216 protein-coding genes, 6 tRNA genes and 1 other RNA gene (2 of these 223 only partly in view) are annotated in these 224,574 nt (G+C 64.2%); 114 read left to right on the top strand and 109 right to left on the bottom strand.

Annotated elements, in window-relative coordinates; translation table 11 throughout:
• Together KVF90_RS11840 and KVF90_RS11835 are read right to left on the bottom strand one after the other, a co-directional pair.
• On the bottom strand, positions 1 to 101 hold the start of the coding sequence (locus KVF90_RS11840; protein WP_264391780.1) for an acyl-CoA thioesterase. It extends 307 nt beyond the left edge of the window; the window shows 101 of its 408 coding nt (coding positions 1-101); the start codon lies at positions 99 to 101; its stop codon lies beyond the left edge, outside the window.
• Between the two features lie 260 nt (positions 102 to 361).
• Positions 362 to 1,771 (bottom strand): 2-oxo acid dehydrogenase subunit E2, encoded by a 1,410-nt coding sequence (locus tag KVF90_RS11835; RefSeq protein WP_264391779.1) that lies wholly within the window; start codon positions 1,769 to 1,771, stop codon positions 362 to 364.
• Between the two features lie 148 nt (positions 1,772 to 1,919).
• Here KVF90_RS11835 and KVF90_RS11830 point away from each other — a divergent pair, with 148 nt between their 5' ends.
• Positions 1,920 to 2,372 carry a universal stress protein gene (locus tag KVF90_RS11830; RefSeq protein WP_264391778.1) on the top strand — a complete coding sequence of 151 codons (453 nt, stop codon included), beginning with the start codon at positions 1,920 to 1,922 and terminating at the stop codon, positions 2,370 to 2,372.
• A 3-nt stretch (positions 2,373 to 2,375) separates the two neighbouring features.
• Here KVF90_RS11830 and rnr read toward each other — a convergent pair whose 3' ends face one another.
• The 9 genes from rnr to radA form a co-directional block, all read right to left on the bottom strand.
• Positions 2,376 to 4,685 carry a ribonuclease R gene (gene rnr / locus KVF90_RS11825; protein WP_264391777.1) on the bottom strand — a complete coding sequence of 770 codons (2,310 nt, stop codon included), beginning with the start codon at positions 4,683 to 4,685 and terminating at the stop codon, positions 2,376 to 2,378.
• A gap of 144 nt (positions 4,686 to 4,829) precedes the next feature.
• Positions 4,830 to 6,200 (bottom strand): M28 family peptidase, encoded by a 1,371-nt coding sequence (locus tag KVF90_RS11820; RefSeq protein WP_264391776.1) that lies wholly within the window; start codon positions 6,198 to 6,200, stop codon positions 4,830 to 4,832.
• Between the two features lie 36 nt (positions 6,201 to 6,236).
• On the bottom strand, positions 6,237 to 7,781 hold the full coding sequence (locus tag KVF90_RS11815; RefSeq protein ID WP_264391775.1) for a proline--tRNA ligase: 1,545 nt from the start codon (positions 7,779 to 7,781) through the stop codon (positions 6,237 to 6,239).
• A 58-nt stretch (positions 7,782 to 7,839) separates the two neighbouring features.
• Complete coding sequence (gene phaR / locus KVF90_RS11810) at positions 7,840 to 8,427, bottom strand: polyhydroxyalkanoate synthesis repressor PhaR (RefSeq protein WP_264391774.1); 588 nt, start codon at positions 8,425 to 8,427, stop codon at positions 7,840 to 7,842.
• Between the two features lie 84 nt (positions 8,428 to 8,511).
• Positions 8,512 to 9,567: an alanine racemase gene (gene alr / locus KVF90_RS11805; protein WP_264391773.1), complete on the bottom strand. Its 1,056-nt coding sequence runs from the start codon at positions 9,565 to 9,567 to the stop codon at positions 8,512 to 8,514.
• The gene (locus tag KVF90_RS11800) at positions 9,560 to 11,191 is read right to left on the bottom strand and encodes an MFS transporter (protein ID WP_264391772.1); all 1,632 of its coding nucleotides are present in this window, start codon (positions 11,189 to 11,191) and stop codon (positions 9,560 to 9,562) included. The genes alr and KVF90_RS11800 overlap by 8 nt, the downstream gene beginning before the upstream one ends.
• A 51-nt stretch (positions 11,192 to 11,242) precedes the next feature.
• Positions 11,243 to 11,683, bottom strand: a complete 441-nt coding sequence (locus tag KVF90_RS11795; protein WP_264391771.1) for an iron-sulfur cluster assembly scaffold protein — start codon at positions 11,681 to 11,683, stop codon at positions 11,243 to 11,245.
• A 5-nt stretch (positions 11,684 to 11,688) separates the two neighbouring features.
• Positions 11,689 to 12,234 (bottom strand): CvpA family protein, encoded by a 546-nt coding sequence (locus KVF90_RS11790; protein ID WP_264391770.1) that lies wholly within the window; start codon positions 12,232 to 12,234, stop codon positions 11,689 to 11,691.
• Positions 12,235 to 12,246: 12 nt separating this feature from the next.
• Positions 12,247 to 13,614, bottom strand: a complete 1,368-nt coding sequence (gene radA / locus KVF90_RS11785; protein ID WP_264391769.1) for a DNA repair protein RadA — start codon at positions 13,612 to 13,614, stop codon at positions 12,247 to 12,249.
• Positions 13,615 to 13,687: 73 nt separating this feature from the next.
• Here radA and KVF90_RS11780 point away from each other — a divergent pair, with 73 nt between their 5' ends.
• Positions 13,688 to 15,997 carry a patatin-like protein gene (locus KVF90_RS11780; RefSeq protein WP_264391768.1) on the top strand — a complete coding sequence of 770 codons (2,310 nt, stop codon included), beginning with the start codon at positions 13,688 to 13,690 and terminating at the stop codon, positions 15,995 to 15,997.
• 4 nt (positions 15,998 to 16,001) lie between these two features.
• On the opposite strand, the gene KVF90_RS11775 is transcribed toward KVF90_RS11780, so the two are convergent.
• The 3 genes from KVF90_RS11775 to dnaK form a co-directional block, all read right to left on the bottom strand.
• Positions 16,002 to 16,622 carry a DUF6445 family protein gene (locus KVF90_RS11775; RefSeq protein WP_264391767.1) on the bottom strand — a complete coding sequence of 207 codons (621 nt, stop codon included), beginning with the start codon at positions 16,620 to 16,622 and terminating at the stop codon, positions 16,002 to 16,004.
• Positions 16,623 to 16,627: 5 nt separating this feature from the next.
• Positions 16,628 to 17,776: a molecular chaperone DnaJ gene (gene dnaJ / locus KVF90_RS11770; RefSeq protein WP_264391766.1), complete on the bottom strand. Its 1,149-nt coding sequence runs from the start codon at positions 17,774 to 17,776 to the stop codon at positions 16,628 to 16,630.
• Between the two features lie 91 nt (positions 17,777 to 17,867).
• Complete coding sequence (gene dnaK / locus KVF90_RS11765; protein ID WP_264391765.1) at positions 17,868 to 19,790, bottom strand: molecular chaperone DnaK; 1,923 nt, start codon at positions 19,788 to 19,790, stop codon at positions 17,868 to 17,870.
• A gap of 168 nt (positions 19,791 to 19,958) precedes the next feature.
• Here dnaK and KVF90_RS11760 point away from each other — a divergent pair, with 168 nt between their 5' ends.
• Together KVF90_RS11760 and KVF90_RS11755 are read left to right on the top strand one after the other, a co-directional pair.
• Positions 19,959 to 20,453, top strand: a complete 495-nt coding sequence (locus KVF90_RS11760; RefSeq protein ID WP_264391764.1) for a copper chaperone PCu(A)C — start codon at positions 19,959 to 19,961, stop codon at positions 20,451 to 20,453.
• A gap of 8 nt (positions 20,454 to 20,461) precedes the next feature.
• Positions 20,462 to 20,983, top strand: a complete 522-nt coding sequence (locus tag KVF90_RS11755; RefSeq protein ID WP_413677031.1) for a vgr related protein — start codon at positions 20,462 to 20,464, stop codon at positions 20,981 to 20,983.
• Positions 20,984 to 21,050: 67 nt separating this feature from the next.
• Here the strand turns inward: KVF90_RS11755 and KVF90_RS11750 are convergent, their stop codons facing one another.
• The 3 genes from KVF90_RS11750 to hrcA all read right to left on the bottom strand — a co-directional run bounded on the left by KVF90_RS11750 (position 21,051) and on the right by hrcA (position 23,624).
• The gene (locus KVF90_RS11750) at positions 21,051 to 21,848 is read right to left on the bottom strand and encodes a cobaltochelatase CobT-related protein (RefSeq protein ID WP_264391763.1); all 798 of its coding nucleotides are present in this window, start codon (positions 21,846 to 21,848) and stop codon (positions 21,051 to 21,053) included.
• A 145-nt stretch (positions 21,849 to 21,993) separates the two neighbouring features.
• Positions 21,994 to 22,563 carry a nucleotide exchange factor GrpE gene (locus tag KVF90_RS11745; RefSeq protein ID WP_264391762.1) on the bottom strand — a complete coding sequence of 190 codons (570 nt, stop codon included), beginning with the start codon at positions 22,561 to 22,563 and terminating at the stop codon, positions 21,994 to 21,996.
• A 17-nt stretch (positions 22,564 to 22,580) separates the two neighbouring features.
• A complete protein-coding gene (hrcA, locus tag KVF90_RS11740; protein ID WP_264391761.1) occupies positions 22,581 to 23,624 on the bottom strand; it encodes a heat-inducible transcriptional repressor HrcA in 1,044 nt (347 codons plus the stop codon).
• A gap of 110 nt (positions 23,625 to 23,734) precedes the next feature.
• Here hrcA and rph point away from each other — a divergent pair, with 110 nt between their 5' ends.
• Positions 23,735 to 24,448 carry a ribonuclease PH gene (gene rph / locus KVF90_RS11735; RefSeq protein ID WP_264391760.1) on the top strand — a complete coding sequence of 238 codons (714 nt, stop codon included), beginning with the start codon at positions 23,735 to 23,737 and terminating at the stop codon, positions 24,446 to 24,448.
• Positions 24,445 to 25,071: an RdgB/HAM1 family non-canonical purine NTP pyrophosphatase gene (gene rdgB / locus KVF90_RS11730; RefSeq protein WP_264391759.1), complete on the top strand. Its 627-nt coding sequence runs from the start codon at positions 24,445 to 24,447 to the stop codon at positions 25,069 to 25,071. Before rph ends, rdgB begins: the two co-directional genes overlap by 4 nt.
• Before the next feature lie 3 nt (positions 25,072 to 25,074).
• On the opposite strand, the gene KVF90_RS11725 is transcribed toward rdgB, so the two are convergent.
• The gene (locus tag KVF90_RS11725) at positions 25,075 to 25,617 is read right to left on the bottom strand and encodes a CAP domain-containing protein (RefSeq protein ID WP_264391758.1); all 543 of its coding nucleotides are present in this window, start codon (positions 25,615 to 25,617) and stop codon (positions 25,075 to 25,077) included.
• Between the two features lie 66 nt (positions 25,618 to 25,683).
• Between KVF90_RS11725 and hemW the strand changes: the two genes are divergently transcribed.
• Positions 25,684 to 26,835, top strand: coding sequence for a radical SAM family heme chaperone HemW (gene hemW / locus KVF90_RS11720; RefSeq protein WP_264391757.1), 1,152 nt, complete (start codon positions 25,684 to 25,686; stop codon positions 26,833 to 26,835).
• A complete protein-coding gene (locus tag KVF90_RS11715; protein ID WP_264391756.1) occupies positions 26,832 to 27,725 on the top strand; it encodes a tyrosine recombinase XerC in 894 nt (297 codons plus the stop codon). Before hemW ends, KVF90_RS11715 begins: the two co-directional genes overlap by 4 nt.
• On the opposite strand, the gene KVF90_RS11710 is transcribed toward KVF90_RS11715, so the two are convergent.
• The 4 genes from KVF90_RS11710 to rsmI are packed head-to-tail and all read right to left on the bottom strand — an operon-like array spanning position 27,726 to position 30,591.
• A complete protein-coding gene (locus KVF90_RS11710) occupies positions 27,726 to 28,349 on the bottom strand; it encodes a DedA family protein (protein ID WP_264391755.1) in 624 nt (207 codons plus the stop codon).
• A gap of 29 nt (positions 28,350 to 28,378) precedes the next feature.
• Positions 28,379 to 29,347 (bottom strand): glutathione synthase, encoded by a 969-nt coding sequence (gshB, locus tag KVF90_RS11705; protein WP_264391754.1) that lies wholly within the window; start codon positions 29,345 to 29,347, stop codon positions 28,379 to 28,381.
• Positions 29,348 to 29,365: 18 nt separating this feature from the next.
• Positions 29,366 to 29,743 carry a YraN family protein gene (locus KVF90_RS11700; RefSeq protein WP_264391753.1) on the bottom strand — a complete coding sequence of 126 codons (378 nt, stop codon included), beginning with the start codon at positions 29,741 to 29,743 and terminating at the stop codon, positions 29,366 to 29,368.
• Positions 29,740 to 30,591 carry a 16S rRNA (cytidine(1402)-2'-O)-methyltransferase gene (rsmI, locus tag KVF90_RS11695; RefSeq protein ID WP_264391752.1) on the bottom strand — a complete coding sequence of 284 codons (852 nt, stop codon included), beginning with the start codon at positions 30,589 to 30,591 and terminating at the stop codon, positions 29,740 to 29,742. The genes KVF90_RS11700 and rsmI overlap by 4 nt, the downstream gene beginning before the upstream one ends.
• A 47-nt stretch (positions 30,592 to 30,638) precedes the next feature.
• On the opposite strand from rsmI, the gene KVF90_RS11690 reads away from it, so the two are divergent.
• The gene (locus tag KVF90_RS11690) at positions 30,639 to 31,829 is read left to right on the top strand and encodes a penicillin-binding protein activator (RefSeq protein WP_264391751.1); all 1,191 of its coding nucleotides are present in this window, start codon (positions 30,639 to 30,641) and stop codon (positions 31,827 to 31,829) included.
• Between the two features lie 57 nt (positions 31,830 to 31,886).
• Complete coding sequence (gene parE / locus KVF90_RS11685; protein WP_264391750.1) at positions 31,887 to 33,887, top strand: DNA topoisomerase IV subunit B; 2,001 nt, start codon at positions 31,887 to 31,889, stop codon at positions 33,885 to 33,887.
• A gap of 1 nt (position 33,888) precedes the next feature.
• Here parE and KVF90_RS11680 read toward each other — a convergent pair whose 3' ends face one another.
• Positions 33,889 to 35,076: a glycosyltransferase family 87 protein gene (locus tag KVF90_RS11680; RefSeq protein ID WP_264391749.1), complete on the bottom strand. Its 1,188-nt coding sequence runs from the start codon at positions 35,074 to 35,076 to the stop codon at positions 33,889 to 33,891.
• 120 nt (positions 35,077 to 35,196) lie between these two features.
• Here KVF90_RS11680 and KVF90_RS11675 point away from each other — a divergent pair, with 120 nt between their 5' ends.
• From KVF90_RS11675 to KVF90_RS11665, 3 genes are all read left to right on the top strand, one after another.
• Positions 35,197 to 36,495, top strand: a complete 1,299-nt coding sequence (locus tag KVF90_RS11675; protein ID WP_264391748.1) for a serine hydrolase — start codon at positions 35,197 to 35,199, stop codon at positions 36,493 to 36,495.
• Positions 36,496 to 36,576: 81 nt separating this feature from the next.
• Positions 36,577 to 37,434: an AAA family ATPase gene (locus KVF90_RS11670; RefSeq protein WP_264391747.1), complete on the top strand. Its 858-nt coding sequence runs from the start codon at positions 36,577 to 36,579 to the stop codon at positions 37,432 to 37,434.
• A 12-nt stretch (positions 37,435 to 37,446) separates the two neighbouring features.
• Positions 37,447 to 37,920 carry a GFA family protein gene (locus KVF90_RS11665; RefSeq protein WP_264391746.1) on the top strand — a complete coding sequence of 158 codons (474 nt, stop codon included), beginning with the start codon at positions 37,447 to 37,449 and terminating at the stop codon, positions 37,918 to 37,920.
• Positions 37,921 to 38,023: 103 nt separating this feature from the next.
• Here the strand turns inward: KVF90_RS11665 and KVF90_RS11660 are convergent, their stop codons facing one another.
• The gene (locus KVF90_RS11660) at positions 38,024 to 39,424 is read right to left on the bottom strand and encodes a methyl-accepting chemotaxis protein (RefSeq protein WP_264391745.1); all 1,401 of its coding nucleotides are present in this window, start codon (positions 39,422 to 39,424) and stop codon (positions 38,024 to 38,026) included.
• A gap of 131 nt (positions 39,425 to 39,555) precedes the next feature.
• Here KVF90_RS11660 and KVF90_RS11655 point away from each other — a divergent pair, with 131 nt between their 5' ends.
• Genes KVF90_RS11655 through KVF90_RS11645 form a run of 3 tightly spaced genes read left to right on the top strand, consistent with a single transcriptional unit; the run spans position 39,556 to position 41,875 of the window.
• Positions 39,556 to 40,740 carry a vWA domain-containing protein gene (locus tag KVF90_RS11655; RefSeq protein ID WP_264391744.1) on the top strand — a complete coding sequence of 395 codons (1,185 nt, stop codon included), beginning with the start codon at positions 39,556 to 39,558 and terminating at the stop codon, positions 40,738 to 40,740.
• Positions 40,741 to 40,796: 56 nt separating this feature from the next.
• Positions 40,797 to 41,153 (top strand): hypothetical protein, encoded by a 357-nt coding sequence (locus KVF90_RS11650; protein WP_264391743.1) that lies wholly within the window; start codon positions 40,797 to 40,799, stop codon positions 41,151 to 41,153.
• Positions 41,153 to 41,875 carry a hypothetical protein gene (locus tag KVF90_RS11645; RefSeq protein WP_264391742.1) on the top strand — a complete coding sequence of 241 codons (723 nt, stop codon included), beginning with the start codon at positions 41,153 to 41,155 and terminating at the stop codon, positions 41,873 to 41,875. The genes KVF90_RS11650 and KVF90_RS11645 overlap by 1 nt, the downstream gene beginning before the upstream one ends.
• 52 nt (positions 41,876 to 41,927) lie before the next feature.
• On the opposite strand, the gene KVF90_RS11640 is transcribed toward KVF90_RS11645, so the two are convergent.
• Both KVF90_RS11640 and KVF90_RS11635 read right to left on the bottom strand, forming a co-directional pair.
• Positions 41,928 to 43,220: a spinster family MFS transporter gene (locus tag KVF90_RS11640; RefSeq protein ID WP_264391741.1), complete on the bottom strand. Its 1,293-nt coding sequence runs from the start codon at positions 43,218 to 43,220 to the stop codon at positions 41,928 to 41,930.
• An 83-nt stretch (positions 43,221 to 43,303) separates the two neighbouring features.
• Positions 43,304 to 44,503 carry a DUF1343 domain-containing protein gene (locus KVF90_RS11635; RefSeq protein ID WP_264391740.1) on the bottom strand — a complete coding sequence of 400 codons (1,200 nt, stop codon included), beginning with the start codon at positions 44,501 to 44,503 and terminating at the stop codon, positions 43,304 to 43,306.
• Between the two features lie 89 nt (positions 44,504 to 44,592).
• Between KVF90_RS11635 and KVF90_RS11630 the strand changes: the two genes are divergently transcribed.
• A complete protein-coding gene (locus KVF90_RS11630) occupies positions 44,593 to 45,096 on the top strand; it encodes a TspO/MBR family protein (protein ID WP_264391739.1) in 504 nt (167 codons plus the stop codon).
• On the opposite strand, the gene KVF90_RS11625 is transcribed toward KVF90_RS11630, so the two are convergent.
• Entirely contained in the window at positions 45,093 to 45,608 is a 516-nt protein-coding gene (locus KVF90_RS11625) for a hypothetical protein (RefSeq protein WP_264391738.1), read from the bottom strand. The two genes, KVF90_RS11630 and KVF90_RS11625, sit on opposite strands and share 4 nt — an antisense overlap.
• 77 nt (positions 45,609 to 45,685) lie before the next feature.
• On the opposite strand from KVF90_RS11625, the gene tyrS reads away from it, so the two are divergent.
• From tyrS to KVF90_RS11590, 7 genes are all read left to right on the top strand, one after another.
• On the top strand, positions 45,686 to 46,915 hold the full coding sequence (gene tyrS, locus KVF90_RS11620) for a tyrosine--tRNA ligase (RefSeq protein ID WP_264391737.1): 1,230 nt from the start codon (positions 45,686 to 45,688) through the stop codon (positions 46,913 to 46,915).
• A 79-nt stretch (positions 46,916 to 46,994) separates the two neighbouring features.
• Entirely contained in the window at positions 46,995 to 47,333 is a 339-nt protein-coding gene (locus KVF90_RS11615; RefSeq protein ID WP_264391736.1) for a PilZ domain-containing protein, read from the top strand.
• Positions 47,334 to 47,409: 76 nt separating this feature from the next.
• Positions 47,410 to 48,675, top strand: a complete 1,266-nt coding sequence (locus KVF90_RS11610; protein WP_264391735.1) for an MFS transporter — start codon at positions 47,410 to 47,412, stop codon at positions 48,673 to 48,675.
• Positions 48,672 to 49,592, top strand: a complete 921-nt coding sequence (gene cysK / locus KVF90_RS11605) for a cysteine synthase A (RefSeq protein ID WP_264391734.1) — start codon at positions 48,672 to 48,674, stop codon at positions 49,590 to 49,592. The genes KVF90_RS11610 and cysK overlap by 4 nt, the downstream gene beginning before the upstream one ends.
• Positions 49,593 to 49,594: 2 nt before the next feature.
• A complete protein-coding gene (locus KVF90_RS11600; RefSeq protein ID WP_319641022.1) occupies positions 49,595 to 50,296 on the top strand; it encodes a dienelactone hydrolase family protein in 702 nt (233 codons plus the stop codon).
• Positions 50,297 to 50,405: 109 nt separating this feature from the next.
• A complete protein-coding gene (locus KVF90_RS11595; RefSeq protein WP_264391732.1) occupies positions 50,406 to 50,978 on the top strand; it encodes a hypothetical protein in 573 nt (190 codons plus the stop codon).
• An 85-nt stretch (positions 50,979 to 51,063) separates the two neighbouring features.
• Positions 51,064 to 52,569, top strand: a complete 1,506-nt coding sequence (locus KVF90_RS11590) for a M20/M25/M40 family metallo-hydrolase (RefSeq protein ID WP_264391731.1) — start codon at positions 51,064 to 51,066, stop codon at positions 52,567 to 52,569.
• Between the two features lie 70 nt (positions 52,570 to 52,639).
• On the opposite strand, the gene KVF90_RS11585 is transcribed toward KVF90_RS11590, so the two are convergent.
• The 4 genes from KVF90_RS11585 to KVF90_RS11570 all read right to left on the bottom strand — a co-directional run bounded on the left by KVF90_RS11585 (position 52,640) and on the right by KVF90_RS11570 (position 56,478).
• A complete protein-coding gene (locus KVF90_RS11585) occupies positions 52,640 to 54,445 on the bottom strand; it encodes an acyl-CoA dehydrogenase C-terminal domain-containing protein (RefSeq protein WP_264391730.1) in 1,806 nt (601 codons plus the stop codon).
• A gap of 54 nt (positions 54,446 to 54,499) precedes the next feature.
• On the bottom strand, positions 54,500 to 54,973 hold the full coding sequence (locus tag KVF90_RS11580) for a MerR family transcriptional regulator (RefSeq protein ID WP_264391729.1): 474 nt from the start codon (positions 54,971 to 54,973) through the stop codon (positions 54,500 to 54,502).
• Between the two features lie 31 nt (positions 54,974 to 55,004).
• A complete protein-coding gene (gene hisI, locus KVF90_RS11575; protein WP_264391728.1) occupies positions 55,005 to 55,400 on the bottom strand; it encodes a phosphoribosyl-AMP cyclohydrolase in 396 nt (131 codons plus the stop codon).
• 382 nt (positions 55,401 to 55,782) lie between these two features.
• Positions 55,783 to 56,478: a ComF family protein gene (locus tag KVF90_RS11570; protein WP_264391727.1), complete on the bottom strand. Its 696-nt coding sequence runs from the start codon at positions 56,476 to 56,478 to the stop codon at positions 55,783 to 55,785.
• Between the two features lie 55 nt (positions 56,479 to 56,533).
• Between KVF90_RS11570 and KVF90_RS11565 the strand changes: the two genes are divergently transcribed.
• Positions 56,534 to 57,301 (top strand): class I SAM-dependent methyltransferase, encoded by a 768-nt coding sequence (locus KVF90_RS11565; RefSeq protein WP_264391726.1) that lies wholly within the window; start codon positions 56,534 to 56,536, stop codon positions 57,299 to 57,301.
• On the opposite strand, the gene ppdK is transcribed toward KVF90_RS11565, so the two are convergent.
• From ppdK to KVF90_RS11550, 3 genes are read right to left on the bottom strand one after another with little or no spacing between them, the layout of a single operon-like run.
• Positions 57,298 to 59,970 (bottom strand): pyruvate, phosphate dikinase, encoded by a 2,673-nt coding sequence (gene ppdK, locus KVF90_RS11560; protein WP_264391725.1) that lies wholly within the window; start codon positions 59,968 to 59,970, stop codon positions 57,298 to 57,300. The genes KVF90_RS11565 and ppdK overlap by 4 nt on opposite strands.
• A 37-nt stretch (positions 59,971 to 60,007) precedes the next feature.
• Entirely contained in the window at positions 60,008 to 62,230 is a 2,223-nt protein-coding gene (glyS, locus tag KVF90_RS11555) for a glycine--tRNA ligase subunit beta (protein WP_264391724.1), read from the bottom strand.
• The gene (locus KVF90_RS11550) at positions 62,230 to 63,159 is read right to left on the bottom strand and encodes a glycine--tRNA ligase subunit alpha (protein WP_264391723.1); all 930 of its coding nucleotides are present in this window, start codon (positions 63,157 to 63,159) and stop codon (positions 62,230 to 62,232) included. Before KVF90_RS11550 ends, glyS begins: the two co-directional genes overlap by 1 nt.
• 205 nt (positions 63,160 to 63,364) lie before the next feature.
• Between KVF90_RS11550 and KVF90_RS11545 the strand changes: the two genes are divergently transcribed.
• The 13 genes from KVF90_RS11545 (at position 63,365) to ychF (ending at position 72,642) form a co-directional block, all read left to right on the top strand.
• Complete coding sequence (locus tag KVF90_RS11545; protein WP_264391722.1) at positions 63,365 to 63,721, top strand: UrcA family protein; 357 nt, start codon at positions 63,365 to 63,367, stop codon at positions 63,719 to 63,721.
• Positions 63,722 to 63,795: 74 nt separating this feature from the next.
• Positions 63,796 to 64,287, top strand: coding sequence for a hypothetical protein (locus KVF90_RS11540; RefSeq protein ID WP_264391721.1), 492 nt, complete (start codon positions 63,796 to 63,798; stop codon positions 64,285 to 64,287).
• 114 nt (positions 64,288 to 64,401) lie between these two features.
• Positions 64,402 to 64,776 carry a hypothetical protein gene (locus KVF90_RS11535; protein WP_264391720.1) on the top strand — a complete coding sequence of 125 codons (375 nt, stop codon included), beginning with the start codon at positions 64,402 to 64,404 and terminating at the stop codon, positions 64,774 to 64,776.
• Between the two features lie 4 nt (positions 64,777 to 64,780).
• On the top strand, positions 64,781 to 64,975 hold the full coding sequence (locus KVF90_RS11530) for a helix-turn-helix transcriptional regulator (RefSeq protein WP_086607507.1): 195 nt from the start codon (positions 64,781 to 64,783) through the stop codon (positions 64,973 to 64,975).
• Positions 64,962 to 65,657, top strand: coding sequence for a hypothetical protein (locus tag KVF90_RS11525; RefSeq protein ID WP_264391719.1), 696 nt, complete (start codon positions 64,962 to 64,964; stop codon positions 65,655 to 65,657). Before KVF90_RS11530 ends, KVF90_RS11525 begins: the two co-directional genes overlap by 14 nt.
• An 80-nt stretch (positions 65,658 to 65,737) precedes the next feature.
• Positions 65,738 to 66,646 carry a TraB/GumN family protein gene (locus KVF90_RS11520; protein WP_264391718.1) on the top strand — a complete coding sequence of 303 codons (909 nt, stop codon included), beginning with the start codon at positions 65,738 to 65,740 and terminating at the stop codon, positions 66,644 to 66,646.
• A 5-nt stretch (positions 66,647 to 66,651) separates the two neighbouring features.
• On the top strand, positions 66,652 to 67,578 hold the full coding sequence (locus KVF90_RS11515) for a TraB/GumN family protein (RefSeq protein WP_264391717.1): 927 nt from the start codon (positions 66,652 to 66,654) through the stop codon (positions 67,576 to 67,578).
• 131 nt (positions 67,579 to 67,709) lie between these two features.
• Positions 67,710 to 68,315, top strand: a complete 606-nt coding sequence (locus tag KVF90_RS11510) for a 50S ribosomal protein L25/general stress protein Ctc (protein ID WP_264391716.1) — start codon at positions 67,710 to 67,712, stop codon at positions 68,313 to 68,315.
• A gap of 91 nt (positions 68,316 to 68,406) precedes the next feature.
• Complete coding sequence (pth, locus tag KVF90_RS11505; protein WP_264391715.1) at positions 68,407 to 68,976, top strand: aminoacyl-tRNA hydrolase; 570 nt, start codon at positions 68,407 to 68,409, stop codon at positions 68,974 to 68,976.
• A 2-nt stretch (positions 68,977 to 68,978) separates the two neighbouring features.
• On the top strand, positions 68,979 to 69,503 hold the full coding sequence (locus KVF90_RS11500) for a hypothetical protein (protein WP_264391714.1): 525 nt from the start codon (positions 68,979 to 68,981) through the stop codon (positions 69,501 to 69,503).
• Positions 69,500 to 70,012 carry an AAA family ATPase gene (locus KVF90_RS11495; RefSeq protein ID WP_264391713.1) on the top strand — a complete coding sequence of 171 codons (513 nt, stop codon included), beginning with the start codon at positions 69,500 to 69,502 and terminating at the stop codon, positions 70,010 to 70,012. The genes KVF90_RS11500 and KVF90_RS11495 overlap by 4 nt, the downstream gene beginning before the upstream one ends.
• Before the next feature lie 122 nt (positions 70,013 to 70,134).
• Positions 70,135 to 71,448 carry a metallophosphoesterase gene (locus tag KVF90_RS11490; protein WP_264391712.1) on the top strand — a complete coding sequence of 438 codons (1,314 nt, stop codon included), beginning with the start codon at positions 70,135 to 70,137 and terminating at the stop codon, positions 71,446 to 71,448.
• A 93-nt stretch (positions 71,449 to 71,541) separates the two neighbouring features.
• Complete coding sequence (ychF, locus tag KVF90_RS11485) at positions 71,542 to 72,642, top strand: redox-regulated ATPase YchF (protein ID WP_264391711.1); 1,101 nt, start codon at positions 71,542 to 71,544, stop codon at positions 72,640 to 72,642.
• 41 nt (positions 72,643 to 72,683) lie between these two features.
• Here the strand turns inward: ychF and KVF90_RS11480 are convergent, their stop codons facing one another.
• A complete protein-coding gene (locus KVF90_RS11480) occupies positions 72,684 to 73,064 on the bottom strand; it encodes a RidA family protein (protein WP_264391710.1) in 381 nt (126 codons plus the stop codon).
• Positions 73,065 to 73,182: 118 nt separating this feature from the next.
• Entirely contained in the window at positions 73,183 to 75,039 is a 1,857-nt protein-coding gene (gene mutL, locus KVF90_RS11475; protein WP_264391709.1) for a DNA mismatch repair endonuclease MutL, read from the bottom strand.
• 202 nt (positions 75,040 to 75,241) lie between these two features.
• On the opposite strand from mutL, the gene KVF90_RS11470 reads away from it, so the two are divergent.
• From KVF90_RS11470 to KVF90_RS11445, 6 genes are all read left to right on the top strand, one after another.
• Positions 75,242 to 76,285, top strand: coding sequence for a rod shape-determining protein (locus KVF90_RS11470; protein ID WP_264391708.1), 1,044 nt, complete (start codon positions 75,242 to 75,244; stop codon positions 76,283 to 76,285).
• Between the two features lie 48 nt (positions 76,286 to 76,333).
• Complete coding sequence (mreC, locus tag KVF90_RS11465; protein WP_264391707.1) at positions 76,334 to 77,287, top strand: rod shape-determining protein MreC; 954 nt, start codon at positions 76,334 to 76,336, stop codon at positions 77,285 to 77,287.
• Positions 77,287 to 77,841: a rod shape-determining protein MreD gene (gene mreD, locus KVF90_RS11460; RefSeq protein ID WP_264391706.1), complete on the top strand. Its 555-nt coding sequence runs from the start codon at positions 77,287 to 77,289 to the stop codon at positions 77,839 to 77,841. Before mreC ends, mreD begins: the two co-directional genes overlap by 1 nt.
• Positions 77,841 to 79,979 carry a penicillin-binding protein 2 gene (mrdA, locus tag KVF90_RS11455; RefSeq protein WP_264391705.1) on the top strand — a complete coding sequence of 713 codons (2,139 nt, stop codon included), beginning with the start codon at positions 77,841 to 77,843 and terminating at the stop codon, positions 79,977 to 79,979. The genes mreD and mrdA overlap by 1 nt, the downstream gene beginning before the upstream one ends.
• Positions 79,976 to 81,109 carry a rod shape-determining protein RodA gene (gene rodA / locus KVF90_RS11450; RefSeq protein WP_264391704.1) on the top strand — a complete coding sequence of 378 codons (1,134 nt, stop codon included), beginning with the start codon at positions 79,976 to 79,978 and terminating at the stop codon, positions 81,107 to 81,109. Before mrdA ends, rodA begins: the two co-directional genes overlap by 4 nt.
• Before the next feature lie 126 nt (positions 81,110 to 81,235).
• A tRNA-Lys gene (locus KVF90_RS11445) sits at positions 81,236 to 81,311 on the top strand.
• Between the two features lie 64 nt (positions 81,312 to 81,375).
• On the opposite strand, the gene KVF90_RS11440 is transcribed toward KVF90_RS11445, so the two are convergent.
• Positions 81,376 to 82,227: a class I SAM-dependent methyltransferase gene (locus KVF90_RS11440; protein ID WP_264391703.1), complete on the bottom strand. Its 852-nt coding sequence runs from the start codon at positions 82,225 to 82,227 to the stop codon at positions 81,376 to 81,378.
• A 260-nt stretch (positions 82,228 to 82,487) separates the two neighbouring features.
• On the opposite strand from KVF90_RS11440, the gene ribB reads away from it, so the two are divergent.
• From ribB to KVF90_RS11420, 4 genes are all read left to right on the top strand, one after another.
• Positions 82,488 to 83,735 carry a 3,4-dihydroxy-2-butanone-4-phosphate synthase gene (gene ribB / locus KVF90_RS11435; protein ID WP_264391702.1) on the top strand — a complete coding sequence of 416 codons (1,248 nt, stop codon included), beginning with the start codon at positions 82,488 to 82,490 and terminating at the stop codon, positions 83,733 to 83,735.
• Positions 83,736 to 83,741: 6 nt separating this feature from the next.
• Entirely contained in the window at positions 83,742 to 84,164 is a 423-nt protein-coding gene (gene ribH, locus KVF90_RS11430; RefSeq protein WP_264391701.1) for a 6,7-dimethyl-8-ribityllumazine synthase, read from the top strand.
• 183 nt (positions 84,165 to 84,347) lie between these two features.
• Positions 84,348 to 84,491, top strand: coding sequence for a hypothetical protein (locus KVF90_RS11425; protein WP_264391700.1), 144 nt, complete (start codon positions 84,348 to 84,350; stop codon positions 84,489 to 84,491).
• A 236-nt stretch (positions 84,492 to 84,727) separates the two neighbouring features.
• Positions 84,728 to 85,153, top strand: coding sequence for a MarR family winged helix-turn-helix transcriptional regulator (locus KVF90_RS11420; protein ID WP_264391699.1), 426 nt, complete (start codon positions 84,728 to 84,730; stop codon positions 85,151 to 85,153).
• Here the strand turns inward: KVF90_RS11420 and eno are convergent.
• Complete coding sequence (eno, locus tag KVF90_RS11415; RefSeq protein ID WP_264391698.1) at positions 85,150 to 86,436, bottom strand: phosphopyruvate hydratase; 1,287 nt, start codon at positions 86,434 to 86,436, stop codon at positions 85,150 to 85,152. The two genes, KVF90_RS11420 and eno, sit on opposite strands and share 4 nt — an antisense overlap.
• 183 nt (positions 86,437 to 86,619) lie before the next feature.
• Here eno and KVF90_RS11410 point away from each other — a divergent pair, with 183 nt between their 5' ends.
• The 6 genes from KVF90_RS11410 (at position 86,620) to KVF90_RS11385 (ending at position 89,434) form a co-directional block, all read left to right on the top strand.
• On the top strand, positions 86,620 to 87,237 hold the full coding sequence (locus KVF90_RS11410) for a hypothetical protein (RefSeq protein WP_264391697.1): 618 nt from the start codon (positions 86,620 to 86,622) through the stop codon (positions 87,235 to 87,237).
• A 21-nt stretch (positions 87,238 to 87,258) separates the two neighbouring features.
• Positions 87,259 to 87,696: a phage holin family protein gene (locus KVF90_RS11405; RefSeq protein WP_264391696.1), complete on the top strand. Its 438-nt coding sequence runs from the start codon at positions 87,259 to 87,261 to the stop codon at positions 87,694 to 87,696.
• Positions 87,693 to 88,061, top strand: a complete 369-nt coding sequence (locus KVF90_RS11400; protein ID WP_264391695.1) for a hypothetical protein — start codon at positions 87,693 to 87,695, stop codon at positions 88,059 to 88,061. The genes KVF90_RS11405 and KVF90_RS11400 overlap by 4 nt, the downstream gene beginning before the upstream one ends.
• Positions 88,058 to 88,630 (top strand): hypothetical protein, encoded by a 573-nt coding sequence (locus tag KVF90_RS11395; RefSeq protein WP_264391694.1) that lies wholly within the window; start codon positions 88,058 to 88,060, stop codon positions 88,628 to 88,630. Before KVF90_RS11400 ends, KVF90_RS11395 begins: the two co-directional genes overlap by 4 nt.
• An 84-nt stretch (positions 88,631 to 88,714) precedes the next feature.
• Positions 88,715 to 88,945: a DUF4170 domain-containing protein gene (locus KVF90_RS11390; protein WP_264391693.1), complete on the top strand. Its 231-nt coding sequence runs from the start codon at positions 88,715 to 88,717 to the stop codon at positions 88,943 to 88,945.
• A 6-nt stretch (positions 88,946 to 88,951) separates the two neighbouring features.
• Complete coding sequence (locus KVF90_RS11385) at positions 88,952 to 89,434, top strand: GNAT family N-acetyltransferase (protein WP_264391692.1); 483 nt, start codon at positions 88,952 to 88,954, stop codon at positions 89,432 to 89,434.
• Between the two features lie 97 nt (positions 89,435 to 89,531).
• Here KVF90_RS11385 and KVF90_RS11380 read toward each other — a convergent pair whose 3' ends face one another.
• The 4 genes from KVF90_RS11380 to carA form a co-directional block, all read right to left on the bottom strand.
• On the bottom strand, positions 89,532 to 89,819 hold the full coding sequence (locus KVF90_RS11380; RefSeq protein ID WP_264391691.1) for a hypothetical protein: 288 nt from the start codon (positions 89,817 to 89,819) through the stop codon (positions 89,532 to 89,534).
• 11 nt (positions 89,820 to 89,830) lie between these two features.
• Positions 89,831 to 90,307: a transcription elongation factor GreA gene (gene greA / locus KVF90_RS11375; RefSeq protein ID WP_264391690.1), complete on the bottom strand. Its 477-nt coding sequence runs from the start codon at positions 90,305 to 90,307 to the stop codon at positions 89,831 to 89,833.
• 116 nt (positions 90,308 to 90,423) lie between these two features.
• Positions 90,424 to 93,750, bottom strand: a complete 3,327-nt coding sequence (gene carB, locus KVF90_RS11370; protein WP_264391689.1) for a carbamoyl-phosphate synthase large subunit — start codon at positions 93,748 to 93,750, stop codon at positions 90,424 to 90,426.
• 333 nt (positions 93,751 to 94,083) lie between these two features.
• Positions 94,084 to 95,265 (bottom strand): glutamine-hydrolyzing carbamoyl-phosphate synthase small subunit, encoded by a 1,182-nt coding sequence (gene carA / locus KVF90_RS11365; protein ID WP_264391688.1) that lies wholly within the window; start codon positions 95,263 to 95,265, stop codon positions 94,084 to 94,086.
• A gap of 139 nt (positions 95,266 to 95,404) precedes the next feature.
• Between carA and KVF90_RS11360 the strand changes: the two genes are divergently transcribed.
• The 14 genes from KVF90_RS11360 to rpsD all read left to right on the top strand — a co-directional run bounded on the left by KVF90_RS11360 (position 95,405) and on the right by rpsD (position 106,359).
• The gene (locus KVF90_RS11360; protein ID WP_264391687.1) at positions 95,405 to 95,857 is read left to right on the top strand and encodes a GatB/YqeY domain-containing protein; all 453 of its coding nucleotides are present in this window, start codon (positions 95,405 to 95,407) and stop codon (positions 95,855 to 95,857) included.
• A gap of 100 nt (positions 95,858 to 95,957) precedes the next feature.
• Complete coding sequence (locus tag KVF90_RS11355; RefSeq protein WP_264391686.1) at positions 95,958 to 96,308, top strand: GIY-YIG nuclease family protein; 351 nt, start codon at positions 95,958 to 95,960, stop codon at positions 96,306 to 96,308.
• 6 nt (positions 96,309 to 96,314) lie between these two features.
• Positions 96,315 to 98,198 (top strand): DNA primase, encoded by a 1,884-nt coding sequence (gene dnaG / locus KVF90_RS11350; RefSeq protein ID WP_264391685.1) that lies wholly within the window; start codon positions 96,315 to 96,317, stop codon positions 98,196 to 98,198.
• Positions 98,199 to 98,280: 82 nt separating this feature from the next.
• Complete coding sequence (gene rpoD / locus KVF90_RS11345) at positions 98,281 to 100,314, top strand: RNA polymerase sigma factor RpoD (RefSeq protein ID WP_264391684.1); 2,034 nt, start codon at positions 98,281 to 98,283, stop codon at positions 100,312 to 100,314.
• A gap of 12 nt (positions 100,315 to 100,326) precedes the next feature.
• The gene (locus KVF90_RS11340; RefSeq protein ID WP_264391683.1) at positions 100,327 to 100,836 is read left to right on the top strand and encodes a hypothetical protein; all 510 of its coding nucleotides are present in this window, start codon (positions 100,327 to 100,329) and stop codon (positions 100,834 to 100,836) included.
• A 121-nt stretch (positions 100,837 to 100,957) separates the two neighbouring features.
• Positions 100,958 to 101,083: an RpiB/LacA/LacB family sugar-phosphate isomerase gene (locus KVF90_RS11335; protein WP_264391682.1), complete on the top strand. Its 126-nt coding sequence runs from the start codon at positions 100,958 to 100,960 to the stop codon at positions 101,081 to 101,083.
• Positions 101,084 to 101,212: 129 nt separating this feature from the next.
• On the top strand, positions 101,213 to 101,863 hold the full coding sequence (locus tag KVF90_RS11330) for a DUF2059 domain-containing protein (protein WP_264391681.1): 651 nt from the start codon (positions 101,213 to 101,215) through the stop codon (positions 101,861 to 101,863).
• A gap of 73 nt (positions 101,864 to 101,936) precedes the next feature.
• Positions 101,937 to 102,416: a ribose 5-phosphate isomerase B gene (gene rpiB, locus KVF90_RS11325; protein WP_264391680.1), complete on the top strand. Its 480-nt coding sequence runs from the start codon at positions 101,937 to 101,939 to the stop codon at positions 102,414 to 102,416.
• On the top strand, positions 102,413 to 103,738 hold the full coding sequence (glyA, locus tag KVF90_RS11320; protein WP_319641021.1) for a serine hydroxymethyltransferase: 1,326 nt from the start codon (positions 102,413 to 102,415) through the stop codon (positions 103,736 to 103,738). Before rpiB ends, glyA begins: the two co-directional genes overlap by 4 nt.
• A gap of 13 nt (positions 103,739 to 103,751) precedes the next feature.
• A complete protein-coding gene (locus tag KVF90_RS11315) occupies positions 103,752 to 103,973 on the top strand; it encodes a hypothetical protein (protein WP_264391679.1) in 222 nt (73 codons plus the stop codon).
• 8 nt (positions 103,974 to 103,981) lie between these two features.
• Entirely contained in the window at positions 103,982 to 104,443 is a 462-nt protein-coding gene (nrdR, locus tag KVF90_RS11310) for a transcriptional regulator NrdR (protein WP_264391678.1), read from the top strand.
• Between the two features lie 7 nt (positions 104,444 to 104,450).
• On the top strand, positions 104,451 to 105,197 hold the full coding sequence (locus KVF90_RS11305; RefSeq protein WP_264391677.1) for an RNA methyltransferase: 747 nt from the start codon (positions 104,451 to 104,453) through the stop codon (positions 105,195 to 105,197).
• A gap of 84 nt (positions 105,198 to 105,281) precedes the next feature.
• Complete coding sequence (locus KVF90_RS11300) at positions 105,282 to 105,554, top strand: hypothetical protein (protein ID WP_264391676.1); 273 nt, start codon at positions 105,282 to 105,284, stop codon at positions 105,552 to 105,554.
• Between the two features lie 190 nt (positions 105,555 to 105,744).
• Positions 105,745 to 106,359, top strand: a complete 615-nt coding sequence (gene rpsD / locus KVF90_RS11295; RefSeq protein WP_264391675.1) for a 30S ribosomal protein S4 — start codon at positions 105,745 to 105,747, stop codon at positions 106,357 to 106,359.
• Positions 106,360 to 106,436: 77 nt separating this feature from the next.
• On the opposite strand, the gene KVF90_RS11290 is transcribed toward rpsD, so the two are convergent.
• The 14 genes from KVF90_RS11290 to KVF90_RS11225 form a co-directional block, all read right to left on the bottom strand.
• On the bottom strand, positions 106,437 to 106,748 hold the full coding sequence (locus tag KVF90_RS11290) for a chorismate mutase (RefSeq protein WP_264391674.1): 312 nt from the start codon (positions 106,746 to 106,748) through the stop codon (positions 106,437 to 106,439).
• Between the two features lie 53 nt (positions 106,749 to 106,801).
• A complete protein-coding gene (locus KVF90_RS11285; RefSeq protein ID WP_264391673.1) occupies positions 106,802 to 108,826 on the bottom strand; it encodes an alpha/beta hydrolase family protein in 2,025 nt (674 codons plus the stop codon).
• A 54-nt stretch (positions 108,827 to 108,880) separates the two neighbouring features.
• Positions 108,881 to 110,017 (bottom strand): tRNA guanosine(34) transglycosylase Tgt, encoded by a 1,137-nt coding sequence (gene tgt, locus KVF90_RS11280; RefSeq protein ID WP_264391672.1) that lies wholly within the window; start codon positions 110,015 to 110,017, stop codon positions 108,881 to 108,883.
• A gap of 109 nt (positions 110,018 to 110,126) precedes the next feature.
• Positions 110,127 to 110,702 (bottom strand): hypothetical protein, encoded by a 576-nt coding sequence (locus KVF90_RS11275; protein ID WP_264391671.1) that lies wholly within the window; start codon positions 110,700 to 110,702, stop codon positions 110,127 to 110,129.
• Between the two features lie 162 nt (positions 110,703 to 110,864).
• On the bottom strand, positions 110,865 to 111,632 hold the full coding sequence (locus tag KVF90_RS11270) for an ABC transporter permease (protein ID WP_264391670.1): 768 nt from the start codon (positions 111,630 to 111,632) through the stop codon (positions 110,865 to 110,867).
• A complete protein-coding gene (locus KVF90_RS11265; protein ID WP_264391669.1) occupies positions 111,632 to 112,573 on the bottom strand; it encodes an ABC transporter ATP-binding protein in 942 nt (313 codons plus the stop codon). Before KVF90_RS11265 ends, KVF90_RS11270 begins: the two co-directional genes overlap by 1 nt.
• A gap of 56 nt (positions 112,574 to 112,629) precedes the next feature.
• On the bottom strand, positions 112,630 to 112,953 hold the full coding sequence (locus tag KVF90_RS11260; protein ID WP_264391668.1) for a hypothetical protein: 324 nt from the start codon (positions 112,951 to 112,953) through the stop codon (positions 112,630 to 112,632).
• A 48-nt stretch (positions 112,954 to 113,001) separates the two neighbouring features.
• Positions 113,002 to 113,328, bottom strand: coding sequence for a hypothetical protein (locus KVF90_RS11255; protein ID WP_264391667.1), 327 nt, complete (start codon positions 113,326 to 113,328; stop codon positions 113,002 to 113,004).
• Positions 113,329 to 113,708: 380 nt separating this feature from the next.
• Entirely contained in the window at positions 113,709 to 114,746 is a 1,038-nt protein-coding gene (gene queA, locus KVF90_RS11250) for a tRNA preQ1(34) S-adenosylmethionine ribosyltransferase-isomerase QueA (RefSeq protein WP_264391666.1), read from the bottom strand.
• 42 nt (positions 114,747 to 114,788) lie between these two features.
• Positions 114,789 to 115,520 carry a peptidylprolyl isomerase gene (locus KVF90_RS11245; protein WP_264391665.1) on the bottom strand — a complete coding sequence of 244 codons (732 nt, stop codon included), beginning with the start codon at positions 115,518 to 115,520 and terminating at the stop codon, positions 114,789 to 114,791.
• Between the two features lie 85 nt (positions 115,521 to 115,605).
• On the bottom strand, positions 115,606 to 116,118 hold the full coding sequence (gene coaD / locus KVF90_RS11240) for a pantetheine-phosphate adenylyltransferase (protein ID WP_264391664.1): 513 nt from the start codon (positions 116,116 to 116,118) through the stop codon (positions 115,606 to 115,608).
• Positions 116,119 to 116,154: 36 nt separating this feature from the next.
• Complete coding sequence (locus KVF90_RS11235) at positions 116,155 to 116,919, bottom strand: AIM24 family protein (RefSeq protein WP_264391663.1); 765 nt, start codon at positions 116,917 to 116,919, stop codon at positions 116,155 to 116,157.
• Positions 116,920 to 116,961: 42 nt separating this feature from the next.
• Positions 116,962 to 117,873: a polyprenyl synthetase family protein gene (locus KVF90_RS11230; protein WP_264391662.1), complete on the bottom strand. Its 912-nt coding sequence runs from the start codon at positions 117,871 to 117,873 to the stop codon at positions 116,962 to 116,964.
• Between the two features lie 5 nt (positions 117,874 to 117,878).
• The gene (locus tag KVF90_RS11225) at positions 117,879 to 118,163 is read right to left on the bottom strand and encodes an exodeoxyribonuclease VII small subunit (RefSeq protein WP_413676985.1); all 285 of its coding nucleotides are present in this window, start codon (positions 118,161 to 118,163) and stop codon (positions 117,879 to 117,881) included.
• Positions 118,164 to 118,237: 74 nt separating this feature from the next.
• On the opposite strand from KVF90_RS11225, the gene KVF90_RS11220 reads away from it, so the two are divergent.
• Genes KVF90_RS11220 through purL form a run of 3 tightly spaced genes read left to right on the top strand, consistent with a single transcriptional unit; the run spans position 118,238 to position 121,612 of the window.
• The gene (locus KVF90_RS11220) at positions 118,238 to 118,651 is read left to right on the top strand and encodes a DUF2177 family protein (protein WP_264391661.1); all 414 of its coding nucleotides are present in this window, start codon (positions 118,238 to 118,240) and stop codon (positions 118,649 to 118,651) included.
• A 16-nt stretch (positions 118,652 to 118,667) separates the two neighbouring features.
• Positions 118,668 to 119,342 carry a hypothetical protein gene (locus KVF90_RS11215; protein WP_264391660.1) on the top strand — a complete coding sequence of 225 codons (675 nt, stop codon included), beginning with the start codon at positions 118,668 to 118,670 and terminating at the stop codon, positions 119,340 to 119,342.
• A 29-nt stretch (positions 119,343 to 119,371) separates the two neighbouring features.
• Positions 119,372 to 121,612 (top strand): phosphoribosylformylglycinamidine synthase subunit PurL, encoded by a 2,241-nt coding sequence (gene purL, locus KVF90_RS11210; RefSeq protein ID WP_264391659.1) that lies wholly within the window; start codon positions 119,372 to 119,374, stop codon positions 121,610 to 121,612.
• Here the strand turns inward: purL and KVF90_RS11205 are convergent.
• Positions 121,590 to 122,213: a hypothetical protein gene (locus KVF90_RS11205; protein WP_264391658.1), complete on the bottom strand. Its 624-nt coding sequence runs from the start codon at positions 122,211 to 122,213 to the stop codon at positions 121,590 to 121,592. The genes purL and KVF90_RS11205 overlap by 23 nt on opposite strands.
• Positions 122,214 to 122,266: 53 nt before the next feature.
• Between KVF90_RS11205 and KVF90_RS11200 the strand changes: the two genes are divergently transcribed.
• Both KVF90_RS11200 and KVF90_RS11195 read left to right on the top strand, forming a co-directional pair.
• Positions 122,267 to 122,806, top strand: coding sequence for a TetR/AcrR family transcriptional regulator (locus tag KVF90_RS11200; RefSeq protein WP_264391657.1), 540 nt, complete (start codon positions 122,267 to 122,269; stop codon positions 122,804 to 122,806).
• Positions 122,803 to 123,210 (top strand): DUF3052 domain-containing protein, encoded by a 408-nt coding sequence (locus KVF90_RS11195; RefSeq protein WP_264391656.1) that lies wholly within the window; start codon positions 122,803 to 122,805, stop codon positions 123,208 to 123,210. Before KVF90_RS11200 ends, KVF90_RS11195 begins: the two co-directional genes overlap by 4 nt.
• Before the next feature lie 4 nt (positions 123,211 to 123,214).
• Here KVF90_RS11195 and KVF90_RS11190 read toward each other — a convergent pair whose 3' ends face one another.
• A complete protein-coding gene (locus KVF90_RS11190; RefSeq protein WP_264391655.1) occupies positions 123,215 to 124,012 on the bottom strand; it encodes a ubiquinone biosynthesis protein COQ4 in 798 nt (265 codons plus the stop codon).
• Positions 124,013 to 124,115: 103 nt separating this feature from the next.
• Here KVF90_RS11190 and KVF90_RS11185 point away from each other — a divergent pair, with 103 nt between their 5' ends.
• Positions 124,116 to 124,802: a nitroreductase family protein gene (locus KVF90_RS11185; RefSeq protein ID WP_264391654.1), complete on the top strand. Its 687-nt coding sequence runs from the start codon at positions 124,116 to 124,118 to the stop codon at positions 124,800 to 124,802.
• 28 nt (positions 124,803 to 124,830) lie between these two features.
• Here KVF90_RS11185 and KVF90_RS11180 read toward each other — a convergent pair whose 3' ends face one another.
• Together KVF90_RS11180 and serB are read right to left on the bottom strand one after the other, a co-directional pair.
• Positions 124,831 to 125,673 carry a Coq4 family protein gene (locus KVF90_RS11180; protein ID WP_264391653.1) on the bottom strand — a complete coding sequence of 281 codons (843 nt, stop codon included), beginning with the start codon at positions 125,671 to 125,673 and terminating at the stop codon, positions 124,831 to 124,833.
• 119 nt (positions 125,674 to 125,792) lie between these two features.
• Complete coding sequence (serB, locus tag KVF90_RS11175; RefSeq protein ID WP_264391652.1) at positions 125,793 to 126,665, bottom strand: phosphoserine phosphatase SerB; 873 nt, start codon at positions 126,663 to 126,665, stop codon at positions 125,793 to 125,795.
• On the opposite strand from serB, the gene miaA reads away from it, so the two are divergent.
• From miaA to KVF90_RS11115, 12 genes are all read left to right on the top strand, one after another.
• Positions 126,658 to 127,614 (top strand): tRNA (adenosine(37)-N6)-dimethylallyltransferase MiaA, encoded by a 957-nt coding sequence (miaA, locus tag KVF90_RS11170; protein WP_264391651.1) that lies wholly within the window; start codon positions 126,658 to 126,660, stop codon positions 127,612 to 127,614. The two genes, serB and miaA, sit on opposite strands and share 8 nt — an antisense overlap.
• Before the next feature lie 190 nt (positions 127,615 to 127,804).
• Complete coding sequence (gene ilvB, locus KVF90_RS11165) at positions 127,805 to 129,550, top strand: biosynthetic-type acetolactate synthase large subunit (RefSeq protein WP_264391650.1); 1,746 nt, start codon at positions 127,805 to 127,807, stop codon at positions 129,548 to 129,550.
• 15 nt (positions 129,551 to 129,565) lie between these two features.
• Positions 129,566 to 130,081, top strand: a complete 516-nt coding sequence (ilvN, locus tag KVF90_RS11160) for an acetolactate synthase small subunit (protein WP_264391649.1) — start codon at positions 129,566 to 129,568, stop codon at positions 130,079 to 130,081.
• A 126-nt stretch (positions 130,082 to 130,207) separates the two neighbouring features.
• Positions 130,208 to 131,227 carry a ketol-acid reductoisomerase gene (ilvC, locus tag KVF90_RS11155; protein WP_264391648.1) on the top strand — a complete coding sequence of 340 codons (1,020 nt, stop codon included), beginning with the start codon at positions 130,208 to 130,210 and terminating at the stop codon, positions 131,225 to 131,227.
• Positions 131,228 to 131,245: 18 nt separating this feature from the next.
• Positions 131,246 to 131,845, top strand: coding sequence for a DUF4329 domain-containing protein (locus KVF90_RS11150; protein WP_264391647.1), 600 nt, complete (start codon positions 131,246 to 131,248; stop codon positions 131,843 to 131,845).
• A gap of 130 nt (positions 131,846 to 131,975) precedes the next feature.
• Positions 131,976 to 132,575 (top strand): YceI family protein, encoded by a 600-nt coding sequence (locus tag KVF90_RS11145; protein WP_413677030.1) that lies wholly within the window; start codon positions 131,976 to 131,978, stop codon positions 132,573 to 132,575.
• A gap of 46 nt (positions 132,576 to 132,621) precedes the next feature.
• Entirely contained in the window at positions 132,622 to 133,773 is a 1,152-nt protein-coding gene (locus tag KVF90_RS11140; protein WP_264394490.1) for an alpha-hydroxy acid oxidase, read from the top strand.
• 144 nt (positions 133,774 to 133,917) lie between these two features.
• Positions 133,918 to 134,382, top strand: coding sequence for a hypothetical protein (locus tag KVF90_RS11135; RefSeq protein WP_264391645.1), 465 nt, complete (start codon positions 133,918 to 133,920; stop codon positions 134,380 to 134,382).
• Positions 134,383 to 134,588: 206 nt separating this feature from the next.
• The gene (gene leuA, locus KVF90_RS11130; protein WP_264391644.1) at positions 134,589 to 136,277 is read left to right on the top strand and encodes a 2-isopropylmalate synthase; all 1,689 of its coding nucleotides are present in this window, start codon (positions 134,589 to 134,591) and stop codon (positions 136,275 to 136,277) included.
• Between the two features lie 68 nt (positions 136,278 to 136,345).
• Positions 136,346 to 137,131 carry a DUF2189 domain-containing protein gene (locus KVF90_RS11125; protein ID WP_264391643.1) on the top strand — a complete coding sequence of 262 codons (786 nt, stop codon included), beginning with the start codon at positions 136,346 to 136,348 and terminating at the stop codon, positions 137,129 to 137,131.
• A gap of 15 nt (positions 137,132 to 137,146) precedes the next feature.
• Complete coding sequence (locus KVF90_RS11120) at positions 137,147 to 138,190, top strand: amidohydrolase family protein (protein ID WP_264391642.1); 1,044 nt, start codon at positions 137,147 to 137,149, stop codon at positions 138,188 to 138,190.
• 90 nt (positions 138,191 to 138,280) lie between these two features.
• Entirely contained in the window at positions 138,281 to 139,285 is a 1,005-nt protein-coding gene (locus KVF90_RS11115; protein WP_264391641.1) for an NAD(P)H-dependent flavin oxidoreductase, read from the top strand.
• 3 nt (positions 139,286 to 139,288) lie between these two features.
• Here the strand turns inward: KVF90_RS11115 and KVF90_RS11110 are convergent, their stop codons facing one another.
• From KVF90_RS11110 to KVF90_RS11100, 3 genes are all read right to left on the bottom strand, one after another.
• Entirely contained in the window at positions 139,289 to 139,807 is a 519-nt protein-coding gene (locus KVF90_RS11110; protein ID WP_264391640.1) for an AHH domain-containing protein, read from the bottom strand.
• Positions 139,808 to 140,479, bottom strand: coding sequence for a hypothetical protein (locus KVF90_RS11105; RefSeq protein ID WP_264391639.1), 672 nt, complete (start codon positions 140,477 to 140,479; stop codon positions 139,808 to 139,810). It lies immediately after the preceding gene.
• A 228-nt stretch (positions 140,480 to 140,707) separates the two neighbouring features.
• Positions 140,708 to 141,205 carry a flavodoxin family protein gene (locus KVF90_RS11100; RefSeq protein ID WP_264391638.1) on the bottom strand — a complete coding sequence of 166 codons (498 nt, stop codon included), beginning with the start codon at positions 141,203 to 141,205 and terminating at the stop codon, positions 140,708 to 140,710.
• A gap of 83 nt (positions 141,206 to 141,288) precedes the next feature.
• On the opposite strand from KVF90_RS11100, the gene recJ reads away from it, so the two are divergent.
• From recJ to phoB, 8 genes are all read left to right on the top strand, one after another.
• The gene (gene recJ, locus KVF90_RS11095) at positions 141,289 to 143,097 is read left to right on the top strand and encodes a single-stranded-DNA-specific exonuclease RecJ (protein ID WP_264391637.1); all 1,809 of its coding nucleotides are present in this window, start codon (positions 141,289 to 141,291) and stop codon (positions 143,095 to 143,097) included.
• An 82-nt stretch (positions 143,098 to 143,179) separates the two neighbouring features.
• Positions 143,180 to 143,254: transfer RNA gene (locus KVF90_RS11090), tRNA-Glu, on the top strand.
• A 115-nt stretch (positions 143,255 to 143,369) separates the two neighbouring features.
• Positions 143,370 to 144,623 carry a sensor histidine kinase gene (locus KVF90_RS11085; RefSeq protein ID WP_264391636.1) on the top strand — a complete coding sequence of 418 codons (1,254 nt, stop codon included), beginning with the start codon at positions 143,370 to 143,372 and terminating at the stop codon, positions 144,621 to 144,623.
• 125 nt (positions 144,624 to 144,748) lie between these two features.
• Positions 144,749 to 146,134 (top strand): phosphate ABC transporter permease subunit PstC, encoded by a 1,386-nt coding sequence (pstC, locus tag KVF90_RS11080; RefSeq protein ID WP_264391635.1) that lies wholly within the window; start codon positions 144,749 to 144,751, stop codon positions 146,132 to 146,134.
• Positions 146,131 to 147,417 carry a phosphate ABC transporter permease PstA gene (gene pstA, locus KVF90_RS11075; RefSeq protein ID WP_264391634.1) on the top strand — a complete coding sequence of 429 codons (1,287 nt, stop codon included), beginning with the start codon at positions 146,131 to 146,133 and terminating at the stop codon, positions 147,415 to 147,417. Before pstC ends, pstA begins: the two co-directional genes overlap by 4 nt.
• Before the next feature lie 17 nt (positions 147,418 to 147,434).
• Complete coding sequence (pstB, locus tag KVF90_RS11070) at positions 147,435 to 148,202, top strand: phosphate ABC transporter ATP-binding protein PstB (RefSeq protein ID WP_264394488.1); 768 nt, start codon at positions 147,435 to 147,437, stop codon at positions 148,200 to 148,202.
• Entirely contained in the window at positions 148,202 to 148,870 is a 669-nt protein-coding gene (gene phoU, locus KVF90_RS11065) for a phosphate signaling complex protein PhoU (protein ID WP_264391633.1), read from the top strand. Before pstB ends, phoU begins: the two co-directional genes overlap by 1 nt.
• Before the next feature lie 238 nt (positions 148,871 to 149,108).
• Positions 149,109 to 149,798, top strand: a complete 690-nt coding sequence (phoB, locus tag KVF90_RS11060) for a phosphate regulon transcriptional regulator PhoB (protein WP_264391632.1) — start codon at positions 149,109 to 149,111, stop codon at positions 149,796 to 149,798.
• A 3-nt stretch (positions 149,799 to 149,801) separates the two neighbouring features.
• On the opposite strand, the gene KVF90_RS11055 is transcribed toward phoB, so the two are convergent.
• From KVF90_RS11055 to KVF90_RS11020, 8 genes are all read right to left on the bottom strand, one after another.
• Entirely contained in the window at positions 149,802 to 150,521 is a 720-nt protein-coding gene (locus KVF90_RS11055; RefSeq protein WP_264391631.1) for an extensin family protein, read from the bottom strand.
• 9 nt (positions 150,522 to 150,530) lie between these two features.
• Positions 150,531 to 154,019 (bottom strand): error-prone DNA polymerase, encoded by a 3,489-nt coding sequence (locus KVF90_RS11050; protein ID WP_264391630.1) that lies wholly within the window; start codon positions 154,017 to 154,019, stop codon positions 150,531 to 150,533.
• A 1-nt stretch (position 154,020) separates the two neighbouring features.
• On the bottom strand, positions 154,021 to 155,469 hold the full coding sequence (locus KVF90_RS11045; protein ID WP_264391629.1) for a UdgX family uracil-DNA binding protein: 1,449 nt from the start codon (positions 155,467 to 155,469) through the stop codon (positions 154,021 to 154,023).
• Entirely contained in the window at positions 155,469 to 156,707 is a 1,239-nt protein-coding gene (locus tag KVF90_RS11040; RefSeq protein WP_264391628.1) for a putative DNA modification/repair radical SAM protein, read from the bottom strand. Before KVF90_RS11040 ends, KVF90_RS11045 begins: the two co-directional genes overlap by 1 nt.
• An 82-nt stretch (positions 156,708 to 156,789) precedes the next feature.
• Positions 156,790 to 157,122, bottom strand: coding sequence for a PilZ domain-containing protein (locus KVF90_RS11035; RefSeq protein ID WP_264391627.1), 333 nt, complete (start codon positions 157,120 to 157,122; stop codon positions 156,790 to 156,792).
• Positions 157,123 to 157,178: 56 nt separating this feature from the next.
• Positions 157,179 to 158,642, bottom strand: coding sequence for a DNA polymerase Y family protein (locus KVF90_RS11030; protein ID WP_264394487.1), 1,464 nt, complete (start codon positions 158,640 to 158,642; stop codon positions 157,179 to 157,181).
• A 49-nt stretch (positions 158,643 to 158,691) separates the two neighbouring features.
• Complete coding sequence (locus KVF90_RS11025) at positions 158,692 to 159,462, bottom strand: recA-like protein (RefSeq protein WP_264391626.1); 771 nt, start codon at positions 159,460 to 159,462, stop codon at positions 158,692 to 158,694.
• Between the two features lie 101 nt (positions 159,463 to 159,563).
• Positions 159,564 to 161,141, bottom strand: coding sequence for an amino acid permease (locus KVF90_RS11020; protein WP_264391625.1), 1,578 nt, complete (start codon positions 161,139 to 161,141; stop codon positions 159,564 to 159,566).
• Positions 161,142 to 161,334: 193 nt separating this feature from the next.
• Here KVF90_RS11020 and panB point away from each other — a divergent pair, with 193 nt between their 5' ends.
• Positions 161,335 to 162,207 (top strand): 3-methyl-2-oxobutanoate hydroxymethyltransferase, encoded by an 873-nt coding sequence (gene panB, locus KVF90_RS11015; RefSeq protein WP_264391624.1) that lies wholly within the window; start codon positions 161,335 to 161,337, stop codon positions 162,205 to 162,207.
• On the opposite strand, the gene KVF90_RS11010 is transcribed toward panB, so the two are convergent.
• The 6 genes from KVF90_RS11010 to KVF90_RS10985 all read right to left on the bottom strand — a co-directional run bounded on the left by KVF90_RS11010 (position 162,204) and on the right by KVF90_RS10985 (position 171,047).
• A complete protein-coding gene (locus KVF90_RS11010) occupies positions 162,204 to 163,187 on the bottom strand; it encodes a bile acid:sodium symporter (RefSeq protein ID WP_264391623.1) in 984 nt (327 codons plus the stop codon). The genes panB and KVF90_RS11010 overlap by 4 nt on opposite strands.
• Before the next feature lie 50 nt (positions 163,188 to 163,237).
• Positions 163,238 to 164,722, bottom strand: coding sequence for a tetratricopeptide repeat protein (locus KVF90_RS11005; RefSeq protein WP_264391622.1), 1,485 nt, complete (start codon positions 164,720 to 164,722; stop codon positions 163,238 to 163,240).
• Positions 164,706 to 166,070 carry a PEP-CTERM-box response regulator transcription factor gene (prsR, locus tag KVF90_RS11000; protein WP_264391621.1) on the bottom strand — a complete coding sequence of 455 codons (1,365 nt, stop codon included), beginning with the start codon at positions 166,068 to 166,070 and terminating at the stop codon, positions 164,706 to 164,708. The genes KVF90_RS11005 and prsR overlap by 17 nt, the downstream gene beginning before the upstream one ends.
• Positions 166,070 to 168,208: an XrtA/PEP-CTERM system histidine kinase PrsK gene (gene prsK, locus KVF90_RS10995; RefSeq protein ID WP_264391620.1), complete on the bottom strand. Its 2,139-nt coding sequence runs from the start codon at positions 168,206 to 168,208 to the stop codon at positions 166,070 to 166,072. The genes prsR and prsK overlap by 1 nt, the downstream gene beginning before the upstream one ends.
• Positions 168,187 to 169,572, bottom strand: coding sequence for a TIGR03013 family XrtA/PEP-CTERM system glycosyltransferase (locus KVF90_RS10990; protein ID WP_264391619.1), 1,386 nt, complete (start codon positions 169,570 to 169,572; stop codon positions 168,187 to 168,189). Before KVF90_RS10990 ends, prsK begins: the two co-directional genes overlap by 22 nt.
• Positions 169,573 to 169,694: 122 nt before the next feature.
• Entirely contained in the window at positions 169,695 to 171,047 is a 1,353-nt protein-coding gene (locus tag KVF90_RS10985) for a helix-turn-helix domain-containing protein (protein WP_264391618.1), read from the bottom strand.
• 181 nt (positions 171,048 to 171,228) lie between these two features.
• Between KVF90_RS10985 and KVF90_RS10980 the strand changes: the two genes are divergently transcribed.
• Complete coding sequence (locus KVF90_RS10980) at positions 171,229 to 172,827, top strand: isocitrate lyase (RefSeq protein ID WP_264391617.1); 1,599 nt, start codon at positions 171,229 to 171,231, stop codon at positions 172,825 to 172,827.
• Positions 172,828 to 172,937: 110 nt separating this feature from the next.
• Positions 172,938 to 173,123: a hypothetical protein gene (locus tag KVF90_RS10975; RefSeq protein WP_264391616.1), complete on the top strand. Its 186-nt coding sequence runs from the start codon at positions 172,938 to 172,940 to the stop codon at positions 173,121 to 173,123.
• 90 nt (positions 173,124 to 173,213) lie between these two features.
• Here KVF90_RS10975 and KVF90_RS10970 read toward each other — a convergent pair whose 3' ends face one another.
• From KVF90_RS10970 to efp, 5 genes are all read right to left on the bottom strand, one after another.
• Entirely contained in the window at positions 173,214 to 174,539 is a 1,326-nt protein-coding gene (locus KVF90_RS10970) for an amidohydrolase (protein WP_264391615.1), read from the bottom strand.
• 23 nt (positions 174,540 to 174,562) lie between these two features.
• Positions 174,563 to 176,344, bottom strand: a complete 1,782-nt coding sequence (locus tag KVF90_RS10965; protein WP_319641020.1) for an SLC13 family permease — start codon at positions 176,342 to 176,344, stop codon at positions 174,563 to 174,565.
• A 101-nt stretch (positions 176,345 to 176,445) separates the two neighbouring features.
• Positions 176,446 to 176,530, bottom strand: a tRNA-Leu gene (locus KVF90_RS10960).
• Between the two features lie 155 nt (positions 176,531 to 176,685).
• Positions 176,686 to 177,504 (bottom strand): inositol monophosphatase family protein, encoded by an 819-nt coding sequence (locus tag KVF90_RS10955; RefSeq protein WP_264391613.1) that lies wholly within the window; start codon positions 177,502 to 177,504, stop codon positions 176,686 to 176,688.
• A 9-nt stretch (positions 177,505 to 177,513) separates the two neighbouring features.
• Entirely contained in the window at positions 177,514 to 178,077 is a 564-nt protein-coding gene (gene efp, locus KVF90_RS10950; protein ID WP_264391612.1) for an elongation factor P, read from the bottom strand.
• 175 nt (positions 178,078 to 178,252) lie between these two features.
• On the opposite strand from efp, the gene KVF90_RS10945 reads away from it, so the two are divergent.
• Both KVF90_RS10945 and KVF90_RS10940 read left to right on the top strand, forming a co-directional pair.
• Positions 178,253 to 178,675, top strand: a complete 423-nt coding sequence (locus tag KVF90_RS10945) for an elongation factor P (protein ID WP_264391611.1) — start codon at positions 178,253 to 178,255, stop codon at positions 178,673 to 178,675.
• A 26-nt stretch (positions 178,676 to 178,701) separates the two neighbouring features.
• A complete protein-coding gene (locus tag KVF90_RS10940; protein WP_264391610.1) occupies positions 178,702 to 179,439 on the top strand; it encodes a haloacid dehalogenase type II in 738 nt (245 codons plus the stop codon).
• Between the two features lie 7 nt (positions 179,440 to 179,446).
• Here KVF90_RS10940 and KVF90_RS10935 read toward each other — a convergent pair whose 3' ends face one another.
• Together KVF90_RS10935 and thiE are read right to left on the bottom strand one after the other, a co-directional pair.
• A complete protein-coding gene (locus tag KVF90_RS10935; protein ID WP_264391609.1) occupies positions 179,447 to 179,905 on the bottom strand; it encodes a YdcF family protein in 459 nt (152 codons plus the stop codon).
• Between the two features lie 113 nt (positions 179,906 to 180,018).
• Positions 180,019 to 180,648, bottom strand: coding sequence for a thiamine phosphate synthase (gene thiE, locus KVF90_RS10930; RefSeq protein ID WP_264391608.1), 630 nt, complete (start codon positions 180,646 to 180,648; stop codon positions 180,019 to 180,021).
• 78 nt (positions 180,649 to 180,726) lie between these two features.
• Between thiE and KVF90_RS10925 the strand changes: the two genes are divergently transcribed.
• Positions 180,727 to 181,137: a hypothetical protein gene (locus KVF90_RS10925; RefSeq protein WP_264391607.1), complete on the top strand. Its 411-nt coding sequence runs from the start codon at positions 180,727 to 180,729 to the stop codon at positions 181,135 to 181,137.
• Between the two features lie 4 nt (positions 181,138 to 181,141).
• Here KVF90_RS10925 and KVF90_RS10920 read toward each other — a convergent pair whose 3' ends face one another.
• From KVF90_RS10920 to tkt, 6 genes are all read right to left on the bottom strand, one after another.
• The gene (locus KVF90_RS10920) at positions 181,142 to 182,026 is read right to left on the bottom strand and encodes a fructose bisphosphate aldolase (RefSeq protein WP_264391606.1); all 885 of its coding nucleotides are present in this window, start codon (positions 182,024 to 182,026) and stop codon (positions 181,142 to 181,144) included.
• A 127-nt stretch (positions 182,027 to 182,153) separates the two neighbouring features.
• The gene (locus tag KVF90_RS10915; RefSeq protein WP_264391605.1) at positions 182,154 to 182,606 is read right to left on the bottom strand and encodes a PaaI family thioesterase; all 453 of its coding nucleotides are present in this window, start codon (positions 182,604 to 182,606) and stop codon (positions 182,154 to 182,156) included.
• 2 nt (positions 182,607 to 182,608) lie between these two features.
• Positions 182,609 to 183,034: a nuclear transport factor 2 family protein gene (locus KVF90_RS10910; RefSeq protein ID WP_264391604.1), complete on the bottom strand. Its 426-nt coding sequence runs from the start codon at positions 183,032 to 183,034 to the stop codon at positions 182,609 to 182,611.
• A gap of 2 nt (positions 183,035 to 183,036) precedes the next feature.
• Positions 183,037 to 184,242 (bottom strand): phosphoglycerate kinase, encoded by a 1,206-nt coding sequence (locus KVF90_RS10905; protein WP_264391603.1) that lies wholly within the window; start codon positions 184,240 to 184,242, stop codon positions 183,037 to 183,039.
• A gap of 134 nt (positions 184,243 to 184,376) precedes the next feature.
• Positions 184,377 to 185,384, bottom strand: coding sequence for a type I glyceraldehyde-3-phosphate dehydrogenase (gene gap / locus KVF90_RS10900; RefSeq protein ID WP_264391602.1), 1,008 nt, complete (start codon positions 185,382 to 185,384; stop codon positions 184,377 to 184,379).
• A 15-nt stretch (positions 185,385 to 185,399) separates the two neighbouring features.
• Positions 185,400 to 187,376 carry a transketolase gene (tkt, locus tag KVF90_RS10895; RefSeq protein ID WP_264394485.1) on the bottom strand — a complete coding sequence of 659 codons (1,977 nt, stop codon included), beginning with the start codon at positions 187,374 to 187,376 and terminating at the stop codon, positions 185,400 to 185,402.
• 211 nt (positions 187,377 to 187,587) lie between these two features.
• On the opposite strand from tkt, the gene KVF90_RS10890 reads away from it, so the two are divergent.
• The 5 genes from KVF90_RS10890 (at position 187,588) to KVF90_RS10870 (ending at position 189,446) form a co-directional block, all read left to right on the top strand.
• Positions 187,588 to 187,803: a hypothetical protein gene (locus KVF90_RS10890; RefSeq protein ID WP_264391601.1), complete on the top strand. Its 216-nt coding sequence runs from the start codon at positions 187,588 to 187,590 to the stop codon at positions 187,801 to 187,803.
• 6 nt (positions 187,804 to 187,809) lie between these two features.
• Positions 187,810 to 188,286 carry a cell division protein ZapA gene (locus tag KVF90_RS10885; protein WP_264391600.1) on the top strand — a complete coding sequence of 159 codons (477 nt, stop codon included), beginning with the start codon at positions 187,810 to 187,812 and terminating at the stop codon, positions 188,284 to 188,286.
• A gap of 11 nt (positions 188,287 to 188,297) precedes the next feature.
• Positions 188,298 to 188,471: non-coding RNA, 6S RNA (ssrS, locus tag KVF90_RS10880), on the top strand.
• Between the two features lie 142 nt (positions 188,472 to 188,613).
• Positions 188,614 to 189,192, top strand: a complete 579-nt coding sequence (locus KVF90_RS10875) for a 5-formyltetrahydrofolate cyclo-ligase (protein WP_264391599.1) — start codon at positions 188,614 to 188,616, stop codon at positions 189,190 to 189,192.
• Positions 189,192 to 189,446, top strand: coding sequence for a DUF2842 domain-containing protein (locus KVF90_RS10870; protein WP_264391598.1), 255 nt, complete (start codon positions 189,192 to 189,194; stop codon positions 189,444 to 189,446). Before KVF90_RS10875 ends, KVF90_RS10870 begins: the two co-directional genes overlap by 1 nt.
• A gap of 45 nt (positions 189,447 to 189,491) precedes the next feature.
• Here the strand turns inward: KVF90_RS10870 and KVF90_RS10865 are convergent.
• The 5 genes from KVF90_RS10865 to KVF90_RS10845 all read right to left on the bottom strand — a co-directional run bounded on the left by KVF90_RS10865 (position 189,492) and on the right by KVF90_RS10845 (position 194,446).
• Positions 189,492 to 189,568 (bottom strand) — tRNA-Asp (locus tag KVF90_RS10865).
• Between the two features lie 117 nt (positions 189,569 to 189,685).
• Positions 189,686 to 190,987 carry a dihydrolipoamide acetyltransferase family protein gene (locus tag KVF90_RS10860; RefSeq protein ID WP_264391597.1) on the bottom strand — a complete coding sequence of 434 codons (1,302 nt, stop codon included), beginning with the start codon at positions 190,985 to 190,987 and terminating at the stop codon, positions 189,686 to 189,688.
• 5 nt (positions 190,988 to 190,992) lie between these two features.
• On the bottom strand, positions 190,993 to 192,060 hold the full coding sequence (locus KVF90_RS10855; RefSeq protein ID WP_264391596.1) for an alpha-ketoacid dehydrogenase subunit beta: 1,068 nt from the start codon (positions 192,058 to 192,060) through the stop codon (positions 190,993 to 190,995).
• Positions 192,057 to 193,352, bottom strand: coding sequence for a 3-methyl-2-oxobutanoate dehydrogenase (2-methylpropanoyl-transferring) subunit alpha (locus KVF90_RS10850; protein ID WP_264391595.1), 1,296 nt, complete (start codon positions 193,350 to 193,352; stop codon positions 192,057 to 192,059). The genes KVF90_RS10855 and KVF90_RS10850 overlap by 4 nt, the downstream gene beginning before the upstream one ends.
• A 125-nt stretch (positions 193,353 to 193,477) precedes the next feature.
• Positions 193,478 to 194,446 carry a thymidylate synthase gene (locus tag KVF90_RS10845; RefSeq protein WP_264391594.1) on the bottom strand — a complete coding sequence of 323 codons (969 nt, stop codon included), beginning with the start codon at positions 194,444 to 194,446 and terminating at the stop codon, positions 193,478 to 193,480.
• Positions 194,447 to 194,557: 111 nt separating this feature from the next.
• Between KVF90_RS10845 and KVF90_RS10840 the strand changes: the two genes are divergently transcribed.
• Positions 194,558 to 194,634, top strand: a tRNA-Pro gene (locus tag KVF90_RS10840).
• Between the two features lie 69 nt (positions 194,635 to 194,703).
• On the opposite strand, the gene KVF90_RS10835 is transcribed toward KVF90_RS10840, so the two are convergent.
• The 10 genes from KVF90_RS10835 to KVF90_RS10790 form a co-directional block, all read right to left on the bottom strand.
• Positions 194,704 to 196,512, bottom strand: a complete 1,809-nt coding sequence (locus KVF90_RS10835) for a carboxypeptidase regulatory-like domain-containing protein (protein ID WP_264391593.1) — start codon at positions 196,510 to 196,512, stop codon at positions 194,704 to 194,706.
• Positions 196,512 to 198,629, bottom strand: coding sequence for a DUF4175 domain-containing protein (locus tag KVF90_RS10830; protein ID WP_264391592.1), 2,118 nt, complete (start codon positions 198,627 to 198,629; stop codon positions 196,512 to 196,514). Before KVF90_RS10830 ends, KVF90_RS10835 begins: the two co-directional genes overlap by 1 nt.
• A complete protein-coding gene (locus KVF90_RS10825) occupies positions 198,626 to 199,768 on the bottom strand; it encodes a BatA domain-containing protein (RefSeq protein WP_264391591.1) in 1,143 nt (380 codons plus the stop codon). The genes KVF90_RS10830 and KVF90_RS10825 overlap by 4 nt, the downstream gene beginning before the upstream one ends.
• The gene (locus tag KVF90_RS10820) at positions 199,765 to 200,562 is read right to left on the bottom strand and encodes a DUF58 domain-containing protein (protein ID WP_264391590.1); all 798 of its coding nucleotides are present in this window, start codon (positions 200,560 to 200,562) and stop codon (positions 199,765 to 199,767) included. Before KVF90_RS10820 ends, KVF90_RS10825 begins: the two co-directional genes overlap by 4 nt.
• Positions 200,563 to 200,664: 102 nt before the next feature.
• Positions 200,665 to 201,702 carry an AAA family ATPase gene (locus tag KVF90_RS10815; protein ID WP_413676984.1) on the bottom strand — a complete coding sequence of 346 codons (1,038 nt, stop codon included), beginning with the start codon at positions 201,700 to 201,702 and terminating at the stop codon, positions 200,665 to 200,667.
• On the bottom strand, positions 201,686 to 202,420 hold the full coding sequence (locus KVF90_RS10810; protein ID WP_264391588.1) for a DUF4159 domain-containing protein: 735 nt from the start codon (positions 202,418 to 202,420) through the stop codon (positions 201,686 to 201,688). Before KVF90_RS10810 ends, KVF90_RS10815 begins: the two co-directional genes overlap by 17 nt.
• A 27-nt stretch (positions 202,421 to 202,447) precedes the next feature.
• A complete protein-coding gene (locus KVF90_RS10805; RefSeq protein ID WP_264391587.1) occupies positions 202,448 to 203,770 on the bottom strand; it encodes a TldD/PmbA family protein in 1,323 nt (440 codons plus the stop codon).
• A gap of 22 nt (positions 203,771 to 203,792) precedes the next feature.
• On the bottom strand, positions 203,793 to 205,427 hold the full coding sequence (locus KVF90_RS10800; RefSeq protein WP_264391586.1) for a TldD/PmbA family protein: 1,635 nt from the start codon (positions 205,425 to 205,427) through the stop codon (positions 203,793 to 203,795).
• Positions 205,428 to 206,042: 615 nt separating this feature from the next.
• Positions 206,043 to 208,298, bottom strand: coding sequence for an EAL domain-containing protein (locus KVF90_RS10795; protein ID WP_264391585.1), 2,256 nt, complete (start codon positions 208,296 to 208,298; stop codon positions 206,043 to 206,045).
• Between the two features lie 211 nt (positions 208,299 to 208,509).
• Positions 208,510 to 208,980 (bottom strand): DUF3429 domain-containing protein, encoded by a 471-nt coding sequence (locus KVF90_RS10790; protein ID WP_264391584.1) that lies wholly within the window; start codon positions 208,978 to 208,980, stop codon positions 208,510 to 208,512.
• Between the two features lie 79 nt (positions 208,981 to 209,059).
• Between KVF90_RS10790 and KVF90_RS10785 the strand changes: the two genes are divergently transcribed.
• The 3 genes from KVF90_RS10785 to KVF90_RS10775 all read left to right on the top strand — a co-directional run bounded on the left by KVF90_RS10785 (position 209,060) and on the right by KVF90_RS10775 (position 211,970).
• The gene (locus tag KVF90_RS10785; RefSeq protein WP_264391583.1) at positions 209,060 to 209,833 is read left to right on the top strand and encodes an SDR family NAD(P)-dependent oxidoreductase; all 774 of its coding nucleotides are present in this window, start codon (positions 209,060 to 209,062) and stop codon (positions 209,831 to 209,833) included.
• A gap of 96 nt (positions 209,834 to 209,929) precedes the next feature.
• Positions 209,930 to 211,315 carry an ABC1 kinase family protein gene (locus KVF90_RS10780; RefSeq protein ID WP_264391582.1) on the top strand — a complete coding sequence of 462 codons (1,386 nt, stop codon included), beginning with the start codon at positions 209,930 to 209,932 and terminating at the stop codon, positions 211,313 to 211,315.
• Positions 211,316 to 211,469: 154 nt separating this feature from the next.
• Positions 211,470 to 211,970: a low molecular weight protein-tyrosine-phosphatase gene (locus tag KVF90_RS10775; RefSeq protein WP_264391581.1), complete on the top strand. Its 501-nt coding sequence runs from the start codon at positions 211,470 to 211,472 to the stop codon at positions 211,968 to 211,970.
• Here the strand turns inward: KVF90_RS10775 and recG are convergent.
• Entirely contained in the window at positions 211,967 to 214,042 is a 2,076-nt protein-coding gene (gene recG, locus KVF90_RS10770; protein WP_264391580.1) for an ATP-dependent DNA helicase RecG, read from the bottom strand. The two genes, KVF90_RS10775 and recG, sit on opposite strands and share 4 nt — an antisense overlap.
• 71 nt (positions 214,043 to 214,113) lie before the next feature.
• On the opposite strand from recG, the gene KVF90_RS10765 reads away from it, so the two are divergent.
• The 3 genes from KVF90_RS10765 (at position 214,114) to KVF90_RS10755 (ending at position 219,498) form a co-directional block, all read left to right on the top strand.
• Complete coding sequence (locus tag KVF90_RS10765; RefSeq protein ID WP_264391579.1) at positions 214,114 to 214,392, top strand: succinate dehydrogenase assembly factor 2; 279 nt, start codon at positions 214,114 to 214,116, stop codon at positions 214,390 to 214,392.
• A gap of 50 nt (positions 214,393 to 214,442) precedes the next feature.
• The gene (mfd, locus tag KVF90_RS10760; protein ID WP_264391578.1) at positions 214,443 to 217,961 is read left to right on the top strand and encodes a transcription-repair coupling factor; all 3,519 of its coding nucleotides are present in this window, start codon (positions 214,443 to 214,445) and stop codon (positions 217,959 to 217,961) included.
• Positions 217,962 to 218,202: 241 nt separating this feature from the next.
• The gene (locus KVF90_RS10755; protein WP_264391577.1) at positions 218,203 to 219,498 is read left to right on the top strand and encodes a S41 family peptidase; all 1,296 of its coding nucleotides are present in this window, start codon (positions 218,203 to 218,205) and stop codon (positions 219,496 to 219,498) included.
• A gap of 39 nt (positions 219,499 to 219,537) precedes the next feature.
• Here KVF90_RS10755 and KVF90_RS10750 read toward each other — a convergent pair whose 3' ends face one another.
• Entirely contained in the window at positions 219,538 to 220,371 is an 834-nt protein-coding gene (locus KVF90_RS10750; RefSeq protein WP_264391576.1) for an EAL domain-containing protein, read from the bottom strand.
• 153 nt (positions 220,372 to 220,524) lie between these two features.
• On the opposite strand from KVF90_RS10750, the gene KVF90_RS10745 reads away from it, so the two are divergent.
• Entirely contained in the window at positions 220,525 to 221,319 is a 795-nt protein-coding gene (locus tag KVF90_RS10745; RefSeq protein ID WP_264391575.1) for an NAD kinase, read from the top strand.
• A gap of 144 nt (positions 221,320 to 221,463) precedes the next feature.
• Positions 221,464 to 221,538, top strand: a tRNA-Asn gene (locus tag KVF90_RS10740).
• Positions 221,539 to 221,896: 358 nt separating this feature from the next.
• On the opposite strand, the gene KVF90_RS10735 is transcribed toward KVF90_RS10740, so the two are convergent.
• Together KVF90_RS10735 and KVF90_RS10730 are read right to left on the bottom strand one after the other, a co-directional pair.
• Positions 221,897 to 223,456, bottom strand: coding sequence for an alkaline phosphatase D family protein (locus KVF90_RS10735; protein ID WP_264391574.1), 1,560 nt, complete (start codon positions 223,454 to 223,456; stop codon positions 221,897 to 221,899).
• 103 nt (positions 223,457 to 223,559) lie between these two features.
• Positions 223,560 to 224,574: the final stretch of a TonB-dependent receptor plug domain-containing protein gene (locus tag KVF90_RS10730; protein WP_264391573.1), read on the bottom strand. The gene runs 1,625 nt beyond the window's last position; 1,015 of the gene's 2,640 nt are visible here — the last part of the coding sequence; its start codon lies beyond the right edge, outside the window; its stop codon occupies positions 223,560 to 223,562.

Here is a 224,574-nt window from a genome sequence, read left to right as displayed (position 1 = left end):
AGTGCCATCTGCGCCATCAACCACCCGCCGAACACCCCGCCATAGGGATTGGTGTCTGCCGGCATGGCAGTGACGCGGATTTGAGGGGTGCGGTCAGTCAAACTAGCAACCGTGAGTTGAGGTCGACCTGCTGCGGATCGACGCCAGTTTCGTACGCCAACGCGCTGCAAAACCTAAGGAAGGCATCGGGTTGATCTGGTGCCTTAGGGATAATTCGGCATAGGCTTGACCAGACGTCTCCCACAGTAACCCATCTTGATGCGTCTTCGATAGGCACATCGACACCAAAACGCGCAAAGGCGTTCTCGATTGCGACCACCTCGTCGCCATCACCGCCAAGGCCGACCGACTCCAGCATCAATCACACCACCAGCCCCATCGGGTTCTCGACCAGCTGCTTGATCGCCTCCATCAGCTGCGCCCCGTCCGCCCCGTCGATGGCGCGGTGGTCGAAGCTGCCCGAGGCATGGAGCACCGTCGCGACCTTGATCTCCCCATCGACCACATAGGGCGCCTGTTGGCCCGCCCCGACCGCGAGGATCATGCCCTGCGGCGGGTTGATCACCGCGTCGAACTGCTTGATCCCGAACATGCCGAGGTTGGAGAGGCTCGCAGTGCCGCCCTGATATTCGTGCGGCATCAGCTTGCCATCGCGCGCCTTGCCCGCGAGCGTCTTCATCTCGGTCGAGATCGCGGCGAGGCCCTTGGTATCGGCATTGGTGATCACCGGCGTGATCAGGCCCGAAGGCGCGGCCACTGCCACAGAGATATCGGCGCGGCTGTACCGGCGCAGCGTGTCGCCATGATAGCTGACATTGCACTGCGGCACGCGGATCAGCGCGCGGGCGAGCGCCTTGATCAGCAGGTCGTTGACCGAGAGCTTCACACCATCGGGCTCCAGCGACTTGTTGAGCTGCGCGCGCAGTTCGAGCAGCGGATCGAGCCGGATGTCGATGGTGAGATAGAAGTGCGGGACCGTCTGCTTGCTCTCGGTCAGGCGGCGGGCGATAACCTTGCGCACGCCGGAGAGCTTTTCCTCGGCAAAGGGCGCGCCGCCTTCGATGGCGGGGGCCGGCGCAGCCGTCGATGCCGCAGCGGGAGCAGCGCTCGCCGCCGGTGCTGCAGCCACAGCAGCCGCAGGCGTGAAGCCTTCCACGTCTTCCTTGACGATCCGCCCATTCGGACCGGTGCCCTTCACAAGTGCCAGATCGATGCCCTTGTCCGCCGCAATCCGCTTGGCGAGGGGCGAGGCGATGACGCGCTCTCCTGTCGCCGCCGGAGCGGGCGCAGCCGCTGCCGAAGCCACAGGGGCTTGCACCGGCGCAGGCGCTGGCGAGCCGCCGCCAGCGACAATCGCGGCCTCGACATCTTCTTTGGTGATCTTGCCCTTGGGGCCGGTGCCGGTGAGGCTCGAAAGATCAATGCCGTTCTGTTCGGCAAGCTTCTTCGCTGTCGGGGTCGCTGCCGGGCCATCAGCCGCCGGGGCCTCGGCCGCAGCGGCAGGTGCGGGCGCAGGTGCGGCGTCCTCGCCCTCGACCGTCAGCTTGGCGATGACTGCGCCGACCTTCACGCCTTCGCTGCCTTCGGACACGAGGATTTCGGCGATCACGCCTTCATCGACCGCTTCGAACTCCATGGTCGCCTTGTCGGTTTCGATCTCGGCCATCACGTCGCCCGATCGCACCGTATCGCCAACCTTTACCAGCCAGCGCGCGAGCGTGCCTTCTTCCATGGTGGGCGACAAAGCCGGCATCCTGATGTCCAAGGCCATGATCCGTTGCAACTCCCGTAAACGATCCTTGGCCGTTCTCTGGCCAATTCCCTAGCGTCGGGCAAGGGCCAGAATCGGAGCAAATCGCGGGGGACTTGCCAATCCATACGAATGCATTGATACCCTGACGCCTTACGGGGCTGACAACATGCGCACATTTCTGGTCATCATCGACGAGAGCGAGGAGGCGACTTCCGCCTTGCGTTATGCCGCGCGCCGCGCGGTGGCGGTCGGTGGTGCGGTGCATCTGCTGGCGCTGGTGCCGCAGCAGAATTTCAGCGCGTTCGGCGCGGTGCAGGCCACGATCGAGGCCGAAGCCCGCGACCGGGCCGAGATGCTGGCGCATGGCGTTGCCGGCAATCTCCTCGCCGAAAGCGGGATCATGCCGACCATTTCGGTCAAGATCGGCCAAGGGCAGAAGATCGTCAGCGAATTCCTGGCCGAGCACAAGGAGGTCGCTGCACTCGTGCTGGGTGCGGCCAAGGGCGCTGCTCCCGGACCGCTGGTGACGCATTTCTCGGCCGCGGCGGGCAGCTTGCCCTGCCCCCTGTACATCATCCCCGCCGATTACGACGAGACCACAAGCGATCATCAGGCCTAGGCGCTACTTCTTGCGCCCCTGATGGCGGATATTGCCCGGACGACCGCGCTGGCCGACCATGAACTTGCCCGCCTTTCTTGGCCCGCCAGGGCCACGCTTGCGATTGTCGGTTTGGGCATCGGGACGCGCGCCGCGTGCGTCGATCCGTCCCGCATCCGCATCCGGCAGCACGAACTTCAGTGCGCCGGTCAGCGGATTGGCTTCGGCGAGTTTCAGCTTCAGCCGGTCACCGCTGGCAAAGGTCGTGCCGCTGTCGCTGCCGACCAGCGCCTGCGCGGCTTCGTCATGGCGGAAATACTCGCCCCCCAGTGTCGAGATCGGCACCAGCCCGTCCCCGCCCAGCCCGACGATGGTGGCGAAGAAGCCGAAGGCCTGCACGCCGGTGATGCGGGTATCGAACACCTCGCCCACCCGCGCCGAGAGCCAGGCCGCGACATAACGGTCGATGGTATCACGCTCGGCCTCCATCGCGCGGCGTTCGGTCTGGCTGATGGCGTCGCTGACCTGTTGCAGGCTGGCGCGGTCACGGTCAGACAGGCCCGATGTGGCGGGGAGCGAGCCCGGCGGGGCGGGCTGTTCCAGCTTGTAGGCGTCGACCAGCGCACGGTGCACCAGCAGATCGGAATAGCGGCGGATCGGCGAGGTGAAGTGCGCGTATGATCCGAGGCTCAGGCCGAAGTGTCCGGCATTGGCGGGGCCATAATAGGCCTGCGTCTGGCTGCGCAGCACCGCCTCCATCACCAGCGCCTTTTCCGCCTCGTCGGTGACGTCCTTGAGCATGCGGTTGAACAGGCCCGGCGTCACCACCTGACCCAGCGCCAGCTTCTTGCCCATCGTGGCGAGGTAATCGCGCAGCGCGATCAGCTTCTCGCGGCTCGGTGGCTCGTGGATGCGGTAGACGACAGGGGCGGTCTTGGCTTCGAGTGCCTTGGCGGCGGCGACGTTTGCGGCGATCATGAAATCCTCGACCACGCGGTGCGCGTCGAGGCGTTCACGAATGGCGATTTCGGCGATCTGGCCTTTGGCATCGAGCACCACGCGACGCTCGGGCAGTTCCAACGCCAAGGGATCACGCGCGTCGCGGGCGGCAGAAAGCGCCTTCCATGCGTCCCACAGGTTGGCGAGATATTCCGGCGGGGTGCCGCTATCGACCGCCTTTTGCGCATCCTCGTAAGCGATGTTGTGCGCGATCCGCACCAGCGCGCGGGTGAAGCGGAAGCTCGATACCTTGCCGTCTGCATTGATGTGCAGGTGACAGGCCATCGCCGCACGGTCCTCGCCTTCCTTCAGGGAGCAGACATCGGCGGACAGGATTTCGGGCAGCATCGGCACCACGCGGTCGGGGAAATAGACCGAGTTGCCGCGCATTCTTGCCTCGCGGTCGAGCGCGGAGCCGGGACGGACGTAGAAGCTGACATCGGCAATGGCGACGAGCGCGTTGAACCCGCCCTGCCCGTCCGGTTCGGCCCAGATCGCGTCATCATGGTCCCGCGCGTCGGCGGGGTCGATGGCGACGATCGGCAGGTGCCGAAGGTCTTCGCGGGTCTTTTCGGACAGCTTCAGCTTGGCGGCGCGCGGGGCTTCTTCCAGCACCTCTTCAGGGAAAACGTTTGGGATGCCGTGCTTGGCAATTGCGATCAGGCTGAAGCTGCGCGGGGCGAGCGGGTCACCCACCACCTCGACCACCTTCACGCCTGCACGGTCTGACCGGCCGACACGTTCGGCGATGACCAGCTGGCCCGCCTCGGCCTCGCCGCGATCGGCAATCGGTGTGGATTGGCGCACGCGCTTGTCGATCGGTGCGAGCCACGCCTTACCGGTCTTGTCGATCTCGACCACGCCCATCAGCCCCTCGGTGCGCGAGGGGAGCTTCTTCATCACATGCGCGCGCAAGCCTGTTTCGGTCTCCTCGGTGCGGGCCAGCACCCGGTCACCGCGCTTCAGGGCAGGCGGCCGCTTCATGCCTGGCTTCGGACGCGGTTCGCGGATCGTGAGGCGCGGCGGCTTGCCGGGGGCTTCGGGGTCCCAATTGTCGGGCTCGGCGATCAGATCGCCGTCTTCGATGGCGACGATCTTGAGTGTCGTGACCTTCGGCACCCCGCCCATGCGGTGGAAGGCGCTTTTCTTGCCGTCGATCAACCCGTCCTCGGCCATGTCCTTGAGCAGGGCTTTGAGCTTGATCTTCTCTTGCCCCTTCAGCCCGAAGGCCTTGGCAATCTCGCGCTTACCGGCGGGGATATCGGAGGACTGGATGAAGTCGAGCACCTGTTGCGCGCTCGGCATTCCCTGGGGGAGTTTGGTGGGCTTGGGCATGGCAACGGCCCTAACCCATAAGCCTCGTCATTGCGACCCCGGCCTTGAGCCGGGGGAAGCAATCCATGGACTGCTGTTTCGTCAAGGCGCGCCGCCGGTCCATGGATTGCCACGGAGCCTGCGGCTCCTCGCAATGACGAAGGTTTATTCCTTCCCCACCGGCTCGAAGGCACCGCCGGGGACGGCGCTGGAAACCGGCGAGCACCATTCGCCCGCGCAAGCCGCAACGCCGAACATCCAGTCATCACCGCGCACCTTGGCGACATGATCGAGAGTTTCGCCGTTCTGCTGCACTTCGGGTTTGCCGATGGCTGGCGTGTCGATACTCGCGAAACCATCGGACCCCGTGTGCCAACCCGGTTCATCCGTTCGGCGTTTGCGGATCTGGTAGACCCAAGCGCCGGGCACCCTGTTCCATTTGATTTCGGTATCCACCCTCACCGCCGCATTCACCGTCACCTTGGGCGGCATCGGCGCCCGCGCCAATGCATCCAGCGCCCGCACGTTCAGCTTCGTCACCCCGGCGAGATAGGCGAAATCCATCTCGTCGATGGTGTCGCCGTAGACCACGCCGTTCTCGGTGCGCAGGTCCTGATGCTGGTGGTCGTAATCCTCGACCCCCACCGAAAAGCGGATCGCCGGGTAGCCCTTCTGAAGGAACGGCACCTGATCCCCGCCGCGGCCCATGCGGTCGGTGCGCCAGATCTGGCGGACTTGCAGGCCGTCAGGGTGCTTCTCTGCCAACCCCGCCACCCAGCGCGAAAGGTTGCGCGAGGGCGTATCGTTCTCGCCGCCGAAGCGCGTCTGCGCGGCGCGCAGCCGGTCGGTCAGGTCAGCGCGCGGGCCTTCGGAGAAGACGCGCACGACCTTGGGCTCGCAATATCCGTCCGAACCGCAGGAATTGCCGATGATGTCGTTGTTGAGCACGGCCTTCACCGTGAAGCCCTGCGCCTCGGCCCAATTGGCGAGGATCTGGCCGCCGTGGAGTCCCTGCTCCTCGCCCGAGAGCAGCGCGTAGATGATGGTGGTGGGGTACTTCGTCCCGCTCAGTACCCGCGCGGCTTCGATCACCAGAGCGGTGCCGCTGCCGTCGTCATTGGCGCCGGGCGCGTCGGAGGTCGCGTCCATTACGTCGGTAACGCGGCTGTCGATATGCCCCTGCACGATCACGACCTCGTTCGGCCGCTCGCTGCCGCGCTGGATGGCGACGGCGTTGCGCACCAGCGTGGGTGTTGGGACACGCGGGCCGGTGACGGTTTCGCCAACGGGGAGCACCTCAAGACAGCCGCCGCATGTCGCGCCGATACGCTTGAACTCCGCCAGCCCCCAATCGACAGCTGCGCCGATGCCGCGTTCGGGATCGGTCTGCGATGACAACGTGTGCCGCGTGCCGAAGCTGACGAGCTTTTCGACATCGCTTTTCAGGCGATCTTCGGAGACGGCTTCAGCAGGATGTGTCTGGGCAGCGAGCGGGGCGGCGAGGACGGCGGTGAGCAGCAGAGCATGTTTGATCATGCGCCCTGTCTGCCCGCCTGCCTGCCTAGGCGCAAGCTAGTAGGCGCGCGCCACCAGGATGCGCTCGGTCGCCGGTGCGCCGGTGAAGATGCAGGCGCCGCTGGCCGGTTCGCCGCCGCGGGGCACGTTGCGGATGGTGAGCTTCAGCGCCTTCAGCTTCTCGACCACGGCGTCCAGCGCCGCTCCGGTGGGCTTGGCCCACTCGACCTCGACCCAACCGGGATACTTGCCGCCCTTTTCGAAGTGGTCTGCCACCGCCTGCCACTCGGTCACCCCTCGGGTGATGTTGGCATCGCGACGGGCCTTGGCTTCCTCGTAAAGCGATGACTGGATCGCTTCGAGCACCCCGCCAGCCTCACCCACGAAATCGGCGTGGGCGGGATAGGTGAAGGCGGGCTTGCCGTTCGCGGCGTTCCACAGCTGGTCGCGGCGCAGCACGGCGATCTTGCCCTCGGCCATATCGCGCGGGCCGACTTCGATGATGACAGGTGCGCCCTTGCGCACCCAATCCCAGCGCTTGGCCGCTGCCTTGCCCGGCTTCACATCGAGCAGCACGCGAACGCGTTCGCCCAGCGCGGTTTGCGCGGCGAGAGCGGCACGCACGGTCTCGCAATAGGCGATCAGCTCGGCGTCTTCCGGAGCCTCACGCAGCATCGGGATGATGACAATCTGCTGCGGCGCAATCGCGGGCGGCACACGCAGGCCATCATCGTCGCCGTGGGTCATGATGACGCCGCCGATCAGCCGCGTGGAGACACCCCAGCTGGTGGTGTGGCAATATTGCTGGCTGCCCTCGCGGTCCTGATACTGGATGCCCGCCGCATGGGCGAAATTGGTGCCGAGGTAGTGGCTGGTGCCCGCTTGGAGCGCCTTGCCGTCCTGCATCATGGCTTCGATCGACCAGGTCTCGACCGCGCCGGGGAAACGCTCGTTCTCGGGCTTTTCGCCAGCGATCACGGGCAGCGCAAGATCATCCTCGGCGCAGGCGCGGTACATTTCCAAAGCGCGGTGCGTTTCCGCCAGCGCATCTTCGCGGTTCTCGTGCGCGGTATGGCCTTCCTGCCAAAGGAATTCGCTGGTCCGCAGGAACATCCGCGTGCGCATCTCCCAGCGGACGACGTTGGCCCACTGGTTGGTGAGCAGCGGCAGATCGCGCCAGCTCTGCACCCAGCGCGCCATCGCATCGCCGATGATGGTTTCTGACGTGGGACGAACCACAAGCGGCTCTTCCAGCTTGGCTTCGGGATCGGGGATAAGCCCGCCCTTGCCGTCCGCAATCAGGCGGTGATGGGTGACGACCGCCATTTCCTTGGCAAAGCCTTCGACATGCTCGGCCTCGCGGGTGAAGTTGGAAAGCGGGATGAACAGGGGGAAGTAGCAGTTCTGCACACCCGCAGCCTTGATCCGGTCATCCATCAATCGCTGGATGCGTTCCCAGATGCCATAGCCCCACGGCTTGATCACCATGCAGCCGCGCACGCCCGATTCCTCGGCGAGGTCGGCGGCGCTGATCACCTCCTGATACCATTTGGCAAAGTCGTCTTCGCGCTTGACGGTGAGCGCGTGGCGGATCTGGGACACGGATTGACTTCCTGCTTGAACGGGCGGCGCTGTTGCCGCTGGCGCGCGGCGCTTCGCGCTATTTGCTCAGATCGTCCAGCTTCTTTTGCATCGCGGCCATTTGTTCGCGCAGCGCGGCGATCTCGTCGCGGGGTTCCGAAACCGGAGCCGCTGGCTTGGCGGCGGGCTTGTCCTTGGCCTTGCCGAGGCCCGGCAAGAACACATCGGCCGCAGCGCGCATCATCGCCATATTGGTTTCATGGATCGCGGCGAAGGGCGTTGCGCTCAGACCCTTTTCGAAGGCCTCGCGGATTTTGGTCTGATTGTCGCGGAAGTTCGCCATGCTGGCTTCGAGGTATGACGGCATCATCGCCTGCATCGAATTGCCGTACATGCCGATCAGCTGGCGCAGGAAGCTGACCGGGAGCATCTGCTCGCCATTCGCTTCTTCATCCATGATGATCTGGGTCAGGATCGCGTGAGTGATGTCGTCACCGCTTTTGGCGTCAAGCACCTGGAAATCGACATTCTCGCGCACCATCCGGGCAAGATCCTCTAACGTGATGTAGCTGGACGAGGCCGTGTTGTAGAGACGCCGGTTGGCGTATTTCTTGATGATGATCGCATCACCCGCTTCGCCCGTTGCCGCTTTTGACCTGCCGACCATTGTTTTTTGACCCCGATGGATGATGCTTTGTGCATCATCTTAGCACCTGCACAAGCTGCGGTGCAACAACGTCGGTCGGTGCAATCAACCGCGGCGCAACCGTCTGCCGATTACTGTAAGCATTTCATATGGCGAAAGAGCATTTTGCTGCGCAGCATCGGCGATGTTCCAGGGCACTTGCAGCCAGTCGCCAGCGCGCAAATCGGGCGCCTGCGACAGATCGACCACGACCATGTCCATCGAGACCTTGCCAAGGATCTGCAACGGTCGGCCCTGATGGGTGAGCGCATTGCCCGGACCGCGTTGGCGCAGGAAACCGTCGGCATAGCCAATCGACACAGTGGCGACCTGCATATGTGTGGGTGCGATGAAGGTCGCATTGTAGCCCACGCCCTCGCCCGGAGCGAGTTTGCGGCATTGCAACAGACGCGCCTCGACCTGCACGACAGGGCGGATTTGGTCTGCGAGTTCCGCACGCGGGACGCCGCCGTAAAGCGCAAGGCCCGGGCGGGTGAGGTCGAAAGCGAAGTTCGGCCCAAGTGCGATACCGGCGCTATTGGCAAGGCTTAGTCGCCGGTGTTCAACAATCCCGGCGGCCTCGCGCAACAGTTCTGCCTGCATCCGGTTCATCGACGTTGTCTCGTCCGCGCAAGCAAGGTGGCTCATCAGAATGTCGACATGGAGCGCGGCGATCGCCGCATCGCTGACTTCATCGAGCGAAATGCCGAGGCGGTTGATGCCGGTATCCACCATCAGGTGGCAGCGCCCTCCCCCGCTGGCAGTCCATAGCGCGGCCTGTTCAAGCGAGTTGATGACAGGCACGGCTCCGGTCGCGCGGGCATAGGCGCAGTCGGCCTCGTTGAGGACACCGTGCAACACTGCCACCTGCCCGCCGGGTACATGGGCGGTCACGCCAGCGACCTCGCTCCAATGCGCGACGAAAAAGGTTTCGCACCCAGCATCGCGCAAGGCCGGAACACAGGTGTCGACGCCCAGCCCGTAGCAGTCTGCCTTTACCGCAGCGCCGGCCTGGGCGGTCCCGGACAGGCTGTCCAAGGCACGCCAATTGGCCGCCAAGGCATCCGTATCGACCGTCAAACGCAGGCTGGCAGGGGGCTGGAGCGACCCAGTATCAATCATCGGCAAAGTCCCGCGGCGGTCCCGAAGGCAGGCCCCACCATGCGACCGCAAGGCCAAAGGCGACCACCGCCCAAGTATACCACAGGCCTGAATAGATATCGCCGGTGCGCGCCACGATCACGCCCGCGATCAGCGGCAGGAACCCGCCGAGATAGCCAGCCCCGATGTGGTAGGGGATCGACATGGAGGAATAGCGGATACGCGGCGGGAACATCTCGGACAGCAGCGCCGCGACCGAGCCGTATGTCAGCGCCGAGAGCATCCCCAGTGCCAGCAGCACGCCGACAATCCCGATGACATTGGCCATCGGCGGCTGCTGCTTGGCAAAGTCGAAGCCGTACTGCCCCAGCCCCGCTTGCAGCCCCGCGCGCCGCGCTGCGCCATCTGTGAACCATGCAGGATCCATCGCGACCGGATTGCCGCCCACTGTCAGGCTCAGCGTCTCGCCGGGAGTCAGGGTGTAGAGAACGCCTGAAGCGGTCAGCGTCTCGAGCACCTTGCCGCAATCGGTCTGATCGCGCTGGAACAGCTCGGCAAAGGGATCCGTCTCGCAGGCAGGCCCGCTCACCACCACCGGCGTGCGCTCGGCCGCTTCGGCGAGCTGCGGGTTGGCAAAGCTTCCCATCAGCCAGAACAGCGGGAACAACAGCACCAGCGTAAGAGCCGCGCCGATGATGATCGGCTTCTTGCGGCCTACCCGGTCGGACCACTTGCCGATGATGACGTAGAAACTCATCACGATCAGGCCCGAGACCAGAAGCACCAGTTCGACCGTCAGATCGTTGACATGCATCGGTCCGCGCAGGAAGCTCATTGCCGAGAAGAAACCGGTGTACCAGACGGTCGTCAGGATGCCGGTGATCCCGAACAGGGCGACGAACAGCCGCTTGGGATTGCCGGGATAGGTCATGCTTTCGATGAAGGGGTTGCCCGAGGTTTCCCCGGCCGCCTTCATCGCCTGGAACACCGGGCTTTCGGACAGCTTCAACCGCATCCACAGCGAGATCGCGAGCAGCGCTATCGACAGGAGGAACGGCACGCGCCAGCCCCATGCGGCGAAAGCCTCTGCCGGGATCAGCGCGCGGCAGGCCAGCACGACGATGATCGAAAGGACAAAGCCGCCCGCCACGCTCGCCTGGATGAAGCTGGTGTAGAAGCCGCGCTTTTCCGGCGGGGCGTGTTCGGCGACATAGATCGCCGCGCCGCCATATTCCCCGCCCAGTGCAAGGCCTTGCAACACGCGCAGCAGGATGACGATGATCGGCGCTGCCATGCCGATACTGTCTACTGTGGGGATCAGGCCGACGCCCGCCGTCGCAATGCCCATCAGCGTGACGGTGACGAGGAAGGTGTATTTACGCCCCAGCTTGTCGCCCAGAAAGCCGAACAGCACCGCGCCCAGCGGGCGGAAGGCAAAGCCCACCGCGAAGGTCGACCACACCAGCAGCAGACCCAGCGTCTCGTTATCGGTGGCGTAGAAGGCGTCTTTCAGGATGTAGGCGAGCGTGCCGTAGATGAAGAAATCGTACCATTCGAAAATGGTCCCCGCCGATGATGCGCCGATCACCAGCCGGATTTCTTTTTCGCTCGGCTCGCGGTCCGTGAGCGCCTGCGCTTCTGACATGTCCCTTACATCCCCTTTATCGCGCGGCCGCGACCTTATTGCCTCAAGTCCCTAGCCGCGCGCCGCCTCGCTTGAAAGCGCCTCGCTTGCAGCCTTCCACGGCAATAGAAGCGCGCCGTGGCGGCCGGGATGGTCACGCGCGGGAACAAGCGCTGCGATCCCCGGCCATGCAGGCAATTCACCCTCGCCCGCCAGCCACGCTGCAAGGCCTTGCGCAGTCAGGATCACGCTGCCGGGATTGTTGCCCCTGATCGATAGCGCCAGCAGGGCGGCGGAGGCCTGTCCGATGGCGCAGGCGCTGACTTTCATGCCCACCCCTGAAACCAAGCCCCTGTCGTCCAGCGCAAGCCCGATTGCGATCACACTCCCACAGCTGCGCGAACGCGCCTCGGATGTCAGGGGCAGATCTCCGGTCAGAGGAAAGTTCGCAAGGCCGGTCGCCAGACCGAGCAGTTCGGGCGAATACAGCTTTGACGATACCCGTGCCGTCACACTGCTTAACCCGTGATTTCGGACAAGGCGTCCTCCCGCGCGTCAGCCTCGCCGCGAAGCCGATCACGCCGCACGGCAATTTCCGGAACCAGCTGGCGCGAGAAAGCGTCGATGGCGGCATAGGTGCGCGCGCCGGTGATCCATTGCGGGCGGCCTTTGTAGCCCCAGCTCTCATCAAATCCGGTGGCGAGCAGCGCAAAAGCGAAGACCGCGATCAACGCGCCCTTGATCGCGCCAAAGCCGAAGCCGAGCACACGGTCGATCGGCCCGAGCACTGCCCCGTCCGAAGCGCCGCTGGCGTTGCCGATAATGACCTTCATCGCGGCATAGGGGATCAACAGCAGCAGCACGAAAGCCAGCAGCGAGACCGCCGGTTCCGCGCGGTAAAAACTGCGCAGCCCGTCGGTCAACGCCGGGTGGAGGATATGGAGCGCAAAGGCTGCCATGATCCACGAGGCGAGCGAGAGAACCTCTTGCACCAGCCCCCGCATGAAGCCGCCGATGGCAGCTACGCCGACGATGATAGCGATGATGATGTCGAGACCGTCCATGGGATGCGACGATTATGCGCTGCCCATCACCTGGTCAACGACGTTCGCAAGCGCAGCAAGCCCGTGATAGTCCGCACCAGCGCTTCCCGCTGCCGCACTCGCAGGCCCATAGCAGCGCGCAAAGCCCAATTTGGCTGCCTCACGCTGCCGCAGCGGGGCGTGGGCGACCGGGCGAATCTCGCCTGCAAGACTGACTTCGCCGAACCATGCTGTCTTGTCCGGCAGTGGCCGATCGGCCAGCGCCGAGACCAGCGCAGCAGCAACGGCGAGGTCTGCCGCCGGGTCGGTGAGGCGATATCCGCCCGCGATGTTGAGATAGACCTCGGCCGAGGAAAAATTCAGCCCGCAGCGCGATTCCAGCACGGCAAGCAGCATCGCCAGCCGCCCGCTGTCCCAACCCACGACGGCACGGCGCGGGGTCGCGCCTGATTGCAGGCGGACGATCAGCGCCTGAATTTCCACGAGAACCGGCCGCGTGCCCTCCAGCGCCGGGAACACCGCGCTGCCCGCCAGCGGCGTCTCGCGGCCGGAAAGGAACAGCAGAGAGGGGTTGGCGACTTCCTCCAGCCCTTCGGACGCCATCGCGAAGACCCCGATCTCGTCCACCGCGCCGAAGCGGTTCTTGAGCGCGCGCAGGATGCGGTACTGGTGGCTGCGCTCCCCCTCGAAGCTCATCACGACATCGACCATGTGTTCCAGCACGCGCGGGCCGGCAATGGTGCCGTCCTTGGTGACATGGCCGACCAGCACCACCACGCAGCCGCTTTCCTTGGCATAGCGGATCAGTTCCAGCGCGCAGCCGCGCACCTGCGAGACAGTGCCGGGGGCGCCTTCGATGGTGTCGGAATGCATCGTCTGGATCGAATCGATCACCAGCAGCGCGGGCGGCTCGCCCTGCCCCAGCGTCGTCAGAATATCCCGCACCGATGTTTCCGAAGCGAGTCGGATTGGCGCATCGGCCACGCCCATGCGCGAAGCGCGCAGACGGACCTGCCCGGCCGCCTCCTCTCCGCTGACATAGACAACATCATTGCCGCCGCGCGCGATGGTGGCGGCGCATTGCAGCAGCAGCGTCGACTTCCCGATGCCCGGGTCCCCGCCCAGCAGCACTGCGCTGCCCGGCACCAGCCCGCCGCCCAGCGCCCGGTCGAACTCGGCAAGGCCGGTCGACTTCCTGACCGGCAGCTTGGTGGGAGCATTCAGGGGTTCGAAGGCAACATTGCGCCCGCCGCTCGACAGGTCGTGCTTCTGCGAGAACACCGTTGCGGGCACATCCTCGATCAGCGTGTTCCACTGCCCGCAGTCGGCGCATTGCCCCTGCCAGCGGTGCGAGACCGAGCCGCATTCCTGACACACATATCGGCGTTTCGATTTTGCCATAGATGCGCGGCATAACGAGAACAGATGACGAACGCAATTGCATTGCTAACGACTTGCCCGCTAGACAGTGTGCATGCGCCAGAAAGAACTGCGCCTTGCTCTAGTGTGTTACGGCGGCGTCAGCCTCGCGGTCTATATGCATGGCATCACCAAGGAGGTGTGGCACCTCGCCCGGGCGAGCCGCGCCTTTCACCATCCTGCTGCGACACAACTCGACGGCGTGGCGGAGGCCTACCGCGAGTTTCTGCGCGTGGTTGAGCGCGACTACGGGCTGCAGGTGCGGGTGCTGCCGGACATTCTGACCGGCGCGAGCGCGGGGGGGATCAATGCGGTATTCCTCGCCCATGCGATTCACGGCGGACACAGCCTCGAACCGCTGACGGACCTGTGGTTGACCAACGCCGATGTCAGCGAACTCACCGATCCCGATGCCGAGCCCATGTGGCGATATGCCAAGCTGTGGGCGCAGCCGATTGCGGAATGGTTCCTGTCGCGCCCCGGCAATGCTGTCAGCGCGACCGTCTCTCCCGAGACCCGCGCTGAAGTGCGGGCCAAGGTTTCCCGTCTGGTACGCGGGCGCTGGTTCAGCCCGCCGTTTTCGGGCGCGCGCTTTTCGGCAATGCTGTTCGAGGCCTTCCAGCGGATGACCGAAGAAGGCGACGGTATCCCGCTGCTGCCGGCAGGTTATCCTGTCGATCTGGCGGTGACCGTCACCGATTTTCGCGGGCATCCCGAAACGCTGCGCCTGAACTCGCCTCCGCAAGTCGAGGAGACCGAGCATCGCCTGCCGATCAATTTCCGCGCGCGGGTGGGTGATGGCGCGGTGCTCGCCGATCCGCTCGAACTGGTGCTGGCCGCCCGGGCCACCGCGAGCTTTCCCGGAGCCTTTCCGCCACTTACCCTCGCCGAGATCGACAGGCTCGCCGAGCAAGAGGGGCACCATTGGGCCACGCGGGGGGCCTTTCTTGCGCGCACCATGCCCACCCATGTCGCGCGTGGGAGTATTGGCCAGGTGGCGCTGATCGACGGCGCGGTGCTGGTCAACGCGCCCTTTGGCGCTGCGCTCAGTGCGCTCCACGGCCGCCCTGCCCAGCGCGAGGTTGATCGCCGCTTCGTCTATCTCGATCCGCGCCCTGACGGCTCTGGCCCGGCACCCGGCACCCGGATCCGCGAGGTGGGGTTCTTCGGCGCCATCTTCGGCTCGCTCTCCACGATCCCGCGCGAACAACCGATCCGGGACGATCTGGAACGGATCGAGCAGCAATCGCGCGACGCGGCGCGGTTCAAGCGCATCGTCATGGACCTCCAAAGCGATATCGACCGCGCCGTTGAGAAGCTGTTCGGCTTTACCTTCCTGCTCGACCGGCCGACGCCCAAGCGGCTCGCAGGGTGGCGGGCCAAGGCCCAGCAGGCCGCAGCCGAGCGGGCAGGCTATGCCTTTGGCGCCTATGCCCTGACCAAGTTCGACGGTATCCTCGATCAGCTTGCGCGGCTTACCCTGAAGGCCGCAGGACAAGGCCGGGCCGACCCCGCACCGTTGATCCACGCTTTGCGCTGTGAGCTGGAAGCGCGGGGGATCGACGGGCTGACCGACGCACATGGCGGCGCGACCGCGGCGGCCATTGCCTTCTTCCGCGCGCATGACACCGGCTTCCGCATCCGCCGGTTGCAGCTTCTTGCCCGCAAGCTTGCGCGCGACTGGCAGCAGGATCCCGACATTGCCGAGGACGTTCTCGACCGCGCGCGGGACCGGCTCTACGAGATTCTCGCGCTTTATTATCACGCGGACGAGGATGTTCTGCGCTCAGCAGCATTCCGCGAACTGGCGGCGAACAGTCTCCAACAGCCCGGTGCGGTGCTCGATTTCCTTGCGACGCAGCGTCTGCTCCCCGCGACCGATCTGGCCGCCGAAGAGCTGCTGATCGACGCGCTCGAAGACATGCCGAAAAACCTCAAGCGGCGGATGCTGCTGACCTATCTCGGCTTTCCCTTCTACGACGTCGTTATCTTCCCGCTATCCCGCCGTGAAGGGCTGGACGAGTTCAATCCGGTCAAGATCGACCGCATCTCTCCCGATGACGCGCGTTCGATCCGCGAGGGCGGGACGGCGGCGACGCTCAGGGGTATCGAGTTCTACAATTTCGGCGCGTTCTTCAGCCGCGATTACCGGGAGAATGATTACCTCTGGGGCCGCCTGCACGGGGCCGAGCGGATGATCGACCTTGTCGCCTCAACCGTCACCGGCGGCGTTTCTGCCGAGGTGGTGCGGGCGGCGAAACGATCGGTGTTTCTGGCGGTGCTGGAGGAAGAAGAGATCGCCGGGCGGTGCCAGCGCTGGTTGCTCGACGAAATCCGGCTCGAGGTGCGCGAGCGGATGGGGTAGCGCCTCAGGCAGCCGCCCCGAAGAACAGCAGCATCACCAGCCGCGCATCCTCCGCCGCCGTGCCGAAGCCGGGCGCGGCGTTGTGAAATTGCCAGGGCGAGAACAGCAGCAGCCGGTTGAAGCGCGCAGGCACGCGCATGGTGCGCTCCCACTTGGCGGGGTTCGTGGTGTCGCGGTTGACCACATCCTCGACCAGCGCGTTGATATCATCATATCCCGAGGCGGCGATCTTCACCGGGTCCTGCGGGACGGCTTCCATTCCGGTCCGCTTGTGGCGGAAGAAATCGGTGCCGCCCGCGTCAGGCTTTGCACAATCCTCCGGACGTGAGAGGTAAAGGATGCCCGAGTAGGCGGCGGGATCGATATGCACCCCGCTTTTGCCCTTCGCGCCCTTGCGGGTGAGACGGCAATGCCCGTGCTGGGTGCCGGGTGCCGGGCCAAGTTTCACGCCGAGCAGCCGCGAGACTGCCGCATCGATCGGCGCGGAATCGAGCGGCGCGGAGGAATTGAGGCCCGGGAAATTCCCGTGCTGCTTTGCCGGATCATATTCGAGAGACAGCGCCGCGCGCCGCGCCGCATAGGGATCACTCAGGAAATCGTCGATGATGAGGAGCGAGGGTAACACGCGCCTCAGCTGCCGAACGCGTCCTTGAGCTTGTTGAAGAAGCCGCGGCTTTCAGGGCATTCATCGCCCGTCTCGGTCGCTTTGAACTCTTCGAGCAGCTCCTTCTGGCGGCGGGAAAGCTTGGTCGGCGTTTCGACCACGATCTCGGCCACCAGATCACCGCGCCCGCGCCCTTGCAGCACCGGCATGCCGGCCCCGCGAATGCGCAGCTGCTTGCCCGACTGGATCCCGACAGGAATTTCGAGCCGATTGGTCGAGCCATCCAGATCGGGGATCTCGACCACACCGCCCAGCGCCGCGGTGGTGAAGCTCACCGGAACGCGGGTGGCCAGCGTCGTGCCTTCGCGCTCGAACAGCGGGTGGGGTTTGACGTGGAGGAAGATGTACAGATCGCCCGCTGGCGAGCCGCGCTGGCCTGCCTCGCCCTTGCCGGACAGGCGGATGCGGGTGCCGGTATCGACACCTGCTGGAATATCGACCTTGAGGGTCTGGGCCTTGTCGACCCGTCCTTCGCCGCGGCACACGCGGCACGGGTTCTCGATCACCTTGCCGCGTCCATTACAGGTCGGGCACGGGCGCTCGATCACGAACAGGCCCTGCTTGGCACGCACTGAACCCATGCCGTGGCACAGGTTGCACTGGCGTTCGCTGGTGCCCGGCGTGGCGCCGGTGCCATCGCAGGTGTCGCAGGATTGCGAGACTTCGATCTCGATCTCGGTCGATTTGCCGTGGAAAGCCTCTTCGAGCGTGACCTGCATGTCGTACCGCAAGTCCGCGCCGCGCCGGTTCTGCTGGCGCTGTGCGCCGCCACCGCCGCCAAAGGCGCTGCCGAAGATCGTTTCGAAAATGTCGCCGATATCGGCAAAGCCGTCACCGCCGCGCCCGCCAAACGGACCGCCGCCTCCCCCGCCGTTCATTCCCTGCGTGAAGGCCTCGTGGCCATAGCGGTCATAGGCCGCGCGCTTTTGCGGGTCCTTGAGGCAATCATAGGCCTCGCTGATCGCCTTGAACTTGGCTTCGGCACCGGCGTCGCCCGGATTGCGGTCCGGGTGAAACTTCATGGCGAGTTTGCGATAGGCGCTCTTGAGCGTCGCCCCGTCGCAATCGCGGGAGACTTCGAGCGTTGCGTAGTAATCGGATTGGGCGCTGGACATGGCTCTGACCTATTCCCCGTGACCTTCGCCCGCCGCCGCGCCGGATGCGTGATCCGGACGAAGCGACGGGGCGTCGGGTTGCATCGGGGCGTTAGCCCTTCTTGTCTTCATCGACCTCAGAGAATTCGGCGTCGACGACTTCCTCGTCGGCAGCCGTCTCAGCCGCAGCGTCCGCTTCAGCATCGGGCCCTGCGGCCTGCTGCTGTTCGTAGATCTGCTGGCCCATCTTCATTGCCGACTGGGTCAGCGCCTGCGCCTTGGCGTTGATGTCATCGGCATCGCCGCCTTCGAGCGCGGTCTTCACCGCCGCGATGGCTTCCTCGACCTCGGTCTTGAGCGCAGCGTCGATCTTGGCACCGTGCTCTTCAAGCTGCTTTTCGGTCGCATGGACAAGGCTGTCGGCCTGATTGCGCGCTTCTGCGGCAGCCCGGCGCTTCTTGTCTTCTTCGGCGAACTTCTCGGCATCCTTGACCATCTGGTCGATATCGGAATCGGTGAGACCGCCCGACGCCTGAATCTTGATGGTCTGTTCCTTGCCGGTGCCCTTGTCCTTCGCCGCCACCGAGACGATGCCGTTGGCGTCGATATCGAAGGTCACTTCGATCTGCGGCACACCGCGCGGAGCGGGCGGAATGCCGATCAGGTCGAAATTGCCGAGCAGCTTGTTGTCGGCCGCCATCTCGCGCTCGCCCTGATAGACCTTGATCGTCACCGCGTTCTGGTTGTCTTCGGCGGTCGAGTAGGTCTGGGTCTTCTTCGTCGGGATGGTGGTATTGCGATCGATCATGCGGGTGAACACGCCGCCCAGCGTTTCGATGCCGAGCGACAGCGGGGTCACGTCGAGCAGCAGCACGTCCTTGACGTCGCCCTGAAGCACGCCTGCCTGAATGGCAGCGCCCATGGCGACGACTTCATCGGGGTTCACGCCGGTGTGCGGCTTGGCACCGAAGAACTGCTCCACGACCTCGCGGACGCGGGGCATGCGGGTCATGCCGCCGACAAGGATCACTTCGTCGATCTGGTCCTTCGAAACACCGGCATCCGCCAGCGCCTTCTTGCAGGGATCGAGCGTGCGCTGGATCAGGCCATCGACCATCTTTTCAAGATCGGCCCGGGTGATCGTTTCCACGAGGTGCAGCGGGGTGGTGGTGCCGCCTTCCATGCGCGCGGTGATGAAGGGCAGGTTGATCTCGGTCGAAGCGGCGCTCGACAATTCGATCTTCGCCTTTTCGGCCGCTTCCTTCAGACGCTGAAGCGCGAGCTTGTCGGTCTTGAGGTCCATGCCCTCCTTCTTCTTGAAGGCATCGGCCAGGAACTCGACAATCGCGTTGTCGAAGTCTTCACCGCCGAGGAAGGTGTCGCCGTTGGTCGACTTCACTTCGAACACGCCGTCGCCGATTTCGAGGATCGACACGTCGAAGGTGCCGCCGCCAAGGTCATAGACGGCGATGGTCTTGCCGTCTTCCTTGTCCATCCCGTAGGCGAGCGCGGCCGCAGTCGGCTCGTTGATGATGCGCAGCACTTCAAGGCCGGCGATCTGGCCGGCGTCCTTGGTGGCCTGACGCTGGGCGTCGTTGAAGTAGGCGGGCACGGTGATAACGGCCTGCGTCACGGTCTCGCCAAGATAGCTCTCGGCGGTTTCCTTCATCTTCTGGAGGATGAAGGCCGACACCTGCGACGGGCTGTATTCTTCGTCACCGGCCTTGACCCAGGCATCGCCGTTCTTGCCCTTGGTGATGGTATAGGGGACGAGGCCCATATCCTTCTTGGTCAGGGGATCTTCGAAGCGGCGGCCGATCAGGCGCTTGATCGCGAAGAGCGTGTTGTCGGGGTTGGTGACCGCCTGACGCTTGGCAGGCTGGCCGATCAGGCGCTGGCCATCCTTGGTGAAGGCGACGATCGACGGCGTGGTGCGCGCGCCTTCCGAATTTTCGATAACCTTGGGCTTGCCGCCGTCCATGACAGCAACGCAGGAGTTGGTCGTGCCGAGGTCGATACCGATTACTTTACCCATTGTTTCCCCATCCATAAGGACAATTGTTGGACACCGCTGCCTTCGGCTTCCCGGTTATCGGCAAAGCAACTTGGCGGCTCGTTTGTGAGGGCGATATAGGTGTGCTTTCGCTTGGCACAAGAGAGCGCCCCCTCTAGATTTGTTGCCATTCCACAAGGAGACGAGACCGTGAATTCGATCCGCAACGCCGCGCTGGCGGTATTCGCTGTCGCTTTGCTGCCCGGCATTGCTGCCTGTTCGCAGCAGGGTGACGCGCCCGGCGAGGAGACTGCAAGCCCTGCGGCGACGGCCGGACTGACCGTTAGCAATGCTCGCCTGGTGCTTCCGCCTGTCGCGGGGAACCCGGCGGCGGTCTATTTCGATCTGTCCTACAGCGGAGCGCCGGGCGTAACCCTCGATGACGTTGAAGTCGAAGGTGCGGGCATGACCATGATTCACGACTATGCCGAAAGCGCGGGCAAGATGCAGATGACGATGGCGGGTCCGATCCAGCTGGTAGAGGGCACGCCGGTGAGTTTTGCGCCGGGCGGGCTGCACGTGATGGCGATGGAGCCGACTGACGCGCTGAAGGCGGGTGGCACGGCCAAGGTGACGCTGACCCTATCCAACGGAACCACCGCCACCGTTGACGCGCCGGTACGGGCAGCCGGGGACGAACGCTGAAAAAGGTGCTGACCGGTTCAGGCGGAGCGGAGGTCGTTCCGGCCCCCGCCCCTGCCTGCCCGGTCGGCGGCGCACGTTCGCTCACCACCGGAGAGGTCGCCCTCGCCCGCTCGATGTTCGGTGCGGCAATCGATTATGCGAAGGTGACGATCCAGCGCCGCAAGTTTTTCCCCCTGCAACCGCGCACCGTAACCATGGCCCCGATGGGCCACCTGCATTTCCACCCGCACGCCGAGCATTACTGCGACGACTTCGCCGGAGCCGACCTCGACGCGCAGGCGCATTTCATCCACGAGATGGTGCATGTGTGGCAGGCACAGCGGCTTGGTCGCTGGCACCTCGTGTTCCGCCGCCACCCGTGGTGCCGTTATGATTATGCGCTGAAACCGGGCTGGTCGCTGGAGCGATACGGGATTGAGCAGCAGGCCGAGATTGTGCGGCACGCGTTCCTGCTGCGCGAAGGGGTGGAGGTTGCCGGAGCGCCAAGCTTTGCAACCTACACCGCCATTCTGCCGTTCCAGCCTGCCTAGTTGGGGCAGCGCACGCGGTATTCGTCACCGTCGTCATCGTACCCATGCGCAGGGGCATTTGGTGGACTCAGTCGGAAGGCGGGGCATGTTCGCCAAGCAACTCCGTGGCAATCTCTCCAATGGCCGTGGCAAGTCCGCCTTCGCAGGTCACCAGCCGTGCAGCCGGATAGACGCTTGCCACATCATGATCGATTCCCACTCCGCCAAGAGAGATCGCCTTGCCCCGACGTAGGGCGCTGACGTTATCGACAAGGTGTCGCCAAAGGAAATTCGGCCCGTTTACGGCAAGCGTGCTGTCGTCGACTGGCGCGCCGTCACTGACCACGATCAGGCAGCGCCGCTCGGAAAGGTGAGCCAGCAATTGCTGTTCGGCCCATTGAATAGCCTCGCCATCGACATTCTCGAAAAAGATTGCAGGCTCGAGCAGCGGGGCAAAGAGCGCAGGAGTGCTGGCCTCCCCGAAGTCCGAATAGATCACGTGGAGCAGATCGCACAGCCGCCCGGGATAGGGCGGGCTTCCCTCGCCTTCCCAGGCCGCACGCGATTGCCCGCCTTTCCATCCGACCGTGGTAAAGCCCGCCAGCATTACATCCGCGCCAGCCTCCTCAAGGCATTCCAGTACAGCCAGCAATTCTCCTGCAACGCGCGCCATTGTCGGTGCCATCGAGCCAGACTGGTCGAGCAGGATGCATATGGCAGCGCCGTGGCAATCGGGCAGGCCGACCCCCTCGGCTTTCGCGCGCGCATGGGCTTCATTGAACTGGCGCTGCCGCTCCTCGGGGTCGGGCGAGCCGACCGCTCGCCCTGCGCCGAGAACGCGGCCTTCCGCAGCCAGTAGGCCCCGCAGCTCCCCGCCGCGGCACACGCGGTCAAACGCTGTAGTGTAAGGGTGGTAGAAAGGCTCCGGTGGATCGGGTGCCGACTTTTGGTCCGGCTTTCGGGACCGGATGAAAGCGGCACCCAGCAACCAGATCAGCGCGCCAAGAAGGAGCCCCTCACCTATCAATCGGTCAATCCGGCGCCTTTGCCACCGCCACCATCGCGGCGCGCAGCAGGCGGTCCTTGATCATCCAACCGGCCTGCATTTCCGAGACGACCGTGCCCGGCTCATGGTCCGTGGTCGGCACTTCGAGCATCGCCTGATGCTGGTTCGGATCGAGCGGCAGGCCGACGGCGGCGATCCGGGTGATGCCGTGGCTGGCGAAGACTTTTTCCAGCTCGCGCTGGGTGGCTTCCAGACCGATCACCAGACCCTTCATCGTATCATCGGCGCGCAGGCTTTCCGGAATCGCCTGCACCGCGCGTGACAGGTTGTCGGCGACACTCAGGATATCGCGGGCAAAGCCGGTCGCGGCATAGGCGCGCGCTTCGTCCTTCTCGCGCTCGAGGCGGCGACGCACGTTCTGGGTCTCGGCCTGCGCATAAAGCACTTCCTGCTTGGCGTTCTCAAGATCGCGGCGCAGCGATTCGAGCGCTTCGGCCATCTGGTCGGCTTCGTCCCCGCCTTCGCGAAGATGCTCGGGCACACCCTTCAATTCGTCTTCAACCGCCTGATCCAGCGGCTTTCCATTCTCGGTCATGTCTCTGTTTTTTCCATTCAAGCGATGAGCTTGCCCAGCGAACGGGCGGTTAAATCTACCATGGGGACAACGCGCGCGTAATTCAACCGCGTGGGGCCGATCACGCCCAGCACGCCGACCACCCGCCCCTCGCGATCGCGGTAGGGCGAGGCGATGACGCTGGAACCCGAAAGCGCGAACAGGCGGTTCTCGGAGCCGATGAAAATACGGGTCGCCTCGGCCTCGCGCGCCGAATCGAGCAGTTCGGCAACCGACTGCTTGTTCTCGAGATCTTCGAGCAGGCTGCGCACCCGCTCGATATCGCCAACGGCGCTTTCATCGAGGAGGTTGGCCGCGCCGCGCACGATCAGCACGGGGCGGGCGGCGGCATCTTCGCTCCACACGGCAAGCCCGCGCTCGACCAGATCGCGCGAGGCATCGTCGAGCTGCGATTTGCCGGCGGTTATCTCGGTCCGCATGGCTTGCGCCGCTTCGGCCAGCGTCCGGCCCGCGAGGCGTGCGGTTATGTAATTGCTCGCCCGGTCGAGCGATCCGGGGCTGATCGCGCCGCCGATATTGAGCACGCGGTTCTCGACCCCGCCGTCCTCCCCCACCAGCACGGCCAGCGCGCGACCCTGCCCCAGATCGACCATGCTGAACTGTGCAAGCCGCTGTTCGCGCGGGGCAACCAGCACCATCCCCGCCGCGCCCGACAGGTCGGACAGGATCGCCGATGCCTGCTTGAGCGCAGCTTCCACCGGCCCCGCCTCGGCCAGTCGCGCCTCGATCGTCGCCTGCTCCTGGGCAGTGGGCTCGGAGACGCGCATCATACCGTCGACGAATATCCTGAGTCCCGCGTCAGTCGGCATCCGCCCCGCGCTGGTATGCGGCGCGGCGAGCAGGCCTGCGGTCTCCAGATCGGCAAGCACAGAACGGATCGAGGCAGGAGAGAGGTTCAGCGTGCCATCCGCCGCCAGCGTCTTGGAACCCACCGGCTGCCCGCTGTCGATATATCCCTCGACCACGCGCTGAAAAATGTCGCGCGCGCGCTGGGTCAGTTCGGTAACGGGAAGCGAGGTCATGGGGGAATGCTAAGCCCTATCGCCAACTTTCTCAATTTCCCTTCGCCTCAAGCTTGTCGAACGCCTGCACTTTCTTCTAGCGCGTTGCCCGACCACAAAAGGAACACCTTATGCGCCCTTCAGGACGCGCGCCCGATGAAATGCGCGCCATCACGATTCAGACCGGCTTTACCCGTCACGCGGAGGGATCGGTGCTGATCGGCTTCGGCGACACCAAGGTGCTGTGCACCGCCAGCGTCGAAAAGGGCGTCCCGCCATGGCTGCGCGGCAAGGGCGAAGGCTGGGTGACGGGCGAATATTCGATGCTCCCGCGCGCCACGCACACCCGGGGGCAGCGTGAAGCGGCCAAGGGCAAGCAATCTGGCCGTACGCAGGAAATCCAGCGGCTTATCGGGCGTTCTTTGCGCGCGGTGGTAGATTTGCAGAAGTTGGGCGAGCGTCAGATCACGCTCGACTGTGATGTGATCCAGGCCGATGGCGGCACGCGCACGGCGGCGATTTCCGGTGCGTGGATCGCACTGCGGCTCGCCATCAATGGACTGATGGCCTCGGGCGATATCAAGCACGATCCGATCACTGCGCAGGTCGCGGGCATTTCCTGCGGCATCTTCAAGGGCAACCCGGTGCTCGACCTCGATTACGACGAGGATTCGAACGCCGAGGCCGATGGCAATTTCGTGCTGCTGTCAGGCGGCAAGATCGCCGAAGTGCAGGCGACCGCCGAAGGTGCGACCTATGACGAGGAAGCGCTGCTGCGCCTCCTGCGCCTTGCCCGCATCGGCTGCGACCGGATCTTCGCCGCGCAATTGGACGCGGTGAAATGACACGCCGGCTCGGCTCCGGTTCTCTGGTGATTGCCACGCATAATGCGGGCAAGCTGAAGGAGATTTCGGCGCTGCTCGATCCCTATGGGGTCAAGTGCCTCTCTGCCGGATCGCTGGGCCTGCCTGAACCGGACGAGACCGGCACGACTTTCGCCCAGAACGCGCTGCTTAAAGCGCGGGCTGCGGCGGAGGCTTCGGGGCTGGCGGCGCTGGCGGATGACAGCGGCCTCACCGTCGCCGCGCTCGGCGGGCGACCGGGTGTCTACACCGCCGACTGGGCGGTGCGGCAATGGTTCGAGGGCGCACCGGGGCGTGACTGGTACATGGCGATGGGCAAGGTTGAAGGGCTGCTCGCCGAGCAAGGCCCCGAGACTGACCGTTCCGCCGCGTTCCATTGCGTGCTGGCGCTGGCGTGGCCGGATGGCGAATATGCGATCTATGAGGGCCGCTGCGAAGGGGCGCTCACCTGGCCGCCGCGCGGTACACTGGGCTTCGGTTATGATCCGGTGTTCGTGCCCACGGGCCGCAGCCAGACCTTTGCCGAAATCACGCCCGAAGAAAAGCACGCCATCAGCCACCGCGCCGATGCCTTTGCGAAGCTAGTTGCCGAACAGTTCGGCTGACCGTCAGCGGCGGGCGATGTGTTCGCCGGGGTCGATGCGCTGGCCCCAGATATTTCCCGCAGGCCAGTACCGGCACACCAGCACTTCATCATCGCGCGTGCGGGAGATGGCGCAGCCGACCTCGCGGGTCTGCGGCCAGATCACCTGGGTGTAGTGTCCCACATCGGCCCATCGCCCGGTGCGCGACACGTCGGGGAAGTTGCCGGGGCGAAAATGGCGCTTCTCCTCGACGAAGAAGCCCACGGTTTCCCACGGCGACCACTGATCGCGCGGACCGCGCCACAGATTTTCACCCTGCCCCTTGCGCTGGTCTAGTGAGGCATGGTCATAGAGATTGCGCGCGGCAAGATGATCGGCCCATCCCTGCGCGTCGCGCGCCAGCCGGTCGCTCCACACCAGCGGCGCGACGCCCACATCATCGCGGGCAAGGTTATGCGCGGCCAGCCAGTCGCGCTGCTCGGGTGAAGGATAGCGAGACGCTTGCGGCAGCGCGGGCGCGGCTGTCATAAGCAGCGCCAGCGCGGCGAGCCGGATGATGGTGGACACGAACGAGATACTCCGCATGAGAACGAATTATCCCGTAACGATTAAGCGAGGCTGAAAATTCCCACCGTGGCGCGTGCGCTTTACATCCACTGGCCCTTCTGCGCGAAGAAATGCCCCTATTGCGACTTCAACTCGCACGTCCGTGACAGTGTGGATGTCGCCGGGTGGCAGGCGGCGCTGATTGCCGACATGCGCGCCGAGGCCGAGGTGGCTGGCGGGGAAGCGCTGACTTCGATCTTCTTCGGGGGCGGCACGCCATCGCTGATGCCGCCTGCGCTGGTCGCCGCGCTGCTGGCCGAAGCGGAGCGATTGTGGGGGTTCGATCCGAACATAGAGATCACGCTGGAGGCCAACCCTTCCTCTGTCGAAGCCGCGAATTTCGCCGCGCTGGCGGCCGCAGGGATCAACCGTGTGTCGCTGGGCGTGCAGTCGTTGGATGATGCGGAACTGCGCTTTCTCGGGCGGCTGCACGGAGCGGATGAGGCGCTGGCCGCGCTCGACACCGCGCAGGCGCATTTCCGGCGGGTCAGCTTTGACCTCATTTACGCCCTGCCCGGCCATACGCCCGAATTGTGGCACGATCGCCTGACCCGCGCACTCGGGTTCGGGACCGGGCATCTTTCACTCTACCAGCTGACCATCGAACCGGGCACGCGCTTTGCCAGCGATGTGCGGCGCGGACGGCTCGTCCCGCTCGATGATGACGAGGCTGCCCAACTTTTCGACATCACTCAGGAATTATCCCTAGCTGCCGGTCTGCCTGCCTACGAAACGAGCAATCATGCCCGCGCGGGCGAGGAAAGCCGCCACAACCTCGTCTATTGGCGATATCAGGATTATGCCGGGATCGGCCCCGGCGCGCATGGACGCAGAGGCGGTATCGCCACGGTGCGGCACAAGAAGCCGGAGAACTTCCTCTCGGCAGTCGATCGGCAAGGCAACGGTATCGCCGAAGCGCGCACGCTGACGGTGTCCGATCAGGCGGCCGAGGCGCTGTTGATGGGGCTGCGCCTTACCGAAGGGCTGGATCTGGCCGCGCTATCGGCCCGTTTCGCGCTTCCCCGTGCGGGGCTGATCGAGGAAGCCGCTCTCGCCCGCCTCGTGAGCCTTGGCCTGATGTGGCAGGACGGCACGCGCATCGGGGTGGCACCGGCGGGGCGCGGTGTGCTTGACGCGCTGCTCGGCGAGGTGGTGGCCGATACGCTGGTTGCGGCATGAGCGCTGCCGATCTTTTGAGCACATGGCAGAGGCATCTTGCCGATAACCGCAGGCGTTCGCCCCATACAGTGCGCGCCTATGTTGCTGTGGCCGCGCGATTGGTGGGCGCAAACGCGCTTGAGGATTGGCCCGCCGTCGCCAGGATCGAAGCGCATCATCTGCGCAATTTCCTCGCCGCGCGCCGTGCCGAAGGTTTGGGCAACGCCAGTACCGCGCGCGAACTCTCGGCGTGCAAGGCGTTCATCACCTTCGCCCGCCAGCAGAGCGGCGATCCCGATCCTGCCGCCCCCCGTCTGCGCGGCCCCCGTATCAAGAAGGGCCTGCCCCGCCCCGTCACACCTGACGAGGCGATAAACCTCGCCGACCATGTCGATGACCTGGCGGCAGAAGACTGGATCGGCGCGCGCGACCGGGCGGTGCTGTTGCTCCTGTATGGATCAGGCCTGCGGATCGCCGAGGCTTTGTCACTGACCGGACGCGACGCGGCGGCGGCGGGTGAGGTGCTGCAAGTCACCGGCAAGGGCGGCAAGCAGCGCGTCGTGCCGGTGCTGCCGATCACGCGTGCGGCAATTGCGGAATATGTGCGGGGCTGTCCGTGGCCCCTCACCCCCGCTGAACCGCTGTTTCGCGGCGCGAAGGGTGGGCCGCTATCGCCCGGCATGGTGCAGCGGGCGATGGCACAGGCGCGCCGCGCGCTCGGCCTGCCCGATACGGCTACGCCCCACGCTCTGCGGCATTCCTTCGCGACGCATCTGCTGAGCGCGGGAGCGGATCTCAGGAGCTTGCAGGAATTGCTCGGGCACGCATCACTGGGATCGACCCAGATCTACACCCGCGTCGATGCGGCGAGCCTGCTGGAGAATTATCGGAAAGCCCATCCCAGAGGATAGTCAGGCCTGATCCTCTGCCTCGTGCGCCTTGACCGGCTTCCACGTCACCACGCGGTAGATATAGAACGCCACTCCGGCGAGGACGAAGGCGACCACGCCGTAGCCCGCCAGCTTCTCGAACCGGTCCACGAGCGGCTCAAGCGCCTGGCCTCCGAAGATCAGGATGCCGTTCCAGATCGCCGAACCGAGCGCCGTGAACAGCACAAAGCGCCACAGCTTCATCCCCGCCAGCCCCGCAGGCAGTGAGACGATGGTGCGCAGGATCGGCGAAAAGCGCAGCAGGAAGACGATCCAGTCACCATACTTGCGGAAGATGTTGCGCGCCTTGGTGAATTCGTCCCATTCGAAGGTCAGCCAGCGGCCCCAGCGGTCGATGATCGCCTTGAGTTGTTCCTCGCTCCAACGCACCCCGATCCAGTACCAGAACAGATTGCCGGCGACCGTTCCGGCAGTGGCGACGACCCACACCGCGCCGAAGGTCATCTGCCCCTTGGCGACCAGCAGGCCCGCGCCGCCCATGATCACCTCGGAGGGGATCGGCGGGAACACGTTTTCGGCCATCATCAGGAAGAAGATGCCGATGTAGCCGCCTTTGTCGAGCAGTTCGAGGAGGAAGTCTGTCATGGGTCTCGGTCAATTCGCTTGAGAGGATATCAGGCCGCGTTCCGGCGCTCGGTCAGGCGCCGTTCGATCGCATCCCAGATCATCCCCGCCGTATCAGTGTTGTTGAACCGGTCAATCGCCACGATGCCGGTCGGCGAGGTGACGTTGATCTCGGTCAGCCACTTACCCCCGATCACATCGATGCCAACGAAGGTGAGGCCGAGCCGTTTCAGATCCGGGCCGAGCGCCGCGCAGATTTCCTGTTCCCGCTCGGTCAGCTGCGTCGCCTGTGCGCTGCCGCCCATCGCGAGGTTGGAGCGGAACTCTCCCTCCCCCGGAATGCGGTTGATCGCCCCCGCGACCTCGCCGTCGATCAGCACGATGCGCTTGTCACCCTGCGCCACCTCGGGGAGGAAGGGTTGCACCATGTGCGGCTCGGGCCAGGTCTGGTTGAACACTTCGAACAGGGCGGTGAGGTTCTCCGCATTCTCACCGATGCGGAAGATCGCCTTGCCGCCGTTGCCGTGGATCGGTTTGACCACAATCGCGCCATGCTTCGCCATGAAGCGCCGCACTTCGTCGACTGAGCGCGTCACCAGCGTCGGCGGCATGAAGCGGCGGTAGTTCAGCACCATCACCTTTTCAGGCGAATTTCGGACATTGGCGGGATCATTCACCACCAGCGTCTCGGCTGCGATCCGCTCCAGCAAGTGGGTGGCGGTGATGTAGCCCATGTGGAACGGCGGGTCCTGCCGCATCAGTACAACGTCGACATCCTTGCCGAGGTCGAGCCGCACCTGCTCTCCGCGCGTGAAATGATCGCCTTCGACGCGCTGGACGGTCACCGGGAAGGCGTGGGCGAACAGGCGGTCGTCCTCGTCCAGCGTCAGGCTTTCGACGTTGTATTCGAAGACCGCGTACCCGCGCGCCTGCGCAGCCAGCATCAGCGCGAACGAGCTGTCGCCCGCAATGTTGATCCGGTCGATGGGGTCCATCTGGACGGCGACGCGCAATGTCATTCATTCAACTCCGAAGGATCAGCCGAAGGGCATCCATGCGTTTTCGATGTGGGTCGGCTTTCGGCCCGGCGCAAGCAGGATGACGTCGATGCGGATATCCTCGCCCTCGGTCGCATAGAGATGCATCACCGATTCCGCTGCCGCCGCCACCCGTGTCAGACGCCGCTCGTCGATCGCATCGGCAAGACTGGCGGCCCGCGCGCGCCATTTGACCTCGACGAAGGCGACCAGCCCGGTCCGCTTGGCAACGAGGTCGATCTCGCCTGCCTTGGTCTTCACCCGCTCGGCCACGATCCGCCAGCCGATCTGGGTTAGGAACATCGCCGCCTCGGCCTCGCCCTCGCGGCCCCGGCTGTCGGCTTCGCGCCGCGCATCAGGGGTGCGCGGCGAGGTCACTCTCCCTTCAGTTCCAGCGCGCGGGCATAGAGCACCGCGCGGTCGATGCCGGTCGCCTTGGCCACCACGCCCGCAGCTTTGCCCGGCCCCGCATCGGCCAGCGCCGCACGCAGCAGCGCATCGGTATCAAGAACCGGCGCTTCCTCTTGGGCCGGAGGGCCGATCAACAGCACGATCTCGCCCTTGGGCGGGTGCGCGGCGTAATGCGCGGCGAGGCTGGCCGCGGTGCCGCTGCGGCATTCTTCGTGCAGCTTGGTGATTTCGCGTGCCACTGCCACCTCGCGCGTCGGCCACAGATCGGCAATTGCCAGCAGCGAACGTTCAAGCCGGGGTGCGGTTTCGTAGAAAACCAGCGTGGCAGAAACCTCCGCTACCCCTTCCAGCACCTCGCGCCGGGCCTTGTCCTTGACCGGCAGGAAGCCTGCGAACAGGAACCGGTCGCTCGGCAGGCCCGCGATGGCGAGCGCCGAGACCGCTGCGCAGGCGCCCGGGATGCTTGTCACGGTCACGCCAGCCGCCTTCGCCTCGCGCACCAGACGATAGCCCGGATCGGAAATCAGCGGCGTTCCCGCATCGCTGACCAGCGCAACCGCTGTATGCCTCGCTTCGTCGATGATCCGCGCACGCACCTCGGGCGGGGCATGATCGTCCAACCTTTGCAGCCGGGCTTTTATACCAAAATATTTCAGGAGCTTGCCGGTGACGCGCGTGTCCTCGCACGCAATCAGGGCTGCTCCGCCCAGCACCGAAAGCGCCCGCAGCGTGATGTCGCCGAGATTGCCAATCGGGGTCGCAACGATATACAGCCCGGGGACGGGTTCCCACGCGGGAATGGATGGTTGCTCCATGGGTCTCACGGATCGGTCCATGGCGCACGGTTGAGGGGTCGGCAAGAATGAAGCTTTCGCAAAAGGCGAATTGGGCCGAACGGTTTGGCCGCGCGGGGCGCAATCTTGCGCTCGGCAGCGCTGCTTTGCTTGCGGCGGGGTGCTCGGTCACCCCCAAGGCCGATGTCGCTACCGCACCGGACCCTGCCCCCGCGCCTGAACCTTCGGCGACGGCCTTGCCGACCGACACCGGCCGGCATCGCATTGCGCTGCTCGTGCCGATGAGCGGGGATACCGCGCCCGTCGGTCAGGCTATCGCCAACGCCACCACCATGGCGCTGCTGGATACCGGCGCGGATAATCTGCGCATCACCAGCTATGATACCTCCGATGGCATCGCGACTGCGGCGCGCAAGGCGATTGCCGATGGCAACAAGCTGATCCTCGGCCCGCTGACCGCCGATGCCGTACCAGCCGTGCAGGCCGCCGCGCGCCCGGCCGGGGTGCCGGTGATTGCCTTCGCCAATGATGCAAGCGCTGCTAGCGTCGATGTGTTCGTGATCGGGCACATGCCCGAACAATCGATCCGCCGCTCTGTTCAATATGCCCGCGGCAAGGGCGCGGCGCGTTTCGCGGTGCTCGCGCCTGAAGGCGATTACGGCACCCGCGCGCTTTCGTCGCTGGAGAACGCCTTGCGTGACTTTGGCGGATCGCTGGTGCGACAGGAAAGCTATGCGCGCGGGAACACCTCGATCGTCAGCGCGGCTGCGCGTCTGCGTGCGGCCGGCGGCTATGACACCGTGCTGATCGCCGATAGCGCACGGCTCGGCATCGACGCGGCGGGCGAGCTCAACAAGTCTTCCCGCAATCGCGCCCGCATCCTCGGCACCGAGCTGTGGAGCGGCGAGGCATCGCTTACCCGCGCGCCGGGGCTTGAAGGAGCGCTGTTCGCCGCCGTTTCCGACCAGCGTTATGCCCGCTTTGCCGACAGCTACTCCGCCCGCTTCGGCGCGCAGCCTCACCGTGTCGCCACGCTCGGTTATGATGCCGTGTTGCTGACCTTGCGCGTGGCGCGGGACTGGAAGGTCGGCACACCCTTCCCCAAAAACGAGCTTTATGATCGCGGCGGCTTCCTCGGGGTGGACGGGGCCTTCCGCTTCGGCCGGAACGGCGTGGTTGAGCGCGCCCTGGAAGTTCGCGAAATCAGAGGTGGCGAGGTGACACCCGTCGATCCCGCGCCGACCGGCTTCGGCAAGTGAGCAAAACACCCCGTGGTGGCTTGTGAGGGATGAACGCGCGGGCTTATAAGCCCGCCCATGGCAGACCCCACTCCCGACGATCTCTTCGCCAACACGCCAACATCCAGCGGCGATTACAACGCCTCGGCCATCGAGGTGCTGGAGGGGCTGGAGCCCGTCCGCCGCCGTCCCGGCATGTATATCGGCGGCACCGATGACCGCGCCTTCCACCACCTCGCCGCCGAAGTGCTCGACAACGCGATGGACGAGGCAGTCGCGGGCCATGCGACACGGATCGAGATGCGACTGGACGAGGGCAATCGCCTGTCGGTCGCCGATAACGGCCGCGGCATCCCGGTGGACGAGCATCCCAAATTTCCCGGCAAGTCGACGCTGGAGGTGATCCTTTCGACGCTGCACTCCGGCGGCAAGTTCTCGGGCAAGGCCTATGCGACCAGCGGCGGTCTGCACGGCGTGGGCGTGAGCGTGGTCAATGCGCTGTCGGTCCATACGCGGGTCGAAGTGGCGCGCGACAAGCAGCTTTACGCGCAGGAGTTCTCGCGCGGGGTGACGCAGGGGGCGATCCAGAACCTCGGCCCGACGCCCAACCGGCGTGGCACGACGGTGACTTTCGTCCCCGATCCCGAGATCTTCGGTGATCGCAGCTTCAACCCCAAGCGCCTTTTCAAGCTGGCGCGGTCCAAGGCGTATCTGTTCGCCGGTGTCGAGATCCGCTGGAAATGCGCGCCGTCGCTCGCTTCCGAGGATGTGCCGGCAGAAGCCGTGTTCAAGTTCCCCGGCGGTCTTGCCGATCATCTGGCCGAACAGGTCGGCGCGCGCGAATGCGTTACCGCCCAGCCTTTCACCGGCTCGCAGGATTTCCCCGTCATCGACGGCATCGGACAAGGCCGCGCCGAATGGGCGATCGCCTGGCCGCTCTACTCGGACGGTTCGACAAGCTGGTATTGCAACACCGTGCCCACCCCCGATGGCGGCACGCACGAGCAAGGCCTGCGCACCGCGCTGACCCGCGGACTTCGCGCCTTTGGCGAGCTGGTCGGCGCCAAAAAGGCCAAGGACATCACCGCCGATGACGTGATGACCGGCGCCGAGGTGATGCTCAGCGTTTTCATCCGCGATCCGCAGTTCCAGTCCCAGACCAAGGACCGCCTCACCTCGCCCGAGGCTGCGCGTCTGGTCGAGAACGCGATCCGCGATCATTTCGACCACTTCCTCACCGACAACATGGAGCGCGGCAAGGCGCTGCTCGGCGAGGTGATGGAGCGCATGGACGAGCGCCTCAAGCGCAAGCAGGAGCGCGAGATCAAGCGCAAAAGCGCCACAAACGCAAAGAAGCTGCGCCTGCCCGGCAAGCTCACCGATTGCAGCGGTGAAGGCGACCGCGAGACCGAGCTGTTCATCGTCGAAGGCGATTCCGCAGGTGGCAGCGCCAAACAGGCGCGCGACCGCAAGTCGCAGGCGATCCTCCCGATCCGCGGCAAAATCCTCAACGTCGCCAGCGCCACCGCCGACAAGATCCGCGCGAACAGCGAAATCGCCGACCTTGCGCTCGCTTTGGGCTGTGGCACCCGCAAGGACTGCAACGCCGACAATCTGCGTTACGACCGCATCATCATCATGACCGACGCGGATGTCGACGGCGCGCATATCGCCACGCTGCTGATGACCTTCTTCTTCCAGGAAATGCCCGACATCGTGAAGCGCGGGCACCTGTTCCTCGCCCAGCCCCCGCTCTACCGCCTCACCGCCGGCAAGGAGAGCCGCTACGCCCGCGACGACGCGCACCGCGCCGAACTGGAAGCGAGCGTGTTCAAGGGCAAGAAGGTCGAAGTGTCACGCTTCAAGGGCCTCGGCGAAATGAACCCGCAGCAATTGCGCGAAACCACCATGGCGCCCGAAACGCGCGGGTTGATCCGCATCACCCTGCCGCAGGAATTTGAAGATCGCGCAGGCGTGGCGCGACTTGTCGATGAATTGATGGGCCGCAACCCCGAACACCGTTTCAACTTCATCCAGAACCGTGCGGGCGAGATCGACCGCGATCTGATCGACGCGTGAATTAAGCAGCCTCAGCCCGCACCCGCCGCCAGACAGCCACAAACAGCGCAATCAGCAACAGCGGCATAATCGGCACGCTGGTGCTGATCGCAAGCGGGCGTGCGAAGACTCCCGCTGCGAAGACCGCGGCGATAGTGATGCGTTCCCAATCGGCAAAGCCCCGCTCCCGCGTCTGCGCGAACAGGTAGGCAAGCGGGAACGCGGTCAGCAGCATGTCGTAATCGAGCACGAAAGGCGTCGCCAGCGGCGCGCCGGCCAGCACCAGCGCGGCGTGCCCCGGAGTGAAGCTCCGCCGCCAGCAGGCCATCGCAACCACTGCCGCCACCGCCAGCGTGAGGCCAAGCTGCGCGGCCATCGCCAGCCCGCTCGGCACCCCGACCAGACGCAGGCCCGCAAACAGGCTCACCATCTTGGCAAAGCCGATCGAGCCGCTGTCGGTCGCGTCTCCAGCGGTCTGGGTGATGGCGAGCCAATCGCCCCACACCTGCGGCCCGAAGGCGAGTGCGGCGAGCGCAGCAAGGGCGAGCGCCGATGCACCGGCGCCCGCAATCGTCCGCCACTGTCCGCTTGCCAGCAAAGCCACCGGCACCAGCAGGCCGAACTGCGGCTTGATCGTCGCCAGCCCGATCAGCACGCCCGCTAGCCAGGGCCGGTTCGGCACCAACAGCAAGCCGCCGCCAAGCAATGCCGCCACCAGAAATGACGTCTGCCCATGCGTCAGGGTGATCATCAGCGGCGGAAAGGCGCAGAGCAGCACCAGCGCCGGCCCCTTCAGCCCGAGCGCGGCGAACCACGCCCGCATTGCCGCCAGCCAAGCCGCCCCTGTGACCAGCAGCCACATCGCCAGCGCCGGGAAATAGCCCATGAAGCCCAGTGGCCAGACGAAGGGCAGGAAGCTCGGCGGGTAAAAGAACGCGGTGTATTCGCCCGGCAGCGTGTAAAGTTCGCGCTGGGAGGCAATATGGGCGGAGACGTCATAGACGTTCGCTCCAGCCATCAGCATCCGGCCCGATGTCCAGAAGCTTATGAAATCCGTGCCGATCAGAAATCCGTTGCGGTCGATCCCGTTCCTGGCCGTCGCCAGCAGGAAAACCAGCATGCCAGCCTGCGCCAGTGCGAGCAGCACCAGGTAACCACGCGCGCGGCTTTCCCCAAGCCATTCTGCCTTGCGAAGAACATCCCAACCCATGTCCTGTCCCTGCCGATTGGCCGCGCGCATGTCCATCATTGCGGCGCGCTGGCATGTGGGGAAACTTCGTGGCACCTTGCGCTTGGCATTGATAATCAAACAGTGTTCCGGGAGAGAATGATGAAGCGCCAGATCCTTGCCTCGCTCGCTCTTGGGGTGCTGGCCCTGCCCGCCGCCGGGCTGGCTGCGCAGACCGCGCCGACCGCCGCCGTTGAACAGACCCAGCTGGAAATCCGCGCCGATCAGGTCGTGGCGCTGCTCAATGGCAAGGCCGAACCCGCCGATCTGTTCACGCAAGGCTTCCGCGCCGCTGTCGCCGACGCGCAGATCAAGGCGTTGAGCGCGAACTTCACCGCACAGTTCGGCGCGGCGGTCGAGGTGTCCCTGCTTGCCCCGCGCGACGGGACGCGAGCGGCGCTTGAAATCCGTTTCGAGCGCGGGTTGGCCAAGGGCGGCATCGCGATTGATCCCGCAAATGATAACCGCATCAACGAATTGCGCTTCACCTCTATCGATGCGCTTGCCGTGGCGGGCGATACGCCGCAGGCGATCTCGGCTGATCTTGCCGCGCTACCCGGCATGGTCAATGCATGGTTCGGCCCGCTGGGCGGAACGCCGGTGATTGCTCTCAACGCCGACCAGCCCCTTGCGCTGGGATCGGCCTTCAAGCTGTATGTGCTGGCGGCGCTGGCCGAGGATGTGAAGGCGGGCCGGCGCAAGTGGTCTGACGTCGTGCTGCTAACCGAAAAGAGCTATCCCAGCGGGCAGTTGCAGGACTGGCCCGAGGGTTCGCCGGTTTCGCTCCACACCCTCGCCAGCCTGATGATCTCGATCAGCGACAACACCGCGACTGACCAGCTGATCGTGGTGCTGGGCAAGGCCCGTATCATGAACCTGATGCGCGAAAGCGGGCACAGCAACCCTGCCGCCAACACCCCTTTCCTCACCACCCGCGAATTCTTCACCCTGAAGGCCAGCGACGCCGGGGTTCTTGATCGCTGGCGCAGTGGACCGCTTGCCGCGCAGGATGCGCTTGACGTCTTGAACGCCGATGCGCCGCCTTCGCTTGATGAGGTCAACGCCGCCTTCACCCAAGGCCCCAAGGCGATCGATGTCGAATGGTTTGCCTCGCCCGCCGATCTTGCCGGCCTGTTCGCCCATATGCGCCGCACCGCCGACCCAAAGGCCTTCGCAATCATGGCGATCAGTCCCTCGGCAACGCCGGCGATCAAGGCCAACTGGCGCTATATCGGCTACAAAGGCGGCAGCGAGCCGGGCGTGATCAACCTTACATGGCTGCTCACGGATCAGGCCGGGCGCGACTGGGTGTTGACGGCCGGGTGGAACAATGCGGCCGCCGTGGTGGATGACGGCAAGTTCCTCTCCATCGCCCAGCGTATCCTGCTCCTCCCTCGCTAAACCGAGAGGCCCCACCCTCTTGCACCCGCGCCGCCTGCGCCTTATCGCTGCGCGTCGAAATTCAGTCTCACAGGAAAACCCATGACCGATCAGCAGCGTTTTGAAGGCACCAAGTCCTATATCGCGACCGAAGACCTGAAGGTCGCCGTCAATGCTGCCGTGACGCTGCGCCGCCCGCTGCTGGTCAAAGGCGAGCCCGGCACCGGCAAGACCGTGCTGGCGCATGAAATCTCCAAGGCGCTGAACGCCCCGCTGATCGAGTGGAACATCAAGTCCACCACCAAGGCGCATCAGGGCCTGTATGAATATGACGCCGTGGCGCGTCTGCGCGATGGCCAGCTGGGCGAAGAGCGCGTCCACGACATCCGCAACTACATCAAGAAGGGCAAGCTGTGGGAGGCCTTCACCGCCCCGCAACTGCCCGTGCTGCTGATCGACGAGATCGACAAGGCCGATATCGAGTTCCCGAACGACTTGCTTCAGGAACTCGACCGCATGAGCTTCGACGTTTACGAAACGCAGGAGCGGATCGAGGCCAAGGAGCGCCCGATCGTCGTCATCACCTCGAACAATGAAAAGGAGCTGCCCGACGCCTTCCTGCGCCGCTGCTTCTTCCACTACATCAAGTTCCCCGACCGCGAGACGATGCAGGAGATCATCGACGTCCACTTCCCCGGCATCCAGAAGGTGCTGGTGAAGAAGGCAATGGATATCTTCTACGACCTGCGCGAAGTGCCGGGCCTCAAGAAGAAGCCTTCGACCAGCGAGTTGCTCGACTGGCTGAAGCTGCTGCTCAACGAGGACATGCCGCTGGAAGTGTTGCAGAGCAGCAATCCGGCCAGCGCGATCCCGCCGCTGCACGGCGCGTTGCTGAAGAACGAGCAGGACATCATGCTGTTCGAGCGGCTCGCGTTCATGGCGCGGCGCAACCCGAGCTGAAACCGGCGCGCGGTGATCCGGCAAGGCGCCCATACCGGCGGCTGTCTGTGCGGCGCAGTGCGCTTCACGATAGCCGCTGAGCCGCAGGGCGCTCGCTTTTGCTGGTGCCGCGATTGCCAGCGGATCGCCAGCGGCATGGCGACGGTCAACGTCCTGTTCGACGAGGAAGCCGTCACTTATCAAGGCGAGATGACGCTCCTGCGCCTTGTCGCCGACAGCGGCAACACCGTGGAGCGGGGGTTCTGCAAGGTCTGCGGCGCGCAGATGTTCAGTCGCACCGTCGTCGGCCCAAAGCAGCCGATGCGGGTGCGCGCAGGCACGCTCGACGATCCCGAAATCTGCCCACCAACGACGATCATCTGGGGTGCAAGCGCGCCTAGCTGGGCGCCTTTTCCCGCTGGCATGACCGTGCTTGAGGGCGGGCCGGGTTCTGCGGAAATGCCGCCGAGGCACCCCCACGCTCGCGCCGCTCCACCGCAGGTTTGAATGCGGTTAGAGCCGGCTTAGACCCCCTCTAGACCCCTCTTAGACCCCCCTTAAGGGCGGAGGCTGCGCAATGTTTCGCGTGAAACATTGCGCAAGCGGCGGTTCAGTCGAAGCTGTAAGCCAGTTCAAAATCGCCCCAGCGGCGGCCGCCGAAGATCAGCGGGACATAGACGTTCCTGACCACCACGTAGGAATCCCCATCGCCCTCCTGGCGATAGACCGCCATCATGTAGGGCGCGCTGGAAATCTTGGCCTTGCGGTCGATCGCCTCCAGCATGATCCGGCCATTGCGGCAGAATTGGGTGTCGTGGTTGAGATCGCCCGTGGGGTTGCGCGAACGCTCGGTCAGGTGGGTCGGCAGGAACCCGTTCATGTCGGTGCAGGCGGCCGCCAAGACACGGGAATCGCTGGCTTTTGCTCGGTCGAGGAAGGGACGCCACTCGGCATGGGCCCAGTCGGTCAGGCGGGTGCGATAGAGCTGCGGATTGGTGCCGGGGACGGGAAGGTAGTCGGTATCGAACAGCGCCGATGTGCTGATCTTGCCACTCGCCAGTGCAGCCTCGGTATGCGCGGCAAGCTCCTTCATCATCGCCTGCGCCTGAGAGACCATCGCGCTGTCCTCGGGGCTGAGCCCGGCGTGGACGATGCGGTCGAACATCTCGGAAGCCGTGATTTCAAGCTCTTCCATCTTGCGATGGGCACCGTGTAGGCGATCTTCGTTCTTGCGCGACGCGGCGTCGTATCCGGTCAGGACGCGTTGGACTTTATCGACGTGGCCGGAAATGGTGCCGGTCGAACGGGCGATGACGTCATTCTGCTTGTCGACCTCCTCCACCAGAGCGCCGACATTGGTGATGGTGCTCTCGATCCGGGCCACCGAAGCGCGGGCATCGCCGCTGGATTTCGACCCGGCTTCGATCCGCCCAATCATCTCCTCAGCTTCTCCGCCGAGAGCGTCGATAGTGGCGGCGATTTCCTCGGTCGCCTTGCGGGTGTCGCTGGCCAGGCTTTTCACCTCGGCGGCGACCACCGCGAAAGTGCGGCCAGCGTCCCCTGCCCGCATCGCCTCGATCGTGGCGTTGAGTGCAAGGATGTTGGTCGTTTCGGCAATATTATCAATATCCTGTGCAGAACGGCGCACCTGCTCCATCGCGGCCGAGAAGCTGGTGACGTGCTGGCCGAGGGTGTCGACCAGCTCGATCAGCGAGGCGATCTGGCCCAGCGAGGACTGGATCAGCGCAGTGCCTTCCGACAGGCGCTCGATCGCGCGTTCGGACAGCAGGCGCGCTTCGTCGCTCGCTTCGGCGACCTTGTTCTGGTCAGCTTCCAGGGCGCGGACCGTCTCGGCCAGCGCCTCGTGCTCGGAACGCAGGGACTTGGACGAAGCGATCACCGCCTCGACCACCCCGGCCACATCGGTGCACCCCACCGTCACCGCGCCGCAGCTTTCGGGGATCATCGCCAAGGCTTGGGCGTTGGCGGTGTCGATGGCGATCTGTTGCATTGCGGCGGCGGCCCTTGTTTTGTGTGAGGAACATCTAGCCGCAGGATGGTAAGTGAAGGGTTAAGCGGACGGGCCTCACCTGCCAAGAATGAGGCTGGTCAGGCCCCCACCAGCGGGTTAAGCAACCGCCCATGTTCTTCAATTTCATCGACGAGCTTCGCGCGGCCGGGATCGGCGCCAGTTTCAAGGAGCACCTCACGCTGCTTGAGGCGCTGGACCGGGACGTGATCGACCAGACGCCCGAGGCGTTCTACTACCTCTCCCGCGCCACCTTCGTGAAGGATGAAGGCCTGCTCGACCGGTTCGACCAGGTATTCCACAAGGTCTTCAAAGGGATCATGACCGATTACGGCCAGAACCCCGTCGACATTCCCGAAGACTGGCTGAAGGCCGTCGCCGAGAAGTTCCTGACGCCCGAGGAGATGGAGAAGATCAAGTCGCTGGGTGACTGGGACGAGATCATGGAGACGCTCAAAAAACGGCTCGAAGAGCAGGAAAAGCGCCACCAGGGCGGCAACAAGTGGGTCGGCACCGGCGGCACCTCGCCCTTCGGCAATTCGGGCTATAACCCCGAAGGCGTGCGCATCGGCGGCGAGGCGCGGCACGGCAAGGCGATCAAGGTCTGGGAAAAGCGCGAGTTCAAGAACCTCGACAACACCAAGGAACTCGGCACCCGCAACATCAAGATGGCGCTGCGCCGTCTGCGCCGCTTCGCCCGCGAAGGCGCGCAGGATCAGCTCGACATTGACGCCACGATCAAGGGGACGGCCAAGCAAGGCTGGCTGGACATCCACATGCGCGCCGAGCGCCGCAATGCCGTCAAGCTGCTGCTGTTCCTCGACGTCGGCGGATCGATGGACCCCTTTATCAAGCTGGTCGAGGAGCTGTTCAGCGCGGCCACCAGCGAATTCAAGAACATGGAGTTCTTCTACTTCCACAACTGCCTTTACGAAGGCGTGTGGAAAGACAACAAGCGCCGCTGGCAGGAGCGCACCAAAACCTGGGATGTGCTCCACAAATACGGCCACGATTATAAGATCGTGTTCGTCGGCGATGCCGCGATGAGCCCTTACGAGGTCACCCATCCCGGCGGCTCGGTCGAGCACATGAACGAGGAAGCGGGCGCGGTGTGGTTGAAGCGCGTGGCTGACACCTACCCCGCGACAGTGTGGCTTAATCCTGTGCCGGAAAAGCAGTGGGGCTATTCCCAGTCGACCAAGATGATCAAGCAGATCGTCAACGACCGGATGTACCCGCTGACGCTCGACGGGCTGGATGACGCCATGCGGGAGTTGAGCCGGAAGCACGGGGCTTGATCAGGGTCTTCTGAACCGCTTGGAATCGTGGTATTCCTCGGCCCGAGGAGAACGCCATGCAACCGATCACCTTGCCGCTCGCCGCACTCGCGCTTGTCACCGCTGCCGAGGCTCCGCCGCCTTCGGATCCCGACTCTCAGGCGCAAGCAGCCACGCCCGCAGCACAGTCCGTCACGCCATCCGACAGGCAATGTCGTGACGTCATCACGCAGGCGCGGGAGAAGGCGGGCATGCCGCCGCTGCTGGACCGCGAACCGGCCTCGCCTGACAAACCCTACCACATCTATGCCGTCGACCGCAGAGAGGCCGGATGCTCGGTCATGGTCACCGCCGGCAATCCCGCCGACATCCGTCCGCTCCCGGCACCGTCCGATGGGCCAATGCTGGTTATGCCGCTGAGCGAGCGGCGATAATGCTTGGCAGGCTGGTCGCTGCGCTAGTGGCAGTGGTGCTGGCGGCACCCGCCCTCGCAAATCCGCCCTCAGCCAATGCCGAGCCTGTGATTGTCTATATCGAGACTGACCCCTGGACGATGGTGATCGGCTCGGACTCTACGCGCTTCGTGCTCTACCAAGACGGGACGGTGATCTATCGGACCGATGCAGGCTATCAGTCCGTGACCCTGGCACCCGCCGACAGCGCCGCGCTGGCCGCCAAGGTCCGTCTGGCGGGGATCAAGGAACACACAGACTATACCAACGTCACGGATCAGCCTTCGTCGATCATCATTGATTTCCGTACCAAGCAGGCGGTGATGGCCTATGGCGCGACGTCACGCCATCGCAAACGCGGCGATCGCGGCGACAAGCTTCTTACCATGATCACCCTGCTGAGCGAGTACCAGAGCCCTGATGCCAAGGTGTGGGAACCGGAGGCAATCGAAGTGATGATCTGGCCTTACGAATACGCGCCCGAGGCTTCGATCATCTGGCCGGAGACATGGCCGGGCCTCGATCACCCGGCCACGGTGCAACGCGGTGACAGCTACAGCCTGTTCGTCCCGATCAGCGACAAGGAGGCGCTGATGGCGTTTCTCGAAACCCGCAAGCCGCGCGGAGCGGTCGAGATTGGCGGCAGGAAGTGGGCTGTGAGCCTGCGGACGCCGCTGCCCGGTGAGGCGCGCTGGATGCCGTAGCCAAGCGACGATCCGGCTGAGAGCAAGTAGACCTCGCCGCCAGCGTCCAGCCTCACCCCTTGCGGTCCAGTTCCGCATCCAAATGCAGGCTGCACCGCCAGAAGAAGAACGCCGGCACCAGCCCCAGCACCGCCGCGCCGTAGAGCACGTAGCGGACCGAATCCGCGCCGTAGACCGGCTGCAGCCAGTCGGACAGCATCCCGAAGAACAGCGGCCCCAGACCCAGCCCGATCAGGTTCTGGAAGAACAAGAGCGTCGCCGCAGCAATCGCCCTCGCCCGCACCGGCACCAGGCCCTGTGCCGCGGAATAGGTCGGGCCGTAGTAGAACGAATTGAACACGGTCGGGACGAAGAGCAGCGCGAGTGCCATAGGCCAGCTTGGCGCATGATACGCAAGGATCGCCAGCGGCACTGCCAGCGCCATGCCGATCGCAGGCGCGCTCAGCACGTGGCGGCGGTTCTTGGCACCGAAACGGTCAGCCAGATAGCCGCCGAGCCATGTGCCCAGCATTCCCCCCACCCCTGCCAGCAGACCGAACCACAGCCCCACCTGCCCGGGCGTCAGATCGTGAGTGCGCTGGAAGAAGATCGTCGTCCAAGTGGTCTTGCCGTAAGCGAGGAATGACGCCGCGGAGCCAGCGAACAGCAGCAGCACAAAGGCGCGCGATCGCATGACTTCAGCCACTGCTTGACGCAGCGGCAGCGCGGCGGGTTGGCTGGCATTGCGCAAGATCGTCGCGGCGTCACTGCGGCGCGGGTCCTTGAGGACGAACCACACCACCAATGCCAGCGCGACCCCTGGAAGACCGACCACCACGAACGCCTCGCGCCAGCCCAGCCGGTCAGCCAGCGTTCCGCCAATCACCATGCCGAGCAAGGTGCCCACCGGTATGCCGAGCGAGTAGAACGCGAGCGCCGAACTGCGCTTTTCAGGGGGCACCATGTCGCTGATCAGCGAGTGTGCCGGGGGTGTGCAGCCTGCCTCGCCCACGCCCACGCCGATCCGCGCAAGCAGCAGTTGCGCGAAGTTCTGCGCCACGCCGCACAGGGCGGTCATGGCCGACCACAGCCCCAGCGCCACGGCGATGAGCCGCGGGCGGCTTGTTGTCCCGCGATCCGCAAAGCGCGCGATGGGGATGCCCAGCACGGTGTAGAACAGCGCAAACGCCAACCCGGTCATCAACCCGATCTGGGTGTCGTTGAGGTCGAGATCGCGGGCAATCGGCTCGGCGAGGATGTTGACGATCTGCCGGTCGATGAAATTGAAGATGTAAACCGTAAGCAGCACCCACAGGGTCAGCCTCACGGATTGCGTACCCGTACCGCTCGCTGCCGCGGTTGCCATGTTCTGTTCTCTCCCATCGGTGACGGTTGCTCCGTCATCCTGGTGATCCGCGGCCGGGAGATCCCGTGCCGGAGTGGCGTCATTCAGTAAAGCAGATGCGGTCGAACTTCGGCAACCCAGGCGGCTTCATCATGTGACGTCATGGCGTCAAGATCGTCGGGCCGGGCGGATGGGTCGTCGACCCACTCGCGCAGGGCTGGGCCGCCGTTGATGACGTCAATTGCGAGCCGGGTCAGTTCGTATTCGTAAGGGAAGTCCCGCCACAGCGGGTAATCGGGAGAGAGCAACCGGATTGCCTTGAACGCCAGTGCCTGAAGGCGCCACGGCTTGAATGCATGGTGATCGTAGAACGCACCTTCCGCGTGCATCATCAATGCATTGCACAACTTTCCTGAGTGTTTGTGGAAAGTCGGTTCGAACCAGCATTCGCGGATCGCGCAGCCCGCCAGCCACTCGGGCGCGAGCTTGTTCATCACCTTGAGCACCCCGCCCGCGTCCACATCCGGCGCGCCGAACAGAACCTCGAGCGGGCGGGTAGTGCCGCGCCCTTCGGACAGCGTTGTGCCTTCCAGCATCACGGTGCCAGCGTAGCAGCGCGCCATGTTGACGTTGGCGGCATTGGGCGAGGGGTTGATCCACAGGCGTGACGTCGGCCACCCAAAGCCGTCAGTATCGTCGGGACGCCAGCCCTCCATCGACACCACCTTGTAAACGACGTCGAGGCTGAAGTGTTCGATGAACCAGTGGCCCATTTCTCCCATGGTGAGGCCGTGGCGCATCGGCATCGGGGCGGCACCGACAAAGCTCTCCTGGCCGGGGATCAGCAGCGTGCCCTCAACCGGGCGGCCGGCCGGATTGGGCCGATCGAGCACCCAGACTTCCTTCCCCGCCTTGGCCGCTTCCTCCAGCAAATACAGCAAGGTGGTGACGAAGGTGTAGATCCGGCAGCCCAGATCCTGGAGATCAAACAGGAACACATCCGCGCTGGACATCATCTGTCCTGTCGGTCGACGCACCTCGCCATAGAGCGAGAAGATCGGGATGCCGTAGCGCGGATCCATCTCGTCCGCGGTCTCGACCATGTTGTCCTGCTTGTCGCCCTTCAGCCCATGCTGCGGACCAAAGGCGCTGTTGATCTGCACCCCCGCCGCAATCAGTGCATCAAGGCTGTGCGTAAGATCTGCCGTCACGCTCGCGGGATGCGCTACCAAAGCGACGCGGCGGCCCTTGAGCTGTCGGAGGAGTTCGGGGTCGGCAAGCAGCCGGTCGATACCTGTCTTCATAGGACCAAGCGTTGGATCAGTGCGGCAGCAAAGGCAATCGCTTTGCGGGTGTTTGGGAACATTGCGCCCTGTCGTGTTGTTAAGGGGCCATGGAAATTGATTGGACACCAGTAGCCATCGCCGCAGGGTGGGCGATCATCCTCGGCGGTGCGGGTGGCGTGCTTACCGACATCGGCCAATGGTATAGTGATCTGCGCAAGCCGCCGTGGCAGCCGCCTGATTGGTTGTTCGGCCCAGCCTGGACAATCATCCTCGGGCTGGCGGGGTGGAGCTTCTACATCGGCTTGACTCAGGCCCCTTCACCCGAAGCGCGTGCCGCCGTGTGGCTGCTTTTCATTGCCAATTTCGTGTTCCACTTCCTGTGGTCGCCGCTGTTCTTCAAACTGAAGCGGCCAGACTGGGCGCTGGCAGAGAATGTGTTCCTGTGGCTTTCGGTGGTCGCCCTGATGGTCGTTCTGCCACGCATCATTGGTGACAGCTTCGCAGGCTGGCTCAATGTACCCTACTTCATCTGGGTCAGCTTTGCCTTCGTGCTGAACCTCAAAATTGTGCAGTTGAACCGTCCGTTTGGTCGCGAGGCTGCTGCAAGCTAGCGCTCCAGGATCAGTTGGCGGTTGGCTTCGGAATGGAATTCCGGCTTCCCCGGCGGGAAGGCGAGCGCCCAATATTGCTTGGCTCCGTTGGCATGCTCGACGATCGCGTTGAGTGCCACTTGCGCGGGAGTGGGCAGATCGGCGGCGATGCTGGCCTTGAGAACAAGCCCGGCGTCGTCATGCGAACAGGCGATGGCGATGGCGCTGACTGGAGCGTCGCGCATGCCTTCGCGGAACGAATCGAAATCATAGGCGGCCCAGCGCCCTGAAGGCGAAAGATTGAACTCGCGATAGGCTGTTCCGCCGAGCGGCTGCCAGAAAATCTCGAAGCAGGTGGTCTGCCACAGGTTGTCCATCCGCTCAGCCTTGGCGGGGGGCGGCACGATAGTCGCCGGAACCATCCCTTCGAGCCGGAATTCGGCCTCGCAGCCATTAGGCGTGGCGGTGACAGACGCGGTCACGGCGCGGATCGGGCCGAGGTCGCAGGCGACATGGAGCATCAACGGGTGCATCGCATCTGTCTGCCCCCTCGCCCTGCCTCGGGCAAGCCACTTCCCGTAAAGCCAAGGCGCTGGTAGGGGCGCTGCCCATGAGCACCTACGAATCCGCCCTTCTCCGCCTGCTCGACGAGCGTGGCTACATCCACCAGCTGACCGATGCAGCCGGGCTTGATGCCTTGGCCGCCAAGCAGGTTGTGCCGGGCTATATCGGATTCGATGCAACTGCGCCTTCGCTGCATATCGGCAGCCTGGTGCAGATCATGATGCTGCGGCGCCTGCAACAAACGGGGCACAAGCCGATCGTCGTGATGGGCGGCGGCACGACACGGATCGGCGATCCGACGGGACGTGACGAGAGCCGCAAGATGCTCACCGACGAAACCATCGAATCGAACATCCGGTCGATCTTCACTGTCTTCGACAAGCTGTTGAAATTCGGCGACGGCCCTACCGATGCCGTGATGGTCAACAACCACGATTGGCTGGGCCAGTTGGGCTACATCGAGATGCTCCAGCAGGTGGGCACGCATTTCACAGTCAACCGGATGCTGACCTTTGATTCGGTGAAGCTGCGGCTTGAGCGCGAACAGCCGATGACCTTCCTCGAATTCAACTACATGATCTTGCAGGGTTACGATTTCAGGCACTTGTCGCGTGAACTTGACGTGCGGCTGCAGATGGGCGGCTCCGATCAGTGGGGCAATATCATCAACGGGATCGAACTTGGCCGGCGCATGGACGGGACCGACCTGTTCGGCCTCACCACCCCGCTGCTGACGACGGCCGATGGCGCCAAGATGGGCAAGACCGCTGCGGGCGCGGTTTGGCTCAATGAGGACCAGCTTCCCGCCTACGATTTCTGGCAATACTGGCGGAACGTCGATGACCGCGATGTCGGCAAGTTCCTGCGCCTGTTCACCGACCTGCCACTTGATGAGATTCGCCGCTTGGAAGCGCTTGAAGGTGCAGAGGTAAATGCCGCCAAGGTGGTCCTCGCCAACGCAGTCACAGCGCTTGTCCGCGGAGAAGACGCAGCGACCCGCGCCGAAGCCACCGCCCGCGAAACCTTTGCCGGGTCCGGCGCAGGCGAAGATTTGCCCACGCTCTCGGTTGGCGCGGAAGGTATGCGCATGGCCGCGCTGCTGACGGAGATCGGGCTGACCACCTCGAATGGCGAGGCCAAACGGAAGCTGGCGGAGGGTGCCGTGAAGCTCGAAGGCGAGACCGTTACCGACCCTGCTCACCTCGTGCTTCCCGTCGAAGGGCAGGCCCTGCGCCTCAGCCTCGGCAAGAAGCGGCACGCACTGGTTCAACGCTAAGGGCGCGGCCTTTACCAATTGTCAGCCTTTCTGCGGCATCTCGTCCACTTGGCCCAAGCGGACGGAAGGATCGCAGCGCGTGTCGGGTGGAGCTAACCTCAGTGTGACCGATCTGCGCCGAGCGGCGCGGCATCCGGTCGATTTTCCCGCAATCGTCGAGCACTTCGTGCACGGCGACCTGCACCTGCACATCTGCAACCTGTCCGCCCATGGCTTCATGGTCGACAATGCGGGCCAACTGCAACGCGGTGACCGCATCATCATCCGCTTGCCCGTGGTGGGCCGCATCGAAGCCTATGTCATATGGACGCGCGATACCCGCGCCGGCTTCCAGTTCGAACGGATCATCCGGCTCGACGATTTCGTTGCAATTATCGACCAGCTTCAGCCCAACCCGCGCCTGCGCCGTTCCCGCTAAGGAATAGCCTGGCTGACAGGGCGGCAAGTTTCGCCAGCTTGGCAGCATCGCAAACGCCTGCCATGGCGCTGGCACGATGGAACCCACCTCCCCGCTCCAGATCGGTGATTACCGGCGTTACTGGCTAGCCCGCTTCATGGGCGTGTTCGCCACGATGTCGATGGTGGTGCTGCTCGGCTACCAGCTCTACGCGATCGCGCGCGACGATTACGGGATGAGCGTGGCCGAAGCTTCGTTCCAGCTTGGCTTGCTGGGCCTTGCGCAATTCGTCCCGCTATTCCTGCTTACGCCGGTTGCCGGCCTTGCCGCCGACCGGTTCGACCGGCGCCATGTCGCGGCCTTTGCCAATGGTATCGACGGGTGCGTGGCAGTGGTTCTGGCGATCACGACATGGACTGATGCGCTAACCTTGCCGATCCTGTTCGCGCTCGCCGCAGCGCATGGCGCGGCGCGGGTGTTTGTTGGGCCGTCGATGAGCGCGATTGCTCCCAACATTGTGCCCCCTGCACTGCTGCCGCGCGCCATCGCGCTCTCCTCGATCGCCTGGCAAACCGCGAGCGTGGCGGGTCCCGCAGTGGGCGGACTGATCTTCGCGCAGGCCGAATGGCTGCCCCACGCGCTTTCGGCGGTTCTGCTCGGGGCGGCGATGCTTCTCATCCTGACCGTTCGCCCGATCCGTGCCAAGCATGAGGGGCCGCCATTGAAGCCGGTTAAGCAGATTGGCGAGGGGTTGGCTTATGTCTGGCGCGAGCGGTTCCTGCTGGGGTGCATCACGCTCGATCTGTTTGCCGTGCTTCTGGCCGGAGCGACTGCGCTGCTACCGGTATTTGCGCGCGACATCCTGTTTGTGGGGCCGGAGGGTCTGGGCCTGATGCGTGCAGCTCCGGCGCTGGGCGCGGCAAGCGTCGCGCTGTGGCTGTCGTTCCGCCCGCTCCAACGCGAGGTCGGGGTCAAGATGCTCTGGGCCGTCGCGGGCTTTGGAGCGCTGACGATTGCCTTTGCCTTTTCGCGCAGCTTCATCGTGTCGCTGGCAATCCTCGCGGCGATGGGCGCTGTCGATATGGTTTCGGTCTTCATTCGCAGTTCGCTGGTCCAGTTGTTCACGCCAGACGACAAGCGCGGCCGAGTGTCGTCGATCTCCGGGCTTGCCATTTCTGCCTCCAACGAATTGGGCGAGATGCAGTCGGGTCTTGCCGCAGCGCTCCTCGGAGCGGTCGGAGCGGTTGTATTCGGCGGTGCGGGTGCGATATTCGTGACATTGATCTGGGCGTGGTACTTCCCCGAACTGCGCCGCGCCCGCAGCTTCGAGCCGCAAGAGCTCAAGAAAGAGGTATCGACATGAAGGCTGACAACATCCTCGCCACCATCGGCGGCACCCCGCATATCCGCCTCGCCCGGCTGTTTCCCGATCACGATGTCTGGGTGAAGTCCGAACGCGCCAATCCCGGCGGGTCGATCAAGGACCGCATCGCGCTCGCCATGGTCGAGGACGCAGAAGCGAGCGGTGCACTCAAGCCCGGCGGCACCATTGTCGAGCCGACCAGCGGCAACACCGGGATCGGGCTGGCGATGGTCGCTGCGGTCAAGGGCTACAAGCTGGTGCTGGTGATGCCCGAATCGATGTCGATCGAGCGCCGCCGGTTGATGCTGGCCTATGGTGCGAGCTTCGACCTCACGCCCCGGGAACGCGGCATGAAGGGCGCGATCGAGCGCGCTATGGAACTGGTCGCTCAAACCGCCGGAGCGTGGATGCCGAGCCAATTCGATAACGCTGCCAACCCCGCGATCCACGCGCGCACCACTGCGCATGAAATCCTTGCCGACTTTGCCGATTCGCCGATTGATGTGATGATAACCGGCGTGGGTACTGGCGGTCACCTGACCGGATGCGCCGAGGAACTGAAGAAGCATTGGCCGGCATTGAAGGCCTATGGCGTAGAGCCCGCGCTCTCGCCCGTGATCAATGGCGGTCAGCCCGGTCCACACCCGATTCAGGGTATCGGCGCAGGCTTCATCCCCGGGAACCTCCACACCAACGTCATCGACGGCGCGATCAAGGTTGATGCTGAGGAAGCCAAGGAAATGGCCCGCCGCGCGGCCCGCGAAGAAGGGATGCTGGTTGGTATTTCCTCGGGCGCTACGCTTGCCGCCATCGCCTCAAAGCTTCCTGAGCTGCCCGCTGGCTCGCGCGTGCTCGGCTTCAACTACGACACCGGTGAGCGCTATCTCTCGGTGCCTGACTTCCTGCCGGTGGAGTGAGCGTGATCGAGCGTATTGAATATGCCGACGGGGCGACGCCGCTGACCGGTTGGCTAGCGCGGCCATCAGGCGAAGCGCGGGCCGCGGTGGCGGTGTTCCCGACTTACATGAACACCACGCCCGCAGTCGAAGCGAAGTCGCTTGCGCTCGCAGAGGCGGGCTGCGTGGCCTTCGTCGGCGACTTCTATGGGCCGGACTCCCCTCATGATGCCGATACTGCGCTTGCTGCGATGCTCAGTCTGCGCGCCGATCCCGTGGCAATGCGCAAGCGATTGCGGGCAACACTGACAAAGCTGGCCGATATAGCCCCCGGCTTGCCGATGATTGCGATCGGGTTCTGTCTCGGCGGGATGTCGGTGCTGGAACTTGCGCGCGACGGCGCGGACCTAGCGCTGGTCGCCAGCTTCCATGGCTTGCTCGCAACGCCCTTGCCGGCGACCGCACCCATCGCTCCCCGTATCCTTGTGTGCCATGGCGATGTGGACTGGCTCGTGCCGCGCACTGAGGTTCTGGCCTTCTGGGAGGAGATGGACCGGGTCGGGGCAGACTGGCAATTCATGTCATTTGCGGGCGTGGATCATGGCTTCACCAACCTCCTTAACCCCGACGGCAGCGCCAATCCCGCCTACCACGCCACTGCCGACCGCCAGTCTTGGGCGGCATTACTGGGCCTGATCGACGAAGTCGCGCCTCCGCCGCTCTGAGCGAAACTGCTTTTCCGCTAATGGCGTAAACCGATTCCTTAACCCGCTCCGTGTTATTCCCGAGTTTCGATATTCACGCAATTGCGTAGCTGATCGGGAAACGGCGCCCATGAAGTTCATCAAGCTCGAATCGCGCGGCGGAAATTATCTCGTCGTGGCCGAGAACGTCGCCTGGCTCCGCACGGGCGAGAACGGCCAGACCAATGTTGGCATCGTTGGCGGGCAGCCACTGCTGGTTGTCGGGACGATCGAGGAAGTGGCGGCGAAGATCCTCGCCGGCGCGGCAGAGGGAGATGAACCCGCCGCGCCCGCGCCCGCTCCAGTTCCGCCTCCCGCTCCTGTTGCACAGGCACCGGCACAAGCTGCTGCCGAAGTCGCGCCTGCCAAGCCGGTCGCACCTGCTCCCCAACCTGTTCCCGAGCCCGAGCCTGAGCCGGAACCCGAAGTGGCGGCGCCTGAACCCGAACCAGCAGCGCCCGAACCCGAACCGGAACTGGAGCCCGATCCTGAACCGGTTATGGAGACACCCGCCCCTACCCCCGCACCCGCCTCCGCAACGGTGCCAACGCGCCCGCGTCCGGCCGCTGCCCGGTCGGCAAGCCTCTGGGAGCGACCCGCTGCGCCGCCGAAAAGCATCAAGGTCAAGGCCAGCTCGCAGCGGATGATGGGCCGCTTCGAATAGAGCTCAAGCTCCCGTCCCTGCCAAAGCCGTTGCGAAAGCACTGGCAGGTGTTACCTCTACCCTGACATTCCGGGGGAGAGAGCGGATGATGCGACAGTTGAGCGGATTTGGTATGGTGGCGGCGCTTGCGCTGGTGGCGGGGCATGCAGCGGCGGAGACACCCGCGCGCGATCGGCTCGTCACTGTGGTTGACGCCCAGCACGATGAAACCGTGAAAGCCCTTCAGGATTGGGTCGCCCTCCCCACCATTGCGGCCGAGAAGCGCGGCACGCCCGAGGGCGCTGAATATATGCGAAAGCTCGCGTTGGATGCGGGCTTCCAGCAGGCCAAGATCATCCCCACCGATGGCGTCCCTGCGGTGTTCGCGACGCTCGATGCGGGAGCCAAGATCACGGTCGGCATCTACTTCATGTATGACGTGAAGCAGTTCGATCCCGCAGAATGGAATTCACCCCCACTCGATGCCAAGCTGGTCGAACGCCCCGGTGAAGGCTTGAGCATCGTCGGTCGCGGCGTGGTCAACCAGAAGGGGCCGCAGATGGCCTTCCTCGCGGCGATCAAGGCAATCCAGGCCAGTGGCCACCCACTCCCCGTCAATCTGGTGCTGGTAGCAGAGGGCGAGGAAGAGGTTGCCTCGACCCACTTCGATCAGGTCGTAGCCGTACCCGAGGTGCAGGCCGCGCTCGCCAAGGCGGTCGGCGTGTTCATCCCATCCGCCAACCAGAACCGCGACGGCAGTGCCGGCATCACGCTGGGAGCCAAGGGCGCGGTCGAATTCCAGCTCGTGGTGGGCGGAGAGACCTCGGACAAATATCCCAAGACCGATATCCACTCCTCCAACTATGCGCGGATCGAGAGCCCGGCATGGCGGCTCGTCAAGGCGCTCGATACGCTGGTTGCCGATGACGGGCACACCCCCGCAATCGACGGCTGGTTCGAGAACGTCCAGCCACTGACCGCGCGGCAGAGAGAGCTGATCGCACAGAGCGCGAAGCCGGAACTGGAAGCGCAGGAGAAAGCACTTCTCGGCGTCGGTCGCTGGATTGATGACGAGGACTATACCACCAGCCTAGAGCGGTTCTTCTCGCAGCCTACCGTCAACATTCAGGGCCTTGTTTCGGGCTATACGGGAGAAGGCGGCAAGACGGTCCTGCCCGGCCGCGCCGAGGCAAAACTGGAATTCCGGCTTGTCCCCAATATGACCAAGTCCGAGGCGGTCAGCAAATTGCAGGCACACCTCGCCAAGCGCGGCTTTGATGACGTGCGGGTGACGGTCTCGGGCGGCTATGGGCCCAACGAAACCGCCGAGGACAGCGTGCTGATCCGCGCGCAGAAGCGGCTCTTCGACGAAAAGGGCATCCCCTACACCATCCGTCCCCGCAACGCCGGGAGCTGGCCAGGGGTGATCTTCAACGGGCCGCCGCTCAGCCTCCCAGCTTCGCAATTCGGCTTGGGCCGCGGGGGTGGCGCACATGCTCCCAACGAATGGTTCCTGATCGAAAGCAGCGATCCGAAGGTATCCGGCCTTGATGAAGTCACGATGGGCTATATCGACTACCTCTACGTGATTGCCGAAGAGGCCTCAAAGTAAGGCGCCAAAAGCGAAAGGGCCGCCCCGCAGATCGCAGGACGGCCCTTTTCTTTAGCTATTCAGCCCAAACTCAAGCGGCGGTGGCGAATGCCTCGGCCGGGAGCTTCATCATGTATTCGCTGCCCGCTTCCAGCTTGCGGCGCAGTGCACCTGCATCGGGCAGGAAGCGTTCGGCGTAGTAATTGGCCGAGACGAGCTTCGCCTCGTAAAAGGCCTTGTCCTCCGGCTCGCCTGCCAGCTTGGCCAGAGCGACCTTGGCCATCTTCAGCCAGAAGAAGCCGAGCGTCACGATGCCCATGATGTGCATGTAATGATGCGCGCCCGCGCCGAGGTGGTTTGGGTTGGCCATCGCGTTCTGCATGAACCACATGGTTGCCGCCTTCTGCTCGCCCAGCGCCTTTTCGAGCCGCTCTGCAACCGAAGCCAGTTCAGGTACCTGCTTGGCGGCGGCGATTTCCTCGTCGATCATCGCGAAGAATGCCTGGATCGCCTTTCCACCGCCGGCGGCGAGCTTGCGCCCGCACAGGTCCATCGCCTGCACGCCGTTGGCACCTTCGTAGATCATGGCGATGCGGCTATCGCGCACGAACTGCTCCATGCCCCACTCGCGCACATAGCCGTGGCCACCAAAGACCTGCTGCATGTTGTTGGCGATGTCGTAGCCCTTGTCGGTGCCGTAGCCCTTGATGACCGGGGTCATCAGCCCGATCAGCAGATCGGCCTGCTCGCGCTCCTCGGGGGTTTGCGCCTTGTGGGTCAGATCGACCTGCAACGCACCCCACAGGCACAGCGCCCGCATCGATTCAGTGAAGACCTTGGCGTCCATCAGCATCCGTCGCACATCAGGGTGGACGAAGATCGGGTCGGCCTTCGCCGCCGGATCGGCGGGGCCGGTCAGCGCACGGCCCTGACGGCGATCAAGCGCGTAGTTCACCGCGTTCTGGTAGGCGACTTCCGCCTGGGCATAGCCCTGAATGCCGACGCCGAGGCGCGCAGCGTTCATCATGATGAACATCGCGGCGAGGCCCTTGTTCTCCTCGCCCACCATGTAGCCGGTCGCGCCGTCATAGTTGAGCAGGCAGGTAGCGTTGCCGTGAATGCCCATCTTCTTTTCGATCGATCCGCAGGTCACGCCATTGCGCGCTGCCGGTTCGCCATTCTCGTCGAGAATGAACTTCGGCACTATGAACAGCGAGATGCCTTTGACGCTATCCGGCGCGCCCGGGGTCTTGGCCAGCACGAGGTGGATGATGTTGCTGGTAAGGTCATGTTCGCCGGCCGAGATGAAAATCTTGGTACCGGTGATGGCATAGGAACCGTCGCCGTTCGGTACAGCCTTTGTGCGGATCATACCCAGATCGGTGCCGCAATGCGGCTCGGTCAGGTTCATCGTGCCCGACCATTCGCCCGAGATCATCTTGGGGACGTAGGCCGCCTTCTGCTCGTCAGAACCCTTGGCAAGGATCGCCGAGATCGCGCCCGCGGTGAGGCCGGGATACATGGCGAATGCCTGGTTTGCCGTACCTGAATATTCCTCAAGCACGAAGCCGAGAACATGGGGCAGGCCCTGTCCGCCGAACTCTTCAGGCTGCGCGAGTGTACCCCAACCGCTTTCAACATAGGCATTATAGGCATCCTTGAAACCCGGGGGCGTTGTGACCGAGCCGTCTTCGTGGCGAGTGCAGCCGTGTTCGTCGCCTGCCTGATTGACCGGCGCGAGCACCTCGGCGCAGAACTTGCCTGCCTCGTTGATGACCGTGTCAATCATATCGGGCGTAGCATTTTCGAAGCCAGGCAGATTGCCATAGCTCGCCAAGTCGAGAACCTCGTTGACGATGAAACGCGTGTCGCGGGTTGGCGCGGTATATGTCGGCATCACATGATCCCTTTAGTGAGCAGTCAGGTTAGCGAATGGTGTGGCCTCATCGGCTCAACGCAAATCGAGCTTCTCGATTTCAGCCACGAATTCGGTGAGTTCCTTGATCGACGAATCGATATCATCGCGCTGCGCCTTGAGCTTGGCGACATGCGCGCGGCACTTCTCGATCGTGACGCGGCGCTGTTCGACGCGTCCGTCGTCAAGATCATAGAGATCGATCATCTCGCGAATTTCGGTGAGGCTGAAGCCGACGTTCTTCGCGCGCATGATCCACGCAAGACGCGCACGGTCGCGCTTGGAATAGACGCGAGTGAGGCCGACGCGGGCCGGATTGATCAGCCCTTCATCCTCATAAAACCGCAGTGCGCGGGCGGTGCAGCCGAATTCCGACGTGAGATCGGAGATCGCGAAATGCTCGCGCTCATGCACATCGGGACGGTCGAGATGCGCGCCATTGCGGCGCGATTCGCTCCCCGAATCCTTGGGTGCATCATAAGCGGCGTTGGTTGCAGGAGCGGTTGCCATGACCGCTATCTACCTTACGTTTACGTGAGCGTCAAGCGTCGGTACGAGCCAGTACAGGCCCGCCCTCCCCCGCAACAATCGCGCGATAAAAGCAGCTGCGCGCGCCGGTATGGCAGGTCGGCCCGGCCGGCACCGCACGGATAACCAAAGCGTCCTGATCGCAATCCACCAGCATCAATTCCACCTGAAGCACATGGCCAGACGTCTCGCCCTTCATCCAGAGCTTACCACGCGACCGCGACCAGAAATGGACCTTCCCGGTGGTAAGCGTGGCCTCCAGCGCCTCGGCATTCATGTGCGCGACCACCAGCACTTCGCCACTCGCATGATCAACCACGACCGCCGTCAACAACCCGGCGGCATCGAATTTCGGGGCAAAGACCGCACCGCCTTCGCGTTCTTCGGTGGTAAGTGATGCATCAGTCACAACGTGCAACTCCGGAGAGAGAGGCCCGCGCCAAATGTGGCGCAAGCGGGTCGCTCATGCGACGATTGTTGCAAGCAGACAACAGGGGCCTGCAAAAAATGCGCACGCTTGCTGTTTCATCTTCCGCGCGATGCCGCACGGTGGAAGAAGAGCGCTGGAACTCTCGCAAGGGGTTCTCAACCGAACAATGACACCGCCCGGTGTCAGGTTCAGGGGGTGACCGGACCGCAGACTGGCAATGGGGTGCCAGCGCGACCGGTTGAACGATTGGGATTGGATCCCGGCAGCCAAGTTAGGGGGTGGCTGCCTCGGCCCGCAAGGGTGGATCCGCACCGTTTCGTCACGTGGCGCCCGGGGTCGAAAGACCTCGGGCGTTATGTTTTCAAGGTGGGGCAAACCGGTGCCCTTCATCCACCCTTGCGAAGCAGGCTACCGCGATCGAAGCAGGACCGGCCGTAGCAATCGCGGCAATGCAGGCACGGCTCGTTGCACCACTCGTCAGCACGTCATCCACCAGGATCACATCCCGGCCCGCAAGATACTCCGCGCGCGAAGGATCAATCCGGATCGCGCCCTTCAACACTCGCTCGCGCGCTTCGCGGCCCAGACCGCCGAGATTGGGCGTGCGCCTGTGGCGGACCAGCGCCGCAACCTCGGCTTCGCCCTTTCCCATCCGCGCAAGCTCCTGGCTCAGAAGCGCTGATTGGTTGAACCCGCGCTGCCACAGCCGCCAGCGGTGGAGCGGCACGGGCACCAGCACGGGCAGGCTCGCACCAGGCTGCGGATCGGGCAAGCGCGCCGCGACGAGCCGGGCAAGCAGCCGCGATAACGCAATCCGTCCCCCATGCTTGTAAGCCAGCACAAGTCTGCGCGAAGTGTCATTGTAATAGGTGGCAGCGTGCACAGGCACTGCATGGCCCGCCACGTCGGTGTTGTCGGGAACATCGAGCGTGCTCCAGCAGTCCAGACACAGCCCGTCTTGGGCCGCGACCGCACCCCCGCACGAAGGGCAGCGCGGCGGATAGAGCAGATCCACCACCGGCGCGAATTGTCGGGCAAGTTGAGCGACCACTGCCATTGCGCGAGTGTCGCATGGCTTGCGCTCTCTAATCAAGCGCGGCAGGGCAGTCAGTATGACGGCCGACCAGGTACCCACGATTTTCTCCGAACGCCGGCGCATCGCACGTGCCCAGCGCTCATCGGATCGCCAGCAAGTCCATGCCGATGCGGCGGCATTTCTGATCCACGACATCGCCGATGACATGATCGATCGTCTGTCTTTCGTCCGGCACGAACCACGCTCGACGATGCTGATCGGGCCCTGTACCCAGCCACTAGCCGCCTATATCGAGCGTGACGGTGCGATGCTCGCAGTCGAGACCGCCGCCAACCCCGCCGAGCCCCTTGCGGGCGGTCCCTACGACTTCATCGGTGTCATTGGCCAGCTGGATGCGGTCAATGATCTGCCCGGCGCTCTGATCCACTTGCGCAATGCGCTGACGCCGGGCGGGTTGGTGATCGCCAGCTTCATCGGTGGCCAGAGCCTCCCTGCCTTGCGGGCTGCAATGATGGCGGCCGAGCCGGACAGGCCGGCCGCACGGCTGCACCCGATGGTCGATTCTCGCGCAGCCCCGGCCCTGCTCCAGCGCGCCGGGTGGAAGGACCCTGTGGTCGATACCCATACCCTGAACGTGCGGTATTCCACTCTCGACCGACTGATCGGTGACCTTCGCGATCAGGGGCTGGGCAATGCGCTTGCCAAGCCAGCCTTGCCACTGGGCAAAGCCGCCCTCGCCCGCGCTCGCACCGCTTTTGCCGCCCGCGCGGGGGCCGATGGGAAGGTGACCGAAACGTTCGAGATCATTACCCTCACCGGGCGGCGATCCCTCGCCGGTACCTAGGCCTTCTTCAGCGCAGCCTGCGCAGCAGCCAACCGCGCAATCGGTACGCGGTAAGGCGAGGCGCTGACGTAATCGAGTCCCACCTTCTCACAGAAGGCGATACTCGCCGGATCGCCGCCATGCTCGCCGCAGATGCCGAGCTTGATGTCGGGCCGGGTCGCCCTACCCCGCTCCGCTGCCAGTTCGACCAACTGGCCGACGCCTTCGATGTCGAGGCTGACGAACGGATCGCGCGGGAAGATACCCTTGTCGACGTAGACGCTAAGGAACCGTGCCGCATCATCGCGCGACACGCCGAGCGTGGTCTGGGTGAGGTCATTGGTGCCGAAGCTGAAGAATGCGCCTTCCTCGGCAATCTCGCCCGCCATCAAGGCGGCGCGCGGCAGTTCGATCATCGTGCCGACGAGATATTCCACCCGCGTGCCGACTTCGGCGAACACCGCTTCGGCCGTCTTGTCGACCAGCGCCTTCAGGATCGCCAGTTCACGCTTGGTAGCGACCAGCGGAATCATGATTTCGGGCAAGGGTGCCGCGCCGCTCGCGATCTTTACCGCGCACACGGCTTCGAAAATCGCGCGTGCCTGCATCTCGTAGATTTCGGGATAGGTGATGCCAAGGCGGCAGCCGCGGTGGCCGAGCATGGGGTTGAATTCGTGCAGCTCGCCCGCGCGGCGTTTCAGGTGATCGACGCCAAGCCCGGTCGCGTCAGCCAGCTCTGCGAAGTCTTCATCGGCGTGGGGGAGGAATTCGTGGAGCGGCGGGTCGAGCAGACGAATGGTGCACGGCAGCCCCGCCATAACCTCGAAGATCGCGGTGAAATCGGCGCGCTGTTCGGGCAGAAGCTTTTCCAGCGCGCGGCGGCGGCCGGCCTCGTCATCAGCGAGGATCATCTGGCGCACCAGGCTGATCCGGCTCGCTTCGAAGAACATGTGCTCGGTGCGGCACAGCCCGATGCCCTCGGCCCCGAACTGGCGCGCCATGCGGCAATCCTCCGGCGTTTCTGCATTGGTGCGCACTTTCATGCGCCGCAGCTTGTCCGCCCACACCATCAGCACGCCGAAATCGCCCGCCAGCTCCGGCTCGACGGTGGGGACGATGCCGAGCATCACCTTCCCCGTCGCCCCGTCGAGGGTGATGGCGTCGCCTTCCTTCAACTCGGTCGCGCCAATCCGCAGCGTGCGGCTCGCCCGGTCGATCGACACGGCCCCGGCGCCCGAAACGCAGGGCCGCCCCATGCCGCGCGCGACGACCGCCGCGTGGCTAGTCATCCCGCCGCGCGCTGTCAGGATGCCTTGCGCGGCGTGCATACCGTGGATGTCCTCAGGCGAGGTTTCGACCCGCACCAGAATGACCTTCTCGCCGCGTCCGGCCCATTGTTCGGCCGTATCGGCGTCGAGCACGATCTTGCCCGCCGCAGCACCCGGCGAGGCCGGAAGCCCGGTGGTCAGCACATTGCGCACGGCCTTGGGATCGAGCGTCGGGTGAAGCAGCTGGTCCAGCGCCATCGGGTCGACCCGCCGCACTGCCTCGCGCTCGTCGATCAGGCCCTCGGCCACCATGTCGACCGCCATCTTGAGCGCAGCCTTGGCGGTGCGCTTGCCCGAGCGGGTCTGGAGCATCCACAGCTTGCCGCGTTCCACAGTGAACTCGATGTCCTGCATATCCTTGTAATGCAGCTCGAGCAGATCGAACACGCGGGCCAGCTCGCCATAGGCTTCCGGCAGCGCCTCTTCCATCGACAGCGGCTTGGCCCCGGCGGTCTCGCGCGCGGCTTTGGTGAGGTATTGCGGCGTGCGGATGCCCGCCACCACGTCCTCGCCCTGCGCGTTGATCAGGTACTCGCCGTAGTAGGCGCGGTTGCCCGTTGCGGGATCGCGGGTGAAGGCGACGCCGGTGGCGCTGGTTTCGCCCATGTTGCCGAACACCATCGCCTGCACATTGACTGCGGTGCCCCAGTCGCCCGGGATATCGTTCAAGCGGCGATAGACCTTGGCGCGGTCAGAATCCCAGCTGTCGAACACGGCGCGGATCGCGCCCCACAGTTGTTCGTGCACATCCTGCGGGAACGGCCTGCCGAGTTCATCCGCAACGATGCCGTTGTATTCGCTGACCAGCGCCTGCCAGTCTTCAGCCGCCATCTCGGTATCGTTGTAGAAGCCCTTGTCTTCCTTTGCGATCTCCAGCGCTTCTTCGAACAATCCGTGATCGATGCCAAGCACCACGTCCGAGTACATCTGGATGAACCGGCGGTAGCTGTCCCAGGCAAAGCGCGCGTCGCCGGAGGACTGCGCCAGCCCTTCGACCGTCGCGTCATTCAGGCCGAGGTTGAGAACCGTGTCCATCATCCCCGGCATGGAAACCCGTGCGCCCGAACGGACCGAGACCAGCAGCGGATCGGCGGCATCGCCAAACCGCTTGCCGACGGTGGCTTCGACATGGGTCAGAGCTTCTGCCACGGCGGTGCGCAGGGCATCGGAGAAATCCGCACCATCCTGAAGATAACGCACACATTCTTCGGTGGTGATTGTGAAACCCGGAGGAACTGGCAGGCCGATGCTCGCCATTTCGGCAAGGTTCGCACCCTTGCCACCTGCCACGGTCTTGTCCTTCTGGCGCGGATCGGAGTGGTCGGCCGAGCCTCCGAAAACATAGACCGTCTTCAATGTCATGGCAGTTCCCGCATTAGAGTTGGGGCGGTGAAGAGGATCATCCCTCGATCCGGCTGAAATCGGCAACCCGGTGGACCGCATCGCGGAACCGCGCGAGCAGGGCAAGGCGCGCGGCGCGCTTGTTGGCCTCGTCGGCGTTGACGGTCACCTCTTCAAAGAACCTGTCGATCGGCGCGCGCAAGGACGCGAGCGCGGCCATCGCATCGGCGAAGCGTTCGGCCTCGACCGCTGCGGCGGCCTGAGGCGCGGCGGCGTCGAGCGCGTCGATCAGCGCCTGCTCGGCAGGCTCGGGCGTGTAGGTAAGGTGCTCGGCTGCCGCATGGCGCTCGGCCATCTTTGCGGCGATTACCGGCGCGAGATCGGGATCGTCAACCATTGCCAGCGGGTCTTCCTCGCCGGTCTGGGAAATCTCCCCCTCGATCCCGCGCCAATCCTCCTTCTTGAGGATATTCGCCGCGCGCTTGTAGCCTGCGAGGAGGTTGGTGCCGTCCTCGGTGGTGACAAAGGTTTGGAGCGCATGGACGCGGGCGAGCAGGCGGACGAGATCGTCCTCGCCCCCGAGTGCGAAGACCGCGTCGATCAGGTCGTGACGGACGCCGGCTTCGCGCTGCTGGACTTTGAGGCGCTCATCGAGAAAATCCAAGAACCACGCGAGCGGGCCGTCCGGAAGAGCGTAATGCGTTCGGGCAATTTTCGTAAACGGCACGCGCAGGTCGGACTTAAGTACCGTAGCGATGATCCCCAGCATCGCACGCCGCAGAGCGAAGGGGTCTTTGGAACCGGTTGGGTACAGTTCCACCGAAAAGAACGAGAACATGGTATCCAGCTTATCCGCCAGCGACACCGCCACCGTCACCGGAGCCGTCGGCACGTCATCACCCTGCCCGACCGGCTTGTAGTGGTCGCGGATTGCCTCGGCGACCTCCTGCGGCAGGCCTTCCTTCGCGGCGTAGTAGCCGCCCATCAGGCCCTGCAATTCGGGGAACTCGCCGACCATTTCAGTGACGAGATCAGCCTTGCACAGGCGCGCGGCCTGTTCGGCCATGTCGGCGAGCGCCGCAATTTCCTTGTCATTCCCGCGAACGCGGGAACCCAGGGCGTCCTGTTGCTCTGTCCCGTTCTGGGTCCCCGCGTTCGCGGGGATGACAATGCGTTCTTCAACCAACCACCGCGCCAGCTTTGCCACCCGCTCAACCTTGTCGGCGACGGTGCCCAGCTTCTCGTGGAAGGTAATCCGCGCCAGCTTTTTGGCGTGATCCTCAAGCGAAGTCTTCTGATCCTGCTCCCAGAAGAAGCGCGCATCGGATAGCCGCGCGGCGAGGACTTTATGGTTCCCTTCAATCACTATGCCCATGTCGCGCGGGACGATATTGGCCGTGCAAATGAAGGCGTTGAAAAGCTTCCCGTCAGGCCCCTGACAGACGAAATACTTCTGGTTCACCCGCGCGGTGAGCTGGATGACCTCGGGTGGAACATCGAGAAAAGCCTCGTCAAAAATTCCGAGTCCGACATTGGGCCATTCGGTCAGGCCTGCGTTCTCGATTACGAGGCCTTCGTCCTCGACCAATGTCAGCCCCGCCACGGCCGCGGCCTTGGCAGCGCCGTCGCGGATCAGTTTGCAGCGTTCGGAGAAGTGGACGATCACATGGGCTGCGCGCAGGGTTTCGATATAGGCCCCGGCATTGGCGATATCGACCGGACCGGAATGATGGAACCGGTGCCCCATCGTCGTGCGCCCGCTGGCAATCCCGTCAATCTCGCAAGGCACCACCGCGCCGTCCAGCAAGGCGATGATCCCTGAAAGCGGACGCACCCAGCGCAGGGATTCCGTGCTGAGCGATGCTGCGCCCCAGCGCATCGATTTGGGCCAGGGAAAGGCGCGGATGATCGCCGGGATGGTTTCGGCCAGCACTGCTGCGGTCTCGCGCCCCGGCTTTTCGACCACGGCGAAATAGACTCCGTCACGCTCGGTCAGTTGCTCCGCAGTGAGGCCAACCTTGCGGAGGAATCCTTCGAGCGCCTGCGGCGGTGCGCCGACTTTCGGCCCTTTGGTCTCCTCGCTCACGGCGGCGGTCGCCAGCGGCAGGTCCTTGGCAATCAGCGCCAACCGGCGCGGGGTGGCGAAGGTTTCGACCGAACCTGCCGTCAAGCCAGCCTTGGCCAGCGCATCGGCAAACAGCCGCGCCAGATCCTCTTTGGCCTTGGGCTGCATCCGGGCAGGGATTTCCTCGCAGCGCAGTTCGAGCAGGAAGTCAGCCATCAGACGAGACTCCATCCCGGATACTTCGCTTCCCATTCAGGTGTCATCTTGACGGCGTAAGCCTCGCAGGACGAACGCGCGAGGTCGCGCACCCGGCCCATGTAGCTGGCGCGTTCCTGCACCGAGATCACGCCGCGCGCTTGCAGCAGGTTGAATACATGGCTGGCCTCGACCGCCTGCTCGTAGGCAGCGATGGGCACGCCAGCGGACAGCGCGTTGCGGCACTCGGCCTCGGCCTTGGCGAAGAGGTCGAACAGCGCGTCCGTATCCGCGACTTCGAAGTTCCACTTCGACATCTGGCGTTCGTTCTCAAGGAACACGTCGCCGTAGGATACGCCCGAGGAATTGAACGCGAGGTCATAGACGTTGTCGACGCCCTGAATATACATCGCGAGCCGTTCGAGCCCGTAGGTCAACTCGCCCGCGACCGGTTTGCAATCAAAGCCGCCCATCTGCTGGAAATAGGTAAACTGGGTGACTTCCATCCCGTCGCACCAGACCTCCCAGCCCAGCCCCCAAGCACCCAGCGTCGGGCTTTCCCAGTCGTCTTCAACGAACCGGATGTCATGCGCTAGCGGGTCAATGCCAATCGCCGCGAGGCTTTGGAGGTACAGCTCCTGAATGTCAGACGGCGAGGGCTTCAGGATCACCTGATACTGGTAGTAGTGCTGAAGCCGGTTGGGGTTCTCGCCATAGCGCCCGTCAGTCGGGCGGCGGCAGGGCTGCACAAAAGCCGCATTCCACGGCTCCGGCCCCAAAGCGCGCAGCGTGGTTGCCGTGTGAAACGTGCCCGCGCCCATGCGCATGTCATAGGGTTGCAGAATCACGCAGCCATTGGCGCTCCAGAAATCATGGAGCGTCAGGATCATGTCCTGAAACGAGCGCGCAGGATCGCGGGCTACGGGGGTGAAAGCGGGTGCTGCACTCATGGCGGCAGGCCATGGCCGAACACCCCATTTGCGTCAATGCCGCAGCGCAGCAACACGGGGAGTGCCGCGATGATGGGTCAGGCTATGGTGACACAAAGTCAGGTTGTCTTGACATAGTCAGCGAATCGCGACATATAGTCAGGACAACCTGACATTTGGACGGTTGTCGTGGCTTACTTCACTCTTCCTCCCCAGGAGAAACCGCATGTCCCTTCGTCTTACCCTTGCTGTCGCCGCGCTCGCTCTCACCAGCCCGGTGGCGGTCTTCGCCAATCCCGCAAACCAGACCGATTTCGAGGTGGACGTCCCTCATTCCGATCTTGATCTGGCTACCCCCGATGGCGCAGCGCGCCTCGACGAACGTGTGCGCACCAAGATCCGCCAGCTCTGCGCCAATGGCGGCCGAGATGGCGTATCGCTGCGGCTTGAGCGCGAATGCCGCGAGACCGCGCTGGCAGCGACTGCGCCCGCCATTCGTGTCGTCATCGGCAACGCGCGGCTCGATCGCGTGCGCCTTGCCGCACAGGCCCCCTCATCACCCGCCGCCACTCCCGGCGCGTGATGCCCAAAGGCGGAGGGGCATGCCCCGCCCCTCCGCCGCCCCTTCACCAGCTTTGCACGAGGAACAGGACGCCGATGCAATCGACCGGAAAGATCGACAGGCAATTTCGTTATCGCGCCTACTTCTGGCTGATGAACGCCTCGTTCTTCGCCATTATCTACAGCTTCGTGGAACTGCTGGTCGGCCGCGTGACCGGGTTCGATCCGCAAGATTACATGCCCACCTTCGCTGTACCGATCTTCTACGGCCCGATCCTCGTCTTTATGTTCCTGGTGCCGATGTTCCTCATCTGCGCCCGCTTCATGCGTGACGAATACGCCGAGCAATTGTGGCGCCGCACTTCGGTGGTGCTGGCCTATGCCACCGCCGCAACCCCGCTGCTTTGCTTCATTCTCGGCTGGATATGGTACTTTGCCACCGGACACACCGACGCGAAGCAGGTTCACTGGTCGCTACGCTGGATGGCAGACAAAGTCGTTTGGGGCGATGCCCTGATGTATGTCTGGATCGGCTACATGATGGTCTTTGTTGTGATTTTTCAATTCCTACGCTGGAGGGACTCGTGATGAACTCGACTATCACTATGCGCCGCTGGCAGGCCTGCGTGCTGCTCGGCCTGAGCGGATTTGCACTTGGAAACATGCTTGCCAAGCTGATCACTGCTCTGGGCTTCTGACGCCATGCCGTATAATCCCAAAGCCCCGACGCAGGATGACCGGACCTTCGCCTACAACGCCTTGTGGCTGGGTCTGCCACTGTCGATCATCTTGCTCGCCAGCATGCAGTTCGAGGCATTGTCGATTTTCACTACGCTTGCCGGCGGGTTCGTTTGCGGCACCCTCTTCGGGCAGGTTTTCAGCGGTTGGCAGGACGAGGTCTATCGCGCGGAAGTCGGATTCGCTGCCAACTTCGCACTCGCCTTTGCCGGGGTGGTCCTGTTTGCCCAGATTGTGCCGTGGGCCCGCGATCATGAGCTGGATCAGGGCTCGATGCTCGCCATCATGGCGCTGATCTTCCATGCGGCGATTGTCTATCGTCGTATCCGGGACCGCTGACCTGATGAAAAACCGCCTCAAAGTCCTGCGCGCCGAACGCGACTGGAGTCAGGCGGAACTGGCCGGACGGCTCGACGTGTCGCGTCAGGCGGTCAACGCCATCGAGACGGGCAAGCACGATCCTTCCCTTCCACTCGCCTTCCGTATCGCTCGCCTGTTCGACATGCGGATCGAGGAGATATTCGATGACGAACTTTGATCCCTCGAACAACGATCCCAGCCTGTCCGAAGGATACTCGGTGTTTGCTCGCATTGCGCTTGCGATTGGCGCAGTTTTCGCACTGCTGTTCGTTGCTGCAACTGCCGCCGGTTACATCAGCGTGCTGATCGAGCAGCGTAGCGCCGACGCCGTGGATGTCGCTGTTATCAGCGGTCTCGCACTTGTTTTTGGCGGTATCGCCTATGCGATCTGGCGTCTGTGGCGGCGCGACACCTCCGCAGATTTGCCCCCCAGCGGGCCCGGAGAAATTCGCACCCGGCAGCGCAGTCGCACTCAGATGATCTATATCGCCTTCGCAGGCACCGTCGGCGGCATGATCGGCCTTGCCACGGGCATTTTCGATCAGGGCGATGGGAGCCTGTTCGGCGGAGACTGGGAGCAACTCAAACTGCCGCCGCTGCTGGCGATCGGTGTCGCGATCATGGTGCTGGGCGGGTTTGTGGCCCTGCCGCTCTACGGTTTCCGCATGATCGACGATTACAAGCGCGAGCAGAACCTCGTCGCTTTCACCGGCGGATGCCTGTCGGTGATTGCAGGCTTCCCGGTCTGGGCGGTGCTGCATGCCGGAGGGCTTGTGCCGCCGCCTCACGCTTTCGGGATCTTCGCTCTGGCCTACGTCTCGATGATCCTTTCGTTCCTTTATGCCCGCTGGCGGCTCTGACCCTCTAAATCGAGCCAGCACGCTTGTTTAACGATGCCCCCAACCCCACACATCTTCAAACCCCCTGAAAGGTAACCGCTATGAAACTTGCCTCGCTGCTTGCTCTCACCGCCGCCCCCCTGGCGCTGTTCGCTGCGAACCCGGCGCTGGCTCAGGACCACGTTGGCCACGCCGCCACCGCGCCCGCGGCAAAGGGCCCCGCGATGTGGAAGGTCGCCGATGCCGACACCACGATCTACCTGTTCGGCACGGTCCACGTGCTGCCGCAGGGGATCGACTGGTATGACGCGACCATTGCCAGCGCACTTGAGAGCTCGGAGATCATCGTCACCGAAATCCCGATGGACCCTTCGAGCGAAGCGGCACTCCAGCAGCTTACCGCCGCCAAGGGGAAGCTTCCCGCCGGCACCACGCTGCGTTCGCTGCTGACCCCGGAACAGACCGCAACCTATAACGCTGCCATGGGCAAGATCGGCATTCCGGTGGAAGCCTTCGATCCGCTCAAGCCGTGGCTGGCTGGCCTCACCTTCTCGATCCTCCCGCTGATGCAGCAGGGCTATGATCCCAATGCGGGTGTCGAGAAGGTGCTGCTTTCAAAGGTCGGTGACAAGCCGAAGGGCGCGCTCGAAACCGCCGAATTCCAGCTCGGCATCTTCGACGGGATGACCCAGGAATCGCAGATTGCCTTCATGATGGAAGCGGCCGCCGGCATGGATGAGGTCAAGCCGATGCTCGACCGCATGGTCGCCGAATGGGCCGAGGGCGATGCCGACGAACTCGCCGCCGTGATGAACGAAGGCATGTCCGATCCGGCAGTCGCCGAAGCCCTGCTTTACAGCCGCAACGCCAACTGGGCCGAGTGGATCGACACCCGCCTCGACACCCCCGGCACGGTGTTCATCGCGGTCGGTGCGGGCCATCTTGCGGGTGCCAAGAGCGTGCAGGATTACCTCGCGCAAAAGGGCATCACGGTCACGCGAGTCAAGTAAGCGCCATGAATGAAACGGAAGGGGCGATGATGCGCAGCGCGGCTAGGCTGACTGCAAGCGTTGTCGCCCCTTTCCTTCTGCTCCTCCTCGCCGCTTGCAGTGATGCACCCGGAGCGGCGTCGGCGGACGGGCCTCCGCCCAACCCGCTGCTCTACGAAATCGCCTCGGCCGACGGGACGGTGGAGGGCTGGATGTTCGGAACCATCCACGCTCTCCCCGACCGCACCGAGTGGCGGACACCGGCGGTCACCAAGGCTGTTGCTAAGGCCAACCTCTTGGTCGTTGAAGTTGGCGATTTGAGGGGCCGGGACGAAGGCCCCTCGATCTATTTCAGCCTCGCGCAAAGTCCGGGCCAGCCACCGCTCGAACAGAGGCTCCCCAGTGAACTCCACCCGCAATTGGCAGAGTTGGCGAAGCGCGGCGACTTTTCCGCGGAGTGGATAGCATCGACCGAGACGTGGGCCGCCGCTATCTCCCTGGCGCGCGTCGATGCGACCGGCGATCCCGCCAATGGGGTCGACGCCGCGCTAATCGACGAATTTGCAGGCCGTCCGGTGCGCGAGCTTGAGGGGCTGCGCGGCCAGCTTTCGATCTTTGACCGTCTGCCCGAAGCGCAGCAGCGCGCGATGCTCGCCGCCGTGGTGCGCGGAAGCGACGAGGCGCGCAAAGACCCGGAACGGCTCCAGCGCGCATGGCTGGCAGGCGACGCTGCCACCATCGAGCAATCGACCCGCGAGGGTTTTCTTGCCGAGCCAGCCCTTCGTGAAGCGCTGCTGACGGGCCGCAACCGGCGCTGGGTCGCCACGATCATTCCACTGCTGGAACAGGGCCCCCGCCCCCTCATCGCGGTCGGCACCGCGCATCTGGTGGGGCCGGACGGTCTGGCCACCATGCTTGAAGCACAGGGCTACCGCATCCGGCGCCTGCCCTGAGGTCTGCGCCCCAAAGCAGTTGCCAAACCGGCCTTCTCTCTCTAAGGGCCCGCGCTTCGGCGCTTCCGGACATCCCTGGAGGCGGTTGCGCCGTTGGACTATCAATCAACACGCATTCGAAAGGCACGATTATGAGCGAAGCTCTGAACCTGCCGGCTGAAGCGCGCGAACGGGCTGGCAAGGGAGCCTCCCGTGCAATTCGCCGCGAAGGTCGGACTCCTGCAGTCATCTATGGCGGCAAGGAAGAACCCACCCTGATCCACGTCGAGCAGAAGGAACTGGTGAAGCAACTCGGCACCGGTCACTTCATGAACTCGATCGTCAACATCGAGATCGGTGGCAAGATCATTCGCACTCTGCCCAAGGATGTGGCGTTCCACCCGGTAACCGACCGTCCGCTTCACGTGGATTTCCTGCGCATGACCGGCGACAGCAAGGTCGAAGTGCAGGTGCCGGTGGTGTTCATCAACGAAGAAGATTCGCCCGGCCTCAAGAAGGGCGGCGTGCTCAACATCGTGCGTCACGAACTCGAACTGCTCTGCCCCAACGCTGACATTCCGGACGAAATCCAGATCGATGTCACCGGCAAGGAAATCGGCGATTCGATCCACATCAGCGAAGTGACCCTGCCCAAGGGCGTCACCAGCGTGATCACCGACCGCGATTTCACCATCGCGACGCTGATCGCCCCGTCGGGTCTGAAGAGCAGCGCAGGCGAAGCCGCCGAAGCGGAGTAATCCGCCAGCGCCAGCAACGGCTAACGGAACGCCGGGCTTCGCAAGAAGTCCGGCGTTTCACATTGCAGCGGTCGCAGTTAGGGAGGGTGTCATGCAGATCTGGGTCGGCCTCGGAAATCCCGGACCGCGCTATGCGCTCCACCGGCACAATGTCGGCTTCATGGCCGTGGACGTCATTGCTGACATGCACAGCTTTGGCCCGGTGCAGACCAAGTTTCAGGGCTGGGTACAGGAAGGCCGCATCGGTACGCACAAGGTGCTGCTGCTGAAGCCTGCTACCTTCATGAACGAAAGCGGCCGCGCGGTGGGCGAGGCGCTGCGCTTCTACAAGCTGGGCACCGAGGCGCTGACCGTGTTCCATGACGAGCTCGATCTTGCGCCCTTCAAGGTCAAAGTGAAGCAAGGGGGCGGGCACGCAGGGCATAATGGCCTGCGATCCATCGACCAGCATCTGGGCGCAGAGTTCCGCCGCATTCGCCTCGGCATCGGCCATCCGGGGCACAAGGACCGCGTGACCGGCCACGTGCTCGGCAATTTTGCCAAGGACGAACAGGACGATCTGGTCGCCATGCTCGGCGCAATCGGTGCGGAGGCGGAATGGCTCGCCAAGGGCGATGACGTGCGCTTCATGAACGATATCGCGCTGAGAATGCAGGGCTGACCATGTCGGCGGGCGTGATCGTCATCCGCAGGCGGTGGTGGGCCCATCTGGTAATTGTGTTGCCCGTGGTGGTCTTCCCTGTCCTCTGCGCCGTCATGGCAATGGCATCGTTCGAGATTCTTTTCGATGCGGGTGGATGGTGGAAGGCGCCTTTCTTGCTAGTGGGCGCGGGTGTGATGGGCCTTGCGTTTGTCATCGCGCTCAACGCGCTATTCACATACCGGGTCGAACTGGATGCACGCGGCCTCAGGATCGTCGGAAATCTCTACACCCACGACATCACGTGGAATGAGATCACGCTGATAACCAAGCGGCACAATTTTCGCTTGCCCGGCTATCATGTCGGCATCGAGGTGGACGGCACGAATCTCCCCCGCCGCCACTGGTGCAACCTGTGGCTTGCGGGATATTTCATCCACCCGGGCATGGAAAAGGGTGGGATCGCCCTCACCGCTTATCTCAAACGGAAGCGTCGAGAATACCTCAGGCGTCAGAACTCCCCGAACGAAGTGGTAGTAACGGAATGAACCGCGTCCTCATCATCGGCCCCTGCGGATCGGGCAAGAGCACCCTCGCCCGCGAACTCGCTCCGCTCATGGGTCTGCCGCTCATCCACATGGATCAGCTTGGCTGGCAAGCGGGCTGGATCGAAACCGAAAAAGCCGAACTTCACGCCCGCCTCGCCGAGGCTGTGGCGGGAGAGCGCTGGCTGATTGAGGGCAATTACGGCAGCACCCTCGCCCCCCGCCTCGAACGGGCCGATACTGTGATCTATCTCGATTTCCCGATCCGCTTGTGCCTGTGGCGGCTGATCCGCCGGGTGACGAGCCTGCGCGGCCAATCGCGGCCCGATATGCCCGATGGCTGCCCGGAACGCTTTGATGCCGCGTTCTTCTGGTACGTAATGAACTGGAACAGCGGACCGCGCGTGCGTACCGAGGTGCAACTTGCCCCCTACGCCGGCAAGGTGATCCGCTTGCGAAACCCTGAGGCGCTTGCGCAATGGCGCGCAAGCAATGAACTCGCTTCAGCTTAACCTTAGAGGGTGGTGCCAATGCGCTGCATCTTCGTAATGATGAGCAGTACTAGTTCATGCGAGCGTTTGATTAGTTGAGGTCGCCTCGATATCGGCCTGCGATGATCACTCGAATGACACGAATGCCGAAATGGCTGTCGCGATTGGGTCTGGCAATACTGGTGCTCGTGTTGCTTGGCACCGGGCTGCTGTTTGCAGTGTTGTCGCAGGCGTCAATCACCATGACTCGTGCGGGCGTTTACCGCGACCTGAACGTGGCCCTTCCGGCTCTTGGCACCATCACCATCCCGATTTACTCGGGAGAAGGAGAGCGGGTGAACTTCGGGAACTCCCTTGTGGGGCCAGTCGTGCGCTCGGGCGCGGACGGAACATGGTCTGCAAGCTGGTTATGCGGTGCCGATGCGATATCGCGGCAAGGCTCTGGCGACACGCTTTCCATCACATGCGGCGAAAAATCGCGTAATTTCAAATTAGCTAAGCCGACCATTGTGTCTGCGCAGCGAGAGATGCCGGAAAAGGTTGCAGTACTCAGCGACATTGAGGGAAATCACGCGTTTCTCGTGGCGGCGCTGCGCGAGGCGAATATCATCGATGATGGCAACAAGTGGGTGTTCGGCGACGGGCATCTTGTCATCCTTGGTGATGCCGTTGACCGCGGTGGGGACGTCTTTGAAACTCTTTGGCTGCTCCACCAACTCGCCATTGATGCGCAAAATTCGGGTGGAGTGGTCCATCTGATTCACGGCAATCACGAACAATACATGCTCCGAGGCAATTACTCGCGCGCGCATCCTGAGATGATCCACGCCTTGAAACGGCTTGGCGGTCCGGTTGAGTCCTTCAGCAAGGGTAACGTACTTGGCGATTGGCTGCGCAATCAGCCGGTCGCACTGCAACTGGGCGAGATCGTTTTCGTGCATGGCGGGATAGCTGCCTCGACATTGCCACCCGAGGCTGATCTGGAGGCGCTGAATGCCTTCTCCCGCGAATATTGGGCCTACGATGCCTTGCACGGCAAGCCTTCACCAATGGGAGAGGCGGTATTTGGACCGGCGGGGATTACACAGTACCGGGGCTACGTCATGGACATGCCGGACCTTTACAGCCGGGCCAACGCCGAGGAAGTCGACCGGGCACTGGCACGTTTTGGTGGCAAGCGGATCGTGATCGCGCATACCGTGGTGAAGCAGATCACAGAGCTTTATGACGGGAAGGTCATCGCGGTAAACGTGAATGATGATGCATCGCGCCAGCAGATCCTCATGTTTGAAAACGGCGCGACGCGCATCATGGATCTCAACGCCAAGCGGAATATATCCGCTGGCGAGAACGCGCGATCACGCGGTTTTGATGTCTTGTCTCTGCGGGACTGGTCGATCATCGCCTCGATCTGGCAATCAGGTCAGGACTTGTCGAGCATACCGCACCCTTACTGACGCTTGGAACGGAAGGTAGCGCTTGCGGGCTGGCGGAACACTTGCTTCCCCGCTAAGGGCCAGCGCTTTCCAGCTAGCCAAGAGATAATCATCATGGGTTTCCGTTGCGGGATCGTCGGCCTGCCGAATGTCGGCAAGTCCACCTTGTTCAATGCGCTCACTGAAACGCAGGCGGCGCAGGCGGCCAACTATCCGTTTTGCACAATTGAACCCAACGTCGGCCAGGTCGCGGTGCCGGACGAGCGGCTGCAAAAGATCGCCGCCATCGGCAAGAGCGCGAAGATCATCGAGACCCAGCTCGGCTTCGTCGATATCGCGGGCCTTGTGAAGGGCGCAAGCAAGGGCGAAGGCCTTGGCAACCAGTTCCTCGGCAATATCCGTGAGGTCGATGCGATCGTCCACGTGCTGCGCTGTTTCGAGGATGACGACATCCAGCACGTCGCCAACAAGGTCGATCCCATCGCAGACGCCGAAGTGGTCGAGACCGAACTGATGCTGTCAGACCTCGAAAGCCTCGAAAAGCGGGTACCTGCTGCCGCCAAGCGCGGCGCGGCGGGTGACAAGGAAGCCAAAGCAATGGCGAGCGTGCTCGGTCAGGCTTTGGAACTGCTGCGCGAAGGCAAGCCCGCGCGCCTGACCGTGCCGGGCGATGACGAGGAAGAACGGCTGTTCAAGCAAGCGCAGCTGCTCACCGCCAAGCCGGTGCTCTACGTGTGCAACGTTGCCGAGGAAGACGCGGCGGAAGGTAATGAACTGTCGGCCAAGGTCTTCGCCAAGGCGGCGGCCGAAGGCGCGCAGGCGGTGGTCGTCTCCGCTGCGATTGAAGCTGATCTGGTGACGATGCCGATAGAAGACCGCGGCGAATTCCTTGAAGCTATGGGCCTCACCGAAAGCGGCCTCGCCCGCGTGATCCGCGCCGGTTACAAGCTGCTCGGCCTGAAAACCTTCTTCACCTGCGGCCCCAAGGAAGCCCGCGCCTGGACCTTCCCCGACGGCGCCAAGGCCCCCCAGGCAGCGGGCGAGATCCACAGCGACTTCGAACGCGGCTTCATCCGTGCCGAGACCATCGCCTACGAAGATTACATCGCACTGGGCGGCGAAGCGGGCGCGAAGGAAGCGGGCAAGCTGCGCCAGGAAGGCAAGGAATACGTGGTGCAGGACGGGGACGTGCTGCTCTTCAAGTTTAATGTTTGAGGGGGAAGCCCCGCAGTATCGCCCGTAATCTACTCGTGCAATCAATCCCGCTGGGCGATAGCCTGAACCTTGATCTTGGCACCGAACGGCAATGCAGCTGCCTGATAGATCGTCCGCGCTGGAAAGGGAGCAAACAACTCGCGGCAAAGCGCATTAACCTCGGGCAAATCCTGCTCAAGGTTCGTGAAGGCGATATCGACATAGACGATGTCGCTTCGGTCGAACCCCGCCGCCGAGGCGATCAGGAACACCAGACCGAAAGCTCGCTCGGCTTCTTCGCGCGCGGATCCTGGGCGATATCCGTCATCGTAAACGGCCAACTGGCCCGATATGTGGCATGTGTTTCCGCATACGACAGCATTCGATATTGGCGATGGAGAAGCGGGAACACCTTCGACCGCCCCAATAAATCGTTTCGCCACGGCCGCCTCCGTCAAAAAAGTGCCGAGGTCCCGCTAGGCTTACCCGCACAGCGCGACAACTTGCGCAAACGCACCAGTACGGATCAACAGCTTAAAGAACCCAGCGCGGGCGGTCAGATCAATGCCGCCCGAACAGCTTCTCGACATCTTCCATGCTCAGCTTCACCCAGGTCGGGCGCCCGTGATTGCACTGGCCCGACCTTGGCGTTGTCTCCATCTCACGCAGCAGGGCATTCATCTCCGCAACGCTGAGTGTGCGCCCTGCCCGCACCGATCCGTGGCAGGCCATAGTAGCGAGCACCAGTTCGAGCCGCTCGGCGAGCAGCAGCGCGCCGCTGTCTTCCTGCTTGCCATGCTTGGCGATATCGTCGGCAAGGTCGCGCAGCAGGGCGCTGCTATCGGCCTTGGGCAGCGCGGCGGGGAGTGCGCGGACCAGCATCGCGCTTGGCCCGAAGCGTTCGATCACGAGGCCGTAGCGCGCGAGGCCCTCGGCCGCGTCCTCCAACCGGTCGCAATCGACCTCGTCCATCTCCACCACATCCGGCACCAGCAGGGCCTGACTGCGGCGGGTTGCTTCCTCGGCCCCGGAAGCGCGCAGGCGTTCGAGTACGAGGCGTTCATGCGCCGCGTGCTGATCGACCAGCACGAGGCCATCGGCAGATTCGGCGACGATATAGGTGTTGGCGACTTGCCCGCGCGCGATGCCGAGGGGATATTGCTGCGCCTCGGCAGGCACAGGCGCAGCTTCCTCGGCACGGCCTTGAGGTTGAGGCAAGGGCGCACTCCACACGGGGCGCGCTTCCCCAAGCCGCTGTTCCGCTGCTGTCCAATCCCGACCAGAGAAAATGCTGTCGAGCGTCGGCGACAAGGGGGCCGAGGGCGGCGCTACCGGCTCCGACTGCCACCGCGCCATCGCTCCACGATCCGGCCCCTGCGCAGAGCGGCGATCCCCCGTCGCCAGCGCTTGCCGCAGCCCCGAGACGATGAAGCCGCGCACCCCCGCGCTATCGCGAAACCGCACCTCAGTTTTCGCCGGGTGGACATTTACGTCGACATCCTGCGGCGGGAGATCAAGGAATAGCGCCAGCACCGCGTGGCGATCGCGCGCGAGCATATCGGCATAGGCGCCGCGGACTGCGCCCACCAGCAACCGGTCTTTCACCGGACGGCCGTTGACGAACAGGTACTGGTGATCGGCCACACCGCGGTTCCACGTCGGCAGGCCCGCAACGCCGGTCAGCCGCATCACACCGTGCTGCGTGTCGCGCTCCAAGGCGATTGGGACAGAATTGTCCTTCAGCTCATGCGCGATGATCCGCGCCACGCGGGTAGCCAACTCTTCGCCAGCCTGTAGCGACAGCACCGTGCGCTTGCCCGCATCGCTTATTGTCTCCAGCGTGAAGCCCACATCAGGCCGCGCCATGGCAAGGCGGCGCACCACATCGAGGCACGCCGCGTGCTCGCTACGGGCCGAGCGCAGGAACTTGCGGCGGGCGGGCACCTTGGCGAACAGTTCTTCCACCCGCACGCGGGTGCCGGTCGGAAGCGCGGCAGGCTCATCGGCTATCACCGCGCCATGATCGACCACTCGCCGCCAGCCTTCGGCAGCGCCTGCCTCGCGGCTTTCGATGGTCAGGCGCGCAACACTCGCGATGCTCGGCAGGGCCTCTCCCCGGAAGCCCAAGGTTGTCACCAGTTCGATCGCGCCTTCGGGTCCGATCAGCGAATCGGGCAGCTTCGATGTGGCGTGGCGTTCCAGCGCCAGCGCCATGCCCTCCGGCCCCATCCCGCAGCCATCATCGACCACTTCGATCCGCGAAAGGCCACCTTCGGCCAGCACGACACCGATTCGCCGCGCGCCTGCATCAATGGCGTTTTCAACGAGCTCTTTCAGCGCTGCTGCCGGGCGTTCGACCACCTCTCCCGCGGCAATGCGGTTCACAAGGGCTGACGGGAGGCGGCGGATTTCGGGCATTTGTCGCACGCTAGCGATAGGTGGACGTTTTTTCGAGACCATGCCCCCAGAAATCACCTCTGCGGTGGACAATTATTTTGGCCTTTTGTCTGAGGATTCGCTAGGCGCGCGGTGTCATGTCATAACCGGGTCGAATTCCTCCGCAGTCGCTTTGCCAAGCCGCCAGCGGCCCCGCCCCGCCACCACTGGAACACCAACACCAATGAGCTTCCTGTCCAACTTCTTCAAATTCGGTTCGCAGAACATGGCGATCGATCTCGGTACCGCCAACACGCTGGTTTATGTCCAGGATCAGGGGATCGTTCTGAACGAGCCTTCGGTGGTCGCGATCGAGACGATCAACGGCATCCGCCGCGTCAAGGCGGTGGGCGATGATGCGAAGATGATGATGGGCAAGACGCCAGACAGCATCGAGGCAATCCGTCCGCTGCGTGACGGCGTGATCGCCGACATCGAAGTGGCCGAGCAAATGATCAAGCACTTCATCCAGAAGGTGCACGGCAAGAAGAGCATGTTCCGTTATCCGGAAATCGTGATCTGCGTGCCTTCGGGCTCGACCTCGGTGGAACGCCGCGCGATCCGCGATGCTGCCTCCAACGCGGGTGCATCGGATGTGCACCTGATCCTTGAACCGATGGCAGCGGCGATCGGCGCGGATATGCCAGTGACCGAACCTGTCGGCAGCATGGTCGTCGATATCGGCGGAGGCACGACCGAAGTCGCGGTGCTTTCGCTGCGCGGTCTTGCCTACACCACTTCGGTGCGTACCGGGGGCGACAAGATGGACGAAGCCATTGTCAGCTACGTGCGCCGCCACCACAATCTGCTGATCGGCGATGCCACCGCGGAACGCATCAAGAAGGATTACGGCATCGCCATGATCCCCGAAGATGGCGTGGGCGAGATCATCACGCTCAAGGGCCGCGACCTTGTGAACGGCGTGCCCAAGGAAATCACCATCAACCAAGCGCATGTCGCCGAAGCGCTCAGTGAACCGATCGGCGCCATTGTTGAAGGCGTGCGCATCGCACTGGAAAACACCGCCCCAGAGCTCGCCGCCGATATCGTCGATCAGGGCATCGTGCTGACTGGCGGCGGCGCACTGATCCGCCGTCTTGACGAGCATCTGCGCGAGGAAACCGGCCTACCCGTCTCGGTCGCCGAAGATCCTCTCCTGTGCGTTGCCATCGGCACCGGCCGCGCGATGGAAGATCCGATCTATCGCGGCGTTTTGATGACTGCGTGATCCGCACAAGCATGAGCCGGGCTGAGCGGCAGAAGGGACTGTAAAGCCATGGCGCCCTCCTCTTCGCGCCGCTCGGGCTTCTCGAAGAAAGCGCAATACTCGCTGTTCACCGGCTACCTGTTGGCCGGTGCGGGAGCATTGGTGGGGCTTGCGTTGCTGGCGCTGTCGCTGTGGCAGCCTTCGGCTTTCGCGCCCCTGCGCGGCGTCGCGAGCGACGTTGTGGCGCCGGTCGGCACGGGAAGCGCGGCGGCCCGGGAGGGATCGCAGGGGCTGTTCCAGAGCATCGCGGGCTATTTCAGCGCGGGCTCCCAGAATGCCGAGCTGCGCCGCGAAATGGAAATCGCCCGTATTCGTCTCGCCGAGGCTGACGCGGTCAAAGCCGAGAACCAGCGACTGAAAGGTCTGCTGGCCCTGCGCGATGGCGAGACCAAACCGGTTGCGATGGCGCGACTGGTCGGCTCCACTGCGACCAGCGGCCGGCGTCACGCCTATATCAGCGCCGGGGCAAGCAAGGGCGTGCAGCCCGGAATGCCGGTCCTGTCAGAACGCGGCGTGATTGGCCGCGTGCTCGAGACAGGGCGCAGTTCGGCGCGCGTGCTGCTCCTCACCGATAGCGAAAGCGTGCTGCCGGTGCGCCGCGCCAAGGACAATGTCATCGCCTTTGCAGAGGGACGTGGCGACGGCATGCTGCGCATCCGTCTCGTCAACCTCGGCGTCAATCCGCTGAAGGTCGGCGACATGATGGTGACCAGCGGCGCCGGCGGTTATTACCGGCCCGGCGTGGCGGTGGCGGTTATCGCCAAGATCACCCCCGATGGCGGAATTGCACGGCTCGTCGCAGAGCCTGCTGCAACCTCCTACGTCGCGATCGAACCGGTGCATCAGGCAGCGGCGGTGGCGGAACTTGAGGAGACCGATGCGGCGAACCCCGGCGGTGCCCCGCCGACATCCGCATCCGGCGCGCCTGCGCCTGCATCCAGCGACGCTCCAGCGGAGGAGTGATGGAGCGGCTCGACCCTCGTGCCCGATCCGACATGTATGGACGGCGGATTAACCGCGCGTCCTCGCCATGGCGTGCGAACAGCGTGCCCTACCTTTCGATCATGCTCGGATCATTGCTGCCGGTGTTGCTCATCGCGGATCTGATGCCGCTCGCACCTTCCTTCGGCTTTTTGCTTCTGCTCGCATGGCGCATGGTGCGCCCCGGCCTCTTGCCGCTATGGGCAGGCGCGCCGATGGGTGCTTTCGACGACCTGGTGAGCGGCCAGCCTTTCGGCAGTGCGATCCTGCTGTGGTCGATCACGATGATCGCCATAGAGCTGATCGAAACGCGCTTCCCCTGGCGCGGGTTCTGGCAGGACTGGTTTACCGCAGGCGTCATGGGCGTCTGCTATTGGGCGGCGACACTGCTGCTTTCCGGTGCGCGCGTGACACCAGAAATGGTGGCGGTGGCCGCACCGCAGGCTTTGCTTTCAGTGCTGCTCTATCCAATAATCGCCCGGATGGTTGCCGGACTTGACCGTTTCCGCCTCGCCCGTGCGCGAAAGATCGACTGATGAAGATCCCGTTCCTGCGAGATGGACCGCAGCGCCCCGCCCGGATGATCAATGCCTCGATCTTGCGCAGCACTTTCGAGCGCAGATCTGTAGTGATCGGCGCGGTGCAAGGCGGGATCGGGGTGCTGCTGGCGCTCCGGCTTGGCTATCTGGCGATCGCCGAAAACGAGAAGTATCGTCTGGAATCCGAAAGCAACCGCGTCAATCTGACTCTGGTTCCGCCGCGCCGGGGCTGGATTCTCGACCGTGATGGAGCGCCGCTCGCTTCGAACCGCGCAGATTTCCGCGTCGACCTGATCCCCGAACGGCTCCAGAACGCGAATGCGACAATCGACCAGCTTGGAGAATTGCTGTCGCTCGAACCCGCGCGGATCGCCGATATCAAGGACAAGGTCAGCACCGCGCGCGGGTTTCAGCCTGTCGAGGTCGCTAGCGGCCTGAGGTACGAACAGTTTGCCGCGCTCAGCGTGCGCCTGCCCGATCTTCCCGGCGTGGTGCCCCAGCGCGGCTTTTCGCGCTTCTATCCGACCGCTTCCAGCGTCGGTCACCTGATCGGCTATGTCGGCCCCGCGTCTGCCGAGGAATACGAGAAAGACCCAAATCCGCTGCTGATTACGCCGGGCTACAAGATCGGCAAGGACGGGCTCGAAAAGCAGTTCGAACAGGAACTGCGCGGCGTGCCGGGCGCACGGCGCGTGGAAGTGACAGCGGGCGGGCGCATCGTCCGCGATCTCGAAACACGCGAGGATGTGCAGGGCGCACCTGTCCGCCTCACCATCGACGGCCCGCTCCAGGACTATGCAGCGCGGCGTATCGGGCTTGAGAGCGGCTCGGTGGTGGTGATGGACTGTCGCACGGGCGATCTGCTGTGCATGGCATCCATGCCGAGCTTCGATCCCAACTCCTTCTCGGACGGGATCGGCGGGGTCGAATATGCGATGCTGCGCGACGACGAGCGCGTGCCGCTGCGCAACAAGGTGCTGAAGGGGCTCTATCCGCCCGGCTCCACCGTCAAGCCGATGGTCTCGATGGCGTTTATGCAGGCCGGGATCGATCCGAACGAGACAGTGTTCTGCGGAGGCGGCCTGCAGGTCGGCAATCGGCGGTTCGGCTGCTGGAACCGGCGCGGCCACGGCTCGGTCGACATGGCCAAGGGTATCTACCAGAGCTGTGACGTCTATTTCTATGCCATGGCCCAACGCGTCGGCATGGACCCGATCGCGGCGATGGCGCGGCGCTGCGGGATGGGGGAGGAATTCCCCCTCCCCGTCACCAGTCAGTTCTTCGGCACTGTCCCGGATCCGGCGTGGAAAATGAAGAAGTGGGGCCGCGAATGGCAGGCCTTCGATACGGTCAATGCCACCATCGGACAGGGCTATATGCTATCCAGCCCGTTGCAGCTGGCGGTGATGGCCTCGCGCATTGCCACCGGCCGCCACGTGATGCCGCGCCTGACGCTGGACACCAAACCCAAGGGCTTCAACGACATCGACTTCCCCGCCGACCAGGTGGAGTATGTCCGCAAGGCGATGAGTGATGTGGTCAACGGCCCCGGCACTGCCGGCCGTGCCCGCTTGCCGATCGATGGTACGCTGATGGCTGGCAAGACCGGCACCGCGCAGGTCGTTTCGCTCAGCAAATCGAACGGCAAGACCGGACCCTGGAAGTACCGCGACCACGGCTTGTTCATCTTCTTCGCGCCTTATGACAACCCGCGCTATGCGGGCGCGGTGGTTATTGAGCATGGCGGCGGGTCCGGCGCGGCCTACCCGATTGCCCGCGACGTGATGACCTTCCTGTTCGATCCGGCCAAAGGGCTCGAAGCTCTCTCCGTGCTGGAGGCCGGATGGGGCGGCACCGCGCAGCAGCGGTTGGAGCGGCGCTATGCCGCTTATGCAGCCGAACGCGGGACGACGGTCAGCCGCCCGCCGCGCCGCGAGGAAGAAATCTTTGACCGGGTTGAGGCCGAGGCTCGCCGAGCGGCGACCCAGACTGACGCTATTGCCGAACAAGTGATCGCTCCGCGGCCCGAGGCCAATCCTTCGGGTACACCGCCCGGCGGCACTGCTCCCGCTGCTCCGCAAGCTGCCACTCCTTCGGCTGCGCCCGCTGCTCCGTCCGTGGAGGCCGGCGAATGAACACGCTTGCCGCCCGCGGGATCGTTCCGGCACCGATTGCCCGCCAGCCTTGGGAAATGCTGATCCCGCTGGTGTTGCTCACCACCTTCGGCGGGCTGGTGCTGTATTCAGCGGGCGGCGGGGCCATGCAGCCCTTTGCCCTGTCGCACTTCATCCGCTTCGGAGTCTTTGCGGTGATGACCGCGATCATCGCATCCTTGCCGCGCGAGGCGGTGCGGGTGTTGACCTATCCCGCCTATCTGGCGGTGTTGTTGATGCTGCTGGGGGTCGAGATTGTCGGCCAGGTTGGCGGCGGCAGCCAGCGCTGGTTGGAGGCCGGACCGATCCGCATCCAGCCCTCCGAGCTGATGAAGCCCGCCGTGGTGCTTGCGATGGCGCGCTTTTATGAAACGCTGCCTTCGGGGATGATCGGATCGTGGCGATCGGTGGTGCCATCGGGAATGCTGATCGTGCTGCCGATTTCGCTCGTGCTGTTGCAGCCCGACCTTGGGACATCGGTGGCGATTGCGTTCGGCGGCGTCGTCGTGATGTTCCTAGCGGGGCTGCCGCTGTGGTGGTTTCTGCTGGCGGGCGGCACCGGGATCGCCGCAATGCCGCTGGTCTACTTCTTCGCGCTGCGCCCCTATCAACAGGCACGTGTGACGACTTTCCTCGATCCCGAAAACGATCCCTTGGGCGCTGGCTACCACATCGCCCAGTCCAAGATCGCGATCGGATCGGGCGGAATTTTCGGCAAGGGGTTCAACAACGGAACGCAGAGCCACCTCAACTACCTGCCCGAACCGCACACCGATTTCGTGTTTGCCACCATGGCCGAGGAATGGGGGCTGATGGGCGGGCTGTTCGTGCTGACCATGTACACCCTCATTCTGCGCTGGGGCTGGAAGGTCGCGAGCGAGAGCCAGGACCGTTTCTGCGCGCTACTCGCCGCCGGGGCCACGGCCACGATCTTCTTCTACATCGCGATCAATCTGCTGATGGTGATGGGCATGGCCCCGGCCAAGGGCATTCCCCTGCCGTGGATGAGCCACGGGGGTTCATCGATGATGACCAACATGATCTGCATCGGCCTGCTGATGATGGTCAACCGCTGGAACAGAGAGGCTCCGCGCCGCGGTCTTTCAGTCTAGTCAGCATTTCGCGATTAGGCCCTTGCTATCAGGGCCGGACGCGTTAAATGCAGCGCCTCACGCGAATCGGGACACGGCCTCGCCGCCCCGCATCGCGTTTCCGGCCCCTCGCGGGAACGTCGGGATGGACGCATAGCTCAGTTGGTAGAGCAGCTGACTCTTAATCAGCGGGTCCTTGGTTCGAGCCCAAGTGCGTCCACCATCCTCATCTTTTGGAATATGAAAAACGGGCGCAGCGCGATTAGGTCGCTGTGCAGGGATGCGATTTATCCCAGAGGATGTGCGGGCCGTGAGTTGCCCAGTTTCCGCAGGTAAACGCTCAGCTGCATGCCTGTGTCGGTGCGCTCCATCCACCATCGCAGAGGCCCGTGCAGGATCTTCGGGACATGATAGATGCTGCAGACCTGAAAGCTGTGATCAGCGATTTCGTATCCATTGATCTGCCCGTTCCGCTCAAACGATGCCAAGCCGAACTCGTAGAGGTGGAACGGCGCGTGCATCGGACTGATGTGGGTCACAAAACTCGTGCCGCGCAGTCTGAAATAGGCGTTGGCGATCTTCGAGATGAGGTGACCGGATGATGGCACCTCGACCTGGATGATGCCGCCGGGCTTCAACCATCCCAAGGCTTTTCGCAGCGCTAAGGATGGAGCGTAGATATGTTCGAGGACTGCTCCGAACGTGATGAAATCGAAGCTCGCTTCTGGGAATTCAGCGTCTTCGATAGCGGCAATCTGAAGGCGCACCGGATCGACCTGTTCTGCGGCCCGTTCGAAGAATGGTAGAGATGGCTCGATACCCCACGTGTCGAAACCGGCATTGGTCAAAGACCGCATCGCCTTACCGAGACCCGCCCCGATATCCAGCGCTGTCATCCCGTCCGCAAACGGTAGCAGACGTTTTGCAGCTTCTATTTCGGCTGCAAAATACGCAGGCGACCAATCGAACGCTTCCGGCGACCAGTATTCGTCCGCCGGTATGCCATAGTGATCGGACAGGGCCTGTGGGATGGGCTGTGGATCAGCATATATCAGTCCGCAATCGAGACACTGTTTAACGGAAACCGCGATACCAGTGGCCGCACGTGGACGGCTGCCCTGACTGGCGTCGAGCCTCATACCCAAAGTGCGACTTCGCTCGGACCCACACATTTCGCACGCTGCCACGGTCCTAAAGGTGTATGTTTTCTCACTCATCTACACCTCTGCCCTGGCCGCATAAATGGCCCGGGAAAGCTACTAACGCACTGAAGAACCTTTATTCCTAATCTGGTATGGTGGATGGGTTACGCATCAACACGGATAGGTCAGGCGAAATTGCACAGACTTCGATAATTCTCCCATCTTGAAATCACACGTCAATGTGATACATGAGCCAAATGAGCACATTGATCATCACACGCGTTCGCGATCTCGTCACATTAGGCACAATGACCCGCGCTGGCTTGGCCCGGGCAGCCGGGCTCCATGCCAACACCTTGCGTGATTGCACCGAGGAATCGTGGAACCCGACAGCCGAAACGCTCGCCAAGCTTGAAGCCTTCCTTGCGGTGAATGAAGATCGCCCGGTCCTCGCAACGATCGAGGAGATCATCGACGAGGCGCGCAACGGGCGAATGTATATCCTCGTCGACGATGAGGACCGCGAGAACGAGGGCGATCTCATTATCCCGGCGCAGATGGCAACGCCGCAGGCGATCAACTTCATGGCGATGTATGGTCGCGGGCTGATCTGCCTCGCACTCACCAAAGAGCGCGTCGATACGCTCGGCCTTCAGCCGATGAGCCGCAACAACAAGGAATCGATGCAGACCGCCTTCACCATCTCGATCGAAGCGAAGGAGGGCGTCACCACCGGCATCTCGGCGGCGGACCGAGCGCGCACCATTTCGGTCGCGATTGATGCCGCCAAAGGTGCGGATGACCTTGTCACCCCCGGCCACGTCTTCCCACTGACGGCACGCGACGGCGGCACGCTGGTGCGCGCCGGGCATACCGAGGCGGCGGTCGATATCTCGCGCCTTGCGGGCCTCAACCCCTCCGGCGTGATCTGCGAGATCATGAACGAGGACGGGACAATGGCCCGGCTTGACGATCTCATCAACTTTGCCCGCAAGCATGACCTGAAGATCGGCACGATCCGCGATCTGATCGCCTACCGGATGCGCAACGACCATCTGGTCGAACGGCTTGGGGAGCGCGCCTTTACCTCCGATTATGGCGGCCAATGGCGGATGATCACCTATCGTGACCGTGTGGCGGGCAACGAGGCTTATGTGCTGCAGAAGGGCCACGTCATTCCCGGCGAGCCTACCCTCGCCCGCGTTCACCCGATTTCGGTGTTTGACGATGTGCTGGGCCAGCCCGGCGCCCGCAAGCGCACCCTCCAGCGGGCGATGCAGGCGATCGGGACGCACGGTTCGGGTGTCATCGTGATCTTGACGGGCCGCGTCGGTACCGGCGAGTGGCGCCCGGACGAGGAACTGCGCAACATCGGGATTGGTTCGCAAATTCTGGTCGATCTTGGCATTTCCGAGATGGTGCTGCTGTCGAACAGCCGCCCCGATTACGTCGCACTCGAAGGCTACGGCCTGACCATCACCGACTTCCACCCCATTCCGGAGTAATTCCCCATGGCCGATATTCTGATCGTCGAGGCCCGATTTTACGCCCACCTCAACGATATGCTGGTGGCAGGCGCGCGTGCCGCGCTTGAGGCCGAAGGGCACAAGGTCGAAGTTCTGACCGTTCCCGGCGCGCTGGAAATTCCCGGTGCCATAGCTCTCGCGGCCGAAAGCGACCGCTATGATGGCTTCGTCGCCATTGGTGTCGTTATACGCGGCGAGACTTACCATTTCGAGATCGTGGCGGGTGAAAGCGCCCGCGCAATCATGGCCTTGACCATGGACGGCATCGCCATCGGCAACGGCATCCTGACAGTCGAGAACGAGGCCCAGGCACTGGTCCGGGCAGACCCCGCACAGAAGGACAAGGGCGGCGAGGCAGCCAAGGCGGCGTTGGCCCTTCTGGCCCTGCAGGATCGCTTCGGCCGTTGACCAAAGCGGCGGCGGACGTGCCGTTCTGGTGCACGCCCGCCGCTACGTAGTTTCCCTCTGTAGATTTCCATAAGCCATTAACGCGATATCCGACCATCTTATGCTGTTGCTCGCCGGTCGCACGAGTTAGCTAAAGCACATTCGAATTCGCGGGATCTAAAATTGGAAAACCACTCTCCGCCTATGCCATATGAGCCGGGCGTGCATCACGTGCTGGCATCGCTTGAGAAGCAGCTTGAAGCGCTCGACCAACGCGGGGCACATATCGCAGCTGCCCATCTGGATGCCGCGATCCAGCAGCTACGGCTTGATCTGGCGCGGAGCTAAGCCACCACTGCCCTGACGATTTATCCTGAGAAAATAGCAGTCTGCGTATTTGCCCTTAAAGCCAGCGCGCCAAAGCATGCCTATTATCAAGATCAAGGGAAACAGGCTCCGATTTGGGCCATCGCTTCCTGAAGATAGCAGGATGGGGCAAAATGACACACGTGGGCGGGCACCACGGAGAAGGCGAAAGCCTCTCTGATACGGCGTCTATCTTTAACCCGCTGGCCGACGAGTTGATGGCCATTGCCGCCCGGTTGCGGAGCGCTTCCGAGGGAGCGCCCAATGCAGAGCCGGACGAACCTTCCGCGCAAACCAAACCGCCCCGCCCCGCGCGCAATCACCTCGCCCTTGCGCGGCAGGCCTATACCCTCAGGCGCAAAAGGGCGTCGATATTCGGCAATCCCGACCTGTTCGGAGAGCCGGCGTGGGATATCCTGCTCGATCTCTTCATCGCACAGGCCGAGGGCAAACCGGTTTCGGTGTCCAGCGCCTGCATCGGGTCGGCATCGCCCGCCACCACCGGCCTGCGCTGGCTGGGCGTGCTGGCGGACGAGGGCCTTATCGTGCGCGAGAATGATGCGGGCGACAATCGCCGCGTGCTCGTCAGGCTGACGCCCGCCGGACAGGCGGCGATGGAACGCTTTTTCGACGCGATTGATTAGGCGCGCGCGCCGAAACAGGCGCGGCCTGCGTAGGCGGCGCTATCGCCCAGTTCTTCCTCGATGCGGATCAGCTGGTTGTACTTGGCAAGCCGGTCCGACCGGGCGAGCGAGCCAGTCTTGATCTGCCCGCAATTGGTCGCAACCGCCAGGTCGGCAATGGTCGCGTCCTCGGTCTCGCCCGAACGGTGGCTCATCACGCAGGTGTAGCGCGCGCGGTGCGCCATATCGACAGCAGCGAGCGTTTCGGTGAGCGTGCCGATCTGGTTGACCTTGACGAGCAGCGAATTGGCGAGACCGCGACCGATGCCGTCCTTCAGACGCGCCGGATTGGTGACGAACAAATCGTCGCCCACCAGCTGCACCGTGCCACCCAGCTGTGCGGTGAGCGCCGCCCAGCCCTCGAAATCATCCTCGCTCATGCCGTCCTCGATCGAGCGGATCGGATAGTCGGCGCACAGCTTGGCGAGGTAGTCGGACATCTCGTGCGGCGAGAGGCTCAGGCCCTCACCCGAGATCTCGTACTTGCCGCCCTTGAAGAACTCCGTCGCCGCGCAATCAAGCGCGAGCACGATGTCCTCACCCGGCGTGAAGCCCGCTTTGGTGACACTTTCCATGATGAAATCGAGCGCGGCGCGGGTGCTGGCGAGATCGGGGGCAAAGCCGCCCTCGTCCCCGACACTGGTGGCGAGGCCCTTCTGCGCGAGGCCCTTCTTCAAGGTGTGGAACACTTCCGCGCCCCAGCGCACCGCCTCGGCAAGGCTGTCCGCGCCAACCGGCATGATCATGAATTCCTGGATGTCGATCGGATTGTCGGCATGTTCGCCGCCATTGATGATGTTCATCATCGGCACCGGCAGCATGTGCGCCGAAACCCCGCCGAGGTACGAATAAAGCGGCAGCCCCCGCGCATTGGCCGCGGCCTTTGCGACTGCCAGCGAAGTGCCGAGGATCGCATTCGCGCCGATGCGCGCCTTGTTGCTGGTGCCATCAAGAGCGATCAGCGACAGGTCGATATCGCGCTGGTCCTCGGCATCGAAGTTATCGATCAGCAGCTCGCGGATCTCGGTGTTCACCGCTTCGACCGCCTTAAGGACACCCTTGCCGAGATAACGCGCCGCATCACCGTCGCGCAGTTCCACCGCCTCGTGCGCGCCGGTCGATGCACCCGAGGGTACAGCCGCGCGGCCAAAGCTGCCGTCTTCAAGCAATACGTCGACTTCAACAGTCGGATTGCCGCGGCTGTCGAGGATTTCGCGCCCGTGCAGGTCGATGATGGCGGTCATGATTGGCTCCGGCTGTAATGTGGTTTAGGGTGTTAAGACACTTGATCACTATGATAATGGAAACGGCATGATTCTGGTTTGACGATTCCAGCGTTCGCGACGCGTGACGTCCCTATGCGCGGGAATTGGCCCGCGCAAGCGCGCGACGCGGCCCGGATCAGCCGAAACACAAGGAGTACCGCAATGGCCGACACCACCCCGACCAAGAAAACCCCCGCGCAGTCCGCCAAGGGTGCCACGACCGGCACTGACGGTCCGGCAAAGGCTGCTTCGCGCAAGACTGCGGCAACTGCCAAGTCTGCCGACGCGCCTGCACCCTCTGCTCCGGTCGTTGAGGCCAAGAGCCGCTTCAATGCCGCGCTAGAGGAAGCGAAAGCCGGCGCTGCGGCGCTGCGCACCGAGGCCGAGAACCGCCTCAGCACCGTAAGCGGGCAGGCCAAGGGCAAGGGCACCGATCTGGTCGCCGAAGCCAAGAATTATGGCGAGCAGGCCAAGGGCAAGGCAGGCGAGCTCGCGGTCGAAGGCAAGAAGGTGACGACCGATGCCATTGCCTCGCTCGGCAAGGTGGTTGGCGATAGCGCCGCGCAGATCGACGAAAAGCTGGGCGAACAATATGGCGATTATGCCCGCAAGGCTTCGCGCACGTTGCAGGAAACCTCTGCCAAGCTCGAAGCCAAGAGCGTCGAGGAACTGGGCGATGACGCACGCGAAATGGTGCGCAAAAGCCCGGGCGTGGCGGTTGGCGTCGCCGCTGTGGTCGGCTTCTTCATCGCGCGGCTGCTCGGCGGGAAGCGGCGCTGATCCCGCCGAAAGGCCGAGCTTATGCATGATACCGAACCCGGCCTTGGTGGGCCGCCAGACAGCGCACCGGTTGATCCGGCGCTGACGGGCGAGCCTGACAGTACGCAGGACGAGACGAACGGCTTTGCCGGTTTGCGCGATGATGTCACCGCGCTGATCGACGATGCGCGGACCTATGCCGAGGCCGAGATCGCTTTCCAGAAGACCCGCGCCGGTCTTGCCGGAAAGCGGGGCGGCCGCGCACTGGTGCTGCTGGTGCTGGCGCTGGTGCTCCTCAACCTTGCGCTCATCGCGCTTGCTGTGGGGGCGGTGATTGCACTTGCTCCGCTTGTGACAATCTGGGGTGCGATAGCCATTGTCGTGGGCGTGCTGCTGATCGGCGTTGCGCTGCTGGTTTGGGGCGCGGCGAATGATGGCAAGGCCATCAATGCGATGTTCGGTCCGGGAGACGGCGCATGAGCCATCTGCCTGACCAGTTTATCGTGGACCGCGCCTTGCGTGATGCCGCCCGTGCGGTGTTGACCGACGATATCGAGCGGCTGCGCGCCAACCTCTCCGAAGAGGGCATTGCGAGCCGCGTATCCTCGGGCGTGACCTCGACCATCTCGGGCCGGATCCGCACCGGTGCGCGCGATGTACTCGCCCAGGCCAAGGCCCAGGCGGGCGACCACAAGGGCGTGCTCGCCGTCCTGCTCGGCGCGATCCTGCTGTGGATCGCGCGCGGGCCGATCCTCGACTGGATCGACGAGTTTGACGCTACCGAAGACGAAGACAATGACGACACCGCATCGCCCGACGCGGTGTCCGAGGGAGACCCCGAATGACCGACCAATCGCCTGCAACCGAAAAGCGTGATTCCCTGCGCGCACGGATCGAAGCTGCCGAGCGCCGCAATTCCGAACGCTCGCTGGCGGATCAGGCCCGCACCGCTGCCAATGCCGCGGTCGACTACACCCGCGCCAACCCGCTGACAGTGATCGGCGGCGCACTGGCTGCCGGTCTGGTGATCGGGCTGCTCACCCGCCCCGGACGGCGGGTTGCCGGCAAGGCGCTGCACAGCACCGCCGACGCGATTTCCGGCGCCGCTTCAAGCGCTTCATCAGGTGTGAAGAACATCACCTCGCGCGGCGGATCGCAGCTGGGCCGGATGATCGGTCAAGCCGCGGTGACCTATGCGATGACCCTGATCGATGACATGGTAGAGACCGCCCGCGCCGGACAGGAACGCGCCGGGGAGCTAGGCGAAGCTGCTGGAACACAAGCGAAAAGGCTGACCTCAAACGCATCCGACGCGGCCGGATCGGCGGCGGACAACACCCGCGCGCTGGCCCGCAAGACCCGCGATGCCGCGCTTGATGCGGTGCGCGATTTGCGGAGCAGGACCAAAGGCTGACCGGATCACCAGCCCTGAAGGCTTGCCCTCGGCGTGTCAGGCGCTAAGGGGGCGCGCATCCTTCCTCCCCAAGGGCTTACGACAATGGCAGAAACCACTCCCACCCAGCGGCTCCACCTCGTGATGGGCGGCCGCGTGATCGACCCGCGCGGTCTCGAGTTCCAGGATCCCGAGAGCATTCACGTCGTCGGCGTGTACAGCTCCTATGATGCGGCGGTCGACGCTTGGCGCGCACAGGCGCAGCGCACGGTTGACGATGCCGAGATGAAGTATGTTGTGGTCCACATCCACAAGCTGCTGACTCCCGAGGATTAATTCGCCGTGGCGGTGATCCGCCCCTACCGGCCTAGCGATGCCGAAACGATTGCGGCGCTGACGCTGGCGGCGATCCGCACCACTGCGCTGCGTGCCTATTCGCCTGCGCAGGTCGAGGCATGGTCAGGGCGCTATTCGGTGGAGCGCCTGTTGGAGGGAGCCGCGAAAGGCGACGTGATCCTCGTCGCGACCGGGGCTGATGATTGCCCCCTCGCCTACACCGTGCTTGAGGGTGGCGGGCATCTCGACATGCTGTTCTGCCACCCCGATCACACCGGCAAGGGGCTGGCCTTCGCGCTGCTCGCCGAGGTCGAGGACGCTGCGCGGGCGCAGGGCGTGACCCGCATTGTCACCGAAGCCAGCGAGCTTGCCCGCCCGGTGTTCGAGCGCGCGGGCTACACCGTCCTGCACCGCCGCGATTTCACTATCCCGTTTGATGGCGGTGAAGTGGCGATCCACAATTACGCGATGGAAAGGTTGATCGGCTGACAGCGCGAGCGATGTTTCACGGGAAACACCGGGGCAAAGTGGGTCTAAGGGGGGTCTAGAGGGGGTCTAACAGGGGTCTAGACCGCGCTGGGACCCGTCAACGCAGGGCCGCGAAGGCCCCTGCCGCTGCCACCGCCAGCATCGTCAACACCACCCGCGTCCGGCGATCCGATCGGCGCGAGGACCAGCGTTCCTCGTCCAGCCACCACTTGCCCTGCCCGTCGGTCTTGAGCACATCGGCCCCCTTCAGCCGCTCGAAAGCGTGCTGGCGGCCGGGGCGAGCGGGTGCATAGCGAATGGCATCGGCCATGCTGACCGCACCGGCATCAATGAAATGCTGCGCGATCCTGCGCTCGGCAATCGGTCTGACGGGCGGGACAGCCACGCCGCTGCGCCTCAGATGAACTCGATCTTGTCGACGTGGTAGAACTTTTCCCCAGAGGGAACAGTCACTTCGATATCGTCGCCGACCTGCTTGCCGATCAGCGCGCGGGCGAGTGGCGAGTTGTAAGAAATCCGCCCCTTGTTCGCATCCGCCTCGGTCTGGCCGACGATCTGGTAACGGATCGGCTTGTCGTTCTCGTCGAGCAGGGTGACGGTCGCGCCAAACACGATCTTGTCACCCGACAGCGTGGTCGGATCGATGATCTGGGCGCGGCTGACCATATGCTCGATCTCGCCGATCATGGCTTCGACCTGGCCCTGCCGCTCCTTGGCTGCGTGGTATTCGGCATTTTCGGAAAGATCGCCGTGGGCGCGCGCCTCCTCGATGGCTTCTACGATTTTTGGACGTTCGTCGCGCAGCACCTTGAGTTCGGCGGTGAGCCGCTCGTAGCCCTCGGCCAGCATCGGAACCTTTTCCACCGTCGCCATCGTTCTTATCTTTCTATCTGTTTTTCCCGGCACTTGCCCCGCGAAAGGAAAGAAAGACCTTGTCGCCGTCCAGTCGGCACGGCGTCAGGCACTCTCGATTTCGGGGGAGGCGTCAGTTACCCACCATAATAGTCCTGCAACGACCGGACTTCAAGCTGGTCCGGCCGGATTGCCGAAATGGCCGCCGCAGCCGCGACCGATGCGGTGGCGGTGGTGTAATAGGGAACCTTGCCCGAAAGCGCGGCCTGACGGATCGATTTGCTGTCCAGCAGCGATTGCCAGCCTTCGGTGGTGTTGAAGATCAGCGCAATATCCCCGTCGATGATCTTGTCGACGATATGCGGCTGCCCCTCGGCCACCTTGTTGACCCGCTCGACGGCAAGCCCCTGTTCGGCAAGGTAGCTTTGCGTGCCACCGGTGGCGATCACACGGAACCCGTGGTCGAGCAGCTGGCGCACCGCAGGCAGAATCACCGGCTTGTCGGTGTTCTTGACCGAGACGAACACCGTGCCCGATTGCGGAGGCACCATGCCCGCGCCCAGCTGCGATTTGAGGAAGGCGGCTTCGAAGGTGGTGTCGATCCCCATGACCTCGCCCGTCGATTTCATTTCGGGGCTCAGCACCGGATCGGCGCCGGGGAAGCGTGCGAAGGGGAACACCGCTTCTTTCACCGCGATGTAAGGCAGGTCGCGCTTGAACGGTTCGAAGGTGGACAGCTTCTCGCCCGCCATCACCCGCGCCGCGATCTTGGCGACCTGCTGGCCAATGGCCTTGGCCACGAACGGCACGGTGCGGCTGGCACGGGGATTGACTTCGATGAGGTAGACCAGACCGTCCTTCACCGCGAACTGGATGTTCATCAGGCCGACCACGCCCAGCGCATGCGCCAGCGCCTCGGCCTGCCGCTCCATCTCGGCGATGATTTCCGGCGGGAGCGAATAGGGCGGCAGCGTGCAGGCAGAATCGCCCGAATGGACGCCCGCTTCCTCGATATGCTGCATCACGCCGGCGATGCGCACTTCCTCGCCATCGCACAGCGCATCGACATCGCATTCAATCGCGTCGCGCAGATATTGGTCGATCAGCACCGGGCTATCGCCCGACACGTTCACGGCCGTGGCGATGTAATTGTCGAGCTGGGCTTCGCTGTCGACGATCTCCATCGCCCGCCCGCCGAGCACATAGGAGGGGCGCAGCAGCACCGGATAGCCGATACGTGCAGCCACCGCGGCGGCTTCATCGCGGCTGCGGGCAATGCCGTTTTCGGGCTGCTTGAGCTTCAGCTTGCTGACCAGCTTGGCAAAGCGTTCGCGGTCTTCGGCAAGGTCGATCGCATCGGGCGAGGTGCCGAGGATCGGGATGCCCGCATCCTCCAGCGCCTGCGCCAGCTTCAGCGGGGTCTGCCCGCCGAACTGGACGATGACGCCCACCAGCGTGCCATTCTGCTGTTCGACGCGCAGGATCTCCAGCACGTCCTCGTCGGTCAGCGGCTCGAAATAGAGGCGGTCTGACGTGTCGTAATCGGTCGAGACGGTTTCCGGGTTGCAGTTGATCATGATCGTCTCGTAGCCCTGTTCGGCAAGCGCGAAGCAGGCGTGGACGCAGCAATAATCGAACTCGATGCCCTGCCCGATCCGGTTCGGCCCGCCGCCGAGGATCACGATCTTCTTGCGATCGGACGGCATGGCCTCGCACTCGGGCTCACCGAAGCTCGGGGCCTCGTAGGTCGAGTACATGTAGGGCGTGATCGCCTCGAACTCGGCGGCGCAGCTGTCGATGCGCTTGAAGACCGGGAACACGCCCAGCTTGTGGCGCAGGGCGCGCACTTCCTCGGCGCTGGTCGCCCCCGCCATCGCGACAAGCGCATCGTGGAGCAGGCCCGAACGCTTGGCCTGGGTTTCGCCCATGCCGCCCGCAACGCCCACGGAACGCACAGCCAGGGTGGCGAGGCGCTTGTCGGAGAAGCCCATCGCCTTCAACCGGCGCAGGCCAGCGGCATCGCGGGGAAGGCCGTCCTTCTGGATGGCACGCTCGGCATCGATGATCTGCTCGATCTGGCGCAGGAACCACGGATCGTAGAAGGTCACGGCGGCCACCTCCTCCACGCTCATGCCCTCGCGGAAGGCTTGCCCGACCTTGAGCAGCCGGTCAGGCGTGCGGCGCGACAGGGCGGCAGTGATGATGTCGCGCGGTTGGCCTTCCAGCTCGGGCACGCGGTTGAAGCCATCAAGCCCGGTTTCGAGACCGCGCAGCGCCTTCTGCATCGATTCCTGGAAGTTGCGGCCGATAGCCATGACTTCACCGACCGATTTCATCGCGGTGGACAGATCAGTGGCTGCGCCCTTGAACTTCTCGAAGGCGAAGCGCGGGATCTTCGTCACCACGTAGTCAATCGTGGGTTCGAAGCTGGCGGGGGTCGCGCCGGTGATCTCGTTGGTGAGTTCATCCAGCGTGTACCCAACGGCCAACTTGGCCGCGACGCGGGCGATGGGGAAGCCGGTCGCCTTGGACGCCAGCGCGGAACTGCGCGACACGCGCGGGTTCATCTCGATGACAATCAAACGGCCATCGGCGGGGTTCACCGCGAACTGGACGTTGGAGCCGCCCGTCTCCACCCCGATTTCGCGCAGGCAAGCGATGCTCGCGTTGCGCATGATCTGGTATTCCTTGTCGGTCAGCGTCAGCGCCGGAGCGACAGTGATCGAGTCCCCGGTGTGGACGCCCATCGGATCGACGTTTTCGATGGCGCAGATGATGATCGCGTTGTCCTTGCGGTCGCGCACCACCTCCATCTCGAACTCTTTCCACCCGAGGAGCGATTCCTCGATCAGGACTTCGGTAGTCGGCGAGGCATCAAGGCCTTCGCGCACGATCTGGTCGAACTCCGCCTTGTTATAGGCAATCCCGCCGCCCGTCCCGCCGAGCGTGAAGCTGGGGCGGATGATCGAGGGCAGCCCGGTGCGCTCAAGGATCACCCGTGCTTCTTCGAGCGTGTTGGCGACGCCAGAACGCGCGCTTTCCAGCCCGATGCTGGTCATCGCATCACGGAACCGCTGGCGGTTCTCGGCCTTGTCGATGGCGTCGGCCTTGGCCCCGATCATCTCGACCCCGTATTCGGCCAGCACACCCATCTCGTCGAGCTTCAGCGCGCAGTTGAGCGCGGTCTGCCCGCCCATCGTCGGCAGCAGCGCATCGGGCCGTTCCTTGGCGATGATCTTGGCGACGATATCGGGCGTGATCGGCTCGATATAGGTGGCGTCGGCGAACTCCGGATCGGTCATGATCGTCGCGGGGTTGGAGTTGACGAGGATGACGCGGTAGCCCTCCTCCTTCAACGCCTTGATCGCCTGCGTGCCGGAGTAATCGAACTCGCACGCCTGCCCGATGATGATAGGGCCAGCGCCTATGACGAGGATCGAGGAAATGTCTGTTCTTTTGGGCATCAGTAGCCGAACCTGTTTCTTGAGCGATCACTACGCAGAATTCTAATTGCGACACGACGAAGAGGGGCCTTCGCGGGCCAGCGGAGTATGTGCTCGGCAAGCCTAGAAGCACGATCTACACTCACCTCTTGAGGAAGCGTCAGCTTGACCTTGCGTGGACCGTGTTCCTCTATCCGCAAGCCGTAGAGCTTGATCGTGTGGATCAAGCCAGACTTCACGAGAAAGCGCCGTCCGTAAGTTGACGACACGATCATGCGTTTTTCGAGCTTACGGAAGGGCATCCGCAAATGCGTGAGAGTTCCGCGAGGACCGAATTGCCAGCGTGCCATAGCCTTACCCCAGCCCCCCGACAAACTTCTCGAACAGGTAGAAGCTATCCTGCGGCCCCGGACTTGCCTCCGGGTGATACTGCACCGCAAACGCCCGCTTGCCCTTGATCGCAATCCCGCAATTCGTCCCGTCGAAGAGGCTCACATGGGTCTGCTCGACATTCTCCGGCAGCGTGGCGACATCGACCGCGAAGCCGTGGTTCATCGAGGTGATCTCGACGAGGCCGGTGGTCTCGCCCCAGCCCTCGCCCACGCGCTGGACAGGGTGGTTCGCGCCGCGGTGGCCCTGGTGCATCTTGATCGTCTTCGCGCCCGCGGCGAGCGCGAGCATCTGGTGGCCCAGACAGATGCCGAACAGCGGCACATCCGCATCCAGCAGCGCCTTGATCACCGGCACGGCATACTCGCCCGTTGCCGCCGGATCGCCCGGGCCGTTGCTCAGGAACACGCCGTCGGGCGCCAACGCCATCACTTCGTCAAACGAAGTCTTGGCAGGCACCACCGTCACCCGCGCCCCGGCCTTCACCAGATTGCGGAAGATGTTGTCCTTCGACCCGTAGTCGATCGCCACAACGTGCGGCTTGGCATCGAAGGCCGCGCGGCCATAGCCCTTGCCGAGCGTCCAGTAGCCGCCCTCCCAGCCCTCGTGCTTGTCGCGGGTGACGCGGATGGCGAGGTCCATGCCCTCCAGCCCCGGCCACTCCTGCGCGCGCTTGATCAGCGCGGGGATATCGAACTTGCCGTCGGGCGCATGGGCGATCACCGCATTGGGCGCGCCGCTCTGGCGGATGCGGCGGGTGAGCGCGCGGGTGTCTACACCGGCGAGGCCGATCTTGCCGTTGCGCACCATCCAGTCGGCGAACTTTTCGACGCTGCGGAAATTCGAAGGCTCGGTCACATCCTCGCGCACCACGCAGCCGACCGCGCCTTCGACCTTGCTCTCCACGTCCTCGCCGTTTGCGCCGACATTGCCGATGTGCGGGAAGGTGAAGGTGACAATTTGCGCGGCGTAGGAGGGATCGGTCATCACCTCCTGATAGCCGGTCATGGCGGTGTTGAAGCAGACTTCGCCCACGCTCGCGCCCGTCGCGCCAAAGCCGCGACCCCAAACGGTGGTGCCGTCAGCCAGCACAAGGACTCCGGTCGCGCCCGAAGGTTGCGCGCGGGTGGATGCGGGGTCGGCCATGGGGCGCTCCGTTGCGTATAAAGCCAGCGATGTTGCTAAGTTTTGCCCGCTAGGCCCCTCGCCCCCCCGCGTCAACCTAGGCTTGGGCCACTAATTGCGTTAGGGGCGCGCGCACCAATTCAATCCACAGGAAACACCGATGATCCGTGACGAAATCAAAGCCGCAACCATCACCGCGATGAAGGCCGGCGAGAAGGACCGCACCGCCGCGCTCCGCCAGATCAGCGCCAAGATCAAGGACCGCGACATCGAGGAACGCACTTCGGGCAAGTCGATTCCGGACGACGAGCTGGTGGTGAGCGTGCTCCAGAAAATGGCCAAGCAGCGCCGCGAATCGATCGAGATGTATGATGCCGGCGGCCGCGCGGAACTCGCCGCGGTTGAGCGCGCCGAACTCGCCGTGATCGAGGAATTCCTGCCCCAGATGCTGAGCGAGGCCGAAACCGCCGCCGCCATCGAGGCGATCAAGGCGGAGACCGGCGCGTCGACCATGAAGGACATGGGCACCGTCATGGCCGAACTGAAGGCCCGCCACGGCGCGGTGCTCGACGGGAAGCTGGCGAGCACGCTGGTGAAGGCGGCTTTGAGCTAGGGTTTTCCCTATTCCGTTCGTGTCGAGCGTAGTCGAGACACCCTTGCGGGTACGCGTTGCCCTCTCGACTTCGCTCGAGGCGAACGGTTATGAGTGATTGATGGCCTTCTGGTGCTACATACTTCACTGTTCTGACAGCAAATATTACACCGGCCATACCGACAATCTCGAACGCAGGCTCGCTGAACATTACCATGGCGGCTTCTGCGAATTCACGTCAAAGCGCCGTCCCGTCACGTTGATCTGGGCCCAAGACTTTCCGACGCGCCATGAAGCTTTGGCTGCCGAGTTCGTAGTGAAGAAGTGGTCACGCGCAAAGAAAGAGGCATTGGCTCGGTCCGATTGGGCAAGCGTGTCTCATTTCGCCAAGCCACCTTCCGAACGATCCACAGGCACTCCACCGGAAGGTGTCTCGACTTCGCTCGACACGAACGGTGATGGGGGGCAGTAGAGGCCCATGGCCATCACCCCGCAATGGAAGGACGAGCTGCGTGCGCGGATCACGCTGTCGACGCTTGTCCAGCGGTCGGTCAAGCTGACGCGGGCGGGACGCGAGTGGAAAGGGTGCTGCCCGTTCCATGAGGAAAAGACGCCCAGCTTCTACGTCAACGACCAGAAGCAGTTCTACCACTGCTTCGGTTGCGGGGCGCATGGCGATGCGATCAGCTGGATGGTCGACCAGCAGGGCCTCCAGTTCATGGATGCGGTTAAGGAACTGGCGGGCATGGCCGGGATGGAAGTCCCTGCCCCCGATCCCGTCATGGCCAAGCGCGCCGAACAACGCGCCAGTCTGATCGACGTGACCGAAGCGGCGCAGAAGTTCTTCGTCGAGAGCCTGAGCGGCCCATCCGGCAACGCGGCACGGGACTACCTCCAGCGGCGGGGATTCTCCCCGCAGGTGATGTGCGAATTCGGCTTCGGCTGGGCGCCGGATGATCGGCAGGCGCTCCCCAAGGCGCTGAGCGCATTCGGCGAGGATATGCTGGAAGGCGCTGGCATGCGCGCGGCCAATGAACAGGGCGAGCGATACGACCGCTTCCGCGGCCGTGTCATGCTCCCCATCCAGGACGCGCGCGGGCGGGTGATCGCCTTCGGCGGGCGCATTCTCGACAAGCGGGATGGGGTGGCGAAGTACCTCAACTCTCCCGACACCGATCTCTTCGACAAGGGCCGCACGCTCTACAACCTCCACCGCGCTGCGCCCGCCGCGCGCCAGACCGGGCGCGTGGTGGTGGTTGAGGGCTACATGGACGTGATCGCGCTCGCCAATGCGGGGATTGCCGATGCGGTCGCCCCGCTCGGCACGGCGCTGACCGAGATGCAGCTCGAACTGCTGTGGCGCATGGTCGATGCGCCGGTGCTGTGCTTCGATGGCGATGCGGCGGGACAGAGGGCGGCGATGCGGGCAATTACGCGCGCGCTGCCCATGCTGGCGCCGATGCGCTCGCTCAGCATTGTGCGATTGCCTGCCGGGCTCGATCCCGATGACCTGATCAAGGCGCAGGGCAAAGCGGCGATGGAACGGCTGCTGGCCAGCCCCGCCAGTCTCATCGACACGCTGTGGGAGTTCGAACGCGACGCCCAGCCCCTCGCCACGCCCGAGGCCAAGGCGGGCCTCAAGGCGCGGCTGATGGCGCATGTCGAAACCATCGCCGATGCCGAGATCAAATCGCTCTACCGGCGTGAGCTTTCCGACCGCTTCTCGGAATTTGCCTACCCGCCGCGCGCGCCCCGGCCTGCGATGCAAGCGGGCCAGCGCACGTTTCAGGCGGGGGGACAGCGCGGGCCGTGGAAGGGCGTGCCGATGCCGCCACCCGGCCTGTCGGAAGGCGCACGCGCGCAGCTTTCGCAGATGATGGCCGGCGGGCAGCGGCATGGCCTGGTCACTGCTGTTCTGGCAGGCCTTGCGCGCTATCCGGCACAGATTCCGCGCCATGCCGAGGCGCTTTCCAGCCTTGCCCGGCTTGACCGCGAAGCCGCCCCGTTGATCGAATCGCTGTTCGAACTTGCAGAAACGCTTGATTCGTCCGCGCCAACCGCCATATGCAACGCGCAAGGCCAACCCGCCCCGTCGGCAGATATCCGCTACGCCTTCATTGACGAAGGCAACGATCCCGACGCTGCGTGCGAGGAACTGGCTGAAGCTGTGTCGCTGCTGGTCGAAAGGCCGGCACTGGAGGCTGCGCTTGCGGCCACCATTGCTCGTTTCGACAACGATCCGGAAGGGTCGTTTGCCGAACAGACCCGCCTGCGCGCACAGCTCATGGCAGTTGAAGAACGGCTCAAGGCCTTCGGGCGTCGCAAGGCGGCACCGTTGGCAACCGATAGCGATACCGCCTGACCGGCGGACATGGGATTAACGGGTGGCATGCGGGCTGTGCGCACAGCGGCAGGCCAACCCCATAACGGATTGATACGAGTTTATGGCCGAGAAGGAAGATGCTCCGCTGATCGATCTCAATGAGGCTTCGATCAAGAAGCTGATCAGCAAGGCGAAGAAGCGCGGCTATGTCACCTATGACGAGCTGAACGAAGCGCTGCCTTCGGGCGAGATGAGTCCCGACCAGATCGAGGACATCCAGACCGCGCTGTCCGAAATGGGCGTGCAGATCGTCGAAAGCGATGAAGACGCAGAGGCCGAAGCCGAGGGCGAGGACAGCGAAAGCGAAGATGTCGTCGCGGACGACGAGGATGATGATGACGACGGCGAGAAAAAGGGCCCTGCCAAGGATGCCCGCGCCGGCAATCGCAAGCTCGTAACCGGCGAGCGCACCGATGATCCGGTGCGCATGTATCTGCGCGAAATGGGCGCGGTGGAACTGCTCAGCCGCGAAGGCGAAATCGCCATCGCCAAGCGCATCGAAGCCGGGCGCGACATGATGATCATGGGCCTTTGTGAAAGCCCGATCACCTTCCACGCAATCATCCAGTGGTCCGAAGCGCTCAACAACGGCGACATGCAGCTGCGCGAGATCCTCGATCTTGACGCGATGCTCTCCAAGGAACCCCCGGCCGACAAGATGGCCGAGGGCGCCGAGGATGACGACGACGACGGCGAAATCTCCGAAGCCACCGCCGGCCCGACGATCCGCGAGGACGATGAAGTCGCGGACGAGCCCGAAGCTGACGCCGATGAAGACGAGGACGGCGAAGGCCGCCCCAAGCGCGAAGAGGAAGAGGAGGAGGACAACACCCTCTCCCTCGCCCAGATGGAAGCCGCGCTGAAGCCCGAGGCGCTCGAGCGTTTCGCGCGCATCACCTCGCTGTTCAATGCCTTTGAAAAGCTGCAGGGCGAGCGGGTCGAAACGCTGGCGATGGGCAATGCCTTCCCGGCCGCCAAGGAAGGCAAGTACGAGCAGCTGCGCGAAGACCTCACCGCCGAGGTCGAGTCCGTGCAGTTCCACGCGACCAAGATCGAATTCCTCGTCGACAACCTCTATGCCTTCAACCGCCGGTTGACCACGCTGGGCGGGCAGATGCTGCGTCTGGCCGAGCGTCACAAGGTCAAGCGCGTCGACTTCCTCACCGCGTATGTCGGCAACGAGATGGACGACGCCTGGATCAAGGAACGCGCCAAGAAGGACAAGAAGTGGGCCGCCTTCGCCGAGCGCGAAGAGGACGCGATCGAGCGCATCCGTTCCGAAATCGCCGACATTGCCGCGCAGACCGGCATGAGCCTCACCGAGTTCCGCCGCATCGTCAACATGGTGCAGAAGGGCGAACGCGAGGCACGCATCGCAAAGAAGGAAATGGTCGAGGCGAACCTGCGTCTGGTGATCTCGATTGCCAAGAAGTACACCAACCGCGGGTTGCAATTCCTTGATCTTATTCAGGAAGGCAATATCGGGCTGATGAAGGCGGTCGACAAGTTCGAATACCGCCGCGGCTACAAGTTCAGCACCTACGCCACGTGGTGGATACGGCAGGCGATCACCCGTTCGATCGCCGATCAGGCGCGCACCATCCGTATTCCGGTGCACATGATCGAAACGATCAACAAGCTGGTGCGCACGAGCCGCCAATTCCTCCACGAGGAAGGCCGCGAGCCGACCCCTGAGGAAATGGCGCAGCGCCTCTCCATGCCGCTCGAGAAGGTGCGCAAGGTGATGAAGATCGCCAAGGAGCCGATCTCTCTCGAAACGCCGATCGGCGACGAGGAAGACAGCCACCTCGGCGATTTCATCGAGGACAAGAACGCGATAATCCCCGTGGATGCCGCGATTCAGGCGAACCTCAAGGAAACCGTCACCCGCGTGCTGGCGTCGCTCACCCCGCGTGAAGAACGCGTGCTGCGCATGCGCTTCGGCATCGGGATGAACACCGATCACACCTTGGAAGAAGTCGGCCAGCAGTTCTCGGTGACCCGCGAACGTATCCGCCAGATCGAAGCCAAGGCGCTGCGCAAGCTCAAGCACCCGAGCCGGTCGCGCAAGATGCGGTCGTTCCTGGATCAGTAGAGCGCAGACCGCATGGCTGATAATGCGTTGTCTGACGCAGGCGCAGAGCGGGCGTTCAACGTCGGCTATCGCGCCCTGATGCCTGTAGTGGCTATCTTTGCTGTGCTTGCAATTCTTCCGATCATGAGTTTGCACGAGCTGCTTACGACGGGGACCATCGATTTGGACGCTGTTGGGCAAGGATCTAGAAAGACGCCAACCTGGATATCCTATCTGGTCGGATGGGGCTGTTTCCTTCTCGTGCTTGTCGCAAATCCCTTCCGGAAGTACTTCACACGCCCGGAGATGTTCAGACTAGGACCTCAGGGCATTACCTTAAGCGGCGTAAATCTTGCACCGGACGAGGTGCTGGGCTTTGGGGTTTCGCCTCTCCGCGGTTTTGTACTGCATTCTTCCCGTGGCGATTTTCCAATCCATCCTTGGTTGATTAAGGGGGCCACCAGAGCGCTAGCTGAGGCTTTTCCGAATGTCGCTTGGCACACGCGCAAGGAAGAGTGGCCCAGTTGGCTATTGGGTGAATGAGAAATCTTACTCTGCGAGGAAAACGTACCCTCGCTGCACCGTCCGCGGCCCATTGAGCCAACCGTCGGAAAAGCCTCGGCCAAGGGTGGAGAATCTCTCCCCTAGCGCCAATGGACCTGTCATGCGTATCGCCATCGCCTCCCACCAAAACGGAATCCAACTGAAGGCCGATCTCACCGAATGGCTGATCCAGGAAGACCCCGAAGTCGCCCACTTCGGGACAGACCCCGGGCAGAGCGTCGCTTAACCTGTGTCACCCTCGCCCGGATCAGCGAGCCAATCTGCACTGGTACACTGCGCGATAGGCTGAAATTCCGGTGTGGCTGCTAGGCGGGTCAGCACCATGCCTTCGCAACCTTCCCCTTGGAAAATCGCAATGCCTTGCAACCTGCGTACCGTATTCTTCGCAACCGTCCTGATCCTCGCGCCCTCCGCCGCCCACGCGCAGGCAAGCAAGGACGAGTTGGCAGAGTTCGAAGACGCCCGCGTGATCGTTCAAGCGGTTGTGCCGGAAACCGGTCGGACTGCGAGCCTGCAAGGGGTCATGAAGGCGATCGGATCGCAGATGGTGCAGTCGGGGTTGATGGACGCCAGAGATCCCGGGATGGCTCGCCTTTTCGACGAATTCATGGCCGAACTTCCTAACCGTTTGCGACCGGCCATTGATGCCTTCGGTATCGAGATGGCCGATGCAATGGCACAGGCCTATGTCCGCGAATTCTCCGCCAGCGAGCTGCGGGATATCCGCAAGTTTGCGCAAACGCCCGCCGGGAGCCATTATCTCGGTGCGAGCATGAAGATGCTGGAAGACCCCGCGGTTGCCGTGGTCAACCAGCGCTTTCTGGCCTCTCTGGAAAGCAATCTCGACCCGATCATGGCGGACTGGGACCGGCGGATTGGTGAATACCGCGCACAGAAGCGGGCCAGCGCGGGTGATCCCGTACCGGTGATTGCGAACTATCCGCCCGTGAGTGCTCCCGCGCCAGCGCCAACCCTTCCGCCTGCCCCGCCCCAACCGCCCCGGTAAGGCGGGCGAGAGGGCAGGGAAAAAGACCTCCCAAGGGGTGGAGAATCTCTCCCCTAGCGCCTATAGGCCTGCCATGCGTATCGCCATCGCCTCCGACCATGCCGCCATCGAACTGAAGGCCGATCTCACCGAGTGGCTGATCGAGGAAGGCCACGAAGTCGCCGACCTCGGGCCGGAGCCCGGGCAGAGCGTCGATTATCCCGATTATGGCTACCGTCTGGCCGAGATCATCGCCGAAGGGACCGTCGAATACGGCATCGCCCTGTGCGGCAGCGGCATCGGCATTTCGATCAGCGTCAACCGCCACCCCCAGGTGCGCTGCGCGCTGGTCAGCGAACCCCTGTCCGCCGCCCTCGCGCGCGAACATAATGACGCGAATTGCATCGCAATGGGCGCGCGTCTCGTAGGGATCGAAATGGCCAAGTCCTGCGTTGCCACATTCCTAGACACCGAATTCGCCGATGCCGGCGATCCGGCCGGGCGCCACCAGCGCCGCGTCGGCAAGCTCGGCAAGCCCCCGTTCCAGCCTGATCATATCGAGACCCACCAATGAGCACTGCCCCGATTGATTTCGCCGCCCGCACGTCCGGCTCGCCGATGGACGGTTTCTGGCATGATGATCTTGCCCACGCCGATCCCGAGATCGCGGCGGCCATCGGCAAGGAACTCGCCCGCCAGCGCGATAAGATCGAGCTGATCGCCTCGGAAAACATCGCCTCGCGCGCAGTTCTGGAAGCCGCAGGCAGCGTCTTCACCAACAAGTATGCCGAGGGCTATCCGGGCAAGCGTTACTACGGCGGCTGCGACTATGCCGACGTGGTCGAGACGCTGGCGATTGATCGCGCCAAGGAACTGTTCGGCTGCAACTTCGCAAACGTCCAGCCCAACTCGGGTTCTCAGATGAACCAGGCGGTGTTCCTCGCCCTGCTCAATCCGGGCGACACCTTCATGGGGCTCGATCTGAACTCGGGCGGCCACCTCACCCACGGATCGCCGGTCAACATGAGCGGCAAGTGGTTCAACGTGGTGTCCTATGGCGTCTCCCGCGAGACCGAGACCATCGATATGGACGAAGTCGCCACCAAGGCGCGGGAAAGCAAGCCGAAGATCATCATCTGCGGCGGCACGGCCTATTCGCGCACGTGGGATTTCCCCGCCTTCCGCGCCATCGCCGATGAAGTGGGCGCGGTGCTGCTGTGCGACATGAGCCACATCTCGGGCCTCGTCGCGGGCGGCGCGCACCCCTCGCCCTTCCCGCATTGCGACATCGTCACATCGACCACGCACAAGTCGCTGCGCGGCCCGCGTTCGGGCATCATCCTGTGGAATGACGAGAAGTACACCAAGCCGCTCAACATGGCGGTGTTCCCCGGCCTGCAAGGCGGCCCGCTGATGCACATCGTCGCGGCCAAGGCGGTCGCCTTCCGCGAGGCGCTGCGTCCGGAGTTCAAGACCTACGCTCACCGCATCGTCGAAAACGCCCGCGCGCTCGCCGCGAGCCTTGAGGAAAACGGCCTGCGGATCGTCAGTGGGGGGACCGACAACCACTCGATGCTGGTCGATCTCACCGCGAAAGACGTGACCGGCAAGGACGCCGAAAAGGGCCTCGATCGCGCTTGGCTGACTTGCAACAAGAACGGCATCCCCTTCGACAGCCGCTCGCCCTTCGTGACCAGCGGCATCCGCTTGGGAACCCCCGCCGGCACCACCCGTGGCTTTGGCCCGGAAGAGTTCCACACCGTTGGCAAGTTGATCGCCGAAGTGGTTGAAGGTCTTTCCAAAAATGGCCCCGAAGGTGACGCGCAGATCGAAGAGAGCGTTCGCCAGCGGGTCGCCACATTGTGTGCCGCCTTCCCCGTCTATCCCGGAATGTAAGGAAGCAATTGCCATGAACGATCAGAACCCCGGCCAAGGCCCCGATTGGGTTGAAGACGTGAAAGTCGAAGTGACCGGCATGGCCAAGGAGGGCTTCAATCACCCTTCGACCGCACCGGTCCTGACGGGAGCGGCCGTGGGCGCGGTGGCCGGTTGGCTGCTGCCGATCGTTTCGCTGCCGATCGGCTTGATTGCGGGCGCAGGCTTCATGCTTTATCAGCGGATCAAGAAATAACCCTCTGAATGCGCTGCCCCTTTTGTGCCCATGATGATACCCAGGTAAAAGACAGCCGCCCGACCGAGGACAATGCCTCGATCCGGCGGCGGCGTCAGTGTTCGTCCTGCGGGGCGCGCTTCACCACCTTTGAACGCGTGCAATTGCGCGAAGTGGTGGTGGTGAAATCCGGGGATCGACGCGAGCCTTTTGATCGTTCGAAGCTGGAACAGTCGGTCGCGCTCGCCAGTCGCAAGCGGGGGATCGATCAGGAACGGCTCGACCAGCTGATTTCCGGCATCCAGCGGCAGGTCGAAACCTCGGGAGAGGCTGAGGTGCCCTCCTCGCATATCGGCGAGCTGGTGATGGAAGGTCTGCGGCAGATCGATTCGGTTGCCTATATCCGCTTCGCATCGGTCTATCGCGATTTCTCCGAAGCGCGCGACTTCGAAGAATTTGCCAGCACCGTCCAGCAAGCCGCGAAAGAATAACGACAAGATGGCCGACCTCAACAAGCCGGTGATCGTGCTGGTGCGCCCGCAGCTGGGCGAGAACATCGGCAAGGCGGCGCGCGCGATGCTCAATTTCGGGCTGACCGAGATGCGGCTGGTCTCCCCGCGTGATGGCTGGCCCAACCCTTCGGCGGGGCCTGCCGCTTCGGGCGCGGATATGGTGCTGGAACAGGCCAAGGTCTACGAGACGACGGCGGAGGCGGTTGCCGACTGCGCGCATGTCCATGCGACCACGGTGCGCAAGCGCGGCGTGACGAAGCCGGTGATCGGCGCGGATGAGGCCGGGCGCTTGGTGCACACCCAGCCCGGAAGGCACGCGATCCTGTTCGGCCCCGAACGCTCGGGCCTGGAGACCGAGGACGTGGCGCTCGCCCGCAACATCCTCACCATCCCGATCAATCCGGAATTCGGCTCGCTCAACCTCGCGCAGGCGGTGGTGCTGGTGTCCTACGAATGGGCGCGGCTTGGGCGCGAGCTGGCGAATGCGGACGAAGTGCTGGTTCAGCCCACCGTCGAGGAGATTCTCCCCCCTGCCCCGCAGGAAGAGCTTGAAGGGCTGGTCGCGCATTTCGAAAAGCTGCTCGAACCGCTCGGCTATTTCTTCCCGGAGATCCGTGCCGAGGCAACCCGCCGCACGCTGCGCGGGGTGCTGACCAAACCCGGCTGGAACCACCTTGAAGTGCGCACCTTGCGCGGTGTCCTGAGCACCATCGAGCGCAACCGCCGGGACTGACGTCGTTCGTCGAATGGGGTTGGACAGCGGGCTGCCATCGGTTAGGCACTGCCCTTCCCCGCCTCCAAACAAGTGAGATTGCTGATGATTTCCCTGCGCCGCTTCCTGCTGGCCTGTGCCGGCGGCATGCTGCTTATGCCCTTCGCCGCAGCGGCCCAATCCGAGGATCAGCCGCAGACCCCTGCGCCCGCCACTGAAAGCCCTGCCCCGAAACCCGATGGCGAAGCAGCCAAGGAACAGGTCGACGAGGGCGAAAAGCGTGTGTGCAAGTCTGTCAGGGCCGATCCTTCGAGCCGCCGCAAGACCCGGGTCTGCCGCACGGTCGAAGAATGGCGCAACCTCAACGTCCCGCTCTGACGTAACCGCGCAGGCAAACGGCGCGCACAAAGCTTGACGCAACGGCCTATCCTGCTATGCGCGCGCCTTCGCAAATGGGCCCTGCACCCCGGTGAAGCAGTGGCCGCATCCCGCCCTTTGGGTCGTGATGGAGCGATGCCGGGTTGAATGCTCACCATTGGGGTGGGCCAGCACATTGAAGGATACGACTATGTCGAAGCGCAAAAGCGCCAAGTACAAGCTTGACCGCCGGATGGGCGAAAACATCTGGGGTCGCCCGAATTCCCCGGTGAACAAGCGTTCTTACGGCCCCGGCCAGCACGGTCAGCGTCGCAAGGGCAAGATGAGCGATTATGGCCTGCAGCTGCGCGCCAAGCAGAAGCTCAAGGGCTATTACGGCGAAGTCACCGAAAAGCAGTTCAAGAGCACCTATGCCGAAGCTTCGCGCCTCAAGGGTGACACCAGCCAGAACCTGATCGGCCTGCTCGAGCGTCGTCTCGACATGGTGGTCTACCGCGCCAAGTTCGCGCCGACCATCTTCTCGGCCCGCCAGATCGTCAGCCACGGTCACATCTATGTGAACGGCGTGAAGTGCAACATCGCATCGCGCCGCGTGAACGTCGGCGACGTGATCAGCCTCGGCAGCAAGGCCAAGGAAATGGCGCTCGTGATCGAAGCCCAGGGCCTCGCCGAGCGTGACATCCCTGACTACGTCATGCCCGATGGCACCGACAAGGTGACCTTCACCCGCGTGCCGAAGCTCGACGAAGTGCCCTACCCGGTGACGATGGAACCGAACCTGGTGGTGGAATTCTACTCGCGCTGATCCGCTTTCAGCGAATCGATACAAAAAGGGCGGCCCCGCAAGGCCGCCCTTTTTCGTTGGCGCCAGACTGACTGGGCTCAGACCCGCGTGCGGTCCCACTCGCCGAATTCGTAGGCGATCGACCCTTCGACAAGACGCTCCCAGATATCGCCCACCACATCGGCGGGGATGCCCTGCGCTTCCGCCTCGGCCACGGCGGCGGCGATGACGCTCGCCTTGCGGGCCTCGTCACGCACCGCATCGCGGGTCGGTTTGATCCGGGCGGCCGCGCGCATATAGCCGAACCGCTTGGCCAGCAGTGCCACCAGCTCGCGGTCAAGCGCATCGACCCCGGCGCGCACTTCCAGCATGGTGGTGCAGTCTTCAGGGTTCAGGGGAAGATCGGTCATGGCCAGCGCCCTAGGCGGTCAAACCGCCTCTTGTCGAGGGGGTTCCCGCCCCCTCACTTGCCCGCCAGCGCCGTGTCGAGAAAGCGCCCGATATCCGCCAGCATCTCCGCGCGCACCGCACTATCATCCAGCGCGTGCTGGAGATCGGCATATTCACGGTACGTCACCGATTTGCCCGCCGCCTTGAGCGCCCGCTCCATCGCCTGCGCGTGCCGGACATCGACATTGAGATCGCGCGTGCCGTGGTACAGTGCGACCGGCGCAGCGAACTTTTCGGCATGGCGGCGCGGGCTGCCCGAGGCCACGTGCGGCCCCTCACCCACATATTCGCGCACGAGCCGCGAATTGGTATATTCGCGCGCGTCATCGATCAGAAAGCCGAGGTCGGTAACCGGCGCTACCGCCACCACCGCCTTGAACAGCGCAGGATCGAGCACCTGCGATTGCAGCGCCGCATAGCCGCCATATGACCATCCGGCGATGGCGAGCTTGTCCGGCACAGCGATGCCTTCGCTCACCAGCCAGCGGCCCGCGTCATTCACGTCACCAATCGCCACTTCCCACGCCTTGAAGCCGTTGCGCCCGTACCATGCCTCGCCATAGCCGGATGAACCGCGGTAATTGGGCTGGAGCACGGCATAGCCCTTGGCCGTGAAGTACTGCACCAGCCAGTCGAAGCCCCATTCGTCGCGTGCCGCCGGGCCGCCGTGGGGGAGGACGATGGAAGGGAGACCCTTGCCGGTCGAGCCGGGCGGGAGGGTGAGGTAGGCGGGGATCATGGTTCCGTCGCGCGCCGGGTAGCTGACCGGCTTCATCGCGCCCATCGCCGCCCCTTCAAGCTGCGGGCGCAGCGGCAGCAGCGGCTCAAGCGCGCGGGCCTTGCGGTCGAACAGATAGACCATGCCGGGTTGCGTGTCGCTTGACGCAATCAGCAGCAGCTTCTGTTCGTCCGCACTGGCGCCGACAATGTTGACCAGCGGCTGATCGGGCAGCGCCTTGCCGAGATCGGCGGCGAGTTTGGCCAGTGCCGGATCGAAATAGGCGATTTCGCGCTTTTCCGTGGCATAGCTTGCGCCGACCACGCGGTTCTTGCGGCCGATCCGGATCAACCCGTCCACGTCGACATCGCCGCGCGCCATCAACAGTTTGCCCGCGCCGGTGCCGTCCAGCGCGACTTCGGCAATCGCGTCATAGCCGCCCTTGGTGATGAACCCGAAGGCGACATTGCGCGCGCTATCGACCGCCAGCGGGCTCATCCGTTCTACGGGCTGACCGTCGATCACCAAAGATTCGAGCGGCGACCAGCTGTTGCTGCCCGGCTTGCGGAAGAAATGGCGGAACACGCCGGTCAGGTTTCCATTCGGATCCTGCTGGGCCTGCGTCTTTATGCGCACCTGACCCTGTTCGTCGGCGATAAAGCGCCGTGTCGCATCGTCAGGCTGTTCGCGGATACGCCCTCGCCCGTTGGCCGTATCGACCAGCTCGGCCCCCAGTCCCCGCTTTTCATTGCCAAGCCGCGATCCGGTCGTCGCCTCAGGGATGAAGTTGCGGGTCATGAGGATCATGCCTTCCTCCCCCGCGACATCGAGGGCGAGGACATCACCGCCGAACTGGTTGAAGCCCAGAGAGCGTGAGGATTCGCGCTGGCTGATCATCCGGATATTGGTGCCGTCAGCATTCAGCGCGATCAGGCGGTCGAACGGGATCAGGATGCTCCCGTCGCCGCCGCCCATGCCGGAAAGCTGGCAGAGCAGACGTTCCTCGCTCGCCCATTCGCACGAATCGATGTCGACCACCTTCTCGCCATTGGTCAGCACCGGTTTGACCGCGGCATCGGCGGTCAAATCGATCACGTTGACGACCTCGGTGTGTCCCGGCCCGGCAGAAATGAAGACGATCTTGTTGCCCGAGGGAGAAAGGCTGATGTCGAGCACATCGGCGCGGGCACCGAAGCGGATCGCGGCTTCATCAGCCGTCTCCTGCGCCGCAACTGCGCCGCCTGCGCCAATGGTGGCAAGTGCGGTGCCCGCAAGCAGCAGGTTGCGCGCCGCCGATGCGGCTCTGTTTGCCAAATTCATGATTGCTCCCCAGGTTCTGCGATAAGGTGCAGACTAGCGGGGGTTAGGCAGGCTTCAAGCCCCCTGTCGCAGATAATCGCGCCGGAAGTCGCTGGCAAAGCGGGCGAATTCTCCTGCGGCGATGGCATCGCGCATGCCCTGCATCAGCGCCTGATAGAAGCACAGGTTGTGTTCGGTCACCAGCATAGCGCCCAGCATCTCGCCCGATTTGACGAGGTGGTGGATATAGGCGCGCGAGTATGTGGTGCAGACCGGGCAGGTGCAGCGCTCATCCAGCGGGCCGGTGTCCTCGGCAAAGCGGGCGTTGCGCAGATTGAGCGGGCCGTTCCAGGTGAACGCCTGCCCGTTGCGGCCCGACCGGGTCGGCAGCACGCAATCGAACATGTCGATCCCCCGCTCGACCGCGCCGACCAGATCGTCGGGCTTGCCGACACCCATCAGGTAGCGCGGACGATCCGCCGGCAACATGTCGGGCGCGTAGTCGAGCACGCCGAACATCGCCTCCTGCCCCTCACCCACCGCCAGCCCGCCGACCGCGTAGCCATCGAAGCCGATATCGGTGAGCTTGTCGGCGCTGATCCGGCGCAGGTCTTCGTGCAGCGCGCCCTGCTGGATGCCGAACAGCGCGGCGCGGGTTGCGTGCTCCTCGCCGCTGTCAAAGCCTTCGCGGCTGCGCTTGGCCCAGCGCATGGAGAGTTCCATGCTGGACGCGATCTCGTCGCGCGCGCGGTCTGCGCGGGGGCATTCATCGAAGGCCATGACGATATCGGAACCGAGCAGCCGCTGGATTTCCATGCTCCGCTCAGGCGTAAGCATGTGCTTTGACCCATCGAGGTGGCTGCGGAATTCGACACCCTGTTCGGTCAGTTTGCGCAGCTCGCTCAGGCTCATCACCTGATAGCCGCCGGAATCGGTCAGGATCGGGCGCTGCCAGTTCATGAATGTGTGGAGGCCACCCAGCCTGTCGACGCGCTCCGCACCCGGCCGCAGCATCAGGTGATAGGTGTTGCCGAGGATGATATCGGCGCCCGTCGCACGCACGGCTTCGGGCTTCATCGCCTTGACCGTGGCGGCCGTGCCGACCGGCATGAAGGCAGGCGTGCGGATTTCACCGCGCTGCATGGCAATCGTGCCGGTGCGCGCCTTGCCGTCAGTCGCATGGAGCGTGAAGGAGAAACGAGGGGCTGTCATTGGCCCCGCGCGCTAGCGAGACGGGGCGAAGCTGTCACCCCAAAAGCAAACGGGCCGCCCGCCATATTGGCGAGCGACCCGTCGAATGCTTTCAGATCAGATCAGACGATCAGAACTTGAAGCCGACGCCAACCGTGCCGCGCAGGGTGTCGAACGCGATGGTATCGACGTTGGCACGCAGGACGACCGAGCTGATCGGAACTTCAACGCCGACGCCGACGAGGTAGTCGCCAACAGTCGTGTCGAGACCGAATTCGTCTTCGTCGAAATCAGGGATGCCTGCCAGGTTGCCGGCGTCGAGGTCGACCCACTGGTAACCACCGCGGGCATAGATCTTCGCGCCGCCTTCGGTGCGGAAGCCGAGACGGGCCGAGGCGCCGTATTCTGCGTCGATCGGGCCGCTGCCGAACGAGGCGTTGCCTTCAACACCGGCAAACAGGCTGTTGCCGATCGGGAAGTCGACAGCAACGAAGCCGCCGTAGATTTCGCCGCTGTCGTCGATGTTCAGATCATCGAGGTCGCCATCGTCGGCGTCAAAATCGCCAAGGTCGATGCCGAGATCGTGAAGGCCGACGGTCGCGCCGATGGTCACATCAGGCTTGGTGGTGTCAGTCTGTGCCTGAGCGGCGGTCGGGAGCGCGATGGCGCCCATCGCTGCCATGGTGGCAAGTGCGATCTTCTTCATGGGGGTTTTTCCTTACTGTTGCCCGGCCGCGGGGGAAGCGGCACGTGGCACTCATGTAGGAATCAAAGACTTGCTGCGCAATGAACGAACAGACAGGTTGTCGTTAATGTCCGCCCAGCGGTGTATAGTGTCCGACAGACGACCTTGGTCGGATCGCGCGATTCACTCGCGTAAACGCCAACCTGTGCGGAAAATCACTGCAATTATAATGGTGCAAACCGTCAGAAAACCGAGGGTCAGCCCCAGCGACACCGCAATCGGCACGTCGGACACGCCGTAGAAGCTGTAACGCAGTCCGCTGACCAGAAATGCGATCGGATTGGCCAGCGCAATGGCGTCCCACGGGGCGGGCAATTCGCGAATGGAATAGAAGGTTCCGCCAAGGAAGGTCAGCGGCGTGAGGATCAGCATCGGGATGATCCCGAGCTTCTCGAACGAATCCGCCCAGATGCCGAGGATGAACCCGAACAGCGCGAAGCTGGACGCGACCAGCATGATATACACCGCCGCGAGCAGCGGATGCGCGATCTCGTACTCCACGAAAAGCCGCGCCGTGCCGAGAATGATCGCAGCCAGAATAAGCCCTTTGGTAGCCGCCGCCCCGACAAAGCCGGTCAGGGTTTCAGCCACGCCCACAGGGGCGGAGAGCAGTTCGTAGATCGTACCGGTGAAGCGCGGCATGTAGATGCCGAAGCTCGCATTGCTGGTGGTCTCGCCCAGCAGGGTCAGCATCAGCAGGCCAGGGATGATGAACGCGCCGTAGGGCACGCCATCGATCGGTTCCATCCTTGCGCCTATCACCGATCCGAACACCACGAAGTACAGCGATGTCGTCAAGACCGGAGCCAGGATGGACTGGAAGGCTGTGCGGAAGGCGCGGGCCATTTCGCGCTGATAGATGGCATAGGCGCTGCGCAGGTTGAAATGCATCACGCCGCCTCCTTCTCGCCGAGCAGGCTGACGAAGATATCCTCGAGCGAGCTGTCATGGATGTCGAGGCTGGTATAGCCGATGCCTGCGCGGGTCAGCGCCTGTGCGAGCTGCGCAACTTCGGCGCGGCCCTTGCCCTCGCCATTGCCGCCGCGATAGGTCAGCCGCGTGCCGCCCTGGCTCAATTCGGCCGCAAAGCCCGCCAGCGCGTCGGGCAAAGCGGCGAGCGGCGCGGAAAGTTCGATCACCGCTTCGGTGGTGCCGAGCCGCTCCATCATGGCGCTCTTCTCGTCGACCATGCGGATCCGCCCATGCTGGATGATGCCGACCCGATCGGCCATTTCCTCGGCTTCCTCGATGTAATGGGTGGTAAGAATGATCGTCACGCCGCGTTCTTTCAGCGCCGCGATCTGTTCCCACATGTCCTTGCGCAGTTCGACATCGACCCCGGCAGTGGGTTCGTCGAGGAATAGCAATTCAGGCTCATGCGAGAGCGCTTTGGCGATCAGCACGCGCCGCTTCATCCCGCCGGACAGCGCGCGGATCTGCGAATCGCGCTTGTCCCACAGGGACAGGCTGCGCAGGATGTCTTCGATGCGCGCAGGGTCGCTCGGCTTGCCGAACAGCCCGCGCGAATAGGCGACTGCCCGCGACACGGTCTCGAACATGTCGGTAGAGAGTTCCTGCGGCACCAACCCGATCCGCGCCCGCGCCTTGCGCCAATCGCGCGACAGGTCCTGACCGAAAGCGGTGATCGTGCCTGCGGTGGGCCGCACCAGCCCGCATACCGCGCCGATCAGCGTCGTCTTGCCCGCACCATTGGGGCCGAGCAGCGCGAAAATCTCGCCCGCATGAATATCCAGATCAACCGAATCGAGCGCGCGAGTGCCGCCTTGATAGGTCTTGGTAAGGCCGCGGATCGAAAGGATAGGTTCGCTCATGCCACCCGATTAGGGGAGCATGAGCGAAGAGTCACCCGCGGATGGCGGAGCCCGGCCTAGCCGACCGAGTTGAGCACCAGCGAATTGTCCAGCGTGGTGCCGCTGATGGTATAATTCGCCGTCACCGAGCTGGACGAATCAAAGATGAACACCTGGTTCGCCTCATTGTCGCTGCCCCACACTACGAAGGCATAGAGCGACACCATCGCGCCGTTGGGAACGCCGAATTCGCCGGGGCTGGCCGTCTTCTTCTGGCCGAGCGGAATGTCGCCCGTGCCATCCTTGTGGATCTTGTTGCCGTCGTCGTCCCAATAGACAAACTGCAACTTCGTCACGAACCCGCCCTGGTTGAACAGCGAAAAGTTTCCAATCTTCTGCATGATAATACTCCGTTTTCCGACTTGCGTATGAGAAGCGGTCAAGGGGGGTCAGGTGGAAAGGCCTTCGAAGCCGAGGCTGTTGTCGAGCGTGGTGCCGCTGATCGTGTAATTGGCGGTGGTGCCGTTGCCCTTCGAATATTGGAAGAACTGGGCGCCCGTGTTGTCCTTGCCCCAGACAACGAAAGCATAGATCGCGACCGGCGAACCATCCGGCACACCGTAATCGCCGGGGTCGGCAGTCTCGCTCTGACCGAGCGGGAAGGAACCCGTACCGTCAACGTGGATCTTTTCGCCACTGGTGTTGACGTAAACGAACTGCAATTTGACTGCGAAACCGCCGTTATTCTTGAGTGAGAACTTTCCGACTTGCTTCATGACATTGCTCCCAGTTGGTTGCATCTGGCAGGCGCAAATATCCACACACTGCATTTCACGAAGAAATGCAGAGCAAGGCATCTAATATTACGAATTTGCGACCACTAGAGACCTTGAATAAATAATATTATCCAAAGCGAATCAAATATATTGTAGCGATTTCAATGAGTCAACAAGGCGCTACAAGTGGACAAACAGGCGTTACTGTTAGTTAAATTGTGAAATCAGCTTTGCTAATGACAACCCTGATCGCGCAATAGATGGCCGCCACGTGAGCAACGCACGACAAAAAAGCATGCTAACGGCATGAAATTCCGACGCTCGAACGCGGCAGCAATGCCACGCGTAAATGCAGGAGCTGCCCATCGGCAGCTGCCCGGTCAGGGCAGCAGCAGCGAGGAATCACCATAGGAATAGAAGCGATACTCGTTTGCGATGGCATGCTCGTATGCCGCCAGCATCCGCTCGCGCCCCATCAGCGCGCTGACCAGCATCATCAGCGTCGATTTGGGCAGATGGAAATTGGTCATCAAGCCATCGACTGCCTTGAGCTTGTAGCCGGGCGTGATGAAAATCGCGGTATCGCCCGCGAAAGGCTGGATGATGCCGTTCGCGTCAACCGCGCTCTCCAGCAGGCGGAGCGACGTGGTGCCGACGGCGATGATCCGGCCGCCCTTGGCCCGCGCTTCATTGAGCTGGCTGGCGGTCTCTGCCGAAATGCGACCGAATTCGGCATGCATCTGGTGGTCGTCGGTGTCGTCCGCCTTCACCGGCAGGAAGGTGCCCGCACCCACGTGCAGCGTCAGCATCGCGCGGCCGATCCCGGCGGCGTCGATCGCATCGACCAATCTTTGCGTGAAATGCAGCGAGGCGGTGGGGGCCGCGACGGCCCCTTCCTCGCGCGCGAACATCGTCTGGTAATCCTCCAGGTCCTGCGCATCGACCCCGCGCTTGGAGGCGATATAGGGAGGCAGCGGCATGGTACCCGCGCGGTCGAGCAGCACTTCGACCGGCTCGTCGCCTTCGAAGAACAAAGTGAGCGAACCATCGGCATGGCGCACCTCGGCGATGGCTGTGACGCCGCCGCCGAACACGAGCTGATCGCCCTCCTTCACCCGCTTGGCATTGCGGATGAAAGCCTGCCAGCGGCGCAGGTCTAGCCGCTTGTGAAGGGTCGCGCCGATTTTGGCCTCGCCGTCAGCACGGCGGCCCTCCAGCTGGGCGGGGATCACGCGAGTGTCGTTGAATACCAGCACATCGCCGGGGTTCAGGAGCTTGGGCAAATCGCGCACGCCCATGTCGCCGAAAGGCGCATCAGCGCCGCGCACCACCAGCATGCGCGCGGAATCGCGGGGCCGGACCGGTCGCAGCGCGATGCGCTCTTGCGGCAGTTCGAAATCGAAGAGGTCTACTTTCATGGCGCGCGCCCCTAACCCGAAGGGCGCGCCCGCGAAAGGACTTTAGGGCAGCGGCGCGTTCAGCATGTCCACCGAGATCGGCGCATCTGCTGCCGGGGCGGGCGGTGGCGGCGGGGCCTTGTTGTCCGAAGCGATCGAGGCCTGGACGATAAAGGTCGGCGCCGCAGGCGGTTCGCCGCGCGTGATGGCGTCGACCGCCTCCATGTTCTCGATCACGCGGCCAAGATTGGTGTACTTCTTGTCGAGGCTGAAGCGCGGGTAGAAAACGATGAAGAACTGGCTGTTCGCGCTGTCATCCGATGCGGCGCGCGCCATCGACAGCGTGCCCCGCACATGCGGCATCGGATTGAACTCGGCCTTCAGATCGGGAAGCTCGGAGCCGCCCTGCCCCGTTCCGGTCGGATCGCCGCCCTGCGCCATAAAGCCGTCGATGACGCGGTGGAAGATCACCCCGTCGTAGAAGCCCGCACGCGTAAGCGTCTTGATCCGCTCGACATGGCCGGGCGCCCAGTCGGCCTGAAGCCGGACCTTGATCCGCTGCCCGTTCGACAGATCGAGCACCCAGATGTTTTCCGGGTCAGCCGTCACATCATAGTTGATGGGCGCATAGACTCGCACGGCGGTCGGAGCCGCTTCTTCCTCCTTGGGCGTTTCGGCATTGTCGCCGAAGGCCGTGGGCGGGGTGTCGTCCTTCTGTTTCTGGGCAAAGGCCGCTTGCGGTGCGGTCAGCAGAAACAGAGCGGCGAAGGCAGAGGCAAGCTTGGCTGTGGTCATGGTTCCATCCGGATTTGCGAGGCGTGTAGCCCCGCCGATCTGACACTGCAATGAATGATGCCGCGCTGCCGACAGGCTTCTGGCCTCAGTAATCGCCCTTCAGCCCCTGCTCGCGCACCCGGGCGACCACTTCCTCGCACACATCGGAGCTGACGAAATTGGCGATATCGCCGCCATAGACCGCGATTTCCTTCACCAGCTTCGACGCGATCGGCTGGAGCGAGACGTCGGCCATCAGGAACACGGTCTCGATATCGTCGTCGAGCTGCTGGTTCATCCCCGCCATCTGATATTCGTACTCGAAGTCGGCCACGGCGCGCAGGCCGCGGATGATGACATTCGCCTTCTGCTTCCGCGCGAACTTCACCAGCAGCGCGTTGAAGCCCACCACCTCAACATTGGTGAGGCCCATGCCTGCCACCTCGCGCTCGACCATGCGGAAGCGTTCCTCGGTCGAAAACATCGGGTTCTTCGAAGGGTTGGTGGTGACGCCGATGATCAGGTGATCGACCAGCTTCGATCCGCGCCGGATGATATCGGCGTGGCCCAGCGTGATGGGATCGAATGTCCCCGGATAGATTCCGATGCGGCGGCTCATGTCTGAAGACTTTCTGTTGTGCGGACGCGGCGAAGCTTAGGCGATCCGGGCCGAAGGCGTGACCCACACCGTGCCCGCGCCGCGCATCTTGTAGACGAAGCCCTCGCCCGACCGCAGCGCGCTGCGCAGGCCCTTGACCAGCGGGCCGATGGAGACTTCGAGCGAGGCGGAATACATCAGCATGAAATCGCCATCGACGACGACTTCCTGCCCGGGCTTCACCGAAATCTCGTCGATCTCGTGGACGGGAACCGGACTTTCGACCGCGAAGACGCCATGCCCCGAAATCTTCGGCTGGGCGAGGCCGTTACCGGACAGCATACCCTGAACCGACTTGTGCATATGGGTCGAAAGCGAGATTTCCTCCGCGCAGGCATAGAAAGCGCGGTCATCCAGCAGCAAGGCGTCCTGCGGGCCGTCCATCGTTGCCAAAATGAAGTGGCGGCGCACCGGTTCACACCAGATCGTGCCTGTCCCGGAATAGCGTGTGGCATGGGCGGATTCGCCAGTCGCGGCCGATGCAGCAGCGCGGGCGAAGAAGCCCTTGCCCGCCTCGTGCCGGATCACTTCGACGCTGAGATTGCCGTAGGAATATTGCAGCGCGCCCGGTTCGATCAATACGGCGGCGTTGTTCAGCTCAATCTCGAGCTGGTGCACATCGGTCGGCTCCGCGATGTAGTGCATCTGCCCTTCCACACCGGTAGGCAGCCCCCGCGCCACCATCTTCTTCTCGACGTAGCGATGCACCCGCATGGTCACACCGCCACGGGTTTCTTCCTGAATCATCTGCCGGAATGCCATGAGATATCTCCCCTCTGGTGCCTTGCCGAAGAATCGCCGCGGTTAGCGGTCGCGCTCCACGATATAGCGGGCGAGCGCACGCAGAATGTCAGCCTCGCTGCCGTAGGACGCGAGCCGTTCGATGGCCTGATCGACCAGCGCGCGGGCCTGTTCGCGCGCTTTGTCGACGCCCATCAGCGTAACGAAGGTCTGCTTGCCCTGCGTGTCATCCTTGCGCAGCGCCTTGCCCGCCTTTTCGATATCGCCTTCGACATCGAGCAGGTCATCGGCAATCTGGAAGGCGAGGCCAATATCGCGGGCATAGGCGCGCAAATGCGCCCTGCCCTGCGGCGCGACCTTGCCGAGGATCGCGCCCATTTCCACCGCTGCGGCAAGCAGGGCGCCGGTCTTCAACTGCTGGAGCCGGGTAATGGTGCGCAGATCATAGACCACGCCCTCCTCGTCGGCGACCATGTCCATCATTTGTCCGCCCGCCATCCCGCTCATGCCGCTGGCCTGACCGAGAGTCAGGATCAGCTCGCTACGGGTGAAGGGGTCTTCGCTGGTCGCATCATCGGCCAGAATTTCGAAGGCAAGCGCATGGAGCGCGTCACCGGCGAGCACGGCGGTCGCCTCGTCATAGACCTTGTGCAGCGTCGGCTTGCCGTGACGCAGATCGTCATTGTCCATGCAGGGCAGGTCATCGTGGATCAGCGAATAGACATGGATCGCTTCAATCGCTGCCCCGGCCCGCAGCGCCGCATCACGCGACACGCCGAACAGGCTGGCGGTGCTGCACACCAGCAACGGGCGCACACGCTTGCCGCCGCCCATCGCGGCGTAACGCATCGCTTCGACAAGCCGCGCGCTGGTGTCGTCCGGAACGGGGAGCAATGAATCGAAGACCGAATCGATCTCCGACTGGATGTTTCTGATCGCCTCGCCCAGCAAGGTTCCCTGCGTCTCTGCCAGCATTGCCCCTACCCTTCCGCGTCGAACGGCCGCGTACCGGTTGCCCGGCCATCGGCGGCAGTCACGATCCGTTCAATCCGCGCCTGCGCCGCGTCAAGCCGCTGCTGGCACGCCGCGCGCAGTGCCTCACCGCGTTCATAAAGGCTGATCGACTGGTCGAGCGGCACGTCTCCGCGTTCAAGCTGCTGCACGATGCTTTCCAGCCCCGCGAGCGCCTGTTCGAAGCTCATGCCTGCGATGTCCTGCCCTGCGGCAGCCGGTGATGAAGTGCCCTCGTCCATGGCGTGGAGCATTGACGGGGCCAGCGGGCGCGGTCAAGGCTGCCAGTACTGGGCGGGATCACGAAACTCTAAGGAACAGCCGGAATATGTTGAAGTGGATCATCGCCTATGGCGTCGCGGCCGTCTCGTTTCTGGCGTTTGACATCGTGTGGCTGCGCTGGGCGGCGGGCAATCTCTACAAGCCTGTGATCGGCGAGATCATGGCGGAAAAGTTCAACCCGGGTCCGGCCATCGCCTTCTACCTCATCTACATCGCCGGCATCACCTGGTTCGCGATCCGTCCCGGGCTTGAAGGCGGCGGCGTGCAGGCGGCGATGCTCAACGGCATCCTGCTGGGCGCGCTGTGCTATGCCACTTTCGACCTTACGTCGCAGGCGGTGATGAAGGTCTGGGCGACCCATATCTCCGTGCTCGACATCCTCTGGGGCGCATTCGTCACCGGCGCGGCGAGCGCGATTGCCACCTGGGCTGTGTTGCGCTTCGCTCCCGCCGCAGCCTGAGCCCCACGCACTTTTCATGTTCATCGGTCACTTCGCCCCCGCCTTTGTCGCCGCCGCCGTCAGCCCCGAGCGGCCGCGGCTGGGGATGATGTTCGTGGCGGCGCAGCTGGTCGATTGGGCCTTCTTCGCGCTCAGCATCATCGGGGTCGAGCATATGCGCCTCGCCCCCGGATCGAGCGTGATGATGCCGATTGATTACTATGACATGCCCTATACCCACAGTCTGATCGGGACGGTGATCTGGGCCGCAGCCTTCGTTGGAATTGTCGCTGTGCATCAGCGGAACATCCGGCTGGGCGCGTTGGCGGGTCTGGTCGTGTTGTCGCACTGGCTGCTCGACTGGCTGGTGCACGTGCCTGATCTCACCATCGACGGCACGCCGCCGAAGCTGGGGCTGGGCCTGTGGGATATGCCTGCTGTTGCGATCCCGCTCGAACTCGCCGTGACGCTCGGCGCCTTTGCCTTCTACCTGCGCCGCACGCGCGGTCCGGCCGGGCCGCCCGCGATTCTGATCGGCGTGATGCTGCTGCTGCAAGCCTTCAGCTGGTTCGGCCCGCACCCTTCAAGCGCCGGGATGTTCTTCGCCTTACAGGCATTGCTGGCGTTCGCCGTGATGACCGCTCTGGCCGCATGGGTCGGGGAGAATCGCTGGTTCAGGAAACGCGGCGGCTTGGCCTTGTCCGCGCGGTAATCTAGGGGGCCTCGCAAGGAGTCCCTCACATGACCACCATCACCCCCGAAATCGTCGAACAACACGGCCTCTCGCCTGATGAATACGCGCGCGTCCTTTCCGCGCTGGGCCGCGAGCCGAACCTTGTGGAACTCGGCATCTTTTCGGTGATGTGGTCTGAGCATTGCAGCTACAAATCCTCGCGCCTGCACCTAAAGAAGCTCCCGACCGAGGCGCCGTGGGTGATCTGCGGCCCGGGCGAGAACGCGGGCGTGATCGACATCGGTGACGGTCAAGCGGCGATCTTCAAGATGGAGAGCCACAACCACCCCTCCTACATCGAGCCCTATCAGGGCGCGGCGACGGGCGTGGGCGGCATCCTGCGCGACGTGTTCACCATGGGCGCGCGCCCCATCGCCAATGCCAATGCGCTGCGCTTCGGCCGGCCGGATCACCCCAAGATGAAGCATCTGGTCCAGGGCGTCGTTGCGGGCATCGGCGGCTACGGCAATTGCGTCGGCGTGCCGACTGTGGCGGGTGAGACCAATTTCCACCCCGCTTACGATGGCAACATCCTTGTGAATGCGATGACTGTCGGCGTCGCCCAGCAGGACAAGATTTTCTATTCGGCCGCGACCGGGATCGGCAATCCGATCGTCTATGTCGGCTCCAAGACGGGCCGCGACGGGATTCACGGCGCGACCATGGCTTCGGCCGACTTCGGCGAGGATGCCGAGGCCAAGCGCCCCACCGTACAGGTCGGCGATCCCTTCACCGAAAAGCTGCTGATCGAAGCCTGCCTCGAACTGATGGCGACCGACGCGATCGTGGCGATCCAGGACATGGGCGCGGCGGGACTCACTTCTTCCTCCGTGGAGATGGCGTCAAAGGGCGGCGCGGGCATCCGGCTCGACATGAACAAGGTTCCCTGCCGCGAAACCGGCATGACGCCTTATGAGATGATGCTCTCGGAGAGCCAGGAGCGCATGCTCATGGTGTTGAAGCCCGGCAAGGAAGCCATGGCCGAAGCGATCTTCACCAAGTGGGAGCTGGATTTCGCGGTGATTGGTGAAGTGACCGATACCGGTCACATGGTGCTCGAATTCAATGGCGAGGTGGTGTGCGACATCCCCCTCGATCCGCTCGCCGATGATGCCCCGCTCTATGACCGGCCCTATCTCTCCAAGGAGGAATATGCGGTCTGGGCGGGTGTGAAGCCGCTCGCCGAAGTTCCTTCCAGCGACGATATTGCCGCCGATCTCCTCACCATGATGGCCTCGCCAGACCTCGCGTCGCGCCGCTGGATTGCCGAGCAGTACGATTCGCAGGTCGGTGCCGATACGCTCCAGACCGGCGGCGACGCGGGCGTGGTGCGGGTCCACGGGACGGGCAAGGCGCTGGCCATCACCACCGATTGCACCCCGCGCTATGTCTTTGCCGACCCCTATGAAGGCGGCAAGCAGGCCATCGCGGAGGCCTATCGCAACCTGTGCGCCGTCGGCGCGCGGCCGCTGGCGGTGACCAATTGCCTCAACTTCGCCAATCCGCAGCGTCCCGAAATCATGGCGCAGATCGTCCACGCTTTGGAAGGCATGGCGGATGCCTGCCGCGCGCTCGACTTCCCGATCGTGAGCGGCAACGTCAGCCTCTACAACGAAAGCAAGGCGACCGGCGGCGGATCGGCCATCCTGCCCACCCCGGCGATTGGCGGCGTCGGCATCATCAATGACCTTTCGAAGATGATGACGATGCACTTCAAGAATGCGGGTGACGCGATCTACCTCGTCGGGCCAGAGTTCTGGGCCAAGCCCGATCCGACCCGCTCTCACCTCGGACAGTCGCTGTGGTTGCGCGTGGTCAAGGGCATGGAAGCCGGCCGCACCCCGCCGACCGACCTCACCGTCGAGCGCAATGCTGGCGAGATCATCCACGAGCTGATCGCCGATGGCCTCGTCAACGCGGTCCACGACCTCAGCGATGGCGGGCTTGCTGTCGCGCTCGCGGAAATGGCGCTGGCAGGCGGCATCGGGGCGGAAACGGACCTCGCCGGCAATCCCGATTACACGCCCGCCCAATGGTGGTTCGGCGAGGATCAGGGCCGCTACCTCATCACCGTTCCCGATGTTGCCGCCCTCAACGAAGCGCTCGCCAGGGGCACGCGCAACGACGAGACCGCGCAGATCGGCTTCCAGCGGATCGGCACGGTCGGCGGAGATGGCGTGCTTGGCGTGCCGCTCGCCGAATTGCGAGCGGCCAACCAGCGCTTCTTCACGGAGTGGATGGAAGGGTGACTTTGCCGGCTGCGCGGAACAGCGCCGTGCCCAGTGCCACCATCCAGATCAGCTGCGTAACATAAGTCAGGATTGCGCCTTCGAACTTCATATCGGCTACTCCGGTGATCAACAGCACAGCCGGGACCGCTCCGGCAAGCACACCCAGAATGCCGGTAACACGCCATTCCTGCTGCCATAGTACTGCGCCCAGAAAGGCCATTCCCGCGCCGGTTGCGACCGCACCGTTGCGGGCAAGTTGCTGGTTGAATTCCCAAAGGAGCTGGCTGATCCCCGGGCCGATTTCGCCTTCGGGATAGGCCCAAAGCGCAGGCACCACGAAGCCGTTGATGGTCCCTGCCAACACGCCAAAGACGGTGCCCATCGCAATGAAGGTGAGCCCGAGCGCGGTGGGCAAGCTCCACCCCAGTGCGCGCGTCACCAATGCCAAGATCGCAAGTTGTCCAAGAGTAAGCGCCAGAAATGCGCCATGAAGCAAGCGGATCGTGAACGCCCCGTCTGTCCACTGCGGATGATGGTGCATAAGCACCGCCGCCAGAAGCGCGCTGCCCGCAAGCAGCATGCCTTCAACGCGCAAAGATTGCAGTTTTTTCAGTTCCATGATTATCCCCTTTTCCTGGCACGGGGGATGCCATTCGCTTGGGATGCACGACAATGAACAATGCTGGCGAAAAGTCCGATACCCGCCTGGCCACGCGCACGCTGATCTTCACGACGTTCAATCGCCTGATGCTCGAAAGCCAAAGTGGCCGCCCGAGAGTTGCCGAGATCGTGGCCGAGGCGGGCGTCGCCCGATCGACGTTTTACGACCATTTCGAAGGGGTCGAGGCGCTGTTCGATGAAAGCATGTCGATGCTTCTCGGACAGGTGGCGCAATGCCTGGTCGGCTATCGATCGCAAGAGGACATGGTGTGGCTGATGGAGCATATCCATGACAACCGCGAGCGTGGCCGGGACATGCTGGCCGGACCGGGCGCACAGCGGACCGAAACGCTACTGGCGCGCCTGCTGATGCGCGAGCTTGAGGGGCGTCGGGACGTGCGGCTGCACGCGATCCTCATCGCGGGCATGGTCATGGCCGCGCTCGGCGCGTGGGTCACAGGCAAATTGGCCGCCTCGCCCACAGCGATGGCCGAACGCCTTATCGCCACGGCGCAGGCGATTCTCGGCGCTTGTCCGGCGGACGCCCAATGAACAGCGGCTACTCCGGCACGCCGCTGGTCAAAAAACTCACCTTGCGCGATGGAATGCGGGTGTGGTTCGACGCCATGCCCGAGCATGTGATCGACGAGATCGACGAATATGCGCTCGAACTGTTCTTCGTCGCCGATCCGGCCGATGGGATCGATGCCGCGCACATCTTCGTGACCGAGCGGGCGGCGCTCCAATTGCGCCTCACTGCCCTTCGCGATCAGATCGCGCCCGATGGGCAAATCTGGGTGAGCTGGCCGAAACAGGCATCGGGCGTACCGACCGACATTACCGAGGATACGATCCGCGAGCTGTGCCTGCCGCTGGGTCTGGTCGACACCAAGGTCTGCGCGATTGACGAGACCTGGTCGGGTCTCAAACTGGTGATCCGCAAGGAATTGCGCTGATCGCCTAGGCCGCCTGCGGCTGCGCGCTGCCCAGCGATAGCTCCTCGCTCAGGATCCCCTCGCCCGCAAGAATGGCGAGGCACTGGCGGTAGACGTCGGGCTTGCCGATGTTCAGCCGCTTGCGCGCTTCGCCGATATCTTCGCGCATCAGTGCGGCAATATCCTGATGCGCGATCTTCGCCGCTTCCCGGCCCAGCCTGCGCCCTTCCTTGATGGCGGCGAATAGCGGGGCCTTGGTGCCGCTCACCTTCTTGATCTGGCGCGCGCCGGCATAGGAGATGAACAGAATGCCGGTGTTGTGGTTCTGCTCGTAGCTGAAGCCCAGCAGGCTCACTTCGCCCAGCGCATCGCGGCCATAACCAGTCAGCACGTGGAACAGATCATGCGTGTCGCGCAGGCGGTCGAAATACCACTGGGTCTGGTCGCGCGGCAGGTTTTCAGGCGGCGCCCACTTGTGGCTTTCCGCCACCAGTCCGGCAGCCGACAGGCCCTCACGCTTCATGAAGGCCATGTAATGCGCGGCCACCGTGTTCGGCCCGCAATCGGCCCAGCGTGCGTGGTCATCGAGCATCGCCGCGATGTCGACGCCATGGGCAAGGAAGCGCCGACCTTCGGGCGAGCGGATGAACTGGTGCGCCTGCGCATGGCTGCGCTTGCCCTTGGTCGCCTCGATGATGTGGAACACCTGTTCGGTGTCCTCCTTGTCATCGATCAGTTTGCGGAAGTGATGCAGCACCTTGAGCGGACGAAATCCGGAAACCTTGCGCTCGGGCGCAGACAGCGGGAGATCGGTAACTGTCATGGACGACATCCTTTGCGCGATTCGCGGAATAGGTTCACATTACGCCACTTACATTAATGTCAGTTAAATGTCCACCACCGCTTGATCGAGGTCGCTCATCGCCATGCCTACCGCTGAAATGATCCCCTACAAACTGGCGCGGCTGTCTGACGAAGAATCCGCTGCTCGCGCCAAACAGTTGTCACGAAACCTGCAACAGCGCCGTACGTGCCGCGATTTCTCAGCCGATCCGGTGCCGACAGAAGTGATCGAAGCGGCGATCCGCGCTGCGGGCAGCGCCCCTAGCGGCGCCAATCACCAACCCTGGCATTTCGCGGTGGTGGCATCATCGGAAAAGAAGCGAGCCATCCGCGAGGCTGCCGAAGCCGAAGAACGCCGTTTCTACGGCGCCGACGGCAGCGATCCCAAAGCCAGCGAAGAATGGCTGGCAGCGTTGGCAGATCTGGGCACCGATGAGGACAAGCCGTTCCTTGAAACGGCCCCGATGCTGATCGTCGTCTTCGCCCAGCGCAAAGGCGGCATCGCCGAGGACGGTGTGACCCAGAATTACTACGTCAACGAAAGTGTCGGAATTGCCTGCGGGATGCTGCTTGCAACCTTGCATGAAGCCGGGCTTGCAACACTGACCCACACGCCTTCACCCATGGGTTTCCTGCGCGAGGTATGCGCGCGTCCCGAATGGGAAAAACCGGTGATGATCGTCGTCGTCGGGCACCCTGCCCCTGACGCTACCGTTCCGGCCCATGCGCTGAAGAAAAAGCCTTACGAGAAAATCAGCAGCTGGCTCTGACCCGGCGTCGACCAGCATCGCAGGGGCGTCAGGCCGCCAGCAGCTCCTGTTCAGCAGGCTTGCTGCTGGCGAGCAGATTGTAGGGGTCGATCCCTTCGGCCTGCCAGATGCGGTGACATTCACGATATTGCTGCGGCTCTGGAATGCGCAACTCGGCGCGGACGTCTGCCAGCGGCCGTTCGAGCAGCTGGCGGATCGGCTGCGCCATCAGCTGCGGTGCGCCCTTGCCGGTGCGATGCGCCTCGCGCACGGCGCCGAAGATCGGAGCGCGGCTGCCCTTCGCCATCTTCTTGATATTCGCTGCCCCGGCATAACCGATCAGCAGGTGGCCCTGACTGGGCGACTGGCCGTGGGTGAACAGCAGCACGCTGGCTTCGCCAAGAGCGTCGCGGCCATAACCGGTGAGGATATGGAACAGATCATGCGTATCGCGCGACCGGTTGATGAACCATTCGACGAGATCGGGGTAACGCGGCCGCCCGGCGCGTTCGGATTCGGCGACCAAGCCCGCAGCCGAAAGCCCCTCGGCCTCCATGAAGTCGCAATAGGCATGCGCAAGGCTGCCCTTAGGGGTGCGGCGCAGGGCGGCGTGATCGTCGAGGATTTCGGGCAGGAAAGGTTCGGTCGATCGCAGGTGCTCCCCGCGTTCGGACAGGGAGAGATCGGCGACGCGCGTCAGGAAGTCCTTCGAGGGGAGTGATTCGAAGATCTTGAAGACTGCTGCGGTGTCTTCCTTGTCATTCATCAGCTTCTGGAAGTTCCGTACCGCGCGCAGCGGGCGATACTTCGCGGCCTCCCGATCGGGGTGCAGCAGCACGGTGCCGTCGGCGGCGAACATCTGGCTATAGGCATCACGGGCTGATCGGGTCATGCGGATACGGGTCCTTCAAGATGGGCTGCTTCTAGCCCCGCTTGCTTACATGAGTGTTAATAGCCGATTCGGTACGCCAATCAAAACCCTTTTTGCGATGCAACGTGCGCGGTCTGCGATCAGTCCTCCCGCCAATCGGATCGAGGGATGCCAAGCAGGGTAAGAACAGCCGTCAGATCGCCATGATCGACGCGGCCATTGGCGGCAGCGCGTGCCTTGGGCTTTGCGCGGTAGGCAAAGCCATAGGTCGCCGCTTCAATCATCGGAATATCATTCGCCCCGTCGCCCGTCGCCAAACTGTGCGCGCCCTCGCCCAGCCCCGCCAGTTCCTCGCGCAGCACCGCCGCCTTGACCGCGCTGTCAGTGATCGGGCCGATCAACCCGCCGGTAAGCTTGCCGCCTTCCACGCCGAGCCGGTTGCCGACAACACGATGGAAGCCGAGTTTTTCTGCCACCGGATCAGCGAAATGGTGGAACCCGCCCGTCACCAGCACCGTGCGCGTTCCCATCGCGGCAAGAGTTGCCACCAGCGTCGTCGCGCCCGGCGTGGCGGTGATCCGTTCGGCCAGACAGGCGTGGATCGCGCTTTCCTCCAGCCCTTCGAGCAGGGCGACGCGTTCGCGCAAGGCGGCCTCGAAATCGAGTTCGCCTTGCATCGCGCGCTCGGTAATGGCGGCGATTTCCGGCTTCAGCCCCGCGTAATCGGCCAGCTCGTCGATGCATTCCTGCCCGATCATGGTCGAATCCATGTCGGAGACGAACAGCTTCGGCATAGCGATAGCCCCCTGCGCCACGAGCATATCGGCGGGCGCGAAGTTCGCATCGATTGCGGCAAGCACCGTAGCGGCATCGCCCTCGCAATGCAGTTCCAGCACTTCGCCGTCGCGCGCGGAGCCGGTCAGCGCGACGCCATCACGCGCAAGAGAATCGGCTAATGATGCGAGACGCGTTTCACATTCATTCGTCTCTGCTATCAGCCGCGCAATGAGCATTCCGACTTCTCCTGAATTGCCGCTCGCGCTCATCGCAGGGCCGACCGCCAGCGGCAAGAGCGCGATTGCGCTTGCCCTCGCCCACATTCTCGCTGCGGACGGGCGGCGCGGCGTGATCATCAATGCCGACAGCGCGCAGGTCTATGCCGATTTGCAGGTGCTGTCCGCCCGGCCATCCGAAGACGAGATGGAGGGGATAGACCACCGCCTGTTCGGCGCGTGGGACGGGGCGGAGGCCTGCTCGGCAGCGGGTTGGGCCACCCGCGCCAAGGACGAGATTGCTGCCGCCCATGCCGAAAATGCCGTGCCGATTCTGGTCGGCGGGACGGGGCTTTATCTCAAGGTGCTGCTCGAAGGCATCGCCCCGATCCCCGAGATTGATCCCACCGTGCGCGCTGCCGTGCGGGCGATGGAGGATGATGCCGCCTACAAGCTGCTCCAGATCGAAGACCCGGAACGGGCCATGGCGCTTGATCCCGGCGATCGTCAGCGCATCGCCCGCGCACTGGAGGTGAAGCGCGCGACCGGTGTGACGCTCGCCGACTGGCAGCTCGCCAAAGCAGGGGGGATTGCCGAGGAGGTGACGCTCCATCCGCTGATCATCGAGCCCGAGCGCGCCTGGGTCTACGAGCGCTGCGACACGCGGTTCGAAGCGATGCTTGATGGCGGCGCGGTGGCGGAGGTCGAGGCTTTGCTGGCACGCGGGCTCGATCCCGATCTGCCGGTCATGCGGGCCATCGGCGTGCCGGAGATTTCGGCATGGCTGGCAGGCGAGATCGAGGCGGAAACAGTGGTTGCGGCCGGACAGCAAGCCACGCGCAACTATGCCAAGCGGCAGTTCACCTGGTTCCGCCGCCAGCCCCCTGCGGACTGGCCAAGGGCGCAGCCAAGCTGGGAATCTGAAAATATCGATATCGAGACCTATTTTGCATCATTATTGCGCAAATAGGGGTTGACTTATCAGAATGTAACCGATAGCGGCCGTATCACTCGGTCCGATGCAATTCCCCCTGCATCGGGCCGGTTTTGTTTGTTGAAGCCCCCTCACCCGGCCCACCCGGCCCTGTGACAGCGATCTGATGGAGTGTCCCGTGCCCGGCAAGCCGGCCCCTGCCCCGACGAGGGAACCCGCCAGCACCATGAGCGGTGCGGCTATCCTCGTGAACTCCCTGATCGAACAGGGGGTCGAATTCGTGTTCGGCTATCCCGGCGGCGCGGTTCTGCCGATCTATGACGAGCTGTTTGGCGATGAGCGTATCCGCCACATCCTCGTCCGCCATGAAGCGGGCGCGGCCCATGCCGCTGAAGGCTATGCCCGCTCCACCGGCAAGCCCGGCGTGGTTCTCGTCACCTCCGGCCCGGGCGCGACCAACGCCATCACCGGCATTGCCGATGCGTGGATGGATTCGATCCCGCTCGTGGTCATCACAGGACAGGTCCCGACCAGCCTGATCGGCACTGACGCGTTTCAGGAAGCCGACACCATCGGCATCACGCGCCACTGCACCAAGCACAACTACCTCGTGAAGGACCCGGCCGATCTGGCCGCGACGATCAAGGAAGCCTTCCTGATCGCCACCACCGGCCGCCCCGGCCCGGTTGTGATCGATATTCCCAAGAACGTGCAGATCGCCGTGCCGTCCGAACGCCGCACGCTGACCCGCGCGGGCGCGCACCGCTACGCCCCGCAGACCGTCGCTCCGCCCGAGCAGATCGTCGAGGCTATCGAGATGATCGCCAACGCCCAGCGTCCCATCTTCTACACCGGCGGCGGCGTGATCAATTCCGGCCCCGAGGCGAGCCGCTTGCTTCGGCAGTTGCAGGACATCACCGGCGCGCCGGTCACCTCGACGCTGATGGGCCTGGGTGCCTTCCCTTCGCAGCACCCCGACTGGCTTGGGATGCTGGGGATGCACGGCACCTACGAAGCCAACATGGCGATGAACAAGTGCGATGTGATGGTCTGCATCGGTGCGCGCTTCGATGACCGCGTGACCGGGCGTCTTGATGCCTTCTCGCCGGATTCCAAGAAAATCCACATCGATATCGACCGCTCATCGATCAACAAGGTCGTGCCGGTCGACATGGGTATCGTCGGCGATTGCGGCACGGTGATCGCCCAGCTGATCGAGGCTTGGGGCGACCGTCAGGCACGCAATCTGGGCGAATGGAAGGCGCGGATTGCAGGCTGGCGTGCACGTGAATGCCTCGCCTATCCCGAACGCTCGGTGAAGAACCCGGGCATGATCATGCCGCAAAAGGCAGTGGAGCGGCTCCACGCCCTCACCCATGCGCGCAACCCGATCATCACCACCGAAGTCGGCCAGCACCAGATGTGGGCCGCGCAGTATTTCGGCTTTGAAGATCCGAACAAGTGGCTCACCTCGGGCGGGCTCGGCACGATGGGCTATGGCCTGCCCGCGGCCATCGGCGCGCAGCTCGGCCATCCCGATGCGTTGGTGATCGACATCGCCGGTGAAGCTTCGATCCAGATGAACATCCAGGAACTCGGCACGGCGAGCCAGTACCGCCTGCCGGTCAAGATCTTCATCCTCAACAACGAATATATGGGCATGGTCCGCCAGTGGCAGGAACTGACCTATGAAAGCCGCTATTCGAACTCCTATTCCGACAGCCTGCCCGATTTCGTGAAGCTTGCCGAGGCTTATGGCTGGAAGGGCATCCGCATAACCGAGGAGCGCGATCTGGACGATGGTATCATGCGGATGCTCGATCATCCCGGACCGGTGATCGTCGACTGTATGGTCGCGCAGGATGCCAATTGCCTGCCGATGATCCCTTCGGGCGCGGCGCATACCGAAATGATGCTCTACGGCGACAAGGTCGAAGGCACGATGGACGACGAAGCCAAGGCGCTGGTCTAGGACACGCACATGCCCATGAAAATTGCCGAAGCAGCCTCCGAGCGTCACGTGCTCGCCGTCACGGTCGATAACGAGCCGGGGATCCTCGCCAAGATCACAGGCCTGTTCACCGCGCGCGGATACAACATCGACAGCCTGACCGTGGCCGATATCTCCGAAGACCACGCGATCAGCCGCATCACCATCGTCACCAACGGCCCCCCGCGGGTGATCGACCAGATCGAGGCGCAGCTCGAACGGCTGGTGCCGGTGCACAAGGTCACCGACCTGACGACCGCCGGCCCGCATGTCGAACGCGAGCTTGCGCTGATCAAGGTCACCGGCACGGGGGACAAGCGGGTCGAGGCGCTGCGTCTTGCCGACATCTTCCGTGCGCGGCCGGTCGATACGACAACCGAGAGCTTCATCTTCGAAATCACCGGTCCGCCCGACAAGGTCGACAGCTTCATCGCATTGATGCGCGAGTTGGGGTTGGTCGAGGTGGGCCGCACCGGGATCGTGGGCATGATGCGCGGGGCGCAGGGGGCCTGAAGTTTTTCCATTCCGTCACCCTGAACTCGTTTCAGGGTCCATTTTTCCTCAAGCGCAGGTGCTCGCGGCGGGATGGATGCTGAAACAAGTTCAGCATGACGATAATCACAACGAGGATTTGACGAAATGAAAGTCTATTACGACGCCGATGCCGATCTGAACCTGATCAAGCCCAAGAAGATCGCGATTGTCGGCTATGGCTCGCAAGGCCACGCCCATGCGCAGAACCTGCGCGATTCCGGCGTTGCCGAAGTGGCCATCGCCCTGCGCGAAGGTTCGGCGACGGCCAAGAAGGTGGAAGCCGCTGGCTTCAAGGTCCTGACCAACACCGCCGCCGCGCAGTGGGCCGATCTCATCATGGTCCTCGCGCCGGATGAACATCAGGCCGCGATCTGGGAAAACGATATCAAGGGCCACATGAAGCCCGGCTCAGCGCTCGCCTTCGCGCACGGGCTCAACATCCACTTCGGCCTGATCGAGCCGCCCGCCGATATCGACGTGATCATGATCGCGCCCAAGGGCCCGGGCCACACGGTCCGCAGCGAGTATGTGAAGGGCGGCGGCGTGCCCTGCCTGATCGCCATCCATCAGGACGCCAGCGGCGCGGCGCATGACGTTGCCCTCGCCTATGCCTCTGCCGTCGGCGGCGGTCGCAGCGGGATCATCGAAACCAATTTCCGCGAGGAATGCGAGACCGATCTGTTCGGCGAGCAGGCCGTGCTGTGCGGCGGGATCACCCACCTGATCCAGGCCGGGTTCGAGACGCTGGTCGAGGCCGGATACGCCCCCGAAATGGCCTATTTCGAGTGCCTCCACGAAACCAAGCTGATCGTCGACCTGCTCTATGAAGGCGGCATCGCCAACATGCGCTATTCGATCTCGAACACGGCGGAGTACGGCGACATCACCACCGGCCCGCGCATCATCACCGACGAGACCAAAGCCGAAATGAAGCGCGTGCTCGCCGACATCCAGTCGGGCCGCTTCGTGAAGAACTTCGTGCTCGATAACCGCGCCGGCCAGCCCGAACTCAAGGCCGCGCGCAAGCAGGCTGCGGCTCACCCGATCGAGCAGACCGGCGAAAAGCTGCGCGCCATGATGCCGTGGATCGCGGCCAACAAGCTGGTCGACAAGGCGAAAAACTGAGGCCACACCATCGGCCAGATGTTTGAAGGCCGATACGCAAAGCTGGTATACGCGGCGATCGCCATCCTGTGGGTGGTGATCGTCGTGCGTGCCGCCACCAACGTCAAAACCCCGGAAGACTTTGTCGTCACCGTCTCGCAAAGCGAGGTGCAGGCCTTCGCGCGCCAACGGCTCGACGCGATGCAGGCACGATCCTTCTCCGACAGGGTCGAATTATGCGCGATCATCTTCGAAAACAGCGACGGTAAACTGGACACCACCAAGGTGCGCGAAGGCGACGAGGCGACCTGCGATCTGCGCTATTTCGACGAACCGGGCATGGCCCCGCTCGCCAGCATCCATACGCACGGCGCTTTCGATCAGAACTATGACAGCGAAGTGCCTTCGCTGCTCGATCTGGAAAGCGATATCGAGAGCCGCCTTGATGGCTATGTCTCCACCCCCGGCGGGCGCTTCTGGCGGATCGACTGGCAGCAGGAACGCGCCATGCTGGTCTGCCGCGAAGGTTGCCTGAAACAGGACCCGGCCTATCGCCCCTGCGCCGGCGATGCTATTGCCCCTGCCTATTCGCGGCCCCAGTTGAGCGCACGCACCCGTCAGATGTTCGCCGAGTGCTGAAACGACGATCACAGCCGGAACCCTGATCGGGCCGGCGAATTCAGATCACTCGAGCAAGGAGACTCTTTCCATGAAGCACCGCAAACTCGCCGCCGCCGCAGCCGCCGTACTCGTCGCTTCCACCGGCGGAATGCTGGCAGCGCCCGCGATTTTCGCCCAGGGCGCGCCGCAAGCTCCCGGCCAGCAGGACGCATCGCGCGTCACCGCAGGCACCTATACTGCCGATCCGGGCCACTCGCTGATCGCCTTTGAAGTCAACCACTTCGGCTTCAACGATTATTATGGCATTTTCGGCGATGTCGCCGGTTCACTGGAGATTGATCCGGCGAACCTTTATGCAGCCAAGGTGGATGTGACCATCCCGGTTGCCAGCGTCACCACCGCCAGCAAGGGCCTGACCGATCATCTGCTGCGTGCAGGCAAGGATGGCGGCAAGCCCGATTTCTTCGGCCCCGCACCGGCGGCAGCACGCTTCGTCTCGACCGCGGTCAAAGCGGAAGGGATGATGGCCACCATCACCGGCGATCTGACGCTGAACGGCGTGACCAGGCCCGTGACCTTCCAGGCGGAATTCACCGGCGCGGGCGTGAACCCGTTCAACAAGAAGGAAACCATCGGCTTCGAGGCCGAGACTGAAATTAAGCGGTCAGACTTCGGCGTAAACTACGGCATCCCCTTCGTCAGCGACGAGGTTGAACTCGATATCAGCGTGGCCTTCGAAAAGCAGTAGAAGCGCTCTCGACTTGGATGCGGCAATCGGGCAGGCCATCGCTGCGATGCGCCTGACCGATTGCCACAACATCGACGATTTCCGCGCGCTGGCGAAGGCGCGGCTGCCGTTTCCGGTGTTCGATTACATCGACGGCGCGGCCGATGACGAGCTGACCAAGGCGCGCAACACCGCCGCCTTTGCCAGCGTCGATCTGGTGCCGGACGTGCTCGCCGGGGTCGAGACGATCGATACCTCCTGCATGATCCTCGGCAAGCAGTCGGCCCTGCCGCTGATGCTCTCCCCCACCGCCGTGCAGCGCGCCTTCCACTGGCAGGGCGAGACGGCTGTGGCGAAGGCGGCGGAGAAGTTCGGGTTGTGGTTCGGCATTTCCAGCCTTGCGACACGCAGCATCGAGGAGATCGCGGCGCTGACCAGCGGGCCGAAGCTGTTCCAGCTCTATGTCCACAAGGACAAGGGACTGAACACCCACATGATCGAGCGGTGTCAGGCAGCGAAGTTCGATGCGCTGGCGCTGACGGTCGATACCATCGTATCGGGCAAGCGCGAGCGGTGCCTGCGCTCCGGCTTCACCACCCCGCCGCGCTTCACCCCGGCGAGCATCCTCAGCTACGCCACCCGCCCGCGCTGGACGCTCGATTACGTATTGCGCGAGAGATTCCGTCTCCCCAATCTCGACACACACGTGAGCGAAGGCAGCGGCAAGGCGGTGAGCATTGCCGAATATTTCAACACCATGCTCGATACCTCGATGAACTGGGAAACCGCCGCAGCGATCCGCGAGCAATGGGGCGGGACCTTCGTCCTCAAAGGCGTGATGAGCGCTGGCGACGCGCGGCGGGCGGTGGAGATCGGCGCGGATGCGATCATGATTTCCAACCACGGTGGCAGGCAGCTCGATGGCAGCCGCGCGCCGTTCGACCAGCTGCCCGAGATTGTCGATGCCGTCGGCGGCAAGATCGAGATCATCTGCGATGGCGGCGTGCGGCGCGGCACCCATGTTCTGAAAGCGCTGTGCTCGGGGGCGACTGCTGCTTCGGGCGGGCGGCTCTATCTCTATGCCCTCGCAGCGGCGGGGCAGGAGGGGGTCGAGCGCGCTCTAGGCATCCTCAAGGACGAGATAGAGCGCGGAATGCGGCTGATGGGCGTGACCAGCGTGGACCAGCTGACGGGCGATCGCATCCGCCAGCGAAGCTAACTTGCCCCCGCCCACACCCAACAAAGTGGTAGGGCGCACAGCCCCGCCCTCAAGCAACAAAGTGGTAGGGCGCACAAGAATGTCATAAACCGGTAACGCAAAGCGCGCTTTGGCGACCTCGCCTCAATTCATGGACTGGACGACATGATCACCGCTCGTGCCCTTTCTTTTGCCGTCCCCGCCCTCGCCCTGGCACTCTCAGCCTGCGGGAGCGAGCCGCAGCAGCCCGGCAATGATGCCGAAAGCTTTGCCGAGCGTATCGGGGCAGGCGAGGCAACGCCCGCGCCGGGCGGTACTCCCGCCCCTGCTGCCACTGCCACCCCGCAGATCGCGCAACCGCTCCCCGGCGCTGCACCCGGGCCATTCGCGCGCGGCACCCTGACCGATCCGGCATCAAAGACCTGCGGCGCGCCGCTGATGGGGCCATTCATGGGCAAGCTCGCCGATCAGGCGACCCGCGCCGAAATCGCCAAGATGCTCGGCCGCACCGACAATCTGCGTTTCGTCGCCTTTGGCAGCGGCGGCAACGTCAATCCCGATCCGACCAACCCGCGCCTGTCGATCATGCTCGATGCGCAGAACATCATCCGCGACGCACGCTGCGGTTGACGGCAGGGTAGCGCCCCGGGCCATTCCCCGCTTGCGCGCTCAGGCATAATCGGCAAAGACTGCACGCCATGACGCGGAACGGACTCCTGCTGCTTCGACTTATGCGCCCTTGGGCGTAGGCAGCCGCGCGCGGAGACAGCCGCGGCACCGCTCCCAAGGGTAACCCGCCGCAGCCTTCCTTCCCTTCTCGCGACGAGCCTCTTCCCATGCCCATGCTCAAGCAGCCTTCCGCCAAGTACCGTCCGTTTGGCCAGATCAACCTGCCAGACCGCCAATGGCCCTCGCGCCTGATCGAGAAAGCCCCGCGCTGGCTGTCGACCGATCTGCGCGATGGTAACCAGTCGATCATCGATCCGATGGACGCGGTGAAGAAGCGGCGCTTCTTCGACCTGCTGGTCGAGGTCGGTCTCAAGGAAATCGAAGTCGGCTTCCCCAGCGCTGGCGCGACTGAGTTCGATTTCATCTCCGGTCTCGTCAAGTCCGACGCGATCCCGGATGACGTGATCGTGCAGGTGCTGACCCAAAGCCGCGAAGACCTGATCCGCACCAGCTTTGCCAGCCTCGAAGGCGCGCGCGCGGCAATCGTCCACCTCTACAACGCGGTCAGCCCGGCGTGGCGCGACATCGTGTTCCGCATGAGCAAGGACGAGGTGAAAGCCATCGCCGTCGCCGGCGCCAAGGTGATGCGCGACGAGGCGGCCAGATATCCGGATACCGACTGGCACTTCCAGTACAGCCCCGAAACCTTCTCCACCGCCGAACTCGACTTCAGCATCGAGGTCTGCGCGGCGGTGATGGAGGTGCTCCAGCCCACCCCTGAACATCCGATCATCCTCAACCTCCCCGCCACGGTCGAGGCGGCGACGCCCAATATCTACGCCGACCAGATCGAATACTTCGCGCGGCATCTGCCGAACCGCGAAAGCGCGATCCTCTCACTCCACACCCACAACGACCGCGGCACCGGTGTCGCGGCGGCAGAGCTGGGGCTGATGGCAGGCGCGGACCGCGTCGAAGGCTGTCTGTTCGGCAATGGCGAGCGCACCGGCAATTGCTGCCTCGTGACGATGGCGCTCAATCTCTACACGCAGGGCGTCGATCCGGAGCTGGATTTCTCGGACATCGACCGGGTGATCGAGACGGTCACCTATTGCAACGATCTGCCCGTCCACCAGCGCCACCCCTATGGCGGGGAACTGGTCTACACCGCGTTCAGCGGAAGCCATCAGGATGCGATCAAGAAGGGCTTCGAAGCGCGCGATACGCAGAACGACGAGGCGTGGCGCGTGCCCTATCTGCCCATCGATCCCGCCGATCTCGGGCGCAGCTACGAAGCGGTGATCCGCGTCAATTCGCAGTCCGGCAAGGGCGGGTTCGCCTGGGTGCTGGAGAAGGATCAGGGCCTCAAGCTGCCCAAGAAGATGCAGGCCGATTTCTCGAAACACGTGCAACAGATGGCGGACGAATTGGGCCGCGAGCTGGGCGCTGCCGACATCTGGGACGCGTTCCGCCGCGCCTATCACGTCAAGACCCATCCCAAGCATTTCCAGCTTGTCCGTTACGAGGAAAGCCGCGCGTCAGATGGCACGCGCATCTTTGCTGGCACCATCGCGGTCGACGGCACAGAGCAGTCTGTCTCGGGCCGCGGCAACGGGCTCATCTCCAGCGTGATGGGCACCTTGCGCGAGGCCTTCGGGGTCGAGCTTGAGGTGGTCGATTACAGCGAACACGCGCTTGGCGCTGGCACAGATGCGCGCGCGGCCGCCTATCTCGAATGCCGCGCGCCTGACGGCCGGACCATCTGGGGCTGCGGGATCGACGAGGACATCGCCACCGCCAGTGTGCGGGCGGTGCTATCTGCGGCGAATTCGGCTGTGGCTTCCTCCGCCGTCTGACGCTCCGCGCCCTTGCGCGGCCTCCGATTTGCGCGCAACCTTGCCGGCCAAGGGAGGAGAGGCCCGCGATGACAGGGTTGCAGCATAATCCGGGCGTTCCCGCCGCGCCGACCAGCCCTGCCGTGGCAGGCGATCTGGCATGGCGCGATCTGGCGGTGGCACTGGCGGCAGGCTGGCGTGATTTCCTCGCCATGCCGCGCTTCGGCCTGTTCTTCGGCGGGGTCTATGTGCTGGCGGGTCTGGGTATCGGCTGGGCTACGGTTTCGGGCGGAGAGCTGACCTGGCTGATCCCCGCCATCGCGGGCTTCCCGCTGGTCGCGCCCTTCATCGCGGTCGGTCTCTACGAGGCGAGCCGCCGCCGCGCTGCAGGCGAGCCGCTGACATGGCGCGCGGTGCTGGGCGCGCTCAAGGGCCACGGCGATGACCAGATCCTGTCGATGGGGGTGATCGTCTTCGTCGCCTTTTCGTTCTGGATGATTGTCGCCCATGCGATCTTCGCGGTGTTCATGGCGGAAAGCGGAATGGGCGGAGAATCGCTTGATGCGCTTCTGACGGCCCCCGGCCTGGCGATGCTGGCGGTGGGCAGCGCGGTCGGCGGAATCATGGCCTTTGCCTTCTACGCCATGACCGTCATCAGCCTGCCCTTGCTGGTCGAGCGCAAGGTCGATTTCCTCACCGCGATCATCACCAGCCTCAAGGTGATGCGGCGCAATTTTGCGGTGATGCTGGGCTGGGCTGCAATCATCGCTGCACTGCTATTCGTGGCGATGCTGCCGGGCTTTCTCGGGCTGCTGATCGCGCTGCCGGTGCTGGGACATGCGACCTGGCATCTTTATGTGCGGGTGGTGGAATAGGGAGAAAATGCAACCATGACCGAAGCCATCCTTGAACCCGATCTCAAGATCATCGACCCGCACCACCACCTTTGGGACTTGCGGCCGATGATCCCGATGTTCCCGGCGCCGCATCATCATTTCATCGCCGCGCTGGTCGACAATGCGCATTACACCTTCGACCAGCTTCACGCGCATCTGACCAGCGGGCACAACATCATCGGCACCGTTTTCATGGAGTGCGGCGCGTTCTACAACGGCGCCTATGGCGATGCGCTGAAGCCGGTGGGCGAGGTCGAGTTCGTGAACGGCGTCGCGGCGCAATCGGCAAGCGGGCTTTATGGGCCGGGGCGGATGTGTGCCGGGATTGTCGGCCACGCCAACCTGATGCTGGGCGAGCGCGCGGGCGAAGTGCTGGACGCGCTCCACGCGGCTGCACCGCACCGGTTCAAGGGTATTCGCCATGCGGGGGCCTGGGATGCCGATGTAGAGGTGCTCGGCCCGCCTTTCCACCACCCTGAAGGCCTGTATCGGGATACGACGTTCCGCGCCGGATTTGCGCAGCTCGGCAAGCGCGGGATGACCTTCGATGCCTGGGTGCTGGAGCCGCAATTGCCCGATGTGATTGCCCTCGCCCGCGCCTTCCCCGATCAGCCGATCTGCCTTGACCACTGCGGCACGCCGGTGGGCGTGGCGAGCTACAAGGGCAAGCTGCACGAGCGGTTTGACGAATGGCGGCACAATATCCGCGAACTGGCCGCTTGCGAGAACGTGGTGGTGAAGCTGGGCGGGCTGGCGATGGCCTTCTGCGCCCTGCCCGAAGATGGCCCCGCCGCCGGTCACTCCTCCGAACATCTGGCGGCCCTGTGGCGGCCCTATATCGAAACCTGCATCGAAGCCTTCGGGCCGGACCGCGCGATGTTCGAGAGCAATTATCCTGTCGATTACTGGGGCGCGGATTACGCGGTGCTGTGGAACGCCTTCAAGCGCCTCACCCGCTCGGCCAGCGCAGACGAGAGGGCAGCGCTGTTCGCTGGGACGGCGGCGCGCTTCTACGGCTTGGAAGACCTGCTCGGCTGACCCGACCCACCTCGCAAAATCGCACTTGGCACATCAGGAACCTGCGTTAGAGAAACCCGTTCAAGCCGAATACGTTTTCAGGAGAAACCCATGCCCCTTCCCGCCCCGTTTGATCGCCTGCGCTTGCCGCTGATCGGATCGCCGCTGTTCATCGTCTCCGGCCCGGAGCTGGTGATCGCGCAGTGCAAGGCGGGGATCATCGGCAGCTTTCCGGCGCTGAACGCCCGGCCGCAGTCGCAGCTGGATGAATGGCTCCACCAGATCACCGAGGAACTGGCCGCCCACAACCGCGCGCATCCTGATCGTCCGGCTGCGCCCTTCGCGGTCAACCAGATCGTCCACAAGACCAACGACCGCGTCGATGCCGACATGGCGACGTGCGAGAAGTGGCAGGTGCCGATGATCATCACCTCGCTGGGTGCGCGCGAGGACATCTACACCGCCGTGCGCAACTGGGGCGGCGTGACGATGCACGACGTCATCAACAACCGCTTTGCCCACAAGGCGATCGAAAAGGGCGCAACCGGCCTGATCCCGGTGGCGGCGGGCGCTGGCGGTCACGCGGGCGCGCTGTCGCCCTTCGCGCTGATGCAGGAAATCCGCGAGTGGTTCGACGGGCTCGTCGCGCTGTCCGGTAGCGTCGGCCACGGGGCGACGATCCTTGCAGCACAAGCCCTGCGTGCCGACTTCGCCTATGCCGGCAGCGCCTTCATCGCCACCAAGGAAGCCAACGCTGCCGAAGGTTACAAGCAAGGCATCGTCGAGGGCTCGTCCGAAGGGATCGTCTACACCAACCTCTTCACCGGCGTGCACGGCAACTACCTGCGCTCCTCGATCGAGGCGGCGGGGATGGACCCGGACAACCTGCCCGTCAGCGATCCCAGCAAGATGAACTTCGGCAGCGGCGGCAACACCAAGGCCAAGGCGTGGAAGGATATCTGGGGCTCCGGTCAGGGCATCGGCCCGATCAAGGAAGTCGGCACGGTCGAAGACCTCGTCGCCCGGTTCGAGCGCGAATATCACGCCGCCAAGGCGCAACTGCTCGCCAATTCGGGCTATGCCTCGTGGGGCGCAATGGCCGAAGCGGCAGAGTAAGCTTTACTCCGCCATCCACAGCGCTTCGGCCATTGCGTCGAGTTCGCTGAAGTCAAAGCCGGTGCCGAGCGGGTCCCTGCGATTCAGCACGACCCGCCGGCGCTGCGCGAGCAATTGCCGCCGCAACGCGCCTTGCAGCAGATGCAGGCGGAACAAGGCTTCGCCGAGTGCGTCTTCGTCATTCCGTCGGCGCGCGAGGGACCACTGCGCCTCGATCCGGCCGACGCGTGCGATCACCACTTCGTTGTAACGATGATGCGGACCGCGGTGCAGCGGCATTCCCGTGCGCAGCGACGCGCCCTCGGTCGAGGGCATCAGCAAGCCGTTGTAGCGGAAATCATCGAACCCGATCCGCGCCCGCCCCACGTCGGCAAACATCCGCCCGAAGCAGCGTTGCGATAGCAGTTGGCAGGGCAGCAGGTGATGGCGCTGCAATCCGGGGTCGTAGTCTGCCGTGCCCGGCGCATTCACCGAGCGGAAGGTAACAACAGTCAGGTTGGCGGTGCGACCCGAAGCCTGCATCTATTCGCGCCACACACTGATCAGCGCACGGTTGCGCGAGGGGCGGAGCACCAGGCGCGTGCCATCGGGTGCGGTAATGCGGTCATCCTGCTGGAGCTCGCCAGCAAGGACCAGATGATTGATCAAGCGGATACCGAGCCGAGTGGCGGCCACACGGTCGGCGCTGAACGGCGGCTCGATCCTGAGTTCCTGCCCGATCCAGTAACCGAGGCCCACGCTTTCGAGCGCACCATCGGGCGTTTCGACAAAGGCGCACAGTCCCAGCGCCGGGAACGCGCCTCCATCAAGCCACGAGCTGATGACGGATTCGAAAAACCGCCGCCCGATCACACTGTTCGCCGGGCCCCACCCTACCGCGACCAGATCATCGAACTGGCGCACCATCTCGCAGGCCAGTGCCAACATCGCACGGACCAGGGGCAGGCTGCCGCGTCCGGCCGCGAGATGCGGTCCCGGGCGGAGAGTCAGGACATCATATTCGCCCTCTAAGGGCAATGCAGTCATATCGAAGCGATGTGCGAAATCGGGGTATAGGCTCGCAGGGCCGGGCGCCACGCCGCTGAGATCAAAGGTCAGCCCGTCGCGCAGCAGTTCCAGCCAATGCATCTGGCCTGGCCACAGCGTCTCGGCGTGCGGCGCATCGTCGGGAACGGGATCGTGGCTGATGCTCACCGTTGGCTGGCGGTTCGCAAAGGCGCGAATCGCAAGCCTGTCGGGCCGTTTGCCACCGGCAAACAGCAGGTGCAGCTCGGCATCCTGAGCGCGCTGCGGCTGTAAAATCGTCCAGGCCTCCCTCGTAAGTTGGCCGAATAGCAACAGAATTCCTGCTCTACATTTGCCGCGTTTGCCGTGACTCGTCGAGTCCCCAAAGGGCCTACTGGTTCCGCTTCGGAGCAAACGTCAGAACAGGCCCAGCCTCAACCCTTCTGCCAGCGCCGCACCGGTGTCGCGCGCCCGATCAAGCGCTTCGGGGGCCACCTGCTTGGGAGCTGCAATGGCTTCGGGTGTCTGCGCGCCGAGGTTGACGATCAGCGGCTCCGCCACCCGCCGCAGCCGCCAGCCTGTCACGATCCGATCGATCTGGCGCTGCGCCCCCTCCCCGTCCGATCCGGCAGCGATGATCGTGGCATAGGGACGCCCCTCGATCCGGCCCAGCACGGGGTAATAGGCGCGGTCGAACATCTCCTTCATCAGCCCGCTCATGCTGCCGAGATTCTCGGGACAGCAGAAGATGTAGCCATCAGCCGCCAGCAGCATGTCAGGCGTGGCCTCGTCCGCAGACACAAACCATGCCGCCCCGCCCGCGCCCTCTGCTGCCGCATGCGCCAGCGCGGCGCTCGCACCGGTGCGGCTATGCCAGACGATCAACAGGCGGGGTTCGGGAGGGCCATCATCCATCAGGCAAAGGCTTCCGTGCAGGCCTGTCGATTGTCAACCGCGCGCACCTGTTGGCGAACAATGCTTTGCGCTATCAGCAGGACATGGCCACCCTTCCGCTTTCCTCCCCCGGCTTTGCCCCGGTGCTCGGCGTTACCTGCTCGCTTTCGGGAAAGGCATGGCGTTGGCGCGGCGGGAACATGGAGCTGGACGCGGACAGCGCGGGCGGCCCGCATGGGCTCAATCATTCGATCATCGATCAATTGCTGCTGACCCGGGGCGTGGCGGAAGATGATCTGGCACGCCATGCCCAGCCCACCATGCGCGGCTTCCTGCCCGATCCCTCCACTTTCCGCGACATGGATACCGCCGCCGAACGCCTTGCACACAGTGTGATGACCGGCGAGCGGGTGACGATCTACGGCGATTACGATGTCGACGGGGCGACCAGTGCCGCGTTGCTGGTGGAACTGCTGCGCCAGCTGGGTCTGGAGGCGGGTTACTATATCCCCGACCGCTTGCTCGAAGGATATGGTCCGTCGGGAGAGGCGCTGGTCAAACTCGCGGAAAACGGATCGCAGCTGATCGTCACGGTCGATTGCGGCGCGATGGCGCACGAGGCGTTGGGCATGGCGCGCGATGTCGGGGTCGATGTGATCGTGGTCGATCACCACAAATGCTCGGCCGACCTTCCGCCTGCGACCGCACTGGTCAATCCCAACCGCCTCGACGAAAGCGATCTTGGCGCGGCGCATGGCCATCTGGCGGCAGTCGGCGTGGCCTTCCTGCTCGGCATCGCGCTGGTGCGAAACCTGCGCACCAAGGGCTGGTTCGCCCAGCGGCGCGAGCCTGACCTGATGGGCCTGCTCGATCTGGTGGCGCTGGGCACCGTGGCCGATGTCGCCGCGCTGCACGGCCTCAACCGCGCTTTTGTGGCGCAAGGGTTGAAGGTACTCGCCCGGCGCGAACGGATCGGCATGGCGGCGCTGATGGATGCAAGCCGTCTCACCCGCGCGCCGCAATGCAGCGACCTCGGTTTCGCGCTCGGCCCGCGCATCAATGCAGGGGGCCGGATCGGCGAATCGACACTTGGGGTGCGGCTGCTGACCACCACCGATCCCGAAGAAGCGCGCACCATCGCCGCGCAGCTATCGCAACTGAACGAGGAACGCCGCGCCATCGAAGGCGAAGTGCAGGAAGCCGCCGAAGCGCAGCTTGCCGGACAGCACAACATGGCGGTGCAGGTGATCGCCGGGCATGGCTGGCATCCGGGCGTGATCGGGATCGTTGCCGGGCGGATCAAGGAAAAGACCGGCAAGCCTGCGGTGGTCATCGCGCTCGACGATGTGCAGGGCAAAGGCTCTGGCCGGTCGATCAGCGGGGTCGATCTGGGCGCCGCGATCATCGCCGCGCGCGAGGCCGGCTTGCTGGTGGCAGGCGGCGGGCACGCCATGGCGGCGGGGTTGACGATTGATCCGGCGCGGCTCGCGGATTTTGCCGGATTCCTCGACGAACGCCTCGCCCGCGATGTGGAGCGTGCGCGGGCGGGTGCGGCGATGCTGCTCGATCTGGCGCTGGCGCCGGGCGGGCTTACGCCGGAGCTTGTCGAGATGATGGAGGCAGCCGGACCCTACGGCGTGGGCTGGCCTGCGCCGCGGATTGCCGTCGGCCCGGTGCGCATCATCAAGGCGGATATCGTCGGCAAGGACCACCTGCGGCTGGTCGCCAGCGGGAACGACGGGCGCAGCTTCAAGGCGATCGCTTTCCGTGCTGCCGAGACGGAGATGGCGCAGACCCTGCTCCACCGCAGCCAGGGTCGCCGCTTCCACCTCGCCGGACGCGCCAAGATCGATGATTGGGGCAACCGCCCGGCGGCCGAATTGATGCTGGAAGATGCTGCTTTCGCCGATTGAGCGCCGACAGCAAAGTTTTGCGCAGGTCGGGGCTTGACCGTCCCGAAACACCCCCCTAAAGGCGCGCTCTCGCAATCGCGACGGCCCCTTCGTCTAGCGGTTAGGACGCGGCCCTTTCACGGCTGAAACACGGGTTCGATTCCCGTAGGGGTCACCACCTTCGGGTGTGATTGAAACAGGGCGGCAGGCTTCGGCTTGGCCGCCCTTTTTCGTATCTCGCGGCAGGCGCACCCCCCTTCCCTCGCTGAAAGCTTGGCTGTAAGGCCTCTGGCATGGGCAGCAGCCAGAACATCCCCATCGCCGGCATCCTGCTAGCGGCGGTGACCTTCGTGGCGCTGCTGCTGCTGGGCACGGATGTCGTCATTGCGGTCTGCGTGCTGACGGTATGGGTCGGGTCGCTGCTGGTCGCCGCCGGACGCCCGCCGGAGCCGCCCAAGGCGAAGGTCAAGCAGCCGCTCACGCTCGAATCGATTGGCGACCTGATCGAAAATTCCTCGATCCCGCTGGTCATTACCGAACGTAACACCATTGCCCTTGCCAACAGCGCCGCTCGCAAGATGCTGGGGCCGCATGTGATCGGTCAGGACGCCCGCGTCGGCCTGCGCCAGCCCGAAGCGATCTCTTTGCTGGCCGAAAACCGTCAGGGCGAGGCGATCGTGCGCGGGCTCGTGCGGCGCAATGACATCTGGCAGATCAACCGCCAGATGATCGACGAGCGGCTGGCGATGCTCGAATTCATCAACCAGACCGCCGAGGCTGACATCAGCCGCGCGCATACCGATTTCGTCGCCAATGCCAGCCACGAACTGCGCACGCCGCTGGCCGCGATCCTCGGTTATGTGGAAACCTTGCAGGAAGGCGACGGCAGTCTCGAAACGCCGACCGCGCGCAAGTTTCTCGGCATCATCGAGCGCGAGGCGCAGCGGCTGCACGCGCTGGTCAGCGACCTCATGAGTCTTTCGCGGGTCGAGGCGGAAAAGCACGATCTGCCGACTGAACGCATCGACCTGGCCTCCCTTGTCGAGCGTGCCGCCCGCGATGCCGCCGGGCCGCAGCGGCTCGATCGGCTGGCGCTGCAATTGACCACCGAACCGGTGGTGACCGGCGATCTGCAACAGCTTGAACAGGTGGTGCGCAACCTCGTCGACAATGCGCTGAAATATGGCGCGCCCGATACGCCGGTGACGGTGGTGCTCGATCTGGCGCAGGGCGATTTGGCGCGGATTGCGGTGATCGACCAAGGCGACGGTATCGCGCCCGAACAGATCCCGCACCTCACCCGCCGCTTCTACCGCACCGATCCGGGCCGCAGCCGCGCCTCTGGCGGCACCGGCCTGGGCCTTGCCATCGTCAAGCATATTGTGGAACGCCACCGGGGCCGGCTCGACATCACCAGCGAAGTCGGCAAAGGCACCCGCGTGGTCGTTCGAATTCCGCTCGCCGAAGCCATTTTGCCGGTTGAAACCGCCTCATCGGAGACGGACGATAATGGCCCCCGCGAGCCGGAATCCGAACAACTGTCATAAACCTGTCTTATTTGTTCAACATGGCGCCGTCATGGCAACGGAGCCGGACCTTACGGCGCTCGTGTCCCGAAACACGCGGGCCAACTGAAAAAACGCAATTCCTGCAGGAAACACAGGTCTGATTCATGTCGCCGATCACGCTGATCCTGATTGCTCTTGGCCTCGGCCTGCTTGGCTGGCTGGCTGGCCGTGCCAAGGCGTGGAGCTTCCAGACGAGCGATGCGGCACATCGCCCTGCCTCGCGCCCGATCTATCACGCATGGTACGTCGCCCTGTGGGTGGTGATCCCGGTGCTGGTCTTCGTGGTGGCATGGTCGGTGATCGCGCCGCAGCTGGTCATGCAGACCGTGCTCGCCTCCCCCGCAGCAGAAGCGCTGCCCGCTTTCGGGTTTGAACGTGACGCCTTCCTCGGTGAGGCCCGCGCGGTGGCGCTGGGGCAGGCGCCGGGTGTCTTCAATGACGAGGCCGAGGCGCTGATCGCGCCGTTCCGCGATGCCTTTGCCCATTACAACACCATCGGCATCCTCGTCACGGTGCTGATCGCGCTGGCAGGCGGCGCGCTCGCCTTCCTGCGCCTTCGCCCGCAATTCGGCGCACGTACGCGGGTCGAGCGGACGGTGATGACCTTCCTGCTGCTTGCATCGCTGGTGGCGATTCTCACCACGCTCGGCATCTTCGCCAGCCTCGTGTTCGAAACGGTGCGCTTCTTCGGCATGGTCTCGCCGATCGATTTCCTGTTCGGCACCAAGTGGGGGCCGGACACGATGAGCAGCCCCGAGGCGGTCGATCCGACCCGCTATGGCGCGGTGCCGTTGTTCTGGGGGACGATCTTCATCGGCGCGGTGATCGCCATGATCGTCGCCATCCCGCTCGGCCTGATGAGCGCGATCTACCTCACCCAATATGCCGACCCGCGCGTGCGCACCTGGATCAAGCCGCTGCTGGAGCTGCTCGCAGGCGTGCCGACGGTGGTCTATGGCTATTTCGCCGCGCTCACCCTCGCCCCGATGATCCGCGATGCCGCCGTGGCGGTGGGCATCACCAACGCCTCGACAGAGAGCGCGCTGGCGGCGGGCATCGTGATGGGGGTGATGATCATCCCCTTCGTCTCCTCGATGGCGGACGATTCGATGGCGGCTGTTCCCGGCGCGATGCGTGACGGCAGCCTTGCGATGGGCGCGACCAAGTCCGAGACGATCCGCCGCGTGCTGTTTCCGGCCGCGCTGCCCGGGATTGTGGCCGGGATTATGCTGGCAGTCAGCCGCGCGATTGGCGAGACCATGATCGTGGTGATGGCCGCGTCTCCCGCCGCCAATCTCTCCCTCAATCCGCTTGAGCCGATGTCGACCGTTACGGTGCAGATCGTCAAGCTGCTGACCGGCGAACAGAGCACCGATCACCCCGCAACGCTCAGCGCCTATGCGCTCGGCTTCGTGCTGTTCATGGTGACGCTGGCGCTCAACTTCATCGCCCTGCGCGTCGTCAAGCGTTTCCGCGAGGCTTACGAATGAGCATTTCCGCCCTTCCTCAGGATGCAACGCCCAGCGCCGAACAGTTGGGCCCCACCCGCACGCCCGCCTTCGAGCAGCGGCTCGCCAAGCGTTACCGGGCGGAACGCAATTTCCGCCGCATCGGGCTTGGCGCGGTGGTGTTCTCGGTCGCGGTCCTGGTGTTCCTGCTCGGCAACATGCTGATGAACGGCGTGGCCGGGTTCCAGCGCGCCGAGCTTGAGGTGACCATCGACTTTGCCGCCAGCGGCGTAAAAGGCGACGCGGTATCACTGACAGCGCCGAGCGCGGTGCAGACCCTCGAAATGCAGGGAATGCCTGCGATCGTCACTTTCTTCGCCGAGCAGCAGCTGGGCAAGGACGCCGCCGCGCAAATCTCGCCCGAGGCGTGGCGCGATGTTGCCATGGCGCTGACCAAGAACCCCGATCTCATCACCGGCAGCGATACCTTCTATCTACCCACCACCTCGGCGCTGGCCGCGGGCATGCAGGGCGAAGGCTCACCGGAATTGCAGGCGCTCGCCGCCAGGCTGACCGATCAGGGCAAGCTTTCGCGCAACTGGGACTGGGGTTTTCTCGCCCGTTCCGACGCGACGAGCCCGCAGTCGGTGGGCATCTGGGGCGCGCTCAAGGGCTCGATGCTGACCATGCTGGTCACGCTGGTGCTGGCTTTCCCCATCGGCGTGCTCTCGGCGCTGTATCTTGAGGAATATGCCCCCCGCAACCGCTGGACCGACATCATCGAAGTGTCGATCAGCAACCTGGCGGCGGTGCCTTCGATCATCTTCGGCCTGCTGGGGCTCTCGATCTTCCTTGCGCTATTCCCCAACCTGCGATCTGCGCCGCTGATCGGGGGCATGACGCTGGCGCTGATGACGATGCCGGTGATCGTGATTTCCGGGCGTAACGCGATCAAGGCGGTGCCGCCTTCGATCCGTGACGGGGCGCTCGCTATCGGGGCCTCGCCCGTGCAAGTTGTGTTCCACCATGTGCTGCCGCTGGCGCTGCCGGGCATGTTGACCGGCACTATCATCGGCATGGCCCGCGCGCTGGGTGAAACCGCGCCGCTGCTGCTGATCGGGATGCGCATCTTCGTTGCCACCCCGCCCGAAGGCTTCACCTCGCCCGCCACCGTTCTGCCGATGCAGATCTTCCTGTGGTCGGACGAGATCGATCGCGGCTTTGTCGAACGCACCAGTGCGGCTATCATCGTGCTGCTGGTGTTCCTGCTGACAATGAACGGCCTCGCCATCTACCTCCGCAACAAGTTCGAGAAACGCTGGTGACTGTAATCCATCCCAATATGGCCGACGAAAACGCGAAGATTCGCGCGCGTGACGTTTGCGTCTTCTACGGCGACAAGAAGGCGATCGATCATGTGTCGATCGACATCTCGCCCAATTACGTCACGGCTTTCATCGGCCCGTCGGGCTGCGGGAAGTCCACCTTCCTGCGGTGCTTCAACCGCATGAACGACACGATCGGTGCGGCCAAGGTGACCGGGCTGATTGAGCTGGACGGCGAGGACATCCACGGCAACCGCATGGACGTGGTGCAATTGCGCGCCCGTGTCGGCATGGTGTTCCAGAAGCCCAACCCCTTCCCCAAGACCATCTACGAAAACATCGCCTATGGCCCCCGCATCCACGGGCTGGCCGAGAAGAAGGCCGATCTCGACGTGGTGGTCGAACGCTCGCTCACCCGCGCGGGCCTGTGGGACGAGGTCAAGGACCGGCTCGAGGATTCGGGCACCGCGCTGTCCGGCGGCCAGCAGCAGCGCCTGTGCATTGCCCGCGCCATCGCGGTTGACCCCGAGGTCATCCTGATGGACGAACCGGCAAGCGCGCTCGATCCGATTGCGACCGCCAAGATCGAGGAACTGATCGATGATCTGTCCGGACGCTACGCCATCGTGATCGTCACCCACTCGATGCAGCAGGCCGCGCGCGTGAGTCAGCGCACGGCCTTCTTCCACCTCGGCAAGATGGTGGAATACGGCCCGACCTCAGAGATCTTCACCAATCCGATCGAAGAGCGTACCAAAGACTATATCACCGGAAGGTACGGCTGATGGCTGAACATACCGTCAAGGCATTCGATGAGGACATCACCCGGCTGCGCGGGTTGATTGCGGAGATGGGCGGCCTCGCCGAAGTCGCGATCGCCGAATCGCTCGACGCGCTGGTGCGCGGGGACGAGGCACTGGCCGAACAGGTGGTGCTGCGCGACAAGCGCATGGACGCGCTCGAAATGGAGGTCGACAAGCTCGCGGTGCGGATCATCGCCCTGCGCGCGCCGATGGCCGATGACCTTCGCGAAGTGATCGCCGCGCTGAAAATCGCTGGCGTGCTGGAACGGATCGGCGATTATTCCAAGAACATCGCCAAGCGCACCGGCATGATCGAAGGCCGCGCCCGGTTCGAACCGCTGACGCTGCTGCCCACCATGGGCGAGTTGGCGGGCGAGATGGTGCACGACGTGCTGACCGCCTATGCCGCGCGCGATCCCGATCTGGCGCGTGAGGTGATTGCAACCGATGCCAAGGTGGACGGGTTCTACAACTCGATTTTCCGCAATCTGGTCAGCTACATGGTCGAGAATCCTTCGACCATTTCGAGCGCGGCACAACTGCTGTTTGTCGCCCGCAATATCGAACGCATCGGCGACCATGCGACCAACGTGGCCGAGATGGTGCACTTCGCGGCCACCGGCGTCTATCCGCCCGAAGGCGACCGTTGAAGCTTGCAGCCCGCAGGGGGCGGTCAGGTGGCAAGTTGGCGGCGTTAGACCCCGCTTAGACCCCTGTTAGACCCCCTCTAGACCCCGTTTAGGGGCGCCTTGTGGCAATGTTTCACGGGAAACATTGCCGATTGTCACACCGCGGTTGAAAACTTGCCGGGTTTCATCAAACTGTCGCTCGAGTGACACATAGCGCCGGGAGTTCCCCGCGCTTGCGGGCTTGAGGAGGCACTTGCGCATGTCCGCCGCCAAACTGTTGCTGGTCGAAGACGATCCCGCCCTGTCCGAGCTGCTCGAATACCGTTTCCAGAACGAAGGCTACGCCGTGCGCTGCACCGGCGATGGTGACGAAGCGCTGATGCTCGCCGCCGAGGAGGTGCCTGATCTCATCATCCTGGACTGGATGATCGAGGGCACCAGCGGGATCGAGGTCTGCCGCCGGTTGCGCCGCGACAAGGAAACGGCGCATGTCCCGATCATCATGCTCACCGCGCGCGAGGCCGAGGATGACCGGGTGCGCGGGCTGGAAACCGGGGCTGACGATTACCTCACAAAACCCTTTTCCCCCCGCGAGTTACTGGCCCGCGTCGCCGCGGTGATGCGCCGCATCCGCCCCGCTCTCGCCGGCGAAACCATCGAGGTCGGCGACCTCAAGCTCGATCCCGTCGCGCACAAGGTCCAGCGCCGCGGCCGCGCCCTGCAGCTTGGCCCGACGGAATATCGCCTGCTCAAGTTCTTCATGGAGAGCCCGGGCCGGGTGTTCAGCCGCGGCCAATTGCTTGACGGCGTTTGGGGCACAGGATCGGACATCGAACTGCGCACGGTGGACGTCCACATCCGCCGCCTGCGCAAGGCGATCGGCATTGACGGGGCAAAGGACCCGATCCGCACCGTCCGGTCGGCAGGTTACGCGCTCGAGCCGATTTAGGCGCTAGCGGCACACCCCCGCCCAGCGATCATCCTGGTCGAGGTGGAAGTGGTCGGCGTGGGCGGCGTTGTATTCGGGTGAGAGAACGGTGGCGAAGCTGCCGCATGCGCCATCCCGGACGGTGCGCAGGAACCGCTTTTCCGCCTCCGTTCCGTCCCAGTCCTTCAGCACGCTGATCCGCTGCCCGTCCTCCAGCACGAAGGCAGCGATGTCGATGGCGTTGGCGGTGGCGTGCTCGCTCCAAGGGCCCTCTGCGCCGCCATACATCCTGCGGCAGGAAAAGGCGCCGAGGTGCTCGATCCGGGCAAGTTCGCTGCCCAGAATGTCGCGTGCGGCGGGGGCCACGCTGTCGCGCCGCCATATCTCCAGCGCTGCGGCAACCGGGCAGGTAACCGCGGGCGTATCGGGGGCGAGGGGATATTCGCCAAGCCGGGTGCGATCTGTGCGCGCGCAATCCCCCACCCCGGTTGCCGGAAGCGCCGTAAAAGCAACGTCGCTGCGGGCAAGCACGGCGCGGCACTCGTCCACATCGCCCTTGAGCCTTGCGAGTTTGGTGCGGGTTGCCCATCCCGGAGGATCGCGCAGGTCGAGCGGCGCCCATGGATTGTGCTGCGGATGCACCAGCAACCACTGCCACCCCGCTATTGCTCCTGTCAGCAGCACCAGCGCGATGATGGCAAGACGGGCAGCGCGGAAATGCTTGTTTGATCGGGTGCGGGGCATCGTATCACCCTAGTGGAAGTCGCGCGACTTTGGCAAAATCCGATGGTCGCGTGGGTGCCCGGTTACGTTGGGTTGCGGGGCAAGTTCGTCGATCAGATCGCGCGGCACCGGCGGCCCCCGCTCCGGCATCGGGCGATTGACCTCGTCGGCGCGGGCGAGCGGGGCGTCCAGCAGATCGTCGGACAGCGCATGGAGCGCTTGCGTCGCGTCGGTCATGTGCGCGGCGATCACGTGGATCACCTCGTCATCATATTCGACCCGCCCGCGCACCTCCATCAGCCGCGCACCCATCACCACCTTGCGCTGCTTTTCCTTGAGGTCAGGCCAGACAACGAGGTTGATGACCCCCGTCTCGTCCTCAAGGGTGATGAAGGTGACGCCCTTGGCGCTGCCGGGGCGCTGGCGGATCAGCACCACCCCTGCGACCTGCACCATGCTGCGGAACTTGCGCGCGCGCAGATCGGCGGCACGCACGAAACCGCGTGCGGCGAGATCGGCGCGCAGGAAGGCCATCGGGTGCGCCTTCAGGCTAAGGCGGGTGGTCTGGTAATCGGCCACCACTTCTTCCGAAAGCGGCATGGCGGGGAGAGCGATGGCAGCCCGTTCCGCGCCTTCCTCGCGCACGCCAGCGGCGCGGAACAGCGGCAAGTCGGGCGCGGCGATCAGGCTGCGCGCATCCCACAGCGCCTGCCTGCGGGTAAGGCCCAGCGAGGTAAAGGCATCCGCGCTGGCAAGCCGCTCGATATGGGCAGGCGAAAGCCCGGCGCGCACGCGCAGATCGGCAATGTCGCGGTAAGCTCCGCCCGCCTCGCGCTGCGCCACCAGCGTAGCGGCGACGTGTTCGGGCAGCCCGTCGATCTGGCGCAGGCCAAGGCGCAGCGCGTGATGCTCCCCCTCGCCCTCCAGCGTGCAATCCCAAGCCGAGTGGTTCACATCGACCGGCAGCACGCGCACTCCATGCTCCGCCGCATCACGCACGATCTGCGCGGGCGCATAAAAGCCCATCGGCTGCGAATTGAGCAAGCCGCAGGCAAAGGCCGCCGGGTAATGGCACTTGAGCCAGCTCGACACGTAAACCAGCTGCGCAAAGCTTGCCGCGTGGCTTTCGGGGAAGCCGTACTCGCCGAAGCCCCTGATCTGGTTGAAACAGCGCTGCGCAAAGTCGCGGTCATAGCCGCGCGCGACCATGCGTTCGACCATCATGTCCTGAAGTTCGTCCACCATCCCGCGGCTGCGGAAGGTCGCCATCGCCTTCCTCAACCGGTTGGCTTCGAGGCTGGAGAACTTGGCCGCGTCGAGCGCGATCTTCATCGCCTGCTCCTGAAAGATCGGCACGCCCAGCGTGCGCCCGAGAATGCTGGTGAGTTCGTCAGGCGGGCCATGTTCGGGCGAAGGCGCGGGGATTTGCACCGGCTCGGCCCCGCGGCGGCGCTTCAGATAGGGGTGCACCATGTCGCCCTGGATCGGCCCGGGGCGCACAATCGCGACCTGGATGACGAGATCGTAGAACTCGCGCGGGCGCAGGCGTGGCAGCATGTTCATCTGCGCGCGGCTCTCGACCTGGAAGACGCCGAGCGAATCCCCCTTGCGCAGCATCGCATAGGTTTCCGGGTCCTCGCGCGGGACCGTGGCGAGGGTCAACGCACGGCCGTGATGCGCGGTCAGCAGATCGAGGCATTTGCGGATGCAGGTCAGCATCCCCAAGGCGAGCACATCCACTTTCAGGATGCCCAGCGCCTCGATATCGTCCTTGTCCCACTCGATGAAGCTGCGTTCCGGCATCGCGCCGTTGCCGATCGGCACGGTCTCGGTCAGCGGGCTTTCGGTGAGGATGAAGCCTCCGACATGCTGGCCCAGATGCCGCGGCATTCCAATCATCTGCTCGGTGAGCTTCAGAACCCGCCGCAGATGTGGATCGGTGATATCAAGCCCGGTTTCGGCAGCGTGCTTCTCGCTGATCTCGCGCCCCCAACCGCCCCACACTGTGCGCGCCAAGGCGCTGGTGACGTCTTCGCTGAGGCCCATCACCTTGCCCACCTCGCGGATCGCCATGCGCGGGCGGTAGTGGATGACGGTTGCGCACAGCCCGGCCCGGTCACGGCCATATTTGCGGTAGATGTACTGGATCACCTCCTCGCGCCGCTCGTGCTCGAAATCGACGTCGATATCGGGCGGTTCTTTCCGCTCTTCGGAGATGAAGCGGTCGAACAGCAGCTGGTGCTTGGCCGGATCGACGCTGGTGATGCCGAGCACGTAGCACACGGCGGAATTGGCCGCGCTGCCCCGCCCCTGACACAGGATCGGCGGATCGCACCCCCGCGCGAAATCGACGATGTCCTTGATGGTGAGGAAGTAGCGGGCAAGATCAAGCTTGGCGATGAGAGCAAGCTCGCGCTGCAAAGTCTCGCGCACCGCTTCAGGAAGGCCCTCGGGATAGCGCCGCGCTCCACCTGCCCAGACCTCGGCTTCCAGATATTGCTGCGGGCTCTGCCCGTCGGGGTAAATTTCTTCGGGGTATTCGTAGCGCAATTCATCGAGGCTGAACTGGCAGGCGTCGGCCACTGCGCGCGCTGCGGCGATGGCGTGCGGCCAGCGCGCGAACAGGCGCTGCATTTCCTCGGGCGATTTGAGATGCCGCTCGGCATTGGGGTGGAGCAAGTATCCGGCCGCCGCCACCGTCGTCTTGTGCCGGATCGCGGTCATCACGTCCTGCAAGGCGCGGCGCTCGGGGGCGTGATAGTGGACGTCGTTGGTGGCGAGCAGGCCGAGGCCATGTGCGCGGGCGAGTGCGTCCAGGCACTCGATCCGCGCAATATCATCGCCGCGGTAGAGGTAACTGGCGGCGATGTGGCGCAAGGTCGGCAGCTGCCGGACGAGGTGGGGGAGGAGATCGGGGAACGCCATCTCTCGCTCGTCATCCCGGCAAAAGCCGGGATCGCTGTCGTCAAGCGGTCCCGGATCGGGTCCGGATCGGCGGAAGGGGATAACATTGCTGGGCACCTGAATGCTGAACTCTGCCTCCAGATCATCCGGTGGTAGCAGGATCAGCTGCACGCCTTCCGTCTCCGCCGCCAACATCGCCAGCGTGATCTGGCACACGCCCTTCTCCTGCCACTCGCCCTCGGGCGTCTGCATCCGCCCGGCGCTGATGAGGCGGCATAACCGACCATAGGCGGCGCGGTCCTCGGGGTAGGCGAGGAAGGCGAGCCCCTCGACAGTCTCGATCCGGCAGCCGATCACGGGCCGCATCTTGAGCGTCTTCGCCTCGGTGTGGATGCGCACCACCCCGGCCATCGAATTGACGTCGGCAATCCCCAGCGCGTCGTAGCCCAGGGCGTGCGCCGCCAGCACCATGTCGACCGCGTCCGAAGCCCCGCGCAGGAAGCTGAAGCAGCTGACCAGGCCGAGCTCGACAAAAGGCGCGCGCGGCGGCGGCGCGACCGCAGCGGGGTCGATATCGAGCGTGCGCTTGTCGGGGGTGAGCGGACCTTCGGGCATCTCAGCCTGTCAGCTCCGCTAGCCGCTCCCTCACCGCTGCGAGATCGGCGGCGAATAGCGCTGCCTGTTGCTCGCGCGCCGCACCGTCCAATCGCAGCAGGTAGGAAGGGTGCGCCGTCACCCACAGCTCGGTTGCAGCATCGAGCATGATCGCCCTGCCCCGCTCACGGGTAATGCTGACCGTACGGCCGAGGAGACCCCGCGCGGCGCTCGCCCCCAGTGCCAGCACAATGCGGGGCCGGACGATCTGCCGCTCGGCCTCAAGCCACCAGCGGCAGGTGTCGATCTCTTTCGCGCCTGGAGACTGGTGCAGGCGGTGCTTGCCCTTCCACGTGAATTTGAAGTGCTTGACCGCATTGGTGACATAGGCCGTGCGGCGGTCGATCCCTGCTTGGATGAGGTGCTGATCGAGCAATTGTCCCGCCGGCCCGACGAACACGCGTCCAGCCAGATCCTCTTGATCCCCCGGCTGCTCACCGACGATCATCAGAGGCGCGCCCGGCGCGCCCTCGCCCATCACCGCGCGGGTACCGCAATCGGCAATCGGGCAATCGCGGCAGGCGGTAATGCTCTGCGCGATTTCGGCGAGGCTCGCAGGCCGCGCCCGTTCGGCCCGCGCGCCTGCTGCCACCATCGCCGCCTCGCGTGCCTGCGCGCCTGCGATCAGCTGCGGGATCAGCTCGGCCTCGGGCAGGTTCTTCCAGTACTTCTTCGGCATTTCCGACAGCATCGCGCCGACCTTCAGCCGCGCCGGATTGAAGATCGAGGCGTAGTAGGAGCGCCACAGATCCTCGACCGGATCGTCTCCCGGCGCATCCTCGCGGCGCGCGGGCGGGCCTTCGCGCATGGTCTCGCCGTCCCAGTGGATCGTCCCGCGCGGAGTGAGAATCGACCAGCGCATATTGGCGAAGCGGCGCATGAAGAAGCTCGCTTCGGCGCGGACGATATGGTGATCGGGCTCGAACCAGGCGACGAAGTGCGGGGTGCCGTCCTCCTCCTGAACCTCGCGGAAGCGGACAAAAGCGTGCATCTTGTGGGCATCGCGCCGCACCGATTTGGCGAGTTCCTCGATCCGGCGGACCTCGGGATCGGCCTTGTCCTCCATCAGACGGGGATTGCGCTGGAGCCGCCAGAGCACCTGATAGAGCAACCCGAAACGCGCAGGATCGCTGTGCAGCGCGGCGCTGCGGGCAATGGTGAGAAAGCGCTGGCTGGCACGCACCGGCGGCGCATCGGCGCGCGGCGCGGGCAGGCGCTTGTCGCTGCGCGCTGGGCCATCGGACGCGAACAAATCGCCTGTCCCGCCCGGCTCGATCCACGAAACCCGGTCAGGTGGCACGTCGCACCGGATCAACCCGCGTGCCCGCTCGCGCCAGAAGGCGAAATCGTCAGGCGCAGGCAGATGGACGGCATAATGCGCGCCGAGGGAGACATGCTGCATCGCTGTCATCAGAACAGCTCCAGCTGTTCCTGCTTGGGAACGATCAGGCCGCGCAGATCGGCGCGGTCGGTGAGCAGCGTGGGCCGCCAGTCGAGCGCGCAGATGAAGGGGCGCACCTTGGTGATCGAAGCGGTCAGCAGCGCGATATCATCCAGACGCAACGTCCGGTGTCGACGCGAAGCAAGGATGCGCGCCACCGCCTTGGTTCCCAGCCCCGGCACCCGCAGCAGCATTTCCCTTGGTGCGCGGTTCACATCGACCGGAAAGCTCTCGCGGAATTTCAGTGCCCAGGCGAGCTTGGGGTCAATGTCGAGCGGCAGGTTACCATCCGCCTCCGCAGCGTCGGCCACCTCCTGCGGGGCAAAGCCATAGAAGCGCATCAACCAGTCGGATTGGTACAGGCGGTGCTCGCGCAGCAGTGGCGGGCGCTTCAGCGGCAGCACCGCAGAGGCATCGGGGATCGGCGAGAAGGCGCTGTAATAGACGCGCCGCAGCCCGAAATCGCCGTAGAGCCGGCTCGCCTTGCCAATGATCGCGCTATCCGAGGCATCGTCCGCGCCGACAATCATCTGGGTGGACTGGCCCGCCGGTGCAAAGCGGGGGGCATGGCGAAAGCGCTTCCTTTCATCCTTGGCCTCGATGATCCGCGCCTTGGTCCGCCCCATCGCGCCCTCGATCTGGCCCGCATTCTTGTCGGGCGCGAGACGGGTCAGCCCGGCCGTGGTGGGCAGTTCGACATTGATCGAGACGCGGTCGGCATAAAGCCCGGCCTGATGGATCACCTCGGCATCGGCCTCGGGAATGGTCTTGAGGTGGATATAGCCGCGAAAATCGTGCTCTTCGCGCAGAATTCGCGCGACCTCGACCAGTTGCTCCATCGTATGATTGGCGCTCTTGACGATGCCCGAGGACAGGAACAGCCCCTCGATATAATTGCGGCGGTAGAAATTGAGCGTGAGGTCGACCACCTCCTGCGGCGTGAACCGGGCTCGCATCACGTTCGAGCTCTTGCGGTTGATGCAGTAGTGGCAGTCGAAGATGCAGTGGTTGGTCAGCAGGATCTTGAGCAGCGAGATGCAGCGCCCATCCGGCGCGTAGGCATGGCAAATGCCCATCCCCTCGGTCGAACCCACGCCTTTTCCGCCCAGCGAGTTCTTCTTCGCCGTTCCGGATGACGCGCAGGACGCATCATACTTCGCTGCATCGGCGAGGATTTCGAGCTTCTGGCGGAGGGTTTGCTGGGCCATGGGAACTTGGGGAACACCTTTCGTGTTCCTTATATGTTCCAGAAACCCTTCTGCCTAATGCAAAGCTTGCAAGCGCGAGGGATCAGATGACGCGGCGCAGTCTCGGGCCGGAATCGCGCTCGTCGTGCTGGTCGCACAGATAGTCGATCACCGCCGGATGCATCGCACCTTCGAAAGCGACGCCGGCGACCGAGCCTTCAACCCAGGCGACCGAACCGAGCGGGGCGTTGATCCCGTTGACCTTCATGGTCACCCGGTCACCGACTTCGGCAAACCCGGCTTTCCCGCGGATCTTGCAGCCCCCTTCGGAGAGGTCGAGCAGATCGACAAAGACCACGCGCGAACGCACGCGGCTTTTCACTGTCAGGCTCATCGGCCGACGATCGGAGGAACGCGAGATCGAGTCGAGGTTCATGCTGCAAGCATCGCACAAATCCGTAAAGGAAAGCTAAGCAAGGCGGTAAAGAGGCGTTAGGCATAAAGGCCTTGCAGGAACCAGTCCGGCATCCCGCCGCGTCCATCGCCGATGATCCCCTGACGATAGATCCAGTAACGGCGTCCCGCCTCGTCCTCGATCCGGTAATAGTCGCGCAGCCGCGCCGTGGAGCGTTCGCGCCACCATTCGGGCGCGATCCGCTCCGGCCCTTCGACGCGCACAACCTCGCGCACCTCCCCTCGCCAGCGGAAGCGCTGGGGAATGCCGTCGGGCGAGGCATAGAGCACCGCGATCGGCTCGGGCCGGTCGAGCAGCTTCAAGGGACGGGTGTGGAAGGCGAGCGTGTTCTGCATCGGCGGCACCGGGGTGAGCGGGGGTTGCCAGCCTTGCGCGCGCTCCGGGATGTGGCTGGCGCGGGCGACCGGGCGGGTGACCGCCTTGACCCCAAGCCGCACGGTCAGGCGGTCGATGCAGGCGGCAAGTGCGGTGCCGTGGTTCTCGGCGGCAGCATCGAGATCGGCCTGCGAAGCGCTGACCGGCTCGCTCCAGGGGCTGCGCAATTGCAGCATCTCGATCCCGAACCCGGCTTCGACATCGTCGAGCCGCGCGGCAAACAGCCGGGTGATGTGCGTGGGCTCACGGGTGGGAGCGGCAAGCTCGATGCGGCGCATCAGCACCTCGCCATCGACCCGCCACAGCGCCAGTTCGAGCCGCCGCGCGCCCTCCCCCCGCGCCTCGAGCGCGCGCACCATGTCATGGGCCAGATCATTCACCACCCGGTCGAGCAAATCGCGGTGGCGCAGCGGCTCCATCAGCCGGCGCTGCACCAGCGGCATCGGGCGGGCGATGACCGGCAGCAGGGGCTCAGGCACACGTCCCAGCAACTGGTCGAGCCGCAGCAGCGGATTGGCCGCGGGCGAGCGGTGATTGCGGAACCGGCGGCGCAAGGCATCGCGCGCGGCAGCCTCTTGCGCCGGATCGTCGCCGGTGCCGCTTACCCCGGCAAGCTCGCCCAGACGCTTGATGCCGAGGCGGCGGAGCACGGTCAGCACATCGTCGTCAAGCCTGAGCGCCGCGACCGGCAAATCGCCCAGCAGCCGCAGCGGATCGTCACCGGGATCGAGGATCGCACCCGCCCGCGCGTAATGGGCCAGCGCCCACGCCGCACCCGCCGTCGGCGCGAGGGCCGCGCGCGCGGCAAGGCCGCGCTGTGCAAAGGCGCGGGTGACATCTGCGATCAGCTGTGCCTCCCCGCCGAACAGGTGGGCCACCCCGGTCACATCGACCAGCAGACCATCGGGCGGATCAAGCGCGCTCCACGGCCCCCAGCGCTGCGCCCACAGGGCAAGCTTCTCGAGGTTGGCCAGGTCACCCGCCGGATCGGCCGGGACCGCCACAAGCTGCGGGCACAGCGCACGCGCATCGGCGAGCAGCATTCCCGCCCGCGCGCCTGCCGCCAGCCCCGCATCATTGACGGCGGCGATACGCGGCCCGTGCACAGTATCGAGGGTCAGCGCGGTCGGTTGCGCATCGGTGGCCGCCCGCTCCTCAGGCGCGAACGCGAGCCGCCAGCGATCGACCGACAGTCGGGCGAACCAGACGGATAATATCCGGCGTGATGGTGCCGTCGGTGTCGGAAACGGGATCGCGGCGGATGCGCAAGGTTCCAGTGTCATCGCTCAACATCCATTCGCCCGGCGCGTGGGTGCGCGCACGGAACAGTTCGGCGTGCCAGGTGGCAGTGCCGGGTGCGGCAGGGTTCCAGCGCGGGTCCGGTGACGGCGCAGCGCTCACCCGCCAGCGCATCCGTGCCGAGGAAAGATCAGGCTCCGCATCGAGCCGCACCAGCCACAATCGCACCCCGTGCCGTTCCGCCGTGAGGCTGAGACGGCGCGAGGCGGTGAAGGACAGCGAGCGCGGGTTGCCCGCAATCTCGCCGATCACGCAGACCAGATCGCGGCACTTGAGCCCTTCCTCCAGCGCGAACAGCGCGTCCTCGGGCGTGGCAGCGGCGACGTGGATCAGACGGTGACGCAGGTCCGGCGGCAGACCCGCAAGACAGGGCCGCCCGCCCAGCCTGATCGCCTTGCGATCCTGCACCCACAGCACCTGGCGGGCATCATCGCCCTCGCTCGACGCGGCCAGAGCATCGCGTGCCAGAGCCAGCGCCAGCCCCGCCCCGCTCGCTTGACTGGCGGAGGCGAAGATCTCGGAGTGGAACGGCTGGTTAGCCAAGCCCGGCCGCCAGCGTGTTTCGGCGAGCGCACGGGACAGGATGCGGGCAGGTGATGGCTTGGAGAACATGGATGAACGACTCATATGTTCGCTTTATGTTCCAACATTGCTCCGGTTGCAATGCAAAGGGCGCGAGAAGCATGTCTGCTCCCCGCGCCCTTCAAAGCACGTCCGAATGACGAGGGTCAGTCGTCGATCACCGGCCCCGGAAACTCGCCCATGTCGGGCGCATCATCCTGCCACTCGCCATGCTGGAGGTTGGAATGCGAAAGGCCGTAGATGAAATAGAGCGCAATCATCCCGGCCATGAACCAGGCAAAGAAGATCAGCACGCTCGGCGGGACGGTATAGATCAGATAGGCACAGGACAGGATGCCGAGCACCGGCGTGACCGGATAGAGCGGGACCTTGAACCCGCGCGGCAGTTCCGGCGCGTTACGGCGAAGGTAGATCACCGACAGACACACGATGGCGAAAGCTGCCAGCGTCCCGACCGAAGTCATGTCCCCCAACACGTTGATGTCGAAGAAGCCGGCGGCCACTGCCGTGATGATGCCGACCAGAGCCGTGTTCACATAGGGCGTCTGGTACTTGGGATGCACCTTGCTGAAGATCTTGGGCAGCAGGCCGTCACGCGCCATGGTGTAGAAGATCCGGGTCTGTGCATACATCAGCACCAGCACCACCGAAGTCAGGCCGATGATCGCGCCGACCTTGATGATCTTGGCGAGCCAGCCCCAGGTCGGACCGAAATTGTCGACCACCACTGCAACCGGATCGGGAACGTTGAGCGTGCCATAGGGCACCAGCAGCGTCATGATCGCAGCCACCAGCATATAGATCACGGTGCAGACAATCAGCGAGCCCAGAATGCCGAACGGCATATCCTTGGCCGGGTCCTTGGCTTCCTGCCCGGCGGTCGAAACCGCTTCGAACCCGATGTAAGCGAAGAACACAATCGAGGCGGCGCGCATGATCCCGTCAACCCCGAAGGCGCCTTCGCCGTTATTGGCGGCCGCGTCATATTCGGGGATGAAGGGCACCCAGTTGGTGGCCATCAACTCGCCGAGGTTGGACAGGACGATCAGCCCGCCAACCGCGATGAAGGCAACCAGCACGCTGACCTTGATGCCGACGATCACATTGTTGACCTTTGCCGATTCCGACACGCCCAGCATCAGCAGCCCCGAAAGCGCGATACAGATCAGGAAGGCCGGCAGATTGAAGATCGTCGTCACCGTCTGGCCATCGACGACCACCGGAACGCCATCCCGCATGAGCGTCACGCCAGCAGGACCGGTAAACTGCGGCGGTATCACAAGCCCGAAGTCCGCGAGCAGGCTGACCACATAGCCGCCCCAGCCAACCGCGACCACCGACGCAGCGAGGCCATACTCCAGCAGAAGCAGCGCCCCCATGATCCACGCGACAAACTCGCCAAGCGTCGTGTAACTATACGTGTAGGCCGAGCCTGACACCGGCAGAGTCGAGCTCAACTCGGCGTAGCAAAGCCCGGCAAAGGCACAGACAATGCCCGCAACCACAAAGGACAGCATAACCGCCGGCCCCGCATGGAGCGCCGCGGCGCTGCCGGTGCGCACGAAAATGCCCGCCCCGATGATGCAGCCTACGCCGAGCAGCAGAAGGTTCCACTTGCCGAGCGTGCGCTTCAGCTCGCTGGTCTGGGTTTCACGCTGGACCTGCGCAATCGATTTGCGCGCGAACATCCGGGCCAAAACGGATTGGTTGGGTTTGCTTGCCATTACAATTTTCCCCTGCACGCCTGCGCGGCGCGCGGCTTGATCCTGTCAAGAAACATCTGGAATAGGTCTCCCACTGATCGCGGCAGATCCCCCGCGCGATCGAATGGCCGTAACGCTAGCGCAACAGGCTCGCAACACAAGCGGTAAAGCGCAGGCTTTCCCCCGGCCCGCGCAGTCGCTACACCCTGCGCCCATGTCCACGACCTTCCAGCTCGACACCAGCACAAGCCGCGCCAACCCCACCCCGGCGCCAATGAAACGCCTGACCGTGCCGGGCATCCGTGCCCGCAAACGGGACGGTGTGACCGCCGAACCGCTGGTCATGCTCACCGCCTACACCGCCCGTCAGGCCCAGCTGCTGGATGCGCATTGCGATCTGCTGCTGGTGGGCGACTCCCTCGGGCAGGTGATTTACGGCCTGCCCTCGACCATCCCGGTGACGCTGGAGATGATGGCGAACCACGGCGCGGCGGTGGTCCGCGGGAGTTACCATTCCGTGGTGGTGATCGACATGCCCTTTGGCAGCTACGAAGCCTCGCCGCAGCAGGCCTTCGAGAGCGCGGCGTACCTGCTGAAGCAGACGGGCGCGGCGGCCGTGAAGCTTGAGGGCGGAGCGGCGATGGCACCAACGGTCGCCTTCCTCAACCAGCGCGGCATTCCGGTGATGGGCCATGTCGGGCTGACCCCGCAAGCCGTCAACGTGCTGGGCGGCTATGGCGCGCGCGGACGCTCTGACGCCGAAGCGGACAAGATCGTCACCGATGCCAAAGCGCTCGATGAAGCGGGTGCCTTCGCCATCGTTATCGAAGGCGTCGTCGAACCGATTGCCATCGCCGCGACGCAGGGTGTGTCCTGCCCCACCATCGGTATCGGAGCCTCGGCCCAGTGTGACGGACAGGTGCTTGTCACCGAAGACATGCTCGGCATGTTCGAGCGTGTACCGCGTTTCGTGAAACGCTACGAGGACATCGCGGGCGTAATCGACCGCACCGTCGCCCGCTATGCCGAGGAAGTGCGCACCCGCGCCTTCCCGGGCGAAGAGCAGACTTACCAGCCCAAGGCCTAATCCGCGTCTTTCGCCAACCGCAAAGCGAGCGGCGCGGCCAGCACCAGCTGGGCGAGGTGATACAGCAGCAGCGGTGCGATCACGAAGCCAGCGCTCGCGGGTGGGAACAGGATGGCAGCGAGCGGCGCGCCAATGGCGACGCTCTTCTGCGACCCGGCGAACAGGAAGGCGATCCGGTCAGGACGCGGCAGGCCAAGCAGCACCGCGGTGCCCCAGGCGCTCGCCAACGCCAACCCCAGCATCGCCAATACCAGCACGATCAGCGCGGCCCAATCGGCAGGCGCGAACATCGTCGCCAGACCCTGCTCGACCGCCCCCGAAAAGGCGACATAGACCGCAATCCCGATCACCGCCCGGTCAAGCCAAGCGGCAGTCGATTTGTGGGCGATCAGCTTGTCGATGAAACGGTCCTGCACCGCCTGCCCGATAGCGAAGGGCAGAACCAGGATCAGCACGATCCGGATAATCGCTTCACCGCCGATCTCTCCAGCCCCTCCCCCGCCAAGAAGCGCAAACAGCGGCGCGCTGACCAGCACGCCCGCGATATTGATCAGCGCCGCGCCGACTACCGACAGCGCGACGTTGCCCTGCGCAAGGCTGGTGTAAGACGTCGCCGATTGCACGGTCGAGGGGAGGCAACCGAGATAGACGAAGCCCAGCGCCACCAGTGGCGGCAGCACGTTTCCTGCAAGGCTCGCGAAGCCCAGACCCCCAAGCGCCATCGCCCCGAACACGAACAGCATCAGCGGCCCGAAATAGCGCCAATTGGCCAGCCCCCGCGCAATCTCGGAACGCCGTATCCGCATCCCGTTGACGAGAAACAGCACAAAGATGCCGACGTTCGAAACCGTGGTCGCGGTCGCACGCGCCTCTCCCGCCGCTGGGAGCAGCAGGGCAAGTGCAGTCGCGATCACCAGCACCGCGATCATTGGATCGGTCAAGAAGGGGAAACGCGCAGGCGCGGCGGGCGGCTTGGTCATCGGGCCACGCCCCTGCCCTGCGCGGGCGTGCTTGTCGAGCGTGCGCAGACTTATCGCGGGCTCAACCTGCGCGGCTGCACCTCGGCAAGCAGCGCGGCAAAGCGGGCCGTGTCCTCTGCCTTGCCCAATTCACGCGCAACGCGGAGGCGCAGTCGGAGCAATGCCGGATCGTGCCCCGAACCCAGCATCATTGCGTGATCGAGCAGCACCGCCGCACGAACCCAGTCACCGCGAGCCGCCTGCCGTTCGGCCAGAGCAACAAGAGCACTCGCCGTATCGGTCTCGCCAGCGATCTGGCGCATCAGCAGCAGTTCGGCAGCTTCGTGATTGCCGGAACGGTCGAAGGTCCACACAGCCTTGCGGGTGAGCGGCCAGGGTCTTCGCACCTCGGACGCCAGCGCATAGGCAGTCAGCGCTGCCTGCGGATCGCCCGCACCCAGCGATGCATCGCCAGAAAGGCTCGCGACATCGACCGATGCGGGAAACTGCCGGCGCAACGCCTCAGTCTGAGCACGCGCGTTCCCGCCATTGCCAGCCAGCAACGCCCTTCGCACCCCGGCTGTCGGTGTCGGCAGGCCGTCACGCACCGCCAGCACCACCGGCAAACCCCGCATCGGGCCGTAGGCGCGTGCCAGCAAGGGAGCCGCTGCCGCGCGGTCACCCGAGCGTTCGTATGCGCGTGCGACCAGCATCAGCAGATACGGCGAGGCCTCGGTCAACGCGGCCTCGGCCGAGAAGCGCCGGATCAATTCGCTGTCGCGCCCGCCAGCGAGCAATGCTCTGGCAAGCAACTCCCGGACACGGGTGTTGGCGGGCTGGCGTGCGGCGAGGGTTTCCAGCGTCTCGGCTGCGCTGTCGGCATTGCCTTCTTCAAGGCTGATGACAGCATCGAGCAGCAAGGCCGCAGGCACGCCGCGATCCACCATTTCGCTGCGGGCGAGCAGGCTGCGGGCAATTGTGTATTCTCCTCCGCGCGCGGCCAGAACCGCCTGGAGATAGGGCACGCGTGGATCGTCAGGTGCGATCTCGGCGAGCGCCCGCACCATCTTGAGCATCGCGCCTGCCTGCCCGCTGTCGCCCAGAGTTGCGGCATATTCGGCGAGGATATCGGGATTGGCAGGCTCAGCCTTGCGCGCAGCTTCGAACCAGATCAGCGCGTCGGCGGCCCCGTGGGCATCGCGCACGATCAGCGCACGCAGTAGCAATGCGGGCGGGTGGTTAGGGCCAAGCGCGAGCGCACGGTCAGCGGCTTCCAGCGCGGTCAAATGCTCCCCGCCGCGCAGACGCAGCCGGGCGATGGCGAGCCACAGGTCGGGGCTTTCGGGCGAGAGGCTGCGCGCCTCGTCAAGCTTGCGGCCCGCATCGGCGAGCGCGCCTTGCGCCATGGCCTTGTCGGCTTCGTCGAGCAATCGGACAAAGGCAGGACTTACCGGGCCAGCGGATCGCCGGGCGCTATCTTCTGCACCACCTGAGCAACCAGCCAGAACCAGCGCCAGCGCAGCCAGCGCGGCGCAAAGGCTAGGTCTGAAGGTCATATTGTTTGAGCAGGTCATAAAGCGTCGGGCGGCTGATCCCGAGCAGCTTGGCGGTACTGGAGATATTCCCTTCGCTGCGCGACAGCGCGTGGCGGATCACCCGGCGATCGGCCGCTTCGCGTGCAGCCTTGAGGTTGAGCACATCGGCATCCTCATCTCCGGCAGAGCCCAGATCGAGGTCGTCAGCGTTCACCAGCTTGCCATCGGCCATGATCACCGCGCGCTTCACCCGGTTTTCCAGCTCGCGGACATTGCCCGGCCACTCATGCGCGTCGATGGCGGTCAAAGCATCCGGCGCAAAGCCCGTCACGGATGGGTTCATCTCGGCAGCGAACCGCTTGAGAAACGCCTTGGCGAGCAGCACCGGATCGCCGTGTCTTTCGGCAAGGCCGGGGATGCGCACGACAATCTCGGCGAGGCGATAGAACAGGTCTTCGCGGAAAGCCCCCTGCTGGATCATACTTTCGAGATCCTGGTGGGTCGCGCAGACAATGCGCGTATTGACCGGAATGGCCTTGCGTCCGCCAACCCGCTCAATGGTCCGTTCCTGCAAAAAGCGCAGCAGCTTTACCTGCAACGGCAGGGGAATGTCGCCCACTTCGTCGAGGAACAGCGTGCCGCCATCGGCGCTCTCTATCTTGCCCTCGGTAGTCTTGACGGCGCCCGTAAAGGCACCTTTCTCGTGGCCGAACAGCTCGCTTTCGAGCAGGTTCTCCGGGATCGCCGCGCAGTTGATCGCCACGAAGGGCCCACCTGCGCGATCGCTCGCTTCATGGAGACCCTTGGCGAGCAGTTCCTTGCCCGTCCCGCTTGCCCCCAGAAGCATCACCGATACGCTGGTGCGCGCCACCCGTTCAATCGTCCGCGCGACCTTGACCATCTCCGGCGCGCCGGTGATCATCCGACCCAGCACGGTCTTGTCCGCACTGCTGGACGCGACAAGGCGGCGGTTTTCCTCCTCGATCGCGCGCAGATTGAAAGCGCGGCGCACGATCAGCCCCAAGGCGTCGATATCGATCGGCTTCTGGTAGAAGTCGTAAGCCCCGCGTGCGATGGCCGCTAGCGCGCTTTCCCGCGCACCGTGGCCGCTGGCGACGATGACCTTGGTATCGGGCTTCAATGCCATGATCGCATCGAGCACGGCAAAGCCCTCGGTCGTCCCGTCGGGATCTGGCGGCAGGCCGAGATCGAGTGTCACGACACCCGGCGCTTCAGAACGCAGCGCGGCAATGGCGCTGTCGCGGTCGCCCGCGATCACCACCTCGAAATCGTCATAGGCCCATTTGAGCTGAGCCTGCAGGCCCGGATCATCTTCGATGATGAGCAGGACGGGTTTCTTGTCAGCCATCACGCGACCTCTTGTGGTTTGTCAGCATTCTGCGCTCCGAGCAGGCGCACCGCCTCAGCCAGCGGCAGCACCACGGCAAAGCGTGTTCCCAGCCCTTCGCGGCTTTCGACGGTGATCCGTCCGCCCATCGCCCGCACAAGTTCGCGCGCTTCGAAGGCGCCGATGCCGAAGCCGCCAGATTTGGACGAGACGAAGGGCTTGAACAGGCCGGTGCGCACGAATTCGGGGCTCATGCCCTTGCCGGCATCGACCACTTCGATGGTGCCGTGGAGCCCCTCGGCGATGACATCCAGAAACACCGGGCTGTTCGCCTCACTGGCATCGATGGCGTTCTGCACAAGGTGGAGCAGAGCCTGCTCCAGCGCTTCACGGTCGCCCACCACCTGAACCGCACCTTCGCGGGTCAACGCGACCGGGTGCACGCCCGCAAAGCGCGCGGCGATGCTTCGGGCAAGCTCAACCAGATCGATTGGCCCCAGAGCGGCAACCTGCCCCGTCCCGTACCGACCAAGCCGTGCCAGAAGTGCCGAGAGCTTGTCCGCCGAATTGCGCAGAGTTACCAGCATATCGGCGCGGAAGGCTGGATTGTCAGCGTGCTTTTCGGCATTGGCGGCGAGCAGCGAAAGCTGACTTACGAGGTTCTTGATGTCGTGCATCACGAACGCCATCCGGCGGTTGAACTCGTCGAAGCGGCTCGCATCCATCAGCGCTTGCTGACCGGCCTGCTCTGCCAGATAGCTTGCAAGCTGTTGCCCTGTGACCCGCAGCAGATCGAAGTCTTCCCAGTCAAGCTGGCGTGGATTGCGCGGGCGGGCGAGCACAATCACCCCGACAAGGCGGTCGAAGTGGATCAGCGGGATCAGCGCCCAGGCGTCTTCGGCCTCCATCAGCCAAGTCGGCACGGCAGACAGCTCGCCTTGATGATCGATACCTTCTCGCGCCTCGTCGAGTGCGAGGATCAGGTTGTGCTGTTCGAGCAGACCGGACAGCGCAAAGTCGCCCGCCACTGCCGGCACCGCAATAGTCGGCCAGTTCCAGCGTGCGGTCAGCTCCAGCTGCGCCTGTTCATTGGGCATGAGCAGCAATCCGGCGGGGCTTTCGGTAATGTCGGCCAGTGCTTTGACCACACGTTCCTCAAGGCTCGCGCCCCCGCTGCCGCCGTGGCCGATGGTGCGGGTAAAGCGAAGCCATTCCTGGCGATAGTCGTACCGGTGCTGGAACAGGTGCTTGGTCGCCGTCACGCGCATCCATCCGCGTATCCGAGCCGATGGCAGAGCAACGGCGGCAGCGATAATCGCGGCCACGACGAACACGGCCTGGCTCGCACGCGCCACATCGCCGCCGATCAGCGCCAGCGACTTGGTGACAAGCACCATGCCCGCCAGATAGCCGCCGATCAGCAATAGCGAGAGTGTGCGGAACGTCACAGCCCGCGATGGACTGAACTGGACCCGCGGCCCGGCCGCATTCATGCCGAGCGCGAACAGCACCGCCATTGTTCCTGCGAACACACCGCGCAGGTCGCCCAGCGCCCACGGCGTTGTGCCGCCGAGATAGGCCAGGGTGTGCAGGTTGAGATCGTAGGCAAAGATCCCGGACAGCGCCATGCCGGTCCAGCGCAGCACCGGACGCAAAGCGCTGGCCGCTCCGGCGTAAAGGTTGTGCAGCAGCATCAGCGCGCCGATGGCCACAAGCATGTCGATCAGCGCGCGCGCTTCGAAGGCGGCTCGTCCGGCATGTGCCGCATCGCCGAGCGGATAGCCAACCAGGAGGACAACAGGCTGGAGCAGTTGCACCATCACCAAGGCAATGATCACCGGACGGACCGGCTTGAGGCTGGCGGTTCGACCATCGGCCGCAAACAGGGAGAAGATCGTTGCGATCAATGCCAGATTGCGGACCATTGCCGCGATAACGGCAACGCCATGATCCGGCCCGAGCCCCGCAGCCAGCGCGCACCAGATGGCGCTCGCACCAGAGGCGGCCATCAGCCCGATCCGGTCTGGCCGCGCGCGCTCGCCGTTGCGCCAGATCCACAGCATCGCGCCTGCGCTGAGCACCGCGCCCGCAAGCCACGCAAGAAAGCCCGCCATGGGCACCATACCGCCGAGCCAGATCACCGCGCGCCCTCCGGCCACAAGATCACCCGCAAGGTCTGCAGCAGGATCACGAAATCGAGGAAGGGCGTGTAATTCTTGGCGTAATAGAGATCATACTCAAGCTTGCAGCGGCTATCTTCGACCGACGCGCCGTAGGGATAGTTGATCTGCGCCCACCCGGTGATGCCGGGCTTTACCATGTGCCGTTCGCCATAGAAGGGAATCTCCTCTTCCAGACTATCGACAAAGGACGGAACTTCCGGGCGCGGTCCGACGAAGCTCATCTCGCCCTTGAGGACGCTCCACGTCTGTGGAAGCTCATCGATCCGGACCTTGCGGATGAACCGTCCGAGGCGGGTGATGCGGGGATCGTTCTCTTCCGCCCATTTGGCCCCGTCCTTTTCGGCATCGGTGCGCATCGAGCGCAGTTTGATGACGGTGAACGGCTCGCCGAACAGTCCCACGCGCTGTTGGCGGAAGAACGCCGGGCCCTTGCTGTCGAGCTTCACGAGGAGCGCGAACAGCGCAATGATCGGGAAGGTGAGAGCGAGCAGGATCACGCTTGCCGTGATGTCAAAGATGCGTTTCACCGCGCTCGAGAACATGCGCCCGCTCGAAAAACCGTCAGAGAAAATCAGCCAGCTCGGGTTGATCGTGTCGAGATCGACGCGGCCTGTCTCACGCTCGATGAAGCTGGAGAAATCATTGACGTGGACGCCCTTGGTCTTGATCCGCAGCAGATCCTTCAGCGGCAGCGCATTACGTCGCTCCTGCAAGGCCAGCACCACTTCGGAAACGCCAAGGTTCTCAACAAAGCGGCCGAGATCGTGGATCGCGGAGCGCGGAATGGCTTCCTCGACCACGCGCACGTCATCGCTCACCGCGATGTAGGAAACGATCGCGAAACCGGTTTCAGGCTTCTCGCCAAGTTCGCGCAGGCGCTGCGCCCGGTCGCCGGCGCCCAGCACCATCACCCGGCGACGAAAGGCCGATGAGCCAAGGAAGGAGTTGAGCAGCAACCGGTCGGCGACCAGCACAAGGATGGCGAGACCCATCGTGTAAAGCAGGGTCGACCGCCAGAACAGATCACTGCGAATGATGAAGTCGACGACAGCAAGCGCAATGATGCCGAGGCTGATCGCGACCAGCACCCGCGCACCGGCAAAGCGCAGGCTGCGCAGTGCGTTGGGGCCATAAACACCGACTGCGATCATCGCCAGCCAGATGACACTCGCTGTACCAACCAGAGCAAGACCGCGGCCGCCGAAATCGCCCATATCCATGCCGATCTGGTGCGCCCGCCACTGCCAGGCAATCTCGCTCGCGAGAACCAGCAAGCCGAGATCTAGCAGGCCGAGCAGCAGCACGGCATGCGGGATATAATGCTTGAACAGGCGGATCATCGCGCGGGGGGCCTCTGGTGCATGCCCACACGCTTCTAAGGCTGAGACCTTAAGTGTCGGTAAACTTTACACCACTCTGCCGCACCGCGCTTTTGTGCGGGTTGCGAGGGTTAACATGGTCCTCAGATACCGGGCCGCAGCCGAGGGAGCGCGCTGGCGAGCCGGGCCGGCGCGGGGGTAAGGCATTCGGCCCGTCCGCAGCGCAGGCACGGCGTGCCAAGCGGCACTGCATCAGCGCGGTCGAGCGAAACACCGCGAGCATGGGCAAGATCGGCAGCAAAGCGCGCTTCGATCCCAAGCACCACAGCGCGCCGCCCCGCACACATGACTCCGTCGCCGTCCACGGTGCGGGTGATTGTGAACCAGTGCCGTGCCGCTGCCTCCCCCTCGCCGAATGTGACGGCTTGGGTAAGAACCGTGCCCGGACGCTCGAAAGCGGCATAGGGCACCCATGCAGGCCAGCGCGCGCCTTCCAGCGGGTAGAGCGCACCGCTCCCCCCGGCGGTGAAGTGGGTCATCCGCCCGGCCCGGTCTATGGTGGCGGTGAAGAACGGCAAGCCACGCTCGCCCACGCGGCCCAGTGTGGTGAGGCGTTGGGCGACCTGATCGAAGCTGACCGCAAAGCGGCGTTGCAACACGGCGAGATCATAACCCGTCGCCTCGCAGGCGCGCAGGAAGCGTCGGTAAGGCAGCAGCAGCGCGCCCGCAAGATAATCGGTCACATGTTCGCGCAGCGCGTCACGCGCTTCGGGGCTGGCGAGGTTGGCGCCGGCCACCAGTGTTTCGACACCCTCGCGCATTTCCAGCGCACCCACCTGCCGCGCGATCTGGAACCGCCGCGCTGCACCGGGTAGCATCTCGGAAAGTTGCAGCTGACGGGCGTGAAGATCGAGGCGGTGGACCTGCCCCGGCATGACTTCTGCGGGCAGGATGCGGACCGATAGCTGGTGCTTTTCGCGCAGACGTTCGGATAGTGCGGCGCTGATCTCCCCGCGCGACAGACGCAGCTCGTCCGCAAGATCTTCGGCCGCATGATCAAGATCGGCAAAGTGGTTCTGCCAGCGTTCGACAGCGCGGCGCGCGGCGGCTGCGGTATCCTCGACAACGATCCGTTCGCCGCCCCCTGTATCGTAGAGCCGCGCAAAGGCAGCCGCGATCTGTGGCGCGGTGGCGAGGAATTCCTGCACTTCCTCGCGGTCTATCCCAAGGTCGCCGAAGCGCTTGTCGGCCATGCGACGCACTAGTCCGTCGAGTCCGCCGATAGCGTCATCTTCGCGCAAGGATCGCGGATCGAAGTCGAAGCGTTCGATCACCTGCACCAGCACCCGTGCGGAAAGTGGACGCTGATTGCGCTCGATCAGGTTGAGGTAGGAGGGCGATATCCCAAGGATGCTTGCCATTGCAGCCTGGGTCAGGCTTTCGCGCTTGCGCAAACGGCGCAAGGCGGGGCCTGCGAGAATATTGGTATCAGCCATGCGCCACTTGTAACTTTATTGACAGATTTACACAAGTCTACGGCCAATTGTCCGGATAGCGACACGATTTTCTGTAACTTTCCCTGTCATGCTGCGGCGCACCACGCCAAAGCCTGCCCATCCAGCGGCGCGAGTCCCTCATCGGGCTTTCACCACTCCCCAGGATGGACAGGAGACGCACATGACTTACCAGAACACCATCACCCGGATGCGCGACATCGTCACCGCGAACGGACCGAGCTGGGCCGCTATCGATCCTGAAAGCGCCGCGCGGATGGCCATCCAGAACCGTTTCGCCACCGGCCTCGACATCGCCAAGTACACCGCGAAGATCATGCGTGCCGACATGGCCGCCTATGACGCAAACCCCGCCCAGTACACCCAGTCGCTCGGCTGCTGGCACGGCTTCATCGCGCAGCAGAAGCTGATCGCGATCAAGAAGCACTTCGGAACCACCAAGCAGCGCTACCTCTACCTCTCGGGCTGGATGGTTGCCGCATTGCGCAGCGAGTTCGGCCCCCTCCCCGACCAGTCGATGCACGAGAAGACTTCGGTGCCTGCCCTGATCGAGGAGCTCTACACGTTCCTCAAGCAGGCTGACGCCCGCGAACTCGGCATGATGTTCCGCGCGCTTGACGCTGCCCGCAAGGCCGGTGACGCCGTTGAAGCCAAGCGCATCGAGAATGCAATCGACAACTACGAAACCCACGTGGTGCCGATCATCGCCGACATCGACGCGGGCTTCGGCAATGCCGAGGCGACCTATCTGCTCGCCAAGAAGATGATCGAAGCGGGCGCCTGCGCGCTCCAGATCGAAAATCAGGTCTCGGACGAAAAGCAGTGCGGCCACCAGGACGGCAAGGTCACCGTGCCGCATGAGGATTTCCTCCAGAAGATCCGCGCTTGCCGCATGGCCTTCCTCGAAATGGGCGTGGAAGACGGGATCATCGTCGCCCGCACCGACTCGCTCGGCGCTGGCCTGACCAAGCAGATCGCGTTCTCGAGGGAACCGGGCGATCTGGGCGACCAGTACAACAGCTTCCTCGATGCCGATGAGGTCGATCCGGCCAACATCACCAACGGCCAGGTCTTCATCAGCCGCGACGGCAAGTTGCTTTCGCCCAAGCGTCTGCCTTCGAACCTCTACCAGTTCCGCGCTGGCACGGGTGTGGACCGCGTGGTGCTCGACTGCATCACCTCGCTCCAGAACGGCGCCGACCTGCTGTGGATCGAGACCGAAAAGCCCCACGTCGAACAGATCGCCGAGATGGTCGACCGCATCCGCGAAGTCGTGCCGAATGCGAAGCTGGTCTATAACAACTCGCCCAGCTTCAACTGGACGCTGAACTTCCGCCAGCAGGTGTTCGATGCCTGGACCGAAGCAGGCAAGGATGTCTCGGCCTATGACCGCGCCAAGCTGATGAGTGTCGATTACGACGGCACCGAACTCGGCGCCGAAGCCGACGAAAAGATCCGCACCTTCCAGCGCGATGCCGCTGCACGGGCCGGTATCTTCCACCACCTCATCACGCTGCCGACCTACCACACCGCCGCGCTCAGCACCGACAACCTTGCCCGCGAATACTTCGGTGAGGCTGCGATGCTCGGCTACGTGAAGAACGTGCAGCGCGAGGAAATCCGTCAGGGTATCGCCTGTGTGAAGCACCAGAACATGTCCGGTTCGGACATCGGCGACGATCACAAGGAATACTTCGCTGGTGAAGCCGCTCTGAAGGCTGGCGGCGCGCACAACACCATGAACCAGTTCGAAGCTGCCTAACGGTAGCTGCAAGGGTGGGAGAGAATCCCGGGAGGACTGGATAATCCGGCCTTCCGGGATGCCCGCGAACCGCCTAAGGACTGGCGGGCAATCACCCCGAGGAGAGTGACATGACCAATACCGATACCCCCAAGACCGAGCCTGCCCGCGCCCGCGCGCTGCTCTCCACCGCTGACATGAAGCTGCTGCGCCGTGCGCTGGAAAGCCACGCACGGGCCACCGAGGACCGCGAGGAGCTGGCCAAGATCAACGCGCTGCACCACCGCCTCGGCACCTACGTGCCCGCTTCGGAATAACCCGTTTCACAGTTCTCCTGGGGAGGAGAAACGGCCGCCGGAACGCACCCGCAAGGGTCGCGCTCCGGCGGCCGCCTTTTTTGTGCTAGCTCATCCGCCCTGTTTGGGCATTAGCCCGAGAGTTGCAGCAGTCAGCGCCTCGGTCGCCGTGGCGATCACCACCGGCGCATCGGGCGCCCAGAACGGCGAATGCAGCGACGGTAGCTGGATCTCGCCCTTCTGCGCCTTCTCCCACTCGGACGCACGGACCCCGCCAACCCAGAAGATCAGGGATTCGACGTTCTCGCGGTCGGCGCGGTAGTACTGGCTGAAGTCCTCGCCCCCCATCACGGCAGGGGTTTCGGTAATGCGCCCCTCGAACCGTGATTTCAGGCCTGTCATCACCGTCTCGGTGAATTCGGGAGTGTTGTAGGTGGCCGGCGTATAGGGATCGGCAACCGTGACCTTGGGAAGCTTGTCATCCGGCATCCCCGCCGCCATCGACTCGGCCTTGGCGATGCGGGCGATCCCGTCGAGCAGGTGTTGCCGCGTCTTGTCGCTATAGCTGCGCACCGTCAGCTGGAGCCGTGCTTCATCGGAGATGATGTTGTGCTTCGACCCGGCCTGGAAACTGCCGACGGTCACGACCGCGGAATCGGTCGGGTTCAATTCGCGGCTCACCAGGGTCTGCAAACGCATGACGATGCTGGAGGCAATGACGATCGGGTCCTTGGTCGTATGCGGGTAGGCCCCGTGCCCGCCGATGCCGGGCACCACGACATCGACTGAATCGACATTGGCGAGCGCGAAGCCCTTCGAATAGCCGATGTGGCCGGCAGGGAACTGCGCAGCATCATGGAAAGCGAGCACATAATCGGGCTTGGGGAAACGCGTATAGAGCCCGTCGTCAAGCATCGCCTTGGCGCCCTGCCCGATCTCCTCGGCAGGTTGCAGGATCATCACCAGCGTGCCCGACCACTGGTCCTTGCGCGCCGAAAGAAGCTGGGCCGTGCCGATCCATGCGGCCATGTGAGTGTCATGCCCGCAGGCGTGCATCACCCCCGTCTCGATCCCGGTCTGCGGCACCGCGCGGCGCTTGGAAGCGTAGGGCAGTCCGGTCTGCTCGATCACCGGCAGACCGTCCATATCGGCGCGCAGCATCACCACCGGGCCATCACCGTTCTTCATCACCGCAACCACGCCGGTCTTGCCGACGCCTTCGGTCACGTCAAACCCCATCGCCCGGGCGCGGGCGGCGAGTTTCTTTGATGTCTCGACTTCCTGGAAGCTGAGTTCGGGGTTGGCGTGGAGGTCCTTGTAAAGCTCCACCAGCGCGGGAAGATCGGCCGAAACCGCGTCGCGCAATTCGTCAGCCTGCGCGGGCGTTGCCGCCAATGCAATGGCGCTGATCCCCGCCCAAATCGATGCCCGCTTCATGTTCTTCTCCCCACAATGAGCCGCTACAGCCTGTACCATATCACCAGCAGCACCGAGAGTACCGTTACCATCAACGCCACCAATGGCACCCCTGCGCGCACGAAATCGCCGAATTGGTAGCCGCCTTCGGACATGATCAGCAGGTTGGTCTGATAGGCAATCGGTGTCGCATAACACAGGTTGCACCCGAACAGCACGGCCAGCACCAGCGGCTCCGGCGGCAGGCCGAGCTGCGCGGCGATGCTGAAAGCGATGGGCGTGCCGATGGTTGCCGCTGTCGCATTAGAGGCGAAATTCGTCAGAATCGTCACGAACAGCATGATGGCGGCAAGCACCAGAGCGGCCGGAAGATAGGCCAGCCCGAGCGAAAGCGCCTGTCCCAGCCACTCCGCCGCGCCGCTTTTGTCGATCACCTGTCCGATCGCGAGGCTTGCCGCGATCAGGACGATGACCTTTGCCGAAAGCGCCCGCCCTACCCTGTCGAACTTCACGCAGCCGGTGACGAACATCGCGATTGCCCCCGCCAGCGACGAAATCGCGATCGGCAGCTTGATCGGTGCATAGGTGAGCCCGTCGAACCACGGCAGCCCGATCGATGCCGTGGCAATCGCGCCGAGCATGATTGCGCCCGCCAGCACCGCCTTGGACCTGCGCGGCAACTCCCGCGCGCCCGCAAGCCGCAACAGGCCGTCATTTCGCGCAAAGCTATGCAAGTCGTCGTCGATCCCCATGACCAGCAGCACATCGCCTTCGCGGATCACGCGATCACCCGCCTCACTGAACGTGTCACGCTCGCCCAAAACGCGGTCAGGCCGGTGGATGCCGAGCACCGCAACACTGTAGAGATCAGCGATTCCGGAGCTTGCAAGTGTGAGGCCAACCAGTCGCGAATCCGCAGTGACCGTCATCTCGACTGCCACAATGTCCTGCCTTTGCGCATTCGAGATACGGCGGATCCGCTCGACCACCCAAGCTGGCGCCAGTTCGCCCTTGAGCGCGCGTGCTGCCTCCTCAAGGGCTTCATGTGTGCCCGAAATATGCGGACGCTCGTCAGGCGCAAGCTTACCGGGGGTGTCGTGGAAGGTTATGCCTTCGGGCAGTTTGTCCTTGTCGGGTGAAAGTTCGCCGCCCCCTCCGACCCGCAGGCGGGTATGGAAGATGCGGCGCGCATTGTCGGGCACAACGCTGTTGTCGCGCAGCATCCGCGGCATGACAAGCCACAGGTAAGGCAACGCGAATATCCCGGCGACGAGCACGATCGGGGTGAACTGGAAAACCCCGATCGGCGCCATTCCGAGGTCATCGGCGATGGAGACCACCAGGATGTTGGTCGAGGTGCCGATGGTGGTCGACATGCCGCCCAGCAGCACCGCGATATTCACCGGCATGAGGATTTTCGAGGACGCCATGAGCCCCTTGGCAGCAATGGCAACGATGATCGGAATCAGCAGCACCATGACCGGTGTGTCGTTGACGAACATCGACAGGAAGTAGGCAACCAGCAGCGCCGCAAGCAGCCCGATCTGGCTGTTCCAACGGAAAATCCTTTCCAGCAGCCTAGCGAAAGGTTCCAGCGCGCCGGTGACGACAAGCCCCCGCCCCATAATCATCAGCGCGCAGATCGTGATGAGCGCCGAATGGCCGAACCCGCCGAAGGCAAGTGCGAGGCCGTCGGTCGGGCTATTGTCTCCGATCGGGGCGAAGTAGAGCCCGACTGCGATCACCGCGATGGTGACCAGCGAGATGATCTCTTCCGGGTAGCGCCCCCGCGCAAAGGCGATGAACATGGCGACGGTCACGGCCATCGCAGCAATCGCGTGATATGATGGAGATTCCAGCATGGCTTGGCCCGAAGGCTAGCCGCTTGGCCGCATTGCACAAGCGAAGAGTATTTAACTCATGTGAGTGGTGCCCCTGGCCAGACTCGAACTGGCACATCTTTCGATAACCGATTTTGAGTCGGTCGCGTCTACCAATTCCACCACAGGGGCTCCGGAGCGGATGCACGGGCTGTTAGCGAGCGACGATCACGCTGGCAAGCAAGCCGCGACAATGTTTCACGCGAAACATCGCCGCAAACCGGGGCTAAAGGGGGTCTAGAGGGGGTCTAAGGGGGGGCTAACCCGCCGCAAACCCGCCCTGAACCCTATCGCAGCGCACCCGCCAGCAGCTTGTGCAGCTTCGAGTGCAACCCGTCATTGGCCGCCAGCACCTGATTGGCATGGATCGGTTCGGACCGGCCGCGGAAATCGGAGACGAACCCGCCCGCCTCGCGCACCAGCAGACAGCCTGCCGCCGTGTCCCATTCGCTGAGGCCGCTTTCCCAGAACCCGTCAAACCGGCCCTGCGCCACATAGGCCAGATCGAGAGATGCGGCGCCAAAACGACGGATGCCTGCGACTTCGGGGCCGATCGCGCCGAAGATGCGGCTCCATTCGGCAAAGTCGCCGTGACCGAAGAACGGCACGCCGGTCGCCACAAGGGCATCAGCGAGACGCGAGCGGGCCGAGACGCGCAGGCGCGCATCCTGAAGCCATGCGCCGCGCGATTTTTCCGCCCAGAAGGTCTGGTCGGTGATCGGCTGATAGACCACGCCCGCAACCACATCGCCCCAGCCCTTGCCGTCGGCGCGCGGTTCCTGCGCGGCGATGGAAATGGCGAAGTGCGGGATGCCGTGGAGGAAGTTGCTGGTGCCATCGAGCGGATCGACGATCCAGCGCGGCATGCCGGGATCGCCTTCGATCACGCCCGCCTCTTCCATGACGAAGCCCCAGCCCGGACGGGCGGCGAGCAGTTCGTCATAAAGCGTGCGCTCGGCGCGGATATCGGCCTTGCTGACGAAATCGGCCGGGCCCTTGCGGCTGACCTGCAAGTGCTCGACTTCGCCGAAATCGCGGCGCAGACGCCCGCCCGCCTTGCGCGCGGCGCGCTCCATGACGCGAATGAGGCCGGAAATAGCTGCCATGATCTGTGCTCAGCCCGCCTTGCCGACGTATGCTTGCTCGTAAACGTCGACGATGATGCGCGTGCCGCTGCCGATGTGCGGCGGGACCATGATGCGCACGCCATTGTCGAGGATTGCGGGCTTGTAGCTGGAAGAAGCGGTCTGCCCCTTCACCACGGCGTCAGCCTCGACGATCATGGCTTCGATCTGCGAGGGCAGTTCAACCGAGATCGGCTTTTCGTCCCACAGCTCAAGGTTCACCTGCATCCCGTCCTGCAGGAACGGGCGCGCATCGCCGAGCAGGTCGCCGGGCAGCGTAATCTGTTCGTAGGTGTCGTTGTCCATGAAGACGAGGTCTTCGCCCTCGGCATAGAGGAACTGGAAGGGCTTGGTGTCGAGGCGCACGCGCTCGATCGTGTCGGCGCTGCGGAATCGCACGTTGGTCTTGCGGCCATCCTGCAGGTTCTTCATTTCGACCTGCATATAGGCCCCGCCCTTGCCCGGCTGGGTGTGCTGGATCTTGGCGACTTTCCAGATGCCTTTTTCATATTCCAGAATGTTGCCGGGGCGAATGTCGACGCCGCTGATCTTCATGGGGCTTTGGGCCTTTTTACGTGGTGGAAAGAGCGAAAGGGCACACCGCCGCAAAGGCGCACGCCCCGAAATGATGCGCGCCCATAGCCGAGGCGGGCTGTCCGGGCAAGCGCGGGCAAAACCTCGCGCAAAACCCTTGGCCACGGCGGGCGCAGGCTGATAGAGCGGCGGCGTTATGAAGACCCGTTACGTTTTCCTCTTGCTGATCGGCGCCGCGGCGGCCGCAGCCTTCCTGCCCGGCGATGCGCGCGGGCAGGATCGCGATGCTTCCCGCCCGCAAGCCAGCGCGCCTGCGCCCAGCGGCGGGCTGCTCGGCATTCTCCAGCATGGCAACTGGCAATGCGCCCTGCCCGGCGACGCAGGGGGCGAAGCCTTCATCGAAGTCCCCGCAGAAGCATTCCGCATCGGTACCGCCTCCAGCTACGAAAGCCCCCAAGGCAGCGGCATCTACCTGCTGCGCGGCACCGAAGTGGTGTTCACCCGCGGCCCCAAGAAGGACCAGCGTTTCAAGGTGCTGGGCGCTAACACCTTGCAGAAACTGAACCCGGACGGGAGCTTGAGCAGGCTGATCTGCACGCGGGTGGGCAGCGGGAACTGAGCGGCCGGGAAGGCAGCGCGCAGATAATGGCGACAAGCGAACCACACCAGGCCCTGCCCAAAGCACTCGCCTTCGATGTGTTCGGCACGGTCGTCGATTGGCGCACCAGTGTGGCGCGGGAATCCGCCGCTTTTCTGGCGATGATCGGGCAGGATGCCAGCGAGGCTGAGGCTTTTGCCGACGCATGGCGCGGGCAGTATATCGCGGCGATGATCGGCATGCGGAAATCGGGCCGCGCCTTCGTCCCGCTCGATGTGCTCCACCGCGAAATGCTCGAGGCGGCCTTGCGCGAACGCGGCGTCGATCCGGCGCGCCTTGATGACGATCTATTGGCCGACTGGAACCGCGCCTGGCACCGGCTGGACCCTTGGCCCGACGCGGTCGAAGGGCTGATACGACTCAAGGCGCGTTTTCCGATCGTCACGTGCTCGAACGGCAATATCGCCCTGCTGCTGGCGATGGCGCGCCGAGGCGGCCTGCCGTGGGATGCGATCCTCGGGGCGGAAGTGAGCGGCGCCTACAAGCCGGACCCGAAGGCCTATCTGCACACCGCCGAAGTGTTGGACATTGCACCGCACGAACTGTGCCTCGTCGCGGCGCACCACGGCGATCTGGCGGGCGCGCGGGCTTGCGGATTGCTGACGGCCTATGTCGACCGCCCCGAAGAATACGGCGGCGCACCTGCGCCCGATGCGCATTACGAACAGGTGTGGGAATGGTCGGCGACCAGCTTCACCGATCTGGCCGATCAACTGGGCTGTTGAGGTCGGCCTAAATCGCGGCCAGCCAGTGAACATGCATGAACCACACCTCGCGCGCTAGGAAGGGAGCTTGCGTCGCAAGGCTGCGATAGCGTGTGGTGGGCGTGGGCGAGGCTTGCGCATCGAAATCTTCGCTGGCCGCCATCGCCATGGCGCGGCGCATATGGAGCGGGTCAGAAACGATCAGCACCGGCTGCAAGCGGGCCTGCCCCAGCACCTCACGGGCATTCGCGAGGTTTTCACGGGTCGTGCGCGAGCGGTCTTCCTGCAGGATTGCGGTCTCCGGAACGCCCTTTGCCATGGCGTAGGCCGCGCCGCTCGCCGCTTCGGTTAGCGTGTCTTCGGGTGAGCGTCCCCCGGTCAGCAGGATATTCTGCACCCGCCCCTGACGATAGAGATCAACGGCGTGGTCGATCCGCGCGGCATACACGGGAGAAGGCTTTGTGCCGATCACAGCAGCGCCAAGCACGATGGCGGTCGCACTCCGATCTGTCCTGCTAACGGCCGGCCCAACGGCAATCCAGCAAGCGACTGCCACAAGCCAAGCGGCAATCGCGCCAGCCAGCAAGGCCAGCTTGCGCTTCACCCCCGCATGACCTTGGCGAAGGCTTCGATCGCCGCAACCTCGTCCCCGTTCCACACCGCGCCTGACACCGCGAGGAAATCCGCGCCTGCTTCGATCAGCGGCTTGCAATTGTCCGGCGTGATCCCGCCGATGGCGACGCAGGGGATTTCGAAGATGGTGGTCCACCATTGAAGCAGCTCAAGATCGGGCACCTCGGCGTCCGGCCCCTTATCCTTGGTGGTCGAGGGGTAGAACGCCCCGAAGGCGACATAGTCCGCACCCGCCTCGCCCGCTTCCATCGCCTGGTGGCGGCTGGCGTGGCAGGTCACGCCGATCTGTGCCTCGCGCCCCAATTCCTCGCGGGCTTCGCGCGGTGCGCCGTCGTCTTGCCCCAGATGCACACCGTCCGCCTTCAACCGCTTGGCGAGCGCCACCGAATCGTTGACGATAAAGGCCACGTCATGCGCGGCGCAGATCGCCTGCAGCGGCTCTGCCAACGCGGCAGCCTCGTGGCTGTCGACACCCTTCACGCGGAACTGGAAGGCGGTAACAAGACCCTTCCCCGCCACAAGCGCCCGTTCGAGCCGGGCTGGGAAGTCACCGCCGACATCAAGCGGGGAGATGAGATAAAGCTGGGTTTCGGTCATGGCGCTCCCGCTAAAGCCTTGCGGGCCGCCTGTCACCTGTTCAGCCGCCACTCAGGCGCGGGCGGGCCTAAGCGGGGCATGATAAAGCTGTTGCGCACCCTCGCCCCCTTCGCCCTCACCGCCACCGCCGTCGCGGGCTGCGCGGTGATCCCCGATGCGCCCAATTCGGCCAGCGCCCCCGTTCCGCAGGGCAGCGCGGTCGCAATCGGCCAGGCGGTGCAGGTCGGCGCGGTTGTCGTGACTCCGCAGGAGGTGGTCGAGGACAGCCGCTGCCCGATGAACGCGCGCTGCGTATGGGCCGGGCGGCTGGTGGTGCGCACCCGCATCGACGGCGCAGGCTGGCGCGAGACCGCAGACCTCACGCTGGGCGAGGACTTTGGAACGCACGGCATTGTCATCGCGCTGACCTCCGGCAATCCCTCTCCGATGGCCGGAGCCGGGAACGAGACCGCCAAGGAGGATTACCGCTTCACCTACGAGGCGCACTGAGGCCTTAAACGCTGGCGCTGGCGATCTGGTCGATCGCCTTGCCGAGCACGGTGTTGAACTCCGCGTCGGACTGACCCTTGCGCAGGTCTTGCAGCAGGCCGCGGCTGAAGCTCGCGATCATGCCGGGATTGTGCGAGAGGCGCGAACAGGCGTCGTCGGTCGAGAACCCACCCGACAGCGCGACCACGCGCAGCACCTTGGGGTGGTTTACCAGCGGGGTATAAAGCCCGGCGGTGGCGGGGATCGACAGCTTGAGCATCACCTGCTGACCCTCGGGCAGCGCGTCCAGATGCTTGAGGATTTCCGCAAGCAGCATCGCCTCACCTTCGACGCGGTCCGCGGCGGTGATGTCGTACTCAGGTTCGATGATCGGCATCAGGCCGGCGGCGATGATCTGCTGTCCCACTTCGAACTGCTGCGCGACAACGGCGGCGATCCCGGCGGGGTTTGCAGCCTTGACGACAGAGCGCATCTTGGTGCCGAACATGCCGCTCGCGACCGACTTTTCGAGCAGCGCAGGCAGCTTGCCCATCGGCTTCATCAGCTGCACGCCGTCCGCTTCATCGGCCAGGCCCTCGTCGACCTTGATGAAGGGGACAATGCCGCGGTCCTTCAGCGCGTCGGCCGTCGGCTTGCCATCGACCATGCCGTCCATCGTCCGCTCGAACAGGATCGCCCCGATCACCTTCCCGCTGCCGAAGCAGGGCGAGGTGATAACGCGGGCGCGCATCGCGTGGATCTGGGCGAACATCGCCTCGTCACCCGACCACTCGCTGTCCTCCACCCCGTAACCGCGCAGTGCCTTGGGCGTCGAGCCGCCCGACTGATCGAGTGCGGCAATGAAACCCTGTCCGGTGGCGATGCGGTCGGTCATTTCGCGGGTGTTCATTGCGGCGTTCTCCAATGGCGCTGACGCGGTGTGTGATGCGGCCCCTGCGGTTTGTGCATACCTATGCAGAGCCTTAGCCCGCGCCCTTAGCCAGTCGCTGCGAATGCTGCAACCGCGAAGCCGCGGATCAACGCCGCGACAGGCGGCGGATGATGCCGGTGAAGCTCAAAGCGGGTTTGCCATCGCCGGTCACAAGGCCGCGCACGAAGATGGTCTTGCCGCCGCCGCGCGTAATCTCGCCGCGCGCCTCGACCAGAGCGCCGACCTGCACTGCGCCGAGGAAATCGCCCGCAAGGTTGAGCGTCACCGCGTGGTCGCCGTTCAATTCGTCGGTGGCGATCGCGAACAGGGCGAAATCGGCGAAGGTCAGCAGGCAGCCGCCATGCATGAAGCCGCCGCCGTTCATGTGGCGCGCTTCGGCGCGGAAAGCGCTGACGTAGGAGCCATCGTCTTCGCGGCGGTGATAGAACGGGCCCGAGCGGGTCTCGTAGGGATCGCCCTGCCAATACTGCCAACCGGCAAACTCGCCGCTGTCCATCGTCGAAAGCGTGCCGAAACTGGCTTCGTTCGCGTCGCTCATCTCTAGGTCCACAATTGCAGGGCGCGGATGGAATCGGCGTAGCGTTCGCCTTCGTCGAGCCGCGCGAGGCTCAGGTCGGCGAGCTTCCACCCGCCGATAGTGCCGCAGCGCCACAGCTGCGTGACGAGGAAGCGGCCAGACCACACCTTGGCGCCCAGCTGGAATTCAAGTTCCGCACCCGCCACGAACCACGCGGCCTTGCCATGCTTGTGGACAAAGACTTCGCGGAATGCAAAGCGGGTGCAAGTGAACCCACGCTCGATGGCGACAAGAAAACTCGGTCTATCAAGCAATTGTGGCGGTAAGGTGCCAATCATTATCATCATATCGCGCGCCGTGACCTTCTTCATGGCCTTGGCATCGCCCGCCAGCCATGCGCGCATCACGGTCAGCGCCAGCGCCTCGATTTCGGCATCGGTGGTCGCCATGGTCAGCCTTCGAGCGCGGCGACGCCGGGCAGGACGCGACCTTCCATCCATTCAAGGAAAGCGCCGCCAGCAGTTGAAATATAGGTGAAATCCTCGGAAACGCCCGCCCGAGCCAGCGCCGCAACTGTGTCTCCGCCGCCCGCTACGCTGATGAGCGAGCCCTCCAGCGTCAATGCCGCAGCCGTGCGCGCCAGCGCAACAGTGGCCGCATCGAAAGGCTCGGTCTCGAAAGCGCCGAGCGGTCCGTTCCACACCAGCGTGCGGCAGGTCTTGAGCACATCGGCCAACGCCTCGACTGCCTGCGGGCCAAGGTCGAGGATCATCTCGTCCGCCGCGACCTCGTGGACGTTGCAGGTGCGCAGGCTCGCCGGGTTTTCGGCAAATTCCTTCGCGACCACAACGTCATAAGGCAGGTGGACGGTGCAGCCAGCGCGGTCGGCCTCGTCCATGATGCGTGTCACGGTCGGCGCAAGATCATGCTCGCACAGGCTCTTGCCGACATTCACGCCGCGCGCGGCGAGGAAGGTGTTGGCCATGCCACCGCCGATGATCAGGTGCTGCACCTTGCCCACCAGATGTTCGAGCACGGCAAGCTTGGTCGAAACCTTGGCCCCGCCCACGACTGCCGCGACCGGCTGTTCGGGCGTCCCCAAGGCTGCGTCCAATGCCTTGAGCTCCGCCTCCATCGATCGGCCCGCATAGGCCGGAAGGAAATGCGCAAGCCCTTCGGTGGTCGCATGGGCGCGGTGCGCGGCGCTGAAGGCGTCGTTGACGTAGAGCGTACCATGCGCGGCGATGGCCTGCGCAAGGTTCGGATCATTCGCTTCCTCGCCTGGCCAGAAGCGGGTGTTGTCGAGCAGACCGATATCGCCAGCCCGCAGGATGGTGCCGACCGACTGCGACACTACCGGACCGGTGATTTCGGGGATGAACATCACTTCCTTGCCCAGCACCCGCTCGACATCGCCGATCACCATGCTGGTCGACAGCGTCGAGGAACGCTGCCCGCCCGGCCGCCCGAAATGCGCCAGCAGCAGCACCTTCGCGCCGCGGCCCGCGAGTTCGAGGATGGTGGGCTTCACCGCCTCGACCCGCGTCACATCCGTCGCCGAGCCGTCCTTCATGGGAAGGTTCAGGTCGACGCGCACCAACGCGACTTCGCCGGTCAAGTCGGCGGGCAGATCATCGAGGGTCTTGAACTTGGGCATTGGTGGCTCCTTCTCCCCTCCCGCCTGCGGGAGGGGCCGGGGGTGGGCACGGCAGCGGCAGGCCCACCCCGCTGCGGCTAGGCAGCAAGCTGCCAAGCCTCGCTCCCCTCCCGCGAGCGGGAGGGGTCAATATCTTACAAGAACTTCGCCACAACCCCTGCCGTGTCGATCATGCGGTTGGAGAAGCCCCACTCGTTGTCGTACCAGCTGACCACGCGGGCGAGCTTGCCTTCCATGACGCTGGTCTCCAGCGAATCGACGGTAGAAGACGCCGGGTAGTGGTTGAAATCGCTCGAAACCAACGGCTGATCGGTGTAGTCCAGCACGCCCTTCATCGGGCCTTCGGCAGCAGCCTTGAGAGCAGCGTTGATCTCTTCAGCAGTGGTTTCGCGGCTCGGCACGAAGACGAGGTCAACCATCGACACGTTGGGTGTCGGCACACGCACCGACGAACCGTCGAGCTTGCCCTTCAGTTCCGGCAGCACCAGGCCCACGGCGCGCGCGGCACCGGTGGTGGTGGGGATCATGTTGACCGCACCGGCGCGCGCGCGGCGCAGATCGGAGTGGATCTGGTCGAGCATGCGCTGGTCGTTGGTGTAGGAGTGGATCGTGGTCATGAAACCACGCTCGATCCCGATCACGTCGTTCAGTACCTTGGCGACCGGCGCGAGGCAGTTGGTAGTGCAGCTCGCATTGGAGATGATCACGTCATCAGCGGTCAGCGTTTCGTGGTTCACGCCGTAAACGATGGTCTTGCTGACGCCGGTCGCGGGCGCAGAGATGACCACACGCTTGGCCCCAGCGGCAAGATGCGGACGGCTGGCTTCGTCCGACTGGAAGAAGCCGGTGCATTCCAGCACGATATCGATGCCCATTTCGCCGTGCGGCAGATTGGCGGGATCGCGCTCCTTGGTCACTGCGATGCGCTTGCCGTTGACGATGATTGCATCGCCGTCGGCGGTCACTTCACCGCCGAAACGGCCGTGCACGCTGTCATAGGCAAACAGCAGCGCGTTGGACTTGGCATCCGCCAGATCGTTGATCGCGACGAGATCGAGATCGTGATCGGTGCGCTCGAGAATCGCGCGGGCGACGAGACGGCCAATGCGGCCGAAGCCGTTGATGGCGACCTTGGTGGCCATGAGAAATACTCCTGCTTAAGCGTTCAGTTTGTTCAGGATTTGCGGGACTATTGCCTCCGCGGTGAAGCCGAAATGGGCGAACAGATCGCCCGCCGGTGCCGAAGCGCCGAAAGTGTCGAGCCCGATGTTGAGGCCATGCGTGCCAGTGTAGCGCTGCCACCCGAAGGTGCTCGCCGCCTCGACCGAGACGATCAGCGCGTCGGCGGGCAGGAGGTCGGCGCGGTAGGCGGCATCCTGTTCGTCGAACAGTTCGGTGCAGACCATCGAGACAACATCCGACCCAACGCCCTGCGCTTCCAGCGCATCGGCACAGGCGACCGCGAGTTCGACTTCCGAACCGGTGGCAAGGAACACGACCTTGCGCGCCGCGCCTGCTGCCTTGATCCGGTAGCCACCCTTGGCCGAAAGATTCTCCCCCGCCTCAAGCCGCAGCTGGGGCAGGTTCTGGCGGGTCAGCGCCAGCACGGTCGGGCGATCCTTCTGCGCCAGGGCAATGTCCCAGCACTCGGCGGTTTCCACCGCGTCGGCGGGGCGCATCACCAGAAGGTTCGGCATCGCCCGCAGCGAAGCGAGGTGCTCGACCGGCTGGTGGGTCGGCCCGTCCTCGCCCAGTCCGATGGAGTCATGCGTCATCACATAGATCACGCGGCAATGCTGGAGCGCGGACAGACGGATCGCGCCGCGCGCATAGTCGGTGAAGACGAGGAAGGTCCCGCCATAGGGGATCACGCCGCCGTGCAGCGCCATCCCGTTCATCGCGGCGGCCATGCCGAATTCGCGGATGCCGTAATAGACGTAGCGGCCCGCGTAATTATCGCGGTTGAAGGTGCCGATCCCGCCCGCGAGCGTGTTGTTTGATCCGGTCAGGTCGGCGCTGCCGCCGATGGTGTCGGGCAGCATCGGGTTGATTGCCCCGAGAGCGATTTCCGAGGCCTTGCGGGTGGCGATTTTCTGCGGGGCGGCAATCAGCCCGGCGATATGCGCGTCAAGGCTGAAGCCTTCCGGCAGGTCGCCCGTCATGCGGCGCTCGAATTCACCCTTGTGTGCCGAGCCTTCGAGACGGCCCGCCCACGCGCCGTGCGCCGCGCGGCCCGGCTCGCCCGCGCTGCGCCAGTCAGCGAGGATTTCGGACGGCACCACGAAGGGCTCGGAAGTCCAGCCCAGCGTATCGCGCGCTGCGGCCACTTCCGCCGCGCCCAGCGCCGCGCCGTGGGTGGCGCTGGTGCCCTGCTTGTTCGGCGCGCCCTTGCCGATGATCGTGCGGCAGGCGACCAGCGACGGCCGCGGGTCAGCCTTGGCCTCTTGCAAGGCGCGCTCGATATCGGCGAAGTCGTGGCCGTCACATTCGGTCACATGCCATCCGGTCGCGGCATAGCGCGCCTTAATGTCCTCGGACGTCGACAGATCGGTCGCCCCGTCGATGGTGATGCGGTTGTCATCCCACAGCACGTTGAGGCGGCCCAGACCGAGGTGGCCCGCCAGACCGATCGCCTCGTGGTTGATGCCTTCCATCAGGCACCCGTCGCCCGCGATCACCCAGGTGCGGTGATCGACCAGATCGTCGCCATAGACGGCATTCAGATGCCGCTCGGCCATCGCCATGCCGACTGCCATCGCCAGACCCTGCCCCAGCGGGCCGGTGGTGCACTCGACCCCGTCGAGCATGAAGTTTTCCGGGTGACCGGCGCAGGGGCTGCCCAGCTTCCGGAAATTACGGATGTCGTCGATCGTCGGCGCGGCATAGCCGGAGAGGTACAACAGGCTGTAGATCAGCATCGATCCGTGACCCGCGCTGAGCACGAAGCGGTCGCGGTCGGCCCAATGCGGGGCGGTCGGATCGAACTTGAGGTGGCCGGTGAACAGCACGGTCGCCACATCGGCCATGCCCATCGGCATCCCGGGGTGGCCCGAATTGGCCGCTTCGACCGCATCCATCGAAAGGGCGCGGATGGCGTTTGCCATGGGCTGAAGGCGGGCGGGCTCGAGGCTCATCGGCACGAAATTCTCCTGCGGGAGTCGCCGTGCTTGCGCGCGCGATTCGACCCCGGTTGCGGTGCGCTGTGCCATTGCCGAGGCCAAAGGGGAGGTCAACCTTGCGCTGCGCCCGCGTCACCCGATCCGCGCGCCGCAAGCATAGCGCACTTATCAACAGCCCCGCCCAAGCCTTTGCGCCCCATGCATTCTGTTGGTATCGGTAGCACCCATGACTGCTGACCGTATCGCAACCGCGCTTGCCCGCATCGAGGCCGCGATGACGCGCATCGACGCGGCGCGCGAAGTCGTGGCGGGCGCAGAGGCCAAAGCAGGCGGCGGTTCCGCGCGCGTGGTCGAACTGGTCAATGTGCACGAGAGGTTGCGCGAGCAAGTCGCGGAAAGTCTTCGAGAACTTGACGATCTGCTGGCCCAGCTGGAGGATTGACGCACCATGAGCACCGTCACGCTCAGCATCGGCCCCAAGACCTACACCATCGCCTGTGCCGACGGGCAGGAAGCCCATATCCGCGCACTGGGCGCGATGATCGCGGAGAAATACGCCCAACTCGGCAGCGCCCGTGCGCCGCTTGAGGCGCAGAATCTGCTGTTTGCAGGACTGTTCCTCGCCGATGAACTCGCCGAAGCGAGAAAGCGTGCCGCCCCTGCGGCAGAATCAGCGGCAGAGCCTGATACGTCTGAGTTGGATGCTCTGCGCGAAACTGTCACCCGGCTCGAAGCCGAGCTGGAAGCATCGCGCGCCGCCGCAGCCAGCGAGCCACCGCCAGCGCCGAAGCCGCAATTCGACCTGTTCGGCGGCCCGCCCGCTGACTCTGGCGCGGCCGAAGACCTCGCCGAAAAGCTCGAAGCACTGGCCGCCCGCGCCGAAGCGAGCGCCGCCGCGCTTGAAGCCTTGGGCGCAAGCGCCTAGATACTATCTTGGCGGGACTGCCCGGCACGAGCCGATTGAACATCCCTGAGGCTATAAGTAATCCAAATGGGAGCTGTCCCTGCCCTTGTTTGCCGGTTCGTCCGGAAGACTCGGGCATACGGCGCCCACCTGACGTACCACGCGTCAGAGGATTTCTAGCGCAAACGACCCATGGTGGTTCCGTCACTCCTTTTTTCCGGCCTCAAGCGCCGGCGCGCGCATCCGCGCGCTTGGCTTTCCTCCGGGGGCCCGGCCCTTGCAGGGCCACCCCTGCGGGCGGGCGGTCGCCCTTGCGGCCCTTTGGGCCGGGGGCTACCGCAGGCTGAGATGACTGATCTTCATAAAGACAAGCTCCGCCGCACCCTGCGCGCCGCGCGCAAGGCGCATGTCGAGTCTTTGCCGGACTCGATCCGCGGGCTGCTGTTTCATCGCCCGCCTGCGCCGGTGCTCGCGCGGATCGGAGATGAAGCGGTGATCGGGGTTTACCACGCAGGGCCCTACGAGGCGCCCGCAGGCGGCTATGCCCGCTTCTTCCACGAAGCAGGGCACACCCTCGCCCTGCCCCGCTTTGACAGTCGCACCGCACCCATGGCCTTCGCCCGCCACGCCGATCCCTATGGTGAGGACAACCTCGAACCCGGCCCCTTCGGCATGATGCAGCCCGGGGCTGACGCCGAAGCGCTGCTGCCCGATTTCCTGTTCGTCCCACTGGTCGGCTTCACCGCCGATGGCGACCGATTGGGGCAAGGTGGCGGGCATTATGACCGCTGGCTGGCGGAACATCCCGGCGTTCCGGCGATTGGGTTAGCATGGGATGCGCAACTCTGCGAATCCCTTCCCACCGAGCCGCACGACCGGCGGCTCGATGCGGTCATCACCCCCACCCGGATCTATGGACTGACCTGATGCGTGAAACTCCGACCTGGCGAATTCCCTTTGGCATCGTCAGCCTGTTCATTCTGCTGATGGTCTACGGCGTGGTCATCGCGCGCTATGCGCCCGACATCATCGGCCGCTGGTCGGGCGGCGCGCAGACGGTCGTCTATCTCGTGCTGGGCCTCATCTGGCTGCTGCCGCTGAAGCGTTTCCTGATCTGGATGGAGACCGGCCGCTGGAGCGCGCCCGAGGTGATCGCGGAGCAAAAAGAAAAGGCGGACTGACGCCCGCCTTGTTCAATGCCCTTGAAGGCGATCCTGAAGAACAAGTGGCGCGAGTGACGGGGCTCGAACCCGCGACCTCCGGCGTGACAGGCCGGCGCTCTAACCAACTGAGCTACACCCGCGCATCTTGTCCTTTCGAGCGTTCCGGCGATGCCGTCCCGCTCGTGGAGCAGCGCCATTAGGGCCGACGCTTCGGGCTGTCAACGCCCTCGGCACCGCCCCTGGCGCAATATTTTCGCCTAATCCACCAGCAACAGTGCGGGTGTTTCGATCAGGCGCTTCATCCCCTGCACGAAGCTCGCCGCGTCATGGCCGTCGACGACGCGGTGATCGCAGGAAATCGAGATATTCATCAGCTTGCGCTTGGCGATGCGTTCGCCGCCCATGCCGTCGCTGACGAACATCGGGCGTTCGACGATGCGGTTGGGGCCGATGATCGCCACTTCCGGGCGGTTGATGACGGGCGTGGTCGCAACCCCGCCGAGCGGGCCGAGCGAGGTGATCGTCAGGGTCGATCCCGAAAGCTCCTCCGAGGTCGCCTTGCCCGTGCGCGCAGCTTCGGCGAGCCGTCCGATCTCGCGGGCGAGCTGCCACAGGTTGCGGCTCTGCGCGTCGCGAATCACGGGGACCATCAACCCGTTGTCGGTCTGCGCCGCCATGCCGAGGTGCACCGCGCCGTAACGGGTGACCACATTGGCCTCGTCATCATAGCGCGCGTTGATCATCGGGAAGGCCGGGATCGTCTTGCAGATCGCAGTGATCAGCAGTGGCAGCAGGGTGAGCTTCGGCCGGTCACCGCGCGCGGCGTTCAATTGCGTGCGCAGGGTTTCCAGATCGGTAACGTCGCATTCTTCGACATAGGTGAAGTGCGGGATGTGGCGCTTGGCCGCAGCCATGTTCTGGGCGATGCGTTTGCGCAGGCCGATGACCTTGATCGTCTCGTCGCTGCGCGCCTTGCCCGCCGCTCCGAAACCGCTGCCGGCGTTGTAGGCGAGAAATGCGTCGAGATCGCCGTGGCGCACGCGGCCATCTTCGGCGGGTTTCAACTGGGCCAGATCGACCCCGAGTTCGCGCGCGCGCTGGCGCACGGCGGGGGTAGCGAGGACCTTGGCCCCGGCCTTGTGTTCGGGTGCGGGCGCCGGAGCGGGCGCTGGCGCGGCGGCAATTGCATCATCCGCGTCGCCCGCGTCGGGGTTCTCGACCTCGATCCGCTCAGCCACCTCCTCCGAGGTCGGGGCATCGAACATTTCGTCTTCGATCTGCTCGGCGGCGGCCTCGGCTTCCTCCTCGGACGCTTCGCCTTCAACGTCGATCACCAGCAGCATCGCGCCGATGGCGATCACATCGCCAACCTCGCCCGCAACCGCAGTGACAACACCGGCGACCGGGCTTTCGATATCGATGGTCGCCTTGTCGGTCATCACGTCGACGAGGTGCTGGTCCTCCTCGACCCGGTCACCGACCTTGACGTGCCATTCGACGACTTCCGCCTCGGCCACGCCTTCGCCCACATCGGGCATCTTGAAGATGAATTTCGCCATTGCGGTCAGTCCTTGAGGAGCTTGTCGATTGCCTCGCCGATGCGGACGGGGCCGGGGAAATAGGCCCATTCGAGGCTGTGGGGATAGGGTGTGTCGAAACCGGTCACCCGTTCGACCGGGGCTTCGAGATGATAGAAACAGCGTTCGGTAACGAGCGCCGAAAGTTCCGCGCCGAAGCCGCTCGTCCGCGTGGCTTCATGCACGATCATGCAGCGCCCGGTCTTTTCGACCGAGGCTTCAATCGCCTTGATATCGAGCGGCACCAGCGTGCGCAGATCGAGAATGTCGGCATCCACGCCCTTGGCCTCGCACACGGCCTGCGCGACGTGCACCATGGTGCCATAGGCGAGCACGGTCAGCTGCTCGCCCTCGCGCACGGTCCGCGCCTTGCCGAACGGGATCTTGTAGTAGCCTTCGGGCACGACGGAATCGGGGTGCTTCTTCCACGGTTCGACCGGCTTGTCGTAGAAACCGGTGAACGGGCCGTTGTAGATGCGCTTGGGCTCGAAGAAGATCACCGGATCATTGTCTTCGATGGCCGCAATCAGCAGGCCCTTGGCATCGTGCGGGGTGGCCGGGATCACGGTCTTGAGGCCCGCCACGTGGGTGAACAGCGCCTCCGGGCTCTGGCTGTGGGTCTGCCCGCCGAAGATGCCCCCGCCGAAGGGCGAGCGCACCGTCAGCGGCGCGATGTAATCCCCCGCCGAGCGGTAGCGCAGTCTCGCCGCCTCGCTGATAAGCTGGTCGAGGCCCGGGTAGATGTAATCGGCAAACTGGATTTCGGGCACCGGGCGCAGGCCGTAAGCCCCCATCCCTACCGCCGCGCCGATGATCCCGCATTCGCTGATCGGGGTATCGAACACGCGGTTCTTGCCGTGCTTGGCCTGAAGGCCCGCCGTGGCGCGGAACACGCCGCCGAAATAGCCCACATCCTCGCCCATGATGATCACATCGGGATCGCGGGTGAGCATGATGTCGAGCGCTTCGTTGATCGCCTCGATCATGTTGAGGCGGCGTTCTGCGATCACGTTGTCGCCCAAGGTGCCCGGTTCGTTTGACAATTCCTCACTCATCCGAAGGGCCTTTCGGTGCCGAACTTGGTGATGCGTTCGCGGATCGCCTGTTCGGCCTGTTCCTCAAGGTGCCAGGGCAACTCCTCGTAAACATCCTCGAACATGGTGTGGAACGGGTGGTGGAGGCCGTGGCCGAGGATGCCGTTCTTCTCAGCCTCCTTGGTGGTCGCCTTGACCAGCTCGGCACATTCAAGGTCCATCGCCGCATGGCGTTCCTCGTCCCATTCGCCGATGGCAATGAGGTGCTTCTTCAGGCGGTTTACCGGATCGCCGAGCGGCCATTCCTCGCGTTCCTGCGCGGAACGATAGCCGGAAGGGTCGTCGGAGGTGGAATGGCCTTCCGCACGGTAGGTGAAGTATTCGATCATCGTCGGCCCGTGATTGCCGCGCGCGCGGTTGGCGGCCCATTCGGCGGCCGCATAGCAGGCAAGCGCATCGTTCCCGTCGACCCGTAGCGCGGCGATGCCATAACCCAGCCCGCGCGCGGCAAAGGTGGTGCGTTCGGCCCCGGCGAAACCGCTGAAGCTGGAAATCGCCCACTGGTTGTTGACCACGTTGAGGATCACTGGCGCGTTATAGACGGCGGCGAAAGTGCAGGCGGCGTGGAAATCGCCCTCGGCCGTGCTGCCCTCGCCCACCCAGGTTGCGGCGATCCGGCTGTCACCCTTGGCCGCGCTCGCCATCGCCCAGCCCACGGCTTGCGGGCATTGCGTGGCGAGGTTGCCGGAGATGCTGAAGAAGCTGTGCTCGCGGCTCGAATACATGATCGGCAGCTGGCGGCCCTTCAGCTTGTCGGCCTTGTTCGAGTAGATCTGGTTGATCATGTCGATCAGCGGGTATCCGCGCGCGATCAGGATGCCCTGCTGGCGGTACGACGGGAACACCATGTCGTCACTGGCGAGCGCCATGGCGGGGGCAATCGAGGTAGCCTCCTCGCCGGTGCACTTCATGTAAAAGCTGGTCTTGCCCTGCCGCTGTCCGCGGAACATGCGTTCATCGAAGGCGCGTACCAGCGCCATGTGGCCGAGCATCGCGCGCAGGGTGTCAGGGCTGAGGCGCGGGTTCCACGGCCCGTGCGCCTGATTGTCGTCACCCAGCACCCGCACCAGACCATAGGCCAACGCCCCCATCTGCGAAGGATGTGCGCTCTCATCAGGACGCGGCTGATCGCCTGGGGTTCCGATGTCGATATGCGAGAAATCGGCAGTGTCGCCGGGCCGGTATTTCGGCTCAGGCACGTGCAGCGCGAGCGCCGGGCGGTTGGCCTCTGCCGGTTTCGCTGGATCGGCCATGCGCCTTGCTCTCCCCTCGACCATCACCCGCACCCCGGTGATCGGGAGGCGGGTGCAATCATTGCTTGCATACGTATTTTTATTTCAACGCAGAAGCGCGGTCAAGGCAGGCGCAACCCGCAGGGCTAAACCGCAACAGGTGCGCTGATCGGGGGCATCGGCGCGTAATCATGCACTACGAAATCGTCGATTGCGTAGTCGAAAATTGTTTGGGGACGACGCGCAATCTCGAGCGTCGGACGCCCTTGTGGTTGCCGCGAAAGCTGTTCCTCGATCAGATGCGCGTGGTTGAGATAGAGGTGCACATCGCCGCCCATCCACACCAGCTCGCCCGGCTCCATCCCCACCTGCTGCGCGATCATGCGGGTGAGCAGCGCGGCCGACCACAGGTTGAACGGCAGGCCCAGCGCCACATCGCAGCTGCGCTGGTACAGCAGGCAGTTCAACCGCGCGCTCTCGCCCTCCCCTGCGACATGGAACTGGTAGGTCTTGTGGCAGGGGGGCAGCGCCATGCGGTCAAGCTCGGCGACGTTCCAGCCTTCGATGATGTGGCGACGGCTGCCCGGGCTGGTGCGCAGGCTCTCGATCACCTGCGCGACCTGATTGATGCCCTCGCCCTTCTCGTAGAGCCCGTCGGGGCGGTAGCGGTAGGTCGGCCAGTCGACCCACTGCTTGCCATAAACCGGCCCCAGATCGCCCCAGCGCGCGGCGAAGGCTTCATCCTCGGCAATGCGCCCGACGAAATCATCGAGGCTGAGCTGGTCACCCGTCTCGCGCACGTATTTCGCGTGGGGCCATTCGTTCCAGATCTTCACCCCTTGCAGCACCAGCGGACGAATATTGGTCTCACCCGTCAGGAACCACAGCAGTTCGCGCGTGGCAGTTTTCCAATAGACCCGCTTGGTGGTGAGCAGCGGCATGGCCCCGCCCGCCAGATCGAATCGCAGCATGCTGCCGCACACGGATCGCGTGCCCACGCCGGTGCGATCCACCCGCTCGCTCCCCGTCTCCCAGATCTGGCGCATCAGATCGAGATACTGCTGTTCGGGGTGGTGTTCCGCGGACGGGGATACGGGAATCGCTGCACTGGCCATGGCGGCGACTATAGACCGCATTTGCCCGCTTGCCACTCTGCTCATCCCCACCTATAGGGCGCGCCTTGCCTCGGCCCGCACAGGCTTTTGCCACCGCGGGCACGACACGGTCGGGGAGTAGCTCAGCCTGGTAGAGCACTGTCTTCGGGAGGCAGGGGCCGGAGGTTCGAATCCTCTCTCCCCGACCAATTTCGCCACTTAGTGGCGCTGCGCAGGCGGCAAGCGTTTCATTGAATTCGCGATGTTATCGCGTCCAATCATCCCGGCTGATCGGAGACTGTGCGCCAGCGCCGTTCCGCAAACCACAGCGCGCCGCTCAGCAATAGCCACGCAAGGAAATAGGGCCATGCCGGGCCGCGCCGTTCGGGCACGCCGCGCATGTTGGGCGCATTCTGTTCTGCCGCCCAGCGAGCCGTCGCCTCGCCGGTCTCCCTTGCCGTGATCGCCTTCAGCGCACCACGCGGCAGGACGAGGAAATCATAGGTCTGCTTGCCGCCGCGCCCGGACTGCTCGATCGTGTGAGAGCCCTCGGCCGACGGCCAATATGCCGCGCAACCCTTCGCCCCTGCCGCAGGATCGATCACCAAGGTGTTCGCCGTCCCATCAGCACCCAACACCTGCGCCGCTCCTGTCAGCCCGCAGATCGCCATGCGCTCGCCAGCGAGAGGCAGCGGCGGCACCTCGGGGCGGAACAGTCCGCCGGGCCGCGCCACGGCGCTGATCGCTTCGCTCCACCATTGCTGGTAGCGATCATCCTGCCCGTTGAGGATCAGTGCGAAGCTGTTGGCGACGGTCCAAAGGGCGGTGCGCCCTTGGCCGCGCTGCTGCCAGCCTGCGAGCACCGCGCCATCGGCGTCGGTGACGGCAGTCACGAAATCCGCACCCGTTCGCACCATCCAATGCCCCAGATCGGGGGCAGGATCGTCAAAGGCGTTGACGCCCTCCGGAACATCATCGGAGCCCGGACCGCGCTGAAAGGCGAGCGCCTCGGCATCGGGGGCGAGCGGGGGGAGCACCACCGGCGCGATGTCGCTGCCGGCCTCGACCGAAAGGCCGAGCGCGCGCCAGCTTTCGCGGGTGGCGGCAGTGGCCGGGCCTGTCATCCGCACCACCACGCCCAGCCCGCCTGCCACGGCCTGCGCCAGTGTGGAGCGCCCGCCACTCCCCATCGCCAACAGCGCCTGATCGTCGATGATCACCGCATCGACGTCCCGCAAATTTGCCGCGTTCAGCCTGGCGCGATCACCCGCCAGATCGACTCCGCCACCCGCATCCAAGCGGCTTTGCAGATCAATCCCCGAATCCTCGGCCCAACGGCGCAAATACTTTGCCTCCGGAGACGGCGCGCCGATCAACAGCACTCGGAAAGGCTGTTCGGCCAGCGTGCGCAGCGGGACCGGGGTGTCCGAGACGATTGCCCTGTCACGCCCGCGCAGGCGCAAGGTAAACCGGGCAAGACCCGCAGCGCGTGCAGTACCGCCCAAGGTGAAACTGCCGTCCGCGCCGATGGTCCGGCCGTCCACCCGGCGCCCGGCAGGATCGAGTAACTCGGCCGCCCCGCCCTCCAGACCCGAAGCTTGGCCCGCCAGCGCGAAGACGGCGCCAGCGGGCGTATCGGCAGGCGGTTCAAGCCGGACAAGACCACGCGGCACCGGCATGGGCGCGAATTCAACCGGAAGACCTGCATCTGCGTCACGGTCGCGCGGGGGGAGGCCGCGTCCGAGGATGCGGATACGCTGAATCTGCCCGTGACGGCGCAGCGCAGTGGCAAGATCGGGCACGCGCTCGGCCCCGGCGATGGTGGGCGCTTCTGGAAGGGCGACCAATCGCTCACCGGGCTCTGCGCGGACCCCTGCCGGAGTCTCGGCGGTCGCCACCAGCAGCGTCTCCCCGCCAATCGGCAGGCGCGGCGGAAAGAGGGTCAGATAGAGCAGCAGCCCGCTCGCGAGCGAGAGCGCTGCCAGCAGCCACGCCTGCCAGCCTTGCCGCCGTATCAGCAGCAGGACCGCCGCCACCAGCGCGCCCGCTGCGATCAGCACCGCAGCGATGGTTTCAGGCGCGATCATCAGCGCAGCCCCTGAATGTAGCGGCGGCCCAGCGTGCCGCCATCATCGCGGCGGCGAACCTGTGCGGGCGGACGGGCCAGCACTGTCCACAACTGGCCGCGCAAGGCCTCGCGCCTGGCCCGCGATCCCGGCGCATTGCGCAAGCCATCAATGGCCGCCAGCACAGCCAGCGGATCGCGGATGCGGGCGCTGTTGGCGCGGACCCATTGGTCCAGACCCGCCAGATCGATCGCACCGGGGGCCGCCAGCGCCCGCCATGCTGTCGCCGGAACCGCATCCTCGATGGCAAAGGGCGCAAGCTGCGCGCCGCCACCCACGATCCCCTCGCGCTTGCCGGTCAGGCGCCGCGCCATGTCGATCGGTGGCTGGGTAGAGCCGATACGCGGCAGGTAGATGCGGGTCGCCTGCTGGATTTTCTTGATGTAATCGAGCGCCTTGCTCTCGAACGGCAGCGCCGCTTCCGGTTTGCCCGTCCGCAGATTGACCTCTGCCTCCCACATCGCATCGAGCGCGGCTTTCAGCAGCGCGCGCGTGTCCGGATCGAGCAAGGTCGCCGCCTCGCTCTCGTCGTGGACATGGCCATATTCGGCGGTGATGTTGCCGAGATCGCCGAACACCGGGCTTTCGGGCGCGCTTCCGTGATCGTGCCCGTCACCGTCGTAATGCTCGGGCTCTTCCTCCTCACCGGGCGAATCCTTGTCGGACGTGGGCATTGGCGGCCGGGGTGTTTCCTCGGCCTCCATCCCAACGAACTGCCCATACCTCAGACGCAGCAGGCGCTGATCAACCCCGATCGTGTCGGAGCGCAACATGAACTCGTCGGCGCTGAGGTTGCGGCGCTGCTTGATCAGCGCCTCGGTATCGATGATGACCTGCCGCTGACTGCGGAAATAGGCGGGCATCTGCTGCTTGGCCATCAGGTCGAGCCCCTCGGCCTGCGGTGGCTGGGGCGCGGGAAAGCGCAGGATCACCCCCGGGCCGCGCACCATCTGCGGACCCGGCATGCGAGTGTCGGCTACGGTAATCTGCGCCACAAGGTCGCTACCGGGGCTCAGGCCATAAGACGCCAAGGGCAGATCGATGACAAAGCGTCTGCGCCGGGGATCGCCGGTGCCGGTGACGGTCTGGCTACGCTCGCTGAAGCTGACATTCTCGCCCTCGCCGATCGCGGTGGTGATTGTCAGGCGGGCGAGCTGGTCGACCGCGTAATCGTCGCTCGCTTCGAACACCACGCGCCAGCTGCGCTGTCCGGGGCGCATGGTGACGAGACCGGAGGCGGGCTCGACCACCCGCACCTGCGGCGGTTCGTCAGCAATCGGTTCAAGCCGGTGCGAAGGCTGCGCGCCGCGCGTCCCTGCTGCTGTGACACGGTAGAGCGACGGCACATCGAGTCGCAGCGCCCCCGCCCAGCCTTCCGCACTGCGTTTCAGTAGCAGGCTCTGCCCGCCCACCAGCTGCAATGCGGCAGAGGCAGGCTGTGGTTCGAATGCCAGCATCCATTCGATCCGCGATCCCATCGGCGCGCGGATATCGAGACTGTCGGCATAGCGGGGGGCAAGCCCGGTATAGGCGGGCGGCACGATCCGCACGCGCTGGCCGGTGAGGCGCGGCTCACCCGGTGCGGCGCTGGCATTGCCCGAAACCGGGGCGAGCGGCGGCGGAGCGGCGGCCTGCGCCTGCCAGTAGAGGATTGCCGCCAGAGCCATCGCTCCCAGCGCCCACGCGGCGGCGATGCGTCTGCGCGACCAGCCATCGGCGAGGCTGGCGGGGTCAATCGCCGCGATGCGTGTGGCGATCCGGTCGGCCTGCAAACGCTCGAGCGGGGCAAGGCCGGTGTTGGCGAACAGCAAACCGGCACTGTCCTCAAGCCGCGCCTCGCGGGCATTGAGCCGCCGCACCAGCCAGTCGCGGTCGAAGCGATGCGCAAACTGTCTGGCCGCCCAAGCTAGCGCGACGCTTCCTGCCACCACCACACCAAGCGCCAGCGCTACGCCGCCCCATGCCCAGCCCAGTGCGGCAAGCACCAGCACAAGCGGGCTCCACACCAGCACCACATCCGCCATCGCGCGCTGGCGAGCAGGCCGAAGCCAGTCGTGGAAGGGAAGCTCGCTGCTCACGCGGAAAACCTCCGCCGCCGGGTCGCGAGCAGACGCTCGGCCAGGAAGACCAGCGCGATCAGCACCACCAGCCACGCCGAAAGCTCGCGCGGCGGCAAGGCATAGGGCGCGGCGCCCGTGGTGGGCTTAAAGGCAGCGGCGTTCACGCGCGCGGGCGGCGGCGCGGGGGCGATGACGAGATCACGCAAACGGGCGGCGAAGTCAGGCGCGAGCAGATCGGGCATCGCCGATGGAACAAGCGGCTGCATGAAGCGCAGCAATCGCCCGGACCCGAGCGGCCCACCCTCAACCAGCGTGCGGCCCATCGTGTCGCGCCATAGCGCCTGGCTGGCGGCGGGCATTGCAACCTCGGCCTTGTCGGCGAGCAAGGCGGTGCCTCCCGCGTTCACCCAATCGGTGACCGACTGCGGCACGGGGCCGGGAACGAGCCAGACCAGCACATGATCACGCGGCGGTACATCGCTGCCAGTGGTCGCTTCAAAGCGAGGTGTGTCGCTCCACGCCTCGGCTGCCGCGCGCAGGTATCGCACCGGAGCGCCCTGCCCCTCGGCATAACGGACTGCGAGAATCGGACTTGGCACGGGGTCAGCGTCCTCCGCCCCGGCGGTGCCCTCCACGACGCGCCAGTCGACCTTGCGGGTGAGGCGCAGCGGCTCGGCATCGACGCCGCTGAGCACGGGCGGCACGAGGATCGTCAGCGCGGCATCCGGCGGCAGTTCAGCATCGAACTGGCGGATCAGGCTGGAGATCTGCGCAGGCGGTGCTGGCTTGCTTTCCCCCACCTCCGGAAAGCCCGGCGCGATCCAGCGGATCTCCGCATCCGGCCCGGCGAGTTTGCGCGCCGCGGCAGGATCAATCCCGGGGACGGCGATGAAGCGCGGGGCCTTGTCCTCCCAGCCCAGCACCGCCGGACGCGCCAGCAGCAGCGCCAGCAGCGCGACCAGCAGAAGCCGCAGCGCCAGCAGCAGCAGCTCGTCAAAGCGCAGCTTGCTGCGGGGTCGGGGCAACGGATCGAGCCAGCGCAAAGCGGCGAAATCGACCGGCATTTCCTCGGTACGGCGGCGCAGGTGGATCAGCAGCGGCACGATCACTGCGGCAAGCGCAGCCAGACCAAGCGGGAGCAGCAGCAGCGGTGTCACGTCAGCCCTGCCCCGCGACCGAAGAAGGCCTGCAAGGGCTGGTCTATCGCCTCGTCCAGCACATAGGCGGTATGGCGGATGCCCGCTGCATCGAGCCGATCTTCAAGCGCCGCCCGCGCTGCGGCGAAGCGGCTGAGGAATGTCTCGCGCAGGCTCTTGCCGTCCCCGATCAAAGCCTCGCCGCTTTCCTGATCGAGAAAGCGGTAGCCCCCATCGAACGGAAAATCGCGCTCCTCCACGGTCAGCATCTGCACCGCCAGCACCTCGCGTCCCGCCTTGGCAAGGCGCTCGATCAGGGCGATGCCGCCCTCGTCGAAGCAGTCGCTGAGGAAGATCACAAGGTCACGCGCGCCGACCCGCTCCCATAGCGGGGCGATGGTGATCGCATCGGGGAAAGTGCCCGCCGCCTGAAGCCGCGCGAAGTCGATCTGCAATCGGTCGATCTGTGCCCGCCCGCCGCCCGGTTCTGCCACGCCAAGCCCGCTGTCCTGCAAGGCCATCCACCCGAAACGGTCGCCTTGCATCAAGGCGAGTTCGGCGATGCATAAAGCCAGCAGCTTGGCCGCATCGAGCCGCGACCAATCGGGACGGGCGCGGTCTGCCTGCCCCATCGAGGCGCTGGCATCGAGCAGGATCCAGACCGAGACGGGGCTTTCCTGCTCCGCCTCGCGCACGAAGAACTTGTCGGAGCGGGCGAACAGCTTCCAGTCGATCCGGCGCGGCTCGTCGCCCGGTTCGTAGGCGCGGTATTGCGCGAATTCGAGGCCCGAGCCGCGGTTGCGACTGGGATGCATGCCAAAGCCCCGGTCACCCAAATCACGCCGGGTGCGCAGGCTCAGCCGCCTCAAACGGCTGCGGATTTCGGGCGGTATGGTGAGCGGCGTGCGCCCCATGGATCAGGCCGTCGGCGGTGGCAGGTGCGCGAGCAGCGCGGCAACCACATCGTCGGCGCTCTTGCCCTCCGCCTCGGCAGCGAAGGACAGCAGCAGGCGGTGGCGCAGCACCGGCGCGGCCAGCGCGGCAATATCCTCGCGCGTGGCGGCCAGCCGCCCGTGGATGAGCGCACGCGCCTTGGCGCACAGCACCAGCGCCTGCCCCGCACGCGGCCCCGCGCCCCAGCGCACATAGGTGCCGACATCGGCGGGCGCAGCCGGATCACCGGGCCGCGTCGCGCGCACCAGCGTGGTGATCCAGCCGAGCAGGTCCTCGCTCAGATAAACGTCGCGCACATTCGCCTGCAGCGCCAGCACATCGGCGGCGTGCATCACGCAAGGGACAGGGTCGCCAGCGCGGCCGGTGGTCAGGGCGAGGATGTCACGCTCCTCCTGCGCAGTCGGATAGCCGACCCGCACCAGCAGCAGGAAGCGGTCAAGCTGGGCTTCGGGCAGCGGATAGGTGCCCGCCTGCTCCAAGGGGTTTTGAGTGGCCAGCACGAAGAACGGCTTGGGCAGCTGATAGGTCTGCCCGCCGTAGCTGACGGTCTTTTCCTGCATCGCCTCCAGCAGCGCCGCCTGCGTCTTGGGCGGGGTGCGGTTGAGTTCGTCGGCCAGTAGCAGGTTGGTGAACACCGGGCCTTGCTGGAAGCGGAAGCTGCGGTGGCCGGTGCCGTGATCCTCTTCGAGCAATTCGGTGCCGAGAATGTCGCTCGGCATCAGATCGGGCGTGAACTGAACGCGCCGGAAATCCAGCTCCAGCGCCTCGCCCAGCGTGCGCACCAGCAGTGTCTTGCCCAGCCCCGGCACGCCTTCCAGCAGGCAATGCCCACCCGCCAGCAACCCGATCAGCAATTGTTCGACCACATCGCTCTGGCCGACGATGGCGGTCGCGATAGCGTTCTTCAGCTCGCCGAGCTTCCCGATCCGCTGTTCGATCTGCGCGGCGTTTACCGCAGCCTGTTCCGACACCTGTTCAAACCCTTCAATTGCTGAGCGCATACATGATGATGTTCACCCCGAAGCGGGTGTTGTCCTCGGCCAGGAAGCGCTTGTTGCGCCAGTCGTAGTCCCACTCGCAACCATAGTCCTTGTTGCTGTAGAGCACGCCAAGGCGGTCGTTGATGGTGATGCCCTTCAGGTAATCATGGATGAGATCATCGCCCCAGCCATTGAGCTCGAAGGATGTTGCAGGCGGACCGTTGAACTTGAAGAAGCTTGAATAGAGGGCGTGGTCATTGGGCAGCTTTTTCATCGCCTCGCCGCCGAAGATGCGGGCCATCTGCGCCTCGAAAGACTTGGCGAACAAGCCGTCGATATCATGGTTGCAATCATCGACGAACACGAAGCCGCCATTCCTGACATAGCGTTCGAAATTGCGGCGCTCCGCGTCGGAGAATTCGACCGCCTTGTGCCCGGCAAGATAGCAGAACGGTGCCGACAGCATCTTCGGATCGCCGAGGTCCACGACGTGTTCCTGCGTGTCGACCCTCAGGCTGGTGTAGTCGATGAGCGAGGTGATGAGGTTGGCCGGCATGCGCTGGTCAACGTCCCAGTCGCCGGAATTATACTTGAGGCGGGTGAACCAGAAGTCATAGCCGCCCGCCGCCGCCCCGCCGGGCCTTGGAGCAGCAGACAAGGCCGCGCCCGGAAGCGTGCTCAACAGCCCGCCTGCGACCAATCGCAGAAAACGTGCGCGGGTGATGGCTTCATGGCTCACGTCACCCGCGCCCTTGGTTATCGCTTGTCAGACGGCGTCGGACAGCGAGGTGAAGGTGAAGTCTCGGACCTTCATCGGCGGGACCATCATGCTGCCATCCTCGACCCGGACCGAACGGCCCAGTTCTTCGATGTTGTTGAGCATGATCACCGGGCTTTCATTGAAGCGGAAGTTCTTGATCGGGTACTTCAGCTGCCCGTCCTCGATGTAGAAGGTGCCGTCACGCGTCAGGCCGGTCAGCAGCACGGTCTGCGGATCGACCATGCGGATGTACCAGGTGCGTGTGACGAGAATGCCGCGTTCGGTGCTGGCGATCAGTTCGGAGGTCGACTTGGTGCCGCCTTCCATGATCGTGTTGCCCCACCCTGCGGTTTCGGGCTTGCCCTGCTTGCCCGCCCAGTAGCGCGAGTACTGGAGGTTCGCGACCTTGCCGGCATCGATGATCTGGGTGCGTTCACGCGGCAGGCCATCGCCGTCCCACGGCATGGCAGGCACCACCGGGTTCCACGGATCGGTGTAGATATTGACGCGCGGATCCATGATCTGCTCGCCGATCTTATTGCCACCGCCCTGCTTGCTGAGGAAGCTGCGCCCTTCATCGGCCGAACGTGCGTCGAAGAAGTTCATCATGAAGCTGATGAGGCCCGAAGCCGCCGCAGGCTCAAGGATGACAGTGTACTTGCCGGGCTCTAGCGCCTGAGCATCGGCTGACGCCGCCGCCTTGCGCATCGCGATCTGGATATCCTTGGCGGGATCGAAATCCGCCACATCCTTCACATTGCTCGCAACCCAGCCCGACCCGCGGCCATCTTCGGTGCGCACGGTGCAGGTGTAATCCGCGATTGTGGCCTGCTGGTAGCCGAAGTTGCCATTGGAATTGGCGTGGGCAAAGAACGTGTACCCGTCTTCAAGGAAACCGGCAGCAATCAGCCCCTTGTCACGGCATGGCATGATCGAGGCTTCCGCGATCTTGGCGCGGGCCTCTGCCGTCAGCGCCGCAGTGCCCGCGCCGTACATGTCGGTCGCGCGGTACGTCTGCGGGCCGACGGCGGGCATGAATTCGGGGTTTTCCGGAGCGAGCTTGGCCAGATCCTCCGCCCGGCGCACGACCCGCTCCAGCGAGGCGTCGTCGAACTGGTTGATCGTCGCCGTCCCGACCCGCTTGCCGAAAGCGACCTGCACGGCAAGATCGATGCTCTCGACGATGCCCGAGGTGGAGATATCATTGCGGGCGAACCGGACGTTGCCCTGGGTTCCGCCGCTCAGCTGCGCGCTGGCTTCGTCCGCGGTCGAAAAGGCGATGACCTTTTCAAGGATGGCCTTTGCCTGCGCTTCTGTAAGAATGCTCATGTCTGCTTCTCCTGCGCTTGGCTCAACCCAGCGACCGGGCGGTGTTGATGACGTTGATCCCGTCGAAACGGGTGGTCGACGAACCATGGCTGACCGCCGAGATCTGGCTCGGCTGCCCCTTCCCGTCGAAGAACGAACCGAACAGGCGATAATCGCTTTCGTCGCAGATGGCCGAGCACGCGCCCCAGAATTCGGGGGTGCGCATCTGATAGGCGACGTCCTCGATCATCGGGCCGAGCTGGCCGTTCTTGATCTCGTAGAACACCGTCCCGCCGAACTGCGCATTGTAGCGCTGCTGATCGATCGAGAATGACCCGCGGCCCGAGATGTAGATCCCGTTTTCGATGCCTGCGATCATGTCGGTGGGGGACAGCTTGGTCTTGCCCGGCGCAAGGCTGACGTTGGCCATGCGCTGGAACTGGACGCTCGACCAGCTGTCGGCATAGCAACAGCCGTCCGATGCATCCTTGCCGACGATGTGCGCCTGATCGCGGATGGTCTGGTAATCGACCAGCGTTCCATCCTTGACCAGATCCCAACGCTTGGTCTGCACGCCTTCATCGTCATAACCGACCGCGCCGAGCGATCCGGGCTGGGTCTTGTCGGCGAACAGGTTCACGATCTCGCTGCCGTACTTGAAGGCAGCATCACGCTTGTCGAGGGTCGCAAAGCTGGTGCCGGCGTAGTTGGCTTCATAGCCGAGCACGCGATCCAGCTCGAGCGGGTGGCCGACCGATTCGTGGATCGTCAGGCCGAGGTGGTTTGGATCGAGCACCAGGTCGTACTTGCCCGGCTTGACCGAAGGTGCCTTGAGCTTCGCCTGCGCATCATTGGCGGCGGCGATGGCATCTTCCTTCATGTCGTAGGAATTGCCGTAGGTGGTGAGCCCGTTGGGCAGCACGAACTTGTCCTCGGCGCGGCCGTCCATGTACTCCCAGCCGAGGCCCATCGGAGCCGAAAGCCCTTCGCGCGAACGGAACTTGCCGGTCGTCGTGTCGACCGCGGTGACGGTGATCGGCGCCCAGATGCGGTGAACGTCCTGATCGATGTAAGACCCGTCGGTCGAGGCGAAATACTTCTGCTCGTTGACGAGGAACAGCAGCGAATTGACGAAGCTGGCTCCGGCACCGAGCGCGGCGTCGTTTACCGACATCAGCAGATCGACCTTGTCGGCGATCGGCACGTCCATCGCGTTCTTCTTGATCGGGGTGCGCCAGCTGACTTCGCCGACGCCCGGCGTGGGCGCAAGCTGCACGGCGCTGTTCTGGATGCGGGCATTGGCCTTGGCAATCGCGGTCGCCTGACGCGCTGCGGCGGCGACGGCATCCTCGGTCATGTCGTTGGTCGCGGCGAAGCCCCAGGCTCCGTCAGCGATCACGCGCACGCCCGTGCCAGTGCTTTCGGTGTTGACGATATTCTCGACATTGCGTTCGCGGGTGATGACGAACTGGCGCAGGTAGCGCCCGACGCGAACGTCGCAATAGCTGGCGCCAGCCGCGGTTGCCGCCGCGAGCGCGGCGTCCGCCAGCCGCTTCTTGACCGCGAGTTCGATCCCGTTCTGAAGTTCGCTAGCCGCAATCGCCTTGCCGAAAATGGAGGGCGACAGCGCGGCACCTGTAAAGAAGGTGCTGAGCGCCAAAAAATCCCGTCTGTCCACGTGAAACCTCCCCAAACCGGCCGATGGCAGTCTTCGGGAATTTCCGAAGCCAATCCGGCGATTGCTCTGCAGCGGGGGACATAACTGCCGAGAGCCCGCGAGATGGTCAAACCGTTTGGCTCGCCCTCTGGCAGTTCCCTTGCGACATGTGACATCGCCCCGATACCGGTTCTGTAGCAACGGGCATTCAAGCTTTGGGCGAAGCAGCCGACGAAGCGCAGGACTTAATCGACGAACAGGGCATAGGGGCGATGGACTGGTCGGGCGCAGACCGATGCCGCGATGGGCCAGTCATTTTGCTGGCGAAGCAGCCTCTAGTCTGAAGGCTTGCGATCTCGTCCTACAGCGTTGCGCGCATCGGCCCGGCGCATTGCGGATTAACCACGATTCGCAACCCGGTCACGCGCGGACCGGCGCCGGAGTTGCGTGGCACGCCAGACCAAGAAAACGGGAGCCTGAAACAAAAAAAGCCCCGGTTTCCCGAGGCTTTTTGTATCTTTTAAGAGCGACGCCGAATTAGCGGCTGCCGAACAGGTGCGAGAAGTAGCCCCACATGATTTTTCTCCTATCAGCGGCAAAAGCTGTAGGATGTGTTTAACACGTTATTAACCTTAATCAAGCGTTAAGTGCCGCTCGTCCTCCACCCATCATCGCCAGCAGTTCCGGCATCGCAATCGCGCGCGAGAACAGGTAACCTTGGGCATGGTCGCAGCCCATCGCCTTGAGCGTTGCGGCCACTGAAAGATCCTCGACGCCTTCGGCCACAACGATCTTGCCCAGCGAATGGGCGATCTCGATCGTAGCGCGCACCACGGCGCGGCTCTCTTCGGACGTCGCCATGTGCTGGACGAAACGCTTGTCGATCTTGAGCTCGGAACTCGGCAGCTTTTCGATGTATTCGAGGTTCGACTGGCCGGTGCCGAAGTCGTCGATCGACAGGCAGATACCCCTTGCTTTCAAGGCGGCAATCTGCGGGGCGATCCGGTGATCTTCCAGCTTGGCGGTTTCGGTCAGTTCGAGCGTCAGGTTCTCGGGCGGAAAATCGTAACGGCCCAGCAGGGTCATGATGTCGAACAGCAGGTGCGTGTCGGAAAGGCTTTTGGCCGACATATTGACGGCCAGTTTGAAGCGCGGGTCGAGCGCGATCGCCTGCTTTCCATCAAGCAGCGCTGCCTCCATCACCACCAGGGTAAGTTCGTTGATCCGGTCCCCGGCCTCGGCGGCGAGCACCAGCTCCTGCGGATTGATGAACTCGCCCCCGTCCGGCTGCCAGCGGATCAAAGTCTCCGCGCCAACGATCCGGCCCGAGGAAAGATCGATCTTGGGCTGATAGGCCACGCCTATGTTGCGATTTCTCAGGCCCTTCTCGAGGACGCGGATCAGCTCAAGCCGGTGATTGCGTGCTTCGAGATGTGCTGCGTCGTTGATGATGAAGCGCACACCGCGAGCCGCTGCCTCGTCGGCTGCCTGCATTGCCTTCTTGATGCGCAGTGCCACCGGCAGATCATAGTTCGTGTCGATCCCCAACGCGGGGGAACTGTTGGTCGACTGCCAGTCGTGGTTGATCGCGGTCTTGAGCATCAGCGCAAGACCATCAGCATGGCGCTCAAGCTCGACCGTTTCCATGCGGGGCGCCAGCCAGACGAGCAGATCGCGTTCAAAAGCAACGTCGCCGACTTCGCCGGGCCCCTTCACATAGGCGATCAGCGTGTTGACGAAATCGCCGATCTCGCGCGCCGACCACTCTTCCGACATTTCTGCCAGGTTCGCGATCTTGAGCGCGTAAACGTCGCGCTCCTCGCTCGGCTTGTCCGAGCTGATCGCGCTCGTGGTCATCGCGTCGAAATCGCTGCTGAAATATTTGCGGTTGATGCGGTGGAAGAAGAACGCGGCCCCGCCCATCGCCAGCAACGCGGACATGATGTCGATATTGATCGAAAGCTCGTCGAGCACGAAGGTGACCGTAAGCAGCGCAAGGGCCACCATCCACAATGGTTTGGATGTGCGCCGCGGGCTCAGCGCCTGCACCAGAATCGCGCCTGCCGCGAGGATCAGCGCCGGGAACCACATCAGATCCATCGGCACACCGCGCTTCAGCGAATGGGCGCCCATGATATGGAAATAGGCCCCCGGGATTTTTCCGTCCCGCAGAGGCATCGTGTAGAAGTCAGCGGATTCGTAGTAAGCCTTGCCGATGATCACATTCAGGCCAGCAAACTTGGACGCCGGGACGCGGCCACGATAGACATCGACATAGCTATATGTCGGGATCGTCCGGGGATCGAAAGCATAGTCCGGCCGGTACATCCGCGCGGGCCCACTATAATCCGCTAACACCGCCGACAGCGACGGCATCGCCTGACCCTCGTAGGCGACGCTCGTCGGAAACGTCACCGACAGCCCGAAAACAGAGCCTATTCCATTCATGGCGGCTGCGTTGGCATGTCGGCGGAATTCGGGGCGCGGGATGATTTCCCCGACTTCCTGAAGACCGACGTTGTGACTCGGAGCCATGCCGAGCCAAACCTTGCCGGAGTGTCGGGCGAGAGTCTGCGCAAACATCTCATCTGCCCGCGGGCTTTCGAGATCGGCATGAGCCCGATCGAAGGCGACTTTCCGGACGCCTGACGCGAAAAGACGGTCGATGACTGCGCTATCTTCAACACGAGTTGGGAGGTTGCGCTCGAAAGCGTTCAGCGTCTTGTCGTCGATCGCGATCATCACGATGTCGCGTGGAGCTGGCCTGATGCGCAACTCTGCCCGGACAGCGCGGTACATGTCCTCGGCTGGGAGCGGCAACTCGATCAGCGAGGAAACGATCCCGAACAGGATCGCGAACACGGCGACCTGAATTCGCTTGCGACGGAGCAAGTCCGCACCCGACTTACGTCCCGTTTCCTCTTTCGATACAGCCGGTTGCTCGCTGGTCACCTCAAACGCGCGCCGGATCCTGTCGGCCAGAGATTGTAACGATCCGATCATCGAGCGCGCTGTTCCAAGAGAGAAACTCAAGCTTCTCCCTAAGATACAGTGGTTAATGCATCGCAAACGACTGGCCGCGGCCAGCGCTGGCGCGGTGGCTTCAGATCACCCGTTCCGACAGAAGGCCCAGCGCGATCGTCAGCCCGCCGAGACCGATCGACAGGTGCCAGCGCAACTGGAGGAAATCGCCTTGCGCAAAACCCAGCGCACGGTCGATCATCGGCGAACCCAGGATCAGCGCTCCGAGATAGAGCAGCGCCGGGCCGGGCCATTCCCAACCGAAGGTCCATGGCAGGAACAGCGCCACGGCGATCAGGCTGGGCATCACGGCCAGCACATAGGCACCGGTCGTCGCTCGCTGGCTTTGCACCGCTTGCCCCCACCACACGCCGCCCAGAAAGCTGAATATCGCTGCCGCATAGGCATAGCCTCCGGCGAGCGCCGAATAGCGCCATTCGTGACCTGTCAGGATCAACCCGATGCAGATCGCCTGCGGCAATAGGCCGGCGTAGCCGAGCGCGCGGGCCGCGGGGGTGAGCGAAGCTTGGGAGTTTGAATCTTGTCCGTCCATGGCGGCACAAGTCCCGGGCCCATCGCACGGTTCCCGCAAGCTTGCAGTGACAGGACGTTTGCGGCACCAGACGGGGCGCATGAACCTGTTTGATCTCACCGGCCGCACGGCCATCATCACCGGCGGCAACGGCGGGCTCGGCCTCGCCATGGCACGCGGTCTTGCCAAGGCTGGCGCGAATGTTGCGATCTGGGCACGCAGTGCTGAGAAGAACGCATCCGCGGTGGAGAAACTGCGCACCCTCGGCGCAGGCGATGTCATGGCGCTGACCTGCGACATCGCCGACGAAGCGCACATAGAGGCTGCCATGGCCCAGACCCTCGGCGCCTTCGGGCGCGCGGACATATGCTTCGCCAATGCCGGTATTTCAGGCGCAGGCACGCCGATCCCGGATATCACGGCAGAAGGCTGGGACCACACACTCGCCGTCAACACCCGCGGCGCGGCGCTGGTTTACAAGCATGTCACCCGCCACATGATCGCACGCGCCAAGGAAGGCGATCCGGGCGGAAAGCTGATCGCAACATCCTCGGGCCAGTCGATCATGGGGGTTAACCGCTCATCCGATTATGCGGCGTCCAAGGCTGCGCTCAACGGCCTCACCCGCGCCGCTGCCTTCGAACTTGCACGCCACCAGATCACCGCCAACGCCCTGCTTTTCGGTTTCTACGAGACTGACATCACCGCCAAGGCCGATCCCAAGTTTGCCGAATGGATGAGCCGCCGCATCCCGCTGCGCCGCCCGGGCGATCACGAAGGGCTGGAGGGGCTGGCGGTGTTCTTTGCCTCGTCCCACTCCGATTATATCACGGGGCAATGCCTGCCGGTCGATGGCGGACTGTGCATCTCCTAGTTGTGCATCAGGCAGGGCACGCCATCTAGAGCAAGGAACAGGCGGCAATTCCGGCCGTTTGCGAACAAACCCTTCACAAGCGGAAGCCCCCTGCCCGTGTCCGACGACAATCAGATTCCCGATTTCGACAAACTCCCCGAAGACCGCAACCGCCAGCGCGCTGTGCCGGCGGGACGGATTGCGCGGTTCGGCACATTCGGGCGGCTGGTCGGCGGCGTGGCGAGCGGCATGGTGGCAGAAGGCGCGCGTCGGCTCGCCAGCGGCGAAGGGATAACCGCGCGCGATCTGATCCTTACCCCCGGCAACGTCCAGCGCCTCACCGACCGCCTCTCGCACCTGCGCGGCGCGGCGATGAAGATGGGGCAGATGATCAGCTTGGATGCGGGCGATTTTCTGCCTGACGAGCTTTCCAAGATTCTCGCCACCTTGCGCGACCAAGCCAATTTCATGCCGACCAAGCAGCTCGATCAGGTGCTCAGGAGCGAATGGGGGCCGGACTGGCGCAAGCAGTTCCGCTGGTTCAACCCGCGCCCCATCGCCGCCGCCTCCATCGGGCAGGTGCACAAGGCGCTGACCCGCGATGGCGAGGAGCTGGCGATCAAGGTGCAATACCCCGGCGTCGCCAAAAGCATCGACAGCGACGTCGACAATGTGATGACGCTGCTGAAGGTCGCAGGCTTCGCTCCGCCCGAACTCGAAATGGAAAAGCTGATGGCCGCGGCCAAGCAGCAGCTCCACGAAGAAGCGGATTACGAGCGCGAAGGCGCGCAAATGGCGTTGTACCGGGAGCAGCTGGCGGGCACCCCCGGCTTCGTCGTGCCGAAGCTGCACGAAGGTCTGACGCGCGGCTCGATCCTTGCGATGAGTTTTGAAGACGGCGTCTCGATCGAGGAAATCGGATCGGAAACGCCCGAGCGCCGCGACGAGGTCTATGCGCGGCTGATCCGGCTGGTGGCGCGCGAATTGTTCGAATTCGGCGTGATGCAGACCGATCCGAACTTCGCCAATTTCCGCTACCGGCGCGAAACGGGCGAGATCATTCTGCTCGATTTCGGCGCGTGTCGTCCGGTCGATCCGGCAGTGGCGAACGGCTATCGCAAGATGCTCGAAGCGGGGCTGCGCGGCAATGCCGAAGAAGTGCTCGCCGCCACGATCGAAGCGGGTTTCATGATGCCGATCGTCGCCGAAAAGCACCCCGAGCGGGTGAACAAGATGATCGACATCGTGATCAACGAAATGCGCGAGGATGCGCCCTTCGATTTTGGTGACCGCGCGTTCATCCCGCTGCTGCGCGAGGAAGGCTTTGCCATCGCGCAGGACAAGGACACCTGGGCCTTCCCGCCGATCGAGACGCTGTTCGTGCAAAGGAAGGTTTCCGGCACTGCGCTGCTGGGCGCACGCTTGAAGGCCAAGGTGAACATCCGGCGCATCACCGAAGATGTGCTGGCTAGCACCTCACCACTCCCGGCAGCCGCCGCCTGACGGCACCTAGACCCCCTCTAGACCCCGGTTAGACCCCCGTTAGGCCGGTTTTGGACACATCTCGCCCCGGATACTTGTCCGGACCGGCATGTTTCACGTGAAACCAACATGATAGCCGGTGGACAGCCCCTGATGAATGTAATAGTGCATCATCATGCATGGGGGCATTGAACATAGAATTGGTGTGCTGTTTGTGTGTCTCGGCAATATCTGCCGGTCACCAATGGCTGAGGGTGCTTTCCGCGCGGCAGCGGAGGAACGCGGTCTGGCGTGTCTGATCGACTCTGCCGGAACCGCGTCCTATCATCTGGGTAGCCAACCCGATCAACGCGCAATCGCCGTTGCCAGCGCCAAGGGCATCGATATCGCCGAACAAGCGGCACGGCAGATCGAGCGCGACGATTTCTACCGCTTCAGCCACATCATCGCATTGGACCGCGCCAATCTGGAAAGCCTGCGTGCCAAGGCCCCGCGTGACGGCACGGCCCGGCTCGCAATGCTGATGGACGCGGTCGACGGGCGCCGGGGCGAACCGGTGCCTGATCCCTATTATGGCGATACCGCCGCGTTCGAACTGGCGTGGAGCATGATCAACCTCGGCGCATGTGCCTGGGCTGACCGGCTGAAGAGCGAAGCTGCGGCGCTGCGCAGCTAACCGCCGCGCAGCAGCTGAACGCCCCAATCGCGTTCGAACAGATAAAGCAGCAGCCGCGCTGCCTCACCGCGTTCCGACATTAGCCCGCCATCGCGGTCCATCAAAAGCCGGGCGTCGCCGTGCGCAATCGGCAGCAGGCGCTGCATCTGCTCGAGATTGGCGATCCGGAAAGCCGCCTCTCCCGATTGGCGGGTGCCGAGCAGCTCCCCACCGCCACGCAGGGCAAGGTCTTCCTCGGCGATCCGGAACCCGTCCTGCGTCTCGCGCATCAGGGCGAGCCTCGCCCGCCCCGTTTCGGACAGAGCCCCGCTGCGCAGTAGCAGGCAGGTGGATTTCTCCGCGCCCCGCCCCACCCGCCCGCGCAGCTGGTGGAGCTGGGCCAGGCCGAAGCGCTCAGCTTGCTCGATCACCATCAGGGTAGCCGAGGGGACATCGACCCCCACTTCGATCACCGTCGTTGCCACCAGCAGCCGCGCCTGCCCGCTGGCAAAACGCTCCATCGCAGCATCCTTGATCTCGGGGCGAAGCTGACCGTGGACCAGTACCACGGCATCGCCAAACCGCTCGGTCAGCGCCGCGTAGCGCGCTTCGGCCGCAGCGATATCGGCAAGGTCGGGCGCGCCGTCGATCTCGCGCACCATCGGGCACACCCAATAGGCCTGTTGCCCGCTGGCGAGGTGGCGTGCCACGCCCGCGACCACCTCGTCGATACGCTCCATCGGCACCACGCGGGTGTCGATCGCCTGCCGTCCCGGGGGCAGTTCATCGAGGCGGCTCACGTCCATCTCGCCATATTGCGCCAACGTCAGCGAGCGCGGGATCGGGGTTGCTGTCATGGCAAGGGTGTGCGGCGCGCGGCGGCCCTTTGCGGCCAGCGCAAGCCGCTGCGCCACTCCGAAGCGGTGCTGCTCGTCGATCACCACCAGCCCCAGATCGCGGTAGTTCACCGTGTCCTGAAAAATCGCATGGGTGCCGACCAGCACCTGGATCGAGCCGTCCATCAGCCCCATCAGCAGCCCTTCGCGCTCGCGCCCCTTGGCCCGCCCGGTCAGCAGCGCGATGTTGACGCCGGTCGGTGCGAGCATCTTGCGCAGCGTCTCGAAATGCTGGCGCGCGAGAATTTCGGTCGGCGCTAGCAGCGCAGCCTGCTTGCCGGCCTCTACCGCGATCAGCATCGCTTCGAGCGCGACCACAGTCTTGCCCGCGCCAACATCGCCCTGCAGCAACCGCAGCATCGGCGCTTCCTGCGCCATATCGCCCTCGATCTCGGCGATCGAGCGGCTCTGCGCGCCGGTCAGGGCGAAGGGCAGTTGCAGCTTGGCGCGCAAGGCGCCGTCTCCCGCCAGCGCCTGCCCCTTGCGCCGCCGCCCCTCGGCCTTGACCAGCAACAGCGCGAGGCTGTTCGCCAGCAACTCGTCATAGGCGAGCCGATCGCGTGCCTTTTCATCGGTGCTTTCGTGGCCAAGTCGCAGCGCCTCGCGCCATGCGGGCCAGCCTGCGCGTTCGAACTGGCCCGGCTCGATCCACTCGGGCAGCGCCGGGAGCCGCGCGAGAGCCTGTTCGACAAGCCCCGCCACCCGCGGCTGGGTGAGCCCTTCGGAAAGCCGATAAACCGGCTCGCTCAGCCGCCCCATTTGGGCCGCGCTTTCGGCCTCGATATGGTCGGGATGGACGATCTGGAGCATGTCGCCATAACGGTCGAGCCGCCCTGCCACCCAGCGCTTCTCGCCTACCGGGAGCAGCTTCTTCGCGCTGTAGGCGGCCTTGCCGAACCATGTCAGCGCGCAGATATTGCCGGCCGCATCTTGCGCCAGCACGCGATACGGCCCGCGGCTTCCGGCGCGCGGCGCGCGGTGTTCGATAGCGGTCAGCGCGATAATCACCTGCTCGCCCTCGCTCGCCGAATCGAGATCGGCTACCGCGCTGCGGCTGACGAAACGTTCGGGCAGGTGGTAGGCAACGTCCTTGACTCGCGTCAGGCCGAGCTTCTCCAGTGGCTTCATCACCTTCGGCCCGACGCCTTCGAGCGTCTCGACTTCAGCAAAGAGCGGATTGAGGGCCTCTGGGCGCATGGGTTGTCGCTATCATTCTCGCCGCGTCATTGCGAGTTGAAGCCACGCACAGCTGTGGCTAGGTGAGGCGCATGACCGACACCCCCTCCTTCGAACAGCGTCTCGCCCGGGCAAAGTTCCGCGCATGGCACCGCGGCACGCGCGAGGCCGATTACATGATGGGCGGCTATTATGACCGCTACCATGCATCATGGGGCGAGGCAGAGCTGGCGTGGTTCGAAGCGCTGCTCGACGAGGATGATGTCGACGTGATGGCCTGGGCGCTCGGATCGCAAATGCCGCCCGAACATCTTGCCGGCGATCTGCTTACGACGATGCAACGCCTCGATTACGTCGATATACCGCGCTGACAGGAGCCGCGCGGGAACGCATTGGCCTCGCGCTGCTTGACTGGAAACCTATGCCTGACCTTAACCGCATCCTCGCGGCCCGTGATGCCCTGACCCTCGCTTCGCTCCCCCGCGGGAGCCTGCCGCTGGTGCTGACCGATCTCGCGCGCGCCGCACAGGCGAACAAGGGCGGGCGGCGGGCCGTGTTCATCGCGCCAGATGACGCCGCAATGCGCGCCGCTGCCGATGCCGCGCGCTTCTTTGCGCCCGAACTCGATGTCATCACCTTCCCCGCGTGGGACTGCCTGCCGTATGACCGCGCGAGCCCCGCGCTATCGATCAGTGCGGAGCGGCTTGCCACGCTCCACCGCTTGCAGCAGCCCGGCAGCGCCCAGCAATTGCTGGTGACCACGATCAACGCCGTGCTCCAGCGGGTCCTCACCCCGTTCCGGGTCCGCGAGTCTGTGCGGGAGTTTAAGGTCGGAGTGCAGATCGGGCATGAGAGCCTTGCCGCCCTGCTCACCCGCCAGGGCTACAGCCGCACAGACACAGTGATCGACCATGGCGAGTTCGCGGTGCGCGGCTCGATTGTCGACATCTTCCCGTCCTCGCTGGACAGCGGGCTGCGCCTCGATTTCTTCGGTGACGAGCTGGAGAGCCTGCGTCTCTTCGACCCCGCAACCCAGCGCACGGTCGAGCGGATCGACAGCCACCTGCTTCTCCCCGCCTCCGAAGCGCTGCTCGACGAGGAGAGCATCAAGCGCTTCCGCAGCCGGTACCGCGAGATCTTCGGGGCGAACGCCACGCAAGACCCGCTCTATGAAGCCGTGTCCGAAGGCCGCAGGCTCGCTGGGATGGAACATTGGCTGCCGCTGTTCGAAGACCGGTTGGCGAGCCTGTTCGATCACCTAGGCACCAATGATGTCGTCGTCATCGATCAGGGCGCCTTGGGGGCGGCCGAGGAGCGGTTGACCGATATCAGCGATTATCACGACCAGCGTGGTCGGATCGCGGGCGAAAAGAGGGGCAGCTACCGCCCGCTCAAGCCCGATGCGCTGTACCTCACCCGCGCCGAATTCGATGCGGCCCTCGCCGCTTTGCCCGCTCACCGCGCATCGGGCTTTGCGGCCGATGACAGCGCAAACGTGCTCGATTTCGGCTTCCGTTCGGCGCGCGACTTTTCGCCGGAACGCGGGCGCGGGGAGAATGTCTACGAGGCCGCCGCCGCACACCTGAAGGCTGTTGCCAAGTCCAAGCGCAAGCCGCTGGTGGCCGCCTATTCCACTGGCAGCGCCCGCCGGATTGCCGCAATCCTTGAGGAAGCCGGCGCGCCCACCGCGCTGGCCGATAGCTGGCAACAGGCGCTCGGCCTTGCGGCCAAGGGCAAGGCCGCAGTGGTCGTCCTGCCGCTGGAGAGCGGGTTTTCGAGCGACACGCTCGATCTTGTCACCGAAGCCGACGTGCTCGGCGACCGGCTGGTGCGGCGCAAGAAGAAGCGCAAGGATTCCGACGCCTTCCTCGCTGAAATTCAGGCGTTGGCACGCGGCGATCTGGTCGTGCATGTCGAACATGGGATCGGGCGTTACCTCGGACTGGAGCCGATCCCGGTCGGCAAAAGCGAGCACGATTGCGTCGCGCTGGAATACTCCGGTGGGGACAAGCTGTTCATCCCGGTCGAGAACATCGATGTCCTCAGCCGCTACGGATCATCCGAGTTGCCGGTCGCGCTCGACAAGCTTGGCGGCGAGGCATGGCAGCGTCGCCGCGCCAGGCTCAAGGAGCGCATCACCGCAATCGCCGGTGAGCTGATGCAGGTGGCCGCAGAGCGTGCTTTGCGACAGGCCCCTGCCCTGCCCGCCGATCCCGCGACCCTCGGCCAGTTCACCGACCGCTTCCCGTGGTCGGAAACCGAGGATCAGGAACGCGCGATTACGGATGTTCTTGGCGATCTGGAAAGCGGCCGCCCGATGGACCGCCTCGTCTGCGGCGATGTCGGCTTCGGCAAGACCGAGGTCGCGCTGCGGGCAGCTTTCGTGGCGGCAATGCACGGCCAGCAGGTCGCCGTGGTCGCGCCGACCACGCTCCTTGCCCGCCAGCATTACCAGAACTTTGCCGAGCGGTTCGCGGGTTTCCCGCTGAAGGTGGGACGGCTCTCGCGCCTCGTCACTTCGAAGGAGGCTGCCGAAACGCGCGAGGGGCTGGAAAGCGGCCATGTCGACCTTGTCGTCGGCACCCACGCGATCCTCTCGAAGTCGACCAAGTTCAAGAACCTGGGCCTTGTGATCGTCGACGAGGAGCAGCGCTTTGGTGTCACCCACAAGGAAAAGCTGAAGCAGCTGCGGGCCGACGTTCACGTCCTCACCCTCACCGCAACACCGATTCCGCGTACGCTGCAAATGGCGATGAGCGGCCTGCGCGAACTCTCCACCATCCAGACCCCGCCGGTCGACCGCCTCGCTGTGCGCACCTATGTGATGGAGTGGGACGACATGGTGATGCGCGAGGCCTTGCTGCGCGAACATCATCGCGGCGGCCAAAGCTTCATCGTCGTGCCCCGCATTTCCGACATGGCCGATGTCGAGGAATGGCTCCGCGAGAACGCGCCCGAGATCAAATCCGTCTCCGCCCACGGCCAGATGAGCCCGAGCGAGGTCGAGGAGCGGATGGGCGCTTTCTACGACCGCAAATACGACGTGCTGCTGTCGACCACGATCGTCGAAAGCGGGCTGGATATTCCGTCCGCCAACACCATCATCATCCACCGCGCCGACCGGTTCGGCCTTGCCCAGCTCTACCAGCTGCGCGGCCGCGTCGGACGGGCCAAGCTGCGCGCCTATGCCTATCTGACGCACGAGACGGGCGTGGCACTTTCGGAGATCGCGCAAAAGCGGCTCAAGGTGCTCGGCGATCTCGACACGCTGGGTGCCGGCTTCCAGCTCGCCAGCCACGATCTCGACATTCGCGGTGCGGGGAACCTGCTCGGCGACGAACAGTCGGGCCATATCCGCGAGGTCGGCTTCGAACTTTACCAGGCCATGCTGGAAGAGGCGATCCTTGCGGCCAAGGCGGGCGAGATGGGCCTTGCTCCGGCACGCGACAAGGTTTCGCCCCAGATCACCGTCGATGCGCCGATCATGATCCCCGAAGAATACGTCCCCGATCTCGCGGTTCGCATGGCGCTCTACCGCCGCCTCAACCAGGCCGAGGGGCAGAACGATATCGAGAGCATGGCCGCCGAGATGATCGACCGCTTCGGCGATCTGCCGCAGCCGACCAAGAACCTGATCCGCCTGATCGAGATCAAGCATCAGGCCATCGGCGCGAACATCGCCAAGATCGATGTTGGCGCGCGGGGGACGCTCGTCACCTTCCACAATGACGATTTCCCCGATCCGGTGGGCCTGATCGCCTATGTCGAGCGGCTCAATGACGGCGGCAAGGATACCGCCAAACTGCGCCCCGACATGAAGCTGGTGATCAACCGCGCGTGGAGCGATCCGCAGAGCCGCCTCAATGGCCTGTTCCAGCTCACCAAGGGGCTGAGCGGGATTGTCAAGAAAGCTGCGGCGAAGACGAAGAAGGCGGCGTGATGGCTTCCCGGCCCAGGCTCATTCGAAAGAGCTGGACGGCCAACCTGGTCCGTCAAACTGGACGCAGTCGGCTGGCCACCCCGCGCTGCCAGCGTGACCATAATCACCTGTCGCAGCGGGAAGCCGGAGCCGGTCAGCATCTCGAGTTATCTTTGAGATGTACTAGGTCTTCATTCATGCTGACGCTTGTTAAATTGTAATACATATATTTCAATGGATCGAGGCACGGGCAAGTCGCCATGTGGCATTCGTTGAAAGGTCAAAGGCGTTGATGCCTGTTTTCATTCGGCTCTGTATCGCTGCCGCAGCTGCGCTTCTCACCCCGCCCGCAACTGCAGCGACGGTGGGCACAATCGATCCTGTAGACTTGCAGGCCGACCTTCGCATCGCGCTCGACACAATTGAACGTCTACACCCTGATCTCTCTCATTCAGTCACGAAGGCTGACCTCGAACAGGCAGCCGAGAAGGTAAGCGAGCAACTTACCCGTCCCATGACCCAGGATGAGGCGTGGGCAGCATTGGCGCAGCTTAACCCGATAATGGCAGACGGTCACCTCTTCGTCGGCCTGCCGGACTGGCGAGGACAAAGCGCAGAAGCGATCCGTCAGGGCAAAGGTTTCTTCCCCTTCGAAGTTTCGCTCGATGGTGACGGTTACCCCGTCATCAATACCGCACTCGGCGGAGCGACTACTCCTCTGGCTGGCCGTCGCATCCTGCGCATAAACGGGCAGGATGCACGGATGATTGCCGATACGCTCTTGGCGAGGGCGCACGGGGATACTCTGGCCTTCCGAACCGCCTTGGTCTCACAGCGCTGGTGGCTGCTCCATTGGAAGCTGTACGGTGCGCCCTCAAGCTATGACCTTGTGCTGAGCGGATCGGCGGAAACTCATCGCGTTCCTGCCGGATACGTCCTGCCAGCTGTTCTTCAGCAGGAGGCCAGTTTCGAGCGTCTGTTCCAATGTCGGGTAGACGCTGACGGGGACGCCCAAATGACCATCTCGGCATTCTACTGGGAGGACAAAGAGCGGTTTTATCGATTCACGCAAGATTGTTTCGCTCAGATGAAGGCCGCGTCGACCAAGCACCTGGTCATTGATGTCAGCGCCAACGGCGGAGGCGACGACGACATGTGGAAGCAGGGCATTCTCCGTTACATCGCCACGCAACCATACAAGCACGGCTCAACTTATGTGAAGCGTGAGAAGACCGGTGAGATAACCGAGGGCATGATCGAAACAGCTACACAGCCTGGAGTCGACGAACCTCTAAAGTTCTCCGGCAAGGTGACGGTGCTAATCGGACCGTTGACCTACTCCTCAGCAGTGCTCTTTAGCAACGTGATGCGTGATTATGGGTTCGCCACAATCTCGGGAACGGGCAACGCAGCCCGCGCTCGGCAGTCAGGCGGGGTGCAGCAACTGACTCTGCCCAATTCAGGGTTGGTTCTGTCCTACCCACGTTTTGTGCTGGACCCGCCGTCAGGAGAGCGCTCTCCCTTCTTTTTGCAACCGGACGCAGCTCCGCAGCAATAAACGCACACCACATAACGGGACGCGTCACCGGAGTACCCGCTACCCGTGCCCCATGCCCCGCGCTGTCCGTGCTAACGCCACCACGCTTTCGCTCGGCATGGGCTGGGCGCGCAGGAAACCCTGCCAGAAGTCGCAGCCCTCGGCGGTGATGGCGGCACGCTGGATTTCGTCCTCGATCCCTTCGGCATAGACTTCAAGGCCAAGCGCCTTGGCGAGCGCGACGATAGCGCGCAGCACGGCGAGCGCGGTCGCATCGGCGGGAACGCCTTCGACCATCGCCTTGTCGAGCTTCAGCGCATCAAGCGGCAGTTCGCGCAGGTAGCGGAAATTGCAGAACCCCGCGCCGAAATCATCGAGCGCGGTGCGGAAGCCGAGGCCCCGCAGCGCCTTGAGCGCGCTCGCCGCCTGCGCCAGATTCCGCAGCAGCAGATCCTCGGTAATCTCCAGCATGAGCCGCTGCGGCGCAATTTCCGAGCGGCCGATCAGCGCGGCAAAATCGGCGGCAAAGCGCGGATCGCCCAGTTCCTCGGGTGTGATGTTGAGCGACAGGGTGAGATTGTCCGGCCACGTCGCGGCATCCTCGAGCGCGCGCGCAACCACATGGCGCGAGAGCGGCGCGACGAGTGCGGCCCGTTCCGCCACCGCAAACAGATCGCGCGCGCCGATCGCGCCAAGTGTCGGGTGCCGCCAGCGCGCCAATGCCTCCGCCCCGACAAGCGCGCCGGTGACGCAGGAGAATTGCGGCTGGAACAGCACCTCGATCTCGCGCCGGTCGAGCGCGCGCAGAAGATCAGCCTCGAGCACGCCGGGGCTGACCCCGGGCAAGCGCCCGCGGACCGCGCTGCCGCGCAAGGATGTCCGGGTCTGTTCCATCTCGCTCCTCTTGCCCCGCCCTTCCTTAACCATTCAATAGGCCCCTGCCTCGCATCAATTGCAATCCGCCCGAATCTGGCACATCAGGGCCCACGCCTAGCACTGGGCCGGGGATAAGCTGTCCGGATGCACTTTGCTGCCGGAGGGGGAAGAATGGCGAGCATTGGTACGACCTATCAGCGGCTGGCGTTGCTCGCGTCGGAAACTGATCGCGCGCAGGACGCATATAGTGCGCTGCTCGACACGGGCGACTGGGTCCCGCTGGCCGAGGCCGATGCGGTCGTGGTTCTGGGCGGCGACGGTTACATGCTCCAGGTGCTCCACGCGATGCTCGATGCGGGGCGCGTGATCCCGGCATACGGGATGAACCTCGGCACGGTCGGCTTCCTGATGAACCGGTACGACAAACGCGCCGCGATTGCCGCACGGGTCAACAAGGCGCGTCGCTGGACGATCTCTCCCCTGCGCGTCGAGGCGATAACGCAGGACGGCGAGACCCACGTGATGAGCGCGATCAACGAGATTTCGCTGCTGCGCGAAACCCGCCAGACCGCCAAGATCGAGGTCACCGTGGGCGACCGGGTGCGCATCCGCGAGCTGGTGTGCGACGGCGTGCTGGTAGCGACCCCCGCCGGGTCGACCGCCTACAATCTATCGGCCAACGGCCCGATCCTGCCGCTCGACAGCAAGATGCTGGCGCTGACCCCGATCAGCCCCTTCCGCCCGCGCAGATGGAAGGGCGCGATCCTGCCGGACCGGATGAAGATCGTGCTGCGCGTGCTCGACCCGGCCAAGCGACCGGTCGCCGCCGTGGCCGATCAGAAGGAGCTGCGCGACATTGCCGAAGTCCGCCTCCAGATCGCGCACGACAATGACCTGACCCTGCTGTTCGATCCGGGCCAAAGCCTTGAAGAACGCATCGTGGCGGAGCAGTTCATTACGTCTTGATTTTCCGAACGCCATCTGGGGCGCGGCCGCTCCGCGACCGAATGACGCTACCTGCGGTGGTTGCTCAAAACCCTCTTGCAATCACCCGCACCGGCCCATATAGGCGCGCTTCCGCTCTTCCTTAGTACCGCTTGGAAGAGTTGCTCCCCGATAGCTCAGCGGTAGAGTAGGTGACTGTTAATCACTTGGCCGTAGGTTCGAATCCTACTCGGGGAGCCATTTACTTCTAAAATAATATTTATTTTCAAGATTTTAGGCCTAGCTGGCCTAAGGCTTCCCCACACCTTTCCCCACAACACGTTAAGACGCATTGCGATTGTAAGGTCGCAGCGCGGGTTTGCACTGGTGCGCGAAAGGCAGCTTTTGGGAGAAGCGCGATTGGATCACAATGGCTGGAACTGGGTCGGGTAGCGGACGTCACCAGAATGACGCGGTCAGCCGTGAATCTTGCCGGAGCACGCTCAGCAATTAGACCCTTTGGTCCGAAGCGGCGCATGCTCGCCACGGCAATGCTTGCCCCAAAACTGTGTCCGCATTTCCGCGCCGTAGCAGTCCTCACTCGCTCAAGCTCAACAGATCAAAGGTCAGCGACCCTTATCTCTACATCGGTCCCGACGGCGGAGTTCGGATTGAGCGGGTCTGCAACAACCCGATAGGTCGTTGCCCAGTGACGCGTATCCACATCAAACCGGCAGTAGCCCCGCTGGCGGCCATTATGGTGGGCGACGTGCGGATTGTCCGCGCGGGCACGTTCCATCGCTGGCGACCAGGGACAATCGGACGAAATCGAAGTGCCCGAAAACTCGACGCCGACTCTTTTCGAGCGGACATCGAACGGGTCGAGATGAAGGCGCGATGCGGCGGCGCAGTGCCAGTCGCCTGTGATCGAGACCGGGTTTGACACACCATCAGCGAGCGTTTCGAACAGCCGCTGGCGTGCCGGGGCATAGCCGTCCCACGCATCGAAGTTTACTGCGGCTGGTTCGGGCGCCTGATTGTAGCGATAGGGGGTAAGCCAGACCTGCGAGGCCAGCACGTTGAACTTGGCGTCCGATCGCCGCAGCGCGTCGGCCAGCCATTTCTCCTGGCCTGCGCCCAGCATCGTGCGGTCGGGCCGTGCGGCTTCGGGACAGGGTGTCTGGCCGGGGAAGCCCTCGCCACAGACCTGATCGGCGCGGAACTGGCGGGTATCAAGCAAATGGACCTGCGCCGGTCCGAAGCGGTAGAGGCCGTACATCTGCAGGCGCGCCTGCAGGGCCGTGCCCAGCATATCGATCACCGGCGGGCGGTCGATCGGCATGTGTTCGTAATAGGCCTTGAAGGCCGCGATCCGCCGCACCTGCCACTCCAGCGGCGTCTGCGCCCAAGGATCCTGCGGAGTGTCCGAGGCCCAGTTGTTGTCGATCTCGTGGTCGTCCATGGCCACGATCCACGGACTCGCCGCGTGCGCGGCCTGAAGCGAGGGATCGGTCTTGTAGAGCGCGTAGCGGTTGCGATAGTCCCACAAGGTGACGATTTCCGGCCCGTTGTGCTGGCGCACGGTATTGAAGGTCAGATCCTCGCCGAACATTTTCGCCGTGCGCTTGCCGAGGTCGCTCGTCCCGCCTTCGTAGATGTAGTCGCCGACGTGCACGACGCAGTCAGGAGCCCAAGCGGCCATGTCGGCATAGGCGGCGTAGTGCCCACTCTGCCAAGACTGGCAGCTCGCTACCGCCAGCCGTGCGGTGGACGAGGCGCGGCTTGTCGTGCGGGTCCGGCCGAGCGCGCTCTCGTAATCGCCGACGCTGAAGCGGTACCAATACTCGCGCCCCGGCTCGAGACCCTCGACCCGCTCGTGGATGGAATGCGCATCCTCCGCCACTGCCACCACGTCCATCTCGCGCACCAGCCGCTTGGCGGCATCATCGGCCCATATCCGGAGGCGCACCGGCACGTCGCCGAGCGGCATCCCGCCGCCGCGCAGCGGATCGGGTGCGAGGCGCGTCCACAGCATCACGCTGGTATCGCGCGGGCTTCCCGATGCGATGCCTAGCGTGAAGGGGTTGCTTTTGATGGCAGCACGCACGGCTGCGGGCAGCAGCAGCACGCTACCAGCGGCAACGATGCCGGAACCCAGAAAATGACGGCGATTGAACATCTCGGCTCTCCTCGGTGCGCTTGGCGCGTGGCCGGCCAGCGGCGGACGCGTTCGCGAAAGCGTAGGCGGGCGGCCCCCGAAGGGCAGCCGCCCGCGGGCTGGATCAGAAGTTGTATTCGTACTGCAGCCAGACCGACCGCGGCTTCCCGTTCCAGCCGTACTGACGGTAGAAGCTGCTGTTCTGCGGCCCGATCTCGCCGCGGACTGCCGCACGCGAGACCTGGAGCGTGGAGCCACCCGAGGCCCGCTCGAAATATTCTTCGTCAAGAATGTTCACGAGGCGGATCATCAGGCGGTGTTCGCGCTCTTCACCGAGGTAGTACTGGATCGAGCCGTTGAGCACGAAGTAGTTCCCGAAGTTGATGTCCTCGACCACCCGGTTCCCGTTGGCATCGACCAGCCGCGCGAGGGCGTTGGGGGCATAGGCAAATTCCGGACCCTGATACCGCGGGTTGAGCGCGAACACCCAGCGATCGCTCGGCGTGAGGGTAAAGAGGCCTGACAGCGCCCATTCGGGCCGTTCACCGGCTTGACGCAGCGGCTCGCTGCCAGCCGGGCCGGGCGTCACGAAGGGCAGGTCGACGGTGGTTCCATCACGCCTAGCACGCAGGCCGAAGACCGGGTTGGGTTCGAGCGATTCCGTCTTGGTGAAAGTCAGGTCGAACTGCACAAGATCGAGGTCGAGTGAAAGGTCGACTGTCCAGCCTTGGATATCCTGCAGCGCGAGCTGGTTGACCGCGACGGTTTCTCGGCCAGCCAGATTGGCGGCGCTCGCGGAGGCGCAGAAGGCGTCCGGCGGAATGATCAGCGCCCGGTTGGCGGTGATTACATCGCGCGTGAGCGGGCTGCCGGGCAGCACTTCGCGCGCATATTCGAGGCACACGCTGTCGATCGACCGGTCGGCGAAGAGGTTCTTGATCTCAGTATCAAAGTAGCCGAGTTCGATGTTAAAGGTGCCCCCGCCGATTTCGCCGTTGATCCCGGCACCGAGGCTATAGGTCTCGACGCTTTGCGGCTGGAGATCGGGGTTGAGGTTGGCGTTGGCACCGTACACGCCGAGCTCGTCGATCTTGGGCAGCGAATAGGACGTGCCGCCGTTGGCGCGCAGGTAGAAGCCG

The organism is Porphyrobacter sp. ULC335 (genome assembly GCF_025917005.1).
GTDB lineage: Bacteria > Pseudomonadota > Alphaproteobacteria > Sphingomonadales > Sphingomonadaceae > Erythrobacter.
This window is presented reverse-complemented; position numbering and strand designations above follow the sequence as displayed.

What these genes read in the sequence shown, in the direction of transcription:
- KVF90_RS10915 (WP_264391605.1), bottom strand. Translation starts at nt 182,606, where the DNA reads ATGAGCGACGCGAACGAAGCCAGTTTCGGCACGCTTTCGACGATGGAC.
- KVF90_RS11395 (WP_264391694.1), top strand. Translation starts at nt 88,058, where the DNA reads ATGACCGACCAATCGCCTGCAACCGAAAAGCGTGATTCCCTGCGCGCA.
- KVF90_RS11225 (WP_413676985.1), bottom strand. Translation starts at nt 118,163, where the DNA reads ATGCTCCACGCCATGGACGAGGGCACTTCATCACCGGCTGCCGCAGGG.
- KVF90_RS10835 (WP_264391593.1), bottom strand. Translation starts at nt 196,512, where the DNA reads ATGATCGCGCCTGAAACCATCGCTGCGGTGCTGATCGCAGCGGGCGCG.
- tgt (WP_264391672.1), bottom strand. Translation starts at nt 110,017, where the DNA reads ATGACAGCCCCTCGTTTCTCCTTCACGCTCCATGCGACTGACGGCAAG.
- leuA (WP_264391644.1), top strand. Translation starts at nt 134,589, where the DNA reads ATGCCCATGCTCAAGCAGCCTTCCGCCAAGTACCGTCCGTTTGGCCAG.
- KVF90_RS11690 (WP_264391751.1), top strand. Translation starts at nt 30,639, where the DNA reads ATGAAGCTTTCGCAAAAGGCGAATTGGGCCGAACGGTTTGGCCGCGCG.
- KVF90_RS11330 (WP_264391681.1), top strand. Translation starts at nt 101,213, where the DNA reads ATGCCTTGCAACCTGCGTACCGTATTCTTCGCAACCGTCCTGATCCTC.
- KVF90_RS11470 (WP_264391708.1), top strand. Translation starts at nt 75,242, where the DNA reads ATGAGCTTCCTGTCCAACTTCTTCAAATTCGGTTCGCAGAACATGGCG.
- KVF90_RS11140 (WP_264394490.1), top strand. Translation starts at nt 132,622, where the DNA reads ATGCGCCTGACCGATTGCCACAACATCGACGATTTCCGCGCGCTGGCG.
- KVF90_RS10750 (WP_264391576.1), bottom strand. Translation starts at nt 220,371, where the DNA reads ATGGAACAGACCCGGACATCCTTGCGCGGCAGCGCGGTCCGCGGGCGC.
- rph (WP_264391760.1), top strand. Translation starts at nt 23,735, where the DNA reads ATGCGCCCTTCAGGACGCGCGCCCGATGAAATGCGCGCCATCACGATT.
- KVF90_RS10855 (WP_264391596.1), bottom strand. Translation starts at nt 192,060, where the DNA reads ATGAGTGAGGAATTGTCAAACGAACCGGGCACCTTGGGCGACAACGTG.
- KVF90_RS11520 (WP_264391718.1), top strand. Translation starts at nt 65,738, where the DNA reads ATGAAACTTGCCTCGCTGCTTGCTCTCACCGCCGCCCCCCTGGCGCTG.
- ilvC (WP_264391648.1), top strand. Translation starts at nt 130,208, where the DNA reads ATGAAAGTCTATTACGACGCCGATGCCGATCTGAACCTGATCAAGCCC.
- KVF90_RS11830 (WP_264391778.1), top strand. Translation starts at nt 1,920, where the DNA reads ATGCGCACATTTCTGGTCATCATCGACGAGAGCGAGGAGGCGACTTCC.
- KVF90_RS11115 (WP_264391641.1), top strand. Translation starts at nt 138,281, where the DNA reads ATGCCCCTTCCCGCCCCGTTTGATCGCCTGCGCTTGCCGCTGATCGGA.
- KVF90_RS11400 (WP_264391695.1), top strand. Translation starts at nt 87,693, where the DNA reads ATGAGCCATCTGCCTGACCAGTTTATCGTGGACCGCGCCTTGCGTGAT.
- KVF90_RS11670 (WP_264391747.1), top strand. Translation starts at nt 36,577, where the DNA reads ATGACCGATCAGCAGCGTTTTGAAGGCACCAAGTCCTATATCGCGACC.
- KVF90_RS11035 (WP_264391627.1), bottom strand. Translation starts at nt 157,122, where the DNA reads ATGAACCTCGACTCGATCTCGCGTTCCTCCGATCGTCGGCCGATGAGC.
- phoB (WP_264391632.1), top strand. Translation starts at nt 149,109, where the DNA reads ATGTCCGCCGCCAAACTGTTGCTGGTCGAAGACGATCCCGCCCTGTCC.
- KVF90_RS11680 (WP_264391749.1), bottom strand. Translation starts at nt 35,076, where the DNA reads ATGGGTTGGGATGTTCTTCGCAAGGCAGAATGGCTTGGGGAAAGCCGC.
- pth (WP_264391715.1), top strand. Translation starts at nt 68,407, where the DNA reads ATGCAGATCTGGGTCGGCCTCGGAAATCCCGGACCGCGCTATGCGCTC.
- mreC (WP_264391707.1), top strand. Translation starts at nt 76,334, where the DNA reads ATGGCGCCCTCCTCTTCGCGCCGCTCGGGCTTCTCGAAGAAAGCGCAA.
- KVF90_RS11530 (WP_086607507.1), top strand. Translation starts at nt 64,781, where the DNA reads ATGAAAAACCGCCTCAAAGTCCTGCGCGCCGAACGCGACTGGAGTCAG.
- KVF90_RS10765 (WP_264391579.1), top strand. Translation starts at nt 214,114, where the DNA reads ATGACCGACACCCCCTCCTTCGAACAGCGTCTCGCCCGGGCAAAGTTC.
- KVF90_RS11640 (WP_264391741.1), bottom strand. Translation starts at nt 43,220, where the DNA reads ATGGCAACCGCGGCAGCGAGCGGTACGGGTACGCAATCCGTGAGGCTG.
- rdgB (WP_264391759.1), top strand. Translation starts at nt 24,445, where the DNA reads ATGACACGCCGGCTCGGCTCCGGTTCTCTGGTGATTGCCACGCATAAT.
- KVF90_RS11590 (WP_264391731.1), top strand. Translation starts at nt 51,064, where the DNA reads ATGATGCGACAGTTGAGCGGATTTGGTATGGTGGCGGCGCTTGCGCTG.
- KVF90_RS11285 (WP_264391673.1), bottom strand. Translation starts at nt 108,826, where the DNA reads ATGAATTTGGCAAACAGAGCCGCATCGGCGGCGCGCAACCTGCTGCTT.
- KVF90_RS11110 (WP_264391640.1), bottom strand. Translation starts at nt 139,807, where the DNA reads ATGCAGGCTTCGGGTCGCACCGCCAACCTGACTGTTGTTACCTTCCGC.
- tkt (WP_264394485.1), bottom strand. Translation starts at nt 187,376, where the DNA reads ATGAGCCTCGAGCCCGCCCGCCTTCAGCCCATGGCAAACGCCATCCGC.
- dnaK (WP_264391765.1), bottom strand. Translation starts at nt 19,790, where the DNA reads ATGGGTAAAGTAATCGGTATCGACCTCGGCACGACCAACTCCTGCGTT.
- KVF90_RS11270 (WP_264391670.1), bottom strand. Translation starts at nt 111,632, where the DNA reads ATGCATTTCAACCTGCGCAGCGCCTATGCCATCTATCAGCGCGAAATG.
- KVF90_RS11195 (WP_264391656.1), top strand. Translation starts at nt 122,803, where the DNA reads ATGAACAGCGGCTACTCCGGCACGCCGCTGGTCAAAAAACTCACCTTG.
- KVF90_RS11040 (WP_264391628.1), bottom strand. Translation starts at nt 156,707, where the DNA reads ATGGCCCAGCAAACCCTCCGCCAGAAGCTCGAAATCCTCGCCGATGCA.
- KVF90_RS10965 (WP_319641020.1), bottom strand. Translation starts at nt 176,344, where the DNA reads ATGGCCGTGACCGTCGCCATGTTCATCGCCTTTGCGCGGGGGCGCTAC.
- pstC (WP_264391635.1), top strand. Translation starts at nt 144,749, where the DNA reads ATGTCGCCGATCACGCTGATCCTGATTGCTCTTGGCCTCGGCCTGCTT.
- ychF (WP_264391711.1), top strand. Translation starts at nt 71,542, where the DNA reads ATGGGTTTCCGTTGCGGGATCGTCGGCCTGCCGAATGTCGGCAAGTCC.
- pstA (WP_264391634.1), top strand. Translation starts at nt 146,131, where the DNA reads ATGAGCATTTCCGCCCTTCCTCAGGATGCAACGCCCAGCGCCGAACAG.
- KVF90_RS11135 (WP_264391645.1), top strand. Translation starts at nt 133,918, where the DNA reads ATGATCACCGCTCGTGCCCTTTCTTTTGCCGTCCCCGCCCTCGCCCTG.
- KVF90_RS11235 (WP_264391663.1), bottom strand. Translation starts at nt 116,919, where the DNA reads ATGGCATTCCGGCAGATGATTCAGGAAGAAACCCGTGGCGGTGTGACC.
- KVF90_RS11535 (WP_264391720.1), top strand. Translation starts at nt 64,402, where the DNA reads ATGCCGTATAATCCCAAAGCCCCGACGCAGGATGACCGGACCTTCGCC.
- KVF90_RS10890 (WP_264391601.1), top strand. Translation starts at nt 187,588, where the DNA reads ATGACTGCTGACCGTATCGCAACCGCGCTTGCCCGCATCGAGGCCGCG.
- KVF90_RS11550 (WP_264391723.1), bottom strand. Translation starts at nt 63,159, where the DNA reads ATGAGTGCAGCACCCGCTTTCACCCCCGTAGCCCGCGATCCTGCGCGC.
- KVF90_RS11645 (WP_264391742.1), top strand. Translation starts at nt 41,153, where the DNA reads ATGCTTGGCAGGCTGGTCGCTGCGCTAGTGGCAGTGGTGCTGGCGGCA.
- KVF90_RS11675 (WP_264391748.1), top strand. Translation starts at nt 35,197, where the DNA reads ATGAAGCGCCAGATCCTTGCCTCGCTCGCTCTTGGGGTGCTGGCCCTG.
- KVF90_RS11290 (WP_264391674.1), bottom strand. Translation starts at nt 106,748, where the DNA reads ATGACCGATCTTCCCCTGAACCCTGAAGACTGCACCACCATGCTGGAA.
- KVF90_RS10980 (WP_264391617.1), top strand. Translation starts at nt 171,229, where the DNA reads ATGACTTACCAGAACACCATCACCCGGATGCGCGACATCGTCACCGCG.
- ribB (WP_264391702.1), top strand. Translation starts at nt 82,488, where the DNA reads ATGAGCACATTGATCATCACACGCGTTCGCGATCTCGTCACATTAGGC.
- KVF90_RS11545 (WP_264391722.1), top strand. Translation starts at nt 63,365, where the DNA reads ATGTCCCTTCGTCTTACCCTTGCTGTCGCCGCGCTCGCTCTCACCAGC.
- KVF90_RS10985 (WP_264391618.1), bottom strand. Translation starts at nt 171,047, where the DNA reads ATGGCTGATACCAATATTCTCGCAGGCCCCGCCTTGCGCCGTTTGCGC.
- KVF90_RS11335 (WP_264391682.1), top strand. Translation starts at nt 100,958, where the DNA reads ATGCGTATCGCCATCGCCTCCCACCAAAACGGAATCCAACTGAAGGCC.
- carA (WP_264391688.1), bottom strand. Translation starts at nt 95,265, where the DNA reads ATGGCCGACCCCGCATCCACCCGCGCGCAACCTTCGGGCGCGACCGGA.
- eno (WP_264391698.1), bottom strand. Translation starts at nt 86,436, where the DNA reads ATGACCGCCATCATCGACCTGCACGGGCGCGAAATCCTCGACAGCCGC.
- KVF90_RS11800 (WP_264391772.1), bottom strand. Translation starts at nt 11,191, where the DNA reads ATGTCAGAAGCGCAGGCGCTCACGGACCGCGAGCCGAGCGAAAAAGAA.
- coaD (WP_264391664.1), bottom strand. Translation starts at nt 116,118, where the DNA reads ATGAGCCGCCGCATCGGAATCTATCCGGGGACATTCGATCCCATCACG.
- KVF90_RS10805 (WP_264391587.1), bottom strand. Translation starts at nt 203,770, where the DNA reads ATGAGCATTCTTACAGAAGCGCAGGCAAAGGCCATCCTTGAAAAGGTC.
- KVF90_RS11580 (WP_264391729.1), bottom strand. Translation starts at nt 54,973, where the DNA reads ATGGCAACCGCTCCTGCAACCAACGCCGCTTATGATGCACCCAAGGAT.
- tyrS (WP_264391737.1), top strand. Translation starts at nt 45,686, where the DNA reads ATGAGCACCTACGAATCCGCCCTTCTCCGCCTGCTCGACGAGCGTGGC.
- KVF90_RS11010 (WP_264391623.1), bottom strand. Translation starts at nt 163,187, where the DNA reads ATGACCAAGCCGCCCGCCGCGCCTGCGCGTTTCCCCTTCTTGACCGAT.
- KVF90_RS10745 (WP_264391575.1), top strand. Translation starts at nt 220,525, where the DNA reads ATGGCGAGCATTGGTACGACCTATCAGCGGCTGGCGTTGCTCGCGTCG.
- KVF90_RS11660 (WP_264391745.1), bottom strand. Translation starts at nt 39,424, where the DNA reads ATGCAACAGATCGCCATCGACACCGCCAACGCCCAAGCCTTGGCGATG.
- KVF90_RS11180 (WP_264391653.1), bottom strand. Translation starts at nt 125,673, where the DNA reads ATGACCCGATCAGCCCGTGATGCCTATAGCCAGATGTTCGCCGCCGAC.
- KVF90_RS11190 (WP_264391655.1), bottom strand. Translation starts at nt 124,012, where the DNA reads ATGACAGTTACCGATCTCCCGCTGTCTGCGCCCGAGCGCAAGGTTTCC.
- KVF90_RS11145 (WP_413677030.1), top strand. Translation starts at nt 131,976, where the DNA reads ATGCTGGCAGCGCCCGCGATTTTCGCCCAGGGCGCGCCGCAAGCTCCC.
- mfd (WP_264391578.1), top strand. Translation starts at nt 214,443, where the DNA reads ATGCCTGACCTTAACCGCATCCTCGCGGCCCGTGATGCCCTGACCCTC.
- KVF90_RS11790 (WP_264391770.1), bottom strand. Translation starts at nt 12,234, where the DNA reads ATGGACGGTCTCGACATCATCATCGCTATCATCGTCGGCGTAGCTGCC.
- glyA (WP_319641021.1), top strand. Translation starts at nt 102,413, where the DNA reads ATGAGCACTGCCCCGATTGATTTCGCCGCCCGCACGTCCGGCTCGCCG.
- KVF90_RS11050 (WP_264391630.1), bottom strand. Translation starts at nt 154,019, where the DNA reads ATGCCCGAAGGTCCGCTCACCCCCGACAAGCGCACGCTCGATATCGAC.
- KVF90_RS11495 (WP_264391713.1), top strand. Translation starts at nt 69,500, where the DNA reads ATGAACCGCGTCCTCATCATCGGCCCCTGCGGATCGGGCAAGAGCACC.
- KVF90_RS11120 (WP_264391642.1), top strand. Translation starts at nt 137,147, where the DNA reads ATGACCGAAGCCATCCTTGAACCCGATCTCAAGATCATCGACCCGCAC.
- KVF90_RS11585 (WP_264391730.1), bottom strand. Translation starts at nt 54,445, where the DNA reads ATGCCGACATATACCGCGCCAACCCGCGACACGCGTTTCATCGTCAAC.
- KVF90_RS11510 (WP_264391716.1), top strand. Translation starts at nt 67,710, where the DNA reads ATGAGCGAAGCTCTGAACCTGCCGGCTGAAGCGCGCGAACGGGCTGGC.
- KVF90_RS11745 (WP_264391762.1), bottom strand. Translation starts at nt 22,563, where the DNA reads ATGACCGAGAATGGAAAGCCGCTGGATCAGGCGGTTGAAGACGAATTG.
- KVF90_RS10850 (WP_264391595.1), bottom strand. Translation starts at nt 193,352, where the DNA reads ATGGCCGATCCAGCGAAACCGGCAGAGGCCAACCGCCCGGCGCTCGCG.
- KVF90_RS11025 (WP_264391626.1), bottom strand. Translation starts at nt 159,462, where the DNA reads ATGAGTCGTTCATCCATGTTCTCCAAGCCATCACCTGCCCGCATCCTG.
- KVF90_RS11205 (WP_264391658.1), bottom strand. Translation starts at nt 122,213, where the DNA reads ATGGAACTGAAAAAACTGCAATCTTTGCGCGTTGAAGGCATGCTGCTT.
- hrcA (WP_264391761.1), bottom strand. Translation starts at nt 23,624, where the DNA reads ATGACCTCGCTTCCCGTTACCGAACTGACCCAGCGCGCGCGCGACATT.
- KVF90_RS11055 (WP_264391631.1), bottom strand. Translation starts at nt 150,521, where the DNA reads ATGCCCCGCACCCGATCAAACAAGCATTTCCGCGCTGCCCGTCTTGCC.
- KVF90_RS11200 (WP_264391657.1), top strand. Translation starts at nt 122,267, where the DNA reads ATGAACAATGCTGGCGAAAAGTCCGATACCCGCCTGGCCACGCGCACG.
- KVF90_RS11710 (WP_264391755.1), bottom strand. Translation starts at nt 28,349, where the DNA reads ATGACAGACTTCCTCCTCGAACTGCTCGACAAAGGCGGCTACATCGGC.
- KVF90_RS11220 (WP_264391661.1), top strand. Translation starts at nt 118,238, where the DNA reads ATGTTGAAGTGGATCATCGCCTATGGCGTCGCGGCCGTCTCGTTTCTG.
- ribH (WP_264391701.1), top strand. Translation starts at nt 83,742, where the DNA reads ATGGCCGATATTCTGATCGTCGAGGCCCGATTTTACGCCCACCTCAAC.
- KVF90_RS10775 (WP_264391581.1), top strand. Translation starts at nt 211,470, where the DNA reads ATGCATGGGGGCATTGAACATAGAATTGGTGTGCTGTTTGTGTGTCTC.
- KVF90_RS10790 (WP_264391584.1), bottom strand. Translation starts at nt 208,980, where the DNA reads ATGGACGGACAAGATTCAAACTCCCAAGCTTCGCTCACCCCCGCGGCC.
- KVF90_RS11515 (WP_264391717.1), top strand. Translation starts at nt 66,652, where the DNA reads ATGAATGAAACGGAAGGGGCGATGATGCGCAGCGCGGCTAGGCTGACT.
- KVF90_RS11390 (WP_264391693.1), top strand. Translation starts at nt 88,715, where the DNA reads ATGGCAGAAACCACTCCCACCCAGCGGCTCCACCTCGTGATGGGCGGC.
- KVF90_RS10845 (WP_264391594.1), bottom strand. Translation starts at nt 194,446, where the DNA reads ATGGCCAGTGCAGCGATTCCCGTATCCCCGTCCGCGGAACACCACCCC.
- mrdA (WP_264391705.1), top strand. Translation starts at nt 77,841, where the DNA reads ATGAAGATCCCGTTCCTGCGAGATGGACCGCAGCGCCCCGCCCGGATG.
- rsmI (WP_264391752.1), bottom strand. Translation starts at nt 30,591, where the DNA reads ATGGAGCAACCATCCATTCCCGCGTGGGAACCCGTCCCCGGGCTGTAT.
- rpsD (WP_264391675.1), top strand. Translation starts at nt 105,745, where the DNA reads ATGTCGAAGCGCAAAAGCGCCAAGTACAAGCTTGACCGCCGGATGGGC.
- KVF90_RS11500 (WP_264391714.1), top strand. Translation starts at nt 68,979, where the DNA reads ATGTCGGCGGGCGTGATCGTCATCCGCAGGCGGTGGTGGGCCCATCTG.
- KVF90_RS11230 (WP_264391662.1), bottom strand. Translation starts at nt 117,873, where the DNA reads ATGCTGGCAGAGACGCAGGGAACCTTGCTGGGCGAGGCGATCAGAAAC.
- KVF90_RS11630 (WP_264391739.1), top strand. Translation starts at nt 44,593, where the DNA reads ATGGAAATTGATTGGACACCAGTAGCCATCGCCGCAGGGTGGGCGATC.
- prsR (WP_264391621.1), bottom strand. Translation starts at nt 166,070, where the DNA reads ATGGCTGACAAGAAACCCGTCCTGCTCATCATCGAAGATGATCCGGGC.
- phaR (WP_264391774.1), bottom strand. Translation starts at nt 8,427, where the DNA reads ATGGTCGGCAGGTCAAAAGCGGCAACGGGCGAAGCGGGTGATGCGATC.
- ilvN (WP_264391649.1), top strand. Translation starts at nt 129,566, where the DNA reads ATGAAAATTGCCGAAGCAGCCTCCGAGCGTCACGTGCTCGCCGTCACG.
- KVF90_RS11085 (WP_264391636.1), top strand. Translation starts at nt 143,370, where the DNA reads ATGGGCAGCAGCCAGAACATCCCCATCGCCGGCATCCTGCTAGCGGCG.
- KVF90_RS10975 (WP_264391616.1), top strand. Translation starts at nt 172,938, where the DNA reads ATGACCAATACCGATACCCCCAAGACCGAGCCTGCCCGCGCCCGCGCG.
- KVF90_RS11305 (WP_264391677.1), top strand. Translation starts at nt 104,451, where the DNA reads ATGGCCGACCTCAACAAGCCGGTGATCGTGCTGGTGCGCCCGCAGCTG.
- KVF90_RS11525 (WP_264391719.1), top strand. Translation starts at nt 64,962, where the DNA reads ATGACGAACTTTGATCCCTCGAACAACGATCCCAGCCTGTCCGAAGGA.
- KVF90_RS11540 (WP_264391721.1), top strand. Translation starts at nt 63,796, where the DNA reads ATGCAATCGACCGGAAAGATCGACAGGCAATTTCGTTATCGCGCCTAC.
- KVF90_RS11780 (WP_264391768.1), top strand. Translation starts at nt 13,688, where the DNA reads ATGCGCCAGAAAGAACTGCGCCTTGCTCTAGTGTGTTACGGCGGCGTC.
- recG (WP_264391580.1), bottom strand. Translation starts at nt 214,042, where the DNA reads ATGCGCCCAGAGGCCCTCAATCCGCTCTTTGCTGAAGTCGAGACGCTC.
- KVF90_RS10905 (WP_264391603.1), bottom strand. Translation starts at nt 184,242, where the DNA reads ATGCCCAAGTTCAAGACCCTCGATGATCTGCCCGCCGACTTGACCGGC.
- KVF90_RS11820 (WP_264391776.1), bottom strand. Translation starts at nt 6,200, where the DNA reads ATGATCAAACATGCTCTGCTGCTCACCGCCGTCCTCGCCGCCCCGCTC.
- KVF90_RS10970 (WP_264391615.1), bottom strand. Translation starts at nt 174,539, where the DNA reads ATGAAGCGGGCATCGATTTGGGCGGGGATCAGCGCCATTGCATTGGCG.
- ppdK (WP_264391725.1), bottom strand. Translation starts at nt 59,970, where the DNA reads ATGACATTGAAGACGGTCTATGTTTTCGGAGGCTCGGCCGACCACTCC.
- KVF90_RS11420 (WP_264391699.1), top strand. Translation starts at nt 84,728, where the DNA reads ATGGCCATTGCCGCCCGGTTGCGGAGCGCTTCCGAGGGAGCGCCCAAT.
- KVF90_RS10815 (WP_413676984.1), bottom strand. Translation starts at nt 201,702, where the DNA reads ATGCGCTCAGCAATTGAAGGGTTTGAACAGGTGTCGGAACAGGCTGCG.
- alr (WP_264391773.1), bottom strand. Translation starts at nt 9,567, where the DNA reads ATGATTGATACTGGGTCGCTCCAGCCCCCTGCCAGCCTGCGTTTGACG.
- phoU (WP_264391633.1), top strand. Translation starts at nt 148,202, where the DNA reads ATGGCTGAACATACCGTCAAGGCATTCGATGAGGACATCACCCGGCTG.
- KVF90_RS11610 (WP_264391735.1), top strand. Translation starts at nt 47,410, where the DNA reads ATGGAACCCACCTCCCCGCTCCAGATCGGTGATTACCGGCGTTACTGG.
- KVF90_RS11565 (WP_264391726.1), top strand. Translation starts at nt 56,534, where the DNA reads ATGACGGCCGACCAGGTACCCACGATTTTCTCCGAACGCCGGCGCATC.
- rodA (WP_264391704.1), top strand. Translation starts at nt 79,976, where the DNA reads ATGAACACGCTTGCCGCCCGCGGGATCGTTCCGGCACCGATTGCCCGC.
- dnaG (WP_264391685.1), top strand. Translation starts at nt 96,315, where the DNA reads ATGGCCATCACCCCGCAATGGAAGGACGAGCTGCGTGCGCGGATCACG.
- radA (WP_264391769.1), bottom strand. Translation starts at nt 13,614, where the DNA reads ATGGCAAAATCGAAACGCCGATATGTGTGTCAGGAATGCGGCTCGGTC.
- KVF90_RS10820 (WP_264391590.1), bottom strand. Translation starts at nt 200,562, where the DNA reads ATGCATCCCAGTCGCAACCGCGGCTCGGGCCTCGAATTCGCGCAATAC.
- thiE (WP_264391608.1), bottom strand. Translation starts at nt 180,648, where the DNA reads ATGACCGAAACCCAGCTTTATCTCATCTCCCCGCTTGATGTCGGCGGT.
- KVF90_RS10945 (WP_264391611.1), top strand. Translation starts at nt 178,253, where the DNA reads ATGAAGACCCGTTACGTTTTCCTCTTGCTGATCGGCGCCGCGGCGGCC.
- KVF90_RS11045 (WP_264391629.1), bottom strand. Translation starts at nt 155,469, where the DNA reads ATGACAGCGATGCAGCATGTCTCCCTCGGCGCGCATTATGCCGTCCAT.
- KVF90_RS10910 (WP_264391604.1), bottom strand. Translation starts at nt 183,034, where the DNA reads ATGGCGACCACCGATGCCGAAATCGAGGCGCTGGCGCTGACCGTGATG.
- KVF90_RS11635 (WP_264391740.1), bottom strand. Translation starts at nt 44,503, where the DNA reads ATGAAGACAGGTATCGACCGGCTGCTTGCCGACCCCGAACTCCTCCGA.
- queA (WP_264391666.1), bottom strand. Translation starts at nt 114,746, where the DNA reads ATGAAAGTAGACCTCTTCGATTTCGAACTGCCGCAAGAGCGCATCGCG.
- KVF90_RS11340 (WP_264391683.1), top strand. Translation starts at nt 100,327, where the DNA reads ATGGCTGATAATGCGTTGTCTGACGCAGGCGCAGAGCGGGCGTTCAAC.
- KVF90_RS10940 (WP_264391610.1), top strand. Translation starts at nt 178,702, where the DNA reads ATGGCGACAAGCGAACCACACCAGGCCCTGCCCAAAGCACTCGCCTTC.
- purL (WP_264391659.1), top strand. Translation starts at nt 119,372, where the DNA reads ATGACCACCATCACCCCCGAAATCGTCGAACAACACGGCCTCTCGCCT.
- KVF90_RS11490 (WP_264391712.1), top strand. Translation starts at nt 70,135, where the DNA reads ATGCCGAAATGGCTGTCGCGATTGGGTCTGGCAATACTGGTGCTCGTG.
- recJ (WP_264391637.1), top strand. Translation starts at nt 141,289, where the DNA reads ATGGCCACCCTTCCGCTTTCCTCCCCCGGCTTTGCCCCGGTGCTCGGC.
- pstB (WP_264394488.1), top strand. Translation starts at nt 147,435, where the DNA reads ATGGCCGACGAAAACGCGAAGATTCGCGCGCGTGACGTTTGCGTCTTC.
- KVF90_RS10860 (WP_264391597.1), bottom strand. Translation starts at nt 190,987, where the DNA reads ATGGCGAAATTCATCTTCAAGATGCCCGATGTGGGCGAAGGCGTGGCC.
- KVF90_RS11260 (WP_264391668.1), bottom strand. Translation starts at nt 112,953, where the DNA reads ATGCAGAAGATTGGAAACTTTTCGCTGTTCAACCAGGGCGGGTTCGTG.
- KVF90_RS10955 (WP_264391613.1), bottom strand. Translation starts at nt 177,504, where the DNA reads ATGGCAGCTATTTCCGGCCTCATTCGCGTCATGGAGCGCGCCGCGCGC.
- KVF90_RS11275 (WP_264391671.1), bottom strand. Translation starts at nt 110,702, where the DNA reads ATGAAGAAGATCGCACTTGCCACCATGGCAGCGATGGGCGCCATCGCG.
- cysK (WP_264391734.1), top strand. Translation starts at nt 48,672, where the DNA reads ATGAAGGCTGACAACATCCTCGCCACCATCGGCGGCACCCCGCATATC.
- panB (WP_264391624.1), top strand. Translation starts at nt 161,335, where the DNA reads ATGTCCACGACCTTCCAGCTCGACACCAGCACAAGCCGCGCCAACCCC.
- efp (WP_264391612.1), bottom strand. Translation starts at nt 178,077, where the DNA reads ATGAAGATCAGCGGCGTCGACATTCGCCCCGGCAACATTCTGGAATAT.
- gshB (WP_264391754.1), bottom strand. Translation starts at nt 29,347, where the DNA reads ATGACATTGCGCGTCGCCGTCCAGATGGACCCCATCGACCGGATCAAC.
- dnaJ (WP_264391766.1), bottom strand. Translation starts at nt 17,776, where the DNA reads ATGTCCAGCGCCCAATCCGATTACTACGCAACGCTCGAAGTCTCCCGC.
- miaA (WP_264391651.1), top strand. Translation starts at nt 126,658, where the DNA reads ATGAGCATTCCGACTTCTCCTGAATTGCCGCTCGCGCTCATCGCAGGG.
- KVF90_RS11185 (WP_264391654.1), top strand. Translation starts at nt 124,116, where the DNA reads ATGCCTACCGCTGAAATGATCCCCTACAAACTGGCGCGGCTGTCTGAC.
- KVF90_RS11315 (WP_264391679.1), top strand. Translation starts at nt 103,752, where the DNA reads ATGAACGATCAGAACCCCGGCCAAGGCCCCGATTGGGTTGAAGACGTG.
- KVF90_RS10735 (WP_264391574.1), bottom strand. Translation starts at nt 223,456, where the DNA reads ATGTTCAATCGCCGTCATTTTCTGGGTTCCGGCATCGTTGCCGCTGGT.
- KVF90_RS10990 (WP_264391619.1), bottom strand. Translation starts at nt 169,572, where the DNA reads ATGATCCGCCTGTTCAAGCATTATATCCCGCATGCCGTGCTGCTGCTC.
- ilvB (WP_264391650.1), top strand. Translation starts at nt 127,805, where the DNA reads ATGAGCGGTGCGGCTATCCTCGTGAACTCCCTGATCGAACAGGGGGTC.
- KVF90_RS11595 (WP_264391732.1), top strand. Translation starts at nt 50,406, where the DNA reads ATGAAGTTCATCAAGCTCGAATCGCGCGGCGGAAATTATCTCGTCGTG.
- rpiB (WP_264391680.1), top strand. Translation starts at nt 101,937, where the DNA reads ATGCGTATCGCCATCGCCTCCGACCATGCCGCCATCGAACTGAAGGCC.
- mutL (WP_264391709.1), bottom strand. Translation starts at nt 75,039, where the DNA reads ATGCCCGAAATCCGCCGCCTCCCGTCAGCCCTTGTGAACCGCATTGCC.
- KVF90_RS11650 (WP_264391743.1), top strand. Translation starts at nt 40,797, where the DNA reads ATGCAACCGATCACCTTGCCGCTCGCCGCACTCGCGCTTGTCACCGCT.
- mreD (WP_264391706.1), top strand. Translation starts at nt 77,287, where the DNA reads ATGGAGCGGCTCGACCCTCGTGCCCGATCCGACATGTATGGACGGCGG.
- KVF90_RS11425 (WP_264391700.1), top strand. Translation starts at nt 84,348, where the DNA reads ATGCCATATGAGCCGGGCGTGCATCACGTGCTGGCATCGCTTGAGAAG.
- glyS (WP_264391724.1), bottom strand. Translation starts at nt 62,230, where the DNA reads ATGGCTGACTTCCTGCTCGAACTGCGCTGCGAGGAAATCCCTGCCCGG.
- nrdR (WP_264391678.1), top strand. Translation starts at nt 103,982, where the DNA reads ATGCGCTGCCCCTTTTGTGCCCATGATGATACCCAGGTAAAAGACAGC.
- KVF90_RS11005 (WP_264391622.1), bottom strand. Translation starts at nt 164,722, where the DNA reads ATGACCTTCAGACCTAGCCTTTGCGCCGCGCTGGCTGCGCTGGCGCTG.
- greA (WP_264391690.1), bottom strand. Translation starts at nt 90,307, where the DNA reads ATGGCGACGGTGGAAAAGGTTCCGATGCTGGCCGAGGGCTACGAGCGG.
- rnr (WP_264391777.1), bottom strand. Translation starts at nt 4,685, where the DNA reads ATGCCCAAGCCCACCAAACTCCCCCAGGGAATGCCGAGCGCGCAACAG.
- KVF90_RS11360 (WP_264391687.1), top strand. Translation starts at nt 95,405, where the DNA reads ATGATCCGTGACGAAATCAAAGCCGCAACCATCACCGCGATGAAGGCC.
- KVF90_RS11655 (WP_264391744.1), top strand. Translation starts at nt 39,556, where the DNA reads ATGTTCTTCAATTTCATCGACGAGCTTCGCGCGGCCGGGATCGGCGCC.
- KVF90_RS10870 (WP_264391598.1), top strand. Translation starts at nt 189,192, where the DNA reads ATGCGTGAAACTCCGACCTGGCGAATTCCCTTTGGCATCGTCAGCCTG.
- KVF90_RS11150 (WP_264391647.1), top strand. Translation starts at nt 131,246, where the DNA reads ATGTTTGAAGGCCGATACGCAAAGCTGGTATACGCGGCGATCGCCATC.
- KVF90_RS10785 (WP_264391583.1), top strand. Translation starts at nt 209,060, where the DNA reads ATGAACCTGTTTGATCTCACCGGCCGCACGGCCATCATCACCGGCGGC.
- KVF90_RS11835 (WP_264391779.1), bottom strand. Translation starts at nt 1,771, where the DNA reads ATGGCCTTGGACATCAGGATGCCGGCTTTGTCGCCCACCATGGAAGAA.
- KVF90_RS11715 (WP_264391756.1), top strand. Translation starts at nt 26,832, where the DNA reads ATGAGCGCTGCCGATCTTTTGAGCACATGGCAGAGGCATCTTGCCGAT.
- KVF90_RS11355 (WP_264391686.1), top strand. Translation starts at nt 95,958, where the DNA reads ATGGCCTTCTGGTGCTACATACTTCACTGTTCTGACAGCAAATATTAC.
- KVF90_RS11625 (WP_264391738.1), bottom strand. Translation starts at nt 45,608, where the DNA reads ATGCACCCGTTGATGCTCCATGTCGCCTGCGACCTCGGCCCGATCCGC.
- KVF90_RS11215 (WP_264391660.1), top strand. Translation starts at nt 118,668, where the DNA reads ATGTTCATCGGTCACTTCGCCCCCGCCTTTGTCGCCGCCGCCGTCAGC.
- KVF90_RS10925 (WP_264391607.1), top strand. Translation starts at nt 180,727, where the DNA reads ATGATAAAGCTGTTGCGCACCCTCGCCCCCTTCGCCCTCACCGCCACC.
- KVF90_RS10920 (WP_264391606.1), bottom strand. Translation starts at nt 182,026, where the DNA reads ATGAACACCCGCGAAATGACCGACCGCATCGCCACCGGACAGGGTTTC.
- gap (WP_264391602.1), bottom strand. Translation starts at nt 185,384, where the DNA reads ATGGCCACCAAGGTCGCCATCAACGGCTTCGGCCGCATTGGCCGTCTC.
- KVF90_RS11405 (WP_264391696.1), top strand. Translation starts at nt 87,259, where the DNA reads ATGCATGATACCGAACCCGGCCTTGGTGGGCCGCCAGACAGCGCACCG.
- KVF90_RS11125 (WP_264391643.1), top strand. Translation starts at nt 136,346, where the DNA reads ATGACAGGGTTGCAGCATAATCCGGGCGTTCCCGCCGCGCCGACCAGC.
- KVF90_RS10885 (WP_264391600.1), top strand. Translation starts at nt 187,810, where the DNA reads ATGAGCACCGTCACGCTCAGCATCGGCCCCAAGACCTACACCATCGCC.
- KVF90_RS10875 (WP_264391599.1), top strand. Translation starts at nt 188,614, where the DNA reads ATGACTGATCTTCATAAAGACAAGCTCCGCCGCACCCTGCGCGCCGCG.
- KVF90_RS11100 (WP_264391638.1), bottom strand. Translation starts at nt 141,205, where the DNA reads ATGGATGATGGCCCTCCCGAACCCCGCCTGTTGATCGTCTGGCATAGC.
- KVF90_RS11410 (WP_264391697.1), top strand. Translation starts at nt 86,620, where the DNA reads ATGGCCGACACCACCCCGACCAAGAAAACCCCCGCGCAGTCCGCCAAG.
- carB (WP_264391689.1), bottom strand. Translation starts at nt 93,750, where the DNA reads ATGCCCAAAAGAACAGACATTTCCTCGATCCTCGTCATAGGCGCTGGC.
- KVF90_RS11440 (WP_264391703.1), bottom strand. Translation starts at nt 82,227, where the DNA reads ATGAGGCTCGACGCCAGTCAGGGCAGCCGTCCACGTGCGGCCACTGGT.
- rpoD (WP_264391684.1), top strand. Translation starts at nt 98,281, where the DNA reads ATGGCCGAGAAGGAAGATGCTCCGCTGATCGATCTCAATGAGGCTTCG.
- KVF90_RS11265 (WP_264391669.1), bottom strand. Translation starts at nt 112,573, where the DNA reads ATGAGCGAACCTATCCTTTCGATCCGCGGCCTTACCAAGACCTATCAA.
- KVF90_RS11570 (WP_264391727.1), bottom strand. Translation starts at nt 56,478, where the DNA reads ATGGCAGTGGTCGCTCAACTTGCCCGACAATTCGCGCCGGTGGTGGAT.
- KVF90_RS11020 (WP_264391625.1), bottom strand. Translation starts at nt 161,141, where the DNA reads ATGGCAAGCAAACCCAACCAATCCGTTTTGGCCCGGATGTTCGCGCGC.
- KVF90_RS11300 (WP_264391676.1), top strand. Translation starts at nt 105,282, where the DNA reads ATGATTTCCCTGCGCCGCTTCCTGCTGGCCTGTGCCGGCGGCATGCTG.
- KVF90_RS11245 (WP_264391665.1), bottom strand. Translation starts at nt 115,520, where the DNA reads ATGACCACAGCCAAGCTTGCCTCTGCCTTCGCCGCTCTGTTTCTGCTG.
- serB (WP_264391652.1), bottom strand. Translation starts at nt 126,665, where the DNA reads ATGCTCATTGCGCGGCTGATAGCAGAGACGAATGAATGTGAAACGCGT.
- KVF90_RS11255 (WP_264391667.1), bottom strand. Translation starts at nt 113,328, where the DNA reads ATGAAGCAAGTCGGAAAGTTCTCACTCAAGAATAACGGCGGTTTCGCA.
- parE (WP_264391750.1), top strand. Translation starts at nt 31,887, where the DNA reads ATGGCAGACCCCACTCCCGACGATCTCTTCGCCAACACGCCAACATCC.